Source organism: Phenylobacterium sp. Root1290, from assembly GCF_001425305.1.
Lineage (GTDB): Bacteria > Pseudomonadota > Alphaproteobacteria > Caulobacterales > Caulobacteraceae > Phenylobacterium.
In genome coordinates, this window is sequence record NZ_LMEE01000001.1 from 1,779,063 (window position 1) to 1,963,348 (window position 184,286).

Annotated in this window: 169 protein-coding genes, 1 tRNA gene, 1 other RNA gene, 1 pseudogene and 1 riboswitch (2 of these 173 cut by a window edge); of the genes and pseudogenes, 107 read left to right on the top strand and 65 right to left on the bottom strand. The window is 68.2% G+C overall.

Annotated elements, in window-relative coordinates; genetic code table 11:
- The 4 genes in view from ASC79_RS08685 to ASC79_RS08700 are tightly spaced (at most 54 nt apart) and all read right to left on the bottom strand, a layout consistent with a single transcriptional unit that may run on beyond the window.
- A protein-coding gene (locus ASC79_RS08685; protein ID WP_056023512.1) for an efflux RND transporter permease subunit crosses the window boundary here: on the bottom strand, positions 1-804 show its 5' portion. Its footprint begins 2,400 nt before the window's first position; the window shows 804 of its 3,204 coding nt (coding positions 1-804); the start codon lies at positions 802-804; its stop codon lies off the left edge, out of view.
- 12 nt (positions 805-816) lie between these two features.
- Complete coding sequence (locus tag ASC79_RS08690; protein WP_056023509.1) at positions 817-1,977, bottom strand: efflux RND transporter periplasmic adaptor subunit; 1,161 nt, start codon at positions 1,975-1,977, stop codon at positions 817-819.
- 2 nt (positions 1,978-1,979) lie between these two features.
- The gene (locus ASC79_RS08695; protein WP_056023506.1) at positions 1,980-3,212 is read right to left on the bottom strand and encodes a TolC family protein; all 1,233 of its coding nucleotides are present in this window, start codon (positions 3,210-3,212) and stop codon (positions 1,980-1,982) included.
- A 54-nt stretch (positions 3,213-3,266) separates the two neighbouring features.
- Positions 3,267-3,602 (bottom strand): hypothetical protein, encoded by a 336-nt coding sequence (locus ASC79_RS08700; RefSeq protein WP_056023502.1) that lies wholly within the window; start codon positions 3,600-3,602, stop codon positions 3,267-3,269.
- 158 nt (positions 3,603-3,760) lie between these two features.
- Here ASC79_RS08700 and ASC79_RS08705 point away from each other — a divergent pair, with 158 nt between their 5' ends.
- Together ASC79_RS08705 and ASC79_RS08710 are read left to right on the top strand one after the other, a co-directional pair.
- Entirely contained in the window at positions 3,761-5,386 is a 1,626-nt protein-coding gene (locus ASC79_RS08705) for an amidohydrolase (protein ID WP_082531988.1), read from the top strand.
- A gap of 89 nt (positions 5,387-5,475) precedes the next feature.
- Entirely contained in the window at positions 5,476-5,730 is a 255-nt protein-coding gene (locus tag ASC79_RS08710; RefSeq protein ID WP_056023496.1) for a hypothetical protein, read from the top strand.
- On the opposite strand, the gene ASC79_RS08715 is transcribed toward ASC79_RS08710, so the two are convergent.
- Complete coding sequence (locus ASC79_RS08715) at positions 5,727-6,902, bottom strand: cystathionine gamma-synthase (protein WP_056023493.1); 1,176 nt, start codon at positions 6,900-6,902, stop codon at positions 5,727-5,729. The two genes, ASC79_RS08710 and ASC79_RS08715, sit on opposite strands and share 4 nt — an antisense overlap.
- Positions 6,899-8,293 (bottom strand): cystathionine beta-synthase, encoded by a 1,395-nt coding sequence (locus tag ASC79_RS08720; protein ID WP_056023490.1) that lies wholly within the window; start codon positions 8,291-8,293, stop codon positions 6,899-6,901. Before ASC79_RS08720 ends, ASC79_RS08715 begins: the two co-directional genes overlap by 4 nt.
- A 205-nt stretch (positions 8,294-8,498) precedes the next feature.
- Between ASC79_RS08720 and ybaK the strand changes: the two genes are divergently transcribed.
- From ybaK to ASC79_RS08740, 4 genes are all read left to right on the top strand, one after another.
- The gene (ybaK, locus tag ASC79_RS08725) at positions 8,499-8,969 is read left to right on the top strand and encodes a Cys-tRNA(Pro) deacylase (protein WP_056023746.1); all 471 of its coding nucleotides are present in this window, start codon (positions 8,499-8,501) and stop codon (positions 8,967-8,969) included.
- A 121-nt stretch (positions 8,970-9,090) separates the two neighbouring features.
- Positions 9,091-9,693: a TetR/AcrR family transcriptional regulator gene (locus ASC79_RS08730; protein ID WP_056023487.1), complete on the top strand. Its 603-nt coding sequence runs from the start codon at positions 9,091-9,093 to the stop codon at positions 9,691-9,693.
- A 244-nt stretch (positions 9,694-9,937) separates the two neighbouring features.
- Complete coding sequence (locus tag ASC79_RS08735; RefSeq protein WP_056023484.1) at positions 9,938-12,469, top strand: TonB-dependent receptor; 2,532 nt, start codon at positions 9,938-9,940, stop codon at positions 12,467-12,469.
- A 164-nt stretch (positions 12,470-12,633) separates the two neighbouring features.
- Entirely contained in the window at positions 12,634-13,338 is a 705-nt protein-coding gene (locus tag ASC79_RS08740; protein WP_056023481.1) for a GDSL-type esterase/lipase family protein, read from the top strand.
- 4 nt (positions 13,339-13,342) lie between these two features.
- Here ASC79_RS08740 and ASC79_RS08745 read toward each other — a convergent pair whose 3' ends face one another.
- Positions 13,343-13,804 carry a Dps family protein gene (locus ASC79_RS08745; RefSeq protein ID WP_056023478.1) on the bottom strand — a complete coding sequence of 154 codons (462 nt, stop codon included), beginning with the start codon at positions 13,802-13,804 and terminating at the stop codon, positions 13,343-13,345.
- A gap of 16 nt (positions 13,805-13,820) precedes the next feature.
- A complete protein-coding gene (locus ASC79_RS08750) occupies positions 13,821-14,045 on the bottom strand; it encodes a DUF2061 domain-containing protein (protein ID WP_056023475.1) in 225 nt (74 codons plus the stop codon).
- A 169-nt stretch (positions 14,046-14,214) separates the two neighbouring features.
- On the opposite strand from ASC79_RS08750, the gene ASC79_RS08755 reads away from it, so the two are divergent.
- From ASC79_RS08755 to ASC79_RS08765, 3 genes are read left to right on the top strand one after another with little or no spacing between them, the layout of a single operon-like run.
- The gene (locus ASC79_RS08755; RefSeq protein ID WP_056023472.1) at positions 14,215-14,529 is read left to right on the top strand and encodes a GNAT family N-acetyltransferase; all 315 of its coding nucleotides are present in this window, start codon (positions 14,215-14,217) and stop codon (positions 14,527-14,529) included.
- A gap of 20 nt (positions 14,530-14,549) precedes the next feature.
- Positions 14,550-14,897, top strand: a complete 348-nt coding sequence (locus ASC79_RS08760) for a cytochrome c5 family protein (RefSeq protein ID WP_056023469.1) — start codon at positions 14,550-14,552, stop codon at positions 14,895-14,897.
- Positions 14,894-16,288, top strand: a complete 1,395-nt coding sequence (locus ASC79_RS08765; RefSeq protein WP_056023466.1) for a D-arabinono-1,4-lactone oxidase — start codon at positions 14,894-14,896, stop codon at positions 16,286-16,288. The genes ASC79_RS08760 and ASC79_RS08765 overlap by 4 nt, the downstream gene beginning before the upstream one ends.
- On the opposite strand, the gene ASC79_RS08770 is transcribed toward ASC79_RS08765, so the two are convergent.
- The 6 genes from ASC79_RS08770 to ASC79_RS08795 all read right to left on the bottom strand — a co-directional run bounded on the left by ASC79_RS08770 (position 16,266) and on the right by ASC79_RS08795 (position 24,480).
- Positions 16,266-17,348, bottom strand: a complete 1,083-nt coding sequence (locus ASC79_RS08770; RefSeq protein WP_156378408.1) for a GDSL-type esterase/lipase family protein — start codon at positions 17,346-17,348, stop codon at positions 16,266-16,268. The two genes, ASC79_RS08765 and ASC79_RS08770, sit on opposite strands and share 23 nt — an antisense overlap.
- 50 nt (positions 17,349-17,398) lie before the next feature.
- A complete protein-coding gene (locus ASC79_RS21040; RefSeq protein ID WP_156378407.1) occupies positions 17,399-18,397 on the bottom strand; it encodes a hypothetical protein in 999 nt (332 codons plus the stop codon).
- 73 nt (positions 18,398-18,470) lie between these two features.
- Positions 18,471-19,385, bottom strand: coding sequence for a hypothetical protein (locus tag ASC79_RS08780; protein WP_056023457.1), 915 nt, complete (start codon positions 19,383-19,385; stop codon positions 18,471-18,473).
- A 118-nt stretch (positions 19,386-19,503) separates the two neighbouring features.
- On the bottom strand, positions 19,504-20,832 hold the full coding sequence (locus ASC79_RS08785; RefSeq protein WP_200937096.1) for a hemolysin family protein: 1,329 nt from the start codon (positions 20,830-20,832) through the stop codon (positions 19,504-19,506).
- Between the two features lie 280 nt (positions 20,833-21,112).
- Positions 21,113-22,315, bottom strand: a complete 1,203-nt coding sequence (locus ASC79_RS08790; protein WP_056023454.1) for an acetyl-CoA C-acyltransferase — start codon at positions 22,313-22,315, stop codon at positions 21,113-21,115.
- 83 nt (positions 22,316-22,398) lie between these two features.
- On the bottom strand, positions 22,399-24,480 hold the full coding sequence (locus ASC79_RS08795; protein WP_056023451.1) for a 3-hydroxyacyl-CoA dehydrogenase NAD-binding domain-containing protein: 2,082 nt from the start codon (positions 24,478-24,480) through the stop codon (positions 22,399-22,401).
- A 173-nt stretch (positions 24,481-24,653) separates the two neighbouring features.
- Here ASC79_RS08795 and ASC79_RS08800 point away from each other — a divergent pair, with 173 nt between their 5' ends.
- The 4 genes from ASC79_RS08800 to ASC79_RS08815 all read left to right on the top strand — a co-directional run bounded on the left by ASC79_RS08800 (position 24,654) and on the right by ASC79_RS08815 (position 29,175).
- Positions 24,654-25,433, top strand: a complete 780-nt coding sequence (locus ASC79_RS08800; protein ID WP_056023448.1) for an SDR family oxidoreductase — start codon at positions 24,654-24,656, stop codon at positions 25,431-25,433.
- A 70-nt stretch (positions 25,434-25,503) separates the two neighbouring features.
- A complete protein-coding gene (locus ASC79_RS08805) occupies positions 25,504-28,578 on the top strand; it encodes a YdbH domain-containing protein (RefSeq protein ID WP_156378406.1) in 3,075 nt (1,024 codons plus the stop codon).
- A gap of 36 nt (positions 28,579-28,614) precedes the next feature.
- Positions 28,615-28,797 (top strand): YnbE family lipoprotein, encoded by a 183-nt coding sequence (locus ASC79_RS08810; protein ID WP_056023442.1) that lies wholly within the window; start codon positions 28,615-28,617, stop codon positions 28,795-28,797.
- Between the two features lie 12 nt (positions 28,798-28,809).
- Positions 28,810-29,175, top strand: a complete 366-nt coding sequence (locus ASC79_RS08815; RefSeq protein WP_082531989.1) for a YdbL family protein — start codon at positions 28,810-28,812, stop codon at positions 29,173-29,175.
- Between the two features lie 255 nt (positions 29,176-29,430).
- On the opposite strand, the gene ASC79_RS08820 is transcribed toward ASC79_RS08815, so the two are convergent.
- Positions 29,431-29,637 (bottom strand): hypothetical protein, encoded by a 207-nt coding sequence (locus ASC79_RS08820; protein WP_056023440.1) that lies wholly within the window; start codon positions 29,635-29,637, stop codon positions 29,431-29,433.
- Between the two features lie 197 nt (positions 29,638-29,834).
- Between ASC79_RS08820 and ASC79_RS08825 the strand changes: the two genes are divergently transcribed.
- Together ASC79_RS08825 and ASC79_RS08830 are read left to right on the top strand one after the other, a co-directional pair.
- Positions 29,835-31,274: a short-chain fatty acyl-CoA regulator family protein gene (locus ASC79_RS08825; protein ID WP_056023438.1), complete on the top strand. Its 1,440-nt coding sequence runs from the start codon at positions 29,835-29,837 to the stop codon at positions 31,272-31,274.
- Between the two features lie 47 nt (positions 31,275-31,321).
- Complete coding sequence (locus tag ASC79_RS08830; protein WP_235528776.1) at positions 31,322-32,575, top strand: TetR/AcrR family transcriptional regulator; 1,254 nt, start codon at positions 31,322-31,324, stop codon at positions 32,573-32,575.
- On the opposite strand, the gene ASC79_RS08835 is transcribed toward ASC79_RS08830, so the two are convergent.
- A complete protein-coding gene (locus ASC79_RS08835; RefSeq protein ID WP_056023437.1) occupies positions 32,572-34,272 on the bottom strand; it encodes a GAF domain-containing hybrid sensor histidine kinase/response regulator in 1,701 nt (566 codons plus the stop codon). The two genes, ASC79_RS08830 and ASC79_RS08835, sit on opposite strands and share 4 nt — an antisense overlap.
- A gap of 188 nt (positions 34,273-34,460) precedes the next feature.
- Positions 34,461-35,396 carry an isopenicillin N synthase family oxygenase gene (locus ASC79_RS08840; RefSeq protein ID WP_056023434.1) on the bottom strand — a complete coding sequence of 312 codons (936 nt, stop codon included), beginning with the start codon at positions 35,394-35,396 and terminating at the stop codon, positions 34,461-34,463.
- Positions 35,397-35,480: 84 nt separating this feature from the next.
- Between ASC79_RS08840 and ASC79_RS08845 the strand changes: the two genes are divergently transcribed.
- The 5 genes from ASC79_RS08845 to msrA all read left to right on the top strand — a co-directional run bounded on the left by ASC79_RS08845 (position 35,481) and on the right by msrA (position 40,285).
- Positions 35,481-36,155 (top strand): OmpA family protein, encoded by a 675-nt coding sequence (locus ASC79_RS08845; protein ID WP_056023431.1) that lies wholly within the window; start codon positions 35,481-35,483, stop codon positions 36,153-36,155.
- A 198-nt stretch (positions 36,156-36,353) separates the two neighbouring features.
- Positions 36,354-38,180: a monovalent cation:proton antiporter-2 (CPA2) family protein gene (locus tag ASC79_RS08850; RefSeq protein WP_235528775.1), complete on the top strand. Its 1,827-nt coding sequence runs from the start codon at positions 36,354-36,356 to the stop codon at positions 38,178-38,180.
- 72 nt (positions 38,181-38,252) lie between these two features.
- The gene (locus tag ASC79_RS08855; RefSeq protein ID WP_056023425.1) at positions 38,253-38,972 is read left to right on the top strand and encodes a CoA transferase subunit A; all 720 of its coding nucleotides are present in this window, start codon (positions 38,253-38,255) and stop codon (positions 38,970-38,972) included.
- A 1-nt stretch (position 38,973) separates the two neighbouring features.
- Positions 38,974-39,615 (top strand): 3-oxoacid CoA-transferase subunit B, encoded by a 642-nt coding sequence (locus ASC79_RS08860; RefSeq protein WP_056023422.1) that lies wholly within the window; start codon positions 38,974-38,976, stop codon positions 39,613-39,615.
- 82 nt (positions 39,616-39,697) lie between these two features.
- Entirely contained in the window at positions 39,698-40,285 is a 588-nt protein-coding gene (msrA, locus tag ASC79_RS08865) for a peptide-methionine (S)-S-oxide reductase MsrA (RefSeq protein ID WP_056023420.1), read from the top strand.
- Here msrA and ASC79_RS08870 read toward each other — a convergent pair.
- Entirely contained in the window at positions 40,254-41,756 is a 1,503-nt protein-coding gene (locus ASC79_RS08870) for a glycosyltransferase family 39 protein (RefSeq protein ID WP_082531991.1), read from the bottom strand. The genes msrA and ASC79_RS08870 overlap by 32 nt on opposite strands.
- Before the next feature lie 326 nt (positions 41,757-42,082).
- Between ASC79_RS08870 and ASC79_RS08875 the strand changes: the two genes are divergently transcribed.
- The 5 genes from ASC79_RS08875 to ASC79_RS08895 all read left to right on the top strand — a co-directional run bounded on the left by ASC79_RS08875 (position 42,083) and on the right by ASC79_RS08895 (position 48,432).
- Complete coding sequence (locus ASC79_RS08875) at positions 42,083-45,337, top strand: TonB-dependent receptor (protein ID WP_162244268.1); 3,255 nt, start codon at positions 42,083-42,085, stop codon at positions 45,335-45,337.
- 126 nt (positions 45,338-45,463) lie between these two features.
- Positions 45,464-46,474, top strand: a complete 1,011-nt coding sequence (locus ASC79_RS08880) for an agmatine deiminase family protein (RefSeq protein WP_082531993.1) — start codon at positions 45,464-45,466, stop codon at positions 46,472-46,474.
- Positions 46,474-47,349, top strand: coding sequence for an N-carbamoylputrescine amidase (gene aguB, locus ASC79_RS08885; protein WP_056023408.1), 876 nt, complete (start codon positions 46,474-46,476; stop codon positions 47,347-47,349). The genes ASC79_RS08880 and aguB overlap by 1 nt, the downstream gene beginning before the upstream one ends.
- A 34-nt stretch (positions 47,350-47,383) precedes the next feature.
- Entirely contained in the window at positions 47,384-47,911 is a 528-nt protein-coding gene (locus ASC79_RS08890) for a GNAT family N-acetyltransferase (protein WP_056023406.1), read from the top strand.
- Positions 47,908-48,432, top strand: coding sequence for a GNAT family N-acetyltransferase (locus tag ASC79_RS08895; protein ID WP_056023403.1), 525 nt, complete (start codon positions 47,908-47,910; stop codon positions 48,430-48,432). Before ASC79_RS08890 ends, ASC79_RS08895 begins: the two co-directional genes overlap by 4 nt.
- On the opposite strand, the gene ASC79_RS08900 is transcribed toward ASC79_RS08895, so the two are convergent.
- Positions 48,429-49,226 carry a phosphatase PAP2 family protein gene (locus ASC79_RS08900; protein WP_056023400.1) on the bottom strand — a complete coding sequence of 266 codons (798 nt, stop codon included), beginning with the start codon at positions 49,224-49,226 and terminating at the stop codon, positions 48,429-48,431. The genes ASC79_RS08895 and ASC79_RS08900 overlap by 4 nt on opposite strands.
- Positions 49,227-49,281: 55 nt before the next feature.
- Entirely contained in the window at positions 49,282-50,160 is an 879-nt protein-coding gene (locus ASC79_RS08905) for a MaoC/PaaZ C-terminal domain-containing protein (protein WP_056023397.1), read from the bottom strand.
- Positions 50,161-50,373: 213 nt separating this feature from the next.
- Between ASC79_RS08905 and ASC79_RS08910 the strand changes: the two genes are divergently transcribed.
- Positions 50,374-51,177, top strand: coding sequence for a SapC family protein (locus tag ASC79_RS08910; RefSeq protein ID WP_156378405.1), 804 nt, complete (start codon positions 50,374-50,376; stop codon positions 51,175-51,177).
- Between the two features lie 59 nt (positions 51,178-51,236).
- Here the strand turns inward: ASC79_RS08910 and ASC79_RS08915 are convergent, their stop codons facing one another.
- Positions 51,237-51,629: a hypothetical protein gene (locus tag ASC79_RS08915; RefSeq protein ID WP_056023394.1), complete on the bottom strand. Its 393-nt coding sequence runs from the start codon at positions 51,627-51,629 to the stop codon at positions 51,237-51,239.
- 104 nt (positions 51,630-51,733) lie between these two features.
- Here ASC79_RS08915 and ASC79_RS08920 point away from each other — a divergent pair, with 104 nt between their 5' ends.
- The 3 genes from ASC79_RS08920 (at position 51,734) to ASC79_RS08930 (ending at position 54,862) form a co-directional block, all read left to right on the top strand.
- Positions 51,734-52,024 (top strand): hypothetical protein, encoded by a 291-nt coding sequence (locus ASC79_RS08920; RefSeq protein ID WP_056023391.1) that lies wholly within the window; start codon positions 51,734-51,736, stop codon positions 52,022-52,024.
- 79 nt (positions 52,025-52,103) lie between these two features.
- Positions 52,104-54,236: a protein-disulfide reductase DsbD gene (locus ASC79_RS08925; RefSeq protein WP_056023388.1), complete on the top strand. Its 2,133-nt coding sequence runs from the start codon at positions 52,104-52,106 to the stop codon at positions 54,234-54,236.
- Between the two features lie 17 nt (positions 54,237-54,253).
- Positions 54,254-54,862 carry a thioredoxin family protein gene (locus ASC79_RS08930; protein WP_056023386.1) on the top strand — a complete coding sequence of 203 codons (609 nt, stop codon included), beginning with the start codon at positions 54,254-54,256 and terminating at the stop codon, positions 54,860-54,862.
- 159 nt (positions 54,863-55,021) lie between these two features.
- On the opposite strand, the gene ASC79_RS08935 is transcribed toward ASC79_RS08930, so the two are convergent.
- Positions 55,022-55,459 (bottom strand): hypothetical protein, encoded by a 438-nt coding sequence (locus ASC79_RS08935; protein WP_056023382.1) that lies wholly within the window; start codon positions 55,457-55,459, stop codon positions 55,022-55,024.
- 98 nt (positions 55,460-55,557) lie between these two features.
- Between ASC79_RS08935 and pgi the strand changes: the two genes are divergently transcribed.
- The 8 genes from pgi to hisG all read left to right on the top strand — a co-directional run bounded on the left by pgi (position 55,558) and on the right by hisG (position 63,441).
- Positions 55,558-57,174, top strand: a complete 1,617-nt coding sequence (gene pgi, locus ASC79_RS08940) for a glucose-6-phosphate isomerase (RefSeq protein ID WP_056023379.1) — start codon at positions 55,558-55,560, stop codon at positions 57,172-57,174.
- A gap of 28 nt (positions 57,175-57,202) precedes the next feature.
- Positions 57,203-58,057 carry an SDR family NAD(P)-dependent oxidoreductase gene (locus ASC79_RS08945; RefSeq protein WP_056023376.1) on the top strand — a complete coding sequence of 285 codons (855 nt, stop codon included), beginning with the start codon at positions 57,203-57,205 and terminating at the stop codon, positions 58,055-58,057.
- 82 nt (positions 58,058-58,139) lie between these two features.
- Positions 58,140-58,493, top strand: a complete 354-nt coding sequence (locus tag ASC79_RS08950) for a metalloregulator ArsR/SmtB family transcription factor (protein WP_056023373.1) — start codon at positions 58,140-58,142, stop codon at positions 58,491-58,493.
- Positions 58,477-58,950: an SRPBCC domain-containing protein gene (locus ASC79_RS08955; RefSeq protein WP_056023370.1), complete on the top strand. Its 474-nt coding sequence runs from the start codon at positions 58,477-58,479 to the stop codon at positions 58,948-58,950. The genes ASC79_RS08950 and ASC79_RS08955 overlap by 17 nt, the downstream gene beginning before the upstream one ends.
- The gene (locus ASC79_RS08960; protein WP_056023367.1) at positions 58,947-59,603 is read left to right on the top strand and encodes a glutathione S-transferase family protein; all 657 of its coding nucleotides are present in this window, start codon (positions 58,947-58,949) and stop codon (positions 59,601-59,603) included. The genes ASC79_RS08955 and ASC79_RS08960 overlap by 4 nt, the downstream gene beginning before the upstream one ends.
- 291 nt (positions 59,604-59,894) lie before the next feature.
- Entirely contained in the window at positions 59,895-61,364 is a 1,470-nt protein-coding gene (hisS, locus tag ASC79_RS08965) for a histidine--tRNA ligase (protein WP_056023365.1), read from the top strand.
- Positions 61,361-62,494, top strand: coding sequence for an ATP phosphoribosyltransferase regulatory subunit (locus ASC79_RS08970; protein WP_056023363.1), 1,134 nt, complete (start codon positions 61,361-61,363; stop codon positions 62,492-62,494). Before hisS ends, ASC79_RS08970 begins: the two co-directional genes overlap by 4 nt.
- Positions 62,491-63,441 (top strand): ATP phosphoribosyltransferase, encoded by a 951-nt coding sequence (gene hisG / locus ASC79_RS08975; protein WP_056023356.1) that lies wholly within the window; start codon positions 62,491-62,493, stop codon positions 63,439-63,441. Before ASC79_RS08970 ends, hisG begins: the two co-directional genes overlap by 4 nt.
- 357 nt (positions 63,442-63,798) lie before the next feature.
- On the opposite strand, the gene ASC79_RS08980 is transcribed toward hisG, so the two are convergent.
- From ASC79_RS08980 to ASC79_RS09005, 6 genes are all read right to left on the bottom strand, one after another.
- Entirely contained in the window at positions 63,799-65,844 is a 2,046-nt protein-coding gene (locus ASC79_RS08980) for a M13 family metallopeptidase (protein WP_056023353.1), read from the bottom strand.
- Between the two features lie 91 nt (positions 65,845-65,935).
- Positions 65,936-67,567 carry an AMP-binding protein gene (locus ASC79_RS08985; RefSeq protein WP_056023350.1) on the bottom strand — a complete coding sequence of 544 codons (1,632 nt, stop codon included), beginning with the start codon at positions 67,565-67,567 and terminating at the stop codon, positions 65,936-65,938.
- 101 nt (positions 67,568-67,668) lie between these two features.
- Positions 67,669-68,163 carry a copper chaperone PCu(A)C gene (locus ASC79_RS08990; RefSeq protein ID WP_056023347.1) on the bottom strand — a complete coding sequence of 165 codons (495 nt, stop codon included), beginning with the start codon at positions 68,161-68,163 and terminating at the stop codon, positions 67,669-67,671.
- Between the two features lie 10 nt (positions 68,164-68,173).
- The gene (locus tag ASC79_RS08995) at positions 68,174-68,662 is read right to left on the bottom strand and encodes a YcnI family protein (RefSeq protein ID WP_235528774.1); all 489 of its coding nucleotides are present in this window, start codon (positions 68,660-68,662) and stop codon (positions 68,174-68,176) included.
- Complete coding sequence (locus tag ASC79_RS09000; protein ID WP_056023723.1) at positions 68,650-70,701, bottom strand: TonB-dependent receptor domain-containing protein; 2,052 nt, start codon at positions 70,699-70,701, stop codon at positions 68,650-68,652. The genes ASC79_RS08995 and ASC79_RS09000 overlap by 13 nt, the downstream gene beginning before the upstream one ends.
- Before the next feature lie 67 nt (positions 70,702-70,768).
- Positions 70,769-71,161, bottom strand: a complete 393-nt coding sequence (locus ASC79_RS09005) for a DUF2946 family protein (protein ID WP_056023344.1) — start codon at positions 71,159-71,161, stop codon at positions 70,769-70,771.
- Between the two features lie 84 nt (positions 71,162-71,245).
- On the opposite strand from ASC79_RS09005, the gene ASC79_RS09010 reads away from it, so the two are divergent.
- The 3 genes from ASC79_RS09010 to ASC79_RS09020 all read left to right on the top strand — a co-directional run bounded on the left by ASC79_RS09010 (position 71,246) and on the right by ASC79_RS09020 (position 76,645).
- On the top strand, positions 71,246-73,048 hold the full coding sequence (locus ASC79_RS09010; protein ID WP_056023341.1) for a cation:proton antiporter: 1,803 nt from the start codon (positions 71,246-71,248) through the stop codon (positions 73,046-73,048).
- 487 nt (positions 73,049-73,535) lie between these two features.
- On the top strand, positions 73,536-74,726 hold the full coding sequence (locus tag ASC79_RS09015; RefSeq protein WP_056023337.1) for an OmpA family protein: 1,191 nt from the start codon (positions 73,536-73,538) through the stop codon (positions 74,724-74,726).
- A gap of 134 nt (positions 74,727-74,860) precedes the next feature.
- Positions 74,861-76,645, top strand: coding sequence for an SLC13 family permease (locus tag ASC79_RS09020; protein ID WP_056023333.1), 1,785 nt, complete (start codon positions 74,861-74,863; stop codon positions 76,643-76,645).
- Between the two features lie 26 nt (positions 76,646-76,671).
- On the opposite strand, the gene ASC79_RS09025 is transcribed toward ASC79_RS09020, so the two are convergent.
- Positions 76,672-77,229 (bottom strand): TMEM165/GDT1 family protein, encoded by a 558-nt coding sequence (locus ASC79_RS09025; protein ID WP_056023330.1) that lies wholly within the window; start codon positions 77,227-77,229, stop codon positions 76,672-76,674.
- Between the two features lie 79 nt (positions 77,230-77,308).
- Positions 77,309-77,442: riboswitch (yybP-ykoY riboswitch) on the bottom strand.
- A 324-nt stretch (positions 77,443-77,766) separates the two neighbouring features.
- Here ASC79_RS09025 and ASC79_RS09030 point away from each other — a divergent pair.
- From ASC79_RS09030 to ASC79_RS09040, 3 genes are all read left to right on the top strand, one after another.
- Positions 77,767-79,629 (top strand): ribonucleoside-diphosphate reductase subunit alpha, encoded by a 1,863-nt coding sequence (locus ASC79_RS09030; protein ID WP_056023326.1) that lies wholly within the window; start codon positions 77,767-77,769, stop codon positions 79,627-79,629.
- 328 nt (positions 79,630-79,957) lie between these two features.
- Positions 79,958-80,794, top strand: a complete 837-nt coding sequence (locus ASC79_RS09035; RefSeq protein WP_056023323.1) for a lipid A-modifier LpxR family protein — start codon at positions 79,958-79,960, stop codon at positions 80,792-80,794.
- Between the two features lie 172 nt (positions 80,795-80,966).
- Positions 80,967-81,212, top strand: coding sequence for a DUF2798 domain-containing protein (locus tag ASC79_RS09040; RefSeq protein WP_056023321.1), 246 nt, complete (start codon positions 80,967-80,969; stop codon positions 81,210-81,212).
- A gap of 16 nt (positions 81,213-81,228) precedes the next feature.
- On the opposite strand, the gene ASC79_RS09045 is transcribed toward ASC79_RS09040, so the two are convergent.
- Positions 81,229-81,882: a glutathione S-transferase family protein gene (locus tag ASC79_RS09045; RefSeq protein WP_056023318.1), complete on the bottom strand. Its 654-nt coding sequence runs from the start codon at positions 81,880-81,882 to the stop codon at positions 81,229-81,231.
- A gap of 131 nt (positions 81,883-82,013) precedes the next feature.
- On the opposite strand from ASC79_RS09045, the gene ASC79_RS09050 reads away from it, so the two are divergent.
- Positions 82,014-83,042: a ribonucleotide-diphosphate reductase subunit beta gene (locus ASC79_RS09050; RefSeq protein WP_056023315.1), complete on the top strand. Its 1,029-nt coding sequence runs from the start codon at positions 82,014-82,016 to the stop codon at positions 83,040-83,042.
- A 37-nt stretch (positions 83,043-83,079) separates the two neighbouring features.
- On the opposite strand, the gene ASC79_RS09055 is transcribed toward ASC79_RS09050, so the two are convergent.
- Complete coding sequence (locus ASC79_RS09055; RefSeq protein WP_056023312.1) at positions 83,080-83,682, bottom strand: bifunctional 2-polyprenyl-6-hydroxyphenol methylase/3-demethylubiquinol 3-O-methyltransferase UbiG; 603 nt, start codon at positions 83,680-83,682, stop codon at positions 83,080-83,082.
- Between the two features lie 77 nt (positions 83,683-83,759).
- Here ASC79_RS09055 and ASC79_RS09060 point away from each other — a divergent pair, with 77 nt between their 5' ends.
- Both ASC79_RS09060 and ASC79_RS09065 read left to right on the top strand, forming a co-directional pair.
- Positions 83,760-84,554 carry an enoyl-CoA hydratase/isomerase family protein gene (locus tag ASC79_RS09060; RefSeq protein WP_056023309.1) on the top strand — a complete coding sequence of 265 codons (795 nt, stop codon included), beginning with the start codon at positions 83,760-83,762 and terminating at the stop codon, positions 84,552-84,554.
- Positions 84,555-84,617: 63 nt separating this feature from the next.
- Positions 84,618-85,619 (top strand): pyridoxamine 5'-phosphate oxidase family protein, encoded by a 1,002-nt coding sequence (locus ASC79_RS09065; protein WP_056023306.1) that lies wholly within the window; start codon positions 84,618-84,620, stop codon positions 85,617-85,619.
- A 4-nt stretch (positions 85,620-85,623) separates the two neighbouring features.
- Here ASC79_RS09065 and htpX read toward each other — a convergent pair whose 3' ends face one another.
- The 3 genes from htpX to ASC79_RS09080 all read right to left on the bottom strand — a co-directional run bounded on the left by htpX (position 85,624) and on the right by ASC79_RS09080 (position 89,610).
- The gene (htpX, locus tag ASC79_RS09070; protein WP_056023303.1) at positions 85,624-86,598 is read right to left on the bottom strand and encodes a zinc metalloprotease HtpX; all 975 of its coding nucleotides are present in this window, start codon (positions 86,596-86,598) and stop codon (positions 85,624-85,626) included.
- An 88-nt stretch (positions 86,599-86,686) separates the two neighbouring features.
- The gene (locus ASC79_RS09075) at positions 86,687-88,162 is read right to left on the bottom strand and encodes a bifunctional diguanylate cyclase/phosphodiesterase (protein ID WP_056023300.1); all 1,476 of its coding nucleotides are present in this window, start codon (positions 88,160-88,162) and stop codon (positions 86,687-86,689) included.
- 197 nt (positions 88,163-88,359) lie between these two features.
- On the bottom strand, positions 88,360-89,610 hold the full coding sequence (locus ASC79_RS09080; RefSeq protein ID WP_056023297.1) for a dicarboxylate/amino acid:cation symporter: 1,251 nt from the start codon (positions 89,608-89,610) through the stop codon (positions 88,360-88,362).
- A gap of 123 nt (positions 89,611-89,733) precedes the next feature.
- On the opposite strand from ASC79_RS09080, the gene ASC79_RS09085 reads away from it, so the two are divergent.
- Positions 89,734-91,182, top strand: coding sequence for an AMP nucleosidase (locus tag ASC79_RS09085; RefSeq protein WP_056023295.1), 1,449 nt, complete (start codon positions 89,734-89,736; stop codon positions 91,180-91,182).
- A 49-nt stretch (positions 91,183-91,231) separates the two neighbouring features.
- Here ASC79_RS09085 and ASC79_RS09090 read toward each other — a convergent pair whose 3' ends face one another.
- Positions 91,232-93,259: a TonB-dependent receptor domain-containing protein gene (locus ASC79_RS09090; RefSeq protein ID WP_082531996.1), complete on the bottom strand. Its 2,028-nt coding sequence runs from the start codon at positions 93,257-93,259 to the stop codon at positions 91,232-91,234.
- Between the two features lie 64 nt (positions 93,260-93,323).
- Here ASC79_RS09090 and ASC79_RS09095 point away from each other — a divergent pair, with 64 nt between their 5' ends.
- Positions 93,324-94,100: a hypothetical protein gene (locus ASC79_RS09095; RefSeq protein ID WP_082531997.1), complete on the top strand. Its 777-nt coding sequence runs from the start codon at positions 93,324-93,326 to the stop codon at positions 94,098-94,100.
- Here ASC79_RS09095 and ASC79_RS09100 read toward each other — a convergent pair.
- Complete coding sequence (locus ASC79_RS09100; RefSeq protein WP_056023286.1) at positions 94,097-94,972, bottom strand: LysR substrate-binding domain-containing protein; 876 nt, start codon at positions 94,970-94,972, stop codon at positions 94,097-94,099. The two genes, ASC79_RS09095 and ASC79_RS09100, sit on opposite strands and share 4 nt — an antisense overlap.
- A 79-nt stretch (positions 94,973-95,051) precedes the next feature.
- Here ASC79_RS09100 and ASC79_RS09105 point away from each other — a divergent pair, with 79 nt between their 5' ends.
- The 3 genes from ASC79_RS09105 to ASC79_RS09115 all read left to right on the top strand — a co-directional run bounded on the left by ASC79_RS09105 (position 95,052) and on the right by ASC79_RS09115 (position 98,129).
- Complete coding sequence (locus tag ASC79_RS09105; RefSeq protein ID WP_056023283.1) at positions 95,052-96,062, top strand: YeiH family protein; 1,011 nt, start codon at positions 95,052-95,054, stop codon at positions 96,060-96,062.
- Between the two features lie 50 nt (positions 96,063-96,112).
- Positions 96,113-96,886 carry a tyrosine-protein phosphatase gene (locus ASC79_RS09110; protein WP_056023280.1) on the top strand — a complete coding sequence of 258 codons (774 nt, stop codon included), beginning with the start codon at positions 96,113-96,115 and terminating at the stop codon, positions 96,884-96,886.
- A gap of 70 nt (positions 96,887-96,956) precedes the next feature.
- Positions 96,957-98,129: an alanine--glyoxylate aminotransferase family protein gene (locus ASC79_RS09115; protein ID WP_056023277.1), complete on the top strand. Its 1,173-nt coding sequence runs from the start codon at positions 96,957-96,959 to the stop codon at positions 98,127-98,129.
- 207 nt (positions 98,130-98,336) lie between these two features.
- Here the strand turns inward: ASC79_RS09115 and ASC79_RS09120 are convergent, their stop codons facing one another.
- Entirely contained in the window at positions 98,337-100,166 is a 1,830-nt protein-coding gene (locus ASC79_RS09120; RefSeq protein ID WP_082531998.1) for an ABC transporter ATP-binding protein, read from the bottom strand.
- 230 nt (positions 100,167-100,396) lie between these two features.
- Between ASC79_RS09120 and ASC79_RS09125 the strand changes: the two genes are divergently transcribed.
- The 3 genes from ASC79_RS09125 to ASC79_RS09135 are packed head-to-tail and all read left to right on the top strand — an operon-like array spanning position 100,397 to position 103,972.
- Complete coding sequence (locus tag ASC79_RS09125; protein WP_235528773.1) at positions 100,397-101,842, top strand: MFS transporter; 1,446 nt, start codon at positions 100,397-100,399, stop codon at positions 101,840-101,842.
- A gap of 37 nt (positions 101,843-101,879) precedes the next feature.
- Complete coding sequence (gene pabB, locus ASC79_RS09130) at positions 101,880-103,211, top strand: aminodeoxychorismate synthase, component I (protein ID WP_056023274.1); 1,332 nt, start codon at positions 101,880-101,882, stop codon at positions 103,209-103,211.
- Positions 103,208-103,972 carry an aminotransferase class IV gene (locus ASC79_RS09135; protein WP_056023271.1) on the top strand — a complete coding sequence of 255 codons (765 nt, stop codon included), beginning with the start codon at positions 103,208-103,210 and terminating at the stop codon, positions 103,970-103,972. The genes pabB and ASC79_RS09135 overlap by 4 nt, the downstream gene beginning before the upstream one ends.
- Here the strand turns inward: ASC79_RS09135 and ASC79_RS09140 are convergent.
- Genes ASC79_RS09140 through ASC79_RS09150 form a run of 3 tightly spaced genes read right to left on the bottom strand, consistent with a single transcriptional unit; the run spans position 103,962 to position 105,555 of the window.
- Positions 103,962-104,483: a TadE/TadG family type IV pilus assembly protein gene (locus tag ASC79_RS09140; protein WP_056023268.1), complete on the bottom strand. Its 522-nt coding sequence runs from the start codon at positions 104,481-104,483 to the stop codon at positions 103,962-103,964. The genes ASC79_RS09135 and ASC79_RS09140 overlap by 11 nt on opposite strands.
- Positions 104,477-105,097, bottom strand: coding sequence for a TadE/TadG family type IV pilus assembly protein (locus ASC79_RS09145; RefSeq protein WP_082532000.1), 621 nt, complete (start codon positions 105,095-105,097; stop codon positions 104,477-104,479). The genes ASC79_RS09140 and ASC79_RS09145 overlap by 7 nt, the downstream gene beginning before the upstream one ends.
- 56 nt (positions 105,098-105,153) lie before the next feature.
- Entirely contained in the window at positions 105,154-105,555 is a 402-nt protein-coding gene (locus ASC79_RS09150) for a pilus assembly protein N-terminal domain-containing protein (RefSeq protein ID WP_056023258.1), read from the bottom strand.
- 304 nt (positions 105,556-105,859) lie between these two features.
- Between ASC79_RS09150 and ASC79_RS09155 the strand changes: the two genes are divergently transcribed.
- The 11 genes from ASC79_RS09155 to ASC79_RS09200 all read left to right on the top strand — a co-directional run bounded on the left by ASC79_RS09155 (position 105,860) and on the right by ASC79_RS09200 (position 115,284).
- Positions 105,860-106,048, top strand: coding sequence for a Flp family type IVb pilin (locus ASC79_RS09155; protein ID WP_056023256.1), 189 nt, complete (start codon positions 105,860-105,862; stop codon positions 106,046-106,048).
- 82 nt (positions 106,049-106,130) lie between these two features.
- Positions 106,131-106,307, top strand: coding sequence for a Flp family type IVb pilin (locus ASC79_RS20745; protein ID WP_082532001.1), 177 nt, complete (start codon positions 106,131-106,133; stop codon positions 106,305-106,307).
- Positions 106,308-106,428: 121 nt separating this feature from the next.
- On the top strand, positions 106,429-106,944 hold the full coding sequence (locus ASC79_RS09160) for a prepilin peptidase (protein WP_156378431.1): 516 nt from the start codon (positions 106,429-106,431) through the stop codon (positions 106,942-106,944).
- Positions 106,945-107,084: 140 nt separating this feature from the next.
- On the top strand, positions 107,085-107,954 hold the full coding sequence (gene cpaB, locus ASC79_RS09165; protein ID WP_056023252.1) for a Flp pilus assembly protein CpaB: 870 nt from the start codon (positions 107,085-107,087) through the stop codon (positions 107,952-107,954).
- Positions 107,951-109,408 (top strand): type II and III secretion system protein family protein, encoded by a 1,458-nt coding sequence (locus ASC79_RS09170; protein ID WP_056023249.1) that lies wholly within the window; start codon positions 107,951-107,953, stop codon positions 109,406-109,408. Before cpaB ends, ASC79_RS09170 begins: the two co-directional genes overlap by 4 nt.
- Positions 109,405-110,088, top strand: coding sequence for a CpaD family pilus assembly lipoprotein (locus ASC79_RS09175; protein WP_082532002.1), 684 nt, complete (start codon positions 109,405-109,407; stop codon positions 110,086-110,088). The genes ASC79_RS09170 and ASC79_RS09175 overlap by 4 nt, the downstream gene beginning before the upstream one ends.
- The gene (locus ASC79_RS09180; RefSeq protein WP_056023243.1) at positions 110,088-111,545 is read left to right on the top strand and encodes a CpaE family protein; all 1,458 of its coding nucleotides are present in this window, start codon (positions 110,088-110,090) and stop codon (positions 111,543-111,545) included. The genes ASC79_RS09175 and ASC79_RS09180 overlap by 1 nt, the downstream gene beginning before the upstream one ends.
- A complete protein-coding gene (locus ASC79_RS09185) occupies positions 111,546-113,072 on the top strand; it encodes a CpaF family protein (protein ID WP_056023240.1) in 1,527 nt (508 codons plus the stop codon).
- Positions 113,073-113,078: 6 nt separating this feature from the next.
- Positions 113,079-114,056: a type II secretion system F family protein gene (locus ASC79_RS09190; protein WP_056023714.1), complete on the top strand. Its 978-nt coding sequence runs from the start codon at positions 113,079-113,081 to the stop codon at positions 114,054-114,056.
- 6 nt (positions 114,057-114,062) lie between these two features.
- Positions 114,063-115,049 (top strand): type II secretion system F family protein, encoded by a 987-nt coding sequence (locus ASC79_RS09195; protein WP_056023237.1) that lies wholly within the window; start codon positions 114,063-114,065, stop codon positions 115,047-115,049.
- Between the two features lie 49 nt (positions 115,050-115,098).
- Positions 115,099-115,284, top strand: coding sequence for an oxidoreductase-like domain-containing protein (locus tag ASC79_RS09200; RefSeq protein ID WP_056023234.1), 186 nt, complete (start codon positions 115,099-115,101; stop codon positions 115,282-115,284).
- 21 nt (positions 115,285-115,305) lie between these two features.
- On the opposite strand, the gene ASC79_RS09205 is transcribed toward ASC79_RS09200, so the two are convergent.
- Positions 115,306-115,881, bottom strand: coding sequence for a TetR/AcrR family transcriptional regulator (locus tag ASC79_RS09205; RefSeq protein ID WP_056023231.1), 576 nt, complete (start codon positions 115,879-115,881; stop codon positions 115,306-115,308).
- Between the two features lie 105 nt (positions 115,882-115,986).
- Between ASC79_RS09205 and ASC79_RS09210 the strand changes: the two genes are divergently transcribed.
- Entirely contained in the window at positions 115,987-116,721 is a 735-nt protein-coding gene (locus tag ASC79_RS09210; RefSeq protein WP_200937098.1) for an SDR family NAD(P)-dependent oxidoreductase, read from the top strand.
- 84 nt (positions 116,722-116,805) lie between these two features.
- Here ASC79_RS09210 and ASC79_RS09215 read toward each other — a convergent pair whose 3' ends face one another.
- Entirely contained in the window at positions 116,806-117,279 is a 474-nt protein-coding gene (locus ASC79_RS09215; protein WP_056023228.1) for a GatB/YqeY domain-containing protein, read from the bottom strand.
- A 292-nt stretch (positions 117,280-117,571) separates the two neighbouring features.
- On the opposite strand from ASC79_RS09215, the gene ASC79_RS09220 reads away from it, so the two are divergent.
- The 3 genes from ASC79_RS09220 (at position 117,572) to ASC79_RS09230 (ending at position 120,364) form a co-directional block, all read left to right on the top strand.
- Positions 117,572-118,090 (top strand): RNA polymerase sigma factor, encoded by a 519-nt coding sequence (locus ASC79_RS09220; protein ID WP_056023225.1) that lies wholly within the window; start codon positions 117,572-117,574, stop codon positions 118,088-118,090.
- On the top strand, positions 118,087-118,644 hold the full coding sequence (locus ASC79_RS09225; protein ID WP_056023222.1) for a hypothetical protein: 558 nt from the start codon (positions 118,087-118,089) through the stop codon (positions 118,642-118,644). Before ASC79_RS09220 ends, ASC79_RS09225 begins: the two co-directional genes overlap by 4 nt.
- A gap of 949 nt (positions 118,645-119,593) precedes the next feature.
- On the top strand, positions 119,594-120,364 hold the full coding sequence (locus ASC79_RS09230; protein WP_056023219.1) for an EAL domain-containing protein: 771 nt from the start codon (positions 119,594-119,596) through the stop codon (positions 120,362-120,364).
- A gap of 357 nt (positions 120,365-120,721) precedes the next feature.
- Here ASC79_RS09230 and ASC79_RS09235 read toward each other — a convergent pair whose 3' ends face one another.
- Positions 120,722-121,549 carry a TauD/TfdA family dioxygenase gene (locus ASC79_RS09235; protein WP_056023217.1) on the bottom strand — a complete coding sequence of 276 codons (828 nt, stop codon included), beginning with the start codon at positions 121,547-121,549 and terminating at the stop codon, positions 120,722-120,724.
- Between the two features lie 82 nt (positions 121,550-121,631).
- Between ASC79_RS09235 and ASC79_RS09240 the strand changes: the two genes are divergently transcribed.
- Positions 121,632-122,312 carry a Crp/Fnr family transcriptional regulator gene (locus tag ASC79_RS09240; protein ID WP_056023214.1) on the top strand — a complete coding sequence of 227 codons (681 nt, stop codon included), beginning with the start codon at positions 121,632-121,634 and terminating at the stop codon, positions 122,310-122,312.
- Here the strand turns inward: ASC79_RS09240 and ASC79_RS09245 are convergent.
- A complete protein-coding gene (locus ASC79_RS09245) occupies positions 122,309-123,202 on the bottom strand; it encodes an NAD(P)/FAD-dependent oxidoreductase (RefSeq protein ID WP_056023211.1) in 894 nt (297 codons plus the stop codon). The genes ASC79_RS09240 and ASC79_RS09245 overlap by 4 nt on opposite strands.
- Positions 123,203-123,304: 102 nt before the next feature.
- Here ASC79_RS09245 and ASC79_RS09250 point away from each other — a divergent pair, with 102 nt between their 5' ends.
- The gene (locus ASC79_RS09250; protein WP_056023208.1) at positions 123,305-123,742 is read left to right on the top strand and encodes an Rrf2 family transcriptional regulator; all 438 of its coding nucleotides are present in this window, start codon (positions 123,305-123,307) and stop codon (positions 123,740-123,742) included.
- 58 nt (positions 123,743-123,800) lie between these two features.
- Here the strand turns inward: ASC79_RS09250 and ASC79_RS09255 are convergent, their stop codons facing one another.
- Positions 123,801-125,621, bottom strand: coding sequence for an NAD(P)/FAD-dependent oxidoreductase (locus ASC79_RS09255; RefSeq protein ID WP_056023205.1), 1,821 nt, complete (start codon positions 125,619-125,621; stop codon positions 123,801-123,803).
- 157 nt (positions 125,622-125,778) lie between these two features.
- Entirely contained in the window at positions 125,779-127,269 is a 1,491-nt protein-coding gene (locus tag ASC79_RS21045) for a hypothetical protein (protein ID WP_156378404.1), read from the bottom strand.
- A gap of 252 nt (positions 127,270-127,521) precedes the next feature.
- Between ASC79_RS21045 and ASC79_RS09265 the strand changes: the two genes are divergently transcribed.
- The gene (locus tag ASC79_RS09265) at positions 127,522-128,553 is read left to right on the top strand and encodes an NAD(P)-dependent alcohol dehydrogenase (protein ID WP_056023199.1); all 1,032 of its coding nucleotides are present in this window, start codon (positions 127,522-127,524) and stop codon (positions 128,551-128,553) included.
- 180 nt (positions 128,554-128,733) lie between these two features.
- On the opposite strand, the gene ASC79_RS09270 is transcribed toward ASC79_RS09265, so the two are convergent.
- Positions 128,734-129,096, bottom strand: coding sequence for a hypothetical protein (locus ASC79_RS09270; protein ID WP_056023197.1), 363 nt, complete (start codon positions 129,094-129,096; stop codon positions 128,734-128,736).
- Between the two features lie 123 nt (positions 129,097-129,219).
- Positions 129,220-130,023 (bottom strand): tetratricopeptide repeat protein, encoded by an 804-nt coding sequence (locus ASC79_RS09275; protein WP_056023194.1) that lies wholly within the window; start codon positions 130,021-130,023, stop codon positions 129,220-129,222.
- A gap of 89 nt (positions 130,024-130,112) precedes the next feature.
- Here ASC79_RS09275 and ASC79_RS09280 point away from each other — a divergent pair, with 89 nt between their 5' ends.
- A complete protein-coding gene (locus tag ASC79_RS09280) occupies positions 130,113-131,492 on the top strand; it encodes a M17 family metallopeptidase (protein ID WP_056023191.1) in 1,380 nt (459 codons plus the stop codon).
- Positions 131,489-132,322, top strand: a complete 834-nt coding sequence (locus ASC79_RS09285) for a C40 family peptidase (protein WP_056023188.1) — start codon at positions 131,489-131,491, stop codon at positions 132,320-132,322. The genes ASC79_RS09280 and ASC79_RS09285 overlap by 4 nt, the downstream gene beginning before the upstream one ends.
- Before the next feature lie 6 nt (positions 132,323-132,328).
- Here ASC79_RS09285 and ASC79_RS09290 read toward each other — a convergent pair whose 3' ends face one another.
- Entirely contained in the window at positions 132,329-133,003 is a 675-nt protein-coding gene (locus tag ASC79_RS09290) for a cytochrome c family protein (RefSeq protein ID WP_056023185.1), read from the bottom strand.
- A 137-nt stretch (positions 133,004-133,140) separates the two neighbouring features.
- Here ASC79_RS09290 and ASC79_RS09295 point away from each other — a divergent pair, with 137 nt between their 5' ends.
- The 3 genes from ASC79_RS09295 to ASC79_RS09305 are packed head-to-tail and all read left to right on the top strand — an operon-like array spanning position 133,141 to position 135,025.
- Positions 133,141-133,878: a 3-deoxy-manno-octulosonate cytidylyltransferase gene (locus ASC79_RS09295; RefSeq protein ID WP_082532004.1), complete on the top strand. Its 738-nt coding sequence runs from the start codon at positions 133,141-133,143 to the stop codon at positions 133,876-133,878.
- Positions 133,875-134,723, top strand: coding sequence for a prephenate dehydratase (locus tag ASC79_RS09300; protein ID WP_056023174.1), 849 nt, complete (start codon positions 133,875-133,877; stop codon positions 134,721-134,723). Before ASC79_RS09295 ends, ASC79_RS09300 begins: the two co-directional genes overlap by 4 nt.
- Positions 134,723-135,025 (top strand): hypothetical protein, encoded by a 303-nt coding sequence (locus ASC79_RS09305; RefSeq protein ID WP_056023171.1) that lies wholly within the window; start codon positions 134,723-134,725, stop codon positions 135,023-135,025. Before ASC79_RS09300 ends, ASC79_RS09305 begins: the two co-directional genes overlap by 1 nt.
- A gap of 7 nt (positions 135,026-135,032) precedes the next feature.
- On the opposite strand, the gene nudC is transcribed toward ASC79_RS09305, so the two are convergent.
- Positions 135,033-135,962, bottom strand: coding sequence for an NAD(+) diphosphatase (gene nudC, locus ASC79_RS09310; protein ID WP_056023168.1), 930 nt, complete (start codon positions 135,960-135,962; stop codon positions 135,033-135,035).
- Between the two features lie 60 nt (positions 135,963-136,022).
- Between nudC and ffs the strand changes: the two genes are divergently transcribed.
- The 3 genes from ffs to ASC79_RS09320 all read left to right on the top strand — a co-directional run bounded on the left by ffs (position 136,023) and on the right by ASC79_RS09320 (position 138,292).
- Positions 136,023-136,121, top strand: an RNA gene (gene ffs, locus ASC79_RS20750) — signal recognition particle sRNA small type.
- Positions 136,122-136,158: 37 nt separating this feature from the next.
- Positions 136,159-137,958, top strand: a complete 1,800-nt coding sequence (locus ASC79_RS09315; protein WP_056023165.1) for a DNA polymerase III subunit gamma/tau — start codon at positions 136,159-136,161, stop codon at positions 137,956-137,958.
- Positions 137,959-137,965: 7 nt separating this feature from the next.
- Complete coding sequence (locus ASC79_RS09320; RefSeq protein ID WP_056023162.1) at positions 137,966-138,292, top strand: YbaB/EbfC family nucleoid-associated protein; 327 nt, start codon at positions 137,966-137,968, stop codon at positions 138,290-138,292.
- Between the two features lies 1 nt (position 138,293).
- Here the strand turns inward: ASC79_RS09320 and ASC79_RS09325 are convergent, their stop codons facing one another.
- Positions 138,294-138,812, bottom strand: coding sequence for an N-acetyltransferase (locus tag ASC79_RS09325; RefSeq protein ID WP_162244269.1), 519 nt, complete (start codon positions 138,810-138,812; stop codon positions 138,294-138,296).
- Positions 138,813-138,929: 117 nt separating this feature from the next.
- On the opposite strand from ASC79_RS09325, the gene recR reads away from it, so the two are divergent.
- Positions 138,930-139,532 (top strand): recombination mediator RecR, encoded by a 603-nt coding sequence (gene recR, locus ASC79_RS09330; RefSeq protein ID WP_056023156.1) that lies wholly within the window; start codon positions 138,930-138,932, stop codon positions 139,530-139,532.
- Between the two features lie 3 nt (positions 139,533-139,535).
- Here the strand turns inward: recR and ASC79_RS09335 are convergent, their stop codons facing one another.
- Positions 139,536-140,438, bottom strand: coding sequence for an N-formylglutamate amidohydrolase (locus ASC79_RS09335; protein ID WP_056023709.1), 903 nt, complete (start codon positions 140,436-140,438; stop codon positions 139,536-139,538).
- 148 nt (positions 140,439-140,586) lie between these two features.
- Here ASC79_RS09335 and cpdR point away from each other — a divergent pair, with 148 nt between their 5' ends.
- From cpdR to ASC79_RS09360, 5 genes are all read left to right on the top strand, one after another.
- On the top strand, positions 140,587-140,946 hold the full coding sequence (gene cpdR / locus ASC79_RS09340; protein ID WP_056023153.1) for a cell cycle two-component system response regulator CpdR: 360 nt from the start codon (positions 140,587-140,589) through the stop codon (positions 140,944-140,946).
- A gap of 91 nt (positions 140,947-141,037) precedes the next feature.
- Positions 141,038-141,112 (top strand) — tRNA-Val (locus tag ASC79_RS09345).
- A 343-nt stretch (positions 141,113-141,455) separates the two neighbouring features.
- Positions 141,456-144,428 carry a TonB-dependent receptor domain-containing protein gene (locus ASC79_RS09350; RefSeq protein ID WP_056023150.1) on the top strand — a complete coding sequence of 991 codons (2,973 nt, stop codon included), beginning with the start codon at positions 141,456-141,458 and terminating at the stop codon, positions 144,426-144,428.
- 479 nt (positions 144,429-144,907) lie between these two features.
- Positions 144,908-148,054 (top strand): TonB-dependent receptor domain-containing protein, encoded by a 3,147-nt coding sequence (locus ASC79_RS09355; RefSeq protein ID WP_056826648.1) that lies wholly within the window; start codon positions 144,908-144,910, stop codon positions 148,052-148,054.
- 460 nt (positions 148,055-148,514) lie between these two features.
- Complete coding sequence (locus tag ASC79_RS09360; protein WP_082532005.1) at positions 148,515-151,679, top strand: TonB-dependent receptor domain-containing protein; 3,165 nt, start codon at positions 148,515-148,517, stop codon at positions 151,677-151,679.
- A gap of 82 nt (positions 151,680-151,761) precedes the next feature.
- Here the strand turns inward: ASC79_RS09360 and ASC79_RS09365 are convergent, their stop codons facing one another.
- From ASC79_RS09365 to ASC79_RS20755, 3 genes are all read right to left on the bottom strand, one after another.
- Entirely contained in the window at positions 151,762-152,154 is a 393-nt protein-coding gene (locus ASC79_RS09365) for a DUF6491 family protein (protein ID WP_056023141.1), read from the bottom strand.
- Between the two features lie 2 nt (positions 152,155-152,156).
- Positions 152,157-153,971, bottom strand: a complete 1,815-nt coding sequence (gene mnmD / locus ASC79_RS09370) for a tRNA (5-methylaminomethyl-2-thiouridine)(34)-methyltransferase MnmD (RefSeq protein WP_056023136.1) — start codon at positions 153,969-153,971, stop codon at positions 152,157-152,159.
- 81 nt (positions 153,972-154,052) lie between these two features.
- The gene (locus ASC79_RS20755) at positions 154,053-154,364 is read right to left on the bottom strand and encodes a hypothetical protein (RefSeq protein ID WP_082532007.1); all 312 of its coding nucleotides are present in this window, start codon (positions 154,362-154,364) and stop codon (positions 154,053-154,055) included.
- Between the two features lie 258 nt (positions 154,365-154,622).
- On the opposite strand from ASC79_RS20755, the gene ASC79_RS09380 reads away from it, so the two are divergent.
- A complete protein-coding gene (locus ASC79_RS09380; RefSeq protein ID WP_056023133.1) occupies positions 154,623-155,501 on the top strand; it encodes an alpha/beta fold hydrolase in 879 nt (292 codons plus the stop codon).
- Here ASC79_RS09380 and ASC79_RS09385 read toward each other — a convergent pair.
- Entirely contained in the window at positions 155,498-156,418 is a 921-nt protein-coding gene (locus tag ASC79_RS09385) for a thioesterase family protein (RefSeq protein WP_056023130.1), read from the bottom strand. The two genes, ASC79_RS09380 and ASC79_RS09385, sit on opposite strands and share 4 nt — an antisense overlap.
- 225 nt (positions 156,419-156,643) lie before the next feature.
- Between ASC79_RS09385 and ASC79_RS09390 the strand changes: the two genes are divergently transcribed.
- Entirely contained in the window at positions 156,644-156,850 is a 207-nt protein-coding gene (locus ASC79_RS09390) for an alkylphosphonate utilization protein (RefSeq protein WP_369817322.1), read from the top strand.
- Here the strand turns inward: ASC79_RS09390 and ASC79_RS21050 are convergent.
- Positions 156,847-157,017 carry a hypothetical protein gene (locus tag ASC79_RS21050; RefSeq protein WP_156378403.1) on the bottom strand — a complete coding sequence of 57 codons (171 nt, stop codon included), beginning with the start codon at positions 157,015-157,017 and terminating at the stop codon, positions 156,847-156,849. The two genes, ASC79_RS09390 and ASC79_RS21050, sit on opposite strands and share 4 nt — an antisense overlap.
- Positions 157,018-157,147: 130 nt before the next feature.
- Here ASC79_RS21050 and ASC79_RS09395 point away from each other — a divergent pair, with 130 nt between their 5' ends.
- From ASC79_RS09395 to ASC79_RS09410, 4 genes are all read left to right on the top strand, one after another.
- The gene (locus ASC79_RS09395; protein ID WP_056023123.1) at positions 157,148-157,954 is read left to right on the top strand and encodes a cytochrome b/b6 domain-containing protein; all 807 of its coding nucleotides are present in this window, start codon (positions 157,148-157,150) and stop codon (positions 157,952-157,954) included.
- Positions 157,951-158,721, top strand: coding sequence for a molybdopterin-dependent oxidoreductase (locus ASC79_RS09400; RefSeq protein WP_056023120.1), 771 nt, complete (start codon positions 157,951-157,953; stop codon positions 158,719-158,721). Before ASC79_RS09395 ends, ASC79_RS09400 begins: the two co-directional genes overlap by 4 nt.
- Positions 158,722-158,799: 78 nt before the next feature.
- Positions 158,800-159,258 carry a hypothetical protein gene (locus tag ASC79_RS09405; protein WP_056023117.1) on the top strand — a complete coding sequence of 153 codons (459 nt, stop codon included), beginning with the start codon at positions 158,800-158,802 and terminating at the stop codon, positions 159,256-159,258.
- A gap of 113 nt (positions 159,259-159,371) precedes the next feature.
- Positions 159,372-160,199, top strand: a complete 828-nt coding sequence (locus tag ASC79_RS09410; RefSeq protein ID WP_056023114.1) for an SDR family NAD(P)-dependent oxidoreductase — start codon at positions 159,372-159,374, stop codon at positions 160,197-160,199.
- A 46-nt stretch (positions 160,200-160,245) separates the two neighbouring features.
- Here the strand turns inward: ASC79_RS09410 and ASC79_RS09415 are convergent, their stop codons facing one another.
- The gene (locus ASC79_RS09415; protein WP_056023111.1) at positions 160,246-161,307 is read right to left on the bottom strand and encodes a deoxyhypusine synthase; all 1,062 of its coding nucleotides are present in this window, start codon (positions 161,305-161,307) and stop codon (positions 160,246-160,248) included.
- A gap of 96 nt (positions 161,308-161,403) precedes the next feature.
- On the bottom strand, positions 161,404-162,657 hold the full coding sequence (locus ASC79_RS09420) for a type III PLP-dependent enzyme (RefSeq protein WP_056023108.1): 1,254 nt from the start codon (positions 162,655-162,657) through the stop codon (positions 161,404-161,406).
- Between the two features lie 184 nt (positions 162,658-162,841).
- Here ASC79_RS09420 and ASC79_RS09425 point away from each other — a divergent pair, with 184 nt between their 5' ends.
- Positions 162,842-163,426, top strand: coding sequence for a GNAT family N-acetyltransferase (locus ASC79_RS09425; protein WP_200937100.1), 585 nt, complete (start codon positions 162,842-162,844; stop codon positions 163,424-163,426).
- On the opposite strand, the gene ftrA is transcribed toward ASC79_RS09425, so the two are convergent.
- Positions 163,396-164,355 carry a transcriptional regulator FtrA gene (gene ftrA, locus ASC79_RS09430; protein WP_056023105.1) on the bottom strand — a complete coding sequence of 320 codons (960 nt, stop codon included), beginning with the start codon at positions 164,353-164,355 and terminating at the stop codon, positions 163,396-163,398. The two genes, ASC79_RS09425 and ftrA, sit on opposite strands and share 31 nt — an antisense overlap.
- 116 nt (positions 164,356-164,471) lie before the next feature.
- Between ftrA and ASC79_RS09435 the strand changes: the two genes are divergently transcribed.
- The 7 genes from ASC79_RS09435 (at position 164,472) to ASC79_RS09465 (ending at position 170,692) form a co-directional block, all read left to right on the top strand.
- Positions 164,472-164,873, top strand: coding sequence for a rhodanese-like domain-containing protein (locus ASC79_RS09435; protein WP_056023102.1), 402 nt, complete (start codon positions 164,472-164,474; stop codon positions 164,871-164,873).
- Positions 164,870-165,316 (top strand): GNAT family N-acetyltransferase, encoded by a 447-nt coding sequence (locus ASC79_RS09440; protein WP_056023099.1) that lies wholly within the window; start codon positions 164,870-164,872, stop codon positions 165,314-165,316. The genes ASC79_RS09435 and ASC79_RS09440 overlap by 4 nt, the downstream gene beginning before the upstream one ends.
- Positions 165,317-165,470: 154 nt before the next feature.
- Positions 165,471-166,265, top strand: a complete 795-nt coding sequence (gene phnC / locus ASC79_RS09445; protein ID WP_056023095.1) for a phosphonate ABC transporter ATP-binding protein — start codon at positions 165,471-165,473, stop codon at positions 166,263-166,265.
- Complete coding sequence (gene phnD / locus ASC79_RS09450; protein ID WP_056023091.1) at positions 166,262-167,284, top strand: phosphate/phosphite/phosphonate ABC transporter substrate-binding protein; 1,023 nt, start codon at positions 166,262-166,264, stop codon at positions 167,282-167,284. The genes phnC and phnD overlap by 4 nt, the downstream gene beginning before the upstream one ends.
- A 3-nt stretch (positions 167,285-167,287) precedes the next feature.
- Entirely contained in the window at positions 167,288-168,103 is an 816-nt protein-coding gene (gene phnE, locus ASC79_RS09455) for a phosphonate ABC transporter, permease protein PhnE (RefSeq protein WP_056023089.1), read from the top strand.
- Positions 168,104-168,373: 270 nt separating this feature from the next.
- Positions 168,374-169,585: an OprO/OprP family phosphate-selective porin gene (locus tag ASC79_RS09460; RefSeq protein WP_056023086.1), complete on the top strand. Its 1,212-nt coding sequence runs from the start codon at positions 168,374-168,376 to the stop codon at positions 169,583-169,585.
- A gap of 66 nt (positions 169,586-169,651) precedes the next feature.
- Positions 169,652-170,692 carry a substrate-binding domain-containing protein gene (locus ASC79_RS09465; protein ID WP_056023083.1) on the top strand — a complete coding sequence of 347 codons (1,041 nt, stop codon included), beginning with the start codon at positions 169,652-169,654 and terminating at the stop codon, positions 170,690-170,692.
- Positions 170,693-170,752: 60 nt separating this feature from the next.
- Here ASC79_RS09465 and ASC79_RS09470 read toward each other — a convergent pair whose 3' ends face one another.
- The 4 genes and pseudogenes from ASC79_RS09470 to ASC79_RS09480 form a co-directional block, all read right to left on the bottom strand.
- Positions 170,753-171,985, bottom strand: coding sequence for an alpha/beta fold hydrolase (locus tag ASC79_RS09470; RefSeq protein ID WP_056023080.1), 1,233 nt, complete (start codon positions 171,983-171,985; stop codon positions 170,753-170,755).
- A gap of 10 nt (positions 171,986-171,995) precedes the next feature.
- On the bottom strand, positions 171,996-173,093 hold the full coding sequence (locus ASC79_RS09475; protein ID WP_056023703.1) for a glycosyltransferase family 1 protein: 1,098 nt from the start codon (positions 173,091-173,093) through the stop codon (positions 171,996-171,998).
- Positions 173,094-173,204: 111 nt separating this feature from the next.
- Positions 173,205-173,396, bottom strand: a pseudogene (locus ASC79_RS21770) (TetR/AcrR family transcriptional regulator); the annotation flags it as partial.
- Between the two features lie 56 nt (positions 173,397-173,452).
- Positions 173,453-174,286: a UDP-2,3-diacylglucosamine diphosphatase gene (locus ASC79_RS09480; RefSeq protein ID WP_056023077.1), complete on the bottom strand. Its 834-nt coding sequence runs from the start codon at positions 174,284-174,286 to the stop codon at positions 173,453-173,455.
- Positions 174,287-174,439: 153 nt separating this feature from the next.
- Here ASC79_RS09480 and ASC79_RS09485 point away from each other — a divergent pair, with 153 nt between their 5' ends.
- Positions 174,440-175,075 carry a TetR/AcrR family transcriptional regulator gene (locus ASC79_RS09485; RefSeq protein WP_056023074.1) on the top strand — a complete coding sequence of 212 codons (636 nt, stop codon included), beginning with the start codon at positions 174,440-174,442 and terminating at the stop codon, positions 175,073-175,075.
- Here the strand turns inward: ASC79_RS09485 and ASC79_RS09490 are convergent.
- Complete coding sequence (locus tag ASC79_RS09490) at positions 175,072-176,817, bottom strand: DUF885 family protein (RefSeq protein ID WP_056023071.1); 1,746 nt, start codon at positions 176,815-176,817, stop codon at positions 175,072-175,074. The genes ASC79_RS09485 and ASC79_RS09490 overlap by 4 nt on opposite strands.
- A gap of 172 nt (positions 176,818-176,989) precedes the next feature.
- Here ASC79_RS09490 and ASC79_RS09495 point away from each other — a divergent pair, with 172 nt between their 5' ends.
- From ASC79_RS09495 to ribB, 6 genes are all read left to right on the top strand, one after another.
- On the top strand, positions 176,990-178,396 hold the full coding sequence (locus tag ASC79_RS09495; protein WP_056023068.1) for an amino acid permease: 1,407 nt from the start codon (positions 176,990-176,992) through the stop codon (positions 178,394-178,396).
- Positions 178,397-178,619: 223 nt separating this feature from the next.
- Positions 178,620-180,158, top strand: a complete 1,539-nt coding sequence (locus ASC79_RS09500) for an MATE family efflux transporter (protein ID WP_235528772.1) — start codon at positions 178,620-178,622, stop codon at positions 180,156-180,158.
- Between the two features lie 190 nt (positions 180,159-180,348).
- A complete protein-coding gene (locus ASC79_RS09505) occupies positions 180,349-181,677 on the top strand; it encodes an acyl-CoA dehydrogenase family protein (RefSeq protein WP_056023062.1) in 1,329 nt (442 codons plus the stop codon).
- A 98-nt stretch (positions 181,678-181,775) separates the two neighbouring features.
- Positions 181,776-183,548, top strand: coding sequence for a class I adenylate-forming enzyme family protein (locus ASC79_RS09510; RefSeq protein WP_056023059.1), 1,773 nt, complete (start codon positions 181,776-181,778; stop codon positions 183,546-183,548).
- Positions 183,545-184,120 (top strand): NADPH-dependent FMN reductase, encoded by a 576-nt coding sequence (locus ASC79_RS09515; RefSeq protein WP_056023055.1) that lies wholly within the window; start codon positions 183,545-183,547, stop codon positions 184,118-184,120. The genes ASC79_RS09510 and ASC79_RS09515 overlap by 4 nt, the downstream gene beginning before the upstream one ends.
- A protein-coding gene (ribB, locus tag ASC79_RS09520; RefSeq protein ID WP_056023052.1) for a 3,4-dihydroxy-2-butanone-4-phosphate synthase crosses the window boundary here: on the top strand, positions 184,117-184,286 show its start. The gene runs 958 nt beyond the window's last position; the window shows 170 of its 1,128 coding nt (coding positions 1-170); its start codon is at positions 184,117-184,119; its stop codon lies beyond the right edge, outside the window. Before ASC79_RS09515 ends, ribB begins: the two co-directional genes overlap by 4 nt.

Sequence of the window (184,286 nt, forward strand, 5' to 3'; positions counted from 1 at the left end):
CTCCGCCGAGCGGACGCGGGCGTCGGCGCGGACGACATAGGCCTCGCCGCCGCGGGAGATGTAGCCGGCGCCGGCGACGGTGTTGGCATGCTCGACCGCCTCGACCACTTCGCCAAGACCGACGCCGTAGGCGGTCATGCGGGCCGGATCGGGCCGCACCGCGTACTTCTTGACGTAGCCCCCGATGACGTCGATCCCGGCGACGCCGGGCACGGTCTTCAGTTGCGGTGTGATGATCCAGTCCTGGACGGTGCGCAGGTAGGTCGCCTTGGCCATTTCGGTGGTCAGGCGCTCGCCCTCTGGCGTCAGATACGATCCGTCAGGCTGCGGCCCGGGCTGTCCGGGCTCGACGCCCTTGTCCGGGGCCATCTTCACCGTCCACATCATCACTTCGCCCAGGCCCGTGGTGATCGGCGCCAGGGCCGGCTCGGCGCCGGGCGGCAGCTCATCACGTGCGCCCTGCAGGCGTTCGGTGACCTGGTTGCGGGCGAAATAGACGTCGGTCCGGTCGGTGAAGACGGCGGTGATCTGCGAGAAGCCGTTGCGCGAGATCGAACGCGTTTCGATCAGGCCCGGTATGCCCGTCAGGGCCGTCTCCAGCGGATAGGTGACCCGCTGTTCGATCTCCTCCGGCGAGAGGGCGGGGGCGACGGTCGTCACCTGCACCTGGCGATTGGTGATGTCGGGCACGGCGTCGATCGGCAGCCGGAAGAGCTCGACGAGGCCGTAGGCGGCGATAGCCAGCGCGATCAGGATGACCGCGAAGCGGTGGCGCACGGACAGCGCCACGATCTTGTTCAGCATGTCGGTCGCTCCCTAGTGTCCGTGCTCGGCTTCGCCCTTGGCGAGCTCGGCCTTGAGGACGAAGGCGCCGCGGCCGGCGACGCGCTCCTCGCCCTTCAGGCCGGCGACGATCTGGGTCTGGCCGCCGCCGGAGCGGCCGGTGGTGACCGAGCGGGCGCGGAAACCCTTGGCCTCGGCGACGAACACCACCTGACGGCCCTCGACGGTCTGCACCGCCTCGGACGGGACGCTGGGCAGGCCCGTGCCGTCGGCGGGAACCTGGGCGCTGACCGCCGCGCCGGGCGTCAGCGCGCCGGAGGTGGGCCGCGCCCGGACCATCGCGGCGCCGGTGGCGCCCTGTGACAGCGGCGCGATCCCGACGATCTCGGCGGCGGCTTCGCGGCCGTCCGGGCCGACAAGCTTCAAAGGCGCGCCCACCGCCAGCTTGGCGGCGGAGTCGGCGGGCACGTTGAAGACGACTTCCAGGCGGCGCGGATCGGAGACCTCGGCCACCGTCGCGCCCTGGGCGACGAAACCGCCGGGCGACACCTGCACGCTCGTCACCAGGCCGGCGATCGGACTGCGAAGCGTGGTCTGGCCGCCGGCGCCAGGCGAACCGGAAGCCGCGGCGCGGGCCTGGGCTGCGGTCGCCTGGGCGTTTGCGCGGACCTGGGCGGCGCGGGCCGCTTCCCAGTCCTGGCGGGCCGTCACGCCGGCCCTCAGCAGTCGCTCCTCGCGCGCCAGGGCGGCCTGTGCGGCCTGGGCCTCGGCCGCAGCGGCGGAGGCTTCTGCGCGGACCAGAGCGCCGTCGGCGCTGCGGATCACGGCGACACCGCCGCCGGCGCCGATCTGGGCGCCGGGCGAGAGCAGCACCCGCTCCACAACGCCGGCCACCGGGGCGGCGATCACCGCGCGCGCGTCCGGCGCGGCCTCGACCCGGCCCGTCAGGCGGATGTCGGAGCCGCCGCCACGGCCGACGGTGACCACAGCCACTCCAGCGGCGGCGGCCTGATCGGCGCTCAGGGGGATGAAGCCTTCCTCGGCGCGGGCGGGCTCGGCATGGTCCTCGTCGGCGTGGGCGTCTTCGCTATGCGAAGCCTCCGGCGCCGCACGGAAGGTCGCCAGGCCGTAGCCGGCGGCCAGGGCCGCGGCCAGCGCCACGCCGGTGAGCAGGTTTCTCTTGTTGATCTGCATGGTCAGGCTCCGAACGGAGTGGCGCCGGTCAGGCGTGAGGCCTCGGCATGGGCGCGGACGCGGGCGAGGCGCGCCTCGAGCGTCTGCAGACGCGCGGCGGCCAGGGTGCGGCGCGCGCTGGTGAGTTCCAGAAGCGGCAGCCGGCCGGCCTCGTAGCCGATCCGGGCGAGGCGATAGGCTTCGGCGGCGGCGGCCTCGCCGGCCATGGCGGCGGCGGCGCGGGCCGAAGCGCCGCGGGCCTGAGAGCGGGCGGCGGCCAGGTCGGCGGCGGCGTCCAGCCGGGCCTGCGCCAGCCGCGCCTCTGCGGCCCGCAGCTCGGCGCGGGCGGCCTCGGTGTTCCCGCGATTGCGGTCGAACAGCGGGAGCGGAAGCGAGGCCCCCGCCACCACAGCGCTGGTGTCGTCAGCCGAGAAACGTCGGACGCCGGCTGACAGCGTCAGGTCGGGCCGGGCCTGGATCTGTTCGGCGCGCACCTTGGCGGCGGCGCTGTCACGGGCGGCCTCGGCGGCCAGGACAGCAGGCGAGATCGTCCCCGTGGCCTCCGGCGGCGGCGCGTCCTGGTCCAGCAGGCTCGCGGCGATTGAGTCGAAAGCGCCTTCGACCCCAGCCAGCGCCGACAGCTTGCCGAAGGCGGCGTCGCGCTCAGCGGCCGCTCCGTCCAGGTTCGCCTGCGCGCTTTGGGCCTCGGCCTGCGCCTGCAGGGCGCGGAGATTGGCCTCCTTGCCAGCCTCGACCAGCAGCCTGGTCGCGCGGGCGTCGCTGAGGGCGGCCTCCAGCAGTTCCTTGGCTTGGCCGGCGCGGGCCTCGGCCGCCTCGGCCTCGGCATAGGCGATCGCCAGGGCGGCGGCGTAGTCGGCCTGGGCCTGGACCTCCCGGGCGCGCGCCAGGGTCAGGTCGTGGCGGGCCCCGGCGACGCGGGCCTGGCGCTTGCGGCCGAGCTCGAGGGTTTGGCTGACGGACAGCGTGGTCTCTGCGGAGTCGAACCCCTGCATCGGCCCCTTGCCCGCGAAGTTCTCGACGTCGAGCGCCAGCTCGGGATTGCGCCAGGCGCCGGCCTGGGTGAGGCGGCCCTGTGCGGCGGCGACCTCGGCCTGGCTCTCGGCGCGGCGCGGCGCCGTCGCGGATCTGGCCAGCAGGTCGCCGTAGGACGGTGCGGGTTCTGCGAGGGCGGGGCCGGCCCACGCCATGCCGCCGGCGGCCAGAACGGCCGCCAGGCGGGTGTGATTGGGAAGCATTGTGGAACTCCGATGGCGAAACATGACGATGGCGCGCGCTTGAGGCGCGGTTCGTCAGGCCGCGGGAGGGCGGATCGGCGGGCTGAAGTTCAGGGTCGCGCGCGCGTCGTCGTCGGCTGGCAGCAGGCGTTGGCGGCCAGGGGCCAAGGCGCCGGTCGCGATGAGGCCCAACGCAGGCCAGGCGATGTGCCCCGCGCAATGGCTGGCGCAATGCGCGCCGGGCGCATGATGGGCGACGTCCGGGTCGCCATCGCCGGTGTGATGGGCGACGGACGTCGCGGCCGCGTCGGCGGCCGGGACAGGTTCGGCGTGGCTCGGGGCTGCAAAAAGCAGGAACGCGGCGAGCGCCAGCAGCGCGAGCATCGCGCCCGCCCGCTGCAGTCCGTCCATGAGCCCGTGCCCGACCATGGTGCAGCCTGTGCATCCTACAGCGGCTGTAGAAGCAAGTGCTATTTGCAACAGGGCCTATGTCGTTTCGGGGGCTTCCCAGCGGCCCCGTTCTCGTGCCCCTCTGTCCCCAAACTGCGAGTGACCCTGGGGGGAGTTGTATGCGCGTTGTGAGTGTTGTGACGGCCGTCGCCATGGCCGGCCTGTTGAGTTCGGCCGCTCCGGCGGCCCTGGCCCAGAGCTATCCGGCCGCGAAGGTCGCCGGCCTGAAGTCCCAGGCGGTGGCTGGGGTCGAGAGCCGCGCCAAGCTGGCCCAGCAGATGAACGACCAGATCTTCTCCTACGGTGAGCTGGCGTTCCAGGAGGTCGAGACCTCGAAGTACATCACCGATGTGCTCGAGAAGAACGGCTTCACCATCCAGCGCGGCGTCGCGGGCCTGCCGACCGGTTGGACCGCCACCTGGACGCACGGCAAGGGCGGCCCGGTCATCGTACTCGGCAGCGACATCGACGGCATTCCGAAGGCCTCGCAGAAGCCGGGCGTGCCTTGGCACGAACCGCTGGTCGAAGGCGCGCCGGGCCACGGCGAGGGCCACAACTCCGGCCAGGCCCTGAACGTGGTCGCCGCCCTGGCGGTCAAGGACTTGATGCAGAAGGAGAACATCTCCGGGACCCTGATGCTGTGGCCAGGCGTCGCCGAGGAGCTGCTGGGCGGCAAGGCCTACATGGTCCGCGATGGGGTGTTCAAAGGCGCCGACGTCGCGATCTTCACCCACGTGGGTTCGACCCTGGCGACCGCCTGGGGCGCGCCTTCGGGCACGGGCCTGGTGTCGGTCGAGTACAGCTTCCACGGCGCTTCGGCGCACTCGGCGGGCGCGCCATGGCGGGGGCGCAGCGCGCTCGACGCGGTCGAACTGATGAACATGGGCTGGAACATGCGCCGCGAGCACCTGCGGCCCGAGCAGCGCTCGCACTATGTGATCACCGATGGCGGCGACCAGCCCAACGTCGTGCCGTCCAAGGCGACCGTCTGGTACTACTTCCGCGAACAGAGCTTCGACGGCATCAAGAAGAGCTTCGAGATCGGCGACACCATCGCCGAGGCCGCCGCCAAGATGACCGACACGACCATGGAGCGGCGGGTGCTGGGTACCGCCGCGCCGCGCCACTTCAACCGCCCGCTGGCCGAGGCGGCCAAGGCCAACATCGACAAGGTCGGGCTGCCCGAGTGGACGCCCGGCGAGCAGACCTTCGCCAAGGCGGTGCAGAAGAACCTCGGCTCCAAGGAGAAGGGGCTGGCCACGGAGCTGGAGAAGATGGCCGCGCCGGTCGAGAAACCCGAGAGCGGCGGGTCCGACGACATCGGCGACATCTCGTGGACGCTGCCGACCATCACCGTCGTCTACCCGTCGAACATTCCCGACCTGCCCGGGCACCACTGGTCGAACGCCATCTCGATGGCGACGCCGATCGCGCACAAGGGCGTGGTGGCCGGCTCGAAGGTGGTGGCGATGACCATGGTGGACGTGCTCACCAAACCCGAGCTGCGCCGCCAGGCCAAGGACTACTTCGACAACGTCCAGACCAAGGACCAGAAGTACGTCCCGATGATCGGCCCAAACGACAAGCCGCCGATCGAGATCAACACCGACGTCATGGCCAAGTTCAGGCCGCAGATGCAGAAGTTCTACTATGACGCAGAGCGCTACCCGACCTATCTGGACCAGCTCGGGGTCAAGTGGCCGCCGACCGAACTGACGCCGCCGAAGGGCTTGCGCGCCGACTGACCGGTGGGATGGCCCGATACGGGCCTTGGCCACGGCTCATTTTCGCCATGAGCCGTGGCGAGCCTCCGCCCCGTAAACGGAGGACCCACATGCGCCTTACCAGCCTACTCCTCGCCGCCGCCGCGCTGGCTGGCTCCGCCCAGATGGCTTCTGCCGCCGAGGGCCGCTTCATCCACCCGGCCGACACCAGCAAGGACGACCGGATCGATAAGACCGAGTGGGTGGCCTACAAGCTGCCCGCCGCCGAGTTCGCCAAGGCGGATAAGGACAAGAACGGCCTGATCGACGGCCCCGAGTTCGTCACCTGGGACACTGCCTACAAGGCCGCTCACCAGGGCCATTAGGCCAAGGCCTGCTCCAGGTCGGCGATCAGGTCGCCGACGTCCTCGATCCCCACCGACAGGCGGATGAGGCCGTCGGCGATGCCGATCCGGGCCCGCGTCTCCGCCGGGATCGAGGCATGGGTCATGATCGCCGGATGCTCGATCAGGCTCTCCACCCCGCCGAGGCTCTCGGCGAGGGTGAACAGGCGGGTGCGTTCCAGCATCCGCACCGTCCCGGCCAGGTCGCGGTCCAGCACCGCCGAGATCATGCCGCCGAACCCGCCGCTCATCTGGCGCTTGGCGAGCTCGTGCTGCGGGTGGCTCTCCAGGCCCGGATAGATGACCTTGGCGACGTCGGGCCTGGCCTCCAGCCAGCGCGCGATCGCCATGCCGTTCTCGCAGTGGCGCTGCATGCGAAGGGCCAGGGTCTTCACGCCGCGCAGGGCCAGGAACGAGTCGAAGGGCGAGGAGACCGCGCCGACGGCGTTCTGCAGGAAGCCGACCTGATCGGCGAGGTCCTTGTTCCGCCCGACGACCAGGGCGCCGCCGACGATGTCGGAGTGGCCCGAGACGTACTTGGTGGTCGAGTGCATGACCGCGTCGAAGCCGAACTCCAGCGGCCGCTGCACGTAGGGGCTGGCGAAGGTGTTGTCCGCCGCGGTCAGCAGGCCGCGCCGCTTGCCGAGCTGCGCGATCGCTTCCAGGTCGGCCAGCCGCAGCAGCGGATTAGTCGGGGTCTCGACCCAGATCAGCTTCGTATTGGGCCGGATCGCCGCCTCGATCGCCGCCACGTCGCTCATGTCGACGAAGCTGAACTCCAGTGCCGCCGTGCGCTTGCGGACCTTGTCGAACAGCCGGAACGAGCCGCCGTAGAGGTCCTCGCTGGCGATCACGTGGTCGCCGGCGTCCAGCACCTCCAGGAAGGTCGAGATCGCCGCCAGGCCCGAGGCGAAGGCGTAGCCGCGCGTCCCGCTCTCCAGGTCGGCGATCGCCCGCTCGAAGGCGAAGCGCGTCGGGTTCTGGCTCCGCGAGTACTCGAAACCCTTGTGCTCGCCCGGGCTGGCCTGGGCGTAGGTCGAGGTCGCGTAGATCGGCGGCATCACCGCCCCGGTGGTCGGATCGACCGACTGGCCGCCGTGGATCACCCGCGTGGAGAATTCCAGGCGGTTCTTTCCGGTGGTGTCTTGGGTCACGCAGCTCGCCGCAGATAGTTGATGAGGTCGATGCGGGTGATCAGCCCGACGAATTCGCGGCCGTCGAGGACGATGGCCACCTGATGCTTCTCGAAGACCGGGAGCAGGGCGTCGAGCGGCGCGTCCGCCTGCAGCGTGTCCAACTTGGCGGTCATCGCTGTCGCCACAGGCTGCGAGAAGCGCCTGTCGGGCTTGGAGTCCTCGATGGCCTCCAGCAGATCGCTTTCGTCGATCAGGCCGATCAGCCGCCCGTCGTCGATCACCGGCAACTGGCTGACATCGGCCTGGCGCATTCGGTTGTAGGCGGTCAGCAGCGTGTCGTCCGGGCCGACCACGATCGCCCCGCCATTGGTCGCCGAGCGCACGATCAGGTCGCGCAGGTCGCCATGCAGGCTGCGCTGCGTCAGGCCCTGCTCGGCCAGCCAGCTGTCGTTGTAGACCTTGGACAGGTACTTGGCGCCAGTGTCGCAGACGAGGGTGACGACCCGCTGCGGCTCGGTCTGCTCGCGGCAATAGCGCAAGGCGCCGGCCAGCAGCGTGCCGGACGAAGAGCCGCCCAGGACCCCGGCCTTTGAAAGCAGCAACCGCGCCGCAGCGATGCTCTCGGCGTCGGGGATCGTGTAGGCGCGGGCGACCAGCGACAGGTCGCAGTTGTCGGGCACGAAGTCCTCGCCGATGCCCTCGACCACCCACGAGCCGGGCTCGATGGTCTCGCCGGTGTTGACCAGCGGCGCCAGGATCGACCCCTCCGGATCGGCCAGCACCATCTTCGTCTTCGGCGAGGCTTTGGCGAAGAAGCGGCCAAGGCCGGTCAGGGTGCCGCCGGAGCCCACCCCCACGACCATGGCGTCCACGTCGCCGCCCATCTGCTCGAAGATCTCCGGGCCGGTCGAGGTCTCGTGGGCGCGTGGATTGGCCGGGTTGGCGAACTGGTTGATGTAGATCGCGCCGGGGATGTCGGCGGCCAGGCGCTGGGCCATGTCCTGATAGTATTCGGGATGGCCCTTGCCGACGTCCGAGCGGGTGATGCGTACATCGACGCCCATGGCCCGCAGGTGCTGGATCTTCTCGCGGCTCATCTTGTCGGGGACGATCAGCAGGATCCTGTAGCCCTTCAGGACCCCGACCTGCGCCAGGCCCAGGCCCGTGTTCCCAGCGGTGGCTTCGACAATGGTCCCGCCGGGCTTGAGCGATCCGTCGGCCTCGGCCGCCTCGATCATCGAGCGGGCGATGCGGTCCTTGATCGAGCCGCCGGGGTTGGCGCTCTCCAGCTTCACGAACAAGCGGCAGGGACCGGTGTCGAAGCCGATCAACTCAAGCATGGGGGTCGCGCCGATGAGTTCGAGAGCCGACTTGGCGGGCGGCGCGAGCTTGGGCTTGTCTGCGGTCATGGACGGTTCCTGGAGGCCTTTCAGCAGAAACGCCTGGCGGTCGGTTTCCGCGCCACACCCAGGAGCATATGGGCGATTTTCCTCCTGCGCCTAGATGTCGGCGACGCGCTTCTTCGCGCCCGCCCGCCGCTTCGGCGAAAACAAACCCCCGGAAGCGGCCGCGGCTCGGCTTCGCAGCGGCCGCGACGGCGGCTACATGCGGTCCATGGCCAAGACCACGCCCGCCACGCTCGCCCTCGACAAGGCCAAGATCGCCTACGAGCTGCACACCTACGACTACGATCCCGACGCGCCGCGCGTGGGGCTGCAGGCGGCCGAGAGCCTGGGCGTGCCGCCCGACCGTGTGCTCAAAACCCTGATGGCGCTGGTCGACGGCAAGCCGGTCTGCGCGGTGCTCGCCTCCGACCAGGAAGTGGCGATGAAGAAGCTGGCCGCGGCGGTGGGCGGCAAGTCCGCGCAGATGATGAAGCCGGCCGACGCCGAGCGCATGACCGGCTACCGCGTTGGCGGGGTCAGTCCGTTCGGGCAAAAGCGCCAGGTCCCTACGGTTCTCGACGAGGCCGTGCTCGCCCACGACAAGGTTTTCGTCAATGGCGGACAGCGTGGCCTGCAGGTCCTGATCGCGCCATCTGACCTTTTGGTCGCAGTACCAGCCAAGGTAGCGGTTCTGACTTGATTGTCGTTGCGTAAAGGCGCGGATAGGGCCTTAAGTTAGCAACGATAACTTTGGTCGATTGGGGAACGCGGCCTTCCGGTCAGCGTCGGGCGGTCACAGTGTTTGCGATGGGACTGGCGTCATGACGGCTGTGAGCCTCGAGCGGCGGCGCACCTATCACGTGGGCAACGTCCGCGGACAACTTCTGGCGGCAGCGCGTGACATCCTGCAGGAAAGCGGCCGGGCCGGCCTGTCTCTGCGGGCGATCGCCGATCGGGGCGGCGTCGCGCCGGGTACGGTCTACTATCACTACGCCGACAAGGCTGCGCTGCTGGCGGGCCTCGCGGTCGACGGCTTCCGCCAGCTGTCCGAGGCCATGCGGGTCGCCTACGAGGCGCACGGGGCCGATGGCGGCCTGCGCTCCACCGGCGCGGCCTACCTGAACTTCCTGCGCGAGAAGCCCGAGCTCTACGAGCTGATGTACGAGGCCCTGGACGCCGGTCGGCGCGAGGACGTGGCCGCCGCCGAAGCCGAGGCCTTCGCGGTGTCACGCGCAGCGATCATGGCCGACTTCGCCGACCAGCATTCGCCCGAACTGGCCGGCAAGATCGCCGAGGCGATCTGGGCCTGGGGGCGCGGAATCGCCGCCGTTTCGTTGTCGCGCGGCCTTCCAGGAGAGGGACCCGAAGGCGAGACCGTCGAGTCGGCGGTGCGCGGTCTGGAAGCCCTGATCATGGGGCGCTGAGGGCGCCGTAGCGTCAGCTCGCCGCCAGGGCGAGTAGTCGCCAACTTTTTGAATAACCAGTATTTTTCGCGACCTTGGCCTTTCGGTGGCCGCATATCGCGCGGCCCTTGCGCCACAAGGCCTGACGAAAGTTCGACCCGGGTGCTTTTCCCTCTATTCGAACGCCGTTCGAGACCTCCAGCCTAACGACATTAAGCACTCACGACGGGCGACCAAACGCCCGCGTCTGGCTGGGAGGTAACACATGTTTCAACCGCTGCGTCTGCGCAGTCTCTTCATCATGGGCGCGTCTGTCGCGGCCATGTCCGCCGCCACTCAGGCCGCGGCCCAAGACGCCTTCACCATCGAGGAACTGGTCGTCACCGCTGAAAAGCGGGAGCAGAGCCTGCAAGACGTGCCGGTGGCCGTGACGGCCTACACCTCCGAGAAGCGCGACCTCATGGGCGTCGCCACGGTCGAGGATCTGGCCCGCGTCACGCCGAGCGTGGCCTACACCAACAACGACCGCCTCTCGATCCGGGGCTTCGGCCGCCTGACCAACGCGATCGGCACCGATCCGTCGGTGGCGCTGTACTCGGACGGCATCTTCTCGAACTCGATGGCCGACTCCTCGACGCCGTCGCTGTTCATCGAGCGGACGGAAATCCTGCGGGGCCCGCAGGGCACCCTCTACGGCCGCAACTCGATCGGCGGCGCGCTGAACATCATCGGCAAGCGTCCGAGCGACACCTTCCAGGGTGAAGTCCGCGGCGCGGTGGGCAACTACGGTTCGTGGCGCACCGACGCGCTGGTCACCGGCCCGATCACCGAAGGCCTGCGCTTCCTGGTCGGCGGCTCGGTCGAGCGTCGCGACGAAGGCTTCATCGAGAACATCGGCCCCGGCGGCGACACCAGCGCCCTGAAGCGCTACATCGTCGAAGCCCAGATCGAGGCGGATCTCGGCGAGAACGTCACCGCCCGCCTGCGCTATACGAAGTTCGACTGGGACGACAGCTACGGCGTGGGCAACATCCACGAAGCCGTGATCACCCCGTACGATACGCGCTCGCCGACCGGCCTTGAGAACAGCGCGCTCTACTACAACCCGACCTTCGGCTACTCGGGAGTCAATCCGTCGATCGCCGATCCCTACAAGATCAACATGGACCAGACGATGGAGGGCAAGCTCTCCGACCACAACCGTCTGCACTTCGATCTGACCTGGGACCTGGGCGGCGCGACGCTGAAGTACCTGGCCGGCTATCAGGCCTACACCTACAACACCAATGGCGACGAAGACCGCTCCTCGCGCCAGGGCCTGTTCAGCATCCCGACGGCGACGCCGTTCGGCGCCTACACCGCCACCAACGTCTCGCCGAACGAGCGCTTCTTCTACACCGAGAAGCAGAAGTGGTGGTCGAACGAGATCAACCTGTCGTCCAACTCTGACGGCCCGCTGCACTGGATCGTCGGTCTTTATCAGTACCACCAGGAATACTCGCAGCCGCAGGGCCTGCGCGTGCTCGGCGATCCCGCCATGCAGGCGCCGCTGAGCCTGGCGACCGGCCGTCCGGCCGCGCCGAACCCGAACGGCAACTACCTGTTCGTCGACGGCAGCCTGGAAGTGAACTCCTATGCCGCCTTCGGTCAGATCGACTACGAGTTCGCCGAGAACTGGACCCTGACCGCCGGCCTTCGCTACTCGGTCGACGAAAAGTCGGGCACCGACTTCGCCCGTTACGTCTCGCGTAGCCCGACGACCACCACCCTGCTGCAGCAGTTCGCGGGCATCCCGGCGGCGGTCGGCCAAGGCATCGCCCTGGACTTCACGACCTTCGTGGTCTGCGGCGGCGCGACGCTCGCTTCCTGCACCGCCCAGCCGCAGTACGCCAACCTGCGTGAAGCGCAGGGCGGCGGTCTGATCCGCGACCTGTCGGCCGACTATGACGCCTGGACCGGCACGCTCGGCGTCCAGTGGCAGCCGGACGGCGACACCAACGCCTACGCCCGCTACAGCCGCGGCTACAAGTCGGGCGGTTGGCTGGCCTCGAACGGCCTGACCCCGGTGCCGTACGCGGATCCGGAATACGTCAACAACTACGAAGTCGGTCTGAAGAAGACCTTCGGCGGCCGCTTCCAGCTGAACTCGGCGATCTTCTACGCCGACTACCAAGGCTTCCAGGCGCCGCTGCGGGTCGTGATCAGCGGCTCGACCACCGGCACCCAGTTCCTGAACCTCGACGCCCGCAACTGGGGTGTCGAACTGGAAGGCCAGTGGGCCCCGCTCGACAACCTGATGCTGTTCGCAAGCTACGCGTACATCAACGCGGAGATTACGAACGGCTGCTGCTTCGTCGACGTCAACGACCCGACCGCTGCGAAGTCGGGCGCCAATCCGATCGGCGGCACGGCGACTGCCCGCACCCAGAACCTGGAAGGCAACCGCCTGCCGATGACGCCGGAGCACAAGCTCAACCTCGGCGCCAACTACACCTTCGACTTCGACGCCGGCAGCCTGACCCTCGGCGGCACCTACACCTACACCGACGACATGCAGACGGCGGTGTTCAGCCAAGACAACTACACCGCCCCGGCGAACGAGATCGTCGACTTCCGGGCGCTGTGGAAGGACGGCCAGGACCGTTTCACGATCATCGGTTACGTGAAGAACGCCTTCGACGAGGTGGCCTTCCAAAGCTCCACCCCGACCAGCCTGACCGCGCTTGGCGACTACCGCCGGACGGTGAAGCTGAACTTCCCGCGCACCTACGGCGTGGAATTCCAATACCGCTTCTAAGAGCCCAGGCTCTCTAGCAGCTAGGCGAGGCGCCGCGGGAGATCGCGGCGCCTCTGCCGTTTCAAGACGCCGCCTTGAAAAGGCGCCGCTTTCAACGCACTAGCCAATCGCCCCGAACTCGCAGACCCTCGGTCTGCACGGGTCTTGCTGAGACGTGAGGGGTCATGCTGGTTCGGTTCATCGCCTTGTCCGCGCTCACCGCCCTGGCCGCTGGTTCGACGGGGCCGGCCGGCGGGCGCTTCGCGCCGGAGATGGAAGCCTTCGCCGCCCAGGACCGCGCCGCCCCGCCCGCGCCGTGCAAGATCGTGTTCACCGGGTCGTCCTCGATCCGGTTCTGGACGACGCTGGGCCAGGACATGGCCCCGATGCCGGTGATCAATCGCGGTTTCGGCGGCGCGCAGATCTCGGACGTAAACGCCAATTTCGACCATGTCGTGGGGCGCTACAAACCGCGTGCGGTGGTCTTCTACGCCGGGGAGAACGACCTGAACGCCGGCGAGCCGGCCGATTCCGTGGTCGAGGACTTCGGGCGGTTCATGAAGCTTAAGACCGACAAGCTCGGTGCAGCGACGCCGGTCTACTACATCTCGCTCAAGCCCTCGCGCGCCCGCGAGCACCAGATCGCCGCCCAGAACGCCGTCAACGCCAAGATCAAGGCGCAGATGCGGGGCCGCAAGGACTTCCACTATATCGACGTCGTGCCCCAGATGATGGGGCCGGACGGGCATCCCAAGGACCTGTTCGTCAGCGACGGCCTGCACATGAACGGCGCCGGCTACGGGATCTGGACCAAGGCGGTCCGCCCGGCGATGGAGCGGGAGATGAAGGCGGACCGGCCCGCGTGCCGCGTGGCGAAGTCCGCCTCCTGAGCGCCTAGAGCGACGAGCGCAGCATCCAGATGTGCTTCTCGTGCGCCGTCAGCCGGTCCGAGATCAGGCTGGCGCTGACCTCGTCGCCCGCTTGCTGGGCGGTGGGGAGAATGGCGTAGAGCGTGCTCACCAGGGTTTCCTGGCTGGCGACCAGGTCCTTGAGCATTTCCTCGGCGTTCTTCGACGGATCGCCGTCCTTGATCGAGGACAGGTTCCCGAAGGCGCCGTAGCCCTGAGGCGCGCGTTCGCCCAGCGCGCGGATACGCTCGGCGACCTCGTCGATGGCGGTCCACATCTCGGTGTACTGGGCCATGAACAGCGCGTGCAGCTGCGAAAAGTTCGGGCCGCTGACGTTCCAATGATAGCCGTGCGTCTTCAGATAGACGGCATAGGTGTCCGCGAGCAGCTTGGAGAGGCCTTCGGCGACCGCCTTGCGGTCCTTGGCGCTGGGTCCGGTGTTGGTCATCGGTGTCTTCCTGTCCTCAAGCGTCGACCGTCGCCGAACGGACGTCCGGCATGGTGGTTCCTTTGGCGCCGATCCGGGCCCAGACCCGCTCGTGCACGGCGAACGCCATGGTCTGGAAGATCGGTTCGATCATCCCGATCGCCAACGCGGCCCGCCAGTCGCGGGTGAGCGCATAGGCCACCGTGATCGCCACGATCAGGTGCATCACGCTGTAACTCAGCGTCTTCTTGGCGGTGCGCATGGGATGTGCCTTATTGCGAGTAATTCTCAATATAGCGCTCATGTTGCTTATGGGAAGATTATTTTCGATCAGAAAAACTTTGCGTCCGTCAGGGACGCTGATGGCCATTGCGCGGTTTGCGCCGGGCCGCATGGCGTGATGTTCTGCGCCCCTACAGATGGAGTGCAGCATGAGCGCGATGAACGACCTTGAGGTCGTGAACAACGAAGCCGACGGCCGCTTCGAGGTGCGGCTGGGCGACCAGATCGCCTATGCCGAGTACCGCCTGCTGGCGACGGGGATCCTGTTTCCGCACACCGAGGTGCCGCCGGCTTTCGAGGGGCAGGGCGTCGGCGGCAAGCTGGTGCGCGCGGCCATGGCCTTTGCGCGCGAACGGGGCGAAGTGGTGATACCGGTCTGTCCGTTTGTGGCGGGGTTCATCACCCGCCATCCGGAGTATCACGACCTGGTGCATCCGAATTATCGGGCTGCGCTGAAGATCTAAGTCGCCTGGGGGGGAGACGCTTGAGAACCATTACTTACCTGGCCGCGGCCGGCCTGATCCTGGCCGCCTGCGCGCCCAAGGCCGGGCCGCCCGCCGATCTCGCCAGCCTGGCCCCGGCCGATCCGCGACTGGCCCAGCTCTATGCGGACTCCTGCAAGGCCTGCCATGTGGTGACGGACGCCGGCGCGCCGCTGGTGCATGACGCCAAGGCCTGGGCGCCGCGCTGGAAGCAGGGCGAGGACGTGCTGCTCGATCACGTGGTCCAAGGCTACAAGGCGATGCCGGCGCTGGGCCAATGCGCGGCCTGCACCCCTGACGATTTCAAGGCGCTGACCCGCTTCATGGCGGGCAAGGAAGGCGAGTCGTGATCTCGCGCCGCACCGCCCTGCTCGCTGGCGGCGCCGGCGTGCTCGCCGCGGCGGGAGGCGGAGTCTATCTCGCGGCCCGCGACAAGCCCGAGCCGCCCGCCCCGCCCAGCATCGACGCCGACAAGCGCCTTCTGTGGCGCAACTGGTCTGGCAACGAGTACGCCTATCCGTCGGTGCGCAGCGCGCCGAGGTCCGAGGCCGAGGTCGCCGAGGTGCTGACATCCTCGGTCGCGCCGGTGCGGGTGGTCGGCGCTGGCCACTCGTTCACCGGACTGGTCCCCACCTCGGGCACGCTGATGACCCTCGACGCCCTGGCGGGGATCGAGCGATGGGCCGGCGACGAGGCGGTCGTGCGGGCCGGGACGCGGCTGGGAGCCCTGGGGCCTGCATTGGCCGAACGCGGCCGGGCGATGGCCAATCTGCCGGACATCAACAAGCAGTCGCTCGGCGGCTGCCTGGGCACCGCGACCCATGGGACCGGCGCGAACATCAAGGCGATCCACGGCGACGTCTCCGCACTGAGGCTGGCGACGGCCACGGGCGAACTGATCGACTGCGATGCGACGCAGAACGCCGATGTGTTCCAGGCCGCCAGGGTGTCGCTAGGGGCGCTGGGCGTCATCACCCAGGCGCAGTTGGCGACCATCCCCAACCGCCGCCTGCACCGCAAGGTGTTCGTCGAGCCGCTCGAAGAGACCATCGCCAAGGCCGAGGAGCGCTGGGCGAGGCATCGGAACTACGAGTTCTTCGCCGTGCCGTTCACTGACCTGGCGGCCAATGTCACCCACGACGAGACCGACGCCGCGGCCATGCCGCGCGGGCCGGATACCGACACGGCGTTGCTGGAAGTGCTGAAGCAGCTGCGCAACCTCACGCGGTTCTCCACGCCGCTGCGCAAGGCCGCGGCCAAGGCGCTGCTGGGTTCGGCCAAGCCCGAAGAGGCCATCGACGAGGGCTGGAAGCTGCTCTCTACCGAAAGGCCGGTGCGGTTCAACGAGATGGAGTTCCACATCCCGGTGGAGAACCATTTGACGGCGCTGAAGGAGGTGATGGCGACGATCGAGGCCAAGCGCCCCGATGTGTTCTTCCCGATCGAGGTCCGCCGCATCGCCGCCGACGACGCCTGGCTTTCGCCGTTCCAGGGCGGGCCGCGCGGTTCCATCGCCGTGCACTGCCACTACAAGGACGAGTACGATTTCCTGTTCGAGCTGATCCAGCCGATCTTCCTCAAGTACGGCGGGCGGCCGCACTGGGGAAAGCTGCACAGCCTCAAGGCGCGCGAGCTGGCCTTGCTCTATCCGAACTGGAACGACTTCCTGGCGGTGCGCGCGCGGCTCGACCCGCAGGGGCGCCTGCTCAACCCCTATCTCAAGGCGCTGTTCGGGGTCTGACCAACGGGTCCTGCCCGCTGAGCATCAGGGCATGGAAGCGCTCGCCCATCAGCCGATAGCCTTCGGTGTTGGGATGCAGGTCGTCGGGCAGCAGGTGCGCGTCGGCGGCGCCGAACAGCGTCAGGCCGTCGAGATAGCGAATCTGCCCGTCGCCGGCCGCGATCCGCGCGGCCACCACGTCCTGCAGCAGCTGGCGCATCCGCACCAGGGAAGGGCCGCCGCCGGGGCTTTCATCCTCGCGGCCCGGCGAATAGATCGGCGAGACGATCAGGATGGGCGTGGCGGGGTGCTTCTCGCGGATGATCGAGATCATCGCGTGGGCGGAGTCGAGGAACGGCCGCTCCTTGAGCTGTCCCTCGGCGTGGACGTTGATCCCCAGCTTCAGGACGATGGCGTCGGCGCGGGCGTCGCGAATGATCCGGGCGGCCTGGCCCGACAGCAGGCAAGAGCCCGCCCAGCCGAGGTTCTGGTGGTCGACGCCGGCCAGCGCCGAGGCGACGGCGGGCCAGCCGGCGCTGGCCCCCTCGGCCTCCATGCAGTGGGTGATCGAGCTGCCGTGGAACAGGATGCGCGGGCGGCCGTCGGGGGCGGGCAGGGCGTGGGCGTCATCGTCCAGGCCAAGGCCGGTGATCGAGACGGTGGCGGTCTGGGGCAGCCACAGCTCGAGGGTCTTTTCGCCTTCCGGCAGGCCCGTGAACGTCAGGTTAAAGGCCTCGTCTCCCACAATGGCGCCGTTCGCCAGGTCGATGGTCGCGCCACCCTCGGCCCAGGCGCGGCCATGGAAGGCGCCGTCGACGAACAGGTCGTAGGCTCCGCGCCGCTCGCCGCCCACCGACTGGTCCAGCAGCCGTTGAGCGCCGCTCAGGCTGATGCTGGTCGAACCGGTCCGCAGGCGAAGGCGGCAGGCCGTCGCGCAGGAGGCCACCCAGCGGTTGAAGGCGTCGTAGAAGCCGAGCTCGGCGACCGGCAGGCGCAGCGGCTGCAGCGAGCCGGGGCGTCGGCGGACGTCCACATGCCCGTCCAGCAACGGTACGATCTCGTCTGGTCCCAGCGTCTTCATGCGCATCCCCCTGTCGGCCTCAATGCTTAGGCCGGAAGGGGGCGCGGCGGCTAGTTCGGATGCACGGTCATCGGCGCGTCGGGATCGGTCGGCAGCGGCGCGGAGGACCTGGGCGTGATCGGCGGCTCGGCCGGCGCCGGGCTCAGCGGCGTCAGGACCAGCGGAGGCGGGGCGGGCGCGGGAGCCGGCACGTTCAGAACCGGGGCCGCGGCGGGGGCGGGCTCGGGCTTCGGCGCGGCGGCCTTCGGCGCCGGCGTCGCCTTCGGGACCGCCGTTTTCGGCGCGGGAATCTCGACGGCCTTCGTCACCGGGGCTTGGGCCGTAGGCGTCGGCGTCTCGATCATCGCCGGCGGCGTAATCGCCTCCTGGATGGGCGGCGCCGCCGCCGCTGGGGCCGCTGCTTCGACCTGAGGCGCGGCGGGGGCCGGCGTCTCGTCTTGGCGCATCAGCAGGAAGGCGGCCGTCGCTGCGGCGGCGACCGCCACGGCGCCGCCGGCGATCAGCGGCAGCGGCGAGCGCTTCGGGGGCGAGCGCAACGGAGCCAGGGCGAGGTCAGGCTCGACGGCTGCAACCGGCGCCGGGCGCGGCGCTTGGGGGGCGGCCGGCGCAGGAGCCGGTCGCGGGGCGGACTGCGGCGGGCCGGCGCTGCTCGAGCCGCCGGCGAGGGGCCCTTGAACGCCCCGAACGAGGGGCGCCGGAGCGACCGGCGCGCGGACCGGCGGCTGACCGATCGGCGTGACGAAAGCGGGCCGGGGGCCTTGCGCTGGCTGCTGTCCGGCGGGGGGCTGGGCCGGAGCGCGCGGAACCAGAGAGCCGCCGGCCAGGATGCCGGCTTGAGGTGCGACGCTCGGCCGGGCCGTCGGGGCCTGCACAGCCGGGCGCGGGGCGGGCGCCGGCTCAGGCGCACGCGGCGGGGCCGCCGGCTCAGCTGCTGGCTGATCGCCTGACTGGCCTGGCGTCAACGCATAGCCGAACGGCGCCGCTCCTTTGGCCCGGCCCCAGGGGCTGGATCGAATGAACGGATTGTCGTTCTGGTCGCGCTTGGACATCTGCCTCTCCCGCGCCGTTCGCGGCGCCGGGGTAATTTAGCTCGGACTTCGACGGTTGTGGGGCGAGAAACGATCAGCGCTGCGCTGTGCGGATCGGCCGCACGGCGTCGGTGGCGCATCCCGCCGGCTCCAGCATGCCGTGCTGCGCCAGGCAGTAGATGTCCTCGTAATAGGGCCCGGCAGCGGCCAGGCACTGGTAAAGGTTGAGCTTGGCGACCCGCACGCACATGCCGCTGCGCGGCTCGCTCATCAGGGCGCTGGCGCGGCCGCTCTCGCCCATGACGGTCAGCGCCGCCACGGCGAGGCCGCGGGATACGACCGGACTGGCCGCGCCGCCGCGCTTACCGCCCTGGGACAGGGTCGAATAGAGCTGCGCCTGGTCGCCGCCCGCCGGCCGATAGCCGGCGCTGGAGATCTGCTTGACCCGCGTCAGCCGCGCCTTGGCGTCCGGCACGAAGACCTTGGCCCAGGCCTGGCGCTGTATGTCGTAGGAGGCTTTCTTCACGCGCTTGCCGCTGGCGGCCAGCGCCTCGCCCTGGCGATAGAGCGCGGCGCTGGCGCGCGCCGCGCCGACGTCGGCCCCGGGCAGCGAGGCGGCCAGGTCGGGCCGGGCGGCCAGACGCGCGGCCAGGCCCTTGCCCGACCGATCCTGGGCGGCCTTGCGCACGCCGGCCACGAACTTGGGCTCCTGCAATGCGGCGAGCGCCGCATAGGCGACCATGCCGGCCTCGAGCTGCTTGGGCTCGTAGGCGGCGCCGACCCGCAGGCCCTCGCTGACCGCGGCCGGGTTCGCGAAGGTCGCGTCGATGCCGCGGGCGTTGCGCATGAAGCTTTCGAAGGCCGCCGCCTGGCTTTCCAGGCGCCGGTCGGCCTGCGCGTTCGGCGCGCCGCCCTTGCCGCCGCCCTTGAGCGCAGGCGTGGAGGCGCAGGCCGCCAGCACGACCAGCGCCGCCGTGGCGGCCAGGCCGCCTCTGAATCGCTTGTCCATAAAGGACCCCTCCCGTCAAAAAGAGGCCCACCCCGAGCCGGACTCCACGCCGGTAAGGTTGAGGAAGGGTTGCCGAGCTTGGCCGTCAGCCTGCGTCCGGACGCCGCGCCCCGCCGTTCTAGGCGGAGAGGATGTCGCCCAGGCTGGGGCCGTCCGGGTCGGCCTGAGGCGTGAACAGCAGCTTGTCGATACGGCGGTCGTCCATGTCGATCACCTCGACGCGGAAGCCCGCGATCTCGAACACGTCGCCCTCTGCCGGCAGGCGCCCGATCTCGTGCAGCACCAGGCCCGCCGCCGTGTGGAACTGGCTGGTCTCGGTGAAGTCGGCCCCCAGCGCCTTGGCCAGGTCGTCGACCTCGGCGCGGCCGTCGACCAGATAGCTGCCGTCCTCGCGCCGCAGGATGGCGTCCGGAGTCGCCGCGTCATGGCCTTCGTCGAAGTCGCCGGCGATCATTTCCAGCAGGTCGGTCGGCGTCACCACGCCTTCAAGGGCGCCGAATTCGTCGACCACCAGCGCCATGTGCAGGGGGGTCTGCTTCAGCAGTTCCAGCGCGCGCAGCAGCGAGGTCGTCTCGACCAGATAGATCGGGGTCGCCATCAGCGCCTGGATGTCCGGCTTCTTGCCGTCGAGGATGGCGTCGAGAACATCCTTCTTGTGGATCACGCCCACCGGTTCCTCGACGTCGGCGCCTTCGGTGACGACGATGCGCGAATAGGGGCACGCGCGGATGTCGGCCAGTTGCTGGTCGTGGGTGTCGGACAGCGAGATCCAGTCGATGTCGCGGCGCGGGGTCATCGCCACGCGCACCTGGCGGTCGCCAAGGCGCAGCACCTCGCCGATCATGGCCTGTTCTTCCGGCTCGATCAGGCCGGCGCTGGTCCCCTCCGCAAGGACGGTCTCGACCTCTTCGTGGGTGATCTGTTCGCCCTTTTCGTCACGGATGCCGAGCAGGCGCAGCACGCCGACGGTGGAGGCGGTGAGCAGGGTGACGAACGGGCCCATCATCTTGGCCAGCAGCGACAGCGGCCGCGCCACCAGCGCGGCGATCGTCTCCGGGAACACCATGGCGAAGCGCTTGGGCACCAGTTCGCCGACGATCAGCGACAGATAGGTGATGACCACAACGACGATCGCGGTGGAGAGCAGCTCCGAATAGTCGTGCAGGGCCGGGATGGTTTCCAGCATTTGGTCGAGCTCGGCGGCGATGGTCGCCTGGCCATAGGCGCCCGACAGAATGCCGATCAGCGTGATGCCGACCTGAACGGCGGCGAGGAAGCGGGTGGGGTTTTCCGAGAGCTTCAGGGCGGCGGCGGCGCCCTTGTCGCCGCGATCGGCGCGGGCCTGCAGTTTGGCGCGTCGGGAGGAAACGACCGCCAGTTCGGACATGGCGAAAAGGCCGTTCAGCACCAGCAGGAGGAGCACGACGGCCGAGGCGAAGAGGATCATTAAAGGTTGGGTCCAGGCGAGGCCCTCTGGGGGCCCCTCCGTCACCCTAGCTTGAATAGGCCCACCGCGCGACGTTCCCGCCGCGGGATGACGCGTCTGTGTCGGCCGGTGGCACGTTTGAGGTCAGACACGAAAAAGGGCCGCCCCTGCGGGCGGCCCTTCTGTCGTTCGAAGACTTGCTTGCGCTCTTAGAAGATCTCGAAGAGGCCGGCCGCGCCCTACCGAAATCGCCGAAGCGATTTCGGCGACTCCTTGATGATGGGCGCGGCTTTCCGTCCTCTTAGAAGATCTCGAAGAGGCCGGCCGCGCCCATGCCGCCGCCGACGCACATGGTGACGACGCCGTACTTGGCGCCGCGACGCTTGCCTTCATGCATGATGTGGCCGGTCGCGCGGGCGCCGGTCATGCCGTAGGGGTGGCCGATCGAGATGGCGCCGCCCGAGACGTTGTACTTCGCCGGGTCGATGCCCAGCTTGTCGCGGCAGTACAGGACCTGCGAGGCGAAGGCCTCGTTCAGTTCCCACATGTCGATGTCGTCGATGGTCAGGCCGTTGCGGGCCAGTAGCTTCGGGATCGCGAAGACCGGGCCGATGCCCATTTCTTCCGGGCCGCAGCCGGCGACGGCCATGCCGCGATAGGCGCCGAGCGGGGTCAGGCCGCGCTTTTCGGCTTCCTTGCGTTCCATCAGCACCACGGCGGCGGCGCCGTCAGACAGCTGCGAGGCGTTGCCGGCGGTGACGAACTTGCCTTCCTTGACGAAGATGCCGCCCTTGAAGACCGGGGCGAGCTTCTGCAGGTCGGCCAGGGTCGTCTGGGGACGGTTGCCCTCGTCCTGGGTCAGGGTGACTTCCTTCTCGGAGAACTCACCGGTTTCCTTGTTCTGCACCATCATGATCGAGGTCAGCGGCGCGAGTTCGGCGTTGAACACGCCGGCGGCCTGGGCCGCGGCGGTGCGCTGCTGCGATTGCAGGGCGTACTCGTCCTGGGCTTCGCGGCTGATGCCGTAGCGGTCGGCCACGATCTCGGCGGTCTCGATCATCGAGGTGTGGATTTCCGGCACGTGCTCGTTGAGCCACTTATCGCTGGTGCGATAGCGGTTCATCTTGTCGTTCTGCACCAGGCTGATGGACTCCAGCCCGCCGCCGACCGCGACCGTCGCGCCGTCGTTGATGATGTACTTGGCGGCGGTGGCGATGCCCATCAGGCCCGAGGAGCACTGGCGATCCAGCGTCATGCCCGAGACGGTGTTCGGCAGGCCGGCGCGCAGGGCGGCCTGGCGGGCGATGTTGTTGCCGGTCGAGCCCTGTTGCAGGGCCGCGCCCATGACCACGTCGTCGATTTCGCCCGGATCGACGCCAGCGCGTTCGACCGCGGCGCGGATCACGTGGCCGCCGAGCTCGGCGCCCGAGGTGTTGTTGAACGCGCCGCGATAGGCCTTGCCGATCGGGGTGCGGGCTGTGGAGACGATGACGGCTTCACGCATTGGAGTGCATCCTAACGAGTTGGGAGGGTAGTCCTGCTCACCCCCGGCGCGGACGCCGGGGGCGGTCTTTGGTCTGCGTCGCCTTAGAGGTCGGCGAACTTCTTGTTTTCAGCGACAAGCTTTTCCAGGAGCGCGGCCGGCTTGAACTGGTCGCCCATGGTGGCTTGGAATTCCTTCATCTTGGCCAGCACCTTGGCGGGACCGACCTGGTCGCCGTAGTGCATCGGGCCGCCGCGATAGACCGGCCAGCCGTAGCCGTTCTGCCAGACCACATCGACGTCGGAGGCGCGGATCGCCTTGCCTTCTTCGAGGATCTTCACGCCCTCGTTGATCATCGGGAAGATGCAGCGTTCGAGGATTTCCTCGTCGCTGATCTTGCGCGGGTTGGCGCCCGACTTGACGATGAAGTCGTTGATGACCTTCTCGGTGAACGGGCTCGGCTTGGCGACGCGGTTCTCGTCGTAGTCGTAGTAGCCGGCGCCGGTCTTCTGACCGCGGCGGTCGGCTTCGCACAGCACGTCGCGGATGCTCTCGCCCTTCGACTTCTCCTTGACCCAGCCGATGTCGAGGCCGGCCAGGTCGCTCATCGCGAAGGGACCCATCGGGAAGCCGAAGTCGTACAGCACGCGGTCGATGTCCCAGGGCATCGCCCCTTCCATCACCAGCTTCTGGGCCTCGCGCTGGCGCGCGCCCAGGATGCGGTTGCCGACGAAGCCGGGGCAGACGCCGACCAGCACGGCGACCTTGCCGATCTGCTTGGCCAGCTTCATCGAGGTGGCGATCACCTCGTTGGAGGTGTGATCGGCGCGGACGATCTCCAGCAGCTTCATCACGTTGGCCGGCGAGAAGAAGTGCAGGCCGATGACGCTTTCCGGACGCTTGGTGACCGAGGCGATCTCGTCGATGTCCAGGCCCGAGGTGTTGGTGGCCAGGATCGCGCCGGGCTTACAGATGGCGTCGAGCTTGGTGAAGATGTCCTTCTTGATGTCCATGCGCTCGAACACCGCCTCGATCACCAGATCGACGTCGGCGAAGGAGTCTTCCATCGACAGCGAGCCGGTGATCAGGCCCACGCGCTGCTCGACCTGCTCGGCGGTGATCCCGCCGCGCGAGGCGGTGCGCTCGTAGTTCTTGCGGATGGTGGCCAGGCCGCGGTCCAGCGGTTCCTGCTTCTGCTCGACGATCACAACCGGGATGCCGGCGTTGGCGAAGTTCATGGCGATGCCGCCGCCCATGGTGCCGGCGCCGATGATGCCGACCTTCTTGATCGGGATCAGGGCGGTGTCGTCCGGCACGTCCGGGATCTTCTGGGCGGTGCGCTCGGCGAAGAAGGAGTAGCGCTGGGCGGCCGACTGCGGGCCGCTCATCAGCTCCAGGAACAGCTTGCGTTCGGTGGCCAGGCCCTCTTCGAACGGCTGGTTCACCGCCGCCTCGATGGTCTGGATGTTGTATTCCGGGGCCAGGAAGCCGCGGAACTTGCGGGCGTTGGCCTTGCGGAAGTCGGCGAAGATCTCGGGCTTGCCGCGGGCCGCCTCGACCTTTTCGTTCTGGTCGCGGATCTTGCGCAGCGGACGGCCTTCGGCGACCACCTTCTTGGCGAAGGCGATGGCGCCTTCCTTCAGCTTGCCTTCGTCGACCAGTTCATCGACCAGGCCGCCGGCCAGGGCTTCCTTGGCGCCGACGTGACGACCGCTGGTCATCATTTCCAGGGCGCGTTCGGGACCGACCACGCGCGGCAGGCGCTGGGTGCCGCCGGCGCCCGGCAGCAGGCCGAGGGCGACTTCCGGAAGGCCGAGCTTGGCCGAGGGAACGGCGACGCGGTAGTGCGCGCAGAGCGCCACCTCCAGGCCGCCGCCGAGGCACGTGCCGTGGATCGCGGCGACCACCGGCTTGGGCGAGTCTTCGATCTGGGCCTGAACTTCCGGCAGGCCGGGGCCGGCCATGGCGCCGCCGAACTCGGTGATGTCGGCGCCGGCGATGAAGGTGCGGCCCTCGCAGATCAGCACGATCGACTTGGCGGCGTCGTTGGCGTTCGCAGCCTTGAAGGCTTCGAACAGTCCCTCGCGGACCTTGGCCGACAGGGCGTTGACCGGCGGAGAGTTGAGCGTGATCACCGCGACGTCGCCGTCGAGCGTGAGGTCGGTCACCGAATTGATCTCGGCCATGTGCGCATCCTCGATTGCTTGGAAAGGGACGGCTCGTGGGCTGGCCGTCCTCGGATTCAAACGGTTGTTTACAGGCCCCGCCGAACGCGCGCGAGTCAAAAATCCGTAGGGTTTTCGAGCGTCAAACCTGGGCTTATCACCCCTACAAGACATCACCATAGGGGAAGCAAGGCATGGCTCTGGGACTGTTTTCGCTGGAGGGCCGCGTCGCCCTCGTCACCGGCGGCTCGCGCGGCATCGGCAAGATGATCGCCAAGGGCTTCCTCGATGCTGGCGCGGCCCGCGTCTACATCTCCTCGCGCAAGCCGGCGGCCTGCGACGAGACCGCCGCCGAACTCGGCGAGCGCTGCATCTCGCTGCCGCAGGACGTCTCGACGGTGGAGGGGTGCCAGACCCTGGCCAAGCGCCTGACCGACCTCGAGCCCAAGCTCGACATCCTGGTCAACAACGCCGGCGCCGCCTGGGGCGCGCCCTTCGCCGAGTTCCCCGAGAGCGGCTGGGACAAGGTCGTCGACCTGAACCTGAAGTCGCCGTTCTTCCTGACCCAGGCGCTGCACGGCGCCCTGAAGGCCGCGGCCAGCGCCGACCAGCCGGCCAAGGTCATCAACATCTGCTCGATCGACGGCATTCGCCTGAACCCGCAGGAGACCTACTCCTACCACGCGTCCAAGTCGGGCCTGATCTATCTGACCCGCCGGATCGCGGCGGAGTTGATCAAGGACCAGATCAACGTCACCGGCATCGCGCCGGGGGCCTTCGCCTCGGAGATGAACCGGGTGGCCCGCGACCAGGGCGACGAGATCGCCAAGCGCATCCCCTCGCGCCGCATCGGTCGCGACGAGGACATGGCCGCGGCGGCGATCTACCTGGCCAGCCGCGCGGGCGACTATGTCGTGGGCGAAACCATCGCCGTGGACGGCGGCGTGGCGCTGGCGACCACGGGCGGTCTGTAAACTTCCCACAGACGGCCACGCTTTCGACGGTTTTGCGTTATGAGCTGTTGGAGAGCAGCAGGCGTCGCGTTTGACCGAGTCCGAAACTAACCCGCCGTCACGGGCGGCCCGGCGCCGATGGCGCCGGGTCCATACGGCCGTGGCCGCCGGTGTGATCGTCGCCGTCGTGGTCGGCGGCGCGGTCTATCTGACGCGGCGCGCGATCGCCCGCGAGCTGCTGGTCGGCTGGCTGGAGTCGCGCGGCGTTCCGGCCGACGTGGAATTCCGCGAATTCGAGTTTGGCGGCTTCACCGCGCGGGTTCGCGCAGGGTCTGAGAAAGACCCCGACGTCTCGGTCGAGCGGGTCGAGGTCCGCTATGGCCTAACCGGCTTCTGGTCCGGCGAGCCGCTCGGGGTGCGGGTCGCCTCGGTCAAGCTTTACCGGCCGGTGGTCAAGGGCGCGTTCCGTGGCGGCAAGCTGAAGCTCGGCACGCTCGACCCGCTGATCGAGGAGTTCACCAGCCGTCCGCCGCAGCCGCAAGGCCCGCAGCCCCGGGTCGAGATTCACCGCGGCGTGCTGCGGCTCGACACCGACTACGGGCTGCTTAAGGCGCGCGCCGACGCGCGCCTGGCCGACGGCCGGCTGATGGCCATGGACGCGCGGCTGGAGCCGGTCGCGCTGAAAGGCCAGGGCGTGGACGCCAGGCTCGGCGAGGTCAGCCTGAAGGTGGCGACCACCCGCGGGCGGGTCGATGTCCTGCTGCTGGCGCCGGTGGAGGCGCTGGAGACCGCCGACCTCAAGGCGCAGGGCGGACGGCTGCGACTGTCGCTGCAGGCGCCGTATCCCGACATGGCCCGCAAGCGCGGCGAAGGCCAGGTGATGGCGCGGCTGGAGCTCACTGGCGCGCGCGCGGCCCTGGGCGCCGATCATCTGGAAGATCTCAGGCTGGCCGCGAACTTCGACGGCGCGACCAAGGGTTGGATCGAGACCCTGGTCCTGGACGGCGACGGCGATGTGGATTTCACCGCGCGCCGGGGCAAGGTCGGCGGCTTCGACGTGCAGGGTCTGAAGGGCGAGGCCTCGCTGGGCGATCTGCGCTGGACGCGGCCGGCCGGCGATGTGGTGTCTGGCGAGGTCAGCACCCGCTTCACCGCCGAGCGCGCGGTTGGCGGCGATCTCCGCCTGACCGACGCTCGCGGCGACTTCGGCGGGCTGGTCGCCTTCGATCGCAATCGCATGGACGTGGCGCTGCGCGGGGCGCTCGCCTCGCAGGGCGGGTGGTCCGGGCTCGGGGCGGTCGCGGCCGGCGATCCGGCGGAGACCGCCGCCCTCAAGCGCGCCCTGGCCGACTTCCAGTTCATCGCCAGCTCGGTGGCGCTCAACGCGTCCCGCGACGGGGTGAGCGTGGGGCTGGGCGTGCCGGCGAGCGTCCGCACCGCCAGCGGCGGCGAGCTCAAGCTCTACCGGGCGTCCGGCGGGCCGCTCTATTCGAACGGCGTCGGCGGCTTTGACGTGCTGGTGCGCGGCGGCGGTCTGCCCGAAGCGACCCTGGCCGTCGACCGCTATCGCCTCACCAGGGACGGGGTGGTCGCCACCGCGGCGCTCAAGGCCAAGGGCGGCTTTGCGCCGGTCAGCGCGGCCAGCATCGACGCCGCGGGCGAGGTGCGGATCGCCGGCGGCGCGATCGATTTCGTGGCGGCGCGCTGCGTCCTGCTGAGCGCCGGTCACGTCGAACTCGGCGACAGCGACCTGGAGACGGTCGGCGGCGAACTGTGCCCGACGCGCGGCGCGCCGATGCTCAGCCTGAAGGGGCAGACCTGGCGGCTTCGCGGTCAGGCCAAGGACATCGCTGCTGACCTGCCGTTCCTGGAAGCGCGGGTTTCGCAGGCCTTCGGCGTCGTCGACCTTTCCGGGGCCGGGGCGGCGCTGGGCGGCCAGGTGGCGGTGAGCACTGCGCGCCTCGACGACACGGCGGCCGAGATGCGTTTCCGCCCGTTGCGGGCCAGCGGCCGCGCCACGGCGCGGGGAGGCGGCTGGCTGGCCGACTTCGCGGTCGCCGACATGGCGGGCCGACGCCTCGCGGCCGGGGATCTTCGTCACGCCGCGGACGGGCGCGGCCTGCTGGCCTTCGACACCGGCATGCTGACCTTCGAGGACGGCGGCCTGCAGCCGATCGGGATCTCGCCGATGGCGGCGATCGTCGCCTCGCCCGCCAATGGCCGGGCCCGCTTCGACGGTGAGATCGCCTGGGGGCCCGGAACCTCGACCAGCCATGGAACCCTGACCGTCGAGCGGATGGACTTCATCAGTCCCATGGGCCCGGTGAGCGGCCTGGCCGGCCGCGCCGAGTTCGACAGCCTGATCCCGCTGACCGCCGCGCCGGGCCAGGTGCTCAGGGCCGAGGTGGTCAACACCCTGGTCCCGCTGACCGACGTCGATGTCGCGTTCGGACTCGAGGCGGACGCGGTCACGGTGGGCGGCGCGCGGCTGGCCATGGGCGGCGGCGCGTTGTCGTTCGAGCCGTTCCGCGTGCCCTTCAAACCGGGCGAGCCCTGGAGCGGCGTGCTCAACATCGAAGGCGTGCAGGTCAAGGAACTGGTCGAGGCCTCGCCGTTTGGCGACCGCGTCGACTTGGAAGCCCGGTTGACGGGCCGTGTTCCGTTCGAGGTCCGGCCCGAAGGCGTACGGGTCTCGGCCGGGCGGCTGCGGGCCATCGAGCCGGGCCGCCTGTCGATCCTGCGCGAGGCGCTGGTGCCGGTGGCGAGCGAGGGCGGCGCGGTGGTCGGCGCCGCCGTCGAGGGCGCTCCCGCCGTGCCGCTGGCCGCGCCGGTCGAGGCCGGTGAGGTCAACGCCTTCAGCGAATTCGCCTACCAGGCCATGGAATATCTGGCCTTCGACACGCTCGACGCCGAGGTCAACAGCCTCGATAACGGCCGTCTCGGCGTGCTCATGCACCTGAAGGGCGAGCACACGCCGCCGCAGAAGCAGGAGATCCGACTGACCCTCATGGATCTGATCCGACGCGACTTCCTCAACCGGTCCCTGCCGCTGCCGTCCGGCACCAAGGTCGACCTCACGCTGGATACGTCGCTCAATCTCGATCAGATCCTGAAGGACTTCGCCGACTACCAGGCCCTGCGCGGTTCACAAGCCGTTCAGCCGTGAGGGTCCAACTTGGCCGTGAAATCTGGAGACGACCGAATGATCAAAACCCTGCCCGTCGTGGCGGTCCTGGCCGGGGCGGCGTTGTCGAGCGCATGTACGCCCACCGTCCGGGTGGAAGTCGCGCCGATCAGCATCTACGCCAAGCTGGACGCCGACGTCCGGCTGCGCCTCGATGACGACGTCAAGGCGCTGATCAAACAAAACCCGAACCTGTTCTAAAGGGGATTGAGCATGACCTTTCGCAATCTGATGGCGCCTGTCGCCGCCGTGGTCGCCACCCTCACGCTCGCCGGCGCGGCCCATGCCGATCCGGCCGCCGCCAAGGCCGCGGTGGACGCCGCCAAGGCGCAGGGCGTTGTGGGCGAGCAGGCCGACGGCTTCCTGGGCTTCGTGAACGCCGGCGCCGCCAGCGCCGATGTCCGCGCCGCCGTGGCCGAGATCAACGCCGGCCGCCGCCAGCTCTACGCCCAGGCGGCCACCCAGAACGGCGTCAGCCCGGCTGCGGCCGGCGCCTCGGCGTTCCGCAGCGTGGTGCAGGGCAAGCTGCGTCCCGGCGACTTCTACCAGGACGCCGGCGGCGCCTGGGTCAAGAAGTAGGCCCCGGTCCACAAAGCAAAAGGGCGTCCCTCGGGACGCCCTTTTCGTTTGGGTTGCGGTCGGTGATCGGGGCGGGGTCGCGACCGAATTTTAGCTTCCCCGCCCGTCACCCTATCCGCCCTCCTTGCGGAGGCCCCGGATGCCGTGTCCGCGGCGGCTGCGCGCCGCGGTAAGAACTCAAAAAAGTGAGCCCGCCCCACCCCGAAGAACGGGACGGGCTCAAGGAGAGACAACTGGGCGCATAGCCCCGTGACGTCAGGCCGGCAGTACGAGTTGTTCCGACGCGATGGCGAAGCGCATGGTGGCCTGGCTGCGGGTCTCTTCGGACACCTTGGCCCAAGCCTGCTTGGCTTCATCGCGGCTCTCGTACGGCCCCAGCACCTGGGGCGGGCCGTTCTTCAGTTTGGTGAAGGCGAGGCAGCTGTACTCCCCGCCGACAACCCAGAACCGTTCCTTGGTCATGGTCTCTTGCTCCCCCGGCTGACGCCGGAACTGAGTCTTTGTGAACTTGAACCGATTTCGCCGGCTCGTGATTTACAAGCCGTCGATCGAACCTAGCCCTTGGGTGGTTGGCGGCGAAGGGGCCGCGTCATGCAACAAGGCGCACTTGTCACAGCGCGACCTTGTAAACGATGTAAATCTGTGACAACCCGACAGGCATGGCCCCGTCAACGACCGACCGGAAACTCTTCCTGGGCGCGCGCCTCAAGCGCCTGCGCCGGGAGCTGGGCCTTACCCAGACGCGCATGGCCGAGGATCTTGGGGTTTCGCCCAGCTATCTGAACCTGCTCGAGCGCAATCAGCGGCCGGTCACCGCCCAGGTGCTGCTTCGCCTGGCCGAGGCCTACGATCTGGACCTGAAGAGCCTGGCGACCGATCCGGAGGACGGCGGCGCCACGGGCCTGTCAGAGGTCTTCTCCGACCAGATGTTCCGCGACCTGGGCGTCGCCCGCCACGAGATCGCCGAGGTGGCCGAGAGCGCGCCTGGGGTCTCCGAGGCCATCGTCCGCCTCTACCGCGCCTATCTCGACCAGCGCCGCCTGACCGACCTGGGCGCCATCGGCCGTCCCGAGGAAGGCGCGGCCACGGGCCTGGCGGTGCTGCCCTCCGACTGGGTGCGAGACTTCTTCCAGGCCCAGAAGAACTACTTCGCCGAGCTTGAGGAAGCGGCCGACGCGCTGACCGCCGACCTCGCCTGCGAGCCGCTCGACTTCGCGGTCGCCGCGCGCGAGCGCCTGTCCAGGCGTCACGGCATCGCGGTTCGGGTCGTGCCGTTGGAGGTGCTGCCGGAATCGGTCCGCCGCTACGACCATCACCGCAAGCGCTTGTTCCTGTCGGAAGCGCTGACCGCCGAGGGGCGCTCCTTCGCCCAGGCGTACCAGCTGGCGATCCTGGAATACGGCCCGCTGCTCGACGCGATCGCCGAACGCTCCGGGCCGCCCGATCGATCGACCCGCGGCCTGCTGAAGGTGTCGCTGACCAACTACCTGGCCGCGGCCGTGATCATGCCCTACGCCGCCTTTCACGAGGCGGCCGAGCGCACAGCCTACGACATCGAGCTGATCCGCGCCCGCTTCGGCGTGTCGTTCGAGCAGGCGTGCCATCGGCTGACGACCCTGGCCCGGCCCGGCGCGCGCGGCGTGCCGTTCTTCATGCTGCGAGTGGATTCGGCCGGGAACATCTCCAAGCGCTTCGCCGGCGCGACCTTCCCGTTCTCGCGCTTCGGCGGCACCTGCCCGCGCTGGAACATCCACACCAGCTTCCGCACTCCGGGCCGCATCGCCACCCAGATCGTCGAGACCCCGGACGGCCAGCGCTATTTCACCCTGTCGCGCACCGTCAGCCGCTTCGCCACGCCCTACGCCGCCGACGACACCGAACTGGCCATCGGCATGGGCTGCGAGCTCAAGTTCGCAGAGCGTCTGGTCTATTCGCGCGGCATCGACCTGCGCGATCCGGTGGCCACCGCCATCGGCCCGGCCTGCCGGATCTGCGAGCGGCCGGCCTGCCCGCAGCGGGCGGCCGAGCCGATCAACCGCACACTGATGGTCGACGATTTCACGAAGTCGATTTCGCCCTATCCGTTCGCGTCAGGCTGACGCCTTGCACGCCCAAGGGCTTGCGATAGAGAAGGGGCCAGGAGCGCATGTCGATGCGCATCGGGGCTCAGATGGCTGAACGAAAAGGCGTGCGCGCGACGGACCGCTTTCGAAAGAAGCGCGACGCCATTCTCGACGCCTCGACCATCATCCTGAACCAGCGCGGCGTGAAGGGCCTGACCCTGGCGGACGCGGCCTCCGCGGTGGGCCTCTCGACCACCAGCGTCACCTACTACTTCAAGCGCAAGGATGACCTGGCCGCCGCCTGCATGATGCGCGGCATCGGATGGCTGCAGGAGGCGGCCGAAGCCGCCGTCGCCGAGCCGACCCCGACCGAGCGGCTGCATCGCTTGCTGGAGCTGTACTTCGAGCGGGTGCGGATGATGGCCATCGGCGAGGGGCCGCCCATGCCCAGCCTGGCCGACGTGCGCGCGCTGAAAGAACCGCGCCGCCGCGAGGTCATCGAAGCCTTCGCCCGGGTGTTCCGCAAGGTTCGGACCCTGTTCGACGCGCCGGAGCTGGCGTGGCTGAACCGCGGACGCCGTACGGCGCGGACGCACATGCTGCTGGCGCAGCTGTTCTGGTCCGTGGCCTGGCTGCGGAAGTACGATCCTGAGGACTATCACCGCGTCCGCGAGCGGGTGTTCGACATCCTGGTCGGCGGCTTCGCGCCGGAGGGCGCGATCTGGAGCCCGGCGCCGGCGCCGCTGGCCGAACTGGCCGCTGACGAAGGCCCGGAGATGGGTCGCGAGACCTTCCTGCTGGCGGCGACGCGGCTGATCAATTCGCGCGGCTATCGCGGAGCGTCGGTCAACAAGATCTCCGAGGCGCTCAACGTCACCAAGGGCTCGTTCTACCACCACAATGACGCCAAGGACGACCTGGTGGTCGCCTGCTTCGACCGCTCGTTCGAGGTCATGCGAAGGGTGCAGAGGCTGGCCATGGCGCTGGACGGCGACCAGTGGCTGCGGATCTCCAGCGCCGCGGCGGCGCTGGCCGAGTACCAGCTGTCGCAGTACGGCCCGCTGCTGCGGGTCTCGGCCCTGTCGGCCCTGCCCGAGGAGATCCGCATCGAGCAGGTCGCCCACTCGGACCGGGTGTCCGACCGCTTCGCCTCGATGATCTCCGACGGCATCGTCGAGGGCTCGATCCGGCCCGTCGACGCCGCCATCGCCGCCCAGATGCTGAACGCCACTCTGAACGCCGGGTCGGAGCTGACGTTCTGGCTGCCGGACGTCACCCAGAAGGCGGCTCCGGCCGTCTTTGCGCGCCCGCTGCTGATGGGGATCTTCTCGCGCTAGGCGCGCAGCGCGACGACTTCTTGAGACGGGGCCGCGGCCTTCTCGCTCCAGACCTGTTCGACCACGTGCAGCAGCCGCTCGGCGGTGATCGGCTTGGTGATGTGGCCGTCCGCACCGGCCCGCGCCGAGGCCTCGGCGTGTTCGGGCATGGCGTTTGCGGTCAGGGTGTAGATCGGCGTGCGCCGGCCCTGGCGCGCCTCGTGGCGACGGATCGCCGAGATCGCGGTCAGGCCGTCCATCACCGGCATCTGCATGTCCATCAGGATCAGGTCGAAGCGCCCGCGGGCGGCCTCGTCCACCGCCTCGGCGCCGTTCTCGACCGAGATCAGGTCGACGCCGGCCGCGCCCAGGATCAGTTCGACGACCCGCCGGTTGGTCGGGTGGTCCTCGGCCAGCAGCACGCGCATGGCGTCCAGCGCGGCCTCTTCGCTCACGGCGTCCTCGTGTTCTCCCCACATCTCCACCGCCCCGTGGCGGCGCGGCAGCTCCAGGGCCAGCACGAAGGTCGCGCCCTTGCCGGCGATGGCGCTGGCGCTCAGCTCCCCGTTCATGGCCTCGGCCAGCGAGCGGGAGATGGCGAGGCCCAGGCCGGTGCCGCCGTACTCCCGCGTGATCGAGCCGTCGGCCTGCTGGAAGCGGCCGAACAGGCGCTGGCGCGTGGCCTCGTCGAAGCCGATGCCGGTGTCGGAGACCGTGAACGCCAGGTGCGTGGTGGTCTCGTCGCGGCGCGCCGACACGGTCAGCTTGACCTCGCCCTCGGCGGTGAACTTCACGGCGTTGCCGAGCAGGTTGGTCAGGATCTGGCGGATACGCGGACCGTCGCCCTCGAAGGCGCCCTGCGCATAGGGTTCGATCTCCACCTTCAGCGTCAGGCCCTTGGCCTGGGCGCTGGCTTCGAACAGCGCCGCGCAGGCGCCCACCGAGGTGGCCATGTCGAAGGGCTCGGGACGGATATCGATCCGGCCGGCCTCGATCCGGGCCAGGTCCAGGATGTCGGTCAGCAACGCCTCCAGGGTCTGGGCGGAGGTCTCGATCAGCTCGACCATGTCGGCCTGATGCTGGCTGAGCTCGGTCTTGGCCAGGGCGCCGGCGATGCCCATCACCCCGTTCAGCGGAGTGCGGATCTCGTGGCTCATATTGGCCAGAAATTCGCTCTTGGCCTTGTTGGCCGCCTCGGCCTCGCCGGCGAACTTCACCAGGTCGCGCTGGGCGTGATGGCGCGAGCACTCGTTCGAGGCGATGGCGGCCAGATCGATAAGATAGTCGGCCAGCTCGGCCTCGTAGGGCCGCTGCTCGCGGCTGGCCACGCAGACGACGCCGATCGGTTGCCCGTCCGCCAGCCGGATCGGCGCGCCGGCGTAGAAGCGCACGCGCTCGGGGCCGATCACGTGCGGATGGGCGCAGAAGCGACGATCGGCCTGTGCGTCGGCCACCCACAGCGGCTGATCCTGGCTTACCACAACCTCGGAGAACGACTGATCCTGGCAGATCTGCTCGTCGGTCCAGTTTGGGCCGATGCTGGCGTGCCAGGTGCGCTCGGCCCCGACCATCACCACGTCGCCCAGATCTAGGCGCGCGAAGGCACGGGCCAAGCGGCCGATGCGCTCGAACGTCGGCTTGAGATCTTCGAGGTCGAGAGTCGCAATGGCGGTCAGGCGCGCGGCCTCGGCCTGCGCCGCTGATCCAGGCTTGGACATGTTTATCCCCCGCCGTCTTCTTGCGCCCGACGATGCGGGCACGGAGTTAAATTTCCGTCTTTATCCGAACGTCGTTCGACAACCCGTGGTCGATCAGTTGTGGAAAACTGTCAAGCTTGGGGATTTTTTCGCGAAGGCGACGTCAGGCATGACGAAAACCAACCCCAGCAAGGTGGGGCGGCTTCCGCCTATAGAAGCTTGATCTCGCGCAAACGTTCCTTGAGGAACTCGTCCGCAGTGATCGGCGCCAGGCCGCGGTCGGGATGCTCGGGGCTGACGCAACCAGGCAGGGTGCGGATCTCGTAGTCCGGATTGAAGTGCAGGAAGAACGGCGTCGAGTAGCGCGCGAAGCCGCGGCGCTCCGGGGCCGGATTGACCACGCGGTGGGTCGTCGATGGCAGCACGTGGTTGGTCAGCCGCTGCAGCATGTCGCCGATGTTGCAGACCACCGAGCCGGGCGGCGGGTTGATCGCCAGCCATTGGCCGTCACGGTCGAGAACCTCGAGGCCAGCCTCCTCGGCCCCCAGCAGCAGGGTGATGACGTTGATGTCCTCATGCGCGCCGGCGCGGATGTTCGGACCGTCCTTGGGCACCGGCGGATAGTGCAGCAGCCGCAGGATCGAGTTGCCGAAGTTCACGGTCGGATCGAAGAACTGGCGGTCCAGCTTGAGATAGCTCGCGATGGCTTCCAGCACCTGCCGGCCCATGCCGTCCAGCGCGTTGAACAGCCAGGCGATCTCGCTGTGGAACTCCGGAACCTCGGCCGGCCAGACATTGTCGGGCATTAGGGCGCTGAAGGGATGGCCGGGCGGCAGGTCGCGGCCCATGTGCCAGAATTCCTTCAGGTCGAAGTGCTTGGCGTCCTTGGCCGTCTCGATGCCGAAGGGGGTGTAGCCGCGCTGGCCGCCGGTCCCGACGACATAGGCGCGCTTGACCTCCTCGGGCAGGGCGAAGAAGGCCTTGGCCGCGGCGATGGCGCCTTCGATCCGGGCTTGCGGGAGGTCGTGGTCAGAGATCACGGCGAAGCCGTAGCGGGCGAACGAACCGCCCAGATCCTGGGAGAAGCCGGAGAAATCCTGGCCGAAGCGCTTGAACGAAACCGGCTTGATCGTCTCTGTCGTCACGTCTGAACCTTCGTCCCGACCGGCGGGAACCTTGACCGTAGCGATCGCGTTCGCACCTGAGTTCCACGATCCAGGAGATCGCTTATGCGCAAACTGACCACCTTCGGGGCCTGTATCCTCGGAGCGGGCGCCTTGGCCGCCTGCACCACCACCGACCCCTACACCGGACAGGTCGTTCGCAACAACACCGGCACGGGCGCGCTCGCCGGGGCGCTGGGCGGCGCGGCGCTGGGTTATCTGACCAACACCAACCGCAGCGAGCAGGGCCGCAAGAACGCGCTGATCGGCGCCGGCATCGGCGCCCTGGCTGGCGCTGGGGTCGGGAACTACATGGATCGTCAGCAGGCGGAGCTGCGCCGTGAACTGGCCGGCAGCGGCGTCGAGGTACAACGCCAGGGCGACAACATCGTCCTGCAGATGCCCAGCGACGTGACCTTCGGCTTCGACCGCTCGGACATTCAGCCGCAGTTCTACGGCGCGCTCGACGACGTCGCCCGCAGCCTCAACAACTATCCCCAGACCCTGGTCGACGTGGTCGGACACGCCGACTCCACCGGCCGGGCCGACTACAATCAGACGCTCTCGGAGCGCCGCGCCCTGTCGGTGGCCGACTACCTGACCGGCCGCGGCGGCGTGCTGCGCGACCGCCTCTATGTCGAGGGGCGCGGCTCCAGTCAGCCGATCGCCGACAACTCGACCGACGCCGGCCGGGCCAAGAACCGTCGGGTCGAAATCGTCCTTCGCCCCTACACCGGCTGACCGGCCGGGCCTGCCCCATCCGTGGGCAGGCCCGCCCACCGATCGCCGGACCAGGGCCCGCCGCACTCAGGTCGGGACATATACTCTCCGCCGCCGTTGCGCCGCGGCGCCTTTTGACACCACATACGCGCGAGAGCCGCCCCGCTCGGAGGGACGGCGCACAGTATTGGAGCGTCAATGGCGGCAGAGGCTGCGGGAATGAATCTGGGGCACGCCGTCGCCCTGCTCGCGGCCGGCGTCGTGGCCGTGCCCCTGTTCCGCAAACTGGGTCTTGGCTCGGTGCTGGGCTACCTGGCCGCCGGCCTAGTCATCGGCCCGTTCGGCCTCAAGCTGTTCGCTGATCCAGAGGCGATCCTGCACGTCGCCGAGTTGGGCGTGGTGCTGTTCCTGTTCCTGATCGGGCTGGAGATGCGGCCCAGCAAGCTCTGGAGCCTGAGGGGCGAGATCTTCGGGCTCGGCGCGGCCCAGGTGGTGCTCTGCTGCGCCTTGCTGTCCGGCGTGGCCATGCTCGGCGGTCTGCCGCCGGCGGCGGCCGTGATCGGGGCGAGCGGCTTCGTGTTGTCGTCCACCGCCGTGATCATGAAGATGCTGGACGAGCGCGGCGAGACCTCGACCGAGGCCGGGCAGCGCGCGGTGTCCATCCTGTTGCTCGAAGACCTGGCCGTGGTGCCGTTGCTGGCCCTGGTGGTGGTGCTGGGCTCGATGACCGGCGGCGCGGTCGACAGCGGCCGGCCGGTGTGGCTGGGCCTGCTGATCGGCCTGGGCTGCATCGCCGTGGTGATCGCCGCTGGGCGCTGGCTGCTCAACCCCTTCTTCCAGATCCTGGCCCGCACCGGCGCGCGCGAGATCATGACCGCCGCGGCGCTGCTGGTGGTGCTGGGCACAGCGCTGTTCATGCAGTGGGGCGGGCTCTCCATGGCCATGGGGGCCTTCCTGGCCGGGGTGCTGCTGTCGGAATCGACCTTCCGCTTCCAGCTCGAGGCCGATATCGAGCCCTTCCGCGGCATCCTGCTGGGCCTGTTCTTCCTCAGCGTCGGCATGTCGCTCGACCTCGCCGTGGTGGCCGCCGAATGGGGCCTGATCGTCCTGGGCGTGCTGGCCTTCATGGTCGTGAAGGCGGCCGGCATCTACGGCGTCGCGCGGCTGTTCAAGGCCGGCAATCGCGAGGCCATTCAACGGGCGGCCCTGTTCGCCCAGGGCGGCGAGTTCGCCTTCGTGCTCTACGCCGCCGCGGTCGCCGCGGGGGTGATGGACGGGCGCACCAGCGCGGCCATGACCGCGATCGTCATCTTCTCCATGGCGCTGACGCCGCTGGTGGTGATCCTGCTGAACCGCCTGCTGCCGCCGCCCACGGATTCGATGGACGGCGTCGAACTCGCTTCCAACCTGGAAGGCCGGGTGCTGATGATCGGCTTCGGGCGCTTCGCCCAGGTGGTCAGCCAGCCGCTATTGGCCCGCGGCATGGAAGTCTCGCTGATCGAGACGGACGTCGAGATGATCCGCGCCGCCGGCACCTTCGGCTTCAAAGTCTATTACGGCGACGGCACGCGCCTGGACGTGCTGCGAGCTTCCGGCGCCTCGAACGCCGAGGCCATCCTGGTCTGTGTCGACAAGCCCGAGGTCGCCGACAAGATCGTCGAGCTGGTCAAGGCGGAGTTCCCGCTGGCCAAGCTGTTCGTGCGCTCGTTCGACCGCGGCCACTCGCTGCGGCTGATCAAGGCCGGCGTCGACTACCAGATCCGCGAAACCTTCGAGTCGGCGCTGGCGTTCGGCAAGAACGTCCTCATCGAACTTGGCGTCGACGAGGTCGAGGCGGCCGAGATCTCCCGCGACGTCCGCCGGCGCGACACCGAGCGGCTGGAGCTGCAGGTGGCCGGCGGCATCGAAGAGGGCCGGTGGCTGATGCGCGGCAATATCGCGACCCCGACGCCGGAGCCGTTCTCGGTCCCGCGCAAGGGCGGCGAGGCCGGCAACCAGGGCGCCGCCGAAGCCATGAAGAAGTCGCCTAAGGAGCTGGCGGAGTAGTTCTTCGCCAGTTGATGAATTTTTTCGCCTGACCCGGTTCTCAACCGCCCGATTGCAGCTTAAAGGGGCCTCATGGCTGGAAAGACCCGCAACGACGCCGCAGACGCCCTGGCTGGGCTGCTCTTTGACGGCATGACCATCATGGCCGGAGGCTTCGGTCTCTGCGGCATCCCCGAGAACCTGATCGGCGCGATCAAGGAGTCCGGCGTCAAGAACCTGACGGTGGTGTCCAACAACTGCGGGATCGACGGCTTCGGCCTCGGGGTCCTGCTCGAGAGCGGCCAGATCAAGAAGATGATCTCGTCCTATGTCGGCGAGAACAAGCTGTTCGAGCAGCTGTACCTCTCGGGCGAACTGGAGCTTGAGTTCAATCCGCAGGGCACCCTGGCCGAGCGCATCCGCGCCGGCGGCGCCGGCATTCCGGCCTTCTTCACCAAGACCGGCGTCGGCACCCTGGTGGCCGAGGGCAAGGAAGTCCGCGACTTCGACGGCGAGACCTACGTGATGGAGCGCGGGCTTACCGCCGACCTCTCAATCGTCAAGGCGCACACCGGCGACGCCGAGGGCAACCTCGTCTACCGAAAGACCGCCCGGAACTTCAATCCGATGATGGCCACCGCCGGCAAGGTGACGGTCGCCGAGGTCGAGAACCTCGTGGCGATCGGCTCGATCGACAAGGACCACATCCACACCCCCGGCATCTTCGTCGACCGCATCGTCAAGGGCGCAGTCTACGAGAAGCGCATCGAACGCGTGACCACGCGTCCCCGCGAAGAAAAGGCGAGCGCGTAAGATGGCCTGGACCCGTGACGAGATGGCCGCCCGCGCCGCCAAGGAACTGCGCGACGGCTTCTATGTGAACCTGGGCATCGGCATCCCGACCCTGGTCGCCAACTACATCCCCGACGGCATGCAGGTGACGCTGCAGAGCGAGAACGGCATGCTCGGCATGGGTCCTTTCCCCTATGAGGGCGAAGAGGACGCCGACCTGATCAACGCCGGCAAGCAGACCATCACCGAACTGCCGAGCTCGTCCTACTTCTCCAGCGCCGATTCCTTCGCGATGATCCGCGGCGGCCACATCGCGCTGTCGATCCTGGGCGGCATGCAGGTGGCCCAGAACGGCGACCTGGCGAACTGGATGGTGCCCGGCAAGATGGTCAAGGGCATGGGCGGGGCCATGGACCTGGTGGCGGGCGTCAAGCGCGTCGTCGTGGTGATGGACCACTGCGAGAAGTCGGGCGCGCCCAAGCTGCTGAAGGAATGCAGCCTGCCGCTGACCGGCGCCGGGGTGGTCGATCTGCTGATCACCGAACTGGGCGTCTTCGAGATCAACCGCGGCAAGACTTCCGTGAAGCTGCTCGAGCTCGCCCCCGGCGTCACGCTGGATGAGGTGAAGGCCAAGACCGAGGCGGCGTTCGAGGTCGCGATCTAGCATCCGCCGCCGGCCGGCGTCCGTATCTCCACCAATATGCGACGGACTTGTTCCGCCGCCCGAAGGTGAGATCATGACGCTTATGAAGTCCCTCCGCACGGCCGCCGCGCTGGCGGCGCTAACCTGCCTGTCGCTGGCCCCGCCCGCTGGGGCCGCGGCACTCAAGACCGCCGTTTTCGCCGGCGGCTGCTTCTGGTCGGCCGAGAAGGCGATGGAAAGCCTGCCGGGCGTGACCGACGTCGTTTCGGGTTACGCGGGCGGCGCGTTGAAGAACCCCACTTACGAGAACCATCGTGGGCACCTGGAAGCCGTGAAGGTCACCTACGACCCCGCCAGGATCAGCTACGCCAAGCTGGTCGACGGGTTCTTCCACCACATCGACCCGACCGACGCCGGGGGGCAGATCTGCGACCGCGGGCCGTCCTACACGACGGCCGTGTTCGTCGCCGACAACGCTGAAACCGCCACCGCCCAGGCCGTGAAGGCGCAGGTCGCCAAGACGCTGGGCAAGCCGGTGGCGACGCGCATCCTAACCGGTGGTCAGTTCTGGCGCGCGGAGGCCTATCACCAGGACTACGCCAAGAAGAACCCGGCGAACTACAACGCCTACCGCATCGGCTGCGGACGGGACCGCGCGCTCAAGGCTGTCTGGGGACCGGCTTCCCGGTAACCGGATCGCGGGGCGCGGGGGCGAAGTCCTCGGCGATGAACAGCTCGGCCTTGCGCTTGCGCTTGCGGTCCAGCCAGGTGCTGACGATCTCCTCGTGCGAGGTCGCGCGGAAGTCGGCCTTCATCTCGTCGATGAACACCTGTTCCAGGCTGACCGCCAGCACGCGCTTGCCGTCGGCGGCCGTCAGCGGGGCCACGGTCTCGGCCTGGTTCTGGGGATGGGCCTCGCGCACCCACATCTTCAGCGGCGGCTCGCCGTCCTTGCCGAAGAAGTCGCGGCCGTAATAGGCGGCGGCGTTGAACAGGAAGCGGTCGTTGACGGCGATGGCGCTGAGAGAGCCGGGCGGTTCGCTCAGCGCGCGGTTGGCGATGGCCTCGGTGAGGTGCTCCCAGCCCTTGGCTCGCTTGAAGGCGTTCGAAAGGCCGACGGTGTCGGCGAAGGCGGGGTTGAGCACGCAGGCCATGAACACCGCCGCGACGAGCGCCTGCAGCCCCAGGGCGCCGATCAGCCACCACTTCGCGCGCCAGCGAATCAGCCAGGCGGCGACCAGGATCGCTCCCGGGGCGTAGCCGGCGCCCGACCAGTTGGCGTTGGCGCGGCTGATGAAGGATTGGCTGGTGACGATGGCGATCGCCGGCATCGCGAAGCAGAGGAGCAGCACATCGGCCGGCTGCAGTCTGCGGCGCGCGGCCAGCACGACCGCGCCGCCGATCAGGACAGCGAACGGGATGGGACCGAAGACGCCGAACTGCGAGGCCAGGAAGTCGCCAAGTTCGCTGAAGTTGAACAGTTGGCGTCCGCCCCACGCTGCATTGGCGGCGGTGTGCTGCACGGTCGAGAAGCCGTGGGCGGCGTTCCAGATCAGGTTCGGCGCCAGGATGACCAGGAAGGCCGCCAGCGCCAGCAGCGCCGACTTCAGGTTCCAGACGCCTCGCGCCGGCTTCGACAAGGCCAGATGCAGCGCCAGGCCGATCAGGCCATAGACCGCGGCGTACTTGGAGAGGAACGCCATGCCCATGGCGGCGCCGAAACCGCCGGCCAGCCATAGACGGCGGCGCGCGTCGCCCGCGGGCAGCTCGACATAGGCCAACAGCGCCAGGCTGAGGAACATGAGCAGCGGCGCGTCGGTTGCGGCGACCAGCGACGACAACTGCACGGCCGGCATCAGCAGATAGAGCGCGGCCGCCGCGAAGCCGGTCGACGAACCATAGAGGCGCCGTCCGATGCCATAGACGCAGAAGGTGGTCACGGCGTGCAGAAGCGGGGCCGAGAAGCGGACCCAGGGCTCGGCGTCGCCGCCGATCGAAGTCGTCGCCCAGATCAGCCAGGCCACCACTGGAGGCTTGGAGTAGTAGCCCCAATCCAGCGTCCGCGACCAAAGCCAGTACTGAGCCTCGTCGGGATAGAGCTCCAGCGGCGTGGCGAACAACGCGACCATCCGGACCGCCGTCAGCGCCAGGGTGATCATCATCACCGCCCGCCAGTGGCGGTCGAATCCGTGCGCGGATGGAGGACTGGTCGGCAAAGGTCGCCTCTTGGGATCTAGAAAGCGCGGAAATTTGCGCGGCGCAGCGTGTCTGTAAAGCGACAGGCGCCGCCTTATTGATCGACGGTCACGTCAAGTGATGCAGCCGTCACTAATCCGTCACCCACACTGACATTTTCCACGCTATAGCGACCGCCAGAGTGGGGGGCGTGGACCAGGGCGTCCATCCCTTCTCGGTGGATTAGGGGATCTCAATGCGAATGATGAATAGGCTCGCCGGTGGCGCGGCTCTGACGGCGCTTGTGTGCGCCATGTCCAGCGCGGTGTACGCGCAGGAAACTACGGGTTCGGTCCGTGGTCAGGTGGCGGATGAAAATGGCGCCGCTGTGGCGGGGGCCACGGTTACGGTGACACACGTGCCGACCGGCGCGACGTCGACCTCGGTGACCGGCGCGGACGGCTACTTCTCGGCGCGCGGCCTGCGCGTCGGCGGCCCGTACCGCATCGTCGCCACGGCGACCGATTTCGAACGCACCCAGGCGACCCTCCAGAACATCGGCGTCGGCGACCCCGCCAACGTCCAGCTGGACATGTTCCGCGCGGGCTCCGCCGCGGTCGAGGAACTGGTGGTGACCGGCGCGGTGGCCGCGCCGAGCCAGGGTGGTCCGTCCACGAACTTCTCGGCCGAAGCGATCGAATCGCTGCCGTCGATCAGCCGCGACATCAAGGACTTCGCCCGTCTCGACCCGTTCGCGACCATCGACGTCTCGAACCAGGACGCGCTGTCCTTCGCCGGCACCAACACCCGCTTCAATCAGCTGACCGTCAACGGCGTGCGCCAGAACGACGACTTCGGCCTGAACAACAACGGCTACCCGACCCAGCGCTCGCCCTTCCCGCTGGACGCGGTCGGCGCGGTCAACGTCTCGATCGCGCCCTACAGCCCGATCAACAACGGCTTCACCGGCGGCCAGATCAACGCCGTTCTGAAGTCCGGCGGCAACGACTTCTCCGGCTCGCTGTTCGGCGAGAAGAGCGGCCGTGACTTCCAGGGCGACACCGTCCGCGGCCAGCCCGCCGGCTCGGCGTTCGAGGAAAAGACCTGGGGCTTTACGCTCGGCGGCCCGGTGATCAAGGACAAGCTGTTCTTCTTCGTCGCCTACGAGAAGTTCGACGGCGAACTCGGCTTCGACGAAGGTCCGGTCGGTTCCGGCGCCTCGGTGATCATCCCGCGTATCACCACCCAGGCCGTGGACCAGTTCCAGGCCGACACCCAGCGCATCTACGGCTACGACCCGGGCAACTTCCTGTCGGGGGCCTTCCCGGTCGAGGACGAGAAGAAGCTCGTCAAGTTCGACTGGAACATCACCGACAACCATCGCGCCGAGTTCACCTGGCAGAGCACGCAGGGCAACTCGCTGAACGGTTCGGTCACCTCGACCTTCGCCCAGGGCAACAGCGTCACCCAGCCGCGGATCGGCCTGGAGACCAACGACTACAACAAGGTCGAAGAGCTGACGGTCTACACCGCCCAGCTGAACTCGCAGTGGACGGACAGCTTCTCCACCGAGCTGCGCTTCTCGCGCAAGGAGACTGACACCCAGCAGCTGCCGCTCGGCGGTCTGAGCGTCGGCCAGGTCGACGTCACCGTGAACGACATGCCGGGCGTGCAGGCCGGCGCGGGCAACGCCCAGTTCCGCTACGGCGCGGACATCAACCGTCACGACAACTACCTGAACGTGAAGGTCGATACCTTCGAAGCCATCGCCCGCTACAACTACGGCATCCATGACTTCATGGTCGGCCTGCGCACCGAGCAGGACGACGTCTTCAACGTCTTCGTCGCGAACTCGCTGGGCAGCTACACCTTCTCCAGCTACGCCAACTACCTGAACCGGGTCGCCTCGGGCTTCACCCTGACCGGCGGCGTCGATCCGAACGGCGGCACCGTTCCGGCGACCCTAGGCACCGCCCGCCTCGGCGCGGCCACCTTCGGTTACCGCCTGACCAGCGCCTACGCCGAAGACCGCATCCAGATCCTGCCGAACCTCGACGTTCTGGCCGGCGTCCGCCTCGACAGCTACTCGATGGACGACCAGCCGACCTACAACTCGGCGTTCGCTTCGCGGAACGGCTTCTCCAACCAGCAGAACCTCGACGGCAAGTACGTCGTCCTGCCGCGCGCCTCGTTCAACTGGCGTCCCACGGACCGCATGCGCGTCTCCGGCGGCTTCGGCGGCTTCTCGTCGACCGGCCTGAACGTGTGGGTGTCGAACGCCTTCTCGAACAACGGCGTCAACCAGACCAACGCCATCTGCACCGGCGCCAACCTGACCAATGTCGACATCACCAAGGCGCCGACCGGTTGTACGTTCACGCCGCGCGGCGGCAACACCAACGTCATCAGCCCGAGCTTCCAGATCCCGGTGACCTGGAAGGCCAATCTGTCCGTCGGCTACGAATTCGACCTCGGTCGTCTGGGCGACGGCTGGTGGGTGCAGGCTGACTACGTCCGTATGTCGAACCAGAACGCGCTCTACTGGACCGACCTGCGCGCCAAGCAGATCGGCACCGCGCCGGACGGCCGTCCGGTCTTCGGCCGCAACACCATCGGCGACACCACGGGCAACTCGTACGACCTGATGCTCGCCAACACCGACAAGGGCGGTTCCGAATCCTACGCGATCACCATCGCCAAAGATTGGAACGAAGGCTTCCTGGAAGGTCTCGGCGGCAAGTTCATCTACACCCACACCGAGTCGACCGACGCCAACCCGATGACCAGTTCGATCGCTCAGTCGAGCTACACGCGGTTCGCCTCGTCGGACGTCCAGAACCCGCCGGCCGCGATCTCCGACTATGAGATCCGCGACCGCTTCGCATTCGACGTCTCGTACGCCCGCAAGTTCTTCGGCGACAACCAGACCTCGATCCGCATGTTCGCCCAGAGCCGCACCGGCCTGCCGTTCAGCTACACCTTCGCCAACAGCGCCACGAGCGGCTTCGACAACGACTTCGGCAACTCGGTCTCGAGCTACTCGGGTCGCCAGGCTTCGTCGAACGCGCTGCTCTACGTGCCGGCGGCGGTGGGCGGCAATGTCACCGCGACCTCGGACCCGCGCGTCAACTACGCAGCCGGCTTCGATGTGGCGGCGTTCAACAGCTTCCTGCAGCAGTCGGGCCTGATCGGCTATGCGGGCAAGATTGTTCCGCGGAACTCGTTCACCAACCCGGACGTGACCACGGTCGACCTGCGCCTGAGCCAGGAACTGCCGGCCTTCTTCCCGAACGGCGCCAAGCTCGAGGTCTACATGGACATCGAGAACCTCGGGAACCTGCTCAACGACGAGTGGGGCGTGGTCGAGCAGTACGACTTCTACCGCGGCGTGCCGGTCGTGAACGTCCAGTGCGGCAATGGCGCTGCGGGCGCCTGCGCGGCTCCGGGCGCGACCTACACCTACACCGGGACCGGCGTCGGCGGCGCCTTCCAGCAGCCGGTGAAGCCGTTCCTGCGCAGCGAAAACTCGCTGTGGCAGATCAAGATCGGCGCGAAGTACAAGTTCTAAGGCCCTCGGGTTTAGGACCAGATCGGAAGGGGGCGGCTCGGCGACGGGCCGCCCTTTTTCTATGCGACGCTTGACGGGGGGGCCGCGTCCGCCCATCTGCGCGCGTTCATTGGATAAAGGCAGGCCATGACCGTTCTCGTTCCCGCCGAATGGGCTCCGCACCGCGCCATGTGGCTCGGCTTCCCCAGTCATGCCGAAGGCGTGTGGGAGGACGAGCTTGCCCAGGCCCAGGTCGAGGTGGCCGCCCTGGCCCGCGCCCTGGCCGGACCGGGCCGCGAGACGGTTCGCCTGATGACCGGAACCTCGGGCGGCGAGGCCATGGCCCGCCGCCTGCTCGGCGACGTCGCCGGGATCGAGATCGTGCCGGGCCGCTTCGGCGACATCTGGCTGCGCGACACTGGCCCGATCTTCGCCAAGGGTCCTGACGGCCCCAGCGCGCGCGGCTTCCGCTTCAACGGCTGGGGCGGCAAGTACGACATGGAGTTCGACGACGAGGTCGCCGCCCAGATCGCCGAGGCCTCGGGCGTCCCGCTGGTCGCCCACGACTTCATCCTGGAGGGCGGCGCCGTCGATCACGACGGGATCGGCACGATCCTGACGACCGGCCAGTGCGTGCTGAACCCCAACCGCAATCCGGGCTGGACGGAAGCGGCGGCCGAGGCGGCCTTCGCGGACGCCCTGGGCGCGCGCAAGGTTATCTGGCTGGGCGAGGGCCTGGCCAACGACCACACCGACGGACACGTCGACAACTTGGCCCGCTTCGTCGCGCCGGGCGTCGTGGTCTGCCCGGTGGCCTACGGGCGCGGCGACGTCAACGGCGCGGCCTATGACGACGCGGCCAAGCGCCTGGCGTCCTCGACCGACGCCGACGGCCGCCCGCTGCAGGTGGTCCGCATTCCGTCGCCGGGCTGGATCGAGGGGGCCGAAGGCAAGGCCTCGCCCGCCAGCCACATGAACTTCATCATCGCCAATGGCGCGGTGATCATGCCGACCTATGGCGAAGGCCAGGCCGCCGATCTGGCGCTGCAGGGCCTGCAAAGCGTCTTCCCCGACCACGCGGTGATCGGCTTGCCCTCGAGCGCGATCCTGTCGGGCGGGGGTTCCTTCCACTGCATCACCCAGCAGGAGCCCGCCTGATGGCCCGCACGATCAACGTCGCCGCGATCCAGACGTCCTACGGCTTGGACATGGCGGCCAATATCGAGAAGACCAAGGTCTTCATCCGTGAGGCGGCCGCCAAGGGCGCCCAGGTGATCCTGCCGTCCGAGCTGTTCCAGGGCCCGTACTTCTGCGTCACCCAGGAAGAGCACTGGTTCGCCGGCGCCTATCCGTGGCGCGAGCACCCGTGCGTGACCGAGCTGGCCCCCCTGGCGGCGGAGCTTGGCGTCGTCATTCCGGTCTCGATCTTCGAGCGCGAAGGCCCGCACTACTTCAACAGCCTGGTGATGATCGACGCCGACGGCTCGCTGATGGGCGTCTACCGCAAGAGCCACATCCCGGACGGCCCCGGCTATCAGGAGAAGTACTACTTCCGGCCCGGCGACACCGGCTTCAAGGTCTGGGACACCCGCTTTGGCAAGATCGGCGTCGGCATCTGCTGGGACCAATGGTACCCCGAGTGCGCCCGCGCCATGGCCCTGCTGGGCGCCGAGATCCTGCTCTATCCGACCGCGATCGGGTCGGAGCCGCACGATCCGACCCTGGACACCGCCCTGCCGTGGCGCCGCGCCATGCAGGGCCACGCGGTGTCCAACGTCATCCCGGTGGTCGGCGCCAACCGCATCGGCTTCGAGCCCTGGGACGGCTACCCGACCGGCGGCCAGGCCTTCTATGGTTCGTCCTTCATCGCCGACCACCGCGGCGACCTGGTTTCCGAGCTGGGGTCTGAGGAGGGCATCGTCCAGGCCAGCTTCGACCTCGATTTCCTGCAGACGCACCGCGCGGCCTGGGGCTTCTTCCGCGACCGCCGCACCGATCTCTACGGCGCGCTGGCCGGTCCGCGCCCCGTCTAGCTTCGTCGGGTCTGGATCATGTAACCTTGTTCGCATGATCCAGACCGAGCGCCTGATCCTTCGCGCCTACCGCGAGGATGACCGACCGGACTTCGCCGCGCTGAACGGCGATCCGCGGGTGGGCGAGTGGCTGGGCGGGACGCTCGACCGGGCTGGCAGCGATGCGCTGCTCGACCGGTTCAACGCCCACATCGCCGAGCATGGCTGGGGCGCCTGGGCGGTCGAACGCAAGTCCGACGGCCGGTTGATCGGCATGACGGGCCTGGCCCCGGTCAGTGAGGCCTTGCCCGTCGGTCCGGCCGTCGAAATCGAATGGCGCTTCATCGCGCGGGCCTGGGGAAAAGGGTACGCGACCGAGGCCGCCTCGGTAGCCCTGGCCTGGGGGCTCGCAAATCTCGACGTTCCGGAGATCCTGGCCTTCACCGCCGACACCAACCTGGCCTCGCAGGCCGTGATGCGGAAGATCGGCATGGTCGCCGACCCGTCCCGCGACTTCGACCATCCTCGGCTGGCGGCGGATCACCCGTTGAACCGCCACGTCGTCTATGTGGCCCGCAAATGATTGAAACCGAACGCCTCATCCTGCGCCGCTGGCGCGACAGCGACCGGCCGGCCTTCGCCGCCATCTGCGCCGATCCAGAGGTCATGCAGTGGCTGGGCGGCGTGCTCACCCGCGAGCAAGCCGACGAACGCATCGACCGGGTGGAGGCGACTTTCGAGCGGGTTGGCTTTGGCCGCTTCCTGATCGAGCGGAAGTCCGACGCGACGTTCCTGGGCTGGTGCGGCGTGATGCCCTGCCATGAGAGCGTCACGCCCATCGCCGGCCAGCCGGAGATGGGCTGGCGGCTGATCCGCGCCGCCTGGGGCGAGGGCTTCGCCACCGAGGCCGCGCGTGCGGCCCTAGACGACGCCTTCCAGCGGCTCAGCATGTCCGAGGTGCTCGCCTATACCGGCCCCGCCAACCTGCGCTCTCAGGCCGTCATGAAGCGGCTGGGCATGACGCGCGAGCCGCAGCGCGACTTCGAGCACCCGAACATCACCGAGGGCGACCGCCGCTCGGTGGTCTACGTCGCCTATCCCTAGGCGGCGCAGCCGCTCGGCGCGGCCTTGGCGCGGGCGATCTCAGTGCGCGCCTTCTTCATGTCGGCCTGGAACTGCGGATCGCCGTGCAGCCGCGCGACCATGGCGCTGGCCAATGTCCGTCCGGCCTCGATGTCGCTGGCGTAGTGCACGCCGCAGATGATCCGGCTCTCGCCGATCTGCTTGCCGACCGCCAGCATGTCGTCGGCCTTCGCAGGGGCCAATTCGGCCAGGATCAGCGCCCAGGCCCAGCCGGTCATCGAGTGACCCGAGGGATAGGACGCGTTGGTCTTCATCCAGTCCTCGCGCGGGAGGCAGATCGGCTTGTCGTCGCCGATCATCGGGCGCGGGCGGTTGTAGTGGTCCTTGGCCGGCTTGCCGACCGTGCGCACGTCCAGCTCGACCCGGTGCATGATCTTCAGGGCCGTGGGCGTCTGCTTCTCGTCGATCGCGACGCCCAGCTTGCAGGCGTACTGCTTCAGCGCTCCGCCGCCCCACAGGTCGTTCTCGACCACGGCTTGCTTCCAGCGCGGCGATCCGGCCAGGGCGCGGGTTTCTTCGTAGCGGGCGCGGTCGGCCTGGCCGGTCAGGCTGCCGGGCGTCGGCGGCGGGCCGAGCAGGGCTGCGCCGTCCAGGTCGCCATGGGCGAGATAGCCGGTCAGGTCGGTGGGGAGCGGGTTGAGCGGCGCGGCCAGGCTTTCATCGACGGGCGGCGCATCGGGGGCGGAGGTGGCGGCGCAGGCGGCGAGGCCTGCGGCCATCACCGCGCCGGCGACAATACTGAAGCTACGGATCATGGAGCCTCTCTAGAACGGCTCCCAAGCCTTGGGAACCGTTCCGGAGGCGGGCTAACTACCGCAGGACGGTCAGGCCGTTCTTGATGACCGTGGCGTTGCGAGCCTTCACGCGGGCTTCGAACGAGATGTTCTTGCCGTCTTTCCACAGGTCGACGGTGATGGTGTCGCCTGGGAACACCGGGGCCGAGAAGCGGGCCTGGTGCGAGTAGATCTGGTCCGGATCGAAGTCGGTGATCGCTTGCAGCACTGCGCGGCAGGTGATGCCGTAGGTGCACAGGCCGTGCAGGATCGGCCGATCGAAGCCGGCGCGCTTGGCGATGTCCGGATCGGAGTGCAGCGGGTTGCGGTCGCCGTTCAGCCGATAGAGCAGCGCCTGGTCTTCGCGGGTCTCGAAGTCGACCGACAGGTCCGGGGCGCGGGTCGGGACCACGTGCGGCTCGGGAGCGCCGTCCGACGGGCCGCCGAAGCCGCCGTCGCCACGGGCGAAGGTGGAGCCGGTCAGGGTGGCGACCTTTTCGCCCTTATCATCGGTCCAGATGGTCTCATTGATGATGACCGCGCCCTTGCCCTCGCCCTTGTCGAAGGCGCCGGCCGTGCGGCTCTGAGCGGTGTAGGTGCCGCCGGCGGTGAGCGGCTTGTGCAGTTCGACCTTCTGCTCGCCGTGCACGACCATCAGGAAGTTGATCTGGCTCTGGCGATGGTCGGCCGGCATTTCCGGGGCCGGGCCGGTCGCCTTGGCGCCCGCGGCCAGAACGGTCGCGGCGGTCGGGATGACCTTGAGATTCTTTTCGTAGACGAAGGCCAGCTCCGTCTCGTTCATGGGATCGCGGCCCATGCCCACGCCCAGGGCGTAGAGCATCACGTCCTTGTCCCCGTAGGTGAAAGTACGGGCGGGGGTCTTCTGGTTCAGAATGTCGGGATAAAAGATCGGCAAAATATATCCTCCGGTATGTGGCCTTGGCGGCCTTCTCGAATGAGGCGAATTGAAGCGGTTCGCTCCCGCGGAGGCAAGCGGGCTGCGTGCAGGTTTGCGGGCGCCAGTACGATCGGGTAGAAGCGCGGACTTCGCCCGAGACGGCGCGCCGAACCAAAAGAACCGCCCGCTCGCGCTACCCTATCAATCGCCCAGGATCATCGAAGGTATTTCATGGCGACCGAAACCCCGACCGGCATGGGTCAGATCACTGGCAACGTGCTTTTCTATTCGAAGCCGGAGCCGCTCTCCATCGACCTGCATAGCGGCCTGGGCGTGAAGAGCCTGCCGGGCCCGTTCACGTTCGCCAAGCAAGGCCACGCAGTTCCGCTGACGGTCACCGAGTTCGGCGTCTCGTCGCTGTGCGGCCCGATCATCTTTGTCGGCGACGACAAGATCCCGCTCGCCGTGATGGGTCTGAACCTCGGCGAGAACATGTTCCTGCAGGAGAACGGCCTGTTCGAGCCGGGCGTCTACGTCCCGGCCTACATCCGCCGCTATCCGTTCGTCTTCGCGACCGACAACAACGCCGGCCAGATGGTGCTCTGCATCGACCGCGTCGCCGAGTTCATCGTCGACAAGTCCGAAGCCGACATGCTGTTCTTCGACGCGGACGGCAAGCCGACCGAGTACACCCAGAACTGCATCAACTTCTGCAACGACTACGAGATGGAGCGTCAGCGCACGCAGAGCTTCGTGGAGCTGCTGAAGGGCCTCGACCTGTTCGAGACCAAGAAGGCCGTCTTCACCCCGACCAATCCCGATGGCAGCGCCGGCCCGCAGCAGACGATCGCCGAGTACTTCGGCGTCTCGGAAGAGAAGCTGAACGCCCTGCCGCAGGACAAGTATCTCGAGCTGCGCGACAACGGCGCCCTGGCTCAGATCTACGCCCACCTGGTCTCGCTGGCCGGCTGGGATCGCCTGATCGCGCTGGCCATGGCCCGCTCGCCGCAGGTTCCCGCGGCCGCCAACGCTTAAGGCGCGGCGGATAGGACTTCGGAACGGCGGGCCTCACGGCCCGCCGTTTTCGTTTGGGCCTAGCGGGCGAAGACGCTGCGGGTCAGGCAGGAGAAGACCAGCCGTCCGGCCTCGTCCAGCAGGTCGTGCTGGGCGATGATGATGCCCTTGCCGTCGCCGACCGGATCCTTGCCCATCACCGTCATCCGTCCACGCAGCACTTCGCCCGCGGGCGGATTGCGCGCCCAGCGCAGGGCGTCGACGCCCAGGCGCTTGGTCTGCGGCCACTCCATCGCCGAGGCGGCGTCCAGCCGGCACCACAGCGCATAGACCATGGCGTCCGGCGCGCCGCGCTCCAGCGGCCAACCCGGCGCGAAGGCGGCGATGAAGGCTTCGAGCGCGGCAGGCTCCACCGGGATATCTCCCAGCGAAACCACCTGACCCATTTCGATGTCATCGAACGACGCGGGCACGGTACGCACTCCCAATTCCGGAAAACCGCTGATTCGCCGATCATCGCGCCTGACGATGACAAGTCGAGCTTTTGTGAGCGCCGCGCTCAGCCTATGAGGCGTTGATGTCGAACGGGTGGCTGATCGGGGTGATGATCGAACTGGCGGGGGAGCCTGCGCCCGTGCGCCACTTCTTCGCGGTGGCTCATGAGGACCGCAACAAGGCCGAGTGGACCGCCATCGACCGCGCCATGCTGATCGGCGGTGTCGCGGTCAGCCCGGTCAAGGGTCTGGAGCCGGTTCACGTCATCGGCCCGCTGGCGCCGCGCACCGTCAAATCGCTGGCGCTCAAGCCCGGCGAGGTCCGCCCCCTGGGCTGGAAATGGCCGCGCCGCTGGTTGGCGCTGGCCGAATAGGCCGGTCGCGACGTCAGCGTCGCTTTGCGCCGGCGCGTCGGCGGGCCATATAGCGGACGTACCTGATCGGGATGACCGGATGACGCGCCTCTTTGCGAAGCTCCTGGCGGCTTTCACCCTTGTCTGGGCGCTGCCTGCGGCGGCCCAGCCCGTGGACACCGGCCACCTGGTCGCCGAGCTCGTCGCCCGCGACCAGTCGATTGCGCCGGGAGCGACGACCTACGTCGCTCTGCGTCAGAAGATCGATAAGGGCTGGCACACCTACTGGCGCAATTCCGGCGACAGCGGCGAGGCGACCCGGATCGCCTGGACCCTGCCCGCCGGCTGGACCGCCGGCGATATTGTCTGGCCCGCGCCCAAGCGCCAGCCGACCGGCCCGCTGATGAACTACGGCTACCAGGACGAGGTCCTGCTGCCGGTTCCGATCACCGCGCCCGCCAGCGCCAAGCCGGGCGAGACGGTCACCCTCAAGGCCCAGGCCACGTTCTTGGTCTGCGAAGAAATCTGTGTCCCTGAGGACGCCGAACTCACCCTGAGCCTGCCGGTTCGCGAGGGCCTGGCCGAGCCGAACCCGCAGTGGAGCGGTCCGATCGCCAAGACCCTGGCCGCCGCGCCGGCCCCCGCCGGGCTGTCGGGCGCGTTCGCCAAGCAGGGGGAGGTGCTGGCCCTGGCCGTCACTGGCGAAGCGCTGAAGGGCGCCGACCTGGCCGACACCTACTTCTTCCCCTTCGACTCGACCGTCATCGACCACGCCAAGCCGCAGGCGATCGAGCGCGGCCCCGATGGCCTGACCCTGGCGCTGACGCCGGGCTACGCCTTCCAGCAGCCGCAGGCGCCCAAGACTCTATCCGGGGTGCTGAGCGTGGGCGACAAGTCCTACGAGATCTCCGCCGCCGAAGGCGCGCTCCCGGCCGGCGCTGCGGGCCTTGGCCCCCCGGCCAGGACGGGCGGCGCCGCGGGCGGCTCGCTCGGCCTGCCTCTGGCGGCGGCCTTCGCCTTCCTGGGCGGCTTGATCCTGAACCTGATGCCCTGCGTCTTCCCGATCCTGGCGATGAAGGCCGCCTCTCTGGCCGGCCACGCGCATGAGCGCCGTGCTGCGCAAGGGCAGGGGCTGGCCTTCCTGGTCGGGGTGCTGGCCACCTTCCTGGCGCTTGCCCTCGCCCTGATCGCCGTGCGTGCGGGCGGCGCGGCGGTCGGCTGGGGCTTCCAGCTGCAGTCGCCGCCGGTGGTGGCGGGGTTGGCCCTGCTGATGCTGGCCGTGGCCCTCAACCTGTCGGGCGTGTTCGAGGTCGGTTCCTCGCTCCAGGGCGTCGGCACGGGCCTGGCCGGCAAGCGCGGCCTGGCGGGCGCCTTCTTCACGGGCGCTCTGGCGGTGGTCGTCGCCGCGCCCTGCACCGCGCCGTTCATGGCGCCCGCCCTTGGCTGGGCGCTGACCCAGAGCGCGCCGGCCGCCCTCACCGTATTCCTGGCGCTGGGGCTCGGCTTCGCCGCGCCGTTCGCCCTGGCCGCCTTCATCCCGGGCCTGCTCTCGCGCCTGCCCAAGCCCGGTCCTTGGATGGACGGCTTCAAGAAGCTGCTGGCCTTCCCGATGTATGGCGCGGCCGCCTGGCTGGTCTGGGTGCTGACCCTGCAGGCCGGCGACACCGCGCTGGCGCGGATCCTCATGGCGGCGATCATCCTGGCTCTGGGCGCCTGGCTGTTGGGCGTCGCCCAGCGCCGCCATGCGGGCGGCGCCTCGATGCTGGCTTCAGCCGGCGTCGGCGCAGCGCTGACCCTGGCCGCGGCGCTCGCCGCCATCTGGCCGAACTATGCCGAGCCCGGCGCGGCGGTCGCCTCATCCGGAGGCGGCGGCAAGGCGGACGTCCCGTACGAAGCCTACTCGCCCGAGAAGCTCGCCGCCGCCCAGGCGGCCGGCAAGCCGGTGTTCGTGAACTTCACCGCCGCCTGGTGCGTGACATGCCAGGTGAATGAGCGCGTCGCCCTGACCAGCCAGGCCGTCGCCGACGCGTTCCAACAGAGCGGCGCGGTCTATCTGAAGGCGGACTGGACGCGAAAAGATGCAGAGATCGAGGCCGAACTCGCCAAACACGGGCGGGCCGGCGTTCCACTCTACCTCGTGTATGGCGCGAAGGGCGGCGAGGGCGTTATCCTGCCGCAGATCCTCACCGAAGGCCTCGTCGTCCGGGCTCTCAAGGACGCGCAAGGCCGCTGACCCCCAAGGAGGCGCCCATGCTCAGCCGTTCGATCCTTCTCGCCGCCGCTGTCGCGCTCGCGGCCCCCGCCGCCTACGCCGCCCCAGTCGTCGGCCAGGCCGCTCCCGCCTTCACCGTCAAGGACGCCGACGGGAAGACTCGCTCGCTGTCGGAGTTCAAGGGCAAGACCGTGGTCCTTGAGTGGACCAATGATGGATGTCCCTACGTCCAGAAGCACTACAAGTCAGGAGCCATGCAGGGCCTGCAGAAGGGCGCCTCGAAAGACGGCGTGGTCTGGCTGACCCTGATCTCCTCGGCGCCGGGCAAGCAGGGCTATGTCGAGGGCGCGCAGGCCAAGGGTTGGAAGGCGACCAACAGCGCCGGCTCCACCGCCCTGCTGCTCGATCCCGCCGGCCAGGTCGGCCGCGCCTACGAGGCCAAGACCACGCCGCACATGTACATCGTCGATAAGGCCGGCAAGCTTGCCTACATGGGCGGCATCGACGACAAGCCGACCGCCGATCCGGCTAGCCTCAAGGGCGCCAACAACTACGTCTCGGCGGCGCTGTCGGACATCAAGGCCGGCCGTCCGGTCGCGACCGCAGTCAGCAAGCCCTACGGCTGCACGATCAAGTATTCGGAATAGCGACACCGCGTGTCATCCCGGTTTGCGAAGCAAGACCGGGACCTATGAACACCTGATGGTCCGATGTCGTATCGGGCCTTGCCTCATACGGCAGACGCCGCGCGAATGGGTCCCGGACAAGCGCTGCGCGCTTTCCGGGATGACAACCTTTGCGGAGACCTAGACCGGCGCTTGCGGCGGTGCGGTGATCACCTCGACGTTGTCGTTGAGTAGGTAGCCCAGATCCGCGATCGCCGTGTCCCGCTCCTTGCCGGCCTTGGCGTCCTCGAGCGCCTTCAGCTTCAGCGGCAGGTCTTCGGAAATGCCGCGCAGGATGCACTTCAGGTCGCCGTCGAGGTTGCGCTCCGCCAGGCTCCGGTGGGCTTGCATGTCGAGCTCGGCCAGCTCGCCGATCCGCGTCCTGAACGCCGCGCTGATCGGAGCGTCGGCGCCCTTGAAGGCCTCGACCTCGGCCTTCAACGCGCTGGCGCGCCGCACGATGTCGGCGAACAGCGGCTCCGTCGCGATCACCGGCGGCGGGGCGGCGGCGGCTCCTGCGCCGGCCGGCGCTGCGGCGAGCCAGAGAGCCGAGAGCATGGCGGCGGCGCTGCAGGACATGAGCGGGGACCTTCCTCGAATCGCCCAAGACACGCCGGGCGCCTTTTGCTAACGGCGATACGGTAAACGCCCCGCTACCGCCTTCAGAAGGGTTTCGCATGACTGACCTCGCCGCCGCCTGGACCAAGCTCGAAGCCGCCGCCCAGGACGCCCGCGAGCGTCGCATCGCCGACTTGTTCAAATCGGAGTCGGACCGCCTGGAGCGCCTGAGCGTTGAGGCGCCTGAGCTGCTGCTCGACCTCTCCAAGCAGCCCTGGTCGCTGGCCGAGTTCGAGACCGCCCTGGACCTGGTGCGCGCCGGCGGGGTTGAAGCGGCCCGCGAGCGCCAGTTCGCCGGCGAGGCGGTCAATCCCTCCGAGGATCGCGCCGCCCTGCACATGGCCCTGCGCGCGCCGCAGGGCGCCGACTTCAGGGCCAAGGGCGAGCCGGTCTCCGCCGAGATCGACGCCACGCGCGCCGCCATCGCCGCCATCGCCGGCGCCATCCGTTCCGGCGAGAAGCGTGGCGCGACCGGCGAGGCGTTCAGCGCCATCGTCCACATCGGCATCGGCGGTTCGGACTTCGGGCCGCGCCTGGTCTGGGAAGCGCTGCGTCCGCTTTCGCCGCAGATCGAGCTGCGTTTCGCCGCCAATGTCGATCCGGCCGACATGGCCCTGGCCCTCGATGGGCTCGATCCGGCTCGCACCCTGGTGGTCGTGGTTTCCAAGACCTTCACCACTCAGGAGACCATCGCCAATGCTGTCGTCGCCCGCGCATGGCTGCGCGCGGCGCTGGGCCAGGCGGGCGATGGGCACCTGCTCGCGGTCTCCGCCGCGCCGGCCGTGGCGCAAGCCTTCGGCGTGCCGGCTGACCAGATCTTCGGGTTCCGCGACTGGGTCGGCGGCCGCTACTCGGTGTGGTCCGCGGTCGGCCTCTCCTGCGTCATCGCGCTCGGGGCGGAAGCATTCGAGGAATTCCTGGCCGGCGCCCGCGCCATGGACGACCACTTCGGCGCTGCGCCGCTGGAAGCTAACGCGCCGGTGCTGCTGGCCCTGGCGCACATCTTCAACCGCAACGGCCTGGGCCGTCCGATCCGCGCGGTCGTGCCCTACGCTCAGCGTCTGCGCCTGCTGCCCAACTTCCTCCAGCAGCTGGAGATGGAATCCAACGGCAAGCAGGCCGACATCGACGGCAAGCCGGTGGCCCGCGCCACCGCAGCGACGGTGTTCGGCGACGCCGGCACCAACGTCCAGCACGCTTTCTTCCAGCTGATGCATCAGGGAACCGACATCATCCCGCTGGACATCATCGCGGTCGCCAAGGCCACTGAGGGCGAGCCGGCCAACCAGACCAAGCTGCTGGCCAATGCCATCGCCCAGGCCGAGGCGCTGATGGTCGGCAAGGCCGAGAGCGAGGTCCGCGCCGAGCTGACCGCCCAAGGTCTGGACGCCGCGGCCATCGACGTCCTCGCCCCGCAGAAGACCTTCCACGGCGACCGCCCCTCCGGCTTCATCCTGCTGGAGCGGCTGACGCCCCGCGCGCTGGGCGCGCTGATCGCTCTCTATGAGCACAAGACTTTCGTCGAAGGCGTGCTGTGGCGGATCAACAGCTTCGACCAGTGGGGCGTGGAACTGGGCAAGACCCTCGCCACCCGCATCCTCAGCGAACTGGAAGGCGGCGCGCGCGGCGTGCATGATCCGTCGACCGAGCGCCTGGTCGCCCGGCTCAAGGCCTAGACGTAAGCAAGATTAGGGGGAGGCCCGCATGCGGGATCTGACCGGCAAGACGGCGTTCATCACCGGCGGCGCCAGCGGGCTGGGCCTGGCCATGGCCCACGCCTTCGGCGGGGCGGGCATGAACGTCATGCTGGCCGACATCGAGGAAGCGCCGCTCAAGGCCGCCGTCGCGGACCTCGAGGCCCGCCAAGTCCGCACCGCCAGCGTGCTTTGCGATGTGGGCGACCGCGCCGCCGTGGTCGCCGCGGCCCAGGCGACTTTGGACGCCTTCGGCAAGGTGCATGTGGTCTGCAACAACGCCGGCGTCGGCGCGGGCGGCCCGATCAGCGAGGTGAAGCCCGCCGACTGGGACTGGATCGTCGCGGTCAATCTGATGGGCGTGGTCTACGGCATGGAGGCCTTCCTGCCGCACATCCGAGCCCACGGGGAGGGCGGCTGCTTCGTCAACACCGCCTCGATGGCCGGGATGATCTCGGTGCCCGGCATGGAGCCCTACACCGCCACCAAGTACGCCGTGGTCGGCATGTCCGAGGGCTGGGCCGGCCAGCTGGCGCCCGAGAACATCAATGTCGCCGTGCTTTGCCCGGGCTTCGTGAAGACGAGGATCAACCAGTCCGGCCGCACCCGGCAGGAGAAGTTCGGCGGGCCGACCGAGCCGGCCGCCACGCCCGGCGGCTCCCTCGTCGACAACGGTATCGATCCGGAGCGCGTCGGCCGACGGGTGCTTGAGGCCGTCCAGAACGACGAGCGCTACATCTTCACCCATCCTGACATGCGCGGGCTCGTCCAGGGCCGCTTTGGCCGGATCATGGCCGGCTTCGACGCCGCCGACGCCAGCCCGGCGCTGGATGGCATGGACTACGCAACCCCAGCGCTCGGCTAGCTCGATCGACCCTGTGTCGGGCGCGCTGGAAATGAGCCTTGCATTTAACCAACAAGTTAAATAACACTTGGGTTAAATGAAAATGACATCCGACCCGCTGAGCACCACCTTCCAGGCCCTGGCCGATCCGACCCGGCGCGCGATCCTGGCGCGCCTCGCCCTGGGCGAGGCGTCCGTCTCCGATCTCGCCGAGCCCTTCGAGATCAGTCTGCCGGCGGTCTCGCGCCATCTGAAGGTGCTGGAGCAGGCCGGCCTCGTTTCGCGCACCCGTGAGGCGCAATGGCGTCCCTGTCAGTTGACCGCCGGACCGCTCAAGGACGCCGCGGGCTGGATCGATCACTACCGCCGCTTCTGGGACGACAGCTTCGAGCGGATGGGCGTGTACCTCGCCGAACTTCAGGCCAAGGAGGCCAAGGATCATGACCCCAGCGACTGACGCCGCCGTTCTCCAGGACGACGAACTGCTGATCGAGCGCATCTTCGACGCGCCGCCGGAACTGGTCTTCAAGGTCTGGACCACACCCGAGCACCTGATGCGCTGGTGGGGACCCAAGGACTTCACCACGGTCGCCTTCGAGCAGGATTTCCGGGTCGGCGGAAACTACCGCGCGGGCATTCGTGAGGTGTCCGGGACCGAGCACTGGATGGCCGGGACCTATAGCGAGATCGTCGACGGCGAAAAGATCGTCATGAGCTTCCGCTGGGAAGACGGCGCCTTCGATATCGACAACACCATCACGGTCACGTTCGCCCGCCTGGCCGGCGGACGGACCCTCTTCCGTTTCCACCAGGCGCCCTTCGCAACGCTCGAAGCGCGTGACTCTCACACCCAGGGCTGGGGCTCGTTGGTCGACAAGCTCGTCGCCTATCTCGCTACGGAGGATGCACGATGATCGAGATTTCCGCCTTCAAGTGGGTTCCGCCCTTCGCTCGCGGCCTGGTCCGCGACCTGCGCGTCCGCTGGGCGCTGGAGGAAGCGGGCCTGTCCTATCGGGTCCGGCTGATCGACTTCGACGATCGCGAGACCGCGTCCTACCGCGCGTTGCAGCCGTTCGGCCAGGTCCCCGCCTACCGCGAGGGCGAGCTGTCGATGTTCGAGAGCGGGGCCATCGTCCTGCGCATCGCCGCCCGCTCGCCGGCCCTGTCGCCGTCGGATCCCGACGCCCAGGCCCGCGCGGCCACCTGGCTGTTCGCGGCCCTCAACTCGATCGAGCCGCCGATCCAGAACTTGGCCGAGCTCGATCTCTTCAACGCCGACCAGGAGTGGGCGCGCCTGCGCCGCCCGGGCCTGGAGGCCTTCGTCAGGCAGCGCCTGGGCGAGCTCGCGGCCAACCTCGGCGACAAGGACTATCTGGAGGCGGAGGGCTTCACCGCCGGGGATCTGATGATGGTCACGGTGCTGCGCAACCTGCGCCACACCGACCTGATGGGGGCGTTCCCCACCCTGGCCGCCTATCAGGCGCGGTGCGAGGCGCGTCCGGCCTTCCAAAAGGCGCTGGCGGCGCAGATGGCCGACTTCGTGGAATTGGAGCCGGCGACGGCCTGAGCCGATCGGACTCGCCATCTTCACACTTTGCGACTAAGACCCGGGTCGTAATGATCCGGGTTTCGCACCATCACGGCCATCACCATCCGACCGCACACGCGGGATCGGCCTGGGATCGCATGGCCTAAAGCGACCCCTGCCCGAGCCTCCCGCACCAAGCGGATGGGGCTCAAGGGCATCCTGGCTCCATCCGTCGAACGCCTCCTTTCAAGGACACGACGAATGGACATCTCCGCTTCCCAAACCCAGCCGCGCCTTGCCGCGCGCGCTGTGACCCGCTAGGCGAGCGCCATGACCGACGCTCCCCGCCCCGAGGCCCGCGCCCCGCGCGGTTTCAACGACCGCCGCGCCCGTGATCTGGCCGCAGAGCGCCAGATCCTGGCCAAGGTCTCCGCCGTCTATGAACGCTACGGCTTCGAGGCCTTCGACACCGGAGCCTTCGAGTACGCCGACGCGCTGGGCAAGTTCCTGCCCGACGCCGACCGTCCGAACGAGGGTGTCTTCGCCCTGCAGGACGACGACGAGCAGTGGATGGCGCTGCGCTACGACCTGACCGCGCCGCTGGCGAGGTTCGTGGCCGAGACCAAGGAGGGCCTGCCCAAGCCGTTCCGCCGTTATGCGTTCGGTACGGTGTGGCGCAACGAGAAGCCAGGCCCCGGCCGCTTCCGCGAATTCACCCAGTGCGACGCCGACACCGTCGGCTCCGCCCGGCCCGAGGCCGACGCCGAGATCATCGCCATGGCGGTCGAGGGCCTGGAAGCCGCCGGCCTGCCGGCCGGCTCGGCGATCATCAAGGTCAACAACCGCAAGCTCCTGAACGGTCTGCTGACCACGGCCGGCGTCCAGAACGACGTCCAGAAGCTCGCGGTGCTGCGCGCCGTCGACAAGCTCGACCGTCTGGGGCCGGAGGGCGTCCGCCTGCTGCTGGGCGAAGGCCGCAAGGACGAGTCCGGCGACTTCACCAAGGGCGCGGGGCTGAACGCCGCGGGCGCCGAAGCAGTTCTGGCCTTCGTCGGCGCGGGCCTGAGCGGCCGCTCCGAAACCCTCGACCAGATCGCGAACATCATCGGCGGCTCGGCCGAGGGCGACGCCGGCCTGGCCGAACTCGCCGCGATCGACAAGGCGCTGACCAGCCTCGGCGTCGGCGTCGAGCGCGCCGCCTTCGACCCCTCGATCGTGCGCGGCCTGGAATACTATACCGGCGCGGTCTTCGAGGCCGAGCTGCTGCTGAAGACCAAGGACGAAAAGGGCCGGGGCGTCCGCTTCGGTTCGATCGGCGGCGGTGGACGCTACGACGACCTCGTCGCCCGGTTCACGGGCGAGCAGGTGCCGGCCACCGGCTTCTCGTTCGGCGTCTCGCGCCTGGTCTCGGCCCTGCGCGCCGCCGGCCGCGACCTTGGCGACCAGGTCCGCGGGCCGGTGGTGGTCATCGCCTTCACCCCTGACGACATGGCCCACTACTTCTCGGTGGTCGGCGAGCTGCGCAGCGCAGGCATCCCGGCCGAGGTCTATCTCGGCTCGGCGGGCATGAAGGCCCAGATGAAGTACGCCGACCGTCGCCTGGCCCCGGCCGCGATCATGCTGGGCGGCGACGAGATCGCCGCCGGCAAGGTGACGATCAAGGATCTGGACCTGGGCCGTGCGCTGTCGTCGGGCGTCGCCGACAATGCCGAATGGCGCGAACAGCGCCCGGGCCAGCAAACCATCAACCGCGCCGACCTGGTCGAGGCGGTGCGCAAGATCATCGAGGCCGGCCAGTGAGCGCCGAACCCGCCGTTCCCGCCGAGCCGCTCGCCGCAATCCGCGCGCCGTTCCTGAGCCAGGACGCCGAGGTCGTCGACGCCCCGATCCTGCAGCCGCTTGGTCTGTTGCTGGAGCTGGTCGGCGAGGCCATGCGTCCGCGCCTGTTCGTCGTCCAGTCCGAAGGCGGGCAGGAGACCTGCCTGCGTCCGGACTTCACCGTCCCGGTGGTCCGCCAACACCTCGAGAGCGGCCGCTCATCCGGCCGCTATTTCTATGAGGGCAAGGCCTTCCGCGCCTCTCCCGAGCCGGGCCGTCCCGACGAGTTCCGTCAGATCGGGCTGGAGAGCTTCGACGGCGCCGCCGGCTCGGTCGTGCAGGCCGACGCCGACATCGCCGCCCTGGCCTGGGGCTCGGCCGTGGCCGGCGGCCGCACCGATCTGTCGCTGTGGCTGGGCGACATCGCCCTGTTCGCCGCTTTCGTGGACACCCTTGGCCTCGCTGCGCCGTTGTCTGCGCGCGTGAAACGCGTCGCCGCGCGCCCGCGCCTGCTCGCCTCCGAACTGGCTCGCGCCGAAGGGCCCGCGTCCTCGCCAGCGGACAACGGCAAGCTTGCCGGCCTGCTGTCGGGCCTGTCGGAAGCCGAGACCGCCACCGTGCTTGAAGAGGTCTGGGCGCTGGCCGGGATCGACCCGGTCGGCGGCCGCGGCCCCGCCGAGATCGCCCAGCGGCTGATCCGGCGCGCCCAGGCGGCTCAGGCCCCGGCCCTGACGCCGGATCAGGCCGACCGCATCCGCCGGTTCCTGGCGATCGAGGATACGCCTTCGGCCGCCTTCGACGCCGTGGCCGAAATCGCCGGGGCAGGCGCGCTGGACGCCCCGCTGGCGGCGTGGGCCGAGCGCTTGGCCCTGCTGCATGCCGCGGGCGTGCCGAGCGATGCGATCCGCTTCGCCACCGCACTGGGCCACGCCTTCGACTATTACGACGGCCTGACCTTCGAGATCCGCTCGGCGGCCTTGGACCCCGAGCGCAGCGTCGCCGTCGGCGGCCGCTATGACAGCCTGCCGTCGCGGCTGGGCGGAACGGCCGACGTGCGGGCCGTCGGATGCGTGGTCCGGCCCTGGCGGGCTTGGGCGGGAGGCGAGTCGTGAGCGAACCCCTTATTCTCGCCGTCCCCTCCAAGGGCCGCCTGAAGGAGCAGGTCGAGGCCTGGCTCGGCGACTGCGGACTGAAATTGTCCGTGGCCGGCGGATCGCGCGGCTACATGGCCGAGCTGAAGGGCGTGCCCGGCATCCAGGTGCGCCTGCTGTCGGCCGGCGACATCGCCGAGGCGCTGGACGCCGGCGAGGTTCACCTCGGCATCACCGGCGAGGATCTGCTGCGTGAGCGCGGCGGCGACGTTGATGCGCGCCTGCTGCTGCTGCGCGCGCTGGGCTTCGGCCGTGCCGATCTTGTGGTCGCCGTGCCCAAGAGCTGGATCGACGTCGAGACCATGGCCGACCTGGAGGAGGTGGGCCACGACCTGCTCGCCCGCTCCGGCCGCCGCATGCGCGTCGCCACCAAGTACCTCGTCCAGACCCGCGCCTTCTTCGCGCGGCACGGCGTCGCCGATTACCGGATCACCGAATCCGGCGGCGCGACCGAGGGCGCGCCCGCCGCCGGCTCGGCCGAGCTGGTGGTCGATATCACCACCACGGGGGCGACCCTTGTCGCCAACGGCCTGAAGGTGCTGAGCGACGGCGTGATCCTGAAGAGTCAGGCCCAACTGACGGCCTCGCTGCGTGCATCCTGGAGCCAAGATCAACTTGCGGCGGCTGAAGGCCTGCTGCGGGTCATCGAGGCGCGCGCCGCGGCCCATGAAAGCGCCACCCTTATCTGGCCGTCCGACCCGCGCGAGGCGCCCGTCGTGGAGGCGCTGGTCGCCAGCGGCGCCAGTCGCCGCCCGAACGGGCTTCTGGTTCCGGCCGGGCGTATCGCCGAAGCGTCGATGGCGCTCACGGCCGCCGGAATCGGCCCGGTCACCGCATCGCGTCCCGACTTCGTCTACGAGGTTGGTTGTGTCTCGAGCGATGAACTACGCAGGCGGGTGCAGTTTTGACGATACCGTCAAAAAGAATCCCAAATCCGGCCGGAAAAGTCCCGCTCGCGGAAATCTGATCCATAATTCGCGGCGCTATCGATTTCGGCGCATTGACTCGGGTCAGAAATTGCCGTTTTCTCAGTCCTGCGAGAGACATGGCGGCTACTAAGTCCGACAGTCTCCGGCGTTTCGGGGAGGAAACGCCCGCTCTACAAGAGCGACTGCTCAAAATAAGGCCCGCTGCGATTATCCCCCGCAGCGGGCCAAATTTTTGCCCGACGAAATTTTTGACTTATATGTCAAAAAATATTCCGGGCCAAAGAAAAGGCGGCGTCCTTGTAGGAGCGCCGCCCATCTCTCCGCATCAGTCGGGCGCTACCAGATCTTCACCCGGTCGCCGGGCGACAGATACATGCCGTCGCCCTGCTTGACCCCGAAGGCCTCGTAGAACGCGTCGATGTTCTTCACCGGCACGTCGACGCGGTACTTCGGCGGCGAGTGCGGGTCGGAGACCAACTGCTGGCGCATCATGTCCTCGCGGTACTTGCCGCGCCACACCTGGGCCCAGCCGAGGAAGACGCGCTGATCGCCGGTCTGGCCTTCGATCACCGGCGCAGGCTGCCCCTTCAGCGACAGCCGATATGCGTCCAGCGCCACCAGCAGACCGCCCAGGTCGGCGATGTTCTCGCCCATGGTCAGATCGCCGTTGATGTGCGCGCCGGGCAGCACCTCGACCGCGGAGTATTGCTTGCCGAACTTCTCGGCCTGCGCGTTGAACTTCGCGGCGTCCTCGGCGGTCCACCATTCGGCCAGGCGCCCGTCGCCGTCCGACTTGCGGCCCTGATCGTCGAAGCCGTGGATGATCTCGTGGCCGATCACCCCGCCGATGGCGCCGTAGTTCACCGCCGGGTCGCCATCCGGGTCGAAGAACGGCGGCTGCAGGATGGCGGCCGGGAACGCGATCTCGTTCTTGGTGGACAGGTAGTAGGCGTTGATCGTCGCCGGGGTCATCAGCCACTCGGTCTTGTCGACCGGGCCGCCCAGGCGCGCGACGCGATAGTCCCAGTCGAAGGCGCTGGCCCGCTTGACGTTGCCATAGAGGTCGCCGTCCTTGACCTCGATGGCCGAGAGGTCGCGCCACTTGTCGGGGTAGCCGATCTTCGAGCCGAACTTGGAGAGCTTCTCCAGGGCCTTGGTCTTGGTCTCCGGGCTCATCCAGTCGAGGTTCTCGATCCGGCCCTTCATGGCGACTTTGATGTTGGCGACCAGCGCCTCCATCTTGGCCTTGCTCTCCGGCGGGAAGTAGGCCGCGACATAGAGCTTGCCCAGCGGGTCGCCCAGGTTGTTGTCGGTCGCCGCCACCGCGCGCTTCCAGCGCGGACGCTGCTCGGGCTGGCCGGACAAGGTCTTGTTGCGGAACTCGAAGCTGGCCTGGACGAAGTCTTTCGACAGGTAAGGCGCGGCCTGGTCGACCAGATGGAACGCCGACCACGCCTTCAGGGTGTCCAGCGGCGCGTCGGCGAAGATCTTGGCGATCTTGGGGAAGGCGGTGTTCTGCGCGACCACGACTCGGTCGGCCTTCTCCAGGTTCGCGCCCTTGAGGTACGCGGCCCAGTCGAAGCCCGGGGCGTACTTCTGCAGGTCGGCGACCGAGAACGGGTTGTAGGTCTTGTCGTCGTCGCGGCTCTCGGCCCGGGTCCACGAGGACTCGGCGATCTGGGTCTCCAGGGCGACGATCGCTGCGGCGTGCTCGGCGGGCTTGTCCCAGCCGGCCAGGGTCAACTGCTTGGCGACATAGGCCTCATAGGCGGCCTTCTGGGTCTTGAAGCGGTCGCTCAGATAGTAGTCGCGGTCGGGCATGCCCAGGCCGCCCTGGTTGATATAGGTCGTGTACTGATCAGGCGCCTTGGCGTCGTCGTGGATGTAGGCGCCGAAGAACGAGCCGCCGAACTGGCGCATGGTCGCGCCCATCAGGCCGGCCAACTCGGTCTTGGTCTTGATCTTGCGGATCGCAGCCAGGTCCCCGGCCAGCGGCTTGGCGCCCAGGGCGTCGACCTTCGCCTCGTCCATGTAGCTGCGATAGAAGGCGCCGACCTGGGCTTCCTCGCCGGTCGCCGCCTTGTTGGTCGCGGCCTTCTCGGCCACGGCGCGCATGCGTTGCTGCGAAAGGTCCTGCAGCGCATCGAAGGCGCCAAAGCGAGAGCGGTCCGACGGGATCTCGAGCTTCTTCAGATAGGCGCCGTTGGCGTATTCGAAGAAGTCGTGCGACGGCGCGACGGAGGTGTCGCGGCCCGCCGTGTCGAAGCCCCAGGGTCCCATCCGGGGCGCCTTTGAAAGGTCCGGCAGGTCGTCCGCCAGCGCCGGAGCCGACACGCAGAGAAGGGCCGCGGCGGAAGCCGCGCCCAGCCAAAGGATCTTCATCGGTATTATCGAGCCTTCTGAAGGTCTTAAACAGGTCGGGCGCGACCGTGGACCGGCCGCGCCCGACAAGGCACGTTACTTTTTTGTTACGTTAGGCGTCGGTGGCCAGGGCGGCGATGGCCTGAGCCTTCAGCGCCTTGTAGTCCAGCTTGCCGTTCGGGGCGCGGGCCACGGGGGCCAGCACCAGTTCGCGCGGGGCCTTGTAGTCGGCCAGCAGGCTCTTCACGTGGGCCGACAGGTCGGCCAGCGTCGGCAGGTTTTCGCCGCCGAAGTCCACAATGGCGCCGATCCGCTCGCCGAAGCGCGGGTCGGGCAGGCCGACCACGGCCGCGTCGCGCACGCCCGGGAACCGCTTCAGAGCTTCCTCGACCTCTTCCGGGAAGACCTTCTCGCCGCCGGTGTTGATCACCTGCGAGCCGCGGCCCAGCAGGGTGATCGAGCCGTCCGTCTCGACGGTCGCCCAGTCGCCCGGAACGCTCCAGCGGCGGCCTTCGAAGGTGCGGAAGGTCTTGGCCGACTTTTCCTCGTCCTTGTAGTAGCCGACCGGGGTGTGGCCGCCGACGGCCACCAGGCCGCGGACGCCCGAACCGGCTTCGACGCGCACGCCGTCCTCGGTGAACACCGCCGCATTCGGGCCGGTCACGAACTTCGCGGTGCTGGTGGCTTGGCCGGCGCCGGACGTCGACGACGCCAAGCCCAGGGCTTCCGAAGAGCCCAGGCTGTCCATCAGCATCACGTTCGGCAGGTGCTTCAGCAGGCCCTGCTTGTTCTCCAGGCCCCACATGGCGCCCGACGAGGCGATGCGCTTCAGCGACGGCATGGCCCAGCGGCCGGGATTGGCCTCCAGCGTCTCGAGCATCGGCGCGGCGAAGGCCGGGCCGACGATGATCAGGCCCGACGCCTCCAGGCGCTCGACTTCGTCGAACAGCACGGCCGGATCGAACTTGCGGCCGGTCAGGGTCGCCACCGCGCCGCCGCCGATCAGGGTGCCGAACGAGATGAACTGGCCAGTGGCGTGCATCAGCGGCGCGACCGGGATCGTGATGTTGAGAGGCGCGCCCGAGGCGTCGACGGCCTTGGCGCGTTCGCCGGCCTCTTCCACGCGCTCGATCGGGCCCAGGCCCAGCAGCAGGTTGGCGCCGCCGCCCAGGGCCTTGAACAGATCCTCCTGGCGCCACATCACGCCCTTGGGCATGCCGGTCGTGCCGCCGGTGTACATGATCAGCAGGTCGTCGGCGGTGCGGCCCCAGGGAGCCTCGAACCGATCGGCGCCGGCCGCGACGATGGCGTCGTAGTCCGCCGCCCATTCCGGGACCGGATGGCCGGCTTCCGGCACCGCGATCCAGATCTTCACCTTGGGCAGGCGGCCGCGCACCTTGTCGGCCATTTCGGCGAACGACGCGTGGAACACCACGGCCTCGGCGTCGGCGTTGTCGAACAGGTAGGTCAGCTCGTCGCCGCCGTAGCGATAGTTGGTGTTGAACGGCGCCAGGCCGGCCTTGAAGGCGGCGTAGTAGCTCTCGAGATACTCGGGGCCGTTATAGAGGTAGGCCGCGACCTTCGACTGCTGGCTCAGGCCGGCGTCGACCATGGCCTTGGCCAGGGCGTTCGCCCGGCGGTCGAACTCATTCCAGGTGATCTTCCGCTCGCCGTGGATCAGGGCGGGGCGATCAGGTGTGGCGCTCGCCACGGACTCCCAAAGGTTGGCATAATTCCAAACCAAGACGATCCTCCATTCTTAAAATATGGAGGGCATAGACGACGTGGGGGGCGGCGCTGTCAACGCCGCCCGTTGGCCGTCGCGCCGCCTTGTCGCGCAACGCCTCAGTGATGGTGATGGGCTTCGGCCGCCGGCGCCTTGCCGGGAGCTGCGCCCGGCGCTGCGGCGGCCACCTGGAACTCGACCTTCAGCCGCGCGCCGCTCTTGAACACCAGCGTCGCCGGCAGCTTGTCGCCGAGCTTGGTCGGCTTGGTCAGGCCCAGGAACATGACGTGATAGCCGCCAGGGGCGAAGGCCACCTGCTTGCCCGGCGGGATCGTCACCCCGGCGTCCTGGCGCTCCATCTTCATGACGCCGCCGGCGGTGGAGGTGCGATGCACCTCGGTCTTGCGCGCGGCCGTGGTCTCGACGGCGACCAGGGCGTCGGCCGCCGCGCCGCGATTGACGATGGTCAGGAACCCGCCGCCGTTGCCGCCCGCCGCGGCGGGGCGGCTCCAGGGGCTGACGGCCTCCAGCGCGCCAAGTCGGTAGGTCGCCGCCTGTGAGGCGCCGGAGAAGGCCAGAACCGCCGCGGCGGCGAGGATCGGAAGATGTCGCATGGGGCTTCCTCTAGTGCTGATGGGCTTCGGCCGAAGCGGCCTTGGGCGTGACGACGAGCGCCGGGGCAGGATGGGAGGCGCGCTCGCCCGGAGCGGGAATCTCCGTCCACTGGCTCTGCTCGGCGCCGCAGGACTGAACGGTAGGGAAATAGAGGTTCGCCGCTTCGTCGGGCAGTTTGAACAGCACCGCGAACTCGTCGAACTGGTCGGCGGGCAGCTCGCCGCGCCAGGTCAGGGCCGTGACCTTGCCGTCCTGGCGCTCGATTTCCAGCGCCCAGCCGGGTTTCGGCTGGGGCCGGGCCGAGGCCATCTGCGGCGGGATCTCGATGCGCAGCGCCGTGGTCGCGGCCTCGCCGCAACCGTGTCCGACGCGGAAGACGACCGCCTGGTAGGCGCCAGCGCTCGCGCGGCCGGGGTCGGCGACCACGTGCGCGGCGGCGGCCGCGGGCAGGGCGGCGATGGCCGCCGCGCCGATCATCAGGGTTCTCAGAACGCCCATGTCACGCCTCCGAACACCGAACGGCCTTCGCCGGGATAAAAGACCGCCTTCGACGCGCTCGGCAGCCGCGCGTCGGTGATGGCGCTGAAGTTCGAGACGTACCGCTCGTCGGCCAGGTTCCGGGCCTCGACGAACAGGCTGACCCCATTGGGGCCGCGCCAGCCGCCGCCCAGCGACCAGACCGCATAGGACGGCGCCTTCAAGGTGTTGGCGTAGTCCACATAGGTGTCTGTGATCGACCATTCGACCGAGGGCGCGATGAACCAGCCGCTGGCGTGATCGTAGCGCAGTTCGGCCCTGTAGAGGTGCTCCGGAACGACCGGCAGCCGGTTGTCGCCATAGACGCTGTCGCCATCGAAGTGGAAGTCCGACCAGGCGTAGGTCTGGCGCAGCCGCGCGCCGCCGATGCGCCAGTCCACCCCGGCCTCCAGGCCCTGGTGGATCGTCGGGCCGGCGTTGAAGGTCGCGGCCGGGATGCTGGGCGAAACCACGAAGTTCAGCAGCTCGTTTTCGAGTTCGGCGCGGTAGAGCGCGAGATCCCAAGAGAAGGCGCCGCGCCGGCCGCGCGTCCCCACCTCGGCGGTCCAGGCCTCCTGGGCTTCCAGCGGCGCAAAGCCGACGAACGGCCCGGTCTGGGCCAGGGCGCTGAAGTTCGGCGGCTCGACCGACTTGGTCAGGTTGGCGAAGGCCTGGGCGCCGTCCTGCGCCTGCCACAGCAGGCCGATCCGCGGCGCGAACCACTCATAGGTGATGGAGCGGTCGGCGGTCGGGTTGAGGTTGTTGCGGAACTGCCGGTTGGCCGAGCCCAGCGACCCGCCGCCGACCACGGCCAGCTGGTCGGTCACGAACACGCGGCCCTCGGCGAAGACGTCCAGCGCGCGGGCGTTCTGCCGGCTGTCCGCCCGTTTCTCGCCCTTCGACGACTTCAGGTTCACCCATTGCAGCGCGTCGAGGTCGCCCAGCCGCGCCGAGGCGCCGACGAATAGATCAGCGCGGCGGCCGGCCACTTCGCCCTCGACGTCCAGCCGCCCGAATGCGCCCCAGTTGCGGCTTTCCTGGTCGATGACCTGGAAGATCGGGTGGTCCAGGTCCTTCCAAGCGGCATAGACGCCGCCCTCGAAGACCGCGTTGTCGGCCACACGCCAGCGTGTCTGCAGGGTTCCGCGCACGCTGCGCATGTTGCGCTGGTACTCGTTCGCCAGGTTGCCGGGACTGGCCTTGCGCGGGTTGTCGAGCGCCTGGGCGAGCTCGACCGAGCCGGGGATCTCCTGGTCGACATTGTGCCCCGACAGGATGAAGCGCAGTTCCTGGTCCTCGCCGAAAGTGCGGCCGACGTTGAGCGAGACGTGCTGGGCGGTCTGGTCGCTCTGTTCGCGCCAGCCATTGGCGGAAATGGCTGTGGCGGCGGCGAACATGTCCCACTCGCCCCACTGCCGGGCGACCTCGCCGTGGCCGCGGATCGTGCGGTACGAGCCGCCGTCCAACCGCAGCATGTTCCGGGCGCCGGCGTCCTTGCCGGTCGGCGTGACCATGTTGATCGCCCCGCCCAGCAGCGCGCCGCCGAAGCGCAGGGCGTTGCCGCCCTTGTAGACCTCGGTGAAGCGGGCGATCAGCGGATCGATCTGCTGGAAGTCGCCGAAGCCGTCGGCTTCGTTGAACGGCACCCCGTCCTGGGCCAGCAGGGTTCCGCGGTTGTGGTTGGGGTTCCCGATGCCCGACCCGCGGATCGCCAGGCGCGTATCGTCGCCCCACTTCTTCTGGGCGTAGACGCCCGGCACGTCGCGCAGGGTTTCGGACAGCCCCTGGGCATAGCGGTCGCGATAGGCCTCGGCGGAGATCACCGCCACGGCGCCCGGGGTCTCCGATAGCCGGCGGCGGGCGTCGGCGACGACCGGCGGGTCTTCGGGATCGGGATTGGCGGTGACGATCACCGCATCAACCAGCGCCCCGGCTTCGTCGGCGTGGGCGAGGGCGGGCATGGAAAGGGCCGTGGCGGCGAGCAGCAGCGCGCGCGGCGAGGCGCGCAGGAAAGCGAACATGTTCAAGAAGGTCCCTGGACGAACGAGAGAAGCCGCAGGCGCTCAAGCGCATGCGGGCGAATTCAGCTCAGACGTTCAGGGCAGGCGGGCCTTGGCCAGGCGGGCGCGGCGGCGCGCGGGCGCGCGGCTGCAGGGGTTGCACGGGCGTGGCGTGGCGGACCACGACGGCGGCGTAGGCGACGGGCGCGACGGCCAGTTCGGGGGTGACGACGACCGCGAGGGTTGCGGCCAGGCAGTCGTGACAGGGCAGGCCGGCGAAGCCGCCTTTGCGCTCCTTGCCGTCGGCGCCGATGACGACCGTCTTGGCCCCGTCTTCGGTGCAGAGCTCGACGCGGACGGTCGAAAGCGATTCGGTCGCCATGGCCGCAGCCGGCAGCAACGCCTGGGCGAGCAGAGCCACGAGGGCCGCCAGGACCCCCAGGCTCGCCCGCGCTGCGCGCTTTTTTCGGCCGAAGTGCATGGGCGGGCGTCTTAAGGGCAGGGCGATGGGTTACGCAAGAGGCGTCGAAACCCCATAGTGGCGCTCATCACAGAAGGAGAGCGCATGGAAGGTCACGTTTCGCCTGGCGAATACAAGGACGTCGTTCTCTTTCTCGCTACCGCCGGCGTGATCGTGCCCTTGTTCCGCCGTTGGCGGATCAGCCCCATTCTCGGGTTCCTCGGCGCCGGTGTCGTGCTTGGTCCGTTCGGGCTGGGCGCGCTCAGCGACAACTTCCCGTGGCTCTCCTACTTCACCATCGCCAACGCCGGCGAGATCGCCCAGCTCGCCGAGTTCGGCGTCGTCTTCCTGCTGTTCATGATCGGGCTGGAGCTCTCATGGGAGCGCCTGCGCCTGATGCGCCGGTGGGTGTTCGGCATGGGCGCGCTGCAGGTGACGCTCTGCCTGGCGGCGATCGCCCTGGCCGGCATGACTCTGGGCCTCGACATCGCGCCGGCCGTGGCGATCGGCGCGGCGCTGGCCCTGTCCTCGACCGCCGTGGTCATGCAGATCCTGACCGAGCACAAGCGCCAGCACTCTCCCGCCGGCCGCGCGACCTTCTCGGTGCTGCTGTTCCAGGACCTCGCGGTCGCCCCGATCCTTGTCACCCTGGCGATCCTTGGCCGAAGCGGCGACGGCGAGGCGTTCTCACCGCGCCTGCTGCTGGCCTTCGCGCCGGCGGCGCTGGGGGTGATGATCCTGGTCGCCTTCGGGCGGCTGCTGCTGCGTCCGATGCTCAAGTCCGTCGCGCGGGCGAAGAGCGAAGAGCTGTTCATGGCCGCCTGCCTGCTGGTGGTCATCGGCGCCGGGCTGGTCAGCGCGCTGACCGGCCTGTCCATGGCGCTGGGCGCCTTTATCGCCGGCCTGCTGCTGGCCGAGACCGAGTACCGCCACGAGGTCGAGGTCACCATCGAGCCGTTCAAGGGCCTGTTGCTCGGGCTCTTCTTCCTCTCGGTCGGCATCGGCCTCGACCTGTCGCTGCTGGCGGCCAAGCCCCTGGCGATCCTGGGCATGTCGGTCGGGGTGGTGGCGCTGAACGCGACGGTGGTCTTCGGCCTGGGCCGGCTGTTCGGCCTGCCGTGGCGCGGAGCTATGGAGGCCGGGCTGTTGCTCGCGGGCGGCGGCGAGTTCGCCTACGTGATCCTGTCGGCCGCCATGGGCGACGGCATCGTACCGCGCCCCCTGGGCCAGATGGTGCTGGTGTCGTCGACCATCTCGATGATGTGCATTCCGCTGCTGGCGGCGCTGGGCCTGAAGCTGGGCGGCCGAAAGACCGGCGGCCAGGGGCTGGCCCCCGACCCGGTCGCGTCGCCCGCGGGCGACGGATCGGACGGCGAGGCCCCCAAGGTGCTGGTCGTCGGCTACGGCCGGGTCGGCAAGCTGGTCGGCGACATGCTCCATCGGCACGACATCGCCTGGGTCGCGGCGGAGCGCGATCCCAAGCTGGTCGAGGCCGCCCGCCACGCCGGCGAGGCGATCTATTTCGGCGACGCCTCGCGGCCGGAGTTCCTGCGCCGCTGCGGGCTGGAGACGGCGCCGGCCCTTGTCGTGACGATGGATTCGCCCGACGGCGTCGAGGCGATCGTGGCCACCGCCCGCGCCATGCGCCCCGATCTGACCATCGTCGCCCGCGCCCGCGACGCGCGGCAGGCCCAGCGGCTCTACGAGCTGGGCGCCACCGACGCGGTGCCCGAGACGGTTGAAGCTAGTTTACAATTGTCCGAAGCAGTTCTCGTTGAGATCGGCGTGCCAATGGGGCTAATCATCGCATCCATCCACGAGCGGCGGGACGAGTACCGAAAGGCGCTCAATCGACCCGAGGCGCTGGGCGGGCGGGTTCGCCGCTACCGGCGCGCGCAAGAAAACTGACTGCCGATTTGGAACTAAGCCGTGGGGCTCACGTTGTCCGCTCGAACCGGGGGCGGGATTCGCGTCTTAGGCGAGGGGGAAATGTCGTCCATTCCATCGAGAACGTGCCAACCGCATGCGGACCATCGCGTGCGGCGCGGGCTGGACGGGTCTGGCAAGTGCGCCCATAGTTCAAGAGAATCAAACGGCTCCGGCCGCTTGCCGATGGCGCTGCGCAGCGCGGCGGCTTTGGTGACCGGAGTTGCAAACAAGAGATTCGGCGCCGTGATGCACATTAGGCGCATCGCCGGCGACCGGACGGGAGACGTGTCTCTCGCCCCGAAGTTGATCGCCGAGGGGAAGAATGTGTAACGTCCTGTGGTTGGTCTGAAGGGCGTCAGCGAATTGGCGGAGGTGTTGCCTCAGCGACACTTTCGTAATGGTTCGGCCTTGATATAACAGCGCTGGGTCATTTGGCCGCAGCAGAGGGCAAGAGAGGGCTCTGAATATGAAATTCAAACTCCTAGCGGGGGCTGCCCTGGCTGCGGTCTTCGCCGCGTCGGGAGCTTCGGCTCAAGAAGTCGGTTGGTACGGCGCTGTCGACCTCGGCTATCACTGGCCGGACGGCATCGACGGTGAATCGTCGAACAACTCGGCTGGCGGCTCTCCGTACAACTGGACGTTCAACCAGGAAGAAGATTGGACCGGCTTTGCCCGTCTCGGCTACCAGCTGAACGAGCATTGGCGCGTTGAACTCGAAGGCGGCTATCGTCCGGGCGACATCGAGTCGATCCGCGGTGGCTCCAACAACTCCATCCTCGGCCTCTGCACCCCCGGTGTGGTTCGCTCCGCTGCTGCGCCGAACTGCGGCTCGGCCTCGGGCGACGTCACGTCGTGGACCGTGATGGGTAACGTGATTTATGACATCGCCCCTGGCGCGGTCATCAATCCGTTCATCGGCGCCGGTATCGGTATCAACCACGTCTCGGTTGACTCCGTCGGTCAGTTCTCGTCGGTCACTGGCGCGTTCAGCGCGACCAACCCGTCGATCCAGAACCTGTCCATCGATGACGACGACACGGCCCTGGCCTGGCAACTGATCGCCGGTCTGGCCTGGCGCGCCACCGATCGCCTCAACGTCGACCTGACCTACCGCTACCTGGGTGGTTCGGACCTCGACTTCGCGTCGGTCGGTTCGCACGCTCTGCAGCCGGGCGTCTTCTCGGGCGAATACAAGGACCAGTCGGTGACCGTCGGCCTGCGCTACTCGTTCGCGCCGCCGCCGCCCCCGCCGCCGCCTCCGCCGCCCCCGCCGCCTCCGCCCCCGCCGCCGCCTCCTCCGCCGCCGCCTCCGCCGGCGTATGAAGCCAAGCAATTCATCGTCTACTTCCCGTTCGATCAGTACGTCCTGACGCCGGAAGCTCAGACGGTGGTTCAGGAAGCTGCGACCTACGCGACCAGCGGCAACGCGACTCGCCTGATCGTGGTCGGCCACACCGACACCTCGGGTTCGGCTGCGTACAACGTCCGCCTGTCGGAACGTCGTGCTAAGGCCACCGCCGACGCCCTCGTGGGCCTGGGCGTGAACCAAGCCGCGCTGCAAGTGGATTGGAAGGGCGAAACGCAACTCGCCGTCCCGACCGCTGACGGCGTGAAGGAACCGCTGAACCGCCGCTCGACGATCGACATCAACTTCTAAGTCGATCTCGGCGTCAGCCGAACTAGCGGAGAGCCCGGCCGAAAGGCCGGGCTCTTTTGCTTTGGGGCCTCGCAGCCTTCGGCCTGGATCGGCGTTGTTCAAGCTCCACCGCGGCCGGTGGTCCGGGGGCTTTGATGACGTTCGACCAGGGATTGGCTTTCGGCCTCATCGCCGTGACCATCGCCGCCTTCATCTGGGGGCGGTTCCGCTATGACGTGGTGGCGGTGTGCGCGCTGCTGGCCGGCGTCGCCATCGGGGTCGTTCCGGCCAAGCAGGCCTTCGACGGCTTCTCCAACGACATCACGGTGATCATCGCCGCGGCCCTGGTGGTCAGCGCCGCCTTCGCCAAGTCCGGCATCGTCGAGGCGGTGCTGCGGCCCCTGATCCCGCGCCTGAAGACCGAGCGCAGCCAGGTTCCCGTGCTCACCGCCGCCGTCACCCTGCTCTCGACCGCGACCAAGAACGTCGGCGCGCTGGCCATTCTGATGCCGGTGGCGCTGCAGCTGTCGCGGCGCACGGGCTCCTCGCCCTCGCGGCTGCTGATGCCGATGGCGTTCGGCGCGATGCTGGGCGGCATCGTCACCCTGGTCGGCACCGCGCCCAACATCATCGTCTCGCAGGTCCGCGAGGAACTGCTGGGCGAGCCGTTCGGCATGTACGACTACACGCCGGTCGGCCTGGCCCTCGCGGCGCTGGGCTTCGCGTTCCTCGCCTTCGCCTACCGGATCTTGCCCAAGGACCGGGCCCCGGCGGTGAACATCGAGGAGGCGCTCGCCGCCAACGCCTACATCACCGAGGTCGAGGCTCCGGAGGATTGGGCGCTCGCCAAGACCCGCATCGGCGACCTCCACGACCTTGCCGCCGGCGAGGCCCGGGTGATGATGCTGGTCAGCGGCGGGCGACGGCGGGCGCGGCCGCACCCCAACACCAAGGTCCGGCCGGGCGACGTCCTGCTGCTGCAGGGCGAGCCGCAGGCGCTGGACGAGCTGATCAACCGCGGCAAGCTGCGCCTGACCCGCGCCGACCGGCCCGTCGCCATGGAGGAGCCGACCGACGAGGTCCGCGTGGTCGAGGCGGTGGTCGGCGGCGAATCGGAGCTGATCGGCCGTTCGGCCCAGCAGTCCGACCTCTACGGCCAGCATGGCGTGAACCTGCTGGCGGTTAGCCGCTCGGGCTATGATCTCAAGCAGAACATCAACCGCATCCGGCTGCGCTCAGGGGACATCCTCGTCCTGCAGGGCAGCGAGCGAACCCTGCCCGCCGCGCTGGCCGCGCTGGGCCTGTTGCCGCTCGCCGAACGCGAGGTGCGGCTTGGCGGCATCCGTCACGCCATCGCCCCGGCCGCGATCCTGGCGACCGCGATGATCCTGGTGGCTTTCCAGGTGGTCCCGGTGGCGATCGCGTTCTTCGGGGCCGCGGTGACGATGATCGTCCTCGGCGCCCTGCGGATGCGCGAGGCCTACGCCGCCGTCGACGGCCCCCTGATCGTGCTGATCGCCGCGATGATCCCGGTCTCCGAGGCGATCTCCACCACCGGCGGCGCGGAGCTGATCGGCAGCTGGCTCTCGACCCTCTTCCGCGGTCAGTCGCCAATGATCGCCCTGGTCTCGATCATGGCGGTGGCCATGGCGGCGACGCCGTTCCTCAACAACGCCGCCACCGTGCTGATCGTCGCGCCGGTAGGGGCCAGCATGGCGCGCCAGCTGGGCCTGAACCCCGACCCGTTCCTGATGGCGGTGGCGGTCGGGGCGGCGTCGGACTTCCTCACGCCCATCGGCCACCAGTGCAACACCCTGGTCATGGGACCGGGCGGCTACCGGTTCGGCGACTATGCCCGGCTCGGCGCGCCCCTGACCCTGCTGGTGCTGGTCGTGGGCGCGCCGCTGATCGCCTGGTTCTGGCCGTTGAGCGGCGGCTAGAGCGCCGCCAGACGTCCCGCTGAAGCCTAGCTCGCGATCAGGATCCAGGCGCCGATCGCCGCGAAGGACGCGGCGGCCGCCCAGCGGATGTACTTGAGCGGCAGGCGCGTGGCCGCCGCCTCGCCGATCAGGACCGCCGGCACATTGGCGATCATCATGCCCAGGGTCGTGCCGGCTGCGATCACCAGCACCTGGTCGAACTTGGCGGCCAGGGCGACGGTCGCGACCTGGGTCTTGTCCCCCATTTCGACGAAGAAGAACGCGACCAGCGTGGTCAGGAACACGCCCGCGCGATCCTTGGGCCGGTCGCTTTCTTCGAACTTGTCAGGGATCAGCGCCCAGAGGCCGAAGCCGATGAAGGCCAGGCCCAGCACCCACTTCATCCAGGGACCATTGAGGAGGGCCGCGGCTGCGACGCCGACCCAGGCCGCCAGTGCGTGGTTGGCGATGGTGGCGACCAGAATGCCGAGGATGATCGGCGCGGGCTTGCGGAACCGGGCGGCCAGCAGAATGGCCAGCAACTGGGTCTTGTCGCCGATTTCAGCGACAGCCACGAGGCCGGTGGAGACGAGGAAGGCTTCCATGGAGTCAGGCGTCCGGGCGGGGTCGAGGCATACCAATGGCCTTCCGCGCCGCCGACCCCGCTATGGACCGACGCACGAAAGCCAAAGGTCTCGCCAAGCGCCTGGGCCGCCGAAGCGACTCAGGGTCTTTGCCGGACACGCCATGCCTTGCGGCAAGTTTGTTGACGTGTCCCCCGCTGGAGTTACGGGCGGCTACTCCCCAGTGACGGCGTGTGGATAGGGTGGTGGTCGCCGGTGGGCAAGTGCGAACGACTCGCACCGGAAGCGCCCCCAGTTTTCACAGTCGCGTGAGCGGCGGCCTTGTCCGAGCGCAGCCAGCCTGTGGAAAACTCAAGCCCGCCAAGCCCTGGCTGCAAAGGTAAATGCGGCGTTAACGAAATTCTCGTGGGGATGACCGCTCCAGACCGTTGACGAGTCATTAGCCTTCATGGCCCCATATGAAGCGTATCGGGGGCGGGGCAGCCACTAGATATAGCGATAGGTACGGCCGGGCGGTGTCCCGGAGGCAAAGCGTCTGATAGTTATGGGTTTTGGGGCATGAGCAGCGGCGAAGCGGTGATGCGGACGGTTTCGGAAGCGACCCAGACGGCTCCTGCCGCTGAACGGCCGCAGCTCCAGTTGGTTCGAAAGGTCGAGGTCGATCGCTCGCGCGACGCCCTGCTGACCGATTTCGGCAAAACCACTCTCGAAGACCGCTACCTGCTGGCGGGCGAGAGCTATCAGGACATGTTCGCCCGCGTCGCGACGGCCTATGCCGACGACGCCGAGCACGCCCAGCGGATCTACGACTACATCTCGAACCTCTGGTTCATGCCCGCCACCCCGGTGCTCTCGAACGGCGGCGCCGGTCGCGGCCTGCCGATCTCCTGCTTCCTGAACGCGGTCGGCGATTCGCTCGACGGCATCCAGAGCGTCTGGAACGAGAACGTTGCGCTGGCCTCCAACGGCGGCGGCATCGGCACCTACTGGGGCGGCGTCCGGTCGATCGGCGAGAAGGTCAAGGGCGCGGGCCAGACCAGCGGCATCATCCCCTTCATCCGCGTGATGGACTCGCTGACCCTGGCGATCAGCCAAGGCTCGCTGCGCCGCGGCTCGGCGGCGGTCTATCTCGACATCCATCACCCGGAGATCGAGGAGTTCCTCGAGATCCGCAAGCCGTCGGGCGACTTCAACCGCAAGTCCCTGAACCTGCACCACGGCATCAACATCACCGACGAGTTCATGGAAGCCGTGCGCGAAGGGGCCATGTTCGGCCTGCGCTCGCCCAAGGACCAGGAAGTCCTGCGCGAGGTCGACGCCCGCTCGCTGTGGCAGAAGATCCTCGAGATCCGCCTGCAGACCGGCGAGCCCTACCTGATCTTCTCCGACACCGTGAACCGCTCGATGCCGCAGCATCAGCGCGACCTCGGCCTGTCGGTGCGCCAGTCGAACCTGTGCTCGGAGATCATGCTCCACACCGGGACCGACCACCTGGGTCACGAGCGGACGGCCGTCTGCTGCCTGTCCTCGGTCAACGCCGAGAAGTTCATGGAGTGGCGCGACCACCCGACCTTCATCGAGGACGTCATGCGCTTCCTCGACAACGTGCTGGAAGACTTCATCCGCAGCGCGCCGCCGGAAATGAAGAACGCCGTCTATGCCGCGCGTCGCGAGCGTTCGGTGGGCCTGGGCCTGATGGGCTTCCACTCGTTCCTGCAGATGCAGAACGTGCCGTTCGAGAGCGCTCTGGCCAAGAGCTGGAACATGCGCCTCTTCAAGCACCTGCGCCGCCAGTGCGACGCGGCCTCGCGCACCCTGGCCGCCGAACGCGGCGCCTGCCCGGATGCGGCCGAAAAGGGCGTGATGGAGCGCTTCAGCCACAAGCTGGCCATCGCCCCGACCGCTTCGATCTCGATCATCTGCGGCGGCACCAGCGCCGGCATCGAGCCGATCCCGGCCAACATCTACAGCCACAAGACCCTGTCGGGCACCTTCGCGGTCAAGAACCCCTACCTCGAGCGCCTTCTGGACGAGAAGGGCAAGAACACCTCGCAGGTCTGGGACACGATCCTGGAGAACGAAGGTTCGGTTCAGCACCTCGACTTCCTCAGCCAGGATGAGAAGGACGTCTACAAGACCGCCTTCGAACTCGATCAGCGCTGGGTCATCGAACTGGCCGCCGACCGCACCCCGGACATCTGCCAGTCCCAGTCGGTCAACGTCTTCCTGCCGGGCGACGTCGACAAGTGGGACCTGCACATGCTGCACTGGCAGGCCTGGGAGCGCGGCTGCAAGTCGCTCTACTACCTGCGCTCCAAGTCGGTGCAGCGCGCCGCCCACGCCGGCGGCGAGGGCGTGGCCATGGTCATCGACGCCCCGTCGGAGCGGACCGACTACGAGGAATGCCTCGCCTGCCAATAGGCCGCTTCTAGTGGCGGTTCCTTCCCCCGGGCGGGGCAGGGACCGCGGCCGAGCCAAGCTGACGATCGAGGGGCCTAGCGCCCCTCGACTGCGTTCAGGGCGACCGCCCGTCAGAACGCTGCGCTGAGTTCATCGCGCACAAATTGCATGCAAAATCCTGATCTTGTGCCGGTTTGGCACGAGCCCGGGTCAAACCGCGCGCCACCTCAGGTGTAAACCCGATGTGACGCATCGGTGGGGAACGGAAATTCCGTTTGCGTCATTCCACCATCATGGAAGGATGCTTGTTGGGCCGCACGCTCAACGATGCGGTACGGGAGGTTCGCTTATGAGGCTGTTGGCTGGGCTGGCCATCGCCTTGAGTTTTGGCGCAGTGACCACGGTCGCCGCGCAATCACCGAGGCCTGGCGGCGCCACGGATCTGAAGGACGCGGCTTTCGCGCCCGACAAGGCGCCGAAGATACGGCAGGACGACTTCTCGAACCTCGTCGAGCGTGAGCAGTTCGCCCCGGACGGCGCCCCGGTCCGCTGGACCACCAACAACTTCCAACTCGGCAAGACGGCTCGCGGTTCGGTCGATTCGATGCGCCTCAGCGTCGGCGGCGCGGTGCGCTCGCCCAGCGGCCTGCCCGCGAACATCGATCCCCGCGCCGCGCAGTTCGACGCCGACGCCTATGAGATCGCCGTGACCCGCGACTGGGCGCCGGTGCGCTTCGACGCCGGCGACCTGGATGTGCGCGTCACCCCGCACACCGGCGTCGGGGTTTCCAACAGCGGCGGCCAGGCCGAGGCCGGCGCCACCCTGACCGTCGCCCAGAAGCGCGACGACGCCGTCGAGGACCGCCTCAACGATATCGGCGTGCGTGACGGCAAGGCCTATGGCGACCAGGGCCGCTGGTACCTGTTCGCCGCCGCCAGCGGCCGCGCGGTCGGCCTGAACGTCCTGCGCAACGACAACGGCTGGGACCGCCAGGGCTGGACCACCGATCAGTCCAGCGCCCTGGTCGGGGACGCCCATGTCGGCGTCGCCTACCGCAAGGGCGCGATGCAGACCTCGTTCGGCTACATCCACCGCGAGGTGAAGGGCGAGCACATGGTCTACGGCCAGGACACCAAGGAGGACTCGGTGGTGGCCTTCACCTTCTCGCTGAAGCCGCAGAAGTGACGCAGCCTTTCGGGGCTTGAGATATATCGGAATGCCGCTATGACGGGGCCTGCAGCGCGTCCCGTGCTTCCGTAAGCGTTTACGTCAGCCAACGCATCCGCCTCACCCAGCCGGGCGAGGGTTCAGGTCCCTGGCGGGCCGGATGCATCGCGCGGCGCTTACGGAGTCTTCCATGTCTGCTTTCCCTCGCCGGTTGCCCGCGCGCTATGCCGGCGTCGTCATGCCTTTCGTGCTCTCGATCCTGATGACCTTCCTGGTGTCGGGCATCTCGACGCTCAAGAGCGTCGGCGCGACGCCGGCCATGCCCGCCGCCTGGATGGGCGCCTGGGGCGTCTCCTGGCTGGTCGCCTTTCCGGCGCTGCTGCTCCTGCTGCCGGTGGTCCGGCGCATCGTCGCCCTGGTCGTCGAGCCGGCTTGACCCGGGGGGGAGGGCCTCAGCCCTCCCACGTCCCCTTGAACGGCATGCGCTGCGCCCAGAGCTCGGCCAGCCGCGGGTCGGCGTCGACCCGGCGCACGACGGCGCTCATCTTCGGCGCGGCCTGGTAGAAGACCTTGCGCCGCGGCGTCCAGCGCGACATCGCCGTCACATAGAGGTCCAGCACGCTCATCGTGTCGCCCAGGATGTAGTCGCCCGGCTCCACCTGCTCGTCCATCATCCGCCAGCAGTCGGCGATGCGCTGGGCGGTACGCTCCAGGATGACCTTCTCGTGCTCCGCATCGGCGCCCAGCCGGCTCGGATCGTCGCGCACCCAGAACATCGAATAGATGGAGGCCGGCAGATAGATCATCCAGCGCAGGAACTGCGCCCGCTCCGGCGCGTCCGGCGCGGGGGCCAGCCGCGCCTGCGGATGGCTGTCGGCCAGGTGGATCAAAATCGCCGCGCTCTCGGTTAGTAGCTCGCCGCCGGGCGTGATCACCGCCGGCACCTGGCGCAGGCGGTTGACTTCGCCCACCGCGTCGGCCGCGGCCTTGCTGGCCCACGGGGCGTTCTCGACGACCCGATAGGGCAGGCCCAGCAGGGTCAGCGCCGCCTCGATCGGCACCGAACCGGAGCCGGCGGCGCCGTGGACTACATATTCGGCCGTCATGGTTTGTCCCCGTGTTCCACAACATGTTGCGTGTAATGTGATGACCCAACCACAAGATATGCCTTCCGCTCCTACCCGATCGGCGCCTAGATAAGATTCAACAACACCCGCCAGATTCGAAAGCCGCATCCGTGACCGCGACGTCCGCTCAGCCCGGCCTGCTCACTCCGTCCTTCGCCTACAAGCCGTTCCGCTATCCGTGGGCGTACGACTTCTGGAAGAAGCAGCAGCAGGTCCACTGGATGCCCGAAGAGGTGCCGCTGGGCGAAGACCTCAAGGATTGGGCGGCCAAGCTCAACGACAAGGAGCGCAACCTCCTCACCCAGATCTTCCGGTTCTTCACTCAATCGGACGTCGAGGTGAACGACAACTACATGGAACGCTACAGTCGCGTCTTCAAACCCACCGAGGTGAAGATGATGCTGGCCTCGTTCTCCAACATGGAGACGATCCACATCGCGGCCTACGCCCTGCTGCTCGAAACCATCGGCATGCCCGACAGCGAGTTCACGGCGTTCCTGGATTACCAGGAGATGCGCGACAAGCACGACTACATGCAGAAGTTCGGCGTCGATTCGCACGCCGACATCGCCCGCACGCTGGCCATGTTCGGCGGCTTCACCGAGGGCCTGCAGCTGTTCGCCAGCTTCGCGATGCTGCTGAACTTCCCGCGCCACAACAAGATGAAGGGCATGGGCCAGATCGTCTCGTGGTCGGTGCGCGACGAGAGCCTGCACTGCGAGGGCATCATCAAGCTCTACCACGCGTTCAACAAGGAGACCGGCGCGGTCACCAAGAGCGTGGGCGACGACATCATCGACTGCTGCAAGACCGTGGTCGGCCTGGAAGACGCCTTCATCGACCTGGCCTTCAACGCCGGCGAAGTCCAGGGCATGACCCCTGAGGACATCAAGCAGTACATCCGCTTCATCGCCGACTGGCGCCTGCGCCAGCTGCACCTGCCGGAAGTCTACGGCGTGAAGGAAAACCCGCTGCCCTGGCTGCAGTCGATGCTCTCGGGCGTCGAGCATGCGAACTTCTTCGAGGCCCGCTCGACCGAGTACTCCAAGGCCGCGACCAAGGGCCAATGGCACGGCGACGCCGGCGTCTGGGCCGAGTTCGACAAGGTGCTGGCCAAGCGCAGCGAGCCGGCGGAGTAACTGCCCTAGTTCCTCCCTTTCGGGGGAGGAAACGAGGCTACCCTCGCACCGCCTCCACATGCAGCCATTGGCGCATGACGCCGTCGAAGCCGCCGCCGCGGTCGTGGCTGAGCTCCAGCTCCGCCCAATTCCCCGCCGCGCCATAGGCCGCGCGCAGGCTCTCCTCGGTCGGGAAGTTGTAGTAGCGGCCCAGGCTGTCGCGGTCGCCGCCGTCGCCGGCCTTGAATCCCGCATAGAACCGCCCCCCGCGCTTAAGCGCCCGATGAATGCGCGCCAGGATGTCGGGCAGTCCCGCCTCGGGCACGTGCAGCAGGCAGGCGTTGGCCCAGACCCCGTCATAGGCGCCGGCCTCGTCCAGCTCCTCGAACTTCATCACCCGCACCGGCCGGCCCAACCGCTTCTGCGCTTCCAGCGCCAGGCCGGGCGAGCCGTCGGTCGGCGTCACGTCAAAGCCCGCGGCGATCATCGCCGCCGCGTCCTGCCCGCCGCCGCAGCCCAGCTCCAGGATCCTGGCTCCCGGCGCCAGCCGGGCCAGGAAGTCGTGGAGGCGCGGTCCGGCCTGGTCGCGCCGCCCGGCATAGGCCACGGCCTCGCGGTCGTAGAAGGCCAGCGTGTCGGAGTCGTGCAGCAGCGTGTCCATGGCGTCCTCCCTTTGGTCTGGCCTCAACCTCGTACCGCGTCCATTCTCGCGTCAACGCAAAGAAACGGGGGGAGCCCATGTCCAAGCTTGTCGAGGTGTCCGACGACGGTCACGTCCGCACCATCCGCCTGAACCGGCCTGAGAAGAAGAACGCGCTCTCCCAGCAGCTCGCCTGGGGCGTGATCGGCGCGATCGACGAGGCCGCCCGCGACGACAATGTCTGGGTCGTGGCGCTGACCGGGTCGGGAGACGCCTTCTGCGCCGGCCTCGATCTGACGGGCTCGGAGCCCTACCATCCGGACTCGGAAATGACCGCCCAGCTCGACGACATCAGCTGGGTCGGCCAGTTCGTGCTCGCCCTGCGCAAGCGCTGCGACAAGCCGGTGGTCGGCGGGATCAACGGCGTCGCGGTCGGCGCGGGCCTGGGCCTGGCCATGGCCACCGACGTGCGTCTGGTCGCCGCCAGCGCGCGCTTGATGGCCGGCTACACCCGCATCGGCGGCTCGCCGGACGCCGGCCTGACCATCACCCTGCCGCAGGTGATGGGCTACGAGCGCGCCATGCGCTTTATGATGGAGAACCGCACCGTCGTCGGCGCTCAGGCCCTGGAGTGGGGCATGGCCGGCGAGGCGGTCGACGACGCCAGTTTCCACGCCCGCCTGGCCGAGTACTGCGCCCAGCTTTGCGAGTGGTCGCCCATCACCCTGCGCCTGCTGAAGCGCGGCATCGTGAAGTCCTACGAGTCCACCGACATGGAGCAGCAGCTCCGCTACGAGGTCTCCAACATCGGCCGCGCCTTCCGCAGCGAAGACGGCCAGGAGGCCCGCCGCGCCTTCCTCGAAAAGCGCAAGCCGGTGTTCAAGGGGCGCTGATTGCGCTGTTGCGAATGAATATCAACTAGAGCAAGGTTGTCGGACCACGGCAGGAGCGGCCCGATGTCCGACACCATTTCCTCGATCTCGCAGCTCGAAGACTGCATCGGCGCCGCGGGTCTGCCCGTGAAGATGAAGATCATCGACCACCTGGACGCCACGGCGGCGCAATGGATCGGCGCCTCGCCCGTCGCCTTCGTCGGGCTCGGCTCGGCCGACGGGCCCGGCGTCAGCGTCGCCGGCGGCCTGCCCGGCTTCGCCAGGGTCAAGGACGCCAAGACCCTGGCCATTCCCCTCGCGGCGATCGATGCCCCCGGGGCGGCCGAGGTCGGCCGTGGGGCAGGGGTGCTGTTCCTGATCCCGGGGATCGGCGAGACCCTGCGCGCCAACGGCGCGGTCAAGGCGGTGAGCGCCACCGAGCTGGAGATCACCATCGAGGAGTGCTTCGTGCACTGCGCCAAGGCGCTGATCCGCTCCGATTTCTGGAACCCCGCGGAGGCGGCCGCGCCGAGCGATCCCGCCGGCTTCGTCGACGCCGCCCGCTTCCTGGCGCTGGCGACCATGGACGCCCAGGGCCGGATCGACATCAGCCCCAAGGGCGACCCCGCCGGCCTGCTGGTTCGCATGGGCGGCGCGCGCGCCACCCTGGCCGAGCGCCCGGGCAACCGGCTGGCCTTCGGCTACCGCAACATGATCGAGCAGCCCAAGGTCGCCGCCCTCTGCATCATTCCCGGCGCGCTGTCGGTCGCCGTGCTGCGCGGCCAGGCCCACCTGACCAAGGACGAAGCCGTGCGCGCAGCCTTCGTGGTGGACGAAAAGACTCCGCTGCTGGCGACGGTGATCGAGGGCGCCCAGCCGCAGATCGCGGTCAGCGCCGCGCTGGAGCGCGCCGGCCTCTGGGCGTCGTCGCCGGCGGCGCCGGCGATCGACCCCGCCGCCACTCTGGTCGCGCACCTGAAGCTCAACAAGGCGCGCGGCGCCCAGGCGACCCTGCTGCGGCTGGCCGCCAACCGCGGCCTGATCGCGAAGGGTCTGGAGAGCAGCTACAAGACCCAGCTCTACTGAGCCCTCAGCTGTTCCAGGGCCCGCCCTGCGACTTCGGCCGCTCGGTGGTCGGGACCGCCGTCGCGCCGCCGCCCCAGCGGCTGCCGCTGCTCACGATCGGGTCGGCCTGACGCGGCGGTGCGCCGTGCCCGCCGCCCATCTTCATCAGCGCCGCGACGCGGTTGCCGGTGGCCGGGTGGGTCGAGAACAGGTTGTCCGCGCCGCGACCCGCCAGCGGGTTGATGATGAACATCTGGCCGGTGGCCGGATTGCGCTCGGCGGTGACGTTGACGATGCCGTGGGCATAGGCCTCGATCTTCTGCAGCGCGCTGGCCAGGGCCTGCGGATCGCCGCTCATCTCGGCGCCGTGCTTGTCGGCCTCGTACTCGCGGCCGCGGCTGATCGCCATCTGCACCAGGGCGGCGGCCATCGGGGCCAGCACCATCAGCGCGATCGTGCCGATGATCCCGCCGGGACGCTCGCGGTCGTTGCCGCCGAAGAACAGAGCGAAGTTGGCGAGCGAGGAGATCGCCCCGGCCAGCGTCGCGGTGATGGTCATGGTCAGGGTGTCGCGGTTCTTCACGTGCGCCAACTCGTGCGCCATCACCCCACGGATTTCGCGCCGGTCCAGCATGCGCAACAGGCCGACGGTCGCGGCCACGGCGGCGTGCTCGGGATCGCGGCCGGTGGCGAAGGCGTTCGGCTGCTCGGTCTCCATCACATAGACCTTCGGGCGCGGCATGTTCGCCCGGTCGGCCAGCTCGTAGACGTCGTTGACGTAGTTGCGCAGCAGCGGCTCCGACGTGCTCGGATCGACCTCGCGCGCGCCGTACATGCGCAGCACGATCTTGTCGGAGTTCCAGTAGCTGAAGAAGTTCATCGCCACGCCGATGGCTAGCGCTATGGCCATGCCGGTCGGTCCGCCGATCAGGTAGCCGATGCCGACGAAGAGGGCGGTCATGCCCGCCAGCAGCATGAAGGTGCGAAGATGGTTCTGCATGGCGGCGGATATGGGGTGGCGCCGCCGCCTCGCGCAAGCGCCCGAAGCCTACTCTGACAAAGGTTTCATCGATCGCCCGCCTTGCGGGCTAGAACGTCGCCGCGCGCAGGGTCGCCGCCGCCGCCATGATCCGGTCGGTCGGGGCTTCGGCACCCGCCGCCTGGGCGCGCATCAGCGCCTCGCAGTCGTCGCCCGGCATCGGGCGGGCGAACAGATAGCCCTGCATCCGGTCGGCGCCCGCCGCGCGCAGGAAGATGGCCTGGGCCTCATCCTCGACGCCCTCGGCGACGATGCGCGCGTCCAGCGACTTGGCGGCGCTCAGCATGGCGCGGACCAGCTTGGAGACCCGCGGGTCGCGGCCCACGCCGCCGATCAGCGACTGGTCCAGTTTCACCGTATGGATCGGCAGCTGCAGCAATGCGCGCAGGTTCGAATAGCCGGTGCCGAAGTCGTCCAGGGCGATCCGCACCCCGCGCGAGGCCAGCCGCTCGATGTGACGGCGGGCGAGGGATAGGTCGTGGACCAGGAAGGTCTCGGTGATCTCGACGGTCAGGGCCGTGGCCGGCAGGTCGGTGTCGGCCAGCCGGGCGATCAGCTTGCGCGAGAAAGCCGGGTCCAGTAGCTCGCGCTGCGAGACGTTGCACGAGATGGTGTCGATCATGCCCTCGGCCACCCAAGGGGCGGCGCGTTGGCAGGCGGTCTGGAAGATCGCGCCGTCCAGCTCTCCGATCAGGCCCAGTTCCTCGGCCAGCGGCACGAACACGCCCGGTGGGATCATGCCGCGCTCGGCGTGGTTCCAGCGGGCCAGCACCTCGGCGGCGATGATGCGGCCGTCGGCGGCGTTCACCACCGGTTGGAACCAGGGAACGATATCGCCGGCCGGGATCGCCCGGCGCAGCTCGGTTTCCAGGCTGTGGCGCGCCTCGGTCGCTCGGCGCAGATCCTCGTCGAAGGCCGACCAGCGGCTGCCGCCGGCGGCCTTGGCCCGATAGAGCGCGATATCTGCGAACCGCTGCAGGTCGGCCGCGTCGTCGGCGTCGGTCGGATAGATCGCCACCCCGACCGAGGCGCCCGGCGCGATCGCGCGGCCATAGATGGTGTGCGTCTGGGTCAGGGCCTGGGTGAGCTCGGCCGCCCGGGCGCGGCTCTCCTCGCCGGAGGCGATCACTGCGAATTCGTCGCCGCCCAGGCGCGACACCACGTCATCCTCGCGTGCGCCGGCCTTCAGCCGGCGGCCGATCTCGATCAGCAGCTGATCGCCGGCGTCGTGGCCGAGGCTGTCATTGAGGTTCTTGAAGCGGTCCAGGTCGATCACGAACAGCGCCACCGGCTCGCCGGTGCGCTCGGCCTCTTCCAGCCGTCCGACCAGGGCGGCGGTGAAGGCGCCGCGGTTCAACAGGCCGGTCAGGCTATCGGTGCGCGCCAGATGCATGGTCAGGGCGCGCTCGGTCTCCAGCTCCTCGATGCGCGCGGCCAGGCTCGCCGAGACGTGGCGCAGCTCCTGCCTCGCCTCGATCAGCAGCGCCTCGGCGCCCGCGTCGATGTTCTGACCGGTGGGGATCACGGCGCGCTCAGGCGGCCCGGCGACGTCTGCCGGCGCCCTTGAAGCCGGCGACGGCCTCCAGGAACTCCGTAAAGACGATGCCCGTCATGCCACCCCCTCCGCACGCCCTGGAAAATCAGGGTTACGCGTAATAGGCGCCAATCACGGAATCGTCCGTTAACGGGAGTCGCGAAGCGGGGACCGCCCGAGGGTTGTCCTCAGGCGCGCGCGGGCTCTGTCTCGGCGGGATCCTCGATCTGGTTTTCCCATTTGGCGACCACCGCCGCGGCCACCGAGTTGCCCACCACGTTGGTGGCCGAGCGGCCCATGTCGAGCAGGTGGTCGACGCCCAGGATCAGCAGCAGGCCCGCTTCCGGCAGGTCGAAATAGGTCAGGGTGGCGGCGATGACGACCAGCGAGGCGCGCGGCACGCCGGCCATGCCCTTGGAGGTGACCATCAGCAGCAGCAGCATGGTGATCTGCTGGCCGATCGTCAGTTCGATGCCATAGGCCTGGGCGATGAACAGCACCGCGAAGGTGCAGTACATCATCGAGCCGTCGAGGTTGAACGAGTAGCCCAGCGGCAGCACGAAGCTGGAGATCCGGCGCGACAGGCCGAACTTCTGCAGTTCTTCCAGGGTCCGCGGATAGGCGGCCTCCGAAGAGGCGGTGGCGAAGGCCAGCAGGGCCGGTTGGCGGATCGCGCCCAGCAGCTGCAGCGCGCGCTTGCCGACGATCAGGATGGCCGCCAGGCTCAGCAGGCCCCACAGCACGCCGAGCGAGGCGTAGAAGCCCAGCACGAACTTGGCGTAGTCGACCAGCACGCCCAGGCCCTGGGTCGAGATGGTCGCCGCCAGGGCCGCGAAGATCGCCAGGGGCGCGGTCTTCATGACGTAGCCCGTGACCTTGAGCATGATGTTGGCGATCTGGTCGACCAGCGCGGTCACCGCCGGCGCCTTGTCGTCCAGGGCCGCCACGGCGGTGCCGACGAACACCGAGAACACCACGATCTGCAGGATCTCGTTGTTGGCCATGGCCTCGACGATCGACTTCGGCACCAGGTGGGTGACGAATTCCTTGAGCGTCAGCTTGCTAGCGTCGACCCCGCCGGCGGCGTGGCTGGCGCTGTCGACCAGCCCCATGCCCACGCCGGGCTGGATCAGGTGCACCATCACCAGGCCGATGGTCAGCGAGACGATCGAGGCGGTGATGAACCAGGCCATGGTCTTGACGCCGACCCGGCCGATGGAGGCGGCGTCTTCCATGTGCGCGATGCCCGCGACCAGGGTCGAGAACACCAGCGGGGCGATGATCATCTTGATCAGCCGCAGGAAGACGTCGGTGATGATGGTCAGGTTCTCGGCGACCGACTTGGCCTGTTCAGGGCTCAGTCCCTGGTTCACGCCCCAGCCGACAAGCACGCCGAGCACCATGGCGCCCACGATGAAGGCGGTGAAAAGTCGGTTCATGCGGGGCCCCCAAGCTCACTACAGGCCGACCTTGTGGCCGAGAAAGGGGCCGTTCGTCCATAGCGTTGCAAAAGTGAGAAAGAGACGTCTCGCAACCTGCACAAGAGCAGGCTAAACTGACCCATGTTCAACGAAGAGAAAGCAGCCGCCATCGTCGAGCGGCTAAATACCGAATATCAGACGACTGTCGAAGCGCTCCGAAACGCGCTCAAGACCTTTCTGGCCGGCGGTCCGCCGCCTGATCCCGCCTCCCGCGCCGCCGGAATATTCGCCTACCCCGAACTGCGCCTGACCTGGCCTCCGGGGCACAGCTACCCTCGCCTTTCGCGCGCCTATGCCCGCCTTTCCCAGCCGGGCGAGTACTCGGTCACAGTTACGCGACCGGACCTCTACCGCGACTATTTGACCGAGCAGATCAGCCTGCTGATGGCCGATTTCGACGTCACCATCGAGGTCGGGCGCTCGCGCCAGGAGATGCCGTTCCCCTATGTGCTGGACGGCGCGGTCGACCTGGCCATGGCCGACATCGGCTCGGCCGATATCGCCCGCCACTTCCCGACCACCGAGCTCGCCCACATCGGCGACGAGATCGCCGACGGCTTTTGGGACGCCAGCCTCGAGCCGACGCGGCCGCTGGCCCTGTTCGATGGCCTGCGCATCGACTTCTCGCTGGCGCGGCTGGCCCACTACACCGGCACCCCGGCCGAGCACGTCCAGCCCTACATCCTGTTCACCAACTACCACCGCTACGTGGACGAGTTCGTGCGTTGGGGCTGCCAGCAGATCCGCGAGGGCCACTATGACGCTCTCAGCGCCGCCGGCCGCGTGCTGGTGACCGCCGAGACAGAGAACCCCGAGCAGGTCGTCGCCGACGGCGCCTGGCGCCGCCACCAGATGCCGGCCTACCACCTGATGGCCAAGGGCAAGCGCGGCCTGACCCTGGTCAACATCGGCGTCGGCCCGTCCAACGCCAAGACGATCACCGACCATCTCGCGGTGCTGCGCCCCCAGGCCTGGCTGATGATCGGCCACTGCGGCGGCCTGCGCGGCTCGCAGACCATCGGCGACTACGTCCTGGCCCATGCCTATCTGCGCGATGACCACGTGCTGGACGACGTGCTGCCGCCGGAAATCCCGATCCCGCCGATCGCCGAGATCCAGGTGGCCATGAACCGCGCCGCCGAGACCGTCACCGGCGAGAGCGGCGAGATGCTCAAGCGTCGCCTGCGCACCGGCACCGTGGTCACCACCGACGACCGCAACTGGGAGCTCCGCTTCTCGTCCTCGTCGCTGCGCTTCAATCAATCGCGCGCGGTGGCCATCGATATGGAAAGCGCCACGATCGCGGCCCAGGGCTACCGCTTCCGGGTGCCGTACGGGACGCTGCTCTGCGTCTCCGACAAGCCGCTGCACGGCGAGATCAAGCTGCCGGGCCAGGCCAACGCCTTCTATGAGCGCGCCATCGGCCAGCACCTGCAGATCGGCATCGCCACCATGGACCTGCTGCGCGACGAAGGCTCCCGCGTCCACTCGCGCAAGCTCCGCAGCTTCGACGAGCCGCCGTTCCGATAGGCGGCCTAGGCTCCTCCCGCCGCGAGACGAGAGGAGCCTTTGGTCTTCCCTAGAACCGCGTGCGCAGCCCGACCGCGAAGTTGCGGCCGCGCAGCGGGGCGACGTCGGTGATGAACGAGGCGTGGTTCAGCGCCTTCTCGTCGAGCAGGTTGGTCCCCCGCATGAAGATCTGGCTGTCGAAGCCCGCCGCCGTGAAGTCGTAGGCCAGGGTGCCGTTGACCATGTCGTAGCCCGGCGTCCTGGTCTCGAAGGCGGCGATCCTGTCCTGTTCGAACACCCGCACGTACTCGAGCGCGCCGGACCAGTCGCCCTGGACGAAGTCGCCGCGGACGCCCAGCCGTCCGGCCGGGATGCGCGGCAGGTCGCCGCCCTCGTCGTCGAACTCGGCGCGGACGTAATCGCCGAACGCCGTCGCCGACAGGCCAGGCGTGAACTGGTGGCGCACCTCGCCCTCGACCCCGGTGAAGGTCGCGTCGGCCTGGCTGTAGCGGATCAGCCGGAACTCCTCGAACTGATCCAGCGTGCGGGCGAATATGTAGCCGTCATAGGCGTAGCGATAGGCGCTGGCCGAGAACGTCGTCGCCCCGCCGGTCTTCTTCAGGCTGAGCTCGACCGAGTTGGAGGTCTCGACGTCCAGGGTCGCGGTCCCGATCTCGTAGGTGTTGGTCGCCAGGTGGACGCCGCGGGCGTACATCTCCTGGGCGCTCGGCGCGCGCTGCGAGCGGGCGATCGACAGGGTGGCCGCATAGTCCGGCGCGAACCGCCAGGTCGCCGCCGCCGAGGCCGAGAACGGGCTGTGGTCGGCGTCGACCCGGCCCTGGGCCCTGGCGTCCTGCCACTCCTGGCGCAAAGCCCCCTCGAACCGCCAGTCGCCGGCCTCCAGCTCTTCCAGCAGGAAGATCGCCGAGTTGGTGGTGCGGCTCTTGGGGATGAACGACTCCGCGCCGACGGCGGCGAAATCGCTGCGCGCCGTCTGCACGCCGACCACGCCGCGCAGGGCGCCGATCGGCGCGTGCTGCACCTCCAGGCGGGCGTCATAGCCCTTGTTGGTGAAGGTGGTCGCCACGACGTCGTCGTCGATCTCGTCGTGGGCGTAGTCTGTGTAGCCGCCGCGCAGGCGGATGCGTTCGATACCGGCCATCGGCGCGCGCAGTTCGCCGCGCACGTCGACCCGCTTGCTCCTCAGGTCGACGATCGGCGCGCCGTGATCGTCGCCCTCGCCATGTTCGTGCTCGTGGTCATGGTCGTGGCCGCCGCAGTGCAGGCTGGAGCCGTGCGGGTGGCAGTCCTCGTACTCATGGCTGTGGCCAGGCAGGCCGTATTCGCTGCGCTGGTCGGTGTAGGCCGCGCCCAGATAGCCCTGGCTGCCGATCCACGACAGGCCCAGGCTCGCCGTCCGGCTGCGGTTGAACGAGCCGTCCAGCTTGTCCTCCGACCAGTCGGGGACCTCATAGTCGTCGGCGCGGCGGCCGGCGGCCTCCAGGCGGATCGCAAAGTTCCCGGTCCCGCCGGTCACCCCGACCACGCCGGCCCGCTCGTTGTCGGCCGAGCCCAGGCGGACCTCGGCCACGCCCTCGAACCCGTCCTCGGGAATCGCCGTCGGGATCTTCTTGTCGATCAGGTTGACCGCCCCGCCGATCGCGCCGCCGCCATAGAGCAGGGCGCTGGGGCCGCGCAGGATCTCAATGCTGTCCAGCAGCAGCGGCTCGCCCGACACCGCGTGGTCAGGCGACACCTCCGAGGCGTCCATCAGCGCCGACCCATCGGTCAGCACCTTCACTCGCGGCGCGGTCTGGCCGCGGATCACCGGCCGGCTCGCCCCGCCGCCGAAGGTGTCGGAGTTCACCCCCGGCAGGCCGGTCAGGGTCTCGCCCAGCGTCGATTGCCGCCGGTGGTCCAGGTCCTGCCCGCGCACCACGGCGACGCTCGAAGCGACGTCCTGGTTGGAGCGGCCCAGCGGGTCGCCGGTGACGACGATCTCACCGATCTCGGTTCCTGGACCGGACTGGTCGGCCAGCGCGCCGGTCGCCACCGCCGACAGGCTGGCGGCGGCGAGAAGGACAGTTCTGAATTGCATTTTACGAGACCCCGGCTCATGACTGATGGGGTCTCCAGTATGTTATAACATAACGATCATCAAGATGCCCTCGACCTCAAGCCCGCCGACCCCCGCGCTTTTCCGTCATATCGAGCAAGTTCACGGCGACCGTCCGTGGGGCGCGTTCCTCGACGCCGGGACGGGGGTCAATTCGGCGCTCTGGTCGACCGCGCTGGCCACGGAGCGCTGGTGCGCGGTCACCGGCTCGGCCTCGCACGGGGATCAGGTCCGCGGCCGCGTGGGAACGCGGTTGCGCGCGCAGGACAGCCTGCTCGTCGGCAACTGGACCGACGCCGATCTGCTGGCCGGCGAGGGCTTCGACACCGTGCTCGCCGACTACCTGGTCGGGGCGGTCGAGGGCTTCTCGCCCTATTTCCAGTCTCAGCTCTTCGCGCGCCTGCGCCCGTTGGTGAAGGGGCGGCTCTATGTGGTCGGGCTCGATCCCTACGTCCTCGGCGAGGCTCCGGACGAGGCGGCCCGCGCCGTCCGCGACATCGGCCGCCTGCGCGACGCCTGCCTGCTCCTGGCCGGCGAGACGCCCTATCGCGAGTATCCGGCCGAGTGGGTGGTCAACTCGCTGCAAGGCTCGGGATTTCGCGTTCTGGCGGGCCGCCGCTTCGGCAACCGCTACCGCGAGACGTGGGTGAATGGGCAACTCGACATGGCTGTGCGGCGCCTGCCCAGGTTCGCCGACCCGCAACTCGCCGCGGCCATGCGCGGCGCCATCGAGGCGCTGCGTGCGCGCAGCCTCGACCTCTGCCGCCGCCAGGACGGCCTGGCCCACGGCCACGACTACGTGGTCGCCGCCGAACCCGTCTAGGCCAGCGACTCCAGCAGGGCGGCGGCGGCCCGGCTCGGCGGGCGGTCGGGGCGGCTGACGATGTGGAACGGCCGCGGCGGCAACTCCGGCCCGATCCGCTGCAGGCCCCCGCTGGCGATTAGCGGCCGGGCCGCCAGCTCCGACACCGCCGCCAGCAGCCCGCCCTGGGCGACGGCCGCCAGGATGGCCTCGTTCGACGGCAGCACCAGCGCGCAGGGGAGGCGGTCGGGATCCAGCCCCAGCCCCCGCAGCGTTTGCTCGAATTCCGAGCGCGTGCCCGATCCGGCCTCGCGCCGCACCCATGGGTGCGCGGCCAGGTCGGCGAGCGCGAACCTGCCGGCCTGCGCCAACGGATGGTCCGGGGTCGCCACCATGGCCAGCCGGTCGGCGCCCACCTGCCGACGCTCCAGCAGCGGCGCCTCAACCGCGCCTTCCACAAAGCCGAGCTCGACCGCGCCGCTCAGCACCGCCTCGGTCACCTGGGCGGTGTTGCCGATCGACAGCTGCAGCTCGACGCCGGGATGGGCGTGGCCGAACGCCGCCAGGCGCGGCGGCAGCCAGTAGGCGCCGACGGTCTGGCTCGCGAACAGCTCGATCCGGCCGCGCTTCAGGCCCGCCAGATCGTCGAGCAGCCGGGCGGCGTCGGTCGCGCGCGCCAGCACCGCGCGCGCTTCGGGCAGGAATGCCCGGCCCGCCTCGGTCAGCGCCAGTCCGCGGCCGACGCGGTCGAACAGCCGCGTATCGTGGCGCGCCTCCAATGCTGCGATCGCTGCGCTGGCCGCCGACTGAGTGATGTTCAGCGCCTGCGCCGCCTGCGTCATGTGCTGGCGCTCGGCCACCGCCACGAAGATCCGAAGCTGCTCCAGGGTCATTCGAAATGATCTGAAAATCGGATCATTATATCAAGAACAATGCGTTGGATCGATTGAAGGGCGCGGAGCACAAGGCGCCATGCCCGTCGCTCTCGCCCCCTTCCGCCGTCTGCTGCCTGGCGTGCTGCTCTGCGCCGTCCTGGGCCTCGCGGCCGTCGGGCTGCAGGGGGTGGAGGTGCGGCTCGCCGGTCGCGCCTGGCTTGAGGCCCTGGTCATCGCCATCCTGCTCGGCGCCGCCGTGCGCGCGCTGTGGGCCCCCGGCGCGGCCTGGAGCGCCGGGATAGACTTCAGCGCCAAGGTCCTGCTGGAGGTCGCCGTGGCGCTGCTCGGCGCCACGGTCAGCGCCGCCAGCCTTGCCACCATGGGGCCGGCCATGATCGGCGGCGTGGCGATGGTCGTCGTCCTGTCGGTCGCCGGCGGCTATGGCCTGGTGCGGCTGTTCGGTCTGCCGCGGCGCATGGCCCTGCTGGTCGCGTGCGGCAACTCGATCTGCGGCAACTCCGCCATCGCCGCCGTGGCGCCGGTCATTGGGGCCGAGCCGGACGACGTCGCCTCGGCCATCGCCTTCACCGCCGTGCTCGGGATCGGCGTCGTGCTGGCCGTGCCGGTGGTCGCCGCCCTGTTGCACCTTTCGCCGGTGGCGACCGGCGCCTTCGCCGGGCTGACGGTCTACGCCGTGCCGCAGGTGCTGGCCGCGACCGCCCCGGCCGGCGCGCTCGCCGCCCAGACCGGAACCCTGGTGAAGCTGGTGCGGGTCCTCGCGCTCGGTCCGGTCTGCCTGGCGCTTGGCCTGCTGGCGGGGCGCGGGGGACGGCGCATGGACTTGCGGCGCCTGGTCCCCTGGTTCGTCGCCGCCTTCCTCGTCCTGGCCGTCGCTCGCGCGCTGGGCGCCCTGCCGCCGCCCGCGGTCCACGCGGCCGGGCAGATGTCGGGCTGGCTGACCGTCGCGGCGATGGCCGCCCTAGGGCTCGGGGTCGATCTCAAGTCGCTGGCCCGCGCTGGACCGCGGGTCTGCGCCGCGGCCGGCCTTTCGCTGCTGCTGCTCGCGGGGCTGGCGCTTGGTTTGCTGGCGCTGCTGGGCTGGACCTGAGGCGTCGCGCCCTCTCGAAATCCGGCGCCGAAAACGCTAAATCCAGCGCCATGACGAATATCAAACTCGAAGCCATCGACAACTTCCGCGACTTCGGCGGCTTCAGCACCGCTTGCGGCCGGGGCCTCAAGTCGGGCCGCCTGTTCCGCTCGGCCAACCACGCCTACGCCACCGACGGCGACCTCGCCGCCCTGCGCGACCTGGGGGTGGAGGTGATCGTCGACCTGCGCCGCCGCCGCGAACGCGACCGCGAACCGTCCCGCCGCTGGGAAGGCTTCGCCGGCATGGTGATCGAGAACGACATCGACGGACCCGAGCATGACTGGGCCGACGCCCTGAAGGCCGCGCCCAGCATCGACGCCTCCTGGTTCTTCAACGACAGCCTCGGTTTCTACCGCGCCGCTCCGCATGCCGAGCGGATGGTCGATCTGTTCAGCCGCTATTTCCAGGCGCTGGCCGACACGGAAGGGCCGGTGGTGGTCCACTGCGCCGCCGGCAAGGACCGCACGGGCATGATCTGCGCGCTCACCCACCACATCGCCGGCGTCCACCGAGACGACACGCTCGGCGACTATCTCGCCACCAACGACGAGACCCAGATGGAAAAGCGTGTCGGCTTCCTGGGGCCATGGGTCCGGGACCTGACCGGCGTCACCCTCAGCGACGCGGCCTTGCGCCAGGCGGTCAGCGTCCATGAGGCGTTCCTGGAGGAGGCCTTCGCGGTCATGACCGAACGCCATGGCTCGGTGGACAACTACCTGGCCGACGCGCTGGGCGTCGACACCGCCCTGCGCGACCGCATCGCCGCGCGCATCCTGCGCTGACGTAAGGCGGGCTGACATCCCGGGCCTGATCCCCTAAGCGTCCCCGCAACAACATAGACGGGGACCAGTCATGCAGAGCTTCCAGCCGCCGCGCCGCATCCTGATGGGGCCTGGCCCCTCCGACGTCAGCCCCCGCGTCCTGGCCGCGCTCGCCCGTCCGACCATCGGCCACCTGGACCCGCAGTTCCAGGACCTGATGGAAGAGATCAAGGGCGCGCTGGCCCGGCTGTTCAACGCTCCTGACCACGCCTGCGTCCCGCTGCCCGCGCCCGGCACCGCCGGCATGGAAGCGGCGATCATGAACCTGTTGGAGCCGGGCGACCGCGCGGTCATCGCCATCAACGGGGCCTTCGGCGGCCGCATGGCCGACATGGCCGACCGCGCCGGCGCCGAGGTCGTGAAGGTCGAGTTCGAGTGGGGCAAGCCGGTCGATCCTGCCGCCATCGAGGAAGCCCTCAAGGCCGCGCCGACCAAGGTCCTGGCCTTCGTCCACGCCGAGACCTCGACTGGCGCGCGCAGCGATGCGGCGACCCTCTGCGGCCTGGCCCGCAAGTATGGGGCGCTGTCGATCGTCGACTGCGTGACTTCGCTGGGCGGCATCACCGTCGACGTCGCCGCCTGGGACGCCGACGCGGTCTATTCCGGCACTCAGAAGTGCCTCTCGGCGCCTCCGGGCCTGTCGCCGATCGCGCTGTCGAAGCGCGCTCAGGAAGCCATCAGCAGCCGCAAGACCAAGGTCCGCAACTGGCTCTGCGACTTTAATCTGCTGATGAGCTACTGGGGCGGCGACGGCGGCCGCACCTATCACCACACCGCGCCGATCAACGCCCTCTACGGTCTGCATGAAAGCCTGGTCGCCCTGTTCGAGGAAGGCCAGCAGGCCGTGCTCGTCCGTCACGCGCGCACCCATGAAGCGCTCGCGGCGGGGATCGAGGCGCTGGGCCTGAAGTTCCTGGTCGCCGAGAAGGACCGCCTGCCGCAGCTCAACGCCGTGATCGTGCCCGACGGCGTCGATGAGGCCGCCGTGCGGACCTACGTCCTCGACAAGTGGGACCTGGAGATCGGCGCCGGCCTTGGTCCGCTGAAGGGCAAGGTCTGGCGCATCGGCCTGATGGGCGCCTCGGCCACCCCCTGGCACGTTCGCCTCTGCCTGAACGCGCTGTCCGAGGCGCTCCAGGCGCAGGGCTTCAACGCCGACGCCAAGGCCGGCCTGGCCGCCGCCGACGCGAAGCTGGCTGCCTAGACTTCCTCTCCGCGCCGACGTCGTCCGCCTAAGTGTCATCCCGGTTTGCGAAGCAAGACCGGGACCCATTCGCGCCGGGCGGGCAGAATTGGCCGGGGCCGTGGGCCGGCCTGCGCCATCCGGTGTTCATGGGTCCCGGTCTTCGGCCTACGGCCGAAACCGGGATGACATCCATGATGCAGCTTCCCGCGCTTCGCGCGAGAATCCCTAGATGCTGGCCTGCATCCGGTAGAGCCGCTCATAGGCTCCGCCGGAGGCGATCAGCTCCTCGTGGCTTCCCTGCTCGGCCACGCCCTGGTCGGTCAGCACCAGGATGCGGTCGGCGTTCCGGACCGTCGACAGCCGGTGGGCGATGACCAGGGTCGTGCGGTTTCTGGCCAGATCGCCCAGCGCCAGTTGCACGGCCTTTTCGCTCTCGTTGTCGAGCGCGCTGGTCGCTTCGTCGAAGATCAGGATCGGAGCGTCCTTCAGAAACGCGCGGGCGATGGTCAGCCGCTGCTTCTGCCCGCCCGACAGCTTCACGCCGCGCTGGCCGATGTCGGTGTCGTAGCCCTTCGGCAATGCGCTGATGAAGTCGTGCGCGTTGGCCCGCCGGGCGGCCTCGATCACCTCCTCGTCGCTGGCGTCCGGCCGCCCGTAGCGCAGGTTCTCCGCCACGCTGCCGGCGAACAGATAGACGTCCTGCTGCACCACCGCGACGTTGCGGCGGAGCGAGCTGAGCGTCAGGTCGCGCACGTCGATCCCATCCACCAGCACCGCCCCCGCGCTCGGCTCGTAGAACCGCGGGATCAGCGAGCAGAGCGTCGTCTTGCCGACCCCTGACGTGCCCACCAGCGCCACGAACTCGCCGGGTTGGACGTCGAGCGAGACCTGACCCAGCACGTGCGGGCCGTCCTCCTCGTAGCGGAAGCTGACATTCCGGAACGCGACGGCGCCCCGCGGCCGATCCAGCACGATCGCACCGGGCCGGTCGGGGACCTCGGGCTGGGTCTCCAGGATCTCCATCATCCGCGTGAACCCCGTATAGCCCTGCTGCCAGAGCCGCACGAAGTTCGCCAGCCGCTGCACGGGGTCGATCAGCACCGCCACGCACAGCAGGAAGGTCAGCATGTCGGCGACGCTCAACTGCGCCTGATGCACGCGGATCGCCCCCGCCACGATGACCACCACGGTGATCAGCTGGGCGAAGGTGGTGGTCCCGACCGAGAAGTAGGCCTCGCTCTTGTAGCCGGCCCGCCGCGTGTCGAGGAACTTCAGGTTCTCCGCCTCGAAGCGCCGGTTCTCGACATCCTCGTTGGCGAAGGACTTCACCACCCGGATGCCGGCCAGCGAGTCCTCGACCCGTTCGTTGATCGCTCCGATTTGCCGCTTGGATTGCGTCAGGGCCAGGTTCATCCGGCCATTGAAGTGCAGGGCGTACATCACCGCGAACGGTACGATCGCCACGATCATCAGGGTCAGCGGCACGTCGAGATAGGCTAGGATCGCGATCGCCCCGACGAACTTCAGCACCGCGATCGCGAGGTCTTCGGGACCGTGGTGATAGAGCTCGCCCAGGGCGAACAGGTCGTTGGTGATCCGGCTCATCAGCTGCCCGACCCGCTGCTGGTCGTAGAACCGGAAGGGCAGGGTCTGGCAGTGCTCGAATAGCTCCTTGCGCAGGGCGCTCTCCATCTTCGCGCCCATCATGTGGCCCTGGTAGTCGACGAACAGCGTCGCCAGGACCTGCACCGCCAGCAGACCCAGCATGATCCCGCCGATGGCGTAGATCTGGTTCAGCACCGCGGGCGTATCGCCCGCCGCGCCGAGCTGTCGGGTCACATAGTTGGCGCACAGCGGCAGGAACAGCGCCGTCGCTGAGACGAGCACCGCGCAGGCCAGATCCGCCAGGAGCAGCGGAATGTGCGGCCGATAGTAGGAAACGAATTTCAGCGCCCGGGCGCGAGCCCTGGCGTCGACCGTCCGCGACGGCCGTTGGGTGAGGGGGTTATGCGGCGCGTCTGCTTGCGCCAGCGCCCCCGGAGTTCGTGATTGCATGAACCGTCATGTCCTGTTGCGAGGATTTTCCTTTCTGGCTGGACACGAACGTTCTCATTTCACTCTCCCTGCGCCGGACGTCGGCGACGCGCGGACTATGCCGCCGCCGCCGCGCATGGGCAACCGGCGTTATCTTTCGGGCATACGGCTTTTTCGATTCCCAAGCCTGCGCCGGGGCGTAACGTGCCGGCCAAGCCCGCCGTCATGAGCGGGCGCCCGGGAGGCGGCCTTTGAGCACAGTTGAAGCCAGCGGGGCGGGCGCGGTCGCCGACGTGCCGATCGACGCCGAGATCATGGGCGACGGCCGCCTGAACCGCGGCGGGGTCGCCTGGTCGCTGTTCGAAGGCGCCCGCAACCCGTACGTCATCCTGATCACCATCTACATCTTCATGCCCTACGTCGCCGGCGTGATGGTCGGCGATCCGGTGCGCGGCCAGGAGGTGATCTCCCAGTGGAGCCAGTACGCCGGCTGGGCGGTGATGCTCACCGCGCCGCTGCTCGGCGCCTCCATCGACCAGCTCGGCCCGCGCAAGGGCTGGCTGGCCCTGATCGTCGGCCTGATGGTTCCGATGATCCTCGCGCTGTGGTGGGCCAAGCCGGACCAGAGCGGACTGACCATCACCATGGTCATGCTGCTGACCACCGCCATCGGCCTGTTGTTCGCGTTCAGCGAGGTGCTGCACAATTCGCTGCTGGTTCGCGCCGCCGGGCTGAACGCCGCGCACAAGGCCTCCGGCCTGGCGCTGGCGCTCGGCAACTTCACCTCGGTGGTGGCGCTGGGCTTCACCGCCTGGGCCTTTGCGCTGCCGGGCAAGGTCGATTGGGCCTGGGTGCCGAAGACGCCGTTGTTCGGCCTCGACCCGGCCAGCCATGAGCCCGAGCGCGTGGTCGCCCTGCTGGCCGCCGGCATCTTCGCGCTCGGCGCCCTGCCGCTCTTCCTGTTCACGCCCGACGCGCCGAAGACCGGCATTCCGATGCTGAGCGCGTTCCGCAACGGCGCGGTCCAGCTGGTGCGGATGGTCGCCACCGTGCGCCGCTACAAGGATGCGGCGATCTACCTGGTCAGCCGGATGTTCTACGTCGACGGCATGAACGCCATCCTCATCTACGCCGGGCTCTACGCCATCGGGGTGATGAAATGGGGCGCGCTGGAGATGCTGATGTACGGCATCGTGCTCTCGATCCTGGCGGTGTTCGGCGGCTTCGTCGGTCGCTGGCTGGACGCCGGCCTTGGCCCCAAGGGCGCGGTGCGGGTCGAGATCTTCATGTCGCTGCTCGGCATCATCGCCATGCTCGGCATGGCGCCCGACCGCATCCTCTATTTCTGGGCCTTCGACGCGGCCGCCCATCCGCCGATGTGGGACGGGCCGGTGTTCCGCACCCTGCCGGAGTGGATATTCATCCTGATCGGCTTCTCCAACGCCGTGTTCATCACCGCCCAGTACGCCTCCAGCCGCACCATGCTGACGCGGATCACGCCGCCCGATCAGACCGGCGCCTTCTTCGGGGTCTACGCGCTCTCAGGCGTCGCCACCGGCTGGCTGGGCCCGATGATGGTCAACTGGGGCACCAAGGCGACCCACAGCCAGCAGGGCGGCTTCGCCATGGTCACCATCCTGCTGGCCATCGGCTTCGTCGGCCTGCTGTTCGTGCGTGGAGGCGGCCGCCGCATCTGACTTCCCCTGCCGCGGCGCTGGGTCTAAGGCCGGCAGCATGCACTGCGTCGCCCAGCTTTCCGCCCCGTGGCGCGAACCGGCGGAGGTCCTCTCGGCCTTCGCAGGCGAGCCCTGGGCCGTGGGCCTCGTCTCGGGCGGCGCGCGCTGGTCCTATCTGGCCCGCGATCCGGAGGCGACGCTGATCCTGCGCGCCGTCGACGCCCGCGATCCCTTCGACGCCCTGGCCGTTCTGCTAGGTCCCGCCGCGCCCGCCGCGGAGGACGGCCCCCCGTTCCAGGGCGGCGTCGTCGGCCTGGCGGCCTACGAACTCGCCGACCGTGTCGAGTCGCTCGGCCTGCCGCGCCAGGACGCCTGGCCCGACCTCGCCGCGGCCCGCTACTTGGCCATTCTCGCCTTCGACCATCAGGCCCGCATGGTGGTCGCGGTCGGACGCGGCTCGGACCTGCAGCAGGCCGAGGCCCGCGCCAACGCCGCGCTCGCCTGGCTGGACGCTGCGCCCGTCGCGCCGCGGCAGGAAGTTTTGGCCGGCCCGCTGCAGCCCAGCGATCCCGACGCCTACGAAGCCGCCGTCGCCCAGGTGGTCGACCGCATCCGCGCTGGAGAGATCTTTCAGGCCAACATCGCGCGCGCCTGGACCGGCGCCCTCGCGCCCGGCGCGCAGCCCTTCGACCTCTTCGCGCGCTTGCTGGCTCAGAGCGCCGCGCCCTTCGCCGCCTATCTGCGCCTGCCGGGCCTGGCCCTGGTCTCCAACTCACCCGAGCGCTTCCTCAAGGTCCGCGAGGGCCAGGTCGAGACCCAGCCGATCAAGGGCACGCGACCGCGCGGCGGTGACCCTGCCGCCGACGCCGCACTCGCCGCCGAGCTGCTGGCCAGCGACAAGGACCGGGCCGAGAACCTGATGATCGTCGACCTGATGCGCAACGACCTGGCCCGCGTCTGTGCGGCCGGCAGCGTCAGGGTCCCCAGCCTCTGGGCGCTGGAGAGCTTCGCCAACGTCCACCACCTGGTCTCGACCGTCACCGGCCGCCTGGCCGAGGGGCAGGGCGCGCTCGACCTGCTGCGCGCGGCGTTCCCGCCTGGCTCCATCACCGGCGCGCCCAAGGTCCAGGCCATGAAGGTCATCGCCGCCCTGGAGACCCCGCGCGGTCCCTATTGCGGCTCGCTGTTCTGGGCCGGCTTCGACGGCGCGCTCGATTCCAGCGTGCTGATCCGCACCGCCGCCTGCACCGAGACCGCCGGCGGCTGGGCGGTGGAGGCGAGGGCGGGCGCCGGCATCGTCGAGGCCAGCGAGCCCGTCGCCGAGCGTCTCGAGACCGAAGCCAAGATCGCCGCCCTGGTTCGCGCCCTGACGCAGGAGCCCTGCCCATGATCCCTCTCGACGACCGCGGCCTGCTGCTCGGCGACGGCCTGTTCGAAACTCTGCTGGCGGTGGACGGCGTGCTGGCCGCGCCGGGCCCGCACCTCGATCGCATGGGCGCGGGCTGCGCGACGCTCGGCCTGCCGCCGCTCGACCGCGATGAGGCCGTACGGCTGATGGGCGAGGCCCTGGGGCGGCTCGACGCCCCCCGCGCGGCGGTGCGCCTCACCCTGACCGCCGGGTCCGGCGGGCGCGGTCTCGACCGCCCCGATGCGCCGCAGGCGCGGATGTTCGCCACCGCCGCCCCCGCGCCGCGCCCGCGCGAGCCGGCCGACCTGATCAGCAGCACCGTGCGCCGCAACGACCTCTCGCCGGCCTCGCGGCTGAAGACGCTCTCCTATCTCGACAACGTCCTGGCGCGGGCCGAGGCGCAGGGCTCGGGTGTCGACGAGGCGCTGATGCTCAACACCCGCGGCGACGTCGCCTGCGCGGCGGCGGCCAATGTCTTCTGGTTATGGGGCGGGCGGCTCTACACGCCCAGCCTGGCCTGCGGTGCCCTGGCCGGAACCATGCGCGCGCGGGTGATCGAGGCAGCCAAGGCGATGGGGATCGAGGTCGTGGAAACCCGCTCCGGCGTCGCCGAGCTGGCGCGGGCGGAGGCGGCGTTCCTGACCAACAGCCTGATCGGCGTGCGGGCGGTCCGTTCGCTCGACGGGTTCGCCTGGGAACCCTCGCCGCTGGTCGAACGCCTGGCCGCCGCCGTCAGGGGTTGATCAGCTGGATCAGCACGCCGGCGCGGGGCGCCAGGTCCATCTTGTGTCGGAAGGTGAAGGCGCCGGGCATCATCTGCTGGAAAGGCGTGCGGAACGTATAGAGCGTCTCGGCGCGCAGCACGGCGCCGTTGGGCGTACGCATGCTGGTCGCCACGGTGCCGACGTTGGTGACCGGAATCGTGCCGCTGGCGCGGGTCCAGCGCGAAACCGGGGTGCCGCTGGCGTTGATCTCGATGCTGGTCACGCGGATGGCCAGTCCGTCGACCGGGAACGGCTTCATGATCGCTTCGCTGGCGTTGAAGATGTTGTCGACATCGGCGGCGGACACCTGCGCCTGCTGGGTGACCAGATCCCCGACAGCGGTGGTGAGGGCGCTGGCCCGGCGGTTTGCCAGCAGCGCCTGGGTCGCCTCGACCATGCCGTAGTAGAGCATCAGTACGATCGGAGCGATGAAGGCGAACTCGACGGCGGCCGAGCCGCGGCGGTCGCGGAGCATGTCTCGCGTCAGCATGAGGTGTTGTTCCCTAGGCGAGGGAGCGCGGGGTTGAACGGCTCGTTGCGGAACAACCGGGTCGAGCTGATCATCCGGCCGCCGCTGAAGTTCTGGAACACCGGCCGCAGCAGCGGCGTGACGATCGGCCATTTGAAGTAGGTCGTGACCACCACGATGTCTTCGGGATTGCCGGCGCACCAGTTGGTGACCTGCGGATCAAAGGTGTTCGGGTCACGTTCGGGCAGCGCGCTTGCGGCGGCGAAGTTCGCGAAGGTCCGGCTTTCCACGAACAGCGGGCTGGGATCGGGCTCGCCCGGCGCCGGCGCATCCAGCGTGCACATGGGTTCCAGCCAGCTCATGTTGACGCAGACCAGTTGGCGGAAGCCCTGCTGGCTGACGGGGGCCCCGCTGGACCCGGCCTGGAACACGCCGGTGCGGATGTTGCGGGCGGCGAAGTCGGTGGCCGTGTCCAGGGTCGCTGACACCAGCAGGATCATCGCCAGCTCGAGCACGCCGAACATCAGCATCATCAACGGAATGCTGATCAGGGCGAACTCCACCGCCGTCGCGCCGCGGCGCGAACGTACGAAGCGCCGTATCCAGGCGCGAAGTCGGGTTGCAGAGCGCGTCATGGCGTCTCCAGGGAGCTTAGCCGCTGGAGAGTAGCGAAGTCTGGCTAACTGGAGGTTTAAGGCTTGGCTGAATCGCCGCCGCCGGCGTCCTTGTCGCCGCCGGCCCGTTCGCAGCCGCCGGCGCAGGCATACTCCGACACGCGCGGACCCCGGATCACCGACACGCGACCGGCCGCCGGCGCGGAGACCACGATCTGGCGCTCCAGCACCGTGCGGCCCAGCTGGTCGATGATGATCAGGTTGGTGACGCCATAGCCGCGGCCGCTGACCACCGCCTTGCCGGCGTCCAGCACCGCCACGTCGGCGATGGCCGGATTGCCGATCAGCACGTCGCGGGCGCCCCGGGGCAGTGCCAGCGGCGTGCTCTGATCGATCGGCACCACCAGCGCCGGCGCGGCCTGCGCAGCGCCGGCCAGGGCCGTCAGGGCGAGCGTCAAGGTTAGGATCGGGCGGCGCATGGGCGGTTCCGAGTGAAAGCTTCGAGCCGAGAGTCGATTGGAATGGTCAATAAAGCCTGAACATTCCAGCCCTCGCGTGCGCGAGAATCATTATGTCAAAACGCGAAAATCGCCCGATTTCGGCGTCTTGGTTAATTGATATTTACAGTAAACGCAAGTAAACCATAGGTAAAAGTTTGTTTAGTCATGACTGTTTACTGGCAATTAAGCCAAGCTTGCGAAAGTCATCCTGCGTTTCGGGGCGAGCAGACCAAAAAGGTTTGATGCCTCAACAGTCTGCTCGCTAAACAAAAGGAGATCGAGCATGTCGAAGTTCGTTTCGCGTTTCATGAACGACGAGTCCGGCGCCACCGCCATCGAATACGGCCTGATCGCGGCGCTCATCGCCGTCGCTCTGGTCACCGCCATGGGCTTCCTGGGTGAAGGCCTGGAGAACGCCTTCAAAGGCATCCAGGGCACCCTGGAAGGCGAGACCCCGCCCGCGGCTCCGTAAGACGAGCTGGCGTATTGGATCGCGGCGGCGCAAGCCGCCGCGATCTCGTCATTTGGGATACGGTCTGCCGGGAGGGCTTCAGATGAACAATCTTCTCAAGCGGTTCTGCGCTCAGCAGTCAGGCGCCACTGCGGTTGAGTATGCGCTCATTGCGGCGCTGATCACCGTCGTCCTGGTCGCCGCGATCGGGCCGCTCTCTGTAGCCTTGACGGAGACCTTCGAAGAGGTCGCAAACGCGATCCCTCAGACGGTCCCCTGACCTGACCTGAATGAAATGAAAAAAGGGCCGCTGCGAAGCGGCCCTTTTTCTTTCAATCATCGATTCACAGCTCTCGCGCACATTGGGGCCGAACAAAAGTTCTCGGACCGATCCAGAAATGATCCCTCTTCTTCAGGCCGCCATCCTGCTCGTCTTTCCGGTGCTGGTGATCATCGGCGCCCTGCGCGACCTGACCAGCTTCACCATTCCCAACTGGATCTCGCTCGCCCTGATCGCGGCTTTCGTGCCGGCGGCGCTGCTGCTGGGCCTCAGCCCCGGCGCCATGGGCCTCCATCTGCTGGTCGGCGTCGCGGCGCTGGTCGCGGGCATGGCGATGTTCGCCTTGCGCTGGATCGGCGGCGGCGACGCCAAGCTGTTTGCGACGGCGGCGCTGTGGCTCGGCGCGCCGGCCGCTCTTACCTATGTCATGATGACGGGCCTGGCGGGCGGCGCGCTGGCCCTGGCGCTGATCAGCCTGCGCTCGCCGATTCTGCGTCCCTACGTGCTCACCGGCCCGGGCTGGTTCAGCCGCCTGGCCGATCCGGACGAGGCCGTTCCCTACGGCGTGGCCATCGCCGCCGGGGCGCTGCTGGCCTTTCCCTCGTCGGCGCTCCTGCAGGCCTGGCCTGGTTTCTAAACGTAGCTTTAGGCCGCGTTAACTATGCGACCGGCAATTAGACCCAACCGGTAAAACGCCGGTCGACCGAATCGCGTGCGCCCGCGGACTGCAGGCGCGCTCGCCTGTCACCGGCTTGCGCGGAGCCTCGAGCACCGACCATGGGTCCTGTCCGTATCGTCATCCTGGCCGTCGCCGCGATCGCCGCCATAGGGCTGGCCTTCATCGTGCGCGGCATGGTGACCCCCAAGCGGCCGGACGCGGCCGCCGCCGCTCCGCCGCCCCGGCCTGTCGTCCAGGTGCTGGTCGCCAAGCGCGACCTGCCCATCGGCACCCGCCTGACTCCCGCCGACCTTGGCTGGCAGCCCTGGCCGGCCGATGCGCTCAACCCCTCTTTCGTCACCGACGGCGGCGCGCCGGCCCTGCCGGCCCAGATGCCTGACAAGGCGGTCCAGAAAGCCGCCCGCGTGGCCAACGATCTCGTCATGCCCCAGGGCGCGATGCAGGCATTCGAGGGCGCGATCGTCAAGGAAGCTGTCGCCCTCGGCGAACCGGTGGTGGCCCGCAAGGTCGTCCGCGCCGGCCAGAGCGGCTTCATGGCCGTGGTGCTGCAGCCGGGCATGCGCGCCATGGCCATTCCCATCAACGCCGAGACCGCCGCCGGCGGCTTCATCCTGCCGGGCGACCGCGTCGATGTCCTGCAAAGCCGCCAGGACTCGAACGGCAACGGCAACGCCAAGGCGATGATCACCGAAGTGCTGATGCGCAACGTGCGCGTCCTGGCCATCGACCAGAACATCGAGCCCGCCAAGGACTCCAAGACCATCGTCGGCGGCGTCGCCACCCTCGAAATCCCCGCCGCCGACGTCGAGGTCATGGCCCGCGGCAAGTCTCAGGGCGAAATGCAGCTCGCCCTTCGCTCATACGCCGATATCGGCGGCGCGCCCGGGCGCGGCGTCGCCAGCAGGGCTTCGGCGCAAGGCGTGCGCGTCTTCCGCGCCGGACAGGTCACCGAGGTCGCCAACCCATGACGCCGCGTCGTTTCCTCATCGCGCTCGCCGCGCTGGCCTCTGTTGCGGCGCCGATCGCCGCCTCAGCCCAGGTCTCGGAAGCCGCCGCTCCGGCCCTGGTCGCCGGCATGGCGGCGCAGTCGGCGGTGGTGCGGGTCAACCTGACCGGCGGCTCCGCCTCCCAGGCGCTGAACCTGCCGACCGGCAAGTCGGCGATCATCGAGCTGCCCGTCGACGTCCGCGACGTGCTGGTGACCAATCCGGGCGTCGCCGACGCCATGCTGCGCTCGCCGCGGCGGATCTTCATTCTGGGGCTCAAGAGCGGCACCACCGATGCGGTGTTCTTTGACGCCGCCGGCCGCCGCATCCTGTCGCTCGACATCCGCGTCGATCAGGACCCCAGCGCGGTCGCCCAGACCATCAACCGCGTCGTGCCGGGCGCCCGCGTCCAGGTTGACGCCATGAACGAGAGCCTGATCCTCTCGGGCCAGGTGGCGAACCTCGCCGACGCCGACAAGGCGCTCCAGATCGCCCGCGCCGCGGTCGCCAAGCCCGAGCTGGTGATCAACATGCTGGCGGTCGCCGGCAAGGATCAGGTGATGCTCAAGGTGCGCATCGTCGAGATGCAGCGCAACGTCGTCAAACAGCTGGGCTTCAACCTCAACGCCGTGCTCGGCGAACTCGGCAACACGCAGTTCCTGCTCGGCACCACTGCGAGCTTCGCGATCAACGGCACCCTGCTGGGCGGCGGCAGCGCCCAGGTGCGCGAGCTCGGCGGTACGTATCAGGGCGACGCCACCCTTCGCGCCTTCGAGCGCGTCGGCCTGGTGCGCACCCTGGCCGAGCCGACCCTCAGCGCCGTCTCCGGCGAGTCGGCCAAGTTCCTCGCCGGCGGCGAATTCCCGATCCCGGTCGCCCAGGACAAGGACGGCGGCGTCACCGTTGAGTTCAAGCCCTTCGGCGTCGGCCTTGGCTTCACCCCGGTGGTGCTGTCTTCGGGCAGGATCGCGCTGAAGATGTCGACCGAGGTTTCCGAACTGACCAGCCAGGGCGCCTTCTCGCTCAGCACACCCGGCGCCAGCGCCGCCTTCACCATTCCGGCCCTGACCGTGCGCCGGGCCGAGACCGCCGTCGAACTGCCTTCCGGCGGTTCGATGATGATCGCCGGCCTGTTGCAGGAAAAGACCAAGCAGAACATCGACAGCCTGCCGGGCATGACCACCCTGCCGGTGCTCGGGACCCTGTTCCGCTCGCGCGACTACCTGGCCGGCGAGACCGAACTGGTCATCCTTGTGACGCCGTACATCGTCGACGCGGTCAATCCGGACCGGCTGCAGACCCCGGCCGACGGCCTGCGCATCGCCGGCGATCCGTCGACCGTGCTGATGGGCTCGCTGATCCGGGCTTTCAACGCCAATCCCCAGGCGCAATCGGGGCGCAGCTATCAGGGGCCGCACGGCTACGTGATCGAATGAGCGCACTTCGCCTTTCCGTCCTGTTGTTCGCCACGGCCGCGCTCGGCGCCTGCGCGAGCACGCCGACATACGGTCCCGAACTGTCGCGGGCCGAGACCGCCCGCACCCCGACCGAGCTCTGGGCCGCCGAGGTCCGGCCGCAGGCGCAGGAGATCTATCTCGCCGTCCACGCGCAGGGGCTGTCGGCCACGCAGTCCGACGCCCTGGCCGTCTTCGTCGGCGAATGGCAGGCCGGCGGGCGCGGTCCCGTCACGCTGCGCGCGCCGGTCGGCGGGCCCGATGCGGCGATGGTCTCGCGTTCCACCGAGAGCGCCCGCGTCGCGCTGGCCGCCTACGGCGCCCAGGTTCGCGTCGAGGGATACGAGGCCAAGGGCGACGCTCGCGCGCCGCTGATCGTTGCGCGCGAGCAGTACACCGTCTCGCTCCCGACCTGCGGGCTGCAATGGGAGAACATCTCCCGCAGCGCCAGCAACAACGTGCAGTCGCAGTTCGGCTGCGCAGTGAGCGCCAACTTCGCCGCCCAGGTCGCCAATCCGGCCGATCTTCTCGGTCCGGCAGCCATCGATCCCATCGACGCAAGCAGGCGCGACGTGGTGCTCGGGAAATATCGCAAGGGTGAGAACACCGCGACGGCGCGCGACAGCCAGGCGGCCGGGGCCGTGTCACAGGTGGTCAAGTAATGAAGCCCCAGCAGGGTCACGATCCGTTCGATCTAGACTTCGACGCCGACGACGAGTTCGCCCCGCCGCAGGCCGAGCCTTGGCGCGAGGCGCCGCCCGCCGCCGCCGCCGATCCCTTCGCCGACCTGCCGCCGGTGCGCGAGCCGCGCTTCGAGATCGACGCTGAAGACGACTACGCCGTCGCCGCGCTGCCGCCGGCGCCCGAAAGCCCGGTGGCCAATCCCGTGCACGACATGATCGCCGGGGCCGAGGCCGCCTTCGGCGAGGCCAGCCTGCCGCGCATCAACGTCCACATCTACTGCATCCACCCTGAGACCGCCGAGTTCGCCGAAGTGGCGGCCGCCGATCGCCGGATGGAACGCGGCGTCGTCGCGATCCGCATGGGCGGCCTGGCCGCCGCGGTCGAGGCCTATCAGAACCAGGCCACGCCCTCGCTGGTGATGGTCGAGAGCAACGACCCCGCGCCGGTGCTGCTGAACCTGCTCGACCGCCTGGCCGAGGTCTGCGACCCGGGCACCAAGGTCGTGGTCATCGGCTCGGCCAACGATATCGCCCTCTATCGCGAGCTGATGCGCCGCGGGGTGTCGGAGTACCTGGTCCCGCCGCTGAGCCCGATGCTGTTGGTGCGCACCGCCACCGGGCTCTACGCTGACCCGTCGGCGCCGTTCATCGGCCGCCAGATCGCCTTCTGCGGCGCCAAGGGCGGGGCGGGGGTCTCGACCATCGCCCACAACGTCGCCCACTCGATTACCGAGCGGCTGCAGACCGGCGCCGTGCTGGTCGACCTGGACCTGCCGTTCGGCACCGCCGGCCTCGACTTCCACCAGGATCCGCTGCAGGGCGTCGCCGACGCGCTCAGCCAGCCGGACCGCCTCGACCCGGTGCTGATGGACCGGATGATGGCGCGCTGCTCCGAGCGGCTGTCGCTGTTCGCCGCCCCCGCCACCCTGGACACCGACTACGACATCTCGGCCGAGGCGTTCGAGGAGGTCACCCAGAAGATCCGCGGCGCCGCGCCGTTCGTGGTGCTCGACCTGCCGCACGTCTGGACCGCCTGGAAGCGCAAGATCCTGCTGTCCTCCGACGACCTGGTGATCGTCGCGACGCCTGACCTCGCCTCGCTGCGCAACGCCAAGAACATCGTCGACCTCGTGCGGCGCGCCCGGCCCAACGACGCCCCGCCGCGCCTGGTGCTGAACCAGGTCGGCGTTCCCGGCCGTCCGGAGATCCCGGTCAAGGACTTCGGCGAGGCGCTCGACCTTACCCCGACGCTGTGCCTGCCCTTCGACGCCAAGCTGTTCGGCCAGGCCGCCAACAACGGCCAGATGATCAGCGAGGTCGGCCCCAAGTCGCGCGCCGCCGAAGGTCTCGACCAGCTGGCCCAGCAGATCGCCCGCCGCGAGCCGCCGCAGGTCCAGAAGGCCTCGCTGCTCTCCAGCCTGTTCAAGAAGAAGTAGATGTTCGGCAAGCGTCCCACAGACGGCGGGTCGCAGGCGCCGCGCCAGGCGCCGCCGCCGCCCGCCGAAGGTCCGGCGATCGCCACGCGTCCGCAACGCATCGAGCCGACCGCCGCGCCCATCGCTCCGGTCCAGACGCCGCCGCCGGCCGAACGCGCCGCCAAGCCGGCCGCCGGCCCCAAGCCGACGCTGGGCTTCGAGCAGCTGCGCGCCGCCCAGGGTCCCGCGCCCACGACCCAGGTCGTGCGCGAGCAGAGCGACTACTATCACGCCACCAAGACCACGATCTTCAACGCCCTGATCAACACGATCGACCTGGCGCAGCTGGCCCAGCTCGACTCCAAGCAGGCCGCCGAGGAGATCCGCGACATCGTCGCCGAACTGGTGGCGATCAAGAACGTCTCGATGTCGGTGGCCGAGCAGGACACCCTCGTCCAGGACATCATCAACGACGTCCTCGGCTATGGCCCGCTGGAGCCGCTGCTGGCCCGCGACGACATCGCCGACGTAATGGTCAACGGCGCCGGCCGGGTGTTCATCGAAGTCGCCGGCAAGGTCCAGCTGACCAATGTCCGCTTCCGCGACAACGCCCAGCTGATGAACATCTGCCAGCGGATCGTCAGCCAGGTCGGCCGCCGCGTCGACGAAAGCTCGCCGATCTGCGACGCCCGCCTGCCCGACGGCAGCCGCGTCAACGTCATCGCCCCGCCCTTGGCGCTGGATGGTCCGACCCTGACCATCCGGAAGTTCAAGAAGGACAAGCTGACCATGAAGAACCTGGTGGAGTACGCCTCCATCAGCCCGGAAGGGGCGCGGGTTCTCGGGGTCATCGGCGCCTGCCGATGCAACCTGGTCATCTCCGGCGGCACCGGCTCGGGCAAGACCACCTTGCTCAACACCCTGACCGCCTTCATCGACCCCTCCGAGCGCGTCATCACCTGCGAGGACGCCGCCGAGCTGCAGCTCCAGCAGCCGCACGTGGTCCGTCTGGAAACCCGCCCGCCCAACCTCGAGGGCCAGGGCCAGATCACCATGCGCGACCTGGTCAAGAACTGCCTGCGGATGCGTCCCGAGCGGATCATCGTCGGCGAAGTCCGCGGCCCCGAAGCCTTCGACCTGCTGCAGGCGATGAACACCGGCCACGACGGCTCCATGGGCACGCTGCACGCCAACAGCCCGCGCGAGGCGATCAGCCGGATGGAATCGATGATCACCATGGGCGGCTACGGCCTGCCCTCGCGGACCATCCGCGAGATGATCGTCGGCTCGGTCGACGTGATCATCCAGGCCGCCCGCCTGCGCGACGGCTCGCGCCGCATCACCCACATCACCGAGGTGGTGGGCCTGGAAGGCGACGTGATCATCACCCAGGACCTGTTCGTCTACGAGATCACCGGCGACGACGCCGACGGCAAGGTGCTGGGCCGCCACCGCTCGACCGGCATCGCCCGCCCGCGCTTCTGGGATCGCGCCCGCTACTACGGCCTGGAGCGCGAGCTCGCCGAAGCGCTCGACGCGTCGGAATAGCTCATGCTGATGACCCTGCTCATCGCGGTCCTCGGCTTCATCGCCATCGCCGGCGTGGGCTTCGCCCTGGCCGGCCCGTCCTCGGCCGACGCCAAGACGCTCAAGCGCGCCCACGCGATCGTCGGCGGCGACGAGGTGCGCGAGGTCGGGCGCCGCCGCCCCGCCGCCACCGCGCAGGAACAGCGCCGCAAGCAGATCCTCAAGACCCTCAAGGACCAGGACCGCGAGCAGAAGAAGGCGCTGCTCAGCATCTCCGCAAAGCTGCGCCAGGCGGGCCTTGGCATGAAGGTCAGCTCCTTCTGGATGCTCAGCGGCGGCCTGGCCCTGATCGTGCTCATCGTCGCCTGGGTCGTGACCCGCACGCCGCTGGCCGCGGTGGGCCTGGCCTTCGCCGCCGGCCTCGGCCTGCCGCGCTGGGTGGTCGGCGCCATGGCCACCGCGCGGATCAAGAAGTTCACCGAGGCCTTCCCCGACGCCATGGACATCATCGTCCGGGGCATCAAGTCGGGCCTGCCCGTTCACGACAGCCTGCGCGTCATCGCCCGCGAAACGCCCGAGCCGCTGGCCGGCCAGTTCGGCCGCCTGGTCGACAACATCGGCATGGGCATGACCATCGATCAGGCCCTCGACAAGATGCACGCCGAGATGCCGACGCCCGAGGTGCGGTTCTTCGCCATCGTGCTGGCCATCCAGGCCAAGACCGGCGGCAACCTGGCCGAGGCGCTCGGCAACCTCTCCACCGTCATCCGCTCGCGAAAGCTGATGCGCGAGAAGGTCAAGGCGCTGTCGGCCGAGGCGGTGGCCTCCGCGGCCATCATCGGCTGTCTGCCGCCGGGCGTCGCGGTGCTGATCTTCATCACCGCGCCCGACTATATGGGCCCGCTGTTCACCGACCCGCGCGGCCGCGTGATGCTGATGATCGGCGCCTTCTGGATGTCGCTTGGCGTCATGTCGATGCGCAAGATGATCAATTTCAGGCTCTGAGGGCTCATGGTCGCGGCGCTCACCAATCCGGCCAATCTGCTCGCGGTCTTCGTCGCCGTGATCTGCTTTGCGACCATCATCACCATCGCCATGCCGATGATGGACCGCCGCACCCTCGAGGCGCGGCTGAAGTCCGTCTCGACCCGCCGCGAGGAGCTGCGCCGCAAGTCGCGTGAGGCCCTGGCCGTCCGCGGCGGCCAGAGCTCCCTGCGCCACGTCGACGAAGGGCTCTACAAGAAGGTCGTCGAGCGGCTTCAGCTCTCGCGCCTTCTGGAGGATCCCCAGGTGGTGGACAAGCTGGCCCAGGCCGGCTTCCGCGGCCCGCGCCCAATCTCCACCTTCTACTTCTTCCGGTTCATCCTGCCCTTCGTGTTCTTCATCGTGGTCGGGGCCTACCTGTTCCTGGTCAACGATTTCGGCCTGCCGCCGATGACCCGCTTCTTCTTCGCGGTCGTGGGCCTGACCGCCGGCTACTACGCGCCCAACGTGTTCATCAGCAACGTCGCCACCAAGCGCCGCGACTCGATCATCGGCGCCTGGCCCGACGCGCTGGACCTGCTGCTGATCTGCGTCGAAAGCGGCATGTCCATCGAGGCGGCGATCCAGAAGGTCAGCCAGGAAATCGGCGGCAACTCCATCGAGCTGGCCGAAGAGCTGACCCTGCTGACGGCCGAGATCTCCTACCTGCCCGAACGGCGCATGGCCTATGAGGGCCTCGCCCGCCGGACCAACCATCCCGGCATCAAGTCGGTGATGACCGCGATGATCCAGGCCGAGCGCTACGGCACGCCGCTGGGCGCGGCCCTGCGGGTCATGGCCAAGGAAAACCGCGAGATGCGCATCGCCGCGGCCGAGAAGAAGGCCGCCCAGCTCCCGGCGAAGCTGACGATCCCGATGATCGTCTTCTTTCTGCCGGTGCTGTTCATCGTCATCCTCGGCCCCGCCGCCCTCAAGGTCCGCGACCTGATGGCCGCCAGCGCTGCGGGCGGGTAGGGCGCAGCCGGGCCTGTTCATCCCCCGGCAAGGCCGCTAGACCATCGCCGTGAGCCCGGCCTCGATCCCTCCGCCGCCCACCCGTCCGCACGAAGACGAATGCTGCCGGCGCGGCTGCGACCCCTGCATCTTCGACTACTACGAGCGCGCCCTCGACCGCTGGACGGATCGGGTGCGCAACATGGGCGCCGACCCCGAGGCCATTCTCAAGGAACGCGCGGCGTCCGCGCTTTAGCGGCTCGGCCGCCCGCGCGCCTCACTCGGCCGCAAGCCCGCAGAGCACCAGGCGCGCACTCCGCCTCACCTGGTCGTCTCCGCCTCGGGCCGAGATCTTGAGGCCGGATTTCAGGGTCAACAGCATTCTGGCGACCTCGTCGGCGTCGAGAGTCGCCTTGAGCTCGCCGCTGGCCATGCCGTCGCGGACGCGGTTGGCGAGCATCGCCGCAATCTGCGCTCCGGCGCGGTCGCTCATCGCGTTGACCTCCGGGTCCGAGCGGCCGAACTCTGCGATCGAGCCCACCCCCAGACACCCCGTCTCCAGGTCCGCTCCGGTCCCAAGGTCGATCATGAGCGCGGCTTCCAACGCGGCCAGCGCTGTGTCTTCGTGGTCCATCGCCGCCTGCATCCGCGACCGCGAGACCTCGGAGTAGCGCTCCAGGGCCTCAAGGAACAGTCGACGCTTGTCTCCAAACGCCCCGTAGAGGCTTTGCCGCGCGATACCCATCCCCTCAAGCAGGTCGCTCAGCGAGGCGGCCGAAAAGCCGTGACGCGCAAAGACACGGATCGCGGCCCCCAGGGCTTGGTCACGGTCGAATTCGGCAGGGCGTCCCATCCCGCCACTATCCGGGTTTCAGACCAATCAGTCAATATTATTCTTGACCAATCGATCCGCTATCGACATCCATTATGGACCATACAGTCAAAAATGGAGTTTCCGATGACGATCTCACCATCCACCACCCCGGCCTTGGTCTTCGGCGGATCAAGGGGCATGGGCGCGGCCATCGTGCGCCGCCTCGCGGCCGACGGTCGCCCCGTCACCTTCACCTACGCTCAGGCGCATGAGAGGGCCGCCGCCCTGGTCCTTGAGATTGAGCAAGCCGGCGGCGCCGCGCTCGCCATTGCGGCCGACAGCGCCGATAGCGACGCGATCAAAACCGCCGTGGAGACCGCCGCAGCCCGTTTCGGAACCTTGGGCGCCTTGGTCGTCAACGCTGGGGTGTTGAAGAACGGGACAATCGACCAGTTCAGCCTGGAGGACTTCGACGAAATGGTCGCGGTCAACGTCCGCGGCGTCTTCGCCGCCATCCATTACGCCGCGCCTCACCTGCTCGACGGCGCGCGGATCGTGACGATCGGCAGCAACACCGCCGACCACGTCGGTGGGCCAGGATCCAGCGTCTACGCCATGACGAAAGCCGCCGTGGCTCAGCTGGTGCGCGCGGCCTCACGCGACTTCGCGCCCCGCGCCATCACCATCAACAACGTCCAGCCTGGCCCGATCGAAACGGACATGACGGCCGACCTGATGGACTTCATCCGACCGCGCCTGCCGTTGGGCCGCATCGGACGGCCGGACGAGATCGCAGGACTGGTGTCCTGGCTGACCGGGCCGGACGCCGGATACATGACCGGCGCCAGCCTGACCATCGACGGCGGATGGACCGCCTGACCTGGAATGCGGCCTGCCCCTGCGGCGGGCCGCTTTGCGGGCGACGGGGAGGGCTTAGCTCCTGACCGCCGCGGCGCCCGCCATTTAACCCCTGGCCAACGCGCTGGCGGCCTTGCCGTCATACTGGCCGCCGAAGCTGGTCTTCAGGTGGGCCATGATGGTCCCGACGTTGGCGTCGGGGTTCTTGGCCCGGAAATCGTTGATGGCCTCGCGCAGCTCCGCTTCCGTCATCTGCTTTGGGCCATACGAGGAAAGGATCGCCAGTTCGGTTTCAGCGGCCTTGGCGCGCTGGTCGACTTTCGACGCATCGCTACCGGCTTCGATCAGGCGCGCGCGCTCGCTCGCGAGGTTCTCCAGCGTCAGTTTCGTATTCTTGAGGAACTTCGCGACGGTTGCGGCGACCTTTTCATCAGTGACTTCCGTCACGCCGCGCTTGAACTCTTCGGTCGTGATCTGCGTCGCTTCGCCGATCAGTGTGGTCAGCAGGTCAGCCTTCAGACGGTCGTTCAACTTACGTGCCGCGAGTTGGTCAGCTTTGAGCGCGTCAAGCAAAGCCATGTCGCCGTCCTTTCAATTCACTCTGTTCGGCAGCTCTGTAGGAGGGAAGGATACCCCCGTTCAAGGGCGGTCGCGCCGTAGGGCCACCGTAGCAGGCCCCCAGCAATATCCATGTCCGCATTGCGTCAGCCATGCGCCACCTGCGGACATTGGCGGCATGGCTGAAAGCGGACTCGTTCAATGGTCCGCTAGCAGGAACGTCTCGCTCCCGTCTTGGAAGGCCGCCCACAAAAGATTTGTGAGAAGTCCGCCTTCGACCTGACTACCTCTACATCTGGGGGGCGTTGGATCGATGGCCGAAAACTCGAAGCAGACGGATCAATACGGCCTTGCCTCAAAGGCGTACGGAGCCGGGCTGGCCCGCCTGTCGAAGGCCTACGAGGCCGACCCTGAACTTTGCCGCGACCTCCTGCAGGACATGCACGTGGCTCTTTGGCGTAGCCTCAGCAGCTTCGACGAACGGTGCAGCTTACGCACCTGGACCTATCGGGTGGCCCATAACGTGGGCGCCTCGCATGTCGTAAGGCAGCGTGCGCACCTCTCCCGCCTGACGACTCTGGAACATGTCGATCTGCCGGCGATCATGCCAACGCCCGAGGACGACGTGAGTGAGCAGCAGGCAAGGCAACGCCTGATGGACATCATCCACCGACTGAAGCCGCCGGACCGGCAGGTGATGCTTCTCTATCTCGAAGACTTCGAGGCGGGCGCAATTGCGGACGTCACAGGTCTTTCGCCAGGCGCAGTCGCAACACGCATCTATCGGGTGAAGGCGCTCCTGTCCGCCGCACTCTCTGGGAAGTCACAATGACTGAAGACGTGAAGGCTCTCTGGCAACAGCAACCCTCGGAAGGAGAGAACATGGACCTCGACCAACTGCGGAACATGGTTCAGGCCGAACTCGCTCGCACTCGTCGGACGAGAGGCGTGCTGGCCCTCGTTGGTCTCGTCGGCGTCGGCCTATTCGGTTACCTAGCCTATTCAGCTCCGACAAATCTGTTGCGGATCGGCGGAGGGCTTACCGTCGCCGGCTATGTGTTGTTCCTCGTCCTAGGCTGGCATCGGATGGCGCTCCCCGCGCCGGACGTTGCGGCGGCGTCTGTAGCCTTTCTGCGTCAGAGCCTCGCCCTGCGCCGCGACGCGGTCCTACGAGGATGGATCGTAATGGCCGCGCCTTTGCTGCCAGGACTGAGCGTCATCCTGGTGGGGCTCTGGATCGCTGCGGGACAGAGGTGGCCTCAGAAGCTCTGGCCCCTGGCGGCGCTTATCGTGCTGTGGCTCGTTACTTTCTTGGTCACTCAGGCGAGGGCCGCTGCGAAGGTGAATGCAGAGATTGCGGACCTTGACCGGCAATGTGAAGCCTAGAGTCTGCTGGCCACCCATTACCCAGCCGCTCGTTAGGTTTGCTCGGCGCCAGGACGAGACATAGGCGTCAGGGCGGATAGCGGAACTAGCGGAACTAGCGGATAGTCCGCTTGAGGGAGCGCGGCGCCGTCGGTATCCGACCCTTCTCAGGCGTTGGAAACGTCCGCTAACGTGCGCGCGCTGCCCCGCTGCGGACGTATGCCATGCCCCTTCGACGCGTTGTCATAGCTTCCACCGTCTCGGTCGGCCTGCTCGCCACACTAGCCGCTGGTGCTGTGGCCGCCACAACGGACCAAGCTCCAGCTTTCGTTCCTGGCAACCCCGGTGCCCCGACGCTTCCGTTCAACGAGGTTTTGGAGCCCAACTCCCGTGAGGCGTTTCGCCGTTCCGTCTGTCAAAACTGGGGCTCGTCCGACGGTCCCTCTCGTTGCCCGCCATTCTCCGAAATGCGGGTAAAGCCGATGGGAGGGACGACGTGTCGAGGACTGATCGGCGGCATCTTGGTGGAGTGGTCTGATCCAACGCCAAGACCGGTGGTGGGTGGCAACGGCCGCATCGTCCCTAGCTATGCAATTTGGGGAGCAGTGCTCGGCTCCGATCAGTTCATTGCTTATGTCCAGCCCCGCTACAGGTCGGCGTTTGGCACAATTGAGGGATGCCCGCCCCCCATCTAGATCCGCTACCAGGTCTCATACATGCCGGCGTAGCGACCGCACTGGGGAGTCCACTTTCTGGCGAAGCTGCGAGATCCGTCCCCCGCGCAGACGCTTCAGTGGTCCGGATCTTGGCCGGTGCGAGGTCGCCTAGCGTTGGTCGCGAATGCGCCAGAAGCGGAAATTGGACTCGTGCCAGCTGGCGGACGTTCAGCAGTCCTCGCGGACAGCCCGCAAGACTCCATAAACTGACCATCTCTAAGCTGAATCCGCATAGAGACTGAGGAAGCGGGACCATGACGACGGGATGCGAGGGCTGCCGCGACGGAACCGGATTTGAACAACCGTTCTCTATGGCGTTTCAGCCCATTGTCGATGTCAACGGCCAAGCGATCTTCGCTTACGAGGCGCTGGTTCGCGGCACGGAACGGCAAGGCGCCTACTCTGTCTTGAGCCAGGTCGCCGACGGCAACCGTTACGCGTTCGACCAACAATGCCGCGTCAAGGCGATCGAGTTGGCCACCGGCCTAGGCTTGCCCCAAACTGGCGCGTCGCTTTCCATCAATTTCATGCCCAACGCGGTTTATGAGCCCAGGGCCTGCATTCGCCTGACCCTGGCCACGGCCATGCACACCGGCTTCCCCCTCAACAAGATCATCTTCGAATTCACCGAGGACGAGAAGCTCGACACCGATCATCTGCTCAACATCCTGCGAACCTATCGCGCGATGGGGTTCAAGACGGCGATCGACGATTTTGGGGCCGGCTACGCGGGTCTTGGCCTGCTCTCGAAATTCCAACCCGATATCGTCAAGCTCGACATGGAGCTGATCCGCGGCATCGACCGAGACGGGGTCAAGCAACGGATCGTCAAGTCGATGATCACCCTGCTAAGCGATTTGAATATCCAGACCATCTGCGAAGGGGTCGAGACCGCCGAGGAGCTTGGCGTTCTTCAGGACCTCGGCGCCAACCTGATCCAGGGTTACGTGCTGGCCAAGCCGATGTTCGAGGGGCTCGTTGGTTTTGACGGCCTCAGTGGCATGACGGCTCGCAAAGTCGCCTGATGGGGTGTGTCCGCTGCAACAATCACCATTCACGGAGCATCCGCACCTAGATTCCGCTCACCACCCTGCCCTGCCAATCCTTTCAAGCTGCGCCACTCGCGGACCGTGGGATCGACCGTTTCCGATACCGGGTCCGCCCCTTTCAAACACTAGGCTTTGCCAAGCTCTGGACCGAAGAAGCTAACGGCCACCTTTCAATGCAGGGCCCGCCGCTCCTGCCCCCCCGAGGGCTGTGTGGGAACTTGATGGTGACGTCGACACTAGAAGATGGCTCCGAGGCGGACCTATCAAATGACCGCAATGAGCCCAAAGCGGCCACGCCCGCCGGCGCGGAAGTTACGCCCGCCGCCCGCCGCCCTACGCCGCCAGCGGGCCGCCGGCGATGGTGATGCGGTGCATCAGCCGGTGGTGGCCCTGGTAGTCGTTCATCGCCTGGTGCCAGGTGGCGCGGTTGTCCCAGATCGCCATCGAGCCGGGCTTCCATGAGAAGCGGTGCACGAACTGCGGCTTGACCGCATGCTGGTAGAGATAGGCCAGCAGGGCGCGGCTCTCCTCGCGGTTCCAGCCCTCGAATCCCAGGGTGAAGGCGGGGTTCACGTACAGCGCCTTGCGGCCGCTGCCGGGGTGGGTGATCACCACCGGATGCACGGCGCTGGGGGTGTCGGTCTTGCCGGCCAGGTGCGCCTGGTCGGTCTTTCCGTAGACGCCGTCCGCGCCGTAGATGTGCTCGGAGGCGTGCACCGCCTTGAGGCCCGCCAGCGTCGCCTTCAGCCCGTCGGACAGCGCCTCGTAGGCGGCGTACATATCGGCGAACATCGTGTCGCCGCCGCTCGGCGGGGTCTCGATGGCCAGCAGCACCGAGCCCATGGCCGGCTCGAGGTCATAGCTGTGGTCGGTGTGCCAGCCGCCACCGATATTGGTGGTCTGGGCCTCGGTCTTCTCGACCTTTGCGATCTGCGGATACTTCTCCGAGGGCGGGAAGTAGCGGTTGACCACGATCGGCCCGATCTGCTCGGCGAAGGCGATGTGCTGCTCGGGCGTCAGGTGCTGGCCGTGCAGGAAGGCGACGCCGCGGCGATAGACGGTGTCGCGGATCAGGTCGATCTCGGCGGCGCTGGCGGTGGGCAGCGAGACATTGGCGATCTCGGCGCCGCAGCCTTCGGTTTCGCGGACGATGGCGGTCATGGTCGCCTCCCTGGCGTGGTTTCTTGGCTGGAGCCTAGGAACGCCGCTCGCAGAAGATTGTCACCCAAGTTACAGTTGTCGCATGACCGACGATCGTCAGACCGCATTGGACGTGCTGCACGCCTCCGGCTGGCTCGCGCCCTACGGCCCGGGTCTGGCCCAGGCCCTGCTGGCCGAGGGCCAGCTGGCGCGGCTGAGCGCCGGGCGCTGGGCCCAGGCCGAGGGCGATGAGGAGACCGGTCTGCTGGCGGTGATCGAGGGGGCGGTCGATCTCTATTGCCAGGCGCCCGGCGACCGTGAGGTGCGCTTCAACCAGGCCGGGCCCGGCGCCGCGCTCGGCCAGAGCGTCAGCTTCGGCGGCGGCCCGCGGATCGTCACCGCCGTCTGCGCCCAGGACAGCCTGCTGCTGCGGGTGTCCGACGCCGGGCTGGAGCGCATCGCCCGGGTGCGGCCCGAGATCTGGCGCGCGGTCGCCGGCCTCGTCTACCTGCAGCTGCGTGGGGCGGTGCGGATGGCGGCGGACGCCATCGCCCTGCCGCCGCGCCAGCGCCTGGCCTCGCGGCTGCTGACCCTGGTCCGCAGCCGCCTGGGGCCGCCTGAGCTGCGCCTCAGCCAGCAGGCGCTGGCCGAGATGGTCGGCCTCAGCCGCAAGACCGTGAACGGCCTGCTGATCGAGTTCGCGCGGGAGGGGCTGGTCGACCTCGACTATGGCGGGCTCGCCGTGCTCGACCTGCGCCGGCTGGAGCGGGTGGCGGAGAGCTAGAGCCCCAGCAGCGACTGGTGCGCCCCGACCCCGGCCATCACCCCGGCGGCGGAGGCGAGGGTGGCGTTGTGCATCTGCGTGGCCACGTCGCCGGCGGCGAACACGCCCTCGACGCTGGTGCGCTTGCGATCGTCCACGCGCACGAAGGGGCCGGTCATGCCGTCGTCGAACGCGCAGCCGAGCTGCTCGGCCAGCGGGCTCGCCGCCTGGGTCCGCGGGGCCACGAACAGGCCGGCGAGCGCGATCTCGCGGCCGTCTTCCAGCCGCGCCGCCGCCAGCTTCGGCGCCTCGCCGACCAGCTGCGCGATCGGCGTGCGCTCGACGCTCACCCCGCGCGCCGCCAGCTGCGCGGCCTGCTCGGCGTCGGGTTCGGGGCCGCCGTTCAGGAAGTAGGTGGTCGGCCCCCAGTCGCTGATCAGCAGCGCCTTGTGCGCGCCGTGGGCGTCGCCGCCCAGCACGCCCAGCGGTCCGCCGCCCAGCTCATAGCCGTGGCAGTAGGGACAGTGCAGCGCGCTCACGCCCCAGCGCTCGGCCAGGCCCGGCACGTCCGGCAGGGCGTCGCGCACCCCGGTGGCCAGGATCAGCCGCCGCGCCTCCAGCTCGCCGCCGTCGGCCAGGCCCACGCGAAAGCCGTCCTTGCCGCCCGCCGCCGACACCGCCAGCCCGTCGACGAACTCGAAGGTCGGATAGGCGCTCAGCTGCTTGAGCCCCAGGCGCATGATCGCCTCGGGCGCCGCGCCGTCCTGGCCGAAGAAGCCGTGCGAGGCGCTCGCGAAGCGGTTGCGCGGCGCGCCCGCGTCGATCACCAGCACCGAGCGCCTGGCCCGCGCCAGCTGCATCGCCGCCGACAGGCCCGCGAAATTCCCGCCCACCACGATCACGTCGTTCATCGTCCGCTCCATATGAAACTATCGAAGTTACGAATATGGGCGTGGCAACGAAATGCGCAACTGCGGTTGTTACGATTGGCTCAAGGGGGCATATGAAAGGCCATGCGCACCGACAGCCGACTTTCGCGAATGCTGCACGCCCTGATCCACATGGACCGGCTGGGCGGCAAGGCCACGTCCGAGCAGCTGGCCCAGATGCTGGCGACCAATCCGGTCGTGGTCCGCCGCACCATGGCGGGCCTGCGCCGCGACGGCCTGGTGGCCTCGGAGCCGGGCCACGGCGGCGGCTGGGCGCTGGCCCGGCCGCTGGACGCCATCACCCTGAAGGACATCTACGCGGCCCTGGACGAGCCCGAGCTCTTCGCCATCGGCCAGTCGCAGGACCACCCGGAATGCCTGGTCGAGCAGGCGGTCAACGGCGCCCTAGCCGAAACCCTCAGCCAGGCCCGCGACCTGATCGCCGCGCGGTTCGCGGCCGTCACGCTCGGGGATCTCTCCCGCGATTTCGACGACCGCTTCGCCGCGGGCAGGGGGGCGTGACAGCTTCAAGTGGACACCGGTTGAAGCGGCCGTCACGCCCCAAAATAGAAGATCGTTCCTAGCGGAACTCCAGCCCCTCGAACCGGCCCGATTTCCGCCAGCCGTCGATGTACTGGAAGTAGGCGCTGGCCCCGGCCGGATAGCCGACGTTCAGCTTGGCCGCCGGGCCCGGGTCCTTGCCCTCGTTGTTGTAGTAGCCGGGCGTGCAGTCCGGCGCGCCCATCATCCGGCCCATGCCGCTCAGCATCAGCGCGACCCAGGCGTCCTGCGCCTCCTGGCTGACCTCGACCTCGCGATGCCCGCCGTCCAGCGCGTGCTTGACGGTGACCGCGATCGTGCGGCCGGAGTCGGTCAGGTTGTGCGGAATGTTCGAGATCAGGTTCGCGCCCTGGGTCGGCTGCACGAAGAAGGCGTTCGGGAACCCGCGCACGTGGATCCCGTGCTTGGACTTGATCCCTTCGCCCCACGCCTGCGACAGCGTCAGCCCGTCACGCCCCACCACCTCGAAGCCCGAGCGCCGCTTATAGTCGGTGCCGACCTCGAAGCCCGAGGCGTAGATGATGCAGTCGACCTCGTACTCGGTCCCGCCGACCACGAAGCCGTTCTCGGTGATCGCCTCCACGCCCGCCCCGTCGGTGTCGATCAGCACCGTGCCCGGGGTGTTGAACGCCTGCAGATAGGCGTCGTGGAAGCACGGCCGCTTGCACAGCTGCCGATACCAGGCCTTCAGCTTCTCGGCCGTCTCGCCGTCGGAAACCACCGCCTCGGCCCGCGCCCGGATCTCCTCCATCTTCTCGAAGTCGGAGTCCTCATAGGCGGCCAGCATCTTCAGCGGCGTGCGGTCTTCGGGCGCCAGCTGCATGATCTTGGCCCGGATGCGCCGCGACAGGTCGGTCCAGCCGTCCATCACCAGGTCCTCGTCGGCGTTCCCGCCGGCCTGGTTGGCGGTGAAGTTCTCCAGCCAGCGCTGCTGCCAGCCGGGCGTCGCGATGCCCGAGAACCAGTCCGGATCGATCGGCGCATTGGCCCGCACGTCCACCGAGGACGGCGTGCGCTGCACGACGTAGAGTTCCTTGCAGGCCTTGGCCAGGTGCGGCACCGCCTGCACGCTGGTCGCCCCGGTGCCGATGATCGCCACCCGCTTGTCGGCCAGCTTCTCCATCAGCGCCCCGCCCGGATCGCCGCCGGTATAGTCATAGTCCCAGCGGCTGGTGTGGAAGGCGTGGCCCTTGAAGCCCTCGATGCCGGGAATGCCGGGCAGTTTGGGCACGTGCAGCGGCCCGGTGCCCAGGCCGATGAAGCTGGCGGTGAAGGCGTCGCCGCGGTTGGTCGAGATCACCCAGCGCGAATGCGCCTCGTCCCAGGCGATGTCCGTCACCTCGGTGTGGAACAGCGCCTTGTCGTACAGCCCGAACTGCCTGCCGATCCGCTGGCACTGGGCCAGGATCTCCGGCGCATGGGCGTACTTCTCGGTCGGCATGTGACCGGTTTCTTCCAGCAGCGGCATATAGATCATCGAGGCGGTGTCGCACTGCGCGCCCGGATAGCGGTTCCAGTACCAGGTGCCGCCGAAGTCGCCGCCCTTCTCGATGATGCGCACGTCGGTGACGCCCTGCTCGGCCAGCCGCGCCCCGGTCACCAGCCCGGCGAAGCCGCCGCCGACGAAGGCGAAGGTCACGTGGTCGGTCAGCGGCTCGCGCTCCGTCACGGGGGTATAGGGGTCCAGGGCGTAGTGGGCGAAGCGGCCGGTCAGCTGCTGATACTGATCGTTGCCGTCGGTCCGCAGCCGCTTGTCGCGCTCGGCGATGTACCTGGCCAGCAGCGCCTGCTTGTCGATCTGCCGCTTGGCGCTCACGGGCGCCTCAGTCACCGCCGTCATGCAAAATTCCCCAACTTGATCAGACTGTTGCCGCCAGGGCGACCGCCCGGTCAAAGCCGAACGGCCGCTGTTCGCGGCCTGTTATTTTTCGAACATACAGTATGTTATCGGCGTTCTGCAATCGGGGGCTACATGCTAGTCGCTGTCTGGGCGGCCGCTACTCCTTGCCCATGACCTTGTCGTAGGCGTTCCGAGCATCATTCATCATGCCCTGGACGGTCAAAGGCGGAGCAGTATCCATGGCGTGGCCCGCCCTCGGAAGCACTGGGTTTGCCGCTACGATGGTGAAGACCCATGCGGCGATGCTCTCAGCGAAGCTAGGTGCTTGGGTCTTAAAGCCGTCCATCGAAAAGGCCATGTTGTATTTGTGACTGTATTGTTGTCGCAGATCGAACAAGCTTCTGTATCTGCGAGCTGAGAAGAGCGTCAGCCAAAATGGTGCTATCACGATTACAGATCTAGATAGGACTTGAGCTAGCGTTGGATCGGCAGTTCCACGCTTCGTGAGCCATTCCCATCCGTCAATCGGGACATTTAAGATGTATGCGGCTAGTGCGCCGCTTGTAATGAACAGTAGAGAAATGCCGAACATGAAGCCCCAGAATGCTCCGTTCATACTCTTGTCCAGTACCTTACGTTCATCATCGAAAGCTTTGGCGAGCCCCGCGACCGTAGACCCACTGACCATGCGCTCGGCCTGCAAGAGCAACTCGCCCACATTGACGCGCTGATTTTCGAACTGTGCCGTAACGTCTAGAGCCCGAGCCTCAATGTCCGCGACACTTTTCTGTGTGGTTTGAAGCGTTGCTTGAAAGCTAGAGAGCGCCTTGTAGGCTTCCTGTGCTTGCGCGGTGAGGCGGTCCGTCTCTTCGCGCTTGGAGGCGGCAACGGCGGCGTCTGCGGTGGCCTTGGACACACTTTCGCTCACCGAAGCAACGGCGGCTTCGAGTTTCCCCAACTCTGTCGCTGCGACTTCCGAGGCGCGGGTGAGTTGATCCTCAAGTTCGCTCTTAACGGCCTGCGCGCGTGCCGCTGAAGCCTGCATCTGTTGAGCGATGTCGCCTGCCTCTCCAGCCGCCAATTCGGCGTTCTTCAGGGCTTCCATGGCGGCGGCAGTATCATCTCGAACCAAGTCTTGAGTTGGATCGTCTGTAAGGTTGTTGGATATGATCGCGAATGTTGAGATGACGCTTATGTGCGTGAGGAGTTTTTCTGTCTCCTGAACTAAACGATTGACCGTTTGCGTGAGATCAATGGCTACATTGTCATTTTCAGTTAATAGTCTCGACCCGGTCTGATGCTTGAACTCGGACCCCACAGTCTGGATGTCATGGAATGCCGACCATAGTTCGCCGATTAGGCCATGAAATATCTGCGTTATATTAATGAGTTCTGCGAAGTGATTGGTTGGTACCAAGCTTCCGCGCAGCAATCTAATTGACTTGAACGATCTAATTGCGCGACTTGCGTAAATTATTGCTTCTGTAACCGTATATTCTTGTCCATCGACGGGTATTTCTTGAAGCGGTCGTTCTCGATTTATGTCGCGAAAATTTTTGCTTGTTGTAAGCATGATGTCGAGTGCTTTGAGCATCTCATCATGTTCATCGCGTAGGGTCGATAGCTGCTGAATTTGCTGACTAAACATAGGACCCTCCCCGGCCAACGTTCTGTCTGCAACATTTTCAGATGCACTTCCAGCGAGCAGTCGGCCTCTCGACGACCGGGGATCGGCCGACGGCTAAGTGTTCTTAAGCGTTGGCCCTTTGGTTCCTCTGCGGGACGAGTCTGTGTGCCCTCATCCACTGTTCACAGCAGCCCCAGGCAGGTGCAGTTCCCCCCATTGCCTTCCCCTCCGCCACGCGCCCAAACTCACCGCTCCACAACCAGGAGTCCCGGCATGAAGGCTGTCCGCTTCATCGAGTCCGGCCGCCCGCCTGAGGTCGTCGATATCCCGAGGCCCGTGCCCGGCCCCGGCCAGGTGCTGGTGCGGATGGGCGGGGCGGGGGTCTGCCACTCCGACCTGCACGTCCTCGACCACGGCTTCAGCGTGCCTGGCCCGTTCACCCTCGGCCACGAGAACGCCGGCTGGATCGAGCAACTCGGCGAGGGCGTCGCCGGCTGGCGCGAGGGCGATCCCGTCGCCGTCTACGGTCCCTGGGGCTGCGGTCAGTGCAAGACCTGCCAGTCCTCCGCCGAGAACTATTGCGAGCGCCACGCCTCGATCCCCAGCTACGGCGGCGGCCTCGGCTCCGACGGCGGCATGGCCGAGTACATGATCGTCCCCTCGGCGCGGCTGCTGGTTCCGCTCGGCGGCCTCGACCCGCTGGCCGCCGCCCCCCTCAGCGACGCGGCCTTGACGCCCTATCACGCCATCAAGACGGCGCTGCCGCTGCTGACCCCCGACGCCACGGTGCTGGTGCTCGGCGTCGGCGGCCTCGGCCACATGGCCGTGCAGATCCTGCGCGCCCTGACCAGCGCCAAGATCATCGCCGGCGACATCGACGAGGCCAAGCTGGCCCACGCCCGCCAGCTCGGCGTCGCGCACACCATCAACACCCGCGACGGCGACCTGGCGGCCGAGGAGATCTCCGACCTCGCCGGCCCGCGCGGGATCACCGTGGCGATGGACTTCGTCGGCGCCCAGCCGACCGTCGATCTCTGCGCGCGCACCGTCGGGCGCGCCAGCCGCCTGACCATCGTCGGCCTGGCCGGCGGCGTGCTCAGCTATTCGGCCAACAATCCGCCCTACGGCACCCAGGTCAGCATCCCCTACTGGGGCTCGCGCACCGAGCTGATGGAGGTCATCGCCCTGGCCCAGTCCGGCGCCATCAAGGCCGACATCGAGACCTTCCCCCTCGACCAGGCGGTGGACGTCTACCAGCGCCTGCGCGGGGGCAAGATCCACGGCCGCGCGGTGCTGAAGCCCTGACGGGGGCTCATCCCCGCGTCATCCCAGTGTCATCCCGGTTTCGGCGCAGCCGAAGACCGGGACCCATTCGCGTCAGAGTCTGAAGATTAGCCGTCGCCGGGCCGCAGCCTGTCCCATCCGGTGTTCATGGGTCCCGGTCTTGCTTCGCAAACCGGGATGACACCCCGGAAGGAACGGCGTTCACGGCCCGAACCGTCCGCGCACCAGCTTCAGTCGCACCGGCTGGCCGTCCAGCGCCTTCGACGTCCAGGCGACGGTCGCCGCGTCCTTGGGGACCGGCGTGCAATAGAGGATCGGGGCGGGGAACGGCCGCAGCTGGCGCAGGCAGATCTCGTCGGCCCGCAGGCTCCAGCGCCCGCTCGAGCGCTGCCCCCGCCGGCCGCTGGCGGTGTAGCCGCCGTCCTCGTCGAACCAGATGTGCTGGCTCTTGCCGTCGGGAAAGGTCGAGACGACGGTGTTGCCGAACGCCGCCTCGATCGGCGGCGCGGCGGCCGCGTCGCCCGCGGCCAGTGCGAGAACCAGGGCGAGCGGCGCAAATCGCATGGCGCCAGCTTGCCCGCCGTGTGCGTCAGGCTCGCGACACCCCTCAAACGCTCATCCCGGCTAAGGCCAGCCAAGCCCAAGCCCCGCATGGGTCCCCGCCTACGCGGGGATGAGCGGTGTCCCCTACGGCGTCCGCAGGCTCTCCCAGGACCGTCCGCTAGCGCCCGCCGCCGGGGCCTTGGCGCTGCGCAGCCAGGCCAGGTTGTTCTCGACCATTTCCGGCGGCAGGTCCTGGCGCACCAGGCGCTCGGCCTCGTCGATGCGGCCCGACAGGCCGATCACCAGGGCCAGGTTCTGGCGCACCGCGATCGGCGCGTCCGGCTTGGCGGCGGCCTGGCGCAGCATCGCCTCGGCCTGGGCGGTGTCGCCGCGCGCGGCGTAGTACATGCCAAGATTGCCCAGCACGACGGGATTGTCCGGGGCCAGGGCCTGGGCCTGGCGATGGGCGGCCAGCGCCTCGTCGTAGCGGCTGGCCTGTTCGTAGGCGACCCCCAGCAGCGAGGGGACGCGCCAGTCGCGCGGCGCCAGCCTCTGGGCGTGGCGGGCCGGCTCGATGGCGTAGAAGCCCTGGCCGGCGCCGACCTGGGCGCGGGCGACCTCCAGCAGCAGCTCGACATTGTCGGGCGCGACGATCAGGGCGCGCTCGCCGGCGGCCAGGGCGTCCTTGTAGTTGCCCATCTGGCGCAGGGCCTGGGCCAGCTTCACCCCGGCCTCGGCGTCGTTGGCGTCGATCTGCGCCTCGTTGGCCCAGAAGGCGGCCCGCGCCAGCGGGTCCAGCCGCGCGATCTGGGCGCGCTCCTGGGCGCTGGCCTTGCGCGGCGCGGCGGCGGGCTTCTCCGACGGCGCGGCGTGCGCGGGCGCGCTCGCCAGGGCCGGGGCGAGAGCAAGGGCGAGGGCGGTTGCGGCGAGGGCCGACATGCGACACATGAAGTGACGGGCTCCGGGTGACTGCGGCCAGCATCCCCCGCCCGTTTAAAGGAAGCGTTAAGCATAATTCTCGCCGCCCGGAGAGCGCCATGACCGAAGTCGTCGTCGACCACGCCGAGGGCGCTGTTCCCGTCCACGCCCTGTGCGACAAGGAACTGGCTGGCTTCCTCGACGGGCGCCAGGCGTTCGTGAAGGCCTTCGCCGAGCTGTCGGACTTCAAGGCCAAGGCCGGCCAGGTGCTGGTCGTGCCCGACACCGCCGGGGCCATCGACCGGGTGCTGCTGGGGCTGGGGGAGGCCGGCGACGCCCAGAGCTTCCGCGCCCTGGCCGCCAAGCTTCCGGCCGGCGACTACCGCATCGCCTCGGCCCCGGCCGAGATCGCCCCCGACCAGATCGCCCTGGCCTTCGCGCTCGGGAGCTACCGTTTCGACCGCTACAAGAAGAAGGGCGAGAAGCATCCGCGCCTGGTGGCCGGCGAGGGCGTCGACGTGGCGCAGGTGCGCAGCATCGCCCACGCCTGCGCCCTGGCCCGCGACATGGTCAACACCCCGCCCAACGACATGGGGCCGCTGCAGATCGAGACCATCGCCCGTGAGATCGCCGAGCAGCACGGCGCCTCGATCACCGTCATCACCGGCGAGGGCCTGCTGGAGGCGAACTATCCGGCCGTCCACGCCGTCGGCCGCGCCGCCGTGCCCGAGCGCGCGCCGCGGATGATCGAGATCACCTGGGGCGAGGCGGGCAAGCCGCTGATCGCCCTGGTCGGCAAGGGCGTGGTGTTCGACACCGGCGGCCTCGACATCAAGCCCGCGGCCGGCATGCGCAACATGAAGAAGGACATGGGCGGCGCAGCCCACGCCCTGGCGCTGGGCCGGATGATCATGGCGGCCAGCCTGCCCGTGCGGTTGGCGATCCTGGTCCCGGTGGTCGAGAACGCCATTTCCGGCGACGCCATGCGGCCGGGCGACGTGCTCGACAGCCGCAAGGGCCTGACCATCGAGGTCGGCAACACCGACGCCGAGGGCCGCCTGATCCTGGCCGACGCCCTGACCCGCGCCGGCGAGCTGGAGCCGGCCCTGACCATCGACCTGGCCACCCTGACCGGCGCGGCGCGCATGGCGCTCGGCCCGCAGCTGCCGCCGTTCTACACCGACGACGACGAGCTGGCCGCGCAGATCGAGGCCGCGGCCCAGGCGGTCGCCGACCCGCTGTGGCGGATGCCGCTGTGGAAGGGCTATGTCGACTCGATCGACAGCGACGTCGCCGACATCAAGAACGACTCCGACGCCTGGGCGCAGGCCGGGTCGATCACCGCCGCCCTGTTCCTGCAGAAGTTCGCGCCGAGCGGGCCGTGGGTGCATCTGGACATCTTCGCCTGGAACCCGCGCGGCCGGCCCGGCTGGCCCTCGGGCGGCGAGGCGCAGTCGATCCGCGCCCTCTATGCGATGATCGCGGCCCGCTTCGCATGAGCTTCGATCCGCGCGTGACCCTGGCCCGCGGCGACCTCGCCGCCCGCGATCTGGAGGCTATCGTCGCCGCCGATCGCTATGCCGACAGGCGCCGGTTGGTTTCCAACAAACCTGCCGCTGGGATTTTGCGCAGCCCTCAGGTCGGGGCCGAGCAGGTCGACCAACTCCTTTGCGGAGAAGGGTTTGACGTCGTCGACGAGCAGGACGGCTACGCCTGGGGCCAGGCTCGCCGCGACGGATATGTCGGGTTTGTGGAATTATCGGCGCTGAAACCTGCCGGTGGCGCGCCAAATGTGAAGGTATCGGCGCTGCGGACCTACGCCTTCGAGGCGCCCAGCATCAAGTCGCGGGCGCTCGGCCCGTACTCTCTCGGCAGCTTGTTGGAGGTCGAGGCCCGCGAGGGGCGCTTCGCCAAGGCCGCCGGTATCGGCTGGTTTGTGGAGGATCACCTGGCGCCGATCGGCGTGTTCGAGACCGATCCCGCCGCCGTGGCCCTGCGCTATGTCGGGACGCCGTACCTCTGGGGCGGGCGCGAGAGCCTTGGTCTCGACTGCTCGGGCCTTACCCAGCAAGCCTTTGGGGCCTGCGGGATCGCCCTGCCGCGCGACACCGACCAGCAGGCGCTGGGCGGCGTGGCGGTGGCCGAGGGCGAGCTGGCGCGCGGCGATCTGGTGTTCTGGAAGGGGCACGTGGCGATGATGCTGGACGGCCAGTCGATCGTGCACGCCAACGCGCACCATATGGCCACAGCAATCGAGCCCTTGTCGGTGACAAGGGCTCGTTACGTCGCGGCGGGGGTGGGCGAACCCACCGCTTTCCGCCGTTATTAGAAAGACTTAGTGCGCGGCGGCCGGAGCCGGGGTCGCTGCGGCCGTCGGGGCCGCGCCCGCGGCGGCGGGAGCCGCAGCAGCGTCGGCGGCCGGGGTCGCCGGAGCGGCGCCTTCCGCAGCCGGAGCTGCGGCGGCGGCCGGGTTCGGAGCCGGGAACGGCAGGTTCGAGCCCTGGGTGTTCAGATAGGCCAGCAGGTTGATCCGGTCCTCGGCCTTCTTCAGGCCGACGAAGGTCATCTTGGTGCCCGACAGGTGCTTCTGCGGAGCCTTCAGGAATTCCGAAGTCTCTTCGAAGGTCCAGACGCCGTGGGTGCCGTGTTCGATCATGGCCGGCGAGTAGGCGAAGCCGGCGTGCTGGCCGGACTTCTTGCCGAGGATGCCATGAAGATTGGGGCCGGTGCCGTTGGCGCCGCCCGCTTCGATGGTGTGGCAGGACTTGCACTTGGCGAATACCGCTTCGCCCGCCTTGACGTCGGCGATCGGCAGCACCGTGCCCCAGTCGATCGGCGCCTCGGCCGCAGCGCCGCCAGCGCCCGCCTCCTCAGCGACCTCGATCGCATAACCCGGCTTCTCGACGGCGTGCTGGGCGAAGACGCCCGAAGAAATTTCACGGAGGCCCACAATGGCCAGGCCGGTCGCAAGCACGGCGCCCGCGACTTTATTGAACGTAAGGTCGCTCATAGTCTCTAAATCGGCCCTCTTAACGGCCAGCCAAGTAGGCTGACGTCAGCGCGGGAATCCCCGCCCCTTATTGCGCCCGGCTCTCTTACACGCTACCGCCGCCCGCGCAACCAGCCAGTTGGTCGCTTCCGGGTGTCATGAAACCGATCATCCTCATTCCTGCACGCATGGCGGCCACCCGGCTGCCTGGGAAACCTCTCGCCGATATCGAGGGTCTCCCAATGATCGTCCGTGTGCTGCGCCAGGCCCAGGCCGCCGGCGTCGGTCCGGTGGCCGTCGCGGCCGGCGATCAGGAGATCGTCGACGCCGTCAGGGCCGCAGGCGGAGAGGCGGTGCTGACCGACCCCGACCTGCCATCCGGCTCGGACCGCATCGTCGCGGCGCTGAACGCGCTCGATCCCGCGGGCGCGCATGACGTGGTCATCAACCTCCAGGGCGACATTCCCTTCCTGGCGCCGTCGGTGGTCGAGGCCGCGGGGCGGCTGCTGGCCGAGCAGCCCAGCTGCGACATCTCCACGGTGATGGTGGCCGAAGCCGACGTCGCCGAGCGCAGCAATCCGGACATCCCGAAGGTCGTGGCGGCGATGGCGCCCGACGGCCGCAGCGCCCGCGCGCTCTATTTCACCCGCTCGGTGCTCTACGGCGATGCGCCGGTCTGGCTGCACCACGGCGTCTATGGCTATCGCCGCGAGGCGCTGCTGCGGTTCTGCGCCGCGCCGCCGTCGCCGCTGGAGATCCGCGAGCGCCTGGAGCAGCTGCGCGCCCTGGAGCTGGGCATGTCCATCTGGGCCGCGGTGATCGACGAAGCCCCGATCTCGGTCGACAACCCCGCCGACCTCGAACGAGCCCGCAAGTACGCAAGGGAACACGCATGACCAAGGGACGCATCGCCTTCCAGGGCGAGCTCGGCGCCAACAGCCATGAGGCCTGCGTCGCGGCGTTTCCGGACATGGAGCCCGTTCCCCACGCGGCGTTCGAGGAAGCCTTCGACGCGGTGAAGATGGGCGACTGCCAGCTAGGTATGATCCCGGTGGAGAACTCGATCGCCGGCCGGGTGGCCGACGTGCACCACCTGCTGCCCTCGTCGGGCCTGAAGATCATCGGCGAGCGCTTCAAGCCGATCCACTTCCAGCTGATGGTCAATCCCGGCGTGAAGCTGGAGGACGTCAAGACCGTCGCCTCCATGCCGATCGCGCTTGGCCAGTGCCGCAAGTCGCTGCGCCGCATGGGGCTGAGGACCGAGCCGGTGGGCGACACCGCCCTGGCCGCCAAGCTGTTGTCCGAGCATCCCGACCCGACTCGCGGCGCCGTTTCGCCGGCCCTGGCCGCCGAGCTCTATGGCCTGGAGATCGTCGCCCGCGACATCGAGGACGAACACAACAACACCACGCGCTTCCTGGTGATGACGGCCGACAAGAATCCGCCGCCGCCGCCGTTCACCAGCCCCTGCGTGACCAGCTTCATCTTCCGGGTCCGCAACCTTCCCGCGGCGCTCTACAAGGCGCTGGGCGGCTTTGCGACCAACGGCGTCAACATGACCAAGCTTGAGAGCTACATGGAGAACGGCGCGTTCACCGCGACCTTCTTCTATGCAGAGGTCGACGGGCGGCCCGAGGATCGCGGCCTGGCCCTGGCCTTCGACGAACTGAAGTTCTTCTCGGAGCGCTTCGAAATCCTCGGCGTTTATCCGGCCGATCCGTTCCGTGCGCGAGCAGGCTGATGAACACCATCGAAATCGACGCCAGCCGCTGCTGGAACCACAAGGAATTCGCCGTTCTGCTCCAGGAGACGATCCGGGCCCTGCCGGGCCACGGTTCCAGCGTCGAGGCCTTCGTGGACTCGATGGTCTTCGGCACGATGAGCGAGCTGTCGCCGCCCTACCGGATCGTCGTGCTGGGCGAACTTCGGCCTGAGGTGCGCGCCTTCGCCGCCGACCTGTCCAATGCGATCGGCCAAGCGCGGCTTGAGCGCCGCACGCGGCGCGGCGAGGACGTCGAGGTCAGTCTGAAGGTCGGCGCCTAGGCCGACCTCAGTTCTCGCTCTCGGCCCAGGTCTTCAGCAGCTGGTGGGCGATGGCCATGGCGCCGGGGGCGAAGGTGCCCTCGACCTTGCCGGCCAGTACGGCGCGGGCCTCGGCCTTGGTGAACCAGCGCACTTCCGAAAGCTCAGTCTGGTCGGGCGTCGCCTCGTCGCTGGCGACCTGGGCGATCAGACCGATCATCAGCGACGACGGATAGGGCCAGGGCTGGGTCGAGTGGTACTCGACCGATAGCGTCTTCAAGCCCGCCTCTTCCTCGAGCTCGCGGGCGCAGGCCTCTTCGATGCTCTCACCGGGCTCCAGGAAGCCGGCCAGGGCGGAGAACATGCCCTTGGGCCAGATCTCCTGGCGGCCGAGCATGCAGCGCTCGCCGTGGACCGCCAGCATGATCACCACCGGGTCGGTGCGGGGGAAATGCTCGGCCTTGCAGGCCGGGCAGGCGCGCTTCCAGCCGCCGTCGACGACTTCGGTGTGCTCGCCGCAGGACGAACAGTGGCGATGACGCCGCCGCCATTCGAACATCGACTTCGCCGTGGCCATGATCGCCGCGTCGGTGGCGGGCAGGCGCAGAGCCATGGCCCGCAGGTCCTCGAATCGGCCGAGGCCCGCCAGGGGACCGTCAGCCGGATCATGCCCGCCTTCCAGATCGACCGCGAAGACCGCGGTTTCCTGCCAGAGGCCCATGAACAGCAGGCGCTCTGCGCCGCCAGCCAGGTCCTCGGCCATGCGCGAGGGCAGGTAGGCGATCTGCACCCCGCCGTCGGACGCGGTCTCGACGAACGGCTGGCCGTTCCACAGGGCGATGGCCAGGGAATCTGGAGCCAGCAGCTTCTCGGCGAGCCAGGAAGCATCGCCGCGCCGTTCGCTGGCGCGGTTCAAAGGGTTGCCGGCGAAGGTGTTTTGATGAGCGGAGAGCGGCATGTGCGGAGTTGTAGCTGCGCTGGCGCTTGCGCGCGAGCGCCAAGGTCGCGATATAGGGGGCGGAGATCGGCGACGGGCGGACGCCTCGCCAACCTGGTCAGGTCCGGAAGGAAGCAGCCACAACGAGTTTCGCTCCGGGTCGTTGTCCGGTCTCCACCCAGCCCCACAAGGCTCAAGCCTCCATCCTCGGGCGCCAATGGCAGAAGACGACGAACCCGAGACGCTGGAGCGCGATCCCAATACGAGCGACATGTTCGGCGCGCCCGCAGCGCCGCCGACTGCGCCGCCTGCCGAGGAATCGGCCGCCTACACCGTCATCGCGCGCAAGTACCGTCCGCGGACCTTCGATGATCTCTACGGCCAGGAAGCGATGGTGCGCACGCTGCGCAACGCCTTCGCCAGCGGCCGTATCGCCCACGCCTTCATGCTCACCGGCGTGCGGGGGGTCGGCAAGACCACGACCGCGCGCCTTCTGGCCCGCGCGCTGAACTACGACACCGACGCGATCCACGAGCCGAGCCTGGACCTGCGCGAGGAGGGGCGGCACTGCCGCGCCATCATCGAGGGCCGGCATATGGACGTGCTGGAGCTGGACGCCGCCAGCCGCACCGGCGTCAACGACATGCGAGAGCTGCTGGACGGCGTGCGCTATGCGCCGGTCGAGGCCCGCTACAAGGTCTACATCATCGATGAGGTGCACATGCTCTCGACGGGGGCCTTCAATGCGCTCCTGAAGACCCTCGAAGAGCCGCCGCCCCACGCCAAGTTCATCTTCGCCACCACCGAGATCCGCAAGGTCCCGGTGACGATTCTCAGCCGATGCCAGCGCTTCGACCTGCGCCGCGTCGAGCCGGACGTGATCGTCAAGAACCTTGAGATGATCTCGGAGAAGGAAGGCGCGCGCGTCGACGACGAGGGCATGCTGCTGATCGCCCGCGCGGCCGAGGGCTCCATGCGCGACGCCCAGTCGATGCTCGACCAGGCGATCGTCCAGGCCGAGGCCGGCCAGACCGTCACCGCCGCCTCCATCCGCGACATGCTGGGCCTGGCCGATCGCGCCCAGACCATCTCGCTGTTCGAACAGGTGATGCGCGGACAGGCCGGACCGGCGGTCGAGACGTTCCGCGGACTCTATAATTTCGGGGCCGAGCCCGGTCAGGTCATGCTCGACCTGATGGACCACACGCACGGCGCGTCGGTGGCCAAGGCTATCGGACCCCAGGCGCTTACGCTGCCCAAGGAACAGGCCCTGCGGCTGGCGGCGGTCGGGGCTTCGGTGTCGGCCGGCAATCTCTCGCGCATCTGGCAGATGCTGCTGAAGGCCCATGATGAAGTCCGCCGTGCGCCCGACGCCGCGGCGGCCTGCGACATGGCCCTGATCCGCCTGGCCTATGCGGCCGATCTGCCTGGCCCGGAAGAGGCGCTAAAGCGTCTGGCCGCCGGCGATCAGCTGCCGGGCGGTCCCGCTCCAAGCGGCGGCGGCGGCGGTGGCGGCGGTGGCGCAGCGGCCAGCATGGGCGGCGGCGGGGTGACGGCGCAGGCCCGGGTCATGGCCGCTCCGCAGGAGCAGGCCGACGCCGTTCCGACCCTGAACTCGTTCGCCGACGTGCTGGCGCTGATCAAGTCCAAGCGCGACATCGTCCTGCAGCTCGACGTCGAGCGCTTCGTGCGCCCGATCAGCTTCCGCCAGGGCGCCATTGAGTATGAGCCCGTGCCGGGCGGTCCGAACAACCTGGCCCAGCGCCTGGTGGCGCGCCTGAAGGAGTGGACCGGTCAACCCTGGCTGATCGCTGCGCGCGGCGGCGGCGGCACGGAAAGCCGCTGGGAGCAGGATCAGCGCGAGAAGCAGGAGACGCGGGCGGAGGTCGAGTCCGATCCCTTCGTGACCGCGGTCATGCAGGCCTTCCCGGGGGCCGAGATCGTCAGCATCCGCAACATCCCGTTGCCGGAAGCGCCTGCCGCTGAGGCGCTTGAAGACGAAGAAGACGAAGAGTGAGATTGCGATGAAAGACCTCGGCTCCATCATGAAGCAGGCCCAGGCCATGCAGCAGAAGCTGGCCGACGCTCAGGCGCGCATCGCCGAAATCGTGGTCGATGGCACGTCGGGCGGCGGGATGGTCAAGGTGACCCTGAAGGGCACCGGCGAGATGGCCGGCGTCGAGCTGGACGAAAGCCTGCTGGCTCCGGGCGAGGGCGAGGTCATCTCCGACCTGATCGTCGCGGCTCACGCCGACGCCAAGCGCAAGCTCGATGCACAGCAATCCGAATTGATGCGCGAAGCCGCCGGCCCGCTGGCGGCCATGGGCCTGCCGGGAATGCCGAAGTTCTAGGTCAGAGCCTTAGCTCCAGGCGCTTCACCGTGTTGGTTCGATCTTCCAGGGTCTGAACGGCGGTCCCCACCTCCACGAAGCCTTGTCGGGTCCAAAAGCGATGGGCGGCGGGATTTTGCTCCTGGACGATCAGCCGGATCGTCCAACCGCCCTGAGCGATGATCCAGGGCCTGAGCGCCGCCACGATGGCTTGGCCCAGCCCCCGGTCGCGGGCCTCGGGCGCGACCAGCAGCAGGCCGAGGTACCAGGCGTGCGGGTCCGGGAAGTCCCTCAGCAGGTCGATGGCCGCTGTCAGTCCCTGGTCTGTCCAGACCCCGATGACCAGCTTGTCGCGCAACGAGTGGTCCGGCGGGACCTCTACCAGCAGGTCGGCGGCAGCGTGCGCATCGGGCGGGGAGCCGGTGACCATCACTTCGAAGTCGGCGCAGCGTTCCAGCAACTCCTGCAACTCGGCGACGGCGCTGCCGGAGATCAGGGCGAGCTGCGCGCCCTCGACTTGTGGGAGGTCAGAAGCGACCATGGCGCGCGCCCCGCTCGACATCTAGATGGGTGTTCTCGACAATCTGCATGACCGCGCCGCTGCTGAATCACCGCCAGGGTGGCGCACACTATATCTCTCGCCTAGCCAGGAGCTGACTTGGCCGCCTCCGCCGGACCTGAAATCGAGCGTCTGATCGCGCTGCTCTCCAAGCTGCCGGGCCTTGGCCCCCGGTCGGCGCGCCGCGCCGCCTTGGCCCTGCTCAAGCGCCGCGACCAGCTGCTCGTTCCCCTGTCCGAGGCGCTGTCGACCGCGGCCGAGCGGGTGAAGACCTGCGGCGTCTGCGGTTCTCTGGACACTCAGGACCCCTGCGCCATCTGCGCCGATACCCACCGCGACGCCTCGCTGATCTGCGTGGTCGAGGAGGTCGGCGCGCTCTGGGCCATGGAGCGGGCCGCGGCCTTCCGTGGCCGCTACCACGTGCTGGGCGGGCTGCTCTCGGCCCTGGACGGCGTCGGCCCCGAGGCGCTGCGCATCGGACCGCTGGTGTCCCGCGCCGCCGAGACAGGCGTGCGCGAGGTGATCCTGGCCCTGCCGGCGACGGTGGATGGCCAGACCACCGCACACTATCTGGCCGAACGGCTGGAGGGGGCGGGCGTCAGCGTCACCATGCTGGCGCGCGGCGTTCCGGTCGGCGGCGAACTCGATTGGCTGGACGATGGAACGATCAATCAAGCCATGCGCGCGCGCCGGCCTGCCTGACGGCTATTTCAGGCCCGACCAATCGGTCGCGCCTAGCGCGGCGATCACCTCGCCCAGATCGTCCTTGAGGCGCTTGAAACCCTTGGTCGGCTCCAGCGTGCCTTCATTCAGATAGAGACCGCGGTTGATCTCGATCTGCAGGGCGTGGGTGCGGCGGTTCGGCCGGCCGTAATGCTCGGTGGTGTAGCCGCCGGCATAGGGCGCGTTGCGCGCCACCTTATATCCGCGCGCTTCCAGCTCGCGCTCGACCCTTTGGGTGATCAGGCTAGCGCAGGAAGCGCCGAAGCGGTCGCCCAGGACCATGTCGCAGGGGCCGTCGCGCCCGCCGGCCCTGGCGGCGGCAGCCGGCATCGAATGCCAGTCGATCAGGATGGCGTAGCCATGGGCGGCGTGCGCCTCGCCCAGCAGGCGGGCCAGCCCGGCATGGTAGGGCGTGTGGACGCCCTCGATGCGGCGGCGCGCCTCGTCGAAGGTGAGCTTGCGGGCGTAGATCTCCTGGCCTTCGGAGACCACCCTGGCGATGGCTCCCAGGCCGGCGGCGACGCGGGCCGTGCGGGCGCGGGCGAAGTCCGGCAATTCGTCGGCGAACATCGCCTGGTCGAGTTCGAACGCCTCCCGGTTCACATCGATGTAGGCCCGCGCGAGGTTGGCGCAGATCAGCGCCGCGCCGTGCTCGGGTCCGGTTTCGATCAGTTCGTCGACGAAGGCGTCCTCCGAGCGGCGGATGGCGTGGGCGTCCAGCGCCGCCGCCGCCATCATGTCATCCGGATAGAGCCGGCCGGAGTGGGGCGAGGCGAAGACCAGCGGGGTGGGGGCCGGTGCGCCATCGTTCGACGCGCGCCGCACCTCGAAGGGTGAAATGGCCGGCGCGGAACGGTTCGCGGCAAGGGGCTCCCAGGCGTTCATCGCGGTCATATGAAGGTGCGTCACCGCGTGGGTCAAACAGATCGCGCGGCCTAGCGCCTGTCCCGAAAGGGGTTTGGCCGGTTCATCGGGGATTTACGTCTGGCCGGCTAATATGGAGGCTTACATTCTACGCCCTTGCGGAGCTCCCATGCCCCGAATTCTCCTCGCCGAAGATGATGACTCCCTGCGCGGCTTCCTGTCCCGCGCTCTGGAGCGGGCCGGCTATGAGGTGACCTCCTGCGCGGACGGCGAGGAGGCCGCCGCCGTGCTCGACCAGGACTGGGACCTTTTGCTGACCGACATCGTCATGCCGGGCATGGACGGAATCGAGGTCGCGCGCCTTGCGGCCGCGCGCCATCCGGGCCTGCGGATCATGTTCATCACCGGTTTTGCGGCCGTGGCGCTGGCCGCGGGCGAGAGCGCACCCCCCGGCGCCAAGGTGCTTTCCAAGCCTATTCACCTGCGCGAGATCGTCTCCGAGGTGGAGCGGATGATGGCCGCCGCATAAGGCTGTGAAAATGCGGTCGAGGGTGCTTGCGCAAGCCGGTCCTCGCCGCTATACCGCCGCCTCCCGTTCCCGAAAGGGAGCCGACTGGTTCGGACGTGTAGCTCAGCGGGAGAGCACCTCGTTGACATCGAGGGGGTCACAGGTTCAATCCCTGTCACGTCCACCATCTCCCTGACATCGATATCCGTCACACTCGCGTCCTCCGCGCGGGCGGCTCTGCGGCGTCTGCCCAGGGCCTTGGCGCGTCCGCATTCCGTTACGTAACAAGTCTGACATGACGGGGCGTCAGGGCGGGCTCAAGCGGCCGTCTCAGCGCTGCCTTTTTGCATCGCGGAGTCAAAAAACCCTGTCGAATAACGGTGTTGCGATTTGAACGCAGTTCGAATCCTTTGTTGCCGCCCTGCAAAATTCATCTAGCGCGAGGCCAACGAACGAGCGTCTCATCCTCGAACCCACGGATGACCATCGCGTCAGATCGAAAACGGCGTCCGTCGAGGGGGAGGAAAAAGATGTTGAAGAGCAGGTATCTCTGCGGCGGCTCCGTCATGGCCGTTGCTCTGGCCCTCGGCGGCCAGGCCTATGCCCAACAGTCCAGCACTGTCGAGGAAGTGGTGGTCACCGGGTCGTTCATCCGCGGCACGCCGGAGGATGCGGCCCTCCCCGTGGATGTGATCAGCTCCGACGACCTGGAAAAGCAGGGCTCGCCGTCCACTGTTGAACTTCTCAAGTCTCTGCCGGTCTCCAGCGGCGTGCTCGGCGACACCAACCAGTTCGACCCGCGGGCCCAGGGCTCGGAAGGTTCGGGCTCAGTCAACCTGCGCGGCCTCGGCGCGCAACGCACGCTCGTCCTGATCAACGGCCGCCGTATGGCGTCGAACCCGTTCGGCCAGGCTGGCGCCGGGATCGTCGACACCAACATCATTCCGTCGGCCGCGGTCGGCCGGGTGGAAGTGCTGAAGGACGGCGCGGCGGCCACCTACGGTTCGGACGCCATCGCCGGGGTCGTGAACTTCATCACCCGCAAGGACTTCGACGGGTTGGAGTTGAACGGCAGCTATCGGTTCATCGACGGCTCAGACGGCGACTACACCGGCAGCATTCTCTTCGGGCACACCTTCGAGAACGGCAACATCCTGCTGAGCGCCGGCTACCAGCACCGCTCGGAGCTCTCCACCACCGAGCGCGACTGGGCGACGCAGTCCTACTTCAACAACCCGGAAGGCGGCTGGTCGGCGGGCAACGCCGTCGCGCCGTTCCTGCCGGTGACGAACACCCCGACCGGCGCCTTCACGCCGGCGGCGGGCTTTGCGCTCGACAACGGCTGTGCCCCCCTGGGCGGCGTGGTCCAGGGCGGTGCGCTGCCGGCCTGCTTCTTCCCGTTCATTCCGTATGACAACCTGGTCGAGGTTGAAGATCGCTTCCAACTTTACGGGGAGGCCAACGCCGATCTGGGCGAAAACGCCCAACTGCATGTCGAGGTGTTCTACTCCGAGACCGACGTGCCGGAATGGAAGACCTCGCCGTCCTACCTGGCCCTGCAGACGCCGACCGCGAGCACCAACCCGACCGTCGGCCAACTGCCTGCCGCCGTGCTGGCGGGCTACTTCGTGCCTTCCACGAACCCGGGCTTCATCGCCTATCGCAACGCCAACCCGACGCAGATCCCGGCCTTCGCGACCGGCGCCCACATTCCGGGCGTGCGCTATCGGCCGCTGTCGTTCGGGGGCAACCCGGCCTTCGACAACGGTCCGTCGGAAGGTCGCCGTCATTATGACGCGTTCCGCGTCAGCGGCGGCATCAAGGGCCAGTTCAACGACGCGGTCGGCTACGACTTCGCCCTGACCTACGGCCAGGAGACCGGGGTGCGGACCGGCTACGACACCGTGGTGTCCCGGTTCCAGCAGGCGCTGCGCGGCTACGGCTCGCTCAATGACGGCACGGCCGGCGGCTGTACGGCGGCGGAAACCAACAACTTCACCACCAACGCCGGCAACACGGCGCTGGGCTGCTACTACTTCAACCCGTTCTCCAACTCGATCGCCAGCAACTCGATCACCGGCGCCACCAACCCGGCGTTCAACACCTCGCTTGCCAACAATCCTGAGCTGGTGCGCTGGTTCTTCCAGGAGGTGTCGACCAAGCAGACCTCCAAGCTGTTCGTCGCCGACGCGGTGTTCAACGGTGAACTGGGCTGGGAGCTGGGCGGCGGCGCGGTCGGATGGGCGGCCGGGGCGCAGTTCCGGCGCAGCTTCTTCACCTCTTCCTATAACGACCTCAGCAACATCGACGCCAACCCCTGCATCGACACGCCGTTCAACGGCTCGACGAGCTGCTCGGTGCGCAACGGCCCGCTGATGTTCCTGGGGACCGGCGAGGAAGCCGATCTCGAGGCCGACGTCTACGGCCTGTTCGCCGAAATGGCGCTGCCGGTCACCGACGACCTGCAGATCCAGCTGGCGGCGCGCTATGAGGACTACGGTGGGGAGACCGGCTCGACCGCTAACCCGAAGATCGCCGTGCGCTGGCAGGCAACCGAAGCCCTGGCGTTCCGCGCCTCGGCCGGCACGACCTTCCGCGGCCCGCCGCTGACCCAGCTGACCACCAGCAGCGTCACGGCCCTGTCGTTCATCGGCGGCGCCTTCCGCGCCATCGACATCTTCGGCAATCCGGACCTCGAGCCGGAAAAGGCCACGACCTACAGCGTCGGCGCGATCGTCAATGTGGGCGCCTTCAAGGGCAGCATCGACTACTGGAACTTCGACTTCGAGAACCCCATCGTCGCCGAGCCCTCCGCCTCGATGGTCAACACCATGTTCCCGGGCGGGGCCTCGACGAATTGCGGACTGCCCGCGTTCGCCGAGCTGCAGGCTCGCTTCGTGTTCCAGGGCGCCTGCAACATCGCGACCATCTCGCGGGTGCGGACCAACTGGACCAACGGGCCGGGCGTGAAGACCTCCGGCATCGACGTGCTGGCGGACTATGACGCCGGCGACGTCTGGGGCGGCGATCTGCGGATCGGCGGCTCGGTCACCTACACGCTGGAGTACAAGGTCGATCCCTTCATGATCGGCGACGTGACGGTCGAGAAGGAGTTCGACGCTGTCGGCTACCTCAACTACCAGCTCACCGCGACGTCGCTGCCGCAGCTGAAGGGCTCGATGTATGGCGAGTACAGCCACGGGCCGCACAACCTCCGCTGGACGGTCAACTACATCGACTCCTACGTCGATCAGCGGGCCTCGATCTTCGCCCCCAACCCTGTCAACGGCGCTATCCAACCGAACGGCGCCAAGATCGACGAGAGCTGGGTGCACGAGATCGACTACCGCGTCCTGTTGCCGTGGGACGTCACGGTGAATGTCTCGATCGACAACCTGTTTGACGCAGAGCCGTCCTTCGCGCGGCTCGACCTGAACTACGACCCGTTCACCGGCAACGCACTCGGCCGGACCTACAAGCTGGCCGTCAAGAAGCGGTTCTAGACGCCGGAAGACCAGCCGCGGCGGGCCTGAAAAGGCGGCTGCGGCCGGTTTGATTCGCCTCAAAGGCGCCGTGGGGCTTCCCCTGCGGCGCCTTTTTTGTCGAGCGCGGCGCGGGCGCCACACTCCCTAGTCGAGCGATTTCGGCCGCTGTGCGCAGGGCGCTCAGCGGTTTTCGAACGACCGGTTGGATTCGGTCGTCGTTCGGTTCAGTTCAAAAGTCCGGAAAATACGCAAAACCAATGACTTAGTAAGTATTATTCGGGATCGTCGAAAAATTACTGGACCCGGTATGCTGTCTACTAAGAAAATTGTCTGTTACGTCAAAAATATGAGCTCAATTGCAGCGCATTTCAAGCCTGTAACGATAACGACATCGCTCTGGCGTCCCGGCTCTTCTGCGTGAATGATCGCCATACTCGGACGTAGATAACCGCTGCATTTCAATCGCTGCGGATGTCCGAGGGGGAAAGGAAACACTGATGTTGAAGAGCAGATATTTCTGCGGCGGGTCCATTTTGGCCGTCGCTCTGGCGTTCGGCGTGTCGGGAACGGCCGCCGCACAGGGCGAAGCGACAGTAGAGGAGGTGGTGGTCACCGGCTCATTCATCGCCGGCACACCCGAAGATGCGGCCCTGCCGGTGGATGTCATCGGCTCCAAGGAAATGGAGGCCCGTGGTTCTCCCACCATGGTCCAGCTGATCAAGACCATCCCGTCGTCGGGCGCGGTGATCGGCGAAAACAACCGCTTCGGCTCCGGTTCGGGCGCTGCGACGGTCAACCTGCGCAATCTGAACTCGCCCAGCACCGGCTCGCGGACCCTGGTCCTGTTCAATGGCCGGCGCATTCCGGTTTCGCCGCAAAGCCTCAACTCGGTGGACGTGAACCTTCTGCCGACGGCCGCGATCGGCCGAGTGGAAGTGCTGAAGGATGGCGCGGCCGCGACCTACGGCTCGGACGCCATCGGCGGCGTCGTCAACTTCATCACTCGCACCGATCTCGACGGCTTCGAGTTCAGCGGTCAATACCAGTTCATCGACGGCTCGGACGGCGACTACGAAGCCAACCTCGCCTGGGGCAAGAAGTGGGACAATGCTGACGCCCTGATCACCCTCGGCTATCGCCACCGCTCGGTGCTGCCGATCCAGGAGCGCGAGTGGGCCCTGCGCACGGGCGTCGGCGGCTTCCTGCAAAACCCGCTGGGCGGTTGGGCCAGCACCGGCAACCCCGGTCAGTACAACGTCGTCTCGTCCATCGCGCCGAGCCCGAACGGCGGCTTCGCCTCCGGCGCCATCGGCGCGGGTCTGCCGGACATCGGCTGCGCGGCCAATGGCGGCGCGCCCTACAATATCTCGGCCGTTATCGGCCTGCGTCAGCTCAACCCCGACCCGAACTCGTGTCAGTTCCAGTACACGGTGTTCGACAACCTGGTTGAGGAAGAAGAGCACTTCCAAGCCTACGGCAAGTTCAACTTCGACATCACCGACACCCTGTCGGCCAATATCGAAGTGCTCTACGCCATGCACGACACGCCCAACCAAAGCTGGGCTGTGACCGGGCCGAACCAGTTCCCGACCCCGCTGAGCGCGGGCGGCACCTCGCCGATTCCGGCGCTGGCCCCGTCCGACCAAGGCCGTTTCTACATCCCGGCCAGCAACCCGGGTCTCGCGGCGCTGATCAGCCAGGTCAACGGCGCCAACTGCGCCGGCACTGTCCTGCCCTACGGCATCGACGCGGCCAGCTGCCAGACGGCGCTGAACGCGGCGCGCGCTGCGGTCGCTACGGCGGCCACCAACGGCGTCGCGGCCAGCCAGACGGCCTGGCGCCCGATCGGCTTCGGCGGCAACCCGTACACCGAAGACAAGCACGCCCACTATTCCTACAAGGTCGACACCTTCCGGGTGTCCGGCGGCTTCAAGGGCGAGCTTCCGTTCGGCATCAACTGGGACGGCGCGCTGACCTATCAGCAGCAGGACTATACCCGCGTTCAGGAAGACATCTCCGTCAACCGCCTGCAGCAGGGCCTGCGCGGCTTCGCCAGCCGGGCTGGCGCTCCCGACCAGTGCACCGCGGCTGAAACCGCCAACTGGACGAGCAACGCCGGCAACGCGGCCATGGGCTGCTACTACTTCAACCCGTTCACGAACGGCTTCGAACAGAGCCTCTCGAACGTCGGGTCGAACCCCTTCTACATCGGCTCCAGCACCATCCCGGGCTTCAACGAAGCCGTCGCCGCCCGCAACGAGGTCGTCGACTGGATGGACGAGCGCCTGGTCAACAAGATGTCGACCCGTTTGTTCGTCGCCGACATCGTCCTGAACGGCGATCTGCCGTTCGAGCTGAGCGGTGGTCAGGTGAAGTGGGCCGCCGGCGCTCAGTACCGCTACGACCAGTATCGCCAGAACCCGGAAACGCTGCACGACGTCAACGCGACGCCTTGCGTGGACTCGCCGCCCTTCGGCGACGGCCAGCCCTACTGCCTGGTTCCCACCGGTCCGTACCTGTTCAACGCCAACCTGGCTCAGTACAACGTCTCGCGTGAAATCAGCTCGGTCTTCGCTGAGACCCTGCTGCCGATCACCGACGACCTCGAAATGACCCTGGCTGCCCGCTACGAGTACTATGCGGGTCAAGGCGAGACCTTCAACCCGAAGGCTTCGCTGCGCTGGCAGGCCCTGGACTGGCTGGCCCTGCGCGGTTCGGTCGGCACCACCTACCGCGCCCCGTCGGCGATCATCACGACCACGAACTTCACCCGCGGTCTGACCAACGCCAACGGCACGTGGCGCGCCAACGACCAGTACGGCAACCCCGACCTGGATCCGGAAACCGCGTTCACCTACAGCATCGGCGCGATGGCCAAGATCGGCGCCTTCCGCGCCACGGTCGACTACTGGAGCTTCGACTTCGAAGACCAGCTGATCCTCGAAAGCGCCACGGACATGCTGGCCGCCGCGTTCCCGTCCACGGGCGCGAACGTCTGCACCAGCACCGATCCGGCCTATGTGGCGCTGCGCTCGCGCTTCACCTTCACCGACCTGGGCTGCGGCCGCGCCAACGTCCAGTCCTACCGCACGAAGTACATCAACGGCGGCAAGGTGAAGACCTCGGGCGTCGACTTCCAGGCGAGCCTCGACGTCGGCGACCTGTTCGAGGGCCAACTGACCACCGGCTTCGACGGCAGCTACCTGATCCAGTACGACGAAGATCCCTACCTGATCGAAGGTGTTCCGGCCCCGGCCCGCGGCACCCAGGAACGTGCGGGCACCTACCGCGCGTCGATCTTCACCGGCTACAACCAGCTGCGCGCCAACGCCTGGGTCAACTGGACCAGCGGCATGCATAACCTGCGCTGGCAGACCCGCTTCATCAGCTCGGTCAACCAGACGGAGTCGAACTCGATCGGCCTGGCGCTCGCCACCAAGACGACGACGAAGATCCCGGAATACTGGCAGCACGACCTGACCTATCGGGCCGAACTGCCGTGGGACACGACTCTGACCCTCACGGTGCAGAACCTGTTTGACGAGGAGCCGCCGTTCGCGATCGGCACCCAGTACAACTACGACCCCTCCAGCGCGAACCCGCTGGGCCGGGTGTTCGCTGTCTCGGCGAAGAAGCGCTTCTAAGCGCGGCCAGCCACTGACGGAACGAAGCGCCGTCCCCGAAAGGGGGCGGCGTTTTGTCTTGTGTGGGGTACGCCCAGCCTACAAGCAACGCTGAGGGGCGGAAAACGCGGCTTTCGTGCAACAGTTACGCTCTGACTTGCCGTGGCGTCAGCTCGACGCGGCCGCGGTGAGGCGGCCGTGAACGCCAGGCGCGCAGCTTCGCCGAACGATGCTGAAATGTGCTTGAAACCCTAAGCCGTAAGGGGTTTTGCGATACCCGCGGTTCGAAACGCATGCCATATCAGCGGTTTATGAACGCTGATCACTACCGCGAGCCGTGCGTTGGCAGGTTCAAGACAACAGTATGTTGCGATCTTGAAAAATAGTGGCGCGCCCCGCGGGAGCGTCCGATGATCTTTCTGCTCATGAGTCAAAAGCGTCCGCACCAGACGGAGGCGGCTCTCGAGGGGGAAGGAAACCAATGTTGAAGAGCAGATATTTCTGCGGCGGCTCCTTATTGGCCGTCGTCCTGGCAATTTCAGCCAACAGTTCGGCCCAAGCGCAGCAGGCCTCCACCGTCGAGGAGGTGGTGGTCACCGGCTCGTTCATCGCGGGCACGCCGGAAGACGCGGCTCTACCGGTCGATGTCTTCGGCTCCAAGGAGCTTGAGGCTCGTGGTTCGCCGACCATGGTCCAGTTCATCAAGACGATTCCGTCTTCCGGCGCGGTGATCGGCGAGAACAACCGCTTCGGATCGGGGTCCGGCGCGGCGACGGTCAATCTCCGCAGCCTGAACTCCGCCGTGACGGGCGCCAGAACCCTGGTGCTGTTCAACGGACGCCGCGTTCCGGTGTCGCCGCAGGGCTTGAACTCCGTCGATATCAACCTGCTGCCGACCGCCGCGATCGGCCGAGTGGAAGTGCTGAAGGACGGCGCGGCCGCGACCTACGGCTCTGACGCCATCGGCGGGGTCGTCAACTTCATCACCCGCACGGATCTCGACGGCTTCGAAGTCAGCGGCCAATACCAGTTCATCGACGGGTCCGACGGCGACTACGAAGCTTCCATCGCGTGGGGCAAGAAGTGGGACAACGCGGACGCGCTGATCACCTTTGGCTATCGCGCCCGCTCCGAGATGCCGATTTTTGAGCGTGACTGGGCGATCCGCACGGGGGTCAACGGCTTCCTGGAAAACCCGTTGGGCGGCTGGGCCGGCACCGGCAATCCGGGCGGCTACAACTATGCGGCCACTGCGCCGGCCGGCTCGCCGAACACCGGCTTCACGTCGGCCACCTTCGGCGGGACGCTTCCAGACATCGGCTGCGCGGCCAATGGCGGCGCGCCCTACAGCCTGACCACCCTGATCGGGGCGCGGGCCGTGGTGCCGGACTCCAGCGTCTGTAACTTCCAGTACACGTCCTTCGACAACCTGGTTGAGAACGAGCACCACTACCAGGCCTACGGCAAGTTCAACTTCGACGTGACCGACAACATCAGCGCCCACGTCGAGGTGCTGTACGCCATGCACGAGACCCCGCTGCAGAGCTGGGCCGTGACTGGGCCGAACCAGTTCCCGTCGCCCCAGCTGGCTTCGGGCGCCTCGCCCGGCGGCGGTGTTTCGCCGATCCCGGCCACGGGCACCGGTGAGCAGTCGAGGTTCTACATTCCCAACACCAACCCCGGCCTGCTGGCGCTGATCTCGCAGATCAACGCGGCGAGCTGCGCGGGGCCGAACCTGCCCTATGGCGTGGATCCGGCCAGTTGCGCGACCGGGCTGGCGCTGGCTCGGACCGGCGTCGCCAACGCAGCCGCCTATGGCGTGGCGACGAGCCAGAGCGTCTGGCGTCCGATCGGCTTTGCGGGCAACCCGTACACCGACGACGAGCACGCCCACTACACCTACAAGGTCGACACCGCGCGGGTGTCGGGCGGCTTCAAGGGGCAGTTCGAGAACGGCCTCGGGTTCGACGTCGCGATGACCTACCAGAAGCAGGACTACAACTATAACCTCGAGGACCTGTCGGTTAACCGGCTGCAGATGGCGCTGCGCGGCTTCGGCAGCCGCGACGGCAACGCCGATCAGTGCACGGCCGCGGAAACCAACAACTTCACCACCAACGCCGGCAACGCGGCGCTGGGCTGCTTCTACTTCAACCCCTTCACCAACGCCTTCGACGAGAGCCTGGCGCGGGTGGGGCCGAACCCGTTCTACGTCGGCAGCAGCACCATTCCGGGCTTCAACGACGCGGCGGCCAACCGCGGCGCGGTCGTCGCCTGGATGGACGACAAGCAGCGCAACGAGATCTCCTCGGAGCTGTTCGTCGCCGACGTGGTGTTCAACGGCGAACTGCCGTGGGACCTCGGTGGCGGTGCGATCGCCTGGGCGGCCGGCGGGCAGTACCGCTACGACCGGACGATCCAGGATCCCGACGTTATCTACGACGCCAACGCCACGCCCTGCGTGGACTCGGTTCCGTATGGCGACGGATCGCCGTTCTGCCCGACCACGTCCAACGGGCCGTTCCTGTTCAACGCCAACCTGCGCCCCTATGACGTGAACCGGAAGATCAGCTCGGTCTTCGCCGAGACCAGAGTTCCGTTCACCGACGACATCGAGCTTACGCTCGCGGGACGCTACGAGTACTACGAAGGCCAGGGCGAGACGTTCAATCCGAAGGCGGCGCTTCGCTGGCAGCTCGTGGACTGGCTGGCTCTGCGCGGGTCGGTCGGCACCACCTATCGGGCCCCGGCGGCGACGATCACGACGGACAATTTCACCCGCAACCTAACCAACGCCAACGGCACCTACCGGGCCAACGACCTTTACGGCAACCCGGACCTCGAGCCGGAAACCGCGTTCACCTACAACCTCGGTGCGGCGGTCAACTTCTCGAACTTCCGGGCGACGATCGACTACTGGAACTTCGATTTCGAAGATCCGCTGACCTCGGAAGCGACGGCCGACCTGCTGAACGTGATGTTCCCGGGCGGCTCGGCGACCGGCAACTGCGGCAACCCGGCCTACGCCGCGGTCCAGGCGCGGTTCACCTTCGCCGGCGCCTGCAGCCGTGCGGGCATCCTCTCGTACCGCACCCAGTACATCAACGGCGGCGGGGTGAAGACCTCTGGCGTCGACTTCCAGGCCAACCTGGATGTGGGCGAGGTTCTGGGCGGCGTGTTCACCGCTGGCTTCGACGGGACCTACCTGCTGAAGTTCGACGAAGAGCCCTACATGATCGAAGGGTTCCCCTCGAACGCGGCGGGCGTCCAGGAGCGGGCCGGCACGTACCGCGCCTCGTTGTTCACCGGCTACAACAAGCTGCGGGCGAACGCCTATCTCAACTGGTCCATGGGCATCCATAACCTGCGTTGGCAGACGCGCTTCATCTCCTCGACCACGCAGGTGGAGACCAACTCCATCGCCCTGGCCGCGGCGTTGAAGACGTCGATCAAGATCTCGGAGTACTGGCAGCACGACCTGACCTACCGGGTCGAACTGCCCTGGGACACGACGGCGACGCTGACGGTCCAGAACCTCTTCGACGAGGATCCGCCGTTCGCGATCGGCACCCAGTACAACTACGATCCGGGCAGCGGTAACCCGCTTGGCCGCGTCTATGCGGTGGCGCTGAAGAAGCGCTTCTAGGCGAGACCTCCGGCCGGCGCGGTTACGCGCCGTGTCGACCTGCGGGCGCCGCCCCCTCGAAGGCGGCGCCCGCTTTTTCTTTTCAGGGCTTGGCCCTGGGGTTCATGGCCGCGACCTCTTCCGGGGTCAGCTTGGTGACCGTGCGGACCTGGCAGCGCTGGGGTCCGAACGGCCCCTTGGTCAGCACGGTGGCGTCCAGGCCCGAACAGATCGACGAGCCGCCGCGCGACTGCAGGGCGATGGCCGTGTTCCAGTCGACGTCCGGGCAGCGCGTGAAGAGATCGAGCCGATAGACGTCGCGCACTCCGACGCGGACATAGACGGTCTGGTCGTCGACAGCGTTGAAACTGTTGGCGCTGTTGGCCCAGAAGCAGTTGCGGGTCGGGGAGGCGGCGGCCGTCTCGGCGCTGGGCGTCGAGGTCGTGCAGGCCCCTAGAGCGAGAACGCCGGCGAGGCCGGCCCAAGCGAACTTCATGGTCATGCTCCCTTATCGGTCCCCGGGCGGACGCTACGGCCTTTGCGGGCTGCGCGCTTTTGGAATCGGTCAGGGGCGATCAGTTCGGCCAGGGCTGCGGGCAGCGGAGAGGGCGCGCCCAGGATCTGGGCGGCCACATGATCGGCCAGCAGCGGCGCCAGGCAGAAGCCGCGCGAGCCCAGGCCCCCCAGCACATGGACGCCGTCATGGCCGGGCGCCGGTCCGGCCAGCGGCAGGTGATCGGGCGTGGTGGCGCGGACCGAGGCGCGGCCCTCGATTGGGGCTGCATCCAGCCGCGCGGCCAGCCGGGGCAGGGCTGCGGCGAGGGGGGCGCGATTGCGCTCGTGGTCGGCGGCGCGGACGTCGGTCGCCGTCTCGCCACGGTCGTGGGTCGCGCCGAACAGCAGGCCCGCCCGGGTGGGGACCGCATAGCCGCCCCAGGCCGCCGCCTGGGACGCGGCGACGGCGTCCGTCCAACTGGCCTGGCCGCGGACCGCGCCGATCGGCAGGCCCTCCAGAAGGGCGCCGATAGCGGGGCCTATCGTCAGGATCACGGCGTCAGCTTCCACAATCGTGCCGCCGGCGGAATCGAGCAGGGTCAGGCCCGTCGCGCCGCGGCGGACCTGGGCGACCTGGGCGCGGACAACCTGCCCGTTCCACGCGGCGAGGATGCTGGCCGGCTCCACCACGAGGGCGGCGGCCAGATCGAGGACGGCGCCGGGCGACGACTCGCCCAGGCGCTCGCTCGCGCCCTCGTGGTCCAGCAGGGTCAGGGCGCCTGGCTCGAAGAGATCGGAGGCGGCGATCTTGCCAAAGCGGTCGAGGTCCCGCTCGCCGCTCGCGATCTGCAGAACGCTGCGGGCGATGACGGCGTCCGGGAGGTCGTCGTAGAGACGGACGGCGCGTGCGAAGGCCTGGGCGAAAAGGCTCGCCAGCGGGCCGAGTCCGGCGTCGAGGCGCGGCGTGACCAGAGCGGCGGGATTGCCAGAGGCGCCGGCGCCCGCGCCTTCGGCGTCGATCACGACCGGGGCGCAGCCGAGGGCGCGCAGGGCGCGGGCGGCGCTGGCGCCGGCGATCCCGGCGCCGACGATCGCGACACGCGGCGTCATCGCCTGGTCCGGCTGCCCGGGGAGCCGTGCCTCCAGCCGTTCGCGCTTGCGGCCGAAGCCGGGGCGCTTGTCGACCTGAAAGCCGGCGGCGGCGAGGCCGCGGCGGACAGCGCCGGCGACGGTGAAGGTGGCGGCGCAAGCGCCGGGCGCCGAGCGCGCGGCGACCAGGGCCATGATCTCCTCGCGCCACATGGCCGGGTTGAGCGCCGGGGAGAAGCCGTCGAGGAACCAGGCGTCGGCCTGGCCGGTCCACTCGGTCAGCGCGCTCTCGACATCCATGACGGCCAGGTCGAGCGTTGCGGAGAGTTCCGGCAGGTCCAGGCGGTGAAACCCGCGGGCGCGGCCGGGCCAGCGGCGCACCAGCAGTTCGGTCAGATCGGCGAGCTCGGGCCAGCGCGCGAGGGCGCGTGCGGCCTCGTCGGCGGTGATCGGGTGGGCTTCTACGCTGAAGACGTGCAGGTGCGCGTCGGGCGGCCCGTGGCGACGCCACAGGTCGAGCAGGGCCAGGATGTTGAGGCCTGTGCCGAACCCTAGCTCCCCAACGGTGAAGCGGGTGCGGCCGTTCCAGGCCTCCGGCAGCCCGCAGCCCTGCAGGAAGACCGCGCGGGTCTCGGCCAGGCCATCCTCGGCGGAGAAGTAGACGTCGCCGTAGAGGCGAGAGCGCGGTTGGCCGTCGTCGGTCCAGGCGAGAGGGGATTCGTCGGTCATCGCGCCGTTATAACGCGCAAAAGAAAAGGGCCGCCCCGAGGGACGGCCCTTCGCTTAAGAACGCGGATGCGTTCGTAAGACTTACTTCGCGGCCGGAGCGGCAGCGGCGTCGGCAGCCGGAGCGGCCGGAGCAGCGGCGGCAGCGGCAGCGGCGTCGGCCGGAGCAGCGGCGGCAGCGGCGGTCGCGTCGCCAGCGGCGGCGGTCGCGTCGGCAGCGGCGTCAGCGGCGGTGGCGGCGGCGTCGGTCGCGGTGGCGGCGGCGTCGGTCGCGGTTTCGGCGGTGGCTTCGGCGGTGTCAGCGGCCTTTTCAGCCGGCTTGCCGCAAGCGGCGACGGACAGAGCGGCGACGGCGGCGCCGGCGACGAGCAGCTTGCGAAGGATTTCGGTGGTCATGTCCTGGGTCCCCTGGAAACGGAGGTTAGAAGGCGCCCAACGAGGCGCCCCGGACGGGGAACATCGCTGTGCTGTTTCGGAATATGCCCGGCTTCGCGCTCAGGGCAAGGCTTTAATTCACGCCCTCGTGATCACTTTTGTAACCCTCGGGCCGTTGCCCTGAAAAACCAAGGCCTTCGAGGGTGTTGTCGAACGGTGCGTCAATGTGGTTTCGAGGGGCCTGGCGGGTCAGATTGGCGGTCGGCGGAGGGTTTGGTGATGGATTCGGCTTTGGCGGAGGCGCCGCGTGCGCGGCTGATCGACCTGGAAGGCCGTGGCGGGGCCATGGCGGTTCTCGACTTCGGCGATCCCGGCCGGCCTGTGGATATCGTCTTCGTGCACGCCAACGGCTTCAACGCCCGCACCTATCGCAGCATCCTCGGCCCGCTCGCGGACGATCTGCGGATTCTGGCGGTCGATCAGCGCGGTCATGGACGCTCGACCCTGCCGGCCGAAACCGAGGGGCGCACGTCCTGGGACGGGCTGCGGGACGATTTGCTGACGCTGCTCGCGACGCTGGATCTGCGCGACGTGGTGCTGTCGGGCCATTCGATGGGCGGCACGGCCTGCGTGCTGGCCCAGGCGCAGGCCCCCGAGCGGGTGCGGCGCGTGGTGCTGTTCGACCCGGTGGTGATGCCGTCTGCGGGAATGGCGGACCCAGGCCAGGTTTCCAACTCGCCGCTGGTGCAGGGCGCGCTGCGCCGGCGTTCGGTGTTTCCCGACAAGGCCGCTGTGGTCGCCGCCTACACCGGGCGCGGAGCGTTCAAGACCTGGAGCGGCGAGACCCTGGCCGACTATGTGGCCGACGGCTTCCGTGAGCGCGACGACGGCCAGGTGGAATTGTCCTGCGCGCCGGAGTGGGAGGCCTCGAACTTCTCCTCGCACGCCCACGACACCTGGGGCGCGTTCGAGCAGGCCCAGGTTCCGATTCGCATCCTGCGAGCGGCAGAGGGATCGACCTGCCGCGAAGACCCGAAGTTCGACGCCCTGGTCGCCGCCGGGCGCATCGAGGTCGAGACCGTGCCCGGCACGACTCACTTTCTGCCGATGGAGCGGCCGGACCTGGTGCGGTCGGTTCTGAGATCGGCGGCGTCCTAGAGCGCCAGGCCCGGCGGCGACGCGGCGCGGAAGGCCGCCTGGGCTTCGGCCGAGATGTCGACGACCTTGCGTCGTTCGAGGTCGAACGAAACCACGACAGCCTCGGCGCTGGCCCAGGGCCGGCCGCTCTGGGGATCGACCATCCAGTGCATGACCCGGCGGGTGCGCGCGTCGCAGCCGGCGAATCCCGAGCGCAGCTCGACGCCGTCGCCGGCCTCGGGCCAGCCAAGATGCAGGACGCGGTACTCAAGCACGGCGCCGCCGATCTTGGCGTCTCCGTCCGCCGGGCCGGGCCTGACGTCGCCGAACAGCCGGCCGACCCCATCGGACACCCGGCCGATGAACAGCTCGGGGCGCATGCGCCCGAACACGTCGCACTCGGCCGGGCCGATGACCCCAAGGCCGATCCGCTTCAGGCCCAGTTCGTCGGCGCGGGCCAGGGACGCGGTGGGGACGACCGGCGAGAGGTCGATGCTGCGGGCCGCGGCGTAGGCGGGAACATCGATCGCCAGCGCCTTGGCTCGCTGGAGAATGCGCTCGGGCCAAGGGAAGGGGCGCAATTCACGGGTCGTCGCGTGATCGACGAGCAGCTGGAACGTGGCGGCGGGCTGGCCGTCCATATGGCGGATGACCAGCAGCAGGCGCGCGTCGCTCTCGCCGATCTCGATGACGCCGCCGGTCATGTGCAGCGAGGCGCCGGGCTTGGCCTCGCGCAAGAAGCGGATGTGCTGCTCGCGGACGACCAGGGTCGACTCGCCGTCGCGGGCGAAGGCGCGCGGCATGCCCAGTTGCGCGGCGAGGCCGGCCAGTCCTTCCTGGGCCTTGGCGACCCAGAAACGGACGTTGAGGTGCCCCATCTCGTCGCATTCCCAGGTGTTGACGCCGCCGCTCCAGACCTCGACGCCTTGATCAGACACGCGCGCACTCCCCCGAAAATCAACCGGCCCGGACCTTAGGGGGAGAGGCTTGACGGCGCTAGCGGGCTGGCCCTGGCCGCCGCGAGGCTCTAAGTCCGCCAGAGCGAGTTTTGCGAGGCGCGTATGAGCGGGAACGGCGACGAGTTCGTCTATGACGAAACCACGGGCGAGTGGGTGAGCGCCGCGGACGCGGCGGCAGAAACGGCGACGGCGCAGCAGGTCGAGGTGCGCGACGCCGTCGGCAATCTGCTGGCCAATGGCGACAGCGTGACCCTGGTCAAGGATCTCAAGGTCAAGGGCGCCGGCCAGACCCTGAAGCGCGGCACGGTGATCAAGTCGATCCGCCTGACCGGTGACGAGCAGGAGATCGACTGCCGGCACGAGACCATCAAGGGCCTGGTGCTGCGCGCCGAGTTCGTTCGCAAGCTCTAGTCGCGCTTGCCCTCGGCGGGATCCCCGGCCGAACCCATATGGCCGCCAGGCGGCATGTCGGTATCGAAGCTGCGGCTTTCGTCGAGCGTGGGATCGGCCGCGCGGGCGGTTTCGTGGGGCGGTTCGCGGTCCGGCGGCGGGCGGTGGTCTTCGCGGGGATGGGGCATCGGCGTTCTCCAGGCCTGATGCGGAAATCGCCGAGCCCGCATCGTGTTCCTGCCGCCGTTCGAGCATCCGGCCGGCTGTGGCCGACGTAACGGCTCCATGGCACAGTCTCTCGACCCTGGAGGAAGCCGAATGCCGCCCCCCGCCAGCACGCTTGTCCGTCGGCACAGCCTGGTCACGCGCGCGACGCACTGGATCAACCTGGCGGCGCTGGTCGTGCTGCTGCTCAGCGGGCTGCAGATCTTCAACGCCCACCCGGCCCTGTACTGGGGCGACGTCTCGACCTTCGCACGGCCGTGGGTGGCGATGTTCGCGGGCGAGCGCGGCGGCGAAGCGGTCGGCGTCACCAAGATCGGTTCTACCCTTTTCGAAACCACCGGCGTCCTGGGCTTTTCCGGCAACGAGGTGCGCGGGTTTCCGTCCTGGGCGACCTTGCCGAGCTATCGCAGCCTGGCCGACGGCCGTCGCTGGCACTTCGCCTTCGCCTGGCTCTTCGTGTTGAACGGCCTGGTCTATGTGAGCGCGGGACTGATCGGCGGCCACTTCCGCCGCGACCTGCTGCCGGGCCGCGACCAGCTGGCGCCAGGCCACTTGCTGCGCGAGGTCTCCGACCATGCGCGGCTGCGCTTTCCCAAGGGTGAAGCGGCGCGCCGCTACAACGCCCTGCAGAAACTGACCTATCTGGCGGTGATCTTCGTCCTGCTGCCGATGATGGTGCTGACCGGGCTGTCGATGTCGCCGGGGATGAATGCGGGCTTCCCCTGGCTGCCCGAGCTGTTCGGCGGCCGACAGTCGGCGCGGACGCTGCACTTCATCAGCGCCGGCCTGATCGTGCTGTTCGTGCTGGTCCACGTCGCCATGGTGCTGGTCTCCGGGCCGGTGAACAGCCTGCGCGCGATGATCACCGGCAAGTACGCCATAGGGGAGGATGGACGATGATGGACCGTCGTCGCTGGCTGTCGGGCCTGGCCGTCACAGCGCTCGGCGCCGCGCTGGGGGCCTGTGACAAGCTCACCATGAACGCCGGCGTGCAGAAGGGGCTGGCCCAGGCCGAAGGGCTGACCCGGCGCGTGCAGCGGCTGGTGGTCGACCGCAAGGCGCTGGCCCAGGAATTCACGCCGGCCGAGATTTCCCCGGACTTCCGGGCGAACGGCTCGACCGCGCCGGGAGATCCAGAGTACCGGGCCCTGGTCGAGGCCGGCTTCGCCGACTGGCGGCTGGTGGTGGACGGGTTGGTGGAGCGGCCCTTGTCGCTGAGCCTGGCCGAACTGCGCGCGCAGCCGGCGCGGACCCAGATCACCCGGCATGACTGTGTCGAAGGCTGGTCGGCGATCGGCCAGTGGACCGGCGCGCGGCTGGGGCCGCTGCTGGACCGGGCGGGCCTGAAGGAAGAGGCGCGCTATATCGTCTTCCATTGCGCCGACACACTGGATCCGAACGCGCCGGAGGGGCTTGGCCGCTACTACGAGAGCATCGACCTGATCGACGCCTATCATCCGCAGAGCATCCTGGCCTACGACATGAACGGCGGGCCTCTGGAGGTGAAGTTCGGGGCGCCGCTGCGCCTGCGGGTCGAGCGACAGCTGGGTTACAAGCACGCCAAGTACGTCATGCGGATCGAGGCGGTCGCCGATCTGGCCGGCATAGGCGGCGGCAAGGGCGGCTTCTGGGAAGATCGCGGCTACGAGTGGTACGCCGGGATCTGAGCCCGGAATTGACATCGGCGCGGGAATTCACGGAACTGGTCAAGGCGGGGGCGGACCCTGGCGGACAGGACAGTGGCCATGAATGCAGTCATCGCGTCCGGCGCCGGCTTTCTGGCGGCGGTGCTCTGGGTCGATCTGATGTTCGACGTGCAGGTCCAGCGGCGCGGCCCGGACCGAGCATCCGACGAGGTGCTGGTCTCGCTGGCGGCCTACTATCGACGGGTGATGACCGGGGCCTGGCCGATGAACTGGGTGACCCCCTCGGTGGCGGCCCTGACCCTGGCGGCGATCCTGATCCAGATCGTGCAGGGGTGGCATCCGCTGTGGGTCGGGCTTGGTTCGCTGGCCCTGGCGCTTGTGGTGATCGGGCTGGCTCTGGGCCGGACATGGCGCAATGCGGTGAGGCTGGGGCAGGCGGTGGACCTGCCGGAGGTGCAGACCAGGCTGGCGGTCGATATCTACCGCGATCACATGATCTGCCTGGCCGCGATGCTGCTGCTGGTCGGGCTGCAAGTCGCGACGAGCTACCAGTTCTAGGGGATAGCCCAGGGTGATCGCCCGAAGAGCTCGGTCGGGGCGGCGCAGAATTGAACCTGTGCGGTGACGAGAGCCGTTAGACTGAGGCGCAGTCCGCAGCCCTGGAGATCGTCATGCACCCCGCCATCGCTACTGGAAACGTCGCAGTCGTCACTGGCGCGGCCAACGGCATCGGTGCGGCCGCGGCCAGGCGCTTCGTGCGTGAGGGGCTGCGAGTCTGCCTCGCCGACGCCGACGCGGAAGGTTTGGCGCGGGTGCAGGCCGAACTTGGAGACCAGGCGGTTGCGGTGAACGTTGACGTGTCCGACCAGGCGGCCATGGAGGCGTTGGCCCGCACCGTCGCGGATCGGCTGGGCCCGGTGTCGGTATTGATGAACAACGCCGGGGTCGGCGGCGGCGGCGACGCGCTGTCCAATCCCGAGGGCTGGTCGCGGGTGTTGGGGATCAACCTGATGGGGGTGTTGCACGGGGTGCAGGCTTTCGCGCCGGCCATGGCGCAGAGCGGCGCGCCCGGGCTGGTGATCAATACCGGATCCAAGCAGGGCGTGACCATGCCGCCGGGAGACACCGCCTACAATGTCTCCAAGGCCGGGGTGAAGGCGCTGACCGAAGGGCTGGCGCACACGCTGCGCAACACGCCCGGCTGCCAGGTGAGCGCGCATCTGCTGGTGCCGGGGTTCACCTATACGGGGATGATCGCCCGCCGTATTCCCGAGCGGCCTGCCGCGGCCTGGACCTCCGAGCAGGTGGTCGACCGGATGTTCGAGGGGATCGCGCGCGGCGAATTCTATCTGTGGTGCGAGGACAACGAGACGCCGCGGGCCGTGGACGAGAAGCGCGTGCTGTGGACGGCAGGCGACATCGTCGAGAACCGCCCGGCGCTGTCGCGCTGGCACCCAGACTGGAAGGAGCGGTTCGACCGCTACATGGCGGGCGAATAGTCCAAAGAAAAACGGCGTCCCGCGAAGGACGCCGTTTTGTTGTGTCTTAGGCCTTCTTTTCGAAGAGCTTGTTCCAGCGCGGCTTGGTGCGGGCCTTCCACGACCCGCGGTGCCAGGCGTCCGAGGCGATCAGCGGGACCACGGTGGTGGCTTCGGCGAAGACCATCTGTTCCCAGGTCACGTCGACCTTGCCCCAGGAGCAGGCTTCCTTGAGCGTCGAGGACGAGCAGGCGCCGTCGCGGACGTCGGCGACGGTGATCTGCACCGCGTACTTATGCATCTCGGCTTCGTGGCCGAGGATCTCGGCGCAGACCACGGTGTCCTGGGCGAAGTTCTTCGGAACGCCGCCGCCGACCATGAACAGGCCGGTGGTGCCGGCCGCCAGCTTGATGTCGGTCAGTTCGCGGAAGTCGGCGACCGCATCGATGGTCAGGTAGGGCTTGCCCTCCTTCATCCGCTCGACCTGGTGCTTGACCAGGCCGAAGCCCGCCGAGCTATCGACGAAGGCCGGGCAGAAGATCGGCACGCCTTCGCGATAGGCGACCTCGATCAGCGAGTCGGGCTTCTTGGCGTTGCCGGCGGCCAGCCACTTGCCCATCTCCCAGATGAACTCGCGCGACGAATAGGGGCGCGGCTCCAGCAGATTGCAGATCTCGTAGATCGTGCCGTCGCAGTTCTGGAGTTCTTCCTCGTCGATATAGGTGTCGTAGATGCGGTCGATGTAGAGGTCGCGCAGGTCGCGGTCGTCGACGTTCGACTGGGCCTGATAGTGCTTGAAGCCGAGGGCTTCGAAGAAGTCCATGTCGACGATCGAGGCGCCGGTCGCGACGATCGTGTCGATCATCCCGTACTTCACCATGTCGCGGTAGATGTGCATGCAGCCGCCGGCGCTGGTCGAGCCCGCGAGGGTCAGCCAGGTCGAGCAGTCCTTGTCTTCCAGCGACATCGACCAGATGTCGGCGGCGCGCGCGGTGTCGCGGCTGGTGAAGCTCATCTTGCGCATGGCGTCGATGACCGGACGGGCGTCGTACTGGTCGATCGCCACGTGCTCGACGGTGTTGGCCAGCAACTCGGCCTTGCGGTTCGACTTCTGAACGTCAGCGTTCATTCTCTGAAACCTCTAGAGTTTGAGCGCCCGTCCAAATGGAAGAGGCGCGACCGGGACGGAGCGACCGGCCGCGCCTATAACTACCGAGCAGCCGGCTTATTTCCGCCGACGCTTCTTCCCGCGCGCACGCGACAGCTTCACGACATTCTGGTTCTCCTGGCGGGGAACCGGAATGGACCGACGGGCCAGGCCGTACATCGAGGCCATGGGGGCGTCGGAGGCCTCGACGGTTTCGGCGTCGCCGTAGCCGTTGAAGCGGGTGTTCATCGCCACGCCGTAGGCGCCGAGCATGCCGATCTCGACATAGTCGCCCTCGCGCACATCCTCCGGCAGCCAGAACGGGCCGGGCATGTGGTCGAGCGAGTCGCAGGTCGGGCCCCAGAAACGGTAGGGCTTGAGCGGGCCTTTGACTTCCTCGGCCTCGCCGTTCTCGCTGCGGAGCAGCTTGACCGGAAAGGGCCATTTGGTGTGCGCGGCGTCGAACAGCGAGCCGTACGACCCGTCGTTCAGATAGAGCGCGTCGCCCTTCTTGAGCTCGACCTTGGTGAGGATCGACGAGCCTTCGGCGACCAGAGCCCGGCCGGGTTCGCACCACAGCTCGGTCGTCTCGTGCACCATCATCTCGGCGAAGCCGCGGTCGATGGAGTCCATGTAGTCGGCCAGATCCGGCGGAACCATGCCGGGATAGACCGACGGGAAGCCGCCGCCCACGTCCACCACGTCGGCGAACACGCCGGCGCGGACCAGGGCGCGCGAGGCCTGGGTCATGGCTGCCTGGTACGCCGTAGGCCGCATGCACTGGCTGCCGACATGGAACGAGACGCCCATCAGGTCCTGGGTCGCGCGGCGGGTCGCGAGCAGCAGGCCGGGAGCTTGATGCGCATCGACGCCGAACTTGCCGGCCAGCGAATAGGCCGCGCCTTCGGCGGTGACGCCGAGGCGGACGATCAGGTTGAGGTCCTTCGCGCCCTGGGTCGCGGCGAGGATCTTCTCGAGTTCCTCGTGCGTATCCAGCGAGAAGGTCTTCACGCCGTGGTCGAAGTAGGCGGCCGCAATCGCGGCGCGGCTCTTCACCGGGTGCATGAACGCCATGCGGGAACCCGGCGCGTGCTCGGCGACAAGCTCGATCTCGGGGACCGAGGCCACATCGAAGGACGTCACACCGTTTTCGACGAGGGCCTTGATGACCCACGGCGAAGGATTAGCCTTTACGGCGTAGAAGACGTCGCCTTTGAAATTTTCCTGGAACCAGCGCGCCGCTACCGCCACCGCGTCCGGTCGCGCAATGGCGACAGGGCGTTCCGGTGGCCGCTCACGGACCAGGTCCAGGGGCGTATGGTACGTGCGCAATTCACGTAGCCCCCATCTGCAGTTGAACCCAGCCGGCGTTAGCAGCGCTTTTTCAGGACATCGGGTCCGCCGGAGCCGTGCGAAATAGGGTCGATGACCCCTGATGTAAAGGGGTTTGTTTCTTCGCCCAAAAATTGTCATCAAACCCAGGCCCGGCCAGGGCTTGCGAGGGGGAGGCCGCGACGTGGTTTCCAGGGATTTTCCAGAGGCGCCGATCGCTTTGCGCACAGCGGTTTCCGAGGATGCGGCGGCGATCGCCAGACTCCACGACGAGGTGTGGCGCGCGACCTATCGCGACCTGGCGACCCAGGCGGCCTGGAAGGGCCTGACCGAGCCGGTCCGCCGGGCGCGTTGGGAGGAAGTGCTGGGCGAGCCGCACGCCCAGCGCGTGACCCTGGTCGCCGAACGGAACGGGAGCATCGTCGCGTTCGGCACGGCCTGCGCGCCCACGGAAGCCGTGTTCGAGGGGCGCGGCGAGATACGCTGGTTGCATGTGGACGCCTCGGTCCAAGGCGCCGGGATCGGTCGGCGGCTGATGTCGGCGCTCGCGGGGCGGCTCGCAGACTGGGGCTATGGCGGCTGCGCGCTGGCGGTGGTGGCAGGCAATATGCCGGCCATCGGCTTCTACGAGCGCCTGGGCGGGCGGCGCGCCGGCGGGTTCACCGACCCGGGTCCCCTATGGCGCTCTGAAAACGTCGTCTTCGTGTGGGATGTGCTGACGGACTTGATCGCCGCCGCTCAGGCGCCGGCGAAGAACCGCTCCTTGTAGGCCGCGGGGCTGAGGCCGAGGCGGCTACGAAAGTGGTGGCGCAGGGTGGCGGCGGCCCCGAAGCCACTCTCGACCGCCACCTGCTCGATTGAAAGGCTGCTGGCCTCGAGCAACTCGCGGGCGCGGTCGAGGCGAGCCGTCACCAGCCACTCGCCGGGCGCCGCGCCGGTCGCTTCGCGGAAACGGCGGACGAAGGTGCGCTCGCTCATCGCGGCGCGGGCGGCCATCTGCGCGACGGTCGGGGGCGTCTTCACCTCCTGGCGCAACTCGTCGAGGAGGTGGGTCAGGCGCGAGCCAGGGGCGTCCCGCACGGGCCGCTCGATGAACTGGGCCTGGCCGCCGTCCCGATGGGGCGCGACGACCAGGCGACGGGCGACGTGGTTGGCGATCTTTGGACCGAAGTCGCGGCGGACCAGATGCAGGCAGAGATCGAGCCCCGCGGCGCTGCCGGCGGAGGTCAGGATCTGGCCCGTGTCGACATAGAGCACGTTCGGATCGACGGTCAGGGCCGGATAGCGCTGCTGGAGCTTCTCAGCATAGCGCCAGTGGGTGGTGACCCGTAGACCGTCCAGCAGACCGGCTGCGGCCAGTACGAACACCCCTGAGCAGATGGTGACCAGCCGCGCCCCGCTCGCATGGGCCGCGCGCAGGGCGGCCAGCAGGTCGTCGCTGGGCTGAACATCGGCGCCCTTCCAGCCGGGAATGACGATCGTGCCGGCGCCAGCCAGCGCCTCCAGGCCAGCCTCGGCGTGCACCCTCAGGCCGCCCATGGCGCGCAGCGGGCCAGGTTCGGCCGCGCAGACTTCGAAGCTGTACCAATCGGGGCCGAGCTCGGGACGGGGCAGGCCAAACACCTCGGCCGCGCAGCCGAACTCGAAGCTGCAGAGGTTGTCGTAGGCGAGCGCGACGATACGGCGATTGGGCTGCATGCGGCGAACCTACAGGCATCGCGTTTGGCAGGATATTGCCGATTGTTGGCATTCCTGCCGATTGTCGGACGCCGGGTGTACGGCGAGGTTGCGGTCGCCAAACAAGGGAGCCGCCAATGACCAACCCCGTCACCCAGTCGCCAGCCGCCACTTCCGCCGAGGCCCTGGCTCACTTCGAACGAGAGTTCGCCTTCGAGACCGATTGCTGGGACGTCCACGCCGCGATGACGTCCGGAAATCCTGGTTTCGTCCTGGTCGACGTGCGCGGTCCCGACCTGTTCGCCAGAGGACACGTACCGGGCGCGCTCAACATCCCTCACGGCAAGATGATCGCCTCGCGGATGGAGGCGTGGCCGGCCGAGACCCTGTTCGTCGTCTATTGCGCAGGCCCGCACTGCAACGGCGCAGCGCGCGGGGCGGTGCGGCTGGCGCGGCTCGGCCGCCCGGTGAAGCGAATGGACGGAGGCGTCACCGGATGGATCGATGAAGGCTTCGACCTGGCGGTTCCCGCAGCATGATCCGCCGGGCTCGCCGGTCGGATCTGGCGGCTGTCGTCGCCCTGGTCGCCGAGCACGCGGCGTTCGAGCGTGCGGCCGCGGCAACGGAAGGCCTGGAGGAGCGCCTCGCCGCGGCGGCGTTCCAGGCCGGGCGACTTTTCATCTGGGTGGCCGAGCGGGACGGGGTCCTGGTCGGCTACGCCAGCGCCAGCCGTGAGTTCGCCACGTGGTCCGGGGCCGAGCACCTGCATCTGGACTGCCTCTTCCTGGGTGAAGGCGCTCGCGGCCTTGGGCTCGGCGCGGCCTTCATGCAGGCGGTGACCGCCCAGGCGCGCCAGGAGGGGCTGGACCGCGTCGAGTGGCAGACCCCAGCTTGGAACGAGGCGGCCATCGCCTTTTACCGCCGTGGCGGAGCCCGCGATCTGGCCAAGGCTCGTTTCAGCCTCGAGGTCGCTTCCGATTGACTTCCCTAGCGCAATTGCGGGCTTCCCTCCCGCGGGTGCAGTATCCGACGCTGGACCGAAAGCGTGGCCCCGTGTCATGAAGCCGTCGCAGAGGTCGGCGATCACAGCCAGTCCGTACCAATGCGCGCGCTGATCCGGGGAAGCCTCGCCATCTATGTCTGAAGCCGCCGTACTGTCCGTGCGGAACGCCTCCAAGAGCTTTGGCTCGCGGCGCGCGCTCGATTCCGTTTCCCTCAATGTCAGCAAGGGCGAGATGATCGCCCTGATCGGGCCGTCCGGATCGGGCAAGTCGACGCTGCTGCGTTCGATCAGCGGTCTGCAGACCATCGATGGCGGCGAGGGCCGCATCGAGGCGTTCGGCGGCGTCGTGCAGTCGGACGGCAAGATCAGCGGCAAGGTGCGCGAGGCGCGCATCCGCATCGGCTTCATCTTCCAGCAGTTCAACCTGGTCGGCCGGCTGACCCTGTTCTCGAATGTGGCGCTGGGCTCGCTGGGGCGCATCCCGTTCCTGCGTGGGGTGCTCGGCTTCTGGCCGGACGAGACCAAGCACGCGGTGATGGCGGCCCTGGCGCGGGTGGGCGTGGCCGAGTACGCCGGCCAACGCGCCAACACCCTCTCCGGCGGCCAGCAGCAGCGCGGCGCGATCGCCCGCGCGCTGGTCCAGAAGGCGAAGATCATCCTGGCCGACGAGCCTGTCGCCTCGCTCGACCCGGTGTCGGCGCGGCGGGTCATGGACATCCTGCGCGATCTCAACCGGCAGGACGGCCTTACGGTGGTCGTCACCCTGCACCAGGTGGACTACGCTCTGCGCTACTGCGACCGCGTGGTTGCGCTGAAGGCGGGCAAGGTCGTCTATGACGGCCCGGCATCGGGACTGGAACGCAAACAGCTCATCGACATCTACGGCCCGGAATTCGAAGACGTCTTCTGGGAAGGAGCCCCGCAATGATCGACCGTCGCCTGCTCATCGGCAGCAGCCTGGCCGCCCTTAGTCTTGCGGCCTGCGGCAAGTCCGAAACCACGACGCCGGCCGGCGGCCCGCCGAAGGTGGTCAACTTCTCGATCCTGGCGACCGAGAACTCCACCAGCATGGAGACCTTCTGGAAGCCGATCCTGGCCGATATGGAAAAGTCGATCGGCATTCCGGTTAAGCCGTTCTTCGCGTCGAACTACACGGCGCTGATCGAGGCCCTGCGCTTCAAGCAGACCGACGCGGGCTGGTTCTCCAACCAGTCGGGCCTGGAGGCCGTGCGCCGTTCGAACGGCGAGGTCTTCGCCCGCACTTTCGATCCCAGCGGATCGGACGGATACAAGTCGCTGCTGATCGTGCCGGCCAGTTCGAAGACCACGCTGGAAGACGTGCTGAAGTGCGACAAGACGCTGACCTTCGGCATCGGCGACGCCAAGTCGACCTCGGGCACGCTGGCGCCGATGACGTATCTCTTCGCGCCCAAGGGCATTCGGCCTGAGGCCTGCTTCAAGCAGGTGCGCGCCGCCAATCACCAGGCCAACCTGTTCTCGGTCGCCAAGGGCGTCCTGGACGTAGCGACCAACAACTCCACCGCCCTGCGCCTGCAGCGCGAGCGCGGCTCGCCCGTGGCCGATCAGGTGCGGGTGATCTGGGAAAGTCCCAAGCTGCCTGAGGACCCGATCATCTGGCGCAGCGACCTCGATCCCGCGGTGAAGGAGAAGCTGCGTCAGTTCTTCCTGACCTACGCCCAGGGCGAAGGCCCGGAGGCCGAGCGCCAGCGCAAGCTGCTGGCCGCGCTGTCGATCGGCGGCTTCCGCCCGGCCGACAACTCGCACCTGTTGCCGGTGCGCGAGATGGAAGCGACCGAACAACTGCTGTCGGCGCGCAACGCTGGCGACAAGGTGAAGGAAGGGCAGGCCCAGAAGGCGCTCGACACCATCGCCACCGAGCGCGCAGCGCTGGAAGCCAAGACCGGCCAGCCCGTCGCGGCCCAATAGGACATTCACGTGACCGCCAGCGTAACTGACGCCGCCCTTCTGAAGCCGCCGTCCCGGCCCCTGGGCCAGCAAGTGTTCGACGTCGCCCTGTGGGGCGGCATCGCGGTGCTGCTGGTGATCAGCTTCGGTCCCGCGGAAATGAGCAAGCTGCCTTTGCTCTTCCAGAACTCGGACAACATGCGTCAGTTCGGGCGCGAGTTTCTGCGCCCCGACTTCAGCGACTGGACGTTCCTGGTCGGCCAGATGTGGCTGACCGTGCAAATCGCGCTGTGGGGCACCGCCATCGCCGTGCTGCTGGCTGTGCCGCTGGGCCTGCTGGGCGCGCGCAACGTCACGCCGTCCTACGTCCAGCTGCCGATCCGGCGGATGATGGACATGCTGCGCTCGGTGCCCGACCTGGTCATCGGCACGATCTTCGTGGTCGCCGTCGGCCTGGGGCCGTTCGCCGGGGTCATGGCCCTGGCGCTCAACACCGGCGGCGTTCTGGGCAAGCTGTTCTCCGAGGCGGTCGAGTCGATCGACAAGGGCCCGGTCGAAGGCGTCCGCGCCACCGGCGCGGCCCCGCTGCAGGAAGTCGTTTGGGGGGTGATCCCGCAGGTGGCGCCGCTCTGGACCTCGTACGCGCTTTATCGTTTCGAATCGAACAGCCGCGCGGCCACCGTGCTGGGTCTGATCGGCGCCGGCGGGATCGGCCAGATCCTGTTCGACAGCCTCAACTCGTTCGCCTATTCGCGAGTCGCGGCCATCGCGATCGTCATCGTGATCGCTGTCACACTGATCGACCTGCTGTCACAAACCATCCGTGGGCGTCTGCTTTAGGCGTGTCAAAAAGGTCGCAGGCGGGGCTCTTCGGGAGTCCCGCCGTCAGGCGGTCGGCGATCTCCCGATTCAATCAAGACATTGATATCAAAGGGATTAATCCCCCTCTGGGGGCGGTGAGCCCATCCCCGGAGAGGGGGATCGCAAATCCGTCATCAAACTGACGACGAGCCGTCGCGGAAGCTTGGCTGAAGCGTCACGGGACCTCGTTAAGCCGCCTCGCAAGCCTCTGAAAGGGCTCACGGGGATAGCTCTACAAGGATCCTGATAATGAAGATCAACACCTCGCTTTGCGCCGGGGCGGCGCTCGGCGTGCTCGCGCTCGCCATCGCCGGCGGCGCTCAGGCGCAAGACACCACGACGTCGTGGAAAGGCGCTCCGCAGTTTCAGAACGACTCGCTGACCTTCAAGGTCCGCGGCCGCGTCTACCAAGATTTCGTCCACCAGGAAGTGGATCGCCAGACCGGCGCCGACTTCCAAGCCGACGTCACCCGCCTGCGCACCGCTCGCCTGGGCGTCGAAGGCACTTGGAATGCGAACTGGGCCTACAAGGCCGAGTTCACCGTGGCCGGCGGCTCGGCCAACTGGGAGGACCTGATCCTCGAATACAAGCCGACCGACAGCATCTCGATCATGGCCGGTAACTTCAAAACCGTGTCGTTCGAGAACATCTCGTCGTCGCGCTACACCACCTTCATGGAACGCGGGCCGTTCAACGACGTGCTCGACATCGGCCGCGTCATGAACGTGCAGGTCAAGGCGAACGGCGAGAACTGGACCGCCGCCGCCGCGATCTCGGGCGACTCGCTCAACAACGCCGACCCGACCGCCACCGCCACCGGCGGCAGCGAGACTCTGGGCGTCAACGGCCGCGTGACCTGGGTGCCGATCAACGGCGACGCCACCAAGCTGCACGTCGGCGCCTGGGCGCGTTATCGCGACCGCCAGGACCAAGCCAACTTCACCTACCAGGCCCGCAACAACACCAACTACGGCGCGCGCTACATCACCACCGGCGCGGTCGGCGTCTCCGACACCATGGTCGGCCTGGAAGGCATCTTCATCCAGGGCCCGTTCTCGGTGCAGGGCGAGTGGGCGACCGCTGACGTGGATCGTCTGGCCAACGTCTCCAGCAACCTGAAGAGCTACTACGTGTCGGGCTCGTGGTTCGTGACCGGCGAGATGAAGAACCTCGACGTCAAGAAGGGCGAGTGGGGTCGGACCAAGATCCTGAACCCGATGACCAGCGGCGGCCTCGGCGCGCTGGAACTGGCGGTCCGCTACGACAACACCGACCTGACCGACTTCAACATCCCGGCCACGGCCGGCGAGTACTCGGCCTGGACCCTCGGCGCCAACTGGTACCCGCACCCCTACGTGCGGTTCATGGCGAACTACACGAAGTCCGAGAACGACAACCGCGCCGTCGGCGCCGACGTCGATGTCGAGACCCTGCAGTTCCGCGCTCAGTTCGACTTCTAAGACCTCCCCAGCGGGGCGGTCCCTGGGCCGCTCCGCACCCCATTTTCCCTCGAGGAGCAACCTCCCGTGAAAAAACTACTGGCCTTCACCGCCGCCGCCGCCTCCGTTATGGCGATCTCGGCTCCGGCCTACGCCGCCCGCGACTACGTCTGGGCCGCCGGCTCGTCGACCGTGTTCCCGTTCTCCACCCGCGTGGCTGAAAACTACGCCAAGAAGACCGGCAAGAAGGCTCCGAAAGTCGAGAGCCTGGGCACCGGCGGCGGCATCAAGCTGTTCTGCGGCGGCGTCGGCGACGCCTTCCCGGACATCGCCAACGCTTCGCGTCCGATGAAGAAGTCGGAGTTCGACGCCTGCGCCGCCAAGGGCGTTAAGGACATCGTCCAGATCAAGATCGGCTTCGACGGCATCGTCGTGGCGACCGACAAGGAAGGCGCCGACTACAACTTCAAGACCGAGCACCTCTACCTGGGCCTGGCCGCGAACGTGCTGCGCCAGGGCAAGTTCGTGAAGAACCCCTACCAGACGTGGGACGAGATCGGCACCGGCCTGCCGGGCAACCGCATCAACGTCTACGGCCCGCCGCCGACCTCGGGCACCCGCGACGCCTGGGTTGAGCTGGCCATCGAGGCCGGGGCCCGCAAGTTCCCGACCGCCGAAGAACTGCGCTCGAACAACGAGAAGAAGTTCAAGGAACTGGTCGATCCGATGCGCAAGGACGGCTGGGTGGACGCCGGTGAGAACGACAACGCCATCGTCGGCACCCTGACCAAGACCCCCGGCTCGCTGGGCGTCTTCGGCTGGTCCTACCTCGAAGAGAACATGGACAAGATCAAGGGCGCGGCGGTCAACGGCGTGAAGCCCACCGCGAACACCATCGCCGACGGTTCGTACCCGCTGGCCCGTTCGCTCTACATCTACGTGAAGAAGGCCAATATCGGGGTGACCCAGGGCCTGCAGGAATACCTGAACGAGTTCGTCTCCGACGCGGCGACGGGCCGGGGCGGCTATCTCGGGAGCCGCGGCCTGATCTCGCTGCCGGCCAGCCAGCACGAGGGCCAGAAGGCGCTTGCTCAGAAGCTGACCCCGATGGCGCGTCCCGCCAGCTAAAGGTTAGTCCCTGGAGAGTGGAGAGCGCCGCGGGCCAACGGGTCCGCGGCGCTTTTCGTTTCAGCCGGCTGCGCGCCGCACCTCTGTACGGACCTGGGAGCCGTTTTCCAGGGTGCGATGGACCGGGCACTTGTCGGCGATCTCGACGATCTTGGCGGCCAGGTCGTCGGAGAGTTCGCCTTCGATCGAGATCACCCGGGTGAAGCAGTCGATCTTGCCCACGGCGGGCGTGTCGGCGCCGGCGACGCCGTCGCGGACGTGGATCTTTTCGTGGCTGACATCGACCTGCACGCGGCCGATCTTGAGTCCTTTGCGCTCGGCATAGAGGCGCAGGGTCATCGAGGTGCAGGCGCCCAGCGCCACGGAGAGGTAATCGTAGGGCGATGGGCCCGTGTCGAGCCCGCCGACGCTCTCGGGTTCATCGGCGAACAGTCGGTGGCGGCCGGCCTGTATGGCGGTCTGGAACTTGCCCTCGCCGGTCTCCATGACCCGCACGTGCTCCATCGGCTCGTCGCCCTGAGGTGCGTCGGCGTCGATGTAGCGGCCCAGCCAGCCGGAGATGACCTGCGCCGCGAAGGCGGCGTCGTCGGGATCGCTGAGCAGATGGTCGGCCTTGTCGAGCGAGATGAAGCTCTTGGGGTGCTTGGCGGCCAGGAAGATGCGGGTGGCGTTCTCGATGCCGACGGTCTGGTCGAGCGGCGAGTGCAGGATCAGCAGCGGCTTCTTCATCGTGGCCACCGCCTCGCGGATGCTGCTGCGGCGCACGTCGTCGATGAACTGGCGCTTGATGGTGAAGCTGCGACCGCCGAGTTCGACCTGCGCCTGACCCTCGGCTTCGATCTGCGCGAGGCTGGATCCGAGGTTCTTCAGGACGTGGCTGGGGTCGGCGGGGGCGCCGATGGTCACCACCGCCCGGACCTCGGGAATGTCCTTGGCGACCGCCAAGGCCGCGGCGCCGCCCAGGGAGTGGCCGATCAGCACCGAGGGCGCGCGATGATGCCGCCGCAGATAGTCCGCGGCGGCGCGCAGGTCCTCGACGTTGGAGGTGAAGTTGGTCGAGGCGAACTCGCCCTGGCTCGATCCCAGTCCGGTGAAGTCGAAGCGCAGGACGGCGACGCCGATCCGCGCGAGGTCGGCGGCGATGCGCCGGGCGCCCAGCAGGTCCTTCGAACAGGCGAAGCAGTGCGCGAACAGGGCGTAGGCGCGGATCGGCCCGTTGGGCCGGTCGAGTCGGGCGGCGAGCGTCGCCCCCGAATGGCCGGGGAATTCGACGCGTTCGACGCTGGCGGACATGGGCGGTCCCTTATGCGGCCTCGGGACGCCGTCGGCGCACACGGGCGAGCCGGCGCAGCTTGCGCCAGAAGCGGGTCTTCTCCGGCTCCGGATAGGGCTGGAGGTTCTTCACGAAGTCCTCGGCGCAGGCCTTCCAGGAGAAGCCCTCGGCGAAGGCGCGCACGGTCTTGCGGTCGAGCTTGAGGGCTTCGAGGCACGCCTCGCGCAGGCCTTCGGTGGCGCTGTGCGCCAGGACGCCGGCGCCGGAACCCGGAAGGATGTCGATAGGCCCGGGGGCGGGATAGGCCGCCACGGGAATGCCGGCGGCCATGGCCTCCAGGATCACCAGCCCGAAGGTGTCGGTGAGCGAGGGGAAGACGAAGACGTCGGCGCAGGAGAAGTGCGCGGCCAGTTCGTCGCCGAACTTGGCCCCGGTGAACACCGCGGCGGGATAGCGCTCCCGCAGTTCCTCGAGCTGCGGGCCGTCGCCGACCACCACCTTGGTGCCGGGCAGGTCGAGGCCGAGGAACGCCTCGATGTTCTTCTCCACCGCCACGCGGCCGACAGAGAGGAAGATGGGCCGGGTCAGGCCTTCGAAGATGTCGGGCTCGTCGTCGCGCTTGGGGTGGAACATCACTGTGTCGACGCCGCGCGACCAGACGGAGATGTTGCCGAAGCCGTGGCGCTCCAGCTCGTCCTTCATGGTCGGGGTGGTGACCATCATGCGGCCGGACGGCTTGTGGAACCACTTCATGTAGGCGTAGCCCGCGGCCAGCGGCAAAGGCAGGCGCGCAGAGACGTATTCCGGGAAGCGGGTGTGGTAGCTGGTCGTGAAGGGAAGCTTCCATTCCACGCAGATGCGGCGCGCGGCGAGGCCCAGCGGACCCTCGGTGGCGATGTGGATGGCCTCCGGCTCGAACGCCTTGAAGCGCTCCTGCACCGGCTCGTGGGCGGCGATCGCCACCTTGATCTCGGGATAGGTCGGCAGCGGGAAGGTCTTGAACTGGTCGGGGCTGATGACCTCGACGGAGTGACCAAGGTTGGTCAGTTCAGCAACCACGCGGCTGAGCGTGCGGACGACGCCGTTGACCTGCGGCTCCCAGGCGTCGGTGACCAGCAGGATGCGCATCGGCTTGTGGCCGTTTTCGCGCGGGGCGGTGATGGCGTCGCGAATCCTCGCGGCCGGCCGGGCCGGTGTCAGCGCCTGGGCCTGCAGCCAGGCCCAGAAAGCGCCGAGCAGGGCTTCCTTGGTGGGGAAATGACGATAGACGGTGCGTTCGCCGACCTCGGCCTCGGCGGCGATGTCCGCGAAGCTGAGGTCCTCAAGGGGACCGGATTCCAGCTTGCGCGCCACGGCGTGCATGATCTGGTCGCGGGTCGCCTGTTTCTGGCGGTCGCGCAGGCTGGAAGCGTAGCGTGTCGGCGGTAACATGACAGCGGGACTGTCACCAAATCAGCAGGGCTGTCAATCAGGGGTGATCCGGGGCCCTAGGCCGCCGCCGGGGTGGGCAGGGCTTCGGGCTCAAGCGCCGGCTCGACCAGACGGATCGTCCGGTCGATGGCCGACCACGAGCGAAGCTTGGCCCAGTGCAGGATCTCGAGCGTGCCGTCGTGGTGTTCGACGAGCGCCGAGCAGCTCTCAACCCAGTCGCCGTCGTTGATATACGCGATCCCGTCGATGTCGCGCATCTCGGCTTTGTGAATGTGACCGCAGATCACGCCGTCCACGCCGCGGCGCCGCGCCTCGTCGGCGACGGCGGCCTCGAAGTTCTCGACGAACTGCAGCGCGTTCTTGACCCTGGTCTTCAGGAAGGCCGAGAGGCTCCAATAGCCGAAGCCCATCCGCCGCCTGATGCGGTTGAACAGGGTGTTGGTGGCGATCAGCGCCCGGTAGGCGTAGTCGCCCACGAAGGCCAGCCAGCGCGCATGCTGGACGACGCCGTCGAACTCGTCCCCGTGCAGGACCAGGAAGCGCTTGCCGTCGGCGGTCTCGTGGATGGCGTCGCGCACCACCACCACCCCGCCGAAGTGGACGCCGACGAACTCGCGCACGCGATCGTCGTGATTGCCCGGGACATAGATGACGTTCACGCCCTTGCGGGCCAGGCGCAGGATCTTCTGCACCACGTCGTTGTGCGACTGCGGCCAGTGCCAGCCAGAGCGCAGCTTCCAGCCGTCGACGATGTCGCCGACGAGGTAGAGCGTTTCGCACTCGATGTGCCGGATGAAATCGAGCAACAACTCGGCCTGGCAGCCTTTTGTGCCCAGATGAATGTCGGAGATGAACACCGCGCGATAGTTGCGGATCGGCAGATCTGCCATTCCGTGCCCCCTTGGCCGGCCAGAACTGCTCATCGGTTAGGCTGATTGCATGTCATTCTCATGAAACCCTCGCCGCCCCTTTTGTCGCGGCGCCTTTTGAATTAAGGGTTTGGGAAGGCCGACCCTCCCCAGGTCTCCCGAAAACAAGGTCCAATGGACGCCCGAACCTATCCTGCGAAGGAGACGCCGAAGTCTCGGCGCACCCGCGCGCGTATTCTCGACGCGGCGATGAGGCTGTTTGCCGAAAACGGCTATCACGCGGCGACCAACGCCATGATCGCCGACGCGGCCAACCTGACCCGCGGCGCGATGCTCTATCATTTCGCCAGCCGCGAAGAGCTGGTGGAGGCCGCCATCGCCCACATCGAAGTCGAGCGGGCGCGGCTGTTTGAACAAGCGGCATCTGGACCGATGGCGCCGGGGGTGGACGCCGCCGAGCATGCGATCGACGCCTACTGGGCGTTGCTGCACGAAATCCCGTTCATCGCCTTCGCCGAGCTGGAGGCCGCCGCGCGCACCGATGCGATGCTGCGCGTGCGCCTGGCCGACGCCCAGAGCGCCTTTGACCGCAACCAGGTCGGCGAACGCTTCCTGGCCCTGGCCCAGGCCGGGGTCGATCCGCGCTTCCAGACCAGCCGAGATCTCGGCCGCTTCCTGCTGGAAGGCCTGGCCCGCGGCGCGATGACCTATGATGAGGCCGCCCGCAAGGAACGGCTGCTGATGGTCGTCAAGCGGGCGGTGCGCGTCCTCAATCGCAAGGGCGACGTCCAGGAGCTCTGGCCCGACTAGCGCGCCTTTTCCGCCGCGATCCACGCGTCCATGCGACGCTCCAGCATGTCGAGCGGCATCGGGCCGGCCAGCAGCATGGCGTCGTGGAAGCGGCGGATGTCGAACTTCTCGCCCAGTCGCGCCTTCGCGTTCTCGCGGGTGGCGACGATCTTCATCTCGCCGGTCTTGTAGGCCAGGGCCTGGCCCGGCCAGGAGACGTAGCGCGCCAGCTCGACCTCGATGTTGAGCGGCGAGAGCGCGGAGTTCTTCGTGAAGCACTCGCGAGCCTGATCCAGACTCCAGCCCTTCCAGTGCAGACCGGTGTCGGCGACCAGCCGGCAGGCGCGCCACATCTCGTACGACAGTCGGCCGAAGCGTTCGTAGGCGTTGCGATAGATGCCCATCTCGCCGCCGAGCTTTTCGGCGTATAGGCCCCAGCCCTCGGTGAAGGCGGTGACGTTGGCCTCGCGGCGGAAGTAGGGGGCGTCGGCCGCCTCCTGGCCAAGAGCGATCTGCAGGTGATGTCCCGGAACCGCTTCGTGGAGCGTGAGGGCGGGCAGTTCGTAGAGCGGGCGCTGAGGCAGGTCGTAGGTGTTGACCATGTAGCCGCCGGCGACGCCCAGCTTGGGATTGCCGGGGAAGTAGCGGCCGGTGGTGTAGGTCTTCTCGATGTCGGCCGGCACCGGGCGCACGCCGTAGGTCAGGCGCGGCAGGGTTCCGAACCAGGCGGGAAGCTGGTCGTCGATCCGCTTGGCGATCTCGGAAGCCTTCTCGAGCAGCGCCTGGCGGCTGGTCGCGTAGAACTGCGGATCGCTGCGCAGATGCGCCTGAAAGGCCGCGAAGTCGCCGGTGAATCCGGTCTCGGCGATGACGCCGTCCATCTCCTTGCGGATGCGGGCGACCTCGGCCAGGCCGTTCTGGTGAATCTGGTCGGGCGTGAGCTGCGTGGTCGTGTGGTCGGAGACCAGCCAGGCGTAGTAGCGCGCGCCGTCCGGCAGGCTGCGGGCGGCCAGCGACTTGCGCGCCTTGGGCAGATACTCGTTCTGCAGGAAATCGACGAACTGCGCCTGGGCCGGGCGGACCTTGTCGCGAACGGCGGCGAGCGCCTCGGCGCGCAACGCCTGGCGGTCGGCGAGCGGGACGGACGCCGGCAAGCGGTCGATCGGGGCCAGCAGCGGATCGCTCTCGACCGGCGCGGCGGCTTGCTCGCGCGCTCGCGCGATCACCTGCTCGACGGTGCCGCGCGGCTGCGTGAAGCCGGACTTGGCTCCGCGGCGGGCGTTGGCGATCTCGGTCGCGTAATAGACCGGCGCAGCGTTCAGGCGATCAATCCAGGCGCGGGCGTCGGCGACGCTGCGCATGGGGGTCGAGGAGGCGAGGTAGCCGAGGGTCCAATGAAAGCCGCCGTCCGAGGAGAACGGCATCCGCGCCTCGTCGAAGGCCAGGCTCTGGAGCTGGCGTCCGACCGTCCAGGTCAGGAACTCGCGGTTGGTGCGGCCCTCGTCGGAAAGCCCCGCCGGATCGATGGCGGCCACGCGCGCCGCATAGTCCTTGAGGGCGGTGGTCCGCGCAGCCTCCGCCCCGGGGGAATTGTCGGGCAGGCGCGAGAGCGCGGCGCGGTCGCCCTGTTGGCCAGCCTCGATCGGATTTTGCGAGAGGCTGTAGAGCTCATAGTCGGCGATCAGCTTGCCGAGCGCGGCGTCGTCCGCGAGGGCGGGCGTCGCGCCCAAGGCAAGGATCAGGGCCAGGGGCGCCAGACGCATAATCAGTCCACCTTCACAATGGGTTCAGGAAAGCTGGCGCCTGGGACGTCCCCCGCCAAGGTATTTTCGGCTACCCACCCTCGCCGGACGGCGAAGAATCATCCCACTTCAAGTCTCGCGCGCGACGGGCCATGGTCGCGGCGATAAGAAAAGTACCCTCGGGGGGAGTTCCATGAGTTTCGTGACGCGTCGCAAGTCGATGGAGCCGCCGGCGGCCCACGACGGGCACAGCTTGATACCGACTCTCGGTTGGCCGCATCTGGTGGCCCTGGGCGTCGGGGCGATCATCGGCACCGGCATCTACACCCTGACCGGCGTGGCCGCGGGGCTGGCCGGACCGGCGGTGATCCTGTCTTTCGCCCTGGCCGGCGCGGTCTGCGCCTTCGCCGCACTCTGCTATGCGGAGATGTCGACGATGATGCCCCAGGCGGGCAGCGCCTATACCTATTCATATGTCGGCATGGGCGAACTGGCGGCGTGGGTGGTCGGCTGGAGCCTGATCCTCGAGTACACGGTCGTCTGCTCCACGGTCGCCGTCGGGTGGTCCGGCTATGCCGGCGGCCTGATGCAACAAGCCGGCTGGGCCGTGCCGCAGGCGCTGCTGGCGGGGCCGCACGCGGGCGGGATCATCAACGTCCCGGCCATCTTCATCACCCTGGTGGTCACCGCGCTGCTGCTGGTCGGCACGCGTGAGAGCGCGACCATCAACTTCATCCTGGTGATCGTGAAGATCGTGGCGCTCGCCGCCTTCGTCGCCCTGACCATTCCAGCGTTTGACGCCGCCAACTTCGAACCTTTCGCCCCGTTCGGATTTGGCGCGGTGGTCGACTCCGAAGGGGTAAAGCGCGGCGTCGCGGCGGCGGCCGGCATCATCTTCTTCGCCTTCTATGGTTTCGATGCGATCTCGACGGCGGCGGAGGAAACCAAGAACCCGGGCCGCGACCTGACCATCGGTATCATCGGCTCGATGGTCGCCTGCACCGCGATCTACATGATCGTCGCCACGGCGGCGCTCGGCGCCTCGCCGTTCGACGTGTTCTCCAAGAGCCCCGAGCCGCTTTCCTTCATCCTGCGCGGCTTGGGCCATCCTCAGGTGGCGGCCGTGGTGGCCGGCGCGGCGGTGGTCGCCCTGCCGACCGTGATCATGGTCTTCATGTTCGGGCAGAGCCGGATCTTCTTCGCCATGGCCCGCGACGGCCTGCTGCCGCGTGGCCTGTCCAAAGTCGGCTCGCGCGGGGTGCCGGCGCCGGTGATCATCCTGACCGGCGTGGTCGCCGCCAGCATCGCCGGTTTCCTGCCGCTCGACGAGATCGCCGCCCTGGCCAACGCCGGCACGCTGCTGGCCTTCATCGCCACGGCGATCGCGATGATGCTCATGCGTCGCCGCGCGCCCGACCTGCCGCGGCCTTTCCGCACGCCGCTGTGGTGGTTCGTCGGGCCGGCGGCGGTGGTCGGCTGTCTCTACCTGTTCACGACGCTGCCAGCCTCGACCCTGATCAACTTCCTGATCTGGAACGCGATCGGCGTCGCCGCCTACCTGGCCTATGGCCGGGTGAAGAGCCGCCTGGCGAACGCCTAGCGCACCTGTCGCAGGCTCGGGCGCGCCCGGCGGCGCGCCCGAGCCGACCGCAACCATGGGATTTCTTCCCGCCAAGCTCACTCCGGATGCTTGAGGCGGCGCAGGGGCGCGCATACAGTCGCCGTCGCCTGCCGCCCGGGGCGTAAGCAAAGCAGCGCCCTCATTTCAAGGGCGAGGTCGGGCGGCCGGTCGGCGCATATTCTTCAGCGCCCTGGGGAGCGAAGTGGATTCAGCGGTTAAGAAGGGCGCGCCCGCGCCTGCCGGTCGTCCCGGCGGTATGCAGGACCTGACGACGGGGCCGATCGGCAAGACCCTGATCATGTTCGCCCTGCCGGTGCTGGGCTCCAACATCCTCCAGTCGCTGAACGGATCGGCCAACGCGATCTGGGTCAGCCATGTGCTGGGCGAGGCGGCGCTGACCGCGACGGTCAACGCCAACAACATCTTCTTCCTGATGCTGGGCGCCGTGTTCGGCATGACCATGGCCGCCAACCTGCTGATTTCGCAGGCCGTGGGCGCCAAGGACGTGAGGACGGTCAAGCGGGTGGTCGGCTCGGCCTCAACCTTCTTCCTGCTGCTGTCGCTGTCGGTGGGGGTGGCGGGCTACATGCTCACGCCCGCGATCCTGAAGCTCATGCAGACGCCGCCGGACGCCACGCGCGACGCGATCACCTATCTGCGGGTGATCTTCACGGCCATGCCGTTCATGTACTTCTTTTCGTTCGTGATGATGGCCCAGCGCGGGGCGGGCGATTCCAAGACCCCGTTCTGGTTCTCGCTCGCGGCGGTCGGACTGGACGTGATCCTGAACCCGCTTCTGATCACGGGCTTTGGCCCGTTCCCGCGCCTGGGCATCGCCGGGTCGGCGGCCGCTACCCTGATCAGCCAGAACATCACCCTGGTGGCGATGATCATCTATCTCTACCGCACCGACAGCGTGCTGATCCTCAAGCGCGCCGACTGGGGGCTGTTCAAGCCGGAGCTGGCGATCATCAAGACGCTGGTGGTCAAGGGTTTCCCGATGGCGCTGCAGATGCTGGTCATCTCGGGCGCCGCGGTGATGATGATCCGCTTCGTCAACGCCTACGGCTCGGAGACGGCCGCCGGTTACGGGGCGGCGATCCAGCTCTGGACCTACATCCAGATGCCGGCCATGGCGCTGGGCGCGGCGGTGTCCTCGATGGCGGCCCAGAACGTCGGCGCCGGCAGGATGGACCGGGTGAACCAGATCGCGGGCAAGGGCGTGATGATCGCGGCCTTCATGACCGGGCTGCCGGTGGCCTTGATCTATCTCGTCGAGCCCTGGGTGCTGATGGCGTTCCTGCCCAGCGACAGCCCGTCGCTGGCCATCGCCATGCACATCAACGCCTTCGCGCTGTGGGGCTTCATTCCGTTCGGGATGGCCTTCGTGCTGAACGGCATCATTCGCGCGACAGGGGCGGTGTGGCCGCCGCTGCTGGGCCTGCTCATCTCGATGTGGCTGGTGCGGATCCCGTTCGCGCAGATCCTGCAGCCGACGCTGGGCCAGGACGCCGTGTGGTGGAGCTTCCCGTTGGGCTCGATCATGTCGCTGGTGCTGGCCGCGAGCTACTATCGCTGGGGCGGCTGGCGCAAGGCCAGGCTCATGCAGGGCATTCCGATGGGCTCCGCGCCGGACACAGGCATGAGCACGCCGACCGTCGCCGAAGAGACCGAGGTCGTCGACGACGCTGCGCGTCACGCCGTGCCCGCCAAGGCGCCGGTCAAGGCCCCCGCCGAGTAGGGGCGACCCTAGAAAAACGCAACGGCGCCCCATCGGCGCCGTTGCGTCATGCAAACAAGCGTTTGATAATGTCGCGAAGCGCGGAGAGCTAACCAGCTGTCCGCGCGCAAGATTTTTGGGCGTTTGCGCGGTCGTCCATACCGATATTACGAAAAATCGCGATTTTGTATGAGCAGATGGGAGACGCCAGATGGCGTGGGATTTCGAAACCGACCCCGAGTTCCAGAAGAAGCTGGACTGGATCGAGGACTTCATGCGCGAGGAGGTCGAGCCTCTCTCGCAGCTCGGCCTTGCGGTGCGCGGCACGTTAGGGCGCGAGAAGTTCATCAAGCCGCTGCAGGAAAAGGTGAAGGCCCAGGGGCTGTGGGCTTGCCACCTGGGTCCTGAACTGGGCGGCCAGGGCTTTGGTCAGCTGAAGCTTGGCCTGATGAATGAGAAGCTGGGCCGCAACAGCCTGGCTCCGACCATCTTCGGTTGCCAGGCGCCGGACACCGGCAACGCCGAGATCATCGCCCACTACGGCACCGACAAGCAGAAGGAGCAGTATCTCTGGCCGCTGCTCAACGGCGACATCCGCTCGGCCTTCTCGATGAGCGAGCCCACGGGCGGTTCCGACCCGCTGACCTTCAAGACCCGCGCGGTGCTGGACGGCAATGAGTGGGTGATCAACGGCGAGAAGTGGTTCTCGACCAACGCCCGCTATTCCAAGGTGTTGGTGCTCTATGCGGTGACCGATCCGGACGCCAAGGACCCCTATCGCCGGACCTCGATCTTCCTGGTGCCGACTGACACCCCCGGTGTCGAGATCATCCGCAATGTCGGCGTCGGCAGCGGCGAGATCGGCAACGGCACCGAGGGCTATGTCCGCTACACCGACGTGCGCGTTCCCTACGACGCCCTGCTGGGCGAGCGTGGCGCGGCCTTCGTGATCGCCCAGGTGCGTCTGGGTGGCGGCCGGGTCCACCATGCGATGCGTACAGTCGGCGCCTGCAAGCACGCGCTCGATCTGATGTGCCGCCGGGCGGTCTCGCGCACCACCCGCGACGGCAAGCTGGCCGACCTGCAGATGGTGCAGGAGCAGATCGCCGACAGCTGGATCGCGGTCGAGCAGTTCCGCCTACTGGTGCTGCGCACCGCCTGGCTGATCGACAAGCACAAGGACTACAACATGGTCCGCAAGGACATCGCCGCCATCAAGGTCGCGATGCCCAAGGTCTATAACGACGTGGCCACCAAGGCCGCGCACCTGCACGGCGCGCTCGGCGTCTCCAACGAGATGCCGTTCATGCACATGGTGACGTCCAGCCTGGTGATGGGCATCGCCGACGGCCCGACCGAGGTCCACAAAGTGACCTTGGCCAAGCAGGTGCTGAAGGACTATCGGCCCGACAACGATCTGTTCCCGAACTACCACATCCCGCGCCTCAAGGAGGCGGCCGAGGAGAAGTACGCCAAGGAGCTGACCGAACTGAAGGAAGCCTATCGCGCCGAACGCGCCAAGAACGCCGAAAACGCCTGACGGCTATACCGTTCGGATATCAACGGACTACTGTGTGGGGCGGCCTCCTAGCGGGGGCCGCCCTTCTTATTTTGAGCTATTCGATTTCGAGGCATTTCGTGACCGACGTTCAAACTCATTCCGCGTCCCCCGCCGTTCCGGCCTGGCCCGTCCTGACGCTTGCGGAGGCGCACTCTCGCCTGACCGCGCCGGGCGAGCGGTTCGAGATCGAAGAGAAGGTGATCCGGGGGATCGCCACCCGCACCTGGAAGAACGCGCCGGCGACCCTGCGCGATATCTTCCTCAACGGCCGCACCTTCGCGGACCGTGAGTTCCTGGTCTACGAGAACGACCGCGCGACCTTCGAGGGCTTCGCGCGCGCCACGATCACCCTGGCGCGCCAGCTGCAGGCCGACGGCGTGAAGAAGGGCGACCGGGTCGCCGTCGTCATGCGCAACATTCCCGAGTGGCCGGTAGCCTTCTGGGCCGGAATCCTGGCCGGGGCGATCGTCACGCCGCTGAACGCGTGGTGGACGGGGCCGGAGCTGGAGTACGGCCTGGCCGATTCCGGAACCAAGGTCGCGATCGTCGACGATGAGCGGCTGGAGCGCATCCAGGCCTCGTTCGCTAACCTGCCGAACCTGGAAAAGGTCTACGTCCCGCGGCTCGCGGGCGAGCCGACGGATGCGAAGGTCCGCCGGCTGGAAGATGTCATCGGGCAGGTCAATGACTGGGGCCGGTTGCCAGATCAGCCGCTGCCGGATGTCGCCCTGGAGCCCGAGGACGACGCCACCATTCTCTACACGTCCGGCACCACGGGTAAGCCGAAGGGGGCGTTGGGCACCCATCGCAACATGACGTCCAACATCATGGCCAGCGGCATCTCGGCGACGCGCAATTTCCTGCGCGCCGGCCAGCCGCTGCCGGAGAGCGATCCGCACAAGCTGCCGCAGCGGGTCAATCTGCTGGTGGTGCCCATGTTCCACGCCACCGGCCTGTCGGCGAACCTGTCGCCGGCGATGAACTCCGGCGGCAAGATCGTGCTGATGCGCCGCTGGGACACCGAGCCGGCCATGCAACTGATCGAGCGCGAGAAGGTGAACTCCACCGGCGGGGTTCCGACCATCGCCTGGCAGCTGATCGAGCACCCCGCCCGCGCCAAGTACGACCTCTCCAGCCTCACGTCGGTGGCCTATGGGGGCGCGCCCTCGGCGCCCGAGCTGGTGCGCAAGATCGTCGAGGTGTTCCCCGCCTCGCAGCCGGGCAACGGCTGGGGCATGACCGAGACGACCGCGACCTTCACCTCGCACCTGGGCAAGGACTACGAGAACCGTCCCGACAGCGCTGGTCCAGCCGCTCCGGTCGGCGAGATGCAGATCCGCGACCCGGCCGACGGCAAGACCATCCTGGAGGCCGGGGCGGTCGGCGAGCTTTGGGTGAAGGGCCCGCAGGTGGTGAAGGGCTATTGGAACAAGCCGGAGGCGACGGCGGAGACGTTCGTCGAGGGCTGGCTGCGCACGGGCGACCTGGCCCGGATCGACGAGGAAGGCTTCCTGTTCATCATCGATCGCGCCAAGGACATGCTGATCCGCGGCGGCGAAAACATCTACTGCGTGGAGGTGGAGAACGTGCTTTACGACCACCCCGACGTGATGGACGCCGCGCTGGTCGGCCGGCCGCACAAGACCCTCGGAGAAGAGCCCGTGGCGGTGGTGCACCTCAAGCCCGGCGGCACGGCGGACCAGGACGAGCTGCGCGCCTTCGTCCGCGAGCGGCTGGCGGCCTTCAAGGTCCCGGTGGAGGTGCGGTTCTGGCCAGAGACCCTGCCGCGCAACGCCAACGGCAAGATCGTGAAGACCGAATTGAAGAAGCTGTTCGAGGGGGCCTCATGAGTTTGCGTAAGCCGCTGATCGTCGGCATTGGCGGCACCACTCGGCCGGGCTCGAGCACCGAACGCGCGCTGAGCGTCGCCTTGCGCGCGGTCGAAGCCGGGGGCGGGGAGACCCTGCTGCTGGGCGGGGAGTTCCTGTCGAGCCTGCCGATCTACAATCCCGCCATCGCCGAGCCGACGCCCGAACAGGCCGCGCTGGCGCAGGCGGTGCGCGAGGCCGACGGCCTGATCGTCGCCTCTCCGGGCTATCACGGCTCCATCTCGGGCGTGATCAAGAACGCCCTCGACACCCTGGAGATGCTGCGCGGCGATGCGCGGCCCTATCTGACCGACCGCGCGGTGGGTTGCGTCATTACCGCCGACGGCTGGCAGGCGGCCGGAACCACCTTGACCACACTGCGGTCGATCGTACATGCGCTGCGGGGCTGGCCGACGCCGTTCGGCGCGGCCCTGAACGCAACGACGGGTCTGTTCGACGCCGAGGGCGGCTGCATCGAGGCGAAGGACGCCTGGCAGCTGGCCACGGTCGGCGAGCAGGTCCTGGACTTCGCCAAGATGAAAGCCCGAGCATGACCACCTCCAACTCAGACGATGCGCCTCACGAGTCGGCGATCTCGCCCATCGAGGACATCATCGAGGACGCGCGCAACGGCCGGCCCTACATCCTGGTCGACGCCGAGGACCGCGAGAACGAAGGCGACGTGATCATCCCGGCGCAGTTCGCGACGCCGGACCAGAT

Bases quoted from the DNA above. Each gene is read 5' to 3' on its own strand.
- ASC79_RS08690 (WP_056023509.1), bottom strand. From the start codon at position 1,977: ATGCAGATCAACAAGAGAAACCTGCTCACCGGCGTGGCGCTGGCCGCG.
- ASC79_RS08695 (WP_056023506.1), bottom strand. From the start codon at position 3,212: ATGCTTCCCAATCACACCCGCCTGGCGGCCGTTCTGGCCGCCGGCGGC.
- ASC79_RS08700 (WP_056023502.1), bottom strand. From the start codon at position 3,602: ATGGACGGACTGCAGCGGGCGGGCGCGATGCTCGCGCTGCTGGCGCTC.
- ASC79_RS08705 (WP_082531988.1), top strand. From the start codon at position 3,761: ATGCGCGTTGTGAGTGTTGTGACGGCCGTCGCCATGGCCGGCCTGTTG.
- ASC79_RS08710 (WP_056023496.1), top strand. From the start codon at position 5,476: ATGCGCCTTACCAGCCTACTCCTCGCCGCCGCCGCGCTGGCTGGCTCC.
- ASC79_RS08720 (WP_056023490.1), bottom strand. From the start codon at position 8,293: ATGACCGCAGACAAGCCCAAGCTCGCGCCGCCCGCCAAGTCGGCTCTC.
- ybaK (WP_056023746.1), top strand. From the start codon at position 8,499: ATGGCCAAGACCACGCCCGCCACGCTCGCCCTCGACAAGGCCAAGATC.
- ASC79_RS08730 (WP_056023487.1), top strand. From the start codon at position 9,091: ATGACGGCTGTGAGCCTCGAGCGGCGGCGCACCTATCACGTGGGCAAC.
- ASC79_RS08735 (WP_056023484.1), top strand. From the start codon at position 9,938: ATGTTTCAACCGCTGCGTCTGCGCAGTCTCTTCATCATGGGCGCGTCT.
- ASC79_RS08740 (WP_056023481.1), top strand. From the start codon at position 12,634: ATGCTGGTTCGGTTCATCGCCTTGTCCGCGCTCACCGCCCTGGCCGCT.
- ASC79_RS08745 (WP_056023478.1), bottom strand. From the start codon at position 13,804: ATGACCAACACCGGACCCAGCGCCAAGGACCGCAAGGCGGTCGCCGAA.
- ASC79_RS08750 (WP_056023475.1), bottom strand. From the start codon at position 14,045: ATGCGCACCGCCAAGAAGACGCTGAGTTACAGCGTGATGCACCTGATC.
- ASC79_RS08755 (WP_056023472.1), top strand. From the start codon at position 14,215: ATGAGCGCGATGAACGACCTTGAGGTCGTGAACAACGAAGCCGACGGC.
- ASC79_RS08770 (WP_156378408.1), bottom strand. From the start codon at position 17,348: ATGAAGACGCTGGGACCAGACGAGATCGTACCGTTGCTGGACGGGCAT.
- ASC79_RS21040 (WP_156378407.1), bottom strand. From the start codon at position 18,397: ATGTCCAAGCGCGACCAGAACGACAATCCGTTCATTCGATCCAGCCCC.
- ASC79_RS08780 (WP_056023457.1), bottom strand. From the start codon at position 19,385: ATGGACAAGCGATTCAGAGGCGGCCTGGCCGCCACGGCGGCGCTGGTC.
- ASC79_RS08785 (WP_200937096.1), bottom strand. From the start codon at position 20,832: ATGATCCTCTTCGCCTCGGCCGTCGTGCTCCTCCTGCTGGTGCTGAAC.
- ASC79_RS08790 (WP_056023454.1), bottom strand. From the start codon at position 22,315: ATGCGTGAAGCCGTCATCGTCTCCACAGCCCGCACCCCGATCGGCAAG.
- ASC79_RS08795 (WP_056023451.1), bottom strand. From the start codon at position 24,480: ATGGCCGAGATCAATTCGGTGACCGACCTCACGCTCGACGGCGACGTC.
- ASC79_RS08800 (WP_056023448.1), top strand. From the start codon at position 24,654: ATGGCTCTGGGACTGTTTTCGCTGGAGGGCCGCGTCGCCCTCGTCACC.
- ASC79_RS08810 (WP_056023442.1), top strand. From the start codon at position 28,615: ATGATCAAAACCCTGCCCGTCGTGGCGGTCCTGGCCGGGGCGGCGTTG.
- ASC79_RS08815 (WP_082531989.1), top strand. From the start codon at position 28,810: ATGACCTTTCGCAATCTGATGGCGCCTGTCGCCGCCGTGGTCGCCACC.
- ASC79_RS08820 (WP_056023440.1), bottom strand. From the start codon at position 29,637: ATGACCAAGGAACGGTTCTGGGTTGTCGGCGGGGAGTACAGCTGCCTC.
- ASC79_RS08825 (WP_056023438.1), top strand. From the start codon at position 29,835: ATGGCCCCGTCAACGACCGACCGGAAACTCTTCCTGGGCGCGCGCCTC.
- ASC79_RS08830 (WP_235528776.1), top strand. From the start codon at position 31,322: ATGTCGATGCGCATCGGGGCTCAGATGGCTGAACGAAAAGGCGTGCGC.
- ASC79_RS08835 (WP_056023437.1), bottom strand. From the start codon at position 34,272: ATGTCCAAGCCTGGATCAGCGGCGCAGGCCGAGGCCGCGCGCCTGACC.
- ASC79_RS08845 (WP_056023431.1), top strand. From the start codon at position 35,481: ATGCGCAAACTGACCACCTTCGGGGCCTGTATCCTCGGAGCGGGCGCC.
- ASC79_RS08850 (WP_235528775.1), top strand. From the start codon at position 36,354: ATGAATCTGGGGCACGCCGTCGCCCTGCTCGCGGCCGGCGTCGTGGCC.
- ASC79_RS08855 (WP_056023425.1), top strand. From the start codon at position 38,253: ATGGCTGGAAAGACCCGCAACGACGCCGCAGACGCCCTGGCTGGGCTG.
- ASC79_RS08860 (WP_056023422.1), top strand. From the start codon at position 38,974: ATGGCCTGGACCCGTGACGAGATGGCCGCCCGCGCCGCCAAGGAACTG.
- msrA (WP_056023420.1), top strand. From the start codon at position 39,698: ATGAAGTCCCTCCGCACGGCCGCCGCGCTGGCGGCGCTAACCTGCCTG.
- ASC79_RS08870 (WP_082531991.1), bottom strand. From the start codon at position 41,756: ATGATGATCACCCTGGCGCTGACGGCGGTCCGGATGGTCGCGTTGTTC.
- ASC79_RS08875 (WP_162244268.1), top strand. From the start codon at position 42,083: ATGTCCAGCGCGGTGTACGCGCAGGAAACTACGGGTTCGGTCCGTGGT.
- ASC79_RS08880 (WP_082531993.1), top strand. From the start codon at position 45,464: ATGACCGTTCTCGTTCCCGCCGAATGGGCTCCGCACCGCGCCATGTGG.
- aguB (WP_056023408.1), top strand. From the start codon at position 46,474: ATGGCCCGCACGATCAACGTCGCCGCGATCCAGACGTCCTACGGCTTG.
- ASC79_RS08890 (WP_056023406.1), top strand. From the start codon at position 47,384: ATGATCCAGACCGAGCGCCTGATCCTTCGCGCCTACCGCGAGGATGAC.
- ASC79_RS08895 (WP_056023403.1), top strand. From the start codon at position 47,908: ATGATTGAAACCGAACGCCTCATCCTGCGCCGCTGGCGCGACAGCGAC.
- ASC79_RS08900 (WP_056023400.1), bottom strand. From the start codon at position 49,226: ATGATCCGTAGCTTCAGTATTGTCGCCGGCGCGGTGATGGCCGCAGGC.
- ASC79_RS08910 (WP_156378405.1), top strand. From the start codon at position 50,374: ATGGCGACCGAAACCCCGACCGGCATGGGTCAGATCACTGGCAACGTG.
- ASC79_RS08920 (WP_056023391.1), top strand. From the start codon at position 51,734: ATGTCGAACGGGTGGCTGATCGGGGTGATGATCGAACTGGCGGGGGAG.
- ASC79_RS08925 (WP_056023388.1), top strand. From the start codon at position 52,104: ATGACGCGCCTCTTTGCGAAGCTCCTGGCGGCTTTCACCCTTGTCTGG.
- ASC79_RS08930 (WP_056023386.1), top strand. From the start codon at position 54,254: ATGCTCAGCCGTTCGATCCTTCTCGCCGCCGCTGTCGCGCTCGCGGCC.
- ASC79_RS08935 (WP_056023382.1), bottom strand. From the start codon at position 55,459: ATGTCCTGCAGCGCCGCCGCCATGCTCTCGGCTCTCTGGCTCGCCGCA.
- pgi (WP_056023379.1), top strand. From the start codon at position 55,558: ATGACTGACCTCGCCGCCGCCTGGACCAAGCTCGAAGCCGCCGCCCAG.
- ASC79_RS08945 (WP_056023376.1), top strand. From the start codon at position 57,203: ATGCGGGATCTGACCGGCAAGACGGCGTTCATCACCGGCGGCGCCAGC.
- ASC79_RS08950 (WP_056023373.1), top strand. From the start codon at position 58,140: ATGACATCCGACCCGCTGAGCACCACCTTCCAGGCCCTGGCCGATCCG.
- ASC79_RS08955 (WP_056023370.1), top strand. From the start codon at position 58,477: ATGACCCCAGCGACTGACGCCGCCGTTCTCCAGGACGACGAACTGCTG.
- ASC79_RS08960 (WP_056023367.1), top strand. From the start codon at position 58,947: ATGATCGAGATTTCCGCCTTCAAGTGGGTTCCGCCCTTCGCTCGCGGC.
- hisS (WP_056023365.1), top strand. From the start codon at position 59,895: ATGACCGACGCTCCCCGCCCCGAGGCCCGCGCCCCGCGCGGTTTCAAC.
- ASC79_RS08980 (WP_056023353.1), bottom strand. From the start codon at position 65,844: ATGAAGATCCTTTGGCTGGGCGCGGCTTCCGCCGCGGCCCTTCTCTGC.
- ASC79_RS08990 (WP_056023347.1), bottom strand. From the start codon at position 68,163: ATGCGACATCTTCCGATCCTCGCCGCCGCGGCGGTTCTGGCCTTCTCC.
- ASC79_RS08995 (WP_235528774.1), bottom strand. From the start codon at position 68,662: ATGGGCGTTCTGAGAACCCTGATGATCGGCGCGGCGGCCATCGCCGCC.
- ASC79_RS09000 (WP_056023723.1), bottom strand. From the start codon at position 70,701: ATGTTCGCTTTCCTGCGCGCCTCGCCGCGCGCGCTGCTGCTCGCCGCC.
- ASC79_RS09005 (WP_056023344.1), bottom strand. From the start codon at position 71,161: ATGCACTTCGGCCGAAAAAAGCGCGCAGCGCGGGCGAGCCTGGGGGTC.
- ASC79_RS09010 (WP_056023341.1), top strand. From the start codon at position 71,246: ATGGAAGGTCACGTTTCGCCTGGCGAATACAAGGACGTCGTTCTCTTT.
- ASC79_RS09015 (WP_056023337.1), top strand. From the start codon at position 73,536: ATGAAATTCAAACTCCTAGCGGGGGCTGCCCTGGCTGCGGTCTTCGCC.
- ASC79_RS09020 (WP_056023333.1), top strand. From the start codon at position 74,861: ATGACGTTCGACCAGGGATTGGCTTTCGGCCTCATCGCCGTGACCATC.
- ASC79_RS09025 (WP_056023330.1), bottom strand. From the start codon at position 77,229: ATGGAAGCCTTCCTCGTCTCCACCGGCCTCGTGGCTGTCGCTGAAATC.
- ASC79_RS09030 (WP_056023326.1), top strand. From the start codon at position 77,767: ATGAGCAGCGGCGAAGCGGTGATGCGGACGGTTTCGGAAGCGACCCAG.
- ASC79_RS09035 (WP_056023323.1), top strand. From the start codon at position 79,958: ATGAGGCTGTTGGCTGGGCTGGCCATCGCCTTGAGTTTTGGCGCAGTG.
- ASC79_RS09040 (WP_056023321.1), top strand. From the start codon at position 80,967: ATGTCTGCTTTCCCTCGCCGGTTGCCCGCGCGCTATGCCGGCGTCGTC.
- ASC79_RS09045 (WP_056023318.1), bottom strand. From the start codon at position 81,882: ATGACGGCCGAATATGTAGTCCACGGCGCCGCCGGCTCCGGTTCGGTG.
- ASC79_RS09055 (WP_056023312.1), bottom strand. From the start codon at position 83,682: ATGGACACGCTGCTGCACGACTCCGACACGCTGGCCTTCTACGACCGC.
- ASC79_RS09060 (WP_056023309.1), top strand. From the start codon at position 83,760: ATGTCCAAGCTTGTCGAGGTGTCCGACGACGGTCACGTCCGCACCATC.
- ASC79_RS09065 (WP_056023306.1), top strand. From the start codon at position 84,618: ATGTCCGACACCATTTCCTCGATCTCGCAGCTCGAAGACTGCATCGGC.
- htpX (WP_056023303.1), bottom strand. From the start codon at position 86,598: ATGCAGAACCATCTTCGCACCTTCATGCTGCTGGCGGGCATGACCGCC.
- ASC79_RS09080 (WP_056023297.1), bottom strand. From the start codon at position 89,610: ATGAACCGACTTTTCACCGCCTTCATCGTGGGCGCCATGGTGCTCGGC.
- ASC79_RS09085 (WP_056023295.1), top strand. From the start codon at position 89,734: ATGTTCAACGAAGAGAAAGCAGCCGCCATCGTCGAGCGGCTAAATACC.
- ASC79_RS09090 (WP_082531996.1), bottom strand. From the start codon at position 93,259: ATGCAATTCAGAACTGTCCTTCTCGCCGCCGCCAGCCTGTCGGCGGTG.
- ASC79_RS09095 (WP_082531997.1), top strand. From the start codon at position 93,324: ATGCCCTCGACCTCAAGCCCGCCGACCCCCGCGCTTTTCCGTCATATC.
- ASC79_RS09100 (WP_056023286.1), bottom strand. From the start codon at position 94,972: ATGACCCTGGAGCAGCTTCGGATCTTCGTGGCGGTGGCCGAGCGCCAG.
- ASC79_RS09105 (WP_056023283.1), top strand. From the start codon at position 95,052: ATGCCCGTCGCTCTCGCCCCCTTCCGCCGTCTGCTGCCTGGCGTGCTG.
- ASC79_RS09110 (WP_056023280.1), top strand. From the start codon at position 96,113: ATGACGAATATCAAACTCGAAGCCATCGACAACTTCCGCGACTTCGGC.
- ASC79_RS09115 (WP_056023277.1), top strand. From the start codon at position 96,957: ATGCAGAGCTTCCAGCCGCCGCGCCGCATCCTGATGGGGCCTGGCCCC.
- ASC79_RS09120 (WP_082531998.1), bottom strand. From the start codon at position 100,166: ATGCAATCACGAACTCCGGGGGCGCTGGCGCAAGCAGACGCGCCGCAT.
- pabB (WP_056023274.1), top strand. From the start codon at position 101,880: ATGCACTGCGTCGCCCAGCTTTCCGCCCCGTGGCGCGAACCGGCGGAG.
- ASC79_RS09135 (WP_056023271.1), top strand. From the start codon at position 103,208: ATGATCCCTCTCGACGACCGCGGCCTGCTGCTCGGCGACGGCCTGTTC.
- ASC79_RS09140 (WP_056023268.1), bottom strand. From the start codon at position 104,483: ATGCTGACGCGAGACATGCTCCGCGACCGCCGCGGCTCGGCCGCCGTC.
- ASC79_RS09145 (WP_082532000.1), bottom strand. From the start codon at position 105,097: ATGACGCGCTCTGCAACCCGACTTCGCGCCTGGATACGGCGCTTCGTA.
- ASC79_RS09150 (WP_056023258.1), bottom strand. From the start codon at position 105,555: ATGCGCCGCCCGATCCTAACCTTGACGCTCGCCCTGACGGCCCTGGCC.
- ASC79_RS09155 (WP_056023256.1), top strand. From the start codon at position 105,860: ATGTCGAAGTTCGTTTCGCGTTTCATGAACGACGAGTCCGGCGCCACC.
- ASC79_RS20745 (WP_082532001.1), top strand. From the start codon at position 106,131: ATGAACAATCTTCTCAAGCGGTTCTGCGCTCAGCAGTCAGGCGCCACT.
- cpaB (WP_056023252.1), top strand. From the start codon at position 107,085: ATGGGTCCTGTCCGTATCGTCATCCTGGCCGTCGCCGCGATCGCCGCC.
- ASC79_RS09170 (WP_056023249.1), top strand. From the start codon at position 107,951: ATGACGCCGCGTCGTTTCCTCATCGCGCTCGCCGCGCTGGCCTCTGTT.
- ASC79_RS09175 (WP_082532002.1), top strand. From the start codon at position 109,405: ATGAGCGCACTTCGCCTTTCCGTCCTGTTGTTCGCCACGGCCGCGCTC.
- ASC79_RS09180 (WP_056023243.1), top strand. From the start codon at position 110,088: ATGAAGCCCCAGCAGGGTCACGATCCGTTCGATCTAGACTTCGACGCC.
- ASC79_RS09185 (WP_056023240.1), top strand. From the start codon at position 111,546: ATGTTCGGCAAGCGTCCCACAGACGGCGGGTCGCAGGCGCCGCGCCAG.
- ASC79_RS09195 (WP_056023237.1), top strand. From the start codon at position 114,063: ATGGTCGCGGCGCTCACCAATCCGGCCAATCTGCTCGCGGTCTTCGTC.
- ASC79_RS09205 (WP_056023231.1), bottom strand. From the start codon at position 115,881: ATGGGACGCCCTGCCGAATTCGACCGTGACCAAGCCCTGGGGGCCGCG.
- ASC79_RS09210 (WP_200937098.1), top strand. From the start codon at position 115,987: ATGACGATCTCACCATCCACCACCCCGGCCTTGGTCTTCGGCGGATCA.
- ASC79_RS09215 (WP_056023228.1), bottom strand. From the start codon at position 117,279: ATGGCTTTGCTTGACGCGCTCAAAGCTGACCAACTCGCGGCACGTAAG.
- ASC79_RS09220 (WP_056023225.1), top strand. From the start codon at position 117,572: ATGGCCGAAAACTCGAAGCAGACGGATCAATACGGCCTTGCCTCAAAG.
- ASC79_RS09225 (WP_056023222.1), top strand. From the start codon at position 118,087: ATGACTGAAGACGTGAAGGCTCTCTGGCAACAGCAACCCTCGGAAGGA.
- ASC79_RS09230 (WP_056023219.1), top strand. From the start codon at position 119,594: ATGACGACGGGATGCGAGGGCTGCCGCGACGGAACCGGATTTGAACAA.
- ASC79_RS09235 (WP_056023217.1), bottom strand. From the start codon at position 121,549: ATGACCGCCATCGTCCGCGAAACCGAAGGCTGCGGCGCCGAGATCGCC.
- ASC79_RS09240 (WP_056023214.1), top strand. From the start codon at position 121,632: ATGACCGACGATCGTCAGACCGCATTGGACGTGCTGCACGCCTCCGGC.
- ASC79_RS09245 (WP_056023211.1), bottom strand. From the start codon at position 123,202: ATGAACGACGTGATCGTGGTGGGCGGGAATTTCGCGGGCCTGTCGGCG.
- ASC79_RS09250 (WP_056023208.1), top strand. From the start codon at position 123,305: ATGCGCACCGACAGCCGACTTTCGCGAATGCTGCACGCCCTGATCCAC.
- ASC79_RS09255 (WP_056023205.1), bottom strand. From the start codon at position 125,621: ATGACGGCGGTGACTGAGGCGCCCGTGAGCGCCAAGCGGCAGATCGAC.
- ASC79_RS21045 (WP_156378404.1), bottom strand. From the start codon at position 127,269: ATGTTTAGTCAGCAAATTCAGCAGCTATCGACCCTACGCGATGAACAT.
- ASC79_RS09265 (WP_056023199.1), top strand. From the start codon at position 127,522: ATGAAGGCTGTCCGCTTCATCGAGTCCGGCCGCCCGCCTGAGGTCGTC.
- ASC79_RS09270 (WP_056023197.1), bottom strand. From the start codon at position 129,096: ATGCGATTTGCGCCGCTCGCCCTGGTTCTCGCACTGGCCGCGGGCGAC.
- ASC79_RS09275 (WP_056023194.1), bottom strand. From the start codon at position 130,023: ATGTGTCGCATGTCGGCCCTCGCCGCAACCGCCCTCGCCCTTGCTCTC.
- ASC79_RS09280 (WP_056023191.1), top strand. From the start codon at position 130,113: ATGACCGAAGTCGTCGTCGACCACGCCGAGGGCGCTGTTCCCGTCCAC.
- ASC79_RS09285 (WP_056023188.1), top strand. From the start codon at position 131,489: ATGAGCTTCGATCCGCGCGTGACCCTGGCCCGCGGCGACCTCGCCGCC.
- ASC79_RS09290 (WP_056023185.1), bottom strand. From the start codon at position 133,003: ATGAGCGACCTTACGTTCAATAAAGTCGCGGGCGCCGTGCTTGCGACC.
- ASC79_RS09295 (WP_082532004.1), top strand. From the start codon at position 133,141: ATGAAACCGATCATCCTCATTCCTGCACGCATGGCGGCCACCCGGCTG.
- ASC79_RS09300 (WP_056023174.1), top strand. From the start codon at position 133,875: ATGACCAAGGGACGCATCGCCTTCCAGGGCGAGCTCGGCGCCAACAGC.
- ASC79_RS09305 (WP_056023171.1), top strand. From the start codon at position 134,723: ATGAACACCATCGAAATCGACGCCAGCCGCTGCTGGAACCACAAGGAA.
- nudC (WP_056023168.1), bottom strand. From the start codon at position 135,962: ATGCCGCTCTCCGCTCATCAAAACACCTTCGCCGGCAACCCTTTGAAC.
- ASC79_RS09315 (WP_056023165.1), top strand. From the start codon at position 136,159: ATGGCAGAAGACGACGAACCCGAGACGCTGGAGCGCGATCCCAATACG.
- ASC79_RS09320 (WP_056023162.1), top strand. From the start codon at position 137,966: ATGAAAGACCTCGGCTCCATCATGAAGCAGGCCCAGGCCATGCAGCAG.
- ASC79_RS09325 (WP_162244269.1), bottom strand. From the start codon at position 138,812: ATGGTCGCTTCTGACCTCCCACAAGTCGAGGGCGCGCAGCTCGCCCTG.
- ASC79_RS09335 (WP_056023709.1), bottom strand. From the start codon at position 140,438: ATGAACGCCTGGGAGCCCCTTGCCGCGAACCGTTCCGCGCCGGCCATT.
- cpdR (WP_056023153.1), top strand. From the start codon at position 140,587: ATGCCCCGAATTCTCCTCGCCGAAGATGATGACTCCCTGCGCGGCTTC.
- ASC79_RS09350 (WP_056023150.1), top strand. From the start codon at position 141,456: ATGTTGAAGAGCAGGTATCTCTGCGGCGGCTCCGTCATGGCCGTTGCT.
- ASC79_RS09355 (WP_056826648.1), top strand. From the start codon at position 144,908: ATGTTGAAGAGCAGATATTTCTGCGGCGGGTCCATTTTGGCCGTCGCT.
- ASC79_RS09360 (WP_082532005.1), top strand. From the start codon at position 148,515: ATGTTGAAGAGCAGATATTTCTGCGGCGGCTCCTTATTGGCCGTCGTC.
- ASC79_RS09365 (WP_056023141.1), bottom strand. From the start codon at position 152,154: ATGAAGTTCGCTTGGGCCGGCCTCGCCGGCGTTCTCGCTCTAGGGGCC.
- mnmD (WP_056023136.1), bottom strand. From the start codon at position 153,971: ATGACCGACGAATCCCCTCTCGCCTGGACCGACGACGGCCAACCGCGC.
- ASC79_RS20755 (WP_082532007.1), bottom strand. From the start codon at position 154,364: ATGACCACCGAAATCCTTCGCAAGCTGCTCGTCGCCGGCGCCGCCGTC.
- ASC79_RS09380 (WP_056023133.1), top strand. From the start codon at position 154,623: ATGGATTCGGCTTTGGCGGAGGCGCCGCGTGCGCGGCTGATCGACCTG.
- ASC79_RS21050 (WP_156378403.1), bottom strand. From the start codon at position 157,017: ATGCCCCATCCCCGCGAAGACCACCGCCCGCCGCCGGACCGCGAACCG.
- ASC79_RS09395 (WP_056023123.1), top strand. From the start codon at position 157,148: ATGCCGCCCCCCGCCAGCACGCTTGTCCGTCGGCACAGCCTGGTCACG.
- ASC79_RS09400 (WP_056023120.1), top strand. From the start codon at position 157,951: ATGATGGACCGTCGTCGCTGGCTGTCGGGCCTGGCCGTCACAGCGCTC.
- ASC79_RS09405 (WP_056023117.1), top strand. From the start codon at position 158,800: ATGAATGCAGTCATCGCGTCCGGCGCCGGCTTTCTGGCGGCGGTGCTC.
- ASC79_RS09410 (WP_056023114.1), top strand. From the start codon at position 159,372: ATGCACCCCGCCATCGCTACTGGAAACGTCGCAGTCGTCACTGGCGCG.
- ASC79_RS09415 (WP_056023111.1), bottom strand. From the start codon at position 161,307: ATGAACGCTGACGTTCAGAAGTCGAACCGCAAGGCCGAGTTGCTGGCC.
- ftrA (WP_056023105.1), bottom strand. From the start codon at position 164,355: ATGCAGCCCAATCGCCGTATCGTCGCGCTCGCCTACGACAACCTCTGC.
- ASC79_RS09435 (WP_056023102.1), top strand. From the start codon at position 164,472: ATGACCAACCCCGTCACCCAGTCGCCAGCCGCCACTTCCGCCGAGGCC.
- ASC79_RS09440 (WP_056023099.1), top strand. From the start codon at position 164,870: ATGATCCGCCGGGCTCGCCGGTCGGATCTGGCGGCTGTCGTCGCCCTG.
- phnC (WP_056023095.1), top strand. From the start codon at position 165,471: ATGTCTGAAGCCGCCGTACTGTCCGTGCGGAACGCCTCCAAGAGCTTT.
- phnD (WP_056023091.1), top strand. From the start codon at position 166,262: ATGATCGACCGTCGCCTGCTCATCGGCAGCAGCCTGGCCGCCCTTAGT.
- ASC79_RS09460 (WP_056023086.1), top strand. From the start codon at position 168,374: ATGAAGATCAACACCTCGCTTTGCGCCGGGGCGGCGCTCGGCGTGCTC.
- ASC79_RS09470 (WP_056023080.1), bottom strand. From the start codon at position 171,985: ATGTCCGCCAGCGTCGAACGCGTCGAATTCCCCGGCCATTCGGGGGCG.
- ASC79_RS09475 (WP_056023703.1), bottom strand. From the start codon at position 173,093: ATGCGCATCCTGCTGGTCACCGACGCCTGGGAGCCGCAGGTCAACGGC.
- ASC79_RS09480 (WP_056023077.1), bottom strand. From the start codon at position 174,286: ATGGCAGATCTGCCGATCCGCAACTATCGCGCGGTGTTCATCTCCGAC.
- ASC79_RS09485 (WP_056023074.1), top strand. From the start codon at position 174,440: ATGGACGCCCGAACCTATCCTGCGAAGGAGACGCCGAAGTCTCGGCGC.
- ASC79_RS09490 (WP_056023071.1), bottom strand. From the start codon at position 176,817: ATGCGTCTGGCGCCCCTGGCCCTGATCCTTGCCTTGGGCGCGACGCCC.
- ASC79_RS09495 (WP_056023068.1), top strand. From the start codon at position 176,990: ATGAGTTTCGTGACGCGTCGCAAGTCGATGGAGCCGCCGGCGGCCCAC.
- ASC79_RS09505 (WP_056023062.1), top strand. From the start codon at position 180,349: ATGGCGTGGGATTTCGAAACCGACCCCGAGTTCCAGAAGAAGCTGGAC.
- ASC79_RS09515 (WP_056023055.1), top strand. From the start codon at position 183,545: ATGAGTTTGCGTAAGCCGCTGATCGTCGGCATTGGCGGCACCACTCGG.